Genomic DNA, 227853 nt, shown 5'->3' on the forward strand with positions numbered 1-227853 from the left:
GAAGGGAAAGATCATCGCCTACAAAATGGAGGGCCAGACCATGGTCGATGCCGATTCCATCGAGGCCTATCATATGACCCTCCCTCGCATTGAGCCGAGAACGTGAAGGCGCTCTTAATTCGCACAGCTTTCGAGGATTTCCTTGATCGGCACAATCTTTTTTGGGAGGGCAAAGCGATTGATCCGGTCAGCCCAATGCTGCATCAGCTTGGTCCGCGAGCCGATCAGAGCCAGCGGTCCGTGCCGTTTGTAGATCGCCTTCACCGAGTCACTTTCGAGATGCGCAAGTTGCAACTCGATGACGTCGCCATCCCACGCCTTGGCTTCCTTGATCTCCTCATGGTGACAAAGGGTCGAGAATGTAGTGCGGAAGCCATGGGCGCAATGTTCGGTTTTGGTGTCGATGCCGAGTGCACGCAGCCGAGAACAAAGCGATCTACTGGACAAGGGCTCATCTTCGGCACAAGCGAACACGTAGCGCCGATTGCCGTTGATTTTCCGCACGCGTCGCAGGATAGCGACGGCTTGTCGCGACAGGGGCACGACATGATCCCAGCCGGTCTTCATCTTAGCAGCAGGAATAGTCCACCGTTCGGCATCCCAGTCGACTTCTGACCATTCCATGTTGTTGATCATGCCGGGGCGCGGGATGGTAAGTGCATCGAGCCGAAGGGCATCACCGACGACATCACCAAATCTGGCCTTCGCCCATGTCGGCATGATCAGCCTGAACAAGCGAATCACATCCTGCGGATCAGTGACGCCGGGCCGCGGCGTCGAGACGTTGGCAATAAGCTGCTTCTTGCAGGCACGGAACGGATTGTAGCCATCCCCTTCGAGGTCAGCGTAGTCGCAAACTTGCGAACCGATACTGTGAACTCGGTCACGGGTCTCTAGTCTGCCTTCAGCCTGCATCGCCCGAAAGAAAGCGAGAACGTCGGGGCGTTTGATGTCTTTCCGACAGAGCTTGCCGAAACGACCCTTCAGATAACCAGCCCATCTTTCGAGCAGCGCGATGGTTTCAGGACTGCGAACTGTGACAAGTCTGCCGCGCTTGATCTTCTCGATCTTCTTCTCTGCAAGCCATTCATCGATCCACACGCCCAGAGGGCGTTCGGCCGCCTGACGATGTCTTTCGAATTGTTTTTCGACGGAGGGATCGACTGGTGGGCTTTGGGCGAGCAGCGCCTTTGCGACGTCGCGCTTCTGACGTGCAGTGGCGAGTGAAAAGGTGCCGTCGTTGCCATCGCCGTAAGGCCCGACGGAGTAGGTCTTCTGTCGGCCATGAAAGCGATAGGCCATCTGCCAGAGCTTGGAGGCGGCTTTGCCCGGCCTGTTCAGGTCCGGCTTGATGAAGAGATAGAGACCGCCGCCTGTCACGTCAGAAATTTTCGTGGCGGTCCAAGCGCCGTTCTCGAATTTCGGTTTGGCGGCGCGACAGTCGACGTCGGTCCTGATCTGCTGGGGGTTTGCGTGCTCGCCAACCTGACTGCGTGCCATCTGCTTCGACTTCTCGCGTCTCGGAAGATCGGAATTGTGCCCCGACGTTTGTTCTTCCGATACCAACAAAAATACCAACAAAGTCGGCGGCTGGACGCGAACGAGAACAAACGGTGACGAACATGAATGTACGCGGAAACCCCGATTTTTCAAGCGTTTCTGAGCGTGTGCGGACACCATCGAACATCTTAGAACGTCTTCGAACAGTCTGCCTTCTTACGTCCGAGGTAATCGAAACGGGTCACAGGCTGGCTCATCTTGGGGACACAGGAGATGACCCATGCTGATGCTCATCCTCTTCCGTCTCGCCGCCGCCATGACTTCCTTTGTGGTCAATCTGGCCACCTTGTTGCTGGCGCGTTCGCTGAACATGCCCGCGCCGATGCTGCACGACACCGGCGTCTTCGTGTTCGCGCAGATGCAGACGATCGAGAACAAGGTCGGCAAGGCGCTGTGTCCTGTGCGGCTGATGCGTCAACTTCGGTCGTTGATGCAACGCTGATCCCTGCCCTTAAACAAACCACCCAAGCAAAGGAGAATCGTCATGATCCGTCCGTCCACCTTCCTGAGCCGCGCCCTGCTCGCCGACGCCATCTTCAGTGGCGTCGCCGCGGTCGCGTTGACGCTCGGCGCCGGCGCGTTCGCGCCGTTGCTCAGTCTGCCGGAAGTCCTGTTGCGCGAAACCGGCCTGTTCCTGATCGCCTATACGGCGCTGGTCGGCTGGCTGGCTACGCGGTCGACGGTGGCAAAGGCGCTGGTGTTGCTCGTGATCGTGGGCAATGCCGCGTGGACGCTGGGCAGCATCGCGCTCTTGTTCTCTGGCGCGGTTAGCCCCAACCTGCTCGGTCAGGTCTTCATCGTGGCGCAGGCGATTGCGACCGGCGTGTTTGCCGAGCTGCAGTATGTCGGGCTGCGTAGAAGCGGTGAGACGGTGACGGCGTAAGCCTTCCCGTCATTGCGAGGCATCCGGTCGGCGCGAAGCGCCGCCGGATGACAGGCGCCGCGAAGCAATCCATATCGCAGCAAACACGACAGATGGATTGCTTCGTCGCGTCGCTCCTCGCAATGACGGGGCAAACATGTCAGCTCAACACCAGCGCTGCAATCATCCCCGCGAGCGTCAATACAAGCCCGATCACCAGCATCGGCACCAGGCTGCTGCCAGAATACGGATCGGCCTGCTCCTTGTTCGTTACGACATGTGCCCGATAAGCCATCAGACTGCTCCTGCCTGGTTGCGTCGAAATCTTTCGCCGTTCCCCAGCATCACGCCATTGGCGCCGGCGATGCCCAGTTCGAGACTGGCAGCAATCCGCCGGGCCCGCTCCATGAAATGCGCTTCTGCCTCCGGCGGGCAGATCTCGCGGGCGGTTTCCTCGAACAGCGCGAGCCAGCGATCGAAATGCGCGGCATCGACCGGCAGCGGTAGATGCTTGGCCATCGGCGTGCCGTGATAGCGGCCCGTCATCAGCGCGACCGAGGACCAGAACGCGCACATCTGCTCAAGATGCGGCTCCCAATCCTTGATCTTGGCACCGAAAATCGGCCCCAGCACGGCGTCGGCGCGCACCTTGGCGTAGAAGCCGTGCACCAGGCGCTCGATCATCGGTTCATCGATGCCGGTCCGCTCCATGATTTCGGCCGTCAAGCGCTCACGCCGCGCCGGTCCCGCCACAATCGCTTCCATTCCTGCACCTGCCCCTTAAATAAGTATTTCAAATACTCATTTAGACGGCTATAGATGATTTGCAAGCAGATCTTTGGAAAGGGCTCTTATGCGCCTGACGTCGTTTACGGATTTTGCCTTGCGCGCCCTGATGCGGCTGGCGGGCGAGCCCGATCGCTCTTTCGCCACCAATGAAATCGCGGCCGAGTTCGGCATTTCCCGCAATCATCTCGCCAAGGTGGTGCGCGACCTCGCCGATAGCGGTTTCATCACCACCCAGCGCGGCGTCGGCGGCGGCTTCATGCTGGCCCGCCCGGCCCAGTCGATCACGATCGGCGAAGTGGTGCGCGCCCTCGAAGGGCCGCCACTGGTCGAATGTTTTCGCGAGGATGGCGGCAATTGCGTGCTGAGGCCGCGCTGCCGGCTGAAGGCCAAGCTCGCCGCCGCGCGCGAAGCCTTCATGCGCGAGCTTGATGCCACCACACTGGCGGAATGCGCCTATCCCGCGCCGGCCAGGCGGAGCCCTGTGCACGCATGAGAACTGCAACGAAGCATCAGGCCTAACGAATGAAACCGATCGAGTTCGAAATGGCGTCGTGCAGATCGACGCGTCCATCGTTGCCGAGGGCCTCGGCCTCGCGCCGTCCCTGCTACGGGAGGAGATGCGCGCGGGCAGGATCACGAGCCTTGCCGAGCGCGGAGTGGATGGCGATTCCGGCCGCCATCGCCTGACCTTCTTCTCCGAGCACCGGCGGTTTCGCGTCGTCTTCGACGAAACCGGCACGATCATTCAGCGCTCGGCGGTCGATTTCGGCAATTCGGCGCTGCCGAAATCGGTGCGCAAGATCAGCGGCTGAGGCCCGCGGGTACAGCCTAGGCCTGTAACGGTGGCGCCGAGACCGGCCGTTTCCGGCCCGCCGACTTCCTCCCGGCAACCCTGACGCGGCTGTTGCCATTCAAATGCTTGGCATTCGCTGACTTGCCATTCAGCACGTGGCCATTGAGCTTCTTCTTCTGCGCAGCCTTCGCCTTCAATTTTTCCTTCAGCTTGGCGTCAGCCTTCGCTAGCTTTTCCGCCTTCCTCAGCGCCTTGCGCTCGGCCTTGGCCCTCAGGCGGGCCTTCTCGGCCCGCGCCTCGGCGCGCTTTTTCTTGCGCTTCTTTTCGCACGAGGCGCATTTGCAGCCGATCGGCTTCAGATAGGCTTTGAAATAGTCGGTGCCGTAGTCGTAATTGATCTCCTCGCCCGGCTCGATGTTCTTGATGGCGCGGATGAACACCTTGCGTTTACGGGGCTTGACGTCGGACTCGGCGTTCGGCCTGCAGGAATGGTTGATATAGCGGGCGATGTTCTCGCGGACCGAGCCGTCAATGGTCCAGCGCCCGCTCAGCTCGAACAGATATTTGTTCTCGATCGCGTCTTCCTCCTCCTTCTTCGAATCCAGGAGCGGCCCAAAATAACGGATGATCTTGGTGCCCTTCTTGATCGGCTTGGTGGCGAAGAGGCCAAGCCCGGTGCGGGAGCGGCCGACGCGATAGGGTTTGTTCGGAGGAATGGACGGCATGACGACTAAATGACTGCACGCTCGGAAAGTGAGGAATTGCGAAGCCGTCCTTCTAGGACGATTCCGCGGCAAAGTCAGGTGTTTCGTACCTTTGCCATGAACCTTCCCCAGATTGCGCGCGTCTGATCTTGGAAGTTCCAATTGCGAGACATGAGATGAAACGCGTTGCCCGTCGGCAGTTCGTCCTTTCGGCCGCCGCGGCGCTGTTCGCGGCTGTATTTTGGCTGAATTTACCGGCCAACGCCCAAACATTCAGCAGCAGCTACACCTCGACCGCGCCGAAGGATTGCCGAACCGTCGGCAAGTCCAGCGACCCCAACGGCAGCGCAAGGCAGGTCTGCCCTGGCAAATCGGGGTTGATCGTGCTGATCAGTGCCGACGACCTGCGCGAGACTGTCTCGGTCGGGCCGAGCCAAGCTTCTGCCGCCAAAGAGCCCGCGGCAGAAGCCTGGTTCGCCCCCTTCAATTCGAGCGCCCATACCATTGAATGGCGAGCGGTGGACGGCAAGCCATTTGCGATCATTCAGCGCTGGCTGATCGCCGACAACGATCATCCAGACAAGACTGGAAATCCGACCACGAAACCGATGCTGGCGGTGACCAGGCTACCTCCCGGGCCGGTCTGCCATGTCGCCTATATCGACGGCCAGGCCAACCGCAACGCCAACGAACTCGCGCGCCAGGCGGCCGACCAATTTGCGCGTGATTTCAAGTGCGGGAAGGACGAAGTGAAAGTGGTTGGCGAAAAAGGCACAGCCGTCAGCCTCGCGAAGCGCTGATCGCGCCGGCTGCCTGGCGTGTTTTCGCCGCATTAACGTCAAAGCTTAAGGTTTGAGTGCTTATAGTTTATCAGATCATGTTCTTGCACGGCATCACTTGGGGCAACGATGCACATAAAATTCCTGACACTCCTCATTATCGGCACTGCCCTCTCCGGCTGCTGCGCCTCCGGCACCGGCTGCTCGACGCCAACCGCCACCGGCGCACCGATCGCCTGGGACGGCTTGGGCGAACCGCCGACGGCAGATGGCGAACAGGCTGGACCGTCCAAACCGAAGCGAAGGACCGCGCGCAATCGCGATCGCGAGATCATTCTCGGCCCGCTGAATGAAGCCGCGCCCAGGGAAACATCGGCCAGATCGGCATACGAAGAGTGGACGCGCCTGCCCAACGAAGATCCCGAGGCGGACGCAAGACTGAAGCGGCAAATCAAGATCTGCCGGGATTGCTGACCGGCACGCCAGCCGCTATGGTCGCCGCAGGTCCATTCTGACGCCGACGAACACGCCCGTAAAAACTACGTCCCCCAACTTCTGGGTGCTTGAGGCCGTGCCGCGAGCGGAATAGGCTTACTGTATTGGAAATCCCGTATTGGAATAGAGAAGTGATAGTCCGGTAATCTGTCGGAAAAATAGTTCCATCAGAGTAGGCGTTTTTATGCGCCAAACGATCGAGAGCGCACCCCGGAACCAAGAGACCATCATCCTCGAGGATGATGCGAGTGGAACTTTTGATGTCGCTCGCTGGTCGATCGAGGCGGGCGAATGGATCAGTGAAAACGGGGAACCAAGCAAGATCAAGCCGACGCATTGGTCTCCGCTGCTACATAATCCGTATCTCCAACGACCGGCTACCTCCTCTCACGCCGGCCGTGCGCGGCGGCGATTTGCGGCTTCCTCCATCACCACGGCGCTCGTTGCGGCGGCGCTAACCGGCCTGTATTTTCGCGCCGAGGTCGCTACCTGGGTGATGCGAGACGCCGGTCAGCAGGAAACCCTTGCTGTCGGCGCGATCGGCAAGCAGCTCGCTGAGCAAGAGACCCGCTTGGTGAGCCAGGATCCGCCGAAGACCGATCTGTTTGGGCAGATCGACCACGGAGCGCAGACGAGGACGCAGAAGGCGCTGCGTCCGGAAATCCTGGCGACTGAGGCTCCCGAGACACGCAGCGCGATCGAGCAAATGCGCTCGCCGGCTGCGAATTCCGCACAATCGCTCGAACAGGAGCGCGAAAAAACCACGGCTCTTGCACTGGAGGTCGCCACCGCACAACATGACCGGGCGGCAAGCATGGAGCAACAACGCCAAGCGCTTCAAGAGGAGCGCGCTCGCGGAGCCGTGCTGGCGAGCGAGCTCGCGGCGGCGAGGCGCGAAATCGAGGCGAACGCAGCGCTGCTGACCAAGGCGCGCGACGACGCGGCGCAGTTCAAGCGGGCTGCGGAGAGGGCAACGGCGGAGCTGCAGAAGGAGCGCGGCAGCGCCGAGCTTCTATCGCACGAACTTACGATGGCGCGCCAGGCAAAGGCAGCACTGCTGACCAAGCAGCGCGACGATGCGGCGCAGTTCAAGCAGACGGCGGAGACGGCGGCGGCGGAGCTGCAGAAAGAGCGCGATGGTGCCGCAACCCTGTCGCGCGAACTCGCGGCGGCGCGCCGCGAAATCGAGGAAAACGCAGCGCTACTGACCAAGGTGCGCGACGATGCGACGCAGTTCAAGAAAACGGCGGAAACGGCGACGTCGGACCTGCAGAAGGAGCGCGACGGTGCCGCAACTCTGTCGCGCGAACTCGCGGCGGCGCGCCGCGAAATCGAGGAAAACGCAGCGCTACTGACCAAGGTGCGCGACGATGCGACGCAGTTCAAGAAAACGGCGGAAACGGCGACGTCGGACCTGCAGAAGGAGCGCGACGGTGCCGCAACTCTGTCGCACGAACTCGCGGCGGTGCGCCGCGAAATCGAGGAAAACGCAGCGCAACTGACCAAGGCGCGCGACGATGCTGCGCAATTGAAAAAGACGGCGGAGACGGCGGCGGCGGAGCTGCAGAAAGAGCGCGACGGTGCCGCAACCCTGTCGCGCGAACTAGCAGTGGCGCGCCGCGACATCGAGCAAAACGCCGCGCTGCTAGCCAAAGTGCGCGACGATGCGACGCAGTTCAAGAAAACGGCGGAAGCGGCGACGTCGGACCTACAGAACGAGCGCGACGGTGCCGCAACCCTGTCGCACGAACTCGCGGCGGCGCGCCGCGAAATCGAGGCAAACGCAGCGCTACTGACCAAGGCCCGCGAAGACGCAGCGCAATTCAGAAAGACGGCGGAAACGGCGGCGGCGGACCTGCAGAAAGAGCGCGATGGCGCCGAATCCTTATCGCGTGAGCTCGCGGCGGCGCGCCGCGAAATCGAGGCGCTGCTGGCCAAGCAGACTGCGGAACGGACGACTGAGGAGCAGCAGAAAGCGCGCGACGGCGCCGAGGTCCTTTCGCGCGAACTCGCGATGGCGCACCGCGAAATAGAAGCCAATGCAGCGTTGCTGGACAAGGCGCGTGACGATTCGACGAAATTCAGGCAGACTGCAGAAACAGCGACCGCGGAGCTGCAGGAAGAGCGTGACGGTGCCAAGGTGCTGTCGCACGAACTGGCGATGGCGCGCCGCGAAATCGAGGCAAACGCAGCGCTCCTGACCAAGGCGCGCGACGATGCGGCGCAGTTCAAGCGGACTGCTGAAGGTACAACGGCTGAGCTGCAGAAAAAGAATGGCAGCGCCGAGTCTCTATCGCGCGAGCTCGCAGCGGCGCGCCGCGAAATCGAGGCCAATGCGACGCTACTGACCAAGGCGCGCGATGACGCGGTGAAATTCAGACAGACTGCGGAGAGGACAACCGCGGAGCTCGAGCAAGAGCGCGACAAAAACAAAGTACTGTCCCGCAAACTCACAATAGCGCAGCGCGCGATTGAGGCGCACGCTGCGGTCGCCCCTGCTGCGAATAGCCGGATTACCCAGGCAACCCAAACTGTAGAGGCCGCCGCTCCAGCGCAACCGGCGGCCGCAGGCGCGCAAGGCAATCCGGAAGCTGCGCGGCTAATGGCGCGCGCCAGTGCGCTGGTTGCTCAGGGAAATATCGGTGCGGCGCGGATCGTACTCGAGCGGGCCGTCGAGACAGGCAGTGCTCAGGCGAGCTTCATGCTCGCGGAGACGTATGATCCGGCCATTCTTTCCACATGGGGGACATTCGGTACGCGCGGCGAAGCGGCAAAAGCGCGCGAACATTACGCAAAGGCTTTTGCTGGCGGAATTGAGGAGGCCAAGAATCGATTGAACGCGCTGTCTCAGTGAGACGATTACGTTCTCAGCATCGGGCTTTGCCGGAGGCGATGGCGCGTCGAGAGCCGGATTAGAAGAGGAGTTTGCAGATGAATACCTTTTTTAAATCACGCTTATTACTCATGCTCAGCATATTGGCGCCGGTGATGCTGGCACTTCAGTTTGCCGAAGTCGGTGCAAAGGCGCAGCCCGCACGCCCGCCGCGAAGCGGTCCAGCGCTCGAGACGCAAAAAAAAGAAAGAATGAATGCCTGGACGGTCGGCCTGGCCGGCGGCCTGCTGGAGGGCGCACCTATTCGCCTTGCTGCCGAGATCGCCCGCGTCGTCGATGACGGGCCGAACATGCTTGTGCTGCCCATCGTGACCCGAGGCGCCACCGAAAATATGAATGCGTTGCTCCATCTGCGTGGCGTCGACATGGCGATCATTAATTCCGACGCGCTCGAAGAGTACAAGCTTCAGGCGCCTGAGGTTCAGCATCGCGTCGTCTCGCTTCTCAACCTCTTCCCGTCGGAACTGCATATCTTCGTTCGGCCGGAGATTGCGAGCCTACAGGACCTTGCCGGCAAAAAAGTGAACTTCAACACGCTGGGCACCGCCGCGGCCTATTCGGGCCCGTTGATCTTCAGCCGCCTCGGCGTCGACGTCGAAAAAACCTTCATCCCGCACCAGGTCGCGCTGGAGCAGATGCGCAAGGGCGAAATGGCCGCCGTCGTTTTCATCACTTCGAAGCCGGTTGACGCTTTCCTGCGTGGGCGCTGGGAGCCTGGCTTCAAGTTCCTTCCGGTCGCTTACGAGAGCAAATTCGAGGATTACTATCTTCCTGCAGTGCTGGAGCCGAGCGAATATCCCAATCTGATTAAGCAAGGCGAACGCGTGTCGACAATCGCAGTGCCGACGGTTCTTGTTGCCTTCAATTGGCCTATCCAATCGAATCGCTACCAGCGCGTCGCACGCTTTGTCGACTACCTGTTTTCCCGGATCGACAGGCTGCAGGCAACCGGCTTCGACCCGAAATGGAAATCGATCAATCTTGCTGCGACGGTACCCGGCTTAGCCCGCGCCCCGGCGGCGCAGGCATGGCTGGATCGTCAGGCGCGTGGAAAGCAGGCGTCGCAATGAGGACCGCTGCGATCCCCTTGTTTGTCGCGCTCGAGCTGGCGAGCGGAAGCGCCCTCGCACAAAGCACGAGCGATCCGCTCGCGCAACTTCGCGGCTGTTCCCTGATGGAGCGCGCGGAGCGGCTGAAATGTCTGGACCGGCTGTCGCGCAGCATGGCACCCCCAGCGGGCCCGGCGTCGCCGCTCGGCAACTGGACGATCAGTGAGACCACATCGCCCGTGGACTATAGGCCGTTCGTCGTGGCCATCACATCATCCCTTGACGCCGCGGAAGGCGCCGCGATGCGGCTCTCTATCTACTGTCGCAACGGCCGCACTGAACTTGTGGTCACCGGCACGGCCATCGCTGGCCGCGGCGAAGATTACGAGATGTCCTATCGCGTCAATGGCGACCAGCCGGTGCAAACGGTGGCAGGTTCACCATCGTTTGGAACGGGCGTCGCATTCAAGGGCGATGTCGTGCGCTTGTTGCAGTCGCTCCCCGAGGAGGGCGAGGTCGCCGTTCGCCTTTCTCCCCGAACCGGCATTGCCCGCGAGGGGAATTTTTCGATCGGCGGATTGAAGGTGGTGCGAGACAAGCTGGCCGCGGCATGCAAATGGCCGCAAGCCATTGCCACGCCGCGCAATTAAGGAGCATTGGACAGGAAAACGTTCAAGGGAGATGAGTGATGATTAAATTTGAAAATTTTGTTAGAGCGGCGATGGGCGTCGTAGCGCTGTTCATCCTCGCAACGCCATCGGCGGCGGAGCCCGCGAAGGATCCGATGAGGGCGCAGATCGCCGCACCGCCATTGGCGGCGGCACCGGCGAAGAAGCCAATGAGGGCACGGCTCGCCGCCGCGCCAGCAGCGCCGACGAAGCAAACGACAGCGCGGAAACAGGTTGTTGCTGACAAGAAGTTGCACAATCTTATCTTGCAGGTAAACACCAACGAACCCGCAATGATGAATCTCGCACTCAATAATGCGGCGAACGTCGCGCAATACTACAAGGACCTCGGCGAGAAAGTGTCTATCGAAGTCGTCACTTTCGGCCCTGGCCTGCACATGCTGCGCAACGACACGTCGCCGGTGAAGGCGCGACTAGAGGTGCTCGCATTGAGCACGCCGGAAATCTCATTTAAAGCCTGCGCCAATACCCAGGAAAACATGCGCAAGGCCGAGGGCAAGGACATTCCAATCGTTCCACAGGCGCAAGTCGTTAAGTCCGGCGTCGTGCGCGTGATGCAATTGCAGGAGAAGGGCTGGTCGTATGTAAAGCCCTGAAGCATCGCGGTCGCAAGCGGTCCATATTTGGGCCCTTGCGGCCGGTCGATCTCACCGCTGCGGGCCTTGGCTTTTCGGCGCCATGTATCGCGAGAAATGCGCGTCGCCGCCCTGCCCGTTATGGACCAGGCGCCGGCAGCGCGGCATCAAGTCCCCTGCGGTCGGGCCACGGTTGATCTGAGCATCGCATCCAGGAGCTGTTCGACGCTGGTACCTTCGGGCAACCGGTGCAGGATGTCCTTCAACCTTCCATCGAGCAGCAGCGAGGTGAAGCCGTGCACCAGCGACCAGGCGCGCGCGATCGCGGCGGCCTGATCGAGCGACAGCGCCTCCAGCGCGTCGCCGGTCAGCTTTTCGTTGCGGCTGGCGCCGATCGCACTCGCCAGTCCTTCAAACGAGGCGGTCGCCGCCTCGTGCAGCGAGGGCCGTGTCATGTCGAGCCGCTCGGTGCGGAACATCAGCCCGTACATGCCGGGGCGCGCCTGCGCATAGGCGACATAGGCCTTGGCGCGCGCCATCGACTTCATCAGCGGGTGCGTTTCCGTGTTGCCCGCCGCGATCATCGCCTCATTGAACCTTCGAAATCCGATGGCTGCGAGTTCGCTCAGTAGTCCGGCGAGATCGCCGAAATGATGGGTGGGCGCGGCATGCGAAACGCCGGCCTCGCGCGCCACCGCGCGCAGCGTCAGGCCAGGCAGTCCGTCGCGCTCCAGCACCCGCTCGGCTGCGGCCAGCAAGGCGTCGTGGAGATCGCCGTGATGATAGGGGGTCTCGCCCGCGGGATGACGGCGGCGCGTGGCCGGCCTTTCGGTCACGGCTCTTGCCGACCTGTGCCTCGCGGCTGAACGGTTCACTCTGGTTTCTCTGGAAGTTCTTGTCATGCGACTCTTATAGCCACAATTTTTACACTGTAAAGATTTTGCTTGACGCTCGGCTCTCGCATCCCTACCAATATCTTTACGATGTAAAGATAGAACCGGAGGAGACGTGAGATGGCTGACCAAGTGACAACCGAGTTGGCGCAGCCCAATCTGGCCCCGATCCCGATGGAGTGCGACGCGCCGCATCTCAAGGTGACCGGCGAGTTGCCGCGCGAGCTCAACGGCACGCTCTATCGCAACGGCCCCAATCCGCAATTCGACGCGCCCGGCGCCCACTGGTTTGTCGGCGACGGCATGCTGCACGCCTTTCATCTGGAGAATGGCCGCGCCAGCTATCGCAACCGCTGGGTCCGCACCCCGAAATGGCTGGCCGAGCATGACGCCGGCCGCGCATTGTTCGGCGGCTTCGGCCGCAAGCTGCCGGGCGCGCCGGCCGGCACTACCGACGATGGCGGCGTCGCCAACACCAACATCATCTTCCATGCCGGCAAGCTCTTGGCGCTGGAGGAAGGCCACCTGCCGACCGAGATCGAGCCCGGCACCCTCAAGCGAACAGGCTATTGCGACTACAATGGCGCCATCAAAGGGCCCTTCACCGCGCACCCCAAGATCGATCCCGTGACCGGCGAGATGGTGTTCTTCGGCTACAACGCCGCAGGTCCCCTCACCCCCGCCATCTCCTTCGGATCGGTCAACGCTTCCGGCGTCGTGACGCGGTTCGATCGCTTCGAAGCGCCCTATGCCAGCATGGTGCACGACTTCATCGTCACCGAAAATCACCTGTTGTTTCCGATCCTGCCCATCACCGGCAGCATGGAGCGGGCGATGCGCGGCAAAGCGCCGTACGCCTGGGAGCCAGAGAAAGGCGCGTATGTCGGCCTCATGAAGCGCAACGGCTCGACGAAGGATCTCGTCTGGTTCCGCGCCGAGAGCTGTTACGTCTTCCACGTCATGAACGCTTGGGAGGAAGGCAATCGTATCATTGCCGACGTGATGCAGTTCGAGGAAGCGCCGCTGTTCACTCATCCCGACGGCTCGAAAACCGATCCGCAGAAATCGCGCGCCCGGTACTGCCGCTGGACCTTTGACCTTGCAGGCAATACCGACCGCTTCACGCAAACCTATCTCGACGATCTCACCGGCGAATTTCCGCGCATCGATGACCGCCGCGCGGGACAGGCGAGCAGACATGGCTGGTACGCCTGTGCTAATCCCGATCTGCCGATGTTTGGCGCGTTGTCCGGCATTGTCCATGTCGACGGCAACGGCAAGCGTCTCGGCCATTACCTCCTGCCCGCCGGCGACACGATTTCCGAACCGGTGTTCGTGGAGCGCGAGCCGGACGCCGCCGAAGGCGATGGCTGGTTGCTTGCCGCCGTCTGGCGCACGCGGGAGAACCGCAGCGACCTCGCGGTGTTCAATGCGCAGGACGTCGAAGCCGGGCCTGTCGCGCTGGTGCATCTCGGCCACCGCGTGCCCGACGGTTTTCACGGCAACTGGGTCGGCGCGGAATAGAACCGTTATGTAGCCTCGTCATTCCGGGATGGTCCGAAGGACCAGGCCCGGAATTTCGGAATTCTCAGACGCCGCCACGGTTCGATGCTGGCGCATCGCCCCGGAATGACGCTGTGAAGCATGAGCTTCAGCATCAACACATTGATCCATAAGCCGATTTAACTACACTCATCTGATTTTGACACTGTAAAGATTTGTCTTGACGAAGCCGATACACAGCCTTAGGCTATCTTTACGCTGTAAAGATTAGTCCGAGAGGCTATCATGACCATCTTTCTGATCCTCGCCCCCTTTGGCTCGTTCGCCCTGCTGATGTTGGTGACGTCGGCCGAGATCAGCCTCTTCGCAGCGGCAGCGATCTGTCTTGCCATCATCAGCATCGACGTCTATCGCGGCCGCGCGATCAAGCTGCTTGGCGCGGGCTCTGCGGTCATGTTCACCGCACTCGGGGCCTACGTCGCATTGGTCGATCCGAGCCTCAGCCATTCAGCCGTCAAGCTGATCGTCGACGCTGGCGTGCTCGCAATCTCGCTGGTCTCGCTGATCATCCGCAAGCCGTTTGTCCTGCAATATGCGCTTGAGGAGGTGGATGCCGACACGGTCAGGCAGCCCGGCTTTCTGAAGGCGGTCTATCTGATCACCTGGGCCTGGAATGCCGCGTTTGTGCTGATGATCATCGGCAACGTGCTGACGATCTACGTGCCGGGCTTGCCGATCTGGTCAGGACTTGTGATCGCGTTCGCCGCCCGCAACAGTGCCGCCTACTTCACGACATGGTATCCGCAATATCGCAAGGCGAAGTATGGTACACCGCCTGCGAACGCCCTTCCCGGCACCCACTGAGCCCGACTTCCACCGCAACACGATCAGCAGAGAGCAAAACGATGAGGGATGTATTCGCCAGACTGGGCGCCGACTTTTTCTCCACCATCGTTTTCATCGCGATCTATCTCGCGACCGACAACGTCCTGCTGGCAACCGGCGTGGCGATCGCAGGCGCAATAGGTCAGGTGATCTACTCTCGCATCAAGGGCAAGCAGCTCGGCTACATGACATGGGCCAGCCTCGCCCTTGTCATCGTGCTCGGCAGCGCGACGCTCCTCACCCACGATCCGCGCTTCGTGCTGGCGAAACCTGCTATCGGACATTTCGCGATCGGCCTCATCATGCTCAAGCGTGGCTGGATGCTGCGCTACATGCCTCCGCTCGTAACCCAGACCATTCCCGAGTATGTCACCTTCGCCGGCTATGCCTGGGCCGTGCTGTGTTTCGTACTCGCCGCCGGCACTATCGGCGTCGCGATGACCGGCGACATGAAGCTGTGGACGTTCTATGTGACCGTCGTGCTGGTCGGCGCCAAGATTGCGGCCTTTGCAATTCAATACATCGCGTTTCGTATCTTGGTCGGCGGCCGCATTCGCGCTGCCGCCCAACGCGCCTAAAGGAATGCGCGTCAAAACGACGCTTGAGACGGTTGGGCTTGTGCGGCGAGATAGGCTATACCGCCAATCGAATTTAGCGGTTCTCGCAAGCCATCCCGGTTTGCCGGGAAAATATCGGAGAGACAGCAATGGCCGTGGACGGAAACTGGAATATCACCATGAGCACGCCGATGGGCGAGCGCAAGGCGACGCTGTCGCTGAAGAGCACGGGCAGCACGCTGACGGGCACGCAAGGCGCGGACGGCAATTCCGGTGAAATCTTTGACGGCACCGTTAACGGCGACGACGTCGCCTGGAAGATCTCCATCACCAATCCGATGCCGCTGACCCTTGCCTTCACCGGCAAGGTTTCCGGCGACAGCATGTCCGGCGAAATGGGCATCGGCCCGATGGGCAGCTTCCCGTTCACGGGTTCGCGGGCCTGAGTCCCGCATCGCTTAGAACCAAATCTGCATGGGCAAGCCGTGCGCATCAAAGGGCGGCGATCCCTCGGGAACGCTGCCCGAAGGGTCATGCGCGGCGAGAGCTGCAGCACAGGCGTCCAAGACATCATCCGCCTTCGCGCCAATACCTATGCGGATGTGCGTAAGCCACCGTTCGATATCTTCGAAGCCTTCCCGCTTCAGTAGCTTTTGGCGCAACAGGATTCCAGCTTCGGATTTCTTTGACTGCAGCGGTTCACCGCCGTTCAGTCGCTGAAACACAAGTTCGGGATGGGTTTCACGAATGTCGAGAGATCGATTTGCGCGGACAAAGGCATCGACCTGCATGATCTTGGAGCCGAGATGCCAGAGCTGGCGAGACACCCGCTTCTGTCCACGCCGCAGCGCCTCATCATTCGCTCTGTCCGGGTGATCGAATTCTTCCCACAGCCACCGCCGCGCTCCGTCAAAGACACGGCAAGTATGCGGTCGCAATTTCTCGCGAGCCAACAAATCGCAGCCTCGTCGGCCATCGTCGCCCATGCCGATTGGGATGTCGATCGCTATCCGGTCGAATGGAGCAGATAGCGCATCGGCAATGTCGCAATGGAAGCTAATCTTGCGCTGGCCGTCGGCCAACGAAACGGCGACCCAACCCTTGCAGAATCCGTCGAGGCCGAGCGCCCTCACCCCAGATTCAATTCCTTGAAGAAGTCGTTGCCCTTGTCGTCGATGATGATGAAGGCCGGGAAATCCACCACTTCGATGCGCCAGATCGCTTCCATGCCTAGTTCGGGATATTCGACGACCTCGACTTTCTTGATGCAGTGCTCGGCGAGGTTCGCCGCCGCACCGCCAATCGAGCCGAGATAGAAGCCGCCATGCTTCTTGCAGGCCTCGCGCACCGCAACCGCGCGGTTGCCCTTGGCGACCATCACCATCGATCCGCCGGCCGCCTGGAACTGGTCGACGAAGGAATCCATGCGCCCCGCAGTGGTCGGGCCGAACGCGCCGGAGGCGTAACCATCCGGCGTCTTGGCGGGACCGGCGTAATACACCGGGTGGTTCTTGAAATAATCCGGCAGCGGCTCGCCCTTCTCCAGCCGCTCGCGCAATTTGGCGTGGGCGGAATCGCGCGCCACGATCATGGTGCCGGTCATCGAGACGCGCGTCTTGATCGGATATTTCGACAGCGTCGCCAGGATTTCCTTCATCGGCTTGTCGAGGTCGATCTTGACGACCTCGCCGCCAAGCGACTGCTCGACCGCCGGCAGATATTGCGCCGGATTATGCTCGAGCTCTTCGAGATAGACGCCGTCCTTGGTGATCTTGCCGAGCACCTGGCGGTCCGCCGAGCAGGACACGCCGAGCCCGATCGGGAGTGAGGCGCCGTGACGCGGCATCCGGATCACGCGCACGTCGTGGCAGAAGTACTTGCCGCCGAACTGCGCGCCGACGCCAAGCGATTGCGTCATCTTGAGGATTTCCTGCTCCATCTCGAGATCGCGAAACGCGTTGCCGTCGGCCGAGCCGTGGGTCGGCAGTGCGTCGAGATAACGGGCGGATGCGAGCTTCACCGTCTTCATGCACAACTCGGCCGAGGTGCCGCCGATGACGATGGCCAGATGATATGGCGGGCACGCCGCGGTGCCGAGGGTCAGCACCTTCTCCTTCAGGAACGCCAGCAGGCGGTCTTTGGTCAACACCGAGGGCGTCGCCTGGAACAGAAAGCTCTTGTTGGCGGAGCCGCCGCCCTTGGCCATGAACATGAACTTGTAGGCGTCGTCACCTTCGGCGTAGATCTCGCACTGCGCCGGCATGTTGTTGGCGGTGTTCTTTTCCTCGTACATCGACAGCGGCGCCACCTGCGAATAACGCAGGTTACGGCGCAAATAGGCGTCGCGCGCGCCCTCCGAGAGCGCCGCCTCGTCGTCGCCGTCGGTGATGACGTTGCAGCCCTTCTTGCCCATGATGATCGCGGTGCCGGTATCCTGGCACATCGGCAGCACGCCGCCGGCGGCAATGTTGGCGTTCTTCAGGAAGTCGAAGGCGACAAACTTGTCGTTGTCGCTGGCCTCCTTGTCTTCCAGGATCGCGCGGAGCTGCCTGAGATGGCCCGGCCGCAGATAGTGGTTGATGTCGCCGAAGGCGGCTTCCGATAGCGCCCGCAACGCGTCACGTGACACCACCAGCATGTCCTTGCCGAGCACCTTCTCGACCCGCACGCCCTCGGTCGAAATCTTCTTGTAGGGCGTGGTGTCGGGCCCCAGCGGAAACAGCGGCGTATGCTTGTAGGGCGGCACGGGCTTCTGGTCAGGGAAAGCAGTCGGGGCATTCATGTCGAAATCTCGGGTTGGAGCCGGCGGCGGCCGGAACGGCACCGCGGAGATAGACCCGTTCTAAGCATTTTTCGACCAAAAGGAAGGTTTTGCTTGCCAGCCAGACGCGGCTGAAACCGGCGATTGCCGTGCCCAATCGGCGATTGAACCAGTGCGGGTCATCTTCAGACAAACCCGAGATTTCCGTTTTTCCCCGAACAGACCAGCGATTGTAATGTCCGCCACCACGGTGCCCGACGCAGCCCCTGCCCCGACCCGCTCGCCACGGCTGCTCGGGCTTTATTTGCTCCTGATCATAATCGCCGCGATCGAAGCTTTCGACGGGCTCTCGCACGCGCCGATCCTGTTCGGCGACATGTCACAAATTCCAGGCCCTGGAGTCGGCGGTGCGATCATCAAGACGTACATTGCAAGCCATCCGGTACTGGCGCTGGCGGCGCTGGGGTTTGCAACCACCGGAAGGCTGCGTTACGCCGTCCTCGCGCTTGGCGCGCTCGGGCTCATGACCTGGCTGAATTTCATGCCCTCGGTGGTGCGGCACGGCTTGGATTTCCATGGGGTCTCCGCCTTCGAGACGCCGGTCCGGATCATCGCGTTTCCGCTGATGGCCGCCTGCGCCATCGCACTTGCCGCACGCGGCGAGCGGCTGGGTCTGGCCACCATGCTGGTCAGCATTCCAACGCTGTATGGCGTGGCCTCGGTGATCGCCTTCGGGATCGGCATTTTCCTCTACGGGTTCTGACACTCGCAAGATCGGATTGACTTCCGCGCGCGCTCCTTGCAGGAAATCCGCGCGGGCTTCAATGGTGCATGGGGGCATTCATAATGGCTTTGGGACCACATCTTCGACGATCAACCTTGCTTGCCGCGGCGCTGGCGCTGGCCGCCACGGCCGCTGCATCGCCGGCACACGCCGACCGTTGCGAGGATATCGCCAAGGAGTTGAAGAACCAGATCGACGGCCTCAAGATCAGCGTCAACACCGGCAATATGATCTATCTGACGCATCCGGCGGCGAAGGAGCTGTCGCTCGGCTGCCGCGGCCGCAACTATTCCAACGAGCTTTACGCCAAGACCGATCGCAAGCCGAAGCCGCAATTCTTCGAACTGATCGCATCGGCCGGCGCCATCATCTTCACGATCCCGAAGCCGGACGTTGCGACCGGCTCCTCGCGCTGCATCAAGCGCATGGGCATTTTCCGCGGCGACAGAGTTTCGATGCGCTTTCGCCGCCTCAACATGGAATGCACGCGCACCAAGACCGAGGCCTCGATCGTGGTGACCCGCGGCAAGGACGAATAGCGCCAATCTCCCGATCCATCGCATTTGAACGATTCCGCGAGCCGTCCGTTCACCATTGGGCGGAATTGACGACATCGATGCGGGATTGCCGCGCCGTATTCACCAATCGTTCGTTCAGCCCGGCCAGTGTCGGAGGCAACCAATAGGATGCTTCCGATGAATGTCTCTGCTGTCCCCGCAATGGTGGTAGTCAAGGCGCCCGAAGCCCCCGTGTTCAAGGCACCCGATAAGACCCTCGACGTTCAGAACGGCGCGGCCGCCGACGGCACCCGCACGCCGAAGCCGACGCTAGTGGCTCCCCTGCCGCCGGGTCAGGGGACGCGGATCGACCAGTTGGCCTGATCTCACAGCGCGCCCTCGCTGTCATCGCCCGCCAACGAAGTCGCGCGAATGCGCGACTGATGACAGGCCCGCAGGCGATCCAGGTATTCCAGAGACGTTCGTGATTGAGCCGAGAAGGCGCGGCGCACTGGATAACCGCCTTCGCGGGTATGACGAGCCTTGGCAACTGGCACCTCGCCTCAACGCCGCAAGCTTGCCGAAAAAATCCGTGGTAATATCGCGCGTGCGGCAATGGAACCCGCGTATGATCGCCAAGCTTTGCGCGCGTGTGCGCTATCGTCTGGTACCTGGAATCTGGTGGGACAATAAAGAAGGCGGATTACGATGTCCGAAAGCAAGACCTACACCGGCGGCTGCCATTGCGGCCAGGTGCGCTTCGAGTGCACCACCGATCTCGCGATGGTCACCGCCTGCAATTGCTCGATCTGCACCAAGAAGGGGCTGCACTTCACCTTCCTCGATCCGAAGAGCTTTCACCTGCGTGCCGGCGAGGAGAATTTGAAGGAATACCTTTTCAACAAGCACGCGATTCACCATCAGCTTTGCGTCGATTGCGGCGTCGACGTCTTCGCACGCGGCAAGAAACCCGATGGCAGTGAAGTGGTGGCGCTGAACGTGAGCTGCATCGACGGCATCGAGCTGTCGAAGCTGACGATGACACCCATCGATGGGCGGAGTTTGTGACGGCGGAGCGGTCATTCCGGATGGTCCGTAAGAACAGACCTCAGGTGCGCAATTGCGCAGCTGGGGAATCTCGAGATTCCGGATTCGCGCTACGCGCGCTCCGGAATGACACGGCTAGGCATCGAGCGCCTTGTACCTCCGGAAAATCCCCTCCTCGTTGAAAGGAATCCTTCGATCGCTTGCCAGATATGCCTTGATGTTCGGCCGCGCCGCGACGCGGTCGCGCAGCTCGAGCAGGCCGGGAACTTTGCGCTCGAAGGCCTTCATGCGTTTCGGGAAAGCGTAGCGCAGTCCCTCGATGATCTGGAACAGCGACAGGTCGACATAAGTCAGGCGACGGCCGGTGACGTAAGTCCCGCCATTGGCCTTCAGCAGTTCTTCAAAATAGTCCAGATATTTCGGCACGCGCGATTTCCAGAAATCCTCGGTCCGTTTCTTCGCCGGCGCCTTCTGGTCTTCGTAATAGAGCGAAGGCCCGAGCGGGTGATGGGTGTCGTGAATTTCGACCACCAGATCGGCGATCGTGAGCTGCAACTGATGCACCCACAACTTGCCAGCCTCCGACTTCGGCGCCAGCCCGTGGCGCGATCCCAGATAAAGCAGAATGTTGGCGGTCTGCCCGATCACGAGCTTTCCGTCCTTAAGAAACGGCGGCGCGAACGGCGGCGTTCCCTTCCCTGCGTTCATCATTCGCATCATCGTAGCCATGCCGTTGCCGCGGCGCGCCACGTCGGCGTAGCGTGCGCCCGCCTCTTCGAGCGCGAGGCGGATATATTCGCCGCGGCCCTGTATCATCGGCCAGTAATAGAGCTCGTAAGGCATCGATCACACCTCCGCTGCCGGTTCGATTGCCATAACAAACCATCCCGCGGTCCGTTCGTCACGCGCTTCGGCGCGATCAATGCGCAAAGAAGAAGGCCGCCTGGCGGCGGCCTCGATCGCGAAATTTGGCAACGGCATCAGGGCGAGCGAAGCGAAGCAATCCATATCGCGGCATGCCGGACAGATGGATTGCTTCGTCGCTTCGCTTCTCGCAATAACGGACTCAACTATTGCCGCTTCCCAGATTTATCAGGGCAATCAGTTCGCCGCGAAGCAATAGAACAGACCGTCACCCCCGGTGCTCTTCAGGTCAGCCTGCGAGCAGCCGCCATCCGGGCCGCGCGAGGGGTGCGAAGAATTCCAGGACTTCGAGGCGTCGTCGTCGCGCAGGCCCATGCGGTCGGAATGACCGACCATCGCCGCACCTTGCGTCGAGCTCGTCCAGTTCTTGCAAGTGCGATCCTCGCCGGCTGCGAACGCGGTGCCGTCCGCTTGCGATCCGGTCAGCACGTCATGGCGATTGGGCGTATCGCCGCGGCCGTTGATGACCTCACCCTTCTCGCTGAGCGCAGTCTGCTTGGTGAGGCCGTTGGCGCCGTGCAATTCGCCGACGTCCTTGGCGACCACCGCGCCTTTCGCATTCTTCCACGGCCCCTTGCCGATGCGATCGCGTGCATTGACGGCAGGCTGACCGTCGGCCGCTTGCGTCGAGAGGTAGGCGCGCCAGGTCTTGCCGCCCGCTCCGGCCGCCTGCGCCAACGTCTGGCAGTGATTGTCAGCGCCGGCGAGACCGCCGAGATTGCCGCCATTACCGATGCCGTTGCTGGTCACGAAGAAGCTGGTATCGGCGGATTGCGCTCGTGCGGGCGCTGCTGAGACGACTGACATGACGGCAACCATCATGCAGGCCGGCGTGACGATCCTCGCAAGATTCTTCATCTGGTTTCTCCCTGTGCGTTTTTGTTCGTTGTCATCAACCCGATGCGACAGCCATTATTCCGATCGCGGTGACCTCATCGTGAAATCAATAGACGAAGAACTCTCGTGTCGCGGACGCGGCGCGGCACGGAGTGACGCGACGCAGAGCCGGGATCCAAACCCCGCAAGGTCCCGCTCTGCGGCGCAGCGTACCGGACGATGCTCCGCATCGCCGAGAGAACGCTGCACCCGTTCGCGACCCGTGCCGCCCAAAGAAAAAGGCGCCGCGGAACAAGCCGCAGCGCCTTTGTCGCCTTTGTGAAGGCGATTAGCTGGTCTGCTGGATCGCCGAGAGTTCCCAATCGCCGCCGCGCCGGCGGGCAAAGGTCCAGACTTCGGTGACTTCGACCGGCGTCTCGCTGCCCGCGACCAGACGGCCGGTGGTGCGCTCCAGGGTCTTGTCGACCAGCGAGAACCGCATCGCCACGCTGGCGTAGTCGGTTTCGCCATCGCGCCAGGCTTCCGCGAGGTCGCCCTGCAGCAGCTTGACGTCGGACACCTTGTTGATGTCGTTGCGCGCCTTGTTCTCCTCGAGATCCTTGGAGAAATAGGACACCATCTCGGGCGTGGCCAGCGTATGAAGCTTTGCGACGTCCTCGTTCGACCATGCCGCCTGGATCTCGCCAAGCAGCCGCTCGAAGGCTTCGTAGTCAGCCGGCTGGATTTCCAGCGGCGGCTGGCTCGAGCCGAGCCCAAAGCCGCCCAGTCCGGAGCGGAAGCTGGTCTGGGCGCCGGGGCCTTCGGCAGGCCCGCCCGCATAGGCTGAAGCCGGCGTATGGCGGCGCTGCCACCACGACATCGCCAGCCGCACCACGATCACGATCAGGGCGATCTGCAGCAAGAGACCAATGATCGACGACAGGCCGCCGAGACCGGAGAACAATCCGCCGCCGAACAGCATACCGAGCAGGCCGGCACCGAGGAAGCCCGCGGCGAGGCCGCCGAGCATGCCCATGCCGGGCCGGTTGAAGAAGCCGCCCTTATTGGCCGCGGCCGGCGCGCCCGCTGCAGGGGTGCCAGGCTGGGTAAAGGTGCGGTTCATGGGTTGCGCCGTGCCCGGCGCGGTGGTCGTGCTCGGGGGCGCCGAATAGGTCCGCGATCCCCGCGAACCGGAGCTGCCGCCGCCGCCAACGCGGGCATCGGCCGCTTCGATTGTGATCGCCAGTGGAACCGCCACCGACAGGACGATGGCCATGGACCGTACAATTCCGCGCGCAGTCTGCGTGAAATTCATATCTTTTTCCTCATTCCCCTCCATGGGGAAGTGCCCCTAAGATGGGCACCGCCAGCCAAAAGTGAAGCAAATACCGGGAACGGCGGCTGCGGCCCTCAGTCGCGGGGATGTGACGATTTGGCCGTCAACTCCGCATTCACCATGCGCCGCAGCTTTCGGCCAGGATTTCATGAGGCCGTCATCGTCTCCTTGACCTTCTCGACCAGCGCGGCGAGCGCGAACGGCTTAGGCAGGAAGGCGAACTGTTCGTTCTCCGGCAGGCTCTTGTCGAAGGCCTCCTCGGCATAGCCGGAGACAAAGATGATCTTGAGGTTCGGGTTCCGTTTGCGCATTTCGCGCAGCATCGTCGGGCCGTCCATTTCCGGCATGACCACGTCGGAGACGACAAGATCGACGGCGCCGTCCTTTTCGTCGAGCGCTTCCATCGCCTCGATTCCGTTGGAGGCCTCGATCACGCTGTAGCCGCGCGAACGAAGTCCGCGTGCGTTCAGCGAACGCAAGCCATCCTCGTCTTCCACCAGCAGGATGGTGCCCTGCCCGGTCAGATCGGGCCGCGGCTTCGGCTGCTCGGCCGTCCCTTCCTTGGCCGCACCGTTGGTTGCCTGCGCTTCCGGCTGTGCTTCCAGTTCGGGCCGATGACGCGGCAGGAAGATGCGGAAAGTGGTGCCTTCGCCGGGCGTGGAGTCGACATAGATGAAGCCGCCGGTCTGCTTGACGATGCCGTACACCGTAGAGAGGCCAAGGCCGGTGCCCTTGCCGACCTCCTTGGTCGAAAAGAACGGCTCGAAGATCTTGTCGACGATGTCGGCCGGGATTCCGGTGCCGGTATCGGAAATGTCGATCCGCACGTAGTCGGCCGCCGGCATGCCCTTGTGCGAGAGCTGCGCGGCTTCATCCGCCGCGACATTAGCGGTTCTCACCGTCAGCTTGCCGCCATCGGGCATCGCGTCGCGGGCGTTGACTGCGAGATTGACGACCACCTGCTCAAACTGCGAGACGTCGACCTTCACCGGCCAGAGGTCGCGGCCATGCACGAGATCGAGCTTGACCTTCTCGCCGATCAGGCGGCGCAGCAGCATGGTGAGGTCGGAAAGCGCGTCGCCGAGGTCGAGCACCTGCGGCCGCAGCGTCTGGCGGCGCGAGAACGCAAGCAGTTGCCGCACCAGCGTCGCGGCGCGGGTCGCATTCTGCTTGATCTGCATGATGTCCTGGAACGACGGATCGGTCGGCTTGTGCGCGTTCAACAGGAAATCGTTCGCCATCATGATGGCGGACAGCACGTTGTTGAAGTCGTGCGCGATGCCGCCGGCCAGTTGGCCGACCATGTCCATCTTCTGCGACTGGTTGATCTGGTTTTCCAGCGTGCGCCGCTCGGTGGTCTCGAGCAGATAGACAATGGCGGCTTCGGTGTCGCGCTCGTCCTCCTCGACCGCGGTGACGAAGAACTGCCCCCAGCGTTCCTTGGCGCCGTCCAGCATGACTTCAACTGGCGCAATGTCGCCCTGCCCCTCGGCGGCCTGGTTGATCGCCGAGATCAGCAGGCTGCGGTCGCGCGCGTTCACGGTGCGGAAGATCGACTTGTTGGCTGCGCCGTCCGAGCCCAGACTTTGCGCGAGCTTGGCGAAGCGCGCATTGGCGCGCACCACCGTGCCGCCACGGTCTACCGTCGCAATCGCCATCGGCGTATGATCGAAGAACCGCATGAAGCGGACTTCGGCAGCGCGTTCGGGGTCGGAATGCTCGTCGCGGGTGCGGCTGATCACGAGCGTGCGCGACGAACCCGGCGATCCGTCGGCTCCGAAGGCGAGCTTGTGATAGAGCCGCACCGGCATGGTCTTGCCGCCGCGCATCCGCAGGTCGATGTCGAACACCTCGGTTTTGACCTCGCCCGGCACCGCCACGATCGACGTCAGGAGCGCAGCGCCGTCGCCGGAAACGATATCGGTAAGCCTCAGCCCGCCGGACCCGATCTCGGCGAGATCGTAATCGAGCCAGTTCGCCAGCGTGGCGTTGACATAGATGACGTCGCCGACCGGATTGACCGAGAAGAACCCGCATGGCGCATGGTCGAGATATTCGATCGCGTGCTGCAGCTCCCGGAACACGTCTTCCTGGCGCTCACGGTCCCGCGTGATGTCGGCGATCGACCACACCGCGTATTTTGCTTCGCGCTTGCTCTGGCCGAGCGGACGAACCCGCATCCGCAGCCAGCGGCCCTGGGCACCATCGGCACCCGCGATGCGGACCTCCTCCTGCTGCCGCTTGCCTTCACGCGCCGCCTTGAGCAGCCGGAACACGGCTTCGGAGACGTCCGGGTTGCCGATGAAGACGCGTTCGACGGGCCGCACGTCCTGGGGGCTCGCAGCGCCCGTCAGCGCCAGATAGGCCGCGTTGGAATAGACCACATGGCCCTTGGGATCGGTGACCGCCAGGCCGTCATAGGCGTGATCGGCGATGCGGCCCATCACCGGGTCGTCGGCGGCGCGGTCGGTGAAGCGGATGATACCGGCAGCGAAGGCAAACAGATTGAACAGGCCGACCATGGCCAAAAGCGCCAGCACGCCGAGGATATAGGGCTGTGCCTGGGCGCGGCCGATGGTCATCAGCGCCACCGCGACCGCGATGATGCCGGCCGCCACCAGCAGTACCAGCACGATGCTACCGCCGCGCCGCGCCGGTTCATGAGCCGCAAAGCGCTCGGTCGGCGGATGGCTGTCAATTTCGACGGTCATAGAAAAGGCGCCGCCTTTCGGCATGGAAGGGGTGACGCGCCGGGTTGCGCGCCCCTCCTGAGTGCCTGAATCGGACCCGCAAGCGCAAGTCCATCAGGCAGCAATTTGACATATTGAAGGTATTTCAAGGGGATTTCTGGCTGTTCCCTCGCATTCACCGCCCGGAAAGCCCACTCTTCAGGCGCATGACGTAGCCGATGATCTCGGCGACCGCGTGATAGTGCTCGACCGGAATCTCCTCGTCGATATCGACGGTGGCATAGAGCGCACGCGCCAGCGGCACGTTCTCGACGATGGGAATGTCGTGCTTTTTGGCGATTTCCCTGATCTTGAAGGCGATGTTGTCGACCCCCTTGGCGACGCAGACGGGCGCCGCCATGCCGCGATCGTAGGACAGCGCCACCGAATAGTGGGTCGGGTTGGTGATGACCACGCTGGCATTGGGAACGGCGGCCATCATGCGTTTCTTCATCCGCTGGACCCGCAACTGGCGGATGCGGCCCTTGATGTGGGGATCGCCTTCCGACTGCTTGAACTCGTCCTTGATTTCCTGCAGCGACATCTTCTGCCGCTCGAACCATTGCCGGTACTGGAAGAAATAGTCGGCGATCGCGACCGCGGCCAGCATCGCTGCTACCGCGCCCATGAGCTGCAGCGTCAGATTGGTGGTGACCCCGAGGATCGCCGAGGGATCGAACATCAGGAATGATTCCAGCCGGTGTCGTTCGGGCCACAGCACCGCCATCATGACGGCACCGAGCGCGATCAGCTTGAATATTCCCTTGGCGAAATTCGCCACCGCCTGCTTGCCGAAGATACGTTTCAGCCCGGCGCCGGGAGAGACCTTGCTGAACTTCGGCTTCAGCGATTCCGACGACCACACCAGGCGATGCTGGATCATGTTGCCGGCGATCGCGGCGAGCGCCAGCATCAGCAGCGGCACGCCGATTGCGCCGAGAACGGCATAGCCGAGCGTGTTGCCGAGCGCGAGCAGTGCTGCGCCGTCGGTGCGAAGCTGGCCTGCATTGGCGATCAGGTTGCGCAATGGCGTCAGGATGCCGCCGCCGATCGATCCCGAGAATGTCGACAAGATCAGCGTGCCGCCCGCAATGATGAACCAGGTATTGACCTCCTGGCTCTTGGCGACGTCACCCTTGGCAAGCGCATCGTCGAGACGTTTTTGCGTAGGGTCTTCTGTTTTGTCGTCGCTATCGTCGGCCATCGCGGCACTCTAGTCTTTCTTTGAGCATGATCTTCGGAAACCCGGCACCCGCTTTTCCGGATCATGCTTCATTTCAGCGGCGTCAGCTCGTGCATTACGCCGATGAAGTAATTGAGATAAGTCGACATCATTCCGGTGAGAACGAGGGCGAAGATCAGGAAGCCCGCCATGATCGAGAGCGGCACGCCGACGAAATAGACCTGCATCGCCGGCATCAACCGCGCCAGCACGCCAAGCCCGATATTGAAGACGAGGCCGAATACCAGGAACGGCGCCGAGAGCTGCATGCCAATCTTGAAGGCGGTGGCGAAGGCGCGCGTGGCAAGCGCCGCCACATCGCCGCTCGGCATCAGTTCTCCCGGCGCGAAGATCCGGTAACTCTCATTCAGCGCGGCAATGACGAGGTGATGGGTGTCGGTGGCAAACAACAGCGTCATGCCTAGGATGGAGAGGAAGTTGCCGATCAGCACGCCCTGCTGCCCTTGCGTCGGATCGACAGCGGTGACGAAGCCGAGGCCGAGCTGCTGGGCGATCACCGAGCCCGCCACCGACAGCGCCGCCAGCGTGACGCGCGCGGTGGCGCCGAGCACGATGCCGATGGCGATCTCGTGCACCAGGAGCACGCCGAGCGCGGCCATCGACGTCAGGTCGACCTGGTAGGCGGTACGATGCAGCGGCAGGATAATCAGCGTCAGCAGCAGCGCGATCGCGAGCTTGATGCGGACCGGGATGTTGCTCTCGCCGAACCCCGGCAACAGCATCACCATCGCTCCCACGCGGGCAAACACCAGCATGAAGGTGGCGGCAAGGGCCGGCAGTAGCGATATGTCGACGCGCATTTATTCACAATGCATCAACCGCCTATGATTCGCGACGATATCCGCATCATGTGCCCGTGCAGCGAATCCGCCATGAACGGTAACGCGAGCAATAACGTAACGAAGATCGCGAGAATCTTCGGCACGAAGATCAGCGTCTGTTCCTGGATCTGGGTCAGCGCCTGGAACAGCGAAACGACGACGCCGACCACAAGACCAATCACCATCAAGGGCGACGAGACCACCACGATGGTCCAGATCGCATCGCGCGCCACGTCGAGGGTTTCAGCACCGGTCATTATTGTGTTCTCGCTTGCTTTCACTTGCACCGTCATTCCGGGGCGATACGAAGCATCGAACCCGGAATCTCGAGATCCCGGGTCTGGTCCTTCGGACCATCCCGGGATGACGCCCCAAGGGACGTCAGATCGGCATCTTCATGATGTCTTCATAGGACTGGATCACGCGGTCGCGCACCGACACCAGCGTGGAAACCGCGACATCGGTTTCGGCCACCGCGGTCACGACGTCCATGACATTGGCCTTGCCGGAGGTCATCGCCATGGTCTGGGCATCGGATTTCTTGCCGGCATCCAGCACACTTCCGACCGCGTCCTTGAGCAGCGCGCTGAAGGACGGGCCGCCGGCGGCCTGCTTGCCCTTCTCGGCGCCGCCGGATTCCATGATGCGCGAAAGCGCGGCGTAGGCATTTGCTGCAACGGTCGGTGACGCCATTTTCTATGGTTCCTGTTCAGGCCTTGAGGATGTCGAGCGTGCGTTGAATCATGCGCCGCGTGGCGCTGATGATGTTGAGGTTGGCTTCATAGGAGCGCTGCGCTTCGCGCATGTCGGTCATTTCGACCAGCGGATTGACGTTCGGATATTTGACGTTGCCGGCCGCGTCCGCCGCCGGATTGCTCGGCTCATGCTTGACGCGAAACGCCGACTGATCGGCTCTGACTTTGCCGAGCGTCACCACGCGCGCATCCATCGTGCGATCGAGCGCGGACGAAAATGTCGGCACCTTGCGGCGATAGGGATCGCCGCCCGCGGTCGGCGCCGTGGAATCCGCATTGGCGATGTTTTCCGAAATCACCCGCATCCGCCCCGCCTGTGCGCGCAGGCCGGAGGTCGCGATGCTCATCGAGCGGGCGAAATCGCTTCCATCATCTGCCATGATCTACTTTCTCCTAATCGCGGCGCGTCAGCGCTTTCCGATCGCGGTTTTGAGCAGGCCGAGGCTGCGGGTGTAGAGCGATGTGGCGGCTGCGTAGTCCATCTGGTTGGCCGAGACCTTCAGCATCTGGTCTTCCAGATTGACCGAATTGCCGGCAGGCTTGGTCAGGAAGCCGCTCCTGCCGCCGTCACCCCTGAAGCTCGGCGCGCCGCCGGACACGCCGATATGGGTGGCGCTGGTGCGCGTCATGGCGAGCGAGCCCATCGTGCCGCCGACGTCGGCGCCCTTGTTGTCGAACTTCGGCTCGACCAGGTCGCTCGGCCTGAAATTCGGGGTGTTGGCGTTGGACACATTTTCGGCGAGCACGCGCTGGCGCTCCTGGTGCCACTGCATCTTGGTGCGCAGCGCCGACAGGATCGGAAGATCGTTGATGGCCATCGAGCTGTTCCCCGTTAACCTCTGGCTGCGCCGCGAGGTAGGCAGAATTTGCCCGGTGTATGGTTAACGGCCGGTTAAAATCGCCCCGAAGCGGCCTCAGAGATGGCAAATGCCCGGCTGCGGCAACGAAACGAGCGCATTTTCGCCACGAAATCTGCGTTAACCAGCAGCAACCAACGCGGCTTGGGGCGCTCAGAAGTCGTTTTGGCTCAACCGATTCTTGGTCTATTAATTAACCGGACGGCGGCGCTCGCCGCGGGGAATTAAGGAATAAGGCTGATCTCGGGCGTGATTCGCGGCGGCGGATCGCTTCGGAGCATGGTCAGGGTGGCGGGAATCGTATTCCCGGGGAACATGCTCGGACAGGAAGACCTAGGACCGCACTCGTCGAAGCCAGCACCAAGAGAACGGCTCGTGGCCGGGGACTAAAGAATGCAGACACTGACATTCCTCTTCGCATTCATCGCCGTTCTGGCGCTGATCGGCGTGGCCGCATGGCTGGTTCGCCGCTTCGCCAATAACCGTCTCGGTGCCAACACTCAGCGCGGTCGGATGCCGCGGCTCGCCGTGATCGATGCCGCCGCCGTGGACGGCCGCCGGCGTCTCGTGCTGGTACGGCGCGACAATGTCGAACATCTCCTGATGATCGGTGGCCCGAGCGACATCGTGGTCGAACCCAACATCGTGCGCGCGATGCCCAACCGCGATCAGGTGGCGCCGCGCCCGGCGGTCGGCGAGCAGCCGCCGCGCATCGCACCGCTGCCCGATGTCGCCTGGAGCGAGGAAGCGGCAAGATCCGATTTGCGATCAGCCGACGCTTTCGATCATCCGGCCGAACCCCAAATCCCGGAGCTGCCGCCGCGCCCGGCGCGCCCTCCCTTCGCGGACGAAATCCGCCGGCCCGTGCCGCCGTCGATGCCGGAGCGCCGCAGCGACCCGTTGACGGGTTTTACGCCGGAATCGATCAGCGGCCGTCCCGAACCGGGCCCGCCGCGCCTCAGCCGCGGCGAACCGCTGATACCCCGGCCGCAGCGTGAGTTGACCAAGGCCCCGCCAGTCCGCGAGACGCCGCCGGTTCGCGAGGCGCCGCCTGTCCGTGAAGCGACGCCATTTCGGGAGGCGCTGCCGACCCGGGAGACGCCACCGGTTCGTGAGGCTCCAGCCCGGCTGCCGGAACGCGCCGCAGCGCCGCCCCCGCCTCCTCCATCGCCTCCAGCCCCCGCGCCATCAAGCGCCGACCAGAATCTCGCCGAGATGGCGCAGCGGCTGGAAGCCGCCCTGCGCCGGCCGGCCGAGCCCGTCGCGCCACCAGTTGCGCCGGAAACGCCGCCTGCGCGCACCTCCCGCAGTGAGCCCCCCGCTCCCACGCCCGCTCCGCAGAAGAGCGGCTTCGAAAATCTCGAAGACGAGATGGCGTCGTTGCTGGGCCGCCCGAAGAACCCTTCGTGAGGCCGGCGACTTCTCCGCGTAGAGTTTTATTTTTCTTAGTCCTGACCGCCGCCGGATCGCTTGCCGACCCGGCGCTGGCGCAGGACATCAGCATCAATCTCGGCCAGGGCGGCGGCGGCGTCACCGAGCGCGCAATCCAGTTGATCGCGCTGCTGACGGTGCTGTCGATCGCGCCCTCGATCCTGATCATGATGACGTCGTTTACGCGAATCGTCGTCGTGTTGTCGCTTCTGCGCACCGCTTTGGGCACCGCGACCGCCCCGCCCAACTCCGTGATCATTGCGCTCGCGATGTTCCTGACGGCGTTCGTGATGGGCCCCGTCCTGCAGCGGTCCTATGACGACGGCATCAAACCCCTGGTTGCGAACCAGATCGGGGTCGAGGAAGCACTACAAAAGGCTTCGGTGCCGCTGCGCGGTTTCATGCAGAAAAACGTTCGTGAAAAGGACCTGAAACTGTTCGTCGACCTCTCCGGCGAGCCGCCACCGGCAACCCCGGAAGACCTGTCGCTGCGGGTCCTGGTCCCGGCCTTCATGATTTCCGAACTGAAACGCGCCTTCGAGATCGGCTTCCTGCTGTTCCTCCCCTTCCTGATCATCGATCTCGTGGTCGCATCCGTCCTGATGTCGATGGGTATGATGATGCTGCCGCCCGTCGTCGTGTCCCTGCCGTTCAAGCTGATATTTTTTGTGCTGGTTGACGGCTGGTCGTTGGTCGCGGGCAGCCTCGTGCAGAGCTACGGCGGTAGCTAGGTGCCATTTCCGGCGGCTCCGCGCTCGAATAGGTCAATATTAGTTACGTATTTGCCGCGGAGTTTCCCGGTGAATTTAAGGTCAGATTAGTTCCTTCGTGCACAATGGATGCCAGTAAATTGATCTTCTAACAAACACATCACCGGGTCAGACGATGGCAGGCCAGCCGATCGGCGAGATGGACGTCGACTACGCAACGACGATTGCCGACCGGGCTATTCGGTTGATGTCACAGCAGTCTGTTCCCGCCACCCCGACCAATTTCGCCGTCTGGTTCGAATATGCCCTCGGCGGTTCGCTGGCGCTGCGAAAGACCATCGACATTCTGATCGCGGGCAAGCGCAAGTTCGACGCCGCAACCAACCACGAACTCTACGTCACCTATGTGGCGCAGGCCGGTACCGACCCGTTTGGCGACCTTCCCGATCAATTGAGCGGGCTGATCGAGACCGCGCAGCAATTCCTCAACACTGCCGTCACCGACAACCGCAGCCACCTCAAGGCGCTCGGTGAAGTGTCTTCCGAGGCCGCTGGTACCGGCGATCCGCGGACGATCATTGCAAAACTGGTTGATGAATTGTCAAAGGCGACCGCCCGGGCCGCCAAGCTGGAGGCAAATTTCGCCGCCACGTCGGAGGAACTAGATAGCATCCGCGACTCGCTCAAAGCGGCCGAGCAGCGCTCCAACACCGACGCGCTGACCGGGCTGGCCAACCGGCACTCGATGGATGAATTTCTCCGCCTCGCCCAGATCGCGGCGATGGAAAAGGACGAGCCGCTCAGCGTCCTTCTTATCGACATCGATCACTTCAAGAAATTCAACGACGACTATGGCCATCAGGTCGGAGATCAGGTGCTTCGGCTGGTGGCCAAGGTCCTGCAGGAAGGCGTTCGCGAAGTCGATCTGGCGGCCCGCTACGGCGGCGAGGAATTGATCGCGGTGCTACCGGGCGCCGATCTCGCGGCCTGCACGGCCGTTGCCGAACGCATTCGCCGGCGCATTGCCGAAGCGAAACTGACACGCCGAGCGACCGGCAAGGAGATCGGCAGCATTACGGTATCAATCGGCGTGGCTCAATTCCGCCTCGCCGAATCCGCGGAAGCGATGATCGAGCGCTGCGACCGCGGACTTTATCAAGCCAAGCGGCTTGGCCGCAACCGCACGGTGACCGAAACCGAACTCGAGCCCGAGGCCGGCGCAGCTTAGAGCTTTATCGGCTCCGACTGCAACCGAGCCGGAATTCATTCCCTGCCCGACAGGTTTCCTTGCGCAGACCAACTTCGCATCGCCCCGGATGCCCGCGGAAGAAAAATGCCGCATGCCAGCTTCGCGAGGAACTATTGCCGCAATTCCGGCTTATCGTAAGCGGCCTACAGCCGGGGAGCACTCCATGAAAATCGCAGGGATGATTATGGCTGCCACCGCAGCCTTCAGCATCGCCGGTACGTCGGCGGCTCTTGCCCAGCAACCGCGGACCGGATTGGTGACCAGAATAGACCGGATCAGCGGTACCATCACGATCAAGGATATGCCGGAAGGCACCACTGGCGCGAATGCCGGCGCCGCAACCGAAGAATTCAAGATCCAGGACGGCGCGCGGCTGAACGCCCTGCATGCCGGCGACAGGGTCACCTTCGCCGTGAGCGACACGGCGGGGACCAAGACCATCACGAAGATCGACAAATCGGACGCGGTCACGAAGATCGACAAGAAGTGAGACAACGCCGAAGCGCCATCCGCCTCGTGAATTGTCTTGCTTCCATTGAAGAATAGCGAGACCCGGAGCGCCCCGAGCAGGATTACGTTTCTTCGAAACGCTGACTTGCTTGGGCTTCTGGGCCTCGTAACCGGAACTGCCCCATCCGGAACGAGGGGCTGCTCGTATAGAATTCGCTTTAGAGCAACGCGCCAGGCTTGCCTTGATCTGCCACAAACGCCTGCCCGATTTGATCACCAGCAATGCCTGCGCTTCCACATCGTCCCTGTAGTTAGCGCGGCGGCACCCGCTCGAGCGATGCTCTAATTTCAGCAACCGTTTCGTCGCAGTATTCGTTCAATTTCTGGAATCGTTGCTGTAGCGCCCGAAGTGTCCCGGCACGTTTCGCCGGCCCTTCCCGATCGATATTGAATCTGTCGGCGGGCGATGGCCGGGACTCGGCGGCCGAAAGCGACACCCGCATCGATGGATCGTGACCGTTGGTGGAAGACATTTCTGCACGCCTCACAAATTGGAGCCGGATTCGATCCGCTCCGCTGGAATCTCCGTGTGATCACGCGCTGGCGCTGGAAGTTTGCACCGTGCAGTGTGTTGTTTGAATGCCCCGCCGGGGTCGGTTTGGTGGCAAAAGGTGGACGTCAGCGGCAGAATGCCGACAAACCTCGTATTTTTACGGACTCGATCTCCACGATTAAGATGCAATCCACACCCAGCTTCGCCGATGCGTTCTTTTGTTGCTCAGCGATTCGCTCATATGCCCGTACCGCATTCAGAAACCGGTGTGCCGCCGCGCTGCGAAATTTGCGGGACGGGCACGGTTAGCATTGGCAAGCTGCCGCGAATCGGACTGCGCCCGCTCGTCTACGTCTACAAGTGCAGCGTCTGCAACCAGATTACCTCGGTCGAGCCGGAGCGGCAGCAAGAGGCGCCTCGCCGTCGCTCCGCACCGACGCGGCGGCCGCGGCAGCACGCACGATAAACCGCAAAACACGGCCTCTCCTGCACCCGGCCGGGTTTCCTCCTGACCATGCCGCATGTATAGCTTCGCCCAAATTCCACATAAAGAAGAGGCAGGGGCATGTCCGAGGCCTTCATTGACGAACTGCGCAACGCGCTAGGCAACGGCGCGGTCCTGTCCGGCAGCGATATCGACGCGCGTTATCATCACGATCTCGCCGGCAATCCGGCGCCGAAACCGCGCGCGGTCGTCCGCCCGAAGACGACGGAGGATGTCTCGGCCCTGCTGCGGCTCTGTCATCGCGAAAGCGTCCCGGTTACGACACAGGGCGGCATGACCGGGCTGGTCCGTGGTGCAATGCCGAATGCGGACGAAATCGTGCTGTCGATGGAACGCATGAACAACGTTGAAGAGGTCGATGCCTCCGCCGGCGTCGCCATCGCGCAGGCCGGCACGCCATTGCAGAAACTCCAGGAACGGGTCGAGCAGGACGGGCTGATGTTTCCGCTCGACCTTGGCGCGCGTGGCAGTTGCACCATCGGCGGCAACATATCGACCAACGCCGGCGGCAACCGCGTTATCCGTTACGGCATGACGCGCGACCTGATCCTCGGCCTCGAAGTCGTCACGGCCGACGGCACCGTGCTCAAGGGCCTGCGCAAATACATCAAGAACAATACCGGCATCGACTTAAAGCACCTCTTCATCGGCAGCGAGGGCATTCTCGGGGTTGTCACGCGCGCGGCGCTGCGCGTGTTTCCGGCGCCGGCGGAACGGCAGGTGGCGCTGTGCGCCATGCCCTCGTTCGGCCAGGTCATGGCCCTCCTGAAGCTGGCACGAAAATCGCTCGGCGGCGATCTCACCGCGTTCGAGGCGATGTGGAATGCCTACTACCGCCACACTGTCGAGCGTGTGAGAGGGGTCGCTGGCCCATTGCCGACCCACCATCCCTTCTATGTGCTGCTGGAGGCCTCCGGAAGCGATGCTGAACGCATTCGGGACGGACTCGAGAAAATGCTGGAGACGGCGATGAGCGATAATGTGATATTCGATGCCACGCTTTCGACCTCCATCGCGTCGGTGGCTGCGATCTGGCGCATCCGCGACTCCAGTGTCGAACTCGGTCGCAGCTTTCCATTTGCGGCACGGATGGGATTCGATGTCAGCGTAGCCATCGACAGGATGGAGGAATATGCAGATACGCTTGATGCACGCGTCAAAGCGATCGATCCGCAAGCCTTCACCATCGTGATGGGACACGTCGGCGACGGCAATTTGCATCCCAGCGTGTATCACGAACATACGCCCGACAAGCACGATGAGTTCGAGAAGCTGGTCTATGACCTCACGGGCGAATTCGGCGGTTCGATCTCCGCCGAACACGGTATCGGCATCTCGAGGCGGCCCTACCTGAAAATGAGTCGCACCGAACAGGAAATCGAAACCATGCGCACCCTCAAACGCGCGCTCGACCCGAAGAACATCCTGAACCCGGGGCGAATCTTTACGGTGTGAATGATGCGGACGGTCAGGCCGCGCCGGGCGCCCGCGTCTCACTCCTTGAAATCATATTGCTTGCTGAGGTGGTCACCGATCTGAACCAGCATGGCGACGCATTCGGGATAGCCCGGTTTGGCGATCGTCGCCTCTTTGGCCTTCGCGCGGAACTCCCAGCTATCGCCGTCGCGAAGCACCGAGATATCGATGCCGTCGGGACAATCGACATGGGCCTTCAGCTCGGCTCGGGCCATCGCAATGAGTTCGGCTTCGGTTTTGGCAGGCTTGCTCATTGTAATGGCGTCCTCCGGCAGGTCATTTGCCTGCAGGTTGCCGTTTTGACGCGCATCTGTCGAGGGGTGACCGAGCGCCGCGCCATCCCGTCGCGCGCGATGCCCCCGTTCAGGAGTGAGCACGGCGCACTACTGCACCATGCTTGCCGGCCTCGCCTCGGCGACAAGCCGCAGCGAGCCGGCCTTATCCGTATCAGGGTCCGGACCGGCCGCGATCGGATCGGCCAGAGGTGGCGGCGACTTCTGAATGTGCTTCGTAAATATCCTGACGACCTGCCCCTTCACGCACGGGCTTTTGTCGAAGATATCGGATGCGATGCGCTCGACGGCATCCCTCAATGACAAGAACTGCGCCTGTCTCGCCATGCTCTCCGTACCCCTGACGCCTCCGAGTTCGTCCATCGCGGCGTCGCTGATCTGGCACTCGACCGTATCCGCCTCGTTCAGCATGGTGAACCTGAACGCCAGGCGTTCGTTGTCGTGTCCTATGATTCGGTCGCGGGTCAGTGGCATCGGACGGCCGCCTTGGGCGGTTAGCTGGAGACGATTGCAGGAGGCGCCAGAGAGGCGCTGAGGCCTTCCCTAGTGAGCCAACTCGTCAAAAATTGGGCTGGAGCACGTCGGACCTGGATCGCCGCGAAGCTAGGACGCTTGCCGCAGCTCGGCCTGATTGGCGGCGACGGCGACAGTAGCTGACGCCCCGAGGGGTCACCTCCGGCGCTGAGCGGCTGGATCGCGGGTCACACGCTCAGATCGTGCTGCGTATGGGCGTGAGCGCTCGCCGCATGGTGGTGCTGGACATCGATATCGTCAACCGAATGCTGGCCTGCTGAAGAATGTTCAAACGCTGCCACTTCGCCTGAGATCGCGATGCCCTTGGCGCTCGCCGAGGCGTGCGCAACATCCGCGAGGTCAATGGAGGCCAGGCCGTGAGAGCCGGAAATCGCGGGCTTGAAGTGGAATGTGTCTCCAAGCCCGTGCGAATCGATAGCCGCTGAGTGGCTTCCTCCATGGGCATTGAAGGGCTGCACGGAATGATGCGAGTCGGCGTGCGAATACGCGTTTGAGTTGGCATCCTGTCCTTTTAGAACTTCCGCGGATACGGCGTTGAAACCCTTACCCTTTAAATGGACATCGAGGTCGCCTATCTTCGCGTCGCTGTGGGAGTGCCAGATCCCGCCATGATCATCGCAAGTCATGCCATGATTAATGTGCAGCTCGTTGCCTGCGTGCGCAGCAGCTTTTTCGTGGTGATCGCTCTTGCGGATCGAAGCCACCGCGGTGCCGTCGCTGGTTACGCTGTCGAGCGGCGGCGGCAGATCGAACACGAAGTTATCGCCTAATAGTGCCGCAACGTGAGTGGACTGCGATTCGGCGGACTGTTCGCTCGCCAGGGCAAGCGTCGCCTCACCGGTGACTTCGGTCGAAAACGCGCGGACTTGGTCGGGGCTGGTAACTCTTGCAAAATCGATCGCATCATTCCGACCTTGCGCGGTATCGACGTTGCCGTCCACGACGGTCGTTTGCGCAGTCCAATTCCAATCGGCGACATTCCCGCTGTCATTTGCGGTCCAATTGAACAAAACGTCAGTAGCCGCCGTCGATGTCGTGACATCAGCCGCGCCTTCTTGCACCGTCGCGGTCAGTTCAAGATTGACCGGCTCGGCGGCCGCCACGACGGGCGCCGCCGTCGATTCTGTGACGAAATCTGAGGCCTTGACGGTCGCAATCCCCTGGAGATGGATCTCCAACAGGCCGGAATCTCCGACATCAAGGCTTTGGTTCGCCGAATTGACATACACGATCGTTTCATTGCTCGTGCTGTCATAGAACCAGGCGATGGTGTGCGCCGGCACAGAGGTGCTTGTGGATGTCAGCGCCAAAAAGGCAAGTGCGCCGAGCGCCGTCAAATCGATCTTGTCGGATCCCGATACAAAGTCGGAGATGGTGTCGAACCGGGCTGCGCTGGAATCCGCCACGGACAAATAAACGAAACGGTCGTTTCCGTGGCTACCTGTGAGAAAGTCCGCCCCATACCCACCGACGATGGTATCGCAGCCGTTATTTGCGTTGATCGTATCACTTCCCGAGCCTCCGTAGATCGTGTCATCCCCGTCATTGCCCTTGACAGTGTCGTTACCGGAGCCGGCGTAGATAATGTCAGCCTTGCCGGTGCCGTTGAGGGTGTCATTCCCGGCACCCCCATAAACCATTTGGCCGTCGTTGCCTCCTCCCGCGATGTTGTCGCCTCTAGGTGTCCCATAAACGTACGGCGGATCGCATACTACCACTGCCCCAGTGGCCAAGTTGTCGAAATCATTGGGGTCCGCGTCGCTGGTGCCGTGGATGGTAATCGTCACGACCTGCGCGGTGCCGTCTGCGGTGGTTATCGTGAAGGTGTCGGTCAGCGTGTCGCCGGTGTCGAGCGCCTGCACCACACCGTTCGTATCGTCGAGCGTGTAAGTCCACACGCCAGCCGCCGTCATCGTGAAGAAGCCATACCCGCCCGCGCTCGCTGTTGGCGAGCTGACCGCCGCGAAAGTGTTGGACGGATTGTCCACGTCGCTGGCGGTGAGCTTGCCAGTCGCGGTCGGCGTACCGGACGTACAGCCGCCGGCCTCGATCACTGCGCCGGTCGTGGTGCCGGAAATGACGGCTGGGTCGTTGGTACCAGCGATGGTGATCGTCACCACCTGCGCGGTGCCATCGACGGTGGTTATCGTGAAGCTGTCGGTCAGCGTGTCGCCGACATTGAGCGCCTGCACCACGCAGTTCGTATCGTCGAGCGTGTAGGTCCACACGCCTTCCGCCGTCATCGTGAAGAAGCCATAGCCGGCTGCGCTCGCTGTCGGCGAGCTGACCGCCGTGAAAACGTTGGGCGGATTGTCCACATCAGTGCTGGTGAGCGTGCCAGTCGCGATCGGCGTACCGGGCGTACAGCCGGCCTCGATCACTGCGCCGGTCGTGGTGCCGGAAATGACGGCCGCATCATTGGTGCCGTTGATAGTGATCGTCACCACCTGCGCGGTGCCGTCTATGGTCGTAACGGTGAAGCTGTCGGTCAGCGTATCGCCGACACCGAGCGCCTGCACTGTACTGTTGGCGTTGTCGAGCGTGTAGGTCCAAACGCCATCTGAGGTAATTGTGAATGTGCCGTAGCCGCCCGCACTGCCCTGTGGCGAGCTGACCGCCGTGAAGGTGTTGGGCGGATCGTCGACATCGGTGTCGGTGAGCGTGCCGGTTGCGGTCGGCGCGCCAGGCGCGGCGCTGCCAGCCTCGATCGCAGCGCCGGTCGTGATGCCCGAAATGGTGGCCGCGTCGTTGGTCCCATTGATGGTGATTGTGAAGGCCTGGCTGGCCGAGAGTGTGCCGTCCGACACGACAACAATGAAGTTTTCGGTCGTGGGTGTCTTTAAGGCGTTGATCGCATTACTGTCGGGAACGAAGGTATAGGCGCCGGTGGTGCTGTTGACATACAGCGTGCCATAGAGGCCCGTCTTCGACACATCATAGGGCACGCCGTTCCATACCGTACTGCCGGCGCTGCCCCCGCTGATGCCGTAGGTTAGTACGGCGTTGCTATTGGAGCTGCTGGCAACGAACGTGCCGCTCGTCGCGGTGAACTCGTCAAACGCCACCGTGTCGATTTCGGCCGGTCCCGCCACCGCCGTCAGCGTCGGCGGCGGAGGCGGTGGAGGTAAGGCAGTTATGATCGTGAGCTCGGGAGCTACGTTGATGAACGGTAGCGGGGGAAGCGAATTTTGCAACGACGGGGCGTCAGTCTGAATAAAGTTAATCCGCTCCACTGGCAGCGGATTGACGGGCGGAGGCGTGCTCGAGCCGGAGGGTCCCTGCCCTTTGGTTAGATTGGCAAGCACATCCTGCTGGGCCGCCTGCAACTCATCCATTCGAGTAACGGTATTCGCGACCTGGTTCACACTGACCGAGGATCCACTTTTCCGTAAGACGATTGTCTCTCCGGGATCGTCAACAATGATGTGTCGCGGGATCGCCTCCTTGGTCACGAGCTCGAATACGCCGTGCTCGAGGTCCTTGTATGCGATGCTGTCGTCGTCCAGGAACGTGATGTTGGGCTCCGCGGCCTGCACTTCCTTCATAACTGAAAAGATCAGAGCGGTGAGCGACAGCATGCCGATCCCGCGGGCATGGGACCGGGCCCGAATGCTTCCAAGCGGCGTATCGACGCTGACTGAGCCGGTTTTCGCTACCCGGCCGGCAATGAAACTGAAGGCCCCGCTGGTGACGCAGAACTGAGCCGAATGCAAGGCGGTGTCGGAATTGCAGACAAATTCGGTTAGCACCACGCGAGTGCCGCCGGACAGATCGAACACGGTGTCGTCGATGAAGCGAATTCCGATGCGTCCGTCGGCCGCGGTCTCGATCACGTCGCCTTGGCAAACTGCATCGCCAACCGTGACTTGGACGGCAGCGCCGCCCGCCCGCCTGAGCGTCCCGCATCCGATCGCTGTCTGAATATTGCCGATGATTTGGGGAAGCAGGCCCCCGGCGTCCTGACACACGTCCCCGAACTCGTGGGACCAAATAAACATTAGCTTCGACCTCGCCTGCTCAAATCATTCAGGCCCAGCGTGGTGCCGCAGTTTTTTTGGCTTTGCCTACGCCGTGAGGTCAAAATATCCTGGCGTTGACAGCCTTGAGCTCGCCCGCCGAAACGTCCTGATCTAAAATAACTGTATCTATCCAGAAAAGAGACGCGCTTAAACGCAACATAGTACACGTTGCAGGAATTAAATCGTACCGTAGCGAGCGCGGCACTTCCTATCAAGAATTGTTGAAATTATTAGCTTCGCGGAATGTGACCTTTTAGTGGCCGACCGTCGACCTCGGGATTAGGGTGGCTTATTGACTGGACGAGTCCCTTGTGACTGGTCTTTAATGAGACGTCTGGCTTCGTTTATTGAGGCTTTAGCTGGCGATTCAACGAAGATCGTCGGACGGCCACGCGAGTAAGATCTTCTCGGGAAGGAGGGGATCATGCGTACACATACGATTATCTTATTGGCGAGCTTCGGTTTAGGGTTAGCCAGCATTTTACCTGGTCCCGCCTTGGCGCAAATCAATTCTGCCCGGCCCGCGGTTCAGGACCTCGCATCAAAGCCCATAGGGAAAGTTGTCGCCGCCACAGGTTCGGTCACAATTGAGCGTGCGGACGCGATGGTCATTCAGGCAAACGTCTCTGGTCAACCCGTTCAGACGAAGGTTGGCGATCTCGTCTATCTTGGCGACGTGGTCCAGACCGGAGCCGATGGCCGGGTCGGGATCAATTTTACCGATGGCACGTCGTTCAATTTGTCGAACAACGCGCGCATGGCCCTGAGCGAGTTCGTGTACGACCCAAACGGGAAGTCCAATTCGACCTTGTTCAATCTAACCAAGGGAACGTTCACTTTCGTTGCCGGCAACATCGCAAAGAGTGGCGATATGAAGGTCGATACGCCTGCTGCAACCATGGGCATCCGAGGCACCACGCCGCATGTCGAAATTTCGGATGATGGGACAGTGAAATTTTCCACGCTGATCGAAGAGGGCAAAAGCAAGCTTACGAAAAAGGCCCGGATTCCCGCGGCACAGCAACCCGAACAAACCTATCGCAAACCGAACATCTGTCGGGGCTGCTAGACCATCGCACATTCCAGTTCCCAACAAGGGCCCTGACATGGAATTTGGTTCGAGAGGCGACAACATCGGCGGCGTGGCACCCCTGCTCATCTTGCTGTTGCTTGGGTCACCGGTGGCGGCGCAGAACGCGAAGAAGGATAGCTATCTCAGGCACATCGAGCTGTGCAACGCCGCGGATCACGCCTCGCTCGCATCGCGTATTGATGGTTGCACGGCGTTCATCGATTCCGGCAAAGGTACGACAACGGCCTTGGCGATCGCCTATAACAATCGTGGCAACGCCCGTACCACAAGTGGGGATCACGACCTCGCCATCCAGGACTTCGATCAATCGATCAAGCTCAATCCAACTTACGCCAAGCCCTTCAACAACCGCGGTGTGGCGTACGTGCGGAAGGGCCAATACGACCGGGCCATCAAAGCGTTCGACGACGCGATCAAGCTCAAGCCCGATTACGGCGAGGCGTTCGCCAACCGTGCCGGAGCCTACCTGAAAAAGAATGACTACGATCGGGCGGCGCGGGACTATGACGAGGCAATTCGTCTTGAGCCCAAATCGGAAGCGGTGTGGAACGGACGCTGCTGGACCCGCGCCATCCTTGGCGCGCTGCAGGCGGCCCTCGAAGATTGCAACAAGGCGCTTCAGTCGGAGCCGAACAACGCGGTAGCGTTTGACTCGCGTGGACTGGTCCACCTGAAGATGGGCCAGCTCGGCGCGGCTATCGATGATTATAGTTCCGCGCTGCGGTTCAACCCGAAGCTGGCGAGCGCGCTCTACGGGCGCGGGCTTGCCAGGCTAAAGAACGGCGACAAGGCCGGCAGCGATTCCGATATATCAGCGGCACAGGCAATTCAGGCCAAGATCAGTGACGATTTCGCGCGCTTTGGCGTGCGCTAGAGGCTCGTCAACCAGAGCTTCGGATTGCTGCCAGATCCACATTTCGATCAAGCCGAGCGCGCCGATGTGAACCGCCCGCCTGGCCGTGTCCGCACCCTCGCCTTCCCGGGCTCGTTCGTACTGCGAACGATCTTAGACCGGCAAAGTTTTTCGTGAAGGGAAACTCACTCGAGCCGCTTGGCCGACCATTGAGTACAAGCCTGTCGAGAACAATCTCTTCTCGACGGTTCAGCTATCTCGCTGCCCCAACCCGCCTGACACCGGCGATCGCGGGCAAGGCGCCGGTGTGGACCGGCTCGCTTCCAGACATCTCCGGCGACAGCGGCGCGCGTGCGGTGGCGTCCGGGAAACGAATCTTCATTTCGCGAATGAAGCCGTCGAGCGTATCGACGCTGGCAGCCATCTTGGCGATCAGAGCAAATTCGGCGCTGTTGGACGCGGCGGGCTTGCTCGCGGTATCGAACGCGAACCGATCGGCCTCGCCGGTCATCAGGGGCGCGTATTTCTCCCGGAAGCGGCCCAGACCAATCGCGTCCTCTGCCAGCGCATAGCCCACGACGGCGCGGATCATGTCACTCTTCTCGGCGGCGTCGAGCGGTTTGAAATCACGCCAGCGATCACCGTAATACAGTTCGATCTGTTCGGATGCCTCTCGCCACTGCCGCGACGCCCAATAGATGTCGGAGCGCAGCCGGATCGCTTCGCGGCCGGGGATGTTGGAGATGATATCGAGCGCAAGGTCGTGGCGACCGACATCGCTCTGGGCCCGCGCTTCCAGGAGCAGCCGCTGCTGTCGCAGTTCGCCGGACAGATCGGCGATCCGCGTCAGGCGCAGTGCCATGATCGCCCGGTCCGGCTTGCGATTGGCCAGATAGACCATGGCAAGGCGCGCCGCCACCTGCGCGCGCGCCGCACCCTCCAGGCGCTTGTCGACCTGGTACTGCAATAGTTCAGCGGCCTGGTCGAGCAGGTCGATCGCGGCGAGCCGGTCCGCAAGGCGCCGGATCATCTCGTCACCCCGCCGGCCGATCGGCGTCAACTCGCGATACTCGTAGAACATGGCGAGCGCATCGACCGGCTTCATGTCGTCGCCTTTTTGGCCGAGGTAGATCTCCGCGAACAGCGCGGATGCGGCATCCTGGCCCTGCCGCGACAGTTCGGAATTGGGCTGCAGCTTGGTTGCCGTCTTGGCGGCGGCGAGCGCTTCGGCATAGCGCCCGGTTTCGGCATAGATCTGGGTCAGCTTGTTCAACGCCCTCAACTCGATCGCGTCGCCGCGCCAGATTACCGACAACGTCTCCAGTTCGCGGGTCAACTCGGCCTGCCCGAGTTCGCCGCGCCTGTAGCGCAGCAGGGCCTCCAGCAGCGTCGCCTCCGCCGAGGCCTCCCGGTCACCTGATTGCGCTGCGAACCTGTAGGCGTCGAGTGCATCCTTCTCGTGTCCCAGTGCCTCGGCGAGACGCCCGCGCAGCACCGCGATCTCGGGCTTCATCTCGTTGGGAATGCCGATCACTTCGAGTTCGTTGCGCCGCCGCGCGGCCCCGCCGTAATCCTTTACTTCGAGCGCGGCGCGCATCGCATCGGCGATGACGATGCGCTGCAGTTCCGGCGGCAGCGCGGCAATCGAGAATTCGGCGTTCTTGAATTTTTCACGCGCGACCGCCCATTTTTCCTGACGGGCGAACGCGAACCCCTTCCACAATTGGGAATCGTAACCGTTGCCGATCGCCGGATTGGCAAGATCCTTCAGCGCCCGCTCGGGATGGCCGATCAGGATGCTCGCGACCGCATGCACCATCAGCACGGCGGCATCCTCATTGCCCTGGTTGGTTTCGGAGAGGATGAGGTTGGTGACCCCGCTCGCCTCCTGATACATCCCGCGCGACATGTAGAAGTTAGCAAGTGCGAGGCGGGCGTGCGCTTTTTGCCCGGGGTCCGCGGTGGCGGCGGCCTTGATCAACGAATCCAGCCGCGGGAAGAATTTCTCTTCCCGGTTCTTGCGCCATTCGTTGGCATCGAACAGCGGCCGCACCGCCGCGGTGGCGCGTTCGGCGGAAACATCGGCGGACGACAACGTCAATCCGCCGGGCCGGCCGAGCATGACCTTGTCGGCGCCGACCTCAGCGTTGATGTCATCGGAATTGGGATGGACCACCACGCCGTGAACGGATTCCAGCAGCGACAGCTCGACGAAATCCTGTCGCTTGATGAGGCCGCGGGTCGGGGGCATCGCAGTCACGACCAACAGCGTATCGCCGGCGTCGGGGTCGACCAGCCGGTGTATTGCACCGGGAGCCGCCAGCGGCACGGCGACGCTGGCGAGCGCGGGATCGGTAATGTTGCGCAGCACCGCCAGCGGTAGCGGTGGCGTCTGGCCACGATCGGCGAAGGTCAGCGTCCACTCTGCGCTGTTGGAGCGGCCTTCGCTCTCGAGCGAGGGGATCTGCGGCCGGTTGAGGCGGATGCGGATGGCCTGGCCCTTTTCCAGCGGCAGCCGGCTGACATCGCCGATGATGGCGCCTCCATTGGTCCGGATCGGTTCGATATCGATCGGTTTGCCATGGTCGAACACCAACCATACCGTGTCGGCGCGACGGAACAGCGCAGCCGGGGTTGGCCCGGCGAAAGAGAAGGTCACGCGCAGCCCATCGCTGTCGCGCCTCGCTTCGACGGAAGCGGCCTTGGCGCCGCTTTCCGGCGACGGACTCGACATGGCCGGCGCTGCTTTCTTTGGCGGCTCGGTGGGAGACAGAGCCTGTTTCGGCGCCTCGAGCTTCGGCGCTTCCGCCGCGACGGCCCGGATCGGTTCGGCGGGCAGCGCCGCTTTCGCGGCATCGACCGGAGCTGGTGATTTCTCCGGCGCCACCTTCTCGGCCGGGAGAGCGGCGTTGGCATCGGCAGACGTCCCATTTTCGACGGCAGGCGCAGCGGCCTCGGCTGGTGCGGGTTTGATCTCGATCTTTGCCTGTTCGGCAATCATTTCCGAGGTAGCAGGCGGAATCTCTGCCGGCTGCTGCGGCGGGGAGTCTTTCAGGACCTTGTCGCGCGAAACCCGTGAGGCGGACCCAGGCTTGGCCGGTGCGGGCGGCTTGCCCGCTGCCTGCGGCTCAGCCAAAGCGGGCTTTTCCGCCTGCTGGAAGGCGACATCGATCACATAGTTCTTTTCCTCGCGGAACGAGTGCACGTCGACCTCGCCGATCAGCAGGATGTCGACTGCGGAAGAGTCGACATCGGCCCGCTGGCTGATCGACGCGACGTTCGGGGGCGCCGCCACCTTGGCGTCAGCCAGATCGAAATTGAGCACGCTGTTGAACTGCAGCGTCAGTTTCTGCTCATTCAGGACCGATGACACGTTGACGCCGTCGGGCATCTCGAACACGAATCGCACAAATGTCGGTTGCACCGAGGCACGGACGCGAACCGGCGGCCTCTTTTTCGCGGACGCGACCGCAAGCTGCGCGCGAAGCGCGCGCTCGGCGGCGCGCGCCCGCTCTGCCAGTTCGCGCACGACCGCGGCCGGAAGCGCGGGCGGCGGACCGGTCCAGCTATCGGGCAGGAAGTCGATGAAGATCCGCTCGCCCGCCGTCATGGTGTTGACGGTTGCCCGCCGCGCCAGCGACAGCCGGATCGCCGTACCGTCGGGATCGCGCCGCGCCGAGCCGACGTAGTCGGGTACGGCGTCCGATAATTTGTCGACAGGAATATCCACCGGGCGTTTGAAATGGATGATGATGATCGAACCCGCGGTCGAAACGTCGGATTCGACGTCCTCTGCCAGCCTCAGCACCAGCCGCGCGAAGCCCCCGCCGGCTGTAAACGTCGCCTCCCCCCGGACCGGATCGTCGGCCCGGCAGGGCTGCGACAACGCCAGGCTGGCGAACAGCGAGGCAAGGCCAAGCGCCCCGCCGAGGCAAAGCCGGGCCACCCGCGCCAAAGCACGGCCCTGCGACCCAGTTCCAGTGGCAGCCCGTTGCCCCATCCAGGAAATCTCGTGGCCTCAATGAATTCTGCGGCGAAGCGCCCTCGCCCGCGGGTTTGAATCTTGGAGTGGCCGACTTAAGGTTTTGTTAACGTCAACTCATTGATTTCGTTGGAGCGTCGACTGGCGTACCTGCTGCCGCTGCGAGCAGACGGCGTAAATCGCCGAGCGGACCGAAAATGCGATCCAGCTCGGGACTATCCCATTCGGGCTTCCGACCGGAGTGATCGCCATCGTCTCGCCACGCCCCGCGATCAGAATCATTATCGCGAGACGGATGGAACCAACATCAGCCATCCCGTCTTAGGAAGATCATAGACCCGGGACGCATGGCCGGCAGTCGATCAACCAACGCCCCGGGTCCGCCAAACCTGCCTCAGGCAGCCAATTCGGAGTGCGTGAAATGGCAACCCAGATCGTGATGGATCGTACTGGCGACACCCGGCATACATTCGACGTCCATGATCGTGCGGAGGTCGAAAAAGCCGAGCGGCGTTTCAAGGAATTGACCGGCGCAGGCTTTACGGCAGCGGTTCGATCGGGGCCCGGCGAGCAAAGGGTTATTCGTTCCTTCGATCCGACCGCAGAAGAAACGCTGTTTTATCCGCGTCTCGTCGGTGGCTGACGGCAGTGACCCAGCAGATCGCCCTTGCGATATGCTCGTTCATCCTGGCTTTGCTCGGCACGATGTTGCTGTCGGCGCTTTCGCTGGTCGTGGCGCGATCCAGTTCCGGCAGCAGATCGTTTCGCTTCGAGACTGAGGCGCGAGCGCTGGCTCTTTTGAAGGGCTGGCTCTCGCCCGCGCAACGTGCCTGCTATGAGCGCTTTCGATATTTCGATGTCGTCGGTAGCGACACCGGAACGCGCTACCGGATACACCACGGTACGCAGACGAACATCGAGGAACTGAGCAGCACGGGTCACCACGTCTGCAAATGGTGCTTTGTCCCGGATGGCGATCTCGTCGCCGGCGATGTCATGCTGGCGCAGAAGATCGCCCTCGAAACCAACGAACGTGGCGCGCTTTCTGTGGCCCATCGCTCGTTCGTATCATCAGGGCCGCGCAGGTTCTGAACCGGGCGACGCCACAATTCCGTTCGCCAGACCGTCGGCCTGGCGCGTCAGTTGGGCTTTTGCTGCAGTATCTTGCCTTCGATTTTTGGCAACTCGGCCACGGGAGCTGATTTATCGGTGCCGGCGCGGCGGGCCAGTTCGACCGTTAGCCGTTCAGCCGCTTCCGGCTGCATCAGACCCAGAATATCGGACATCTTCCGCGGCGCGATCTGAGAGGCGATTTCATAGAGTACGGACATTTCCAGCCGGTCGAACACCTTGGCAGCATCCTTCGGCTTCATGCCCTCATACATCGTGATGATGCCCTTGAAGCGGGCGGCGTCCTGTTCGGCTTTCTGCCCGCTCGCGGTCGAGATCCGCGCCTCGGTCGCCTTCATTTCTTCGACGCGGCCCTCGATGCGCTTCTCGGCGGACTTTAAAAGGCTTTCGCGAATTTCGATCTCACGCGCGCGCTGCTCCAATTCCTGGCGCCGCGCCTGCAACCGCTCGAGGATGGCGCGCTCCGACGGCGACACCGATTGCGGGTTCTGGTCGGGAAACACCACGATGCCATCGTGCTTCGGCACGTCGGTAGCGGGCGCAGCCGGCTTCGGCGGTTCTTCCTTTTTCTCTTCTTTCTTGACCGAGCCGGTAATATCGGCGGCATCGGACCTGGCGCCGCCAGGGTAGCCCAGATTGTCCTGCGCCCAAGAGCGCTTGGCCGGCTGGCTGATCTGATAATCGAACACGTATCCGCCATCGATCACGAGTCCGGCGACCTTCAGCACTGCAAGGCCGAAGATCGCGACCAGCACGACCGGAATGACACGGATGTCGCGAAACGATTTCATGCGGCGAGGCCACTGGCCCTTCTGCGTTCGGAGAATGCTTCAGCGGCCGCGGCAACCGCCTTGGCGGAAGAAACCCTGGGGGCTGCTGCGGGCTCGGCCTCCTGCGCGGGCCGAGCCGCGATCGCGATCTTGGACAGACGGCGAATGACGCCATCACCTTCGGCGAGCATATTCTTTAGATGCCCCGCCATCTGCGTCGCCGCTGTGAGCTGGCTGCCGAGATTTTCATTGACGTCGCGCACGGTGTGCTTGAGGCCGCCGATCGCCCGCTCGGCGATTTCGGTCGCGGTGATCAGTTCGGCGATCGTGGCTTTCAGCGAATGTTCATCTGCCTTCAGCCGCTGCAGCCGCTTGTTGAGCAGCATGCAATAGCCGATCGTGAGCATCAGCAGCACTGCTACAAGACTCTCGATTACAATGCCAAGGGAATGACTCATTGTGCCTCCATCAACTTGGTTTGTTCGTCGGCCTTCTCGAACATCGCGAAGGTGGTATTCGGCTTGCGCAATGGCTTGGTGACGCGGATGGCGACGCGGTCGCCGACCCGGCCCATCCGCCCTTCGGTCAGCGTGACATCGCCGCAGCGGACCGACACCAACGCGTCGGGACGCATCTCCAGCGGCAGCGTGTCGCCGACCTTCAGTTTCATCAGATGCTTGAGGGGAATGTCGGCCTCATACAGCACCGCGTCGACCGATATCTCGGCCTGTGCCACTTCGGTCGCGAAATGCCCTTCCCAGATCGGATCGCGGCCGAATTTTTCGCCCATGAACATCTGGAGCAGAACCGGGCGGATCGGCTCGATGGTCGCATAGGGCAGCAGCAATTCGATATTGCCGCCGCGGTCTTCCATGTCGATGCGCAGGCGCACCAAGATGGCCGCGTTGGCGGGCCTGGAGATCGCGGCAAAGCGCGGATTGGTCTCCAGCCGGTCGATCGAGAAGGTCACCGGCGACAGCGGCCGGAACGCCTGCTCGGCGTCTGCCAGCACCACCTCGACCAGCCGCTTGACCAGGTTGGTCTCGATCGTGGTGTAGGGCCGGCCCTCGATGCGCAGCGAGGTCTGGCCGCGCCGGCCGCCGAGCAGCACGTCGATGATCGAATAGATCAGGCTGGAATCGACCGTCGCCAGGCCAAAATTCTCCCATTCCTCGGCCTTGAACACGCTGAGCACGGCCGGCAAGGGAATTGAGTTCATGTAGTCGCCGAAGCGGACCGACGTGATGCGGTCGAGCGAGACTTCGACGTTGTCGGAGGTGAAGTTGCGCAGGCTCGTGGTCATCAACCGCACCAGGCGATCGAACACGATTTCGAGCATCGGCAGACGCTCGTAGGACACCATCGCGGAATCGATAATGGCGCGAATGCCGGAATGGTCGTCGAGATTGACGTCGCCGACGGTGAAGCCGAGCAGATTGTCGATTTCTTCCTGGGATAGAACACGCTCGCCGGAATTCTTGTTGCCGAATTCACGGCCGCCATCCTCGACCATGGCCGCCCATTGCAGCGCCATGCTCTCGGAGAGTTCATTGGCGGCAGCTTCTTCCGCGGCCGCTGCGGGATCTTCGGAATCGAGCGATGCCTCCCATTGGGCGGCTATCGCATCCTGGTCCATCTGGTCGTTACCGGCCATGATTAAATTCGTTCCGTCACTGAACCATGATTTCTTTGAACAGCACGGCGCTCACCTGCTGCGGCGCCACGGCTGAGTTGACCCGCTTGGTCAATTCTTCCTTGAGGCGAAACAGCCCGGCCGAACCGTTGATGTCGGAGGGACGCAGTTCGCGCAAGTAAGTCTGGAACAGGTCGGTGACGCGCGGCAGGTTCGGCTTGATCGCCTCCACCTGTTTCTCTTCCTTGATCTCGAGCACGACCTTGACGCGGAGATATTGCACGCGCTCGCCGGGGGCGCCGACCAGGTTGACCATCATGTCGGGCACTTCGACATAAGACGGCGGCTTCGGCGGCGGCGCCTCGGCGTGCTTCTCCTCGCCATGGCCGCGCAACAAGAAGAACCAGCCCGCACCGGCGCCAAGGATGGCGACGAATCCGGCGACCGCAATGATCAGCTTGAGCTTGCCCTTTTTCGACGCTGCGGCTTCTGCGCCGTCTGCGCTTTCCGCCTGCTCGTTCTCAGCCATTGCCCCGCCCGCTTCGATTCAGGAAACGAACGCGGTTGCCACCAGCCCCGGGTAACGATGCCCCCACAACGCGAAACAAAAGCCGCCAGCGCACACGCGCTCTCTATGCATGCAACGCTAGGGTAATAATGGTTAACGGAACCTTTCCATTGGCGCCCAACTGGGAAAAATCTGCCGGGCAAACATGGTCAACAAGACCTTTCTGCCGCCCCCCTGAAAACCCGAAAAACGCCTAACCCCTTAAAAAGCCAGAGTTTCCCGACTTGGCACGGCTTTCGCTGAGAAGACGGCGTGACCGGCCGGCTTGGGAGAGCCCAATGGTTACGACGGATCCGGACCACGGGCTTGGGAGAGCCTGCCTCGGATCGATCAAAGGGGAGAACCACCGATGGAGAACATGCTTCTCGTCGGACTATCGCGGCAGATGACGCTGGAACGGCAGTTGGATGTCGTCGCCAACAACGTCGCGAACATCAACACGACCGGCTTCAAGGCCGACCGGTCGCTGTTCGAGGAATATCTGCGCTCGCCGGCGCATGAAGACAATTTCGTGCGCGCCGACCGCCGCGTCTCCTTTGTGCACGACCGCGCCACCTTCCACGATTTCTCGGCCGGTCCCTCCGAGCAAACCAAGAACCCGCTCGACATCGCGATCGACGGCAAGGCCTTCCTGGTGGTTCAGACGGCTGCCGGCGAGCGCTACACCCGCGACGGTGGCCTGCAGATCAACAACCAGGGCCAGCTTGTGACCGCAAGCGGCGATCCGGTGATGGGCAACTCCGGCCCGATCGTGTTCCAGCCGACCGACAAGTCGATCAACATCGCAGCCGATGGCAATATCACCGTCGTCGAAGGCACCGGCCGCACCGACTCGGTCCGCGGCAAGCTGCGGCTGGTCTCCTTTGCCGACCCGCAGAAGCTCGTCAAGGAAGGCGGCAACCTCTACTCCGCGGGCCAGGGCGTCGCGCCGCAGCCCGACACCGCCTCGCGCGTGGACCAGGGCTACATCGAGAAGTCGAACGTCAATTCGGTCCACGAAATGAGCCGCATGATCGAGATCACGCGCACCTACACGCAAATCTCGGCGATGCTGCAACAGCAGCACGACCTGCACCGAACCGCAGTCGAGAAACTCGCCGACGTTCCGGCATAACGCTTAAGGCATAGATCGATGCGCGCACTCTATACAGCAGCGACCGGCATGGCGGCACAGGAACTCAACGTTCAGGTGATCTCCAATAACATCGCCAACATGCGCACCACCGGCTACAAGAAGCAGCGCGCGGCGTTTCAGGACCTGATCTACGACCATGTGCGCCGGGTTGGCGCGCAGGCTTCCGACCAGGGCACCATCCTGCCGGTCGGCGTCGACGTCGGCGGCGGCGTCAAGACCGTGGGCACGCCGCGTCTGATGAGCCAGGGCACGCTGTCGCCGACCGGAAACGATCTCGACATCGCGATCCGCGGCGAAGGCTTCTTCAAGATTCAGATGCCCGACGGCACCTATGCCTATACCCGCGACGGTTCGTTCATGATGGACGCGCAGGGCCGCGTCGTCACCGCGCAGGGCAATCCGGTGCAGCCGACGATCACGATCCCGCAGAATTCCTCGCAAATCACCATCAACGCCCAGGGCCAGCTCACGGTAATGCTGCCGGGCTCGACCACGCCGACGCTGGTTGGCCAGATCGGACTTACGCGCTTCATCAACAAGGCCGGCCTCAACCCGATCGGCGACAATCTGTTCACCGACACTCCCGCCTCCGGCACGCCGCAGGACGGCGTCGCCAACACCGACGGGTTTGGCGACATGCAGCAGGGCAACCTCGAACAGGCGAATGTCGAGGTGGTGACCGAAATCTCCGACCTGATCGCCGCCCAGCGCGCCTATGAGATGAACGCCAAGGTCGTCAGCGCGGCCGACCAAATGCTGCAATCCACCTCCAACATGTTCCGCTGAGGATTGGTCATGATCGCCCGCGCCCTCCTCCTGGCTACCGCCCTGATCGCTGCATCGAGCGCGGCGGCGCTTGCGCAGACCCGGGAAACCTTCACGAACCGCAACGTGATCGCCGCACCCGTGCTGCGCGCCAACGTGCAGGTGTCCAGCGACCTGGTGCGGATCGGCGACGTCATCGACAATGCCGGCAGCGCCGGGCAGATCGCGATCTACCGCGCTCCGGATTTAGGCACCACGGGCTCGCTGCCGGTGGCGCAGGTGCTCAACACCCTTCGCGCCCATCATGTGATTGGCGTCGACACCCGCGATCTGAAGGAAATTTCGGTAACGCGCCTGGCCCGCACGCTCCAAGGCAAGGACATCGAGCTGCAGGTTGCGCAAGCGCTGGAGCGCCGCAACGGCCTTGGCGATGCCGCCAATCTGTCACTGACCTTCGACCGCGATCCAGGCGACATCAGGCTGGACGCCGGCTTCAGCGGCGCCGTGCAACCGACCATCGCGCGTTATGACAACCGCACCGGCCGTTTCGACGTCACCTTTGAGATCGCCAACGAGAACGGCGCCGCCGCCGCCAAGCTCCGCTTCACCGGCACGGCGATCGAGACCGTCGAGGCCGCGGTGCTGGCGCGCAACGTCGAACGCAATGAAGTCTTGAAATCGTCCGACGTGATGGTCGAGCGCCGCCCGAAAGCGGAAGTCGGTGCTGATGCCGTCATGCGCGACCGCGCGGTCGGCATGCAGGCCCGCCGCCAGCTCCGCGCCGGCCAGCCAATCAAGATTGCCGACCTCGCCAAGCCTGATCTGGTGCAGCGCGACCAGAGCGTCATGCTGATCTATGAGGCGCCCGGAATCTATCTCACCATGCGCGGCAAGTCACTGGAGAACGGCACCGAAGGCGACGTCGTCACCGTCATGAACCTGCAGTCGAAGCGCACAGTCTCCGGGACCGTGATCGGCCGCGGGCAGGTCTCGATTTCACCGCCGACGTCCCGCCCGCCACAGACCAGCGATGCCACCTCCTCGCTCGGCACGACACAACCCGCACCAATCGCTGTCGCTACCGTCAGTTCGCCAATCGCTCCAAAAGCCGAGTAATGTAAATGTCAGTCCCCCGTCTCAAGCGCATCGTTCTCACCGGCGCCATGCTGTCGCTGGCCGTCTTAGCGAGCGGTTGCTCCTCGATCGACCGTCTGTCGCAGATCGGCGAAAAGCCGAAGCTGACGGAGATCGAAAACCCGACTACGCAGCCTGGCTACAAGCCGGTGCAGATGCCGATGCCGAAGCCGGAGCAGGCTTCCTACAATGCCAACTCGCTGTGGCGGAACGGCAGCCGCGCCTTCTTCAAGGACCAGCGCGCTGCCCGCGTCGGCGATCTCCTGACGGTGACCGTCAACATCACCGACAAGGCCAACCTGTCCAACGAGACCCAGCGCAGCCGCTCCAGCAAGGAGGACTCCGGGGTTACCGACTTCCTCGGCGCGAGCACCATCACGCAGGCGAACAAGATCCTGCCCGGCAAGATCCTGACCACGGACTCGACGTCGTCAAGCGACGGCAAGGGCTCGGTCAACCGCCAGGAGTCCCTGACCACCAACGTCGCCGCCGTGGTGACGCAGGTGCTGCCGAACGGCAATCTCGTCGTCGAAGGCAAGCAGGAGATCCGCGTCAACTTCGAAATCCGCGAGCTGATCGTCGCCGGCATTGTCCGCCCCGAAGACATCCAGAGCGACAACACCATCGATTCCAGCAAGATCGCGCAGGCGCGCATCGCCTATGGCGGCCGCGGCCAGATCACCGACGTGCAGCAGCCGCGCTACGGCCAGCAGGTGATGGACGTGCTGCTGCCGTTCTAGACTTCCGTTCCGAGCTCCCACATCTCGTCGCGAACCTAGGCGCGACGGAGATGTTCAACGCGGCCCTCGCTAGCTCCCCTGGCGAGGGCCGCGGTCGTTTTCGAGCGGTGCAATTAACAGAACGCGAAAGGCGGCTGGCAGCATCTGAGCTTCAGTTCGACGATAGGACGCGACTCCTGTCGATGCGACAATCTCTCCGGAACGTTTGGCGTCACCTCTTCGTTTCCATCCATCAACCGCAACGGAGGGAACCATGTCTCTGGAAGCGAACGAAACCGGCAACCTGATCGGCAGCGACAAGGTCGAGGGAACTGCGGTCTATGGCGCTGATGGCAACAAGATCGGCTCGATCGAACGCGTCATGATCGACAAGAAAAGTGGCAGGGTGTCCTACGCCGTACTGTCCTTCGGCGGCTTTCTCGGCATTGGTGACGACCACTATCCGCTGCCGTGGCAATCGCTGAAATACGACACCTCGCTCGGCGGCTATGTAACCGGCGTCACGGAAGCTCAGCTCAAGGGCGCGCCGCATTACCGCAATGACAACACCTGGAACTGGAGCGATCCAACAAGCACTCGCGCCGTCAACGACTATTACGGCGTCGCGATCTGATCGCAATCATGCGTTGACCTGCGACGGGCCCGCCGCGGATGGCGGGCCCTTCGAATGCAGATGCGTTCGCTTTGTTGGCAGCGAACTAATCCTGCCGCTTTGCGTTGAGCATTCGCGGGAGGCAGAGCAATGGCAAAATTCTTCCTGATCGTTATTGCCGTCAGCGTCGCCATTTTGCTGGCGATGAGCGCGTATGTCATCAGCCTGTAACGGGCGATTCAACTTGCAAGCAGTTCGACCAGATTCATCAGATGAGGACTCGGTGAGCGGCCATCGTCCCGAAATCTCGTCTGGGGCGTAGTTCGCCTCGCGTCCCAGGCGTGGCCCATCGTCGCGGCCGCGGTTCGAGACCGCGCCTTCCTACTTCGTCCAAGATGAAAAGGCAGGCCCCGGCGCTCTCGGGGGAAGGATCGCACCGGAGCCTGACAAGGTTACCGCGTGTCTAAAGACACCATTGCATAATTTTCCCATTTAAGGATGGTTCCTGCGTGAACGTCACTTCTTCATGGTTCCGCCGGGAGAGGTGGCATCGCCCTTCTTGTCCACGGCACCCGCGGTCCCCGCCCCTTGCGTGCTGGGGTCCTTCGGCGAAGGCTGGGTGCTGCCGGTGGTCGTGCTGCTGTTCATGTCTTTGCCGGTAGTCGCCTTCGAAGCGGGTTCGTCGGTCTGGGCACTGCCGCTCGCCGCATTGCCCTGCGCGAGCGCAGCGGTGCTGGCGAGCGCGAGGGCTGCTGCGAGCGAAATCGATTTCATCTTCATCGTCGTTTCCCGTCTGTGCGCGCCCCACCAATCAATGGCGACAGTCGGCATACGTTCCTGCATCCTCGGAAGTGCGCCCATGGTTGCACGCAGGACATGCGGCGTCCCATCCCGCTGTCCGTCCTGTCCTTGCAGCGGCGCAGACCAACAGCGATCAAATACTTTCGCGAAGACTTCGGTCGGCACATGGCCGGTCGATACATGGTTAACGGACTCGTGGGCGGCAAGATCGCGTGGTCAGGGCCATCGATTGCCTGCGTCAGGCGGCGAAACGCCGCCGAGCCTGACCAGTCTTTCGATTAACCATTAATTCGCTGGGCACCCGGCGACCTTGCGCCCTCTTTCTTTTTTGAGGGAACCGTTTAGCATGATCTCGGGGCTAAGAGCCTTGGGGACACGACGAATACATCCAGTTGCCGGTGAACGCAGGCGATCGAGTATTCCAGAGACAGTGTGATGGAAACGACAGGTCGCGGCGTACCAGTTACCCCGCAAAGGCGGGCTATGACCATCTCTCGTGAGGCAATACTTCTCCTCCTTGCGATCCTCATCCCAATAACGCCGGCATTTGCCGAGCCGTGCAGCAAGCCGGCATCGCGCTCCAAGATCGCCGAGACGCTCAAGCTCGCATCGGAGCAGCGGCCGGTCAATATCACGTTCCGCACCGGCGCCGAGGGCGTGAAACTGTCGGTTGGCCTCAAGTCGAAATACCCCGACGATATGACCATCATCCTGCAGCAGGATTTCGAGCAGTTGAACATAAAGGAAGACCGCTTCGAGGTCTTGATGCGTTTCATGGGGAATCGGGAACGGCTCACCGTGCCCTTCAACGCCATCAAGGCATTTTGGGATAAGTCCGAGTTGAAGTGCTCCGACGGCTGATGTCTAGCCCGGCATCGCCCGGCCGATCAGGGCGCAGAGCGCTGTCATGCGCGCGATCGGATGTTCGACGAACAGGCGGCAGGAAGCGAGCGCGCCCTTCAGCGATTCCGGCGAGGGCGCCGGCTTCAGTTGCGCAGCCAGAATCGCGCCATGCGCATGCCCAAGCGCGCGAATCGAAAGCGTGAGCGCATTCAGCCGACCTTTGCGAATGAGCGCGCGCTTGGTCGCGTGGACGCCGGCGGCGAGCAGGGTTTCGGTCGAAAAGCCCGGCCAATCGGGCAGCGCCATCGTTCGCCTGACGGCTTCGGCATGCAACGGCGCGTCGCCGAGATAGAGCGGACGCACCGACGACCACGTCCATTCCAGCGCACCCGGCATGGTCGCGAGGTTGCGCCAGATCAGGTTGACCACGCTGGTAGCGAGCACCTTGCGAATATCGGCATAGATGTCCGCAATTTCGCCGCGCGCTTCGGATTCGAGAACCGATGGAACGCTCTCAGCCATCCCTGTTATTTCATGTGAATTTGGCTTCCGCCGTGCCCAGGCCCTCGAGCTCCATCCTGACGGCATCGCCCGCATCGAGCCATACGGTCTTGACTAGACTGCCGGTGAGAACGATCTGCCCCGCATGCAACCCCTTGCCCTCCTCGGCGAGATGATTGGCGAGCCAGGCCAGCGCATTGTGGGGATGGCCGAGCACGTCGGCGCCGGTGCCGTAGCCGGCCTCCTTGCCGTTGACGATGACACGGCCCTTGACCGTGAGCAGGTCCGGCGCCCTGGTGCGCGTCACCGCCTTGCCCAGCACGCAGCCGGCGGCGAAGAAATCGTCGGCAATAAGCGTCGGTGCGCCCATCGTCTCCCATTTGACGTAGCGGTCGTCGACGATCTCGATCGCGGCATGATAGGCCTCGATCGCCTCCATCATCCATTCCGCGGTGAACGGGGCTTCCGACGGCGCGAGGCTGCGTGCGAGCCGCACCGCGATCTCGCATTCGACCCCGACACGGACGTAATCGCCATGGGGCAGCTTAGCACGGCTGTCGTGAACGCCCTTGGCGAATACGCCGCCGGCGCAGGGATGGGGGATGTCGAGATATTGCTGCATCACCGCACTGGTGCAGCCGATCTTGTACCCAACCAGGCTGCCCGCCTCCGGCAGCAGGAGATCGTGAACCGCCCGTTGAATGCGATAGCCCTCTGCCTCACTGTCGGGCATGAGATCAGCAGGAAGCGAAGCCAGCGGCGTGCGATTGCGGCGGGCGGTAACGATGGTCTGGGCGGCCGCAAGAATGTTATCCATCAGCGGCGGCTTTCTCGTTTGCAACCTGCAGCACTGACCGCATGCGGTCAGATATCAGGCATTGCCCTACTCGTCGCGATAAACCTTCTCGCGCTTCTCGTGACGTTCCTGCGCTTCCACCGACAGCGTTGCAATGGGGCGAGCCTCCAGCCTCTTGAGCGAGATCGGTTCGCCGGTCTCCTCGCAATAGCCGTAGGTGTTGTCCTCAATGCGTTGCAGCGCGGCGTCGATCTTGGAGATCAGCTTGCGCTGGCGGTCGCGGGCGCGCAATTCGATGGCGCGATCGGTTTCGGAAGAGGCGCGATCAGCGAGATCCGGGTGATTGACGTTCTCTTCCTGAAGAGTTTGCAGGGTGATCTTCGATTCCCTCAGGATCTCATCCTTCCACGCCAGCAGCTTGGCGCGAAAATAATCGCGCTGCCGCTCGTTCATGAAAGGCTCTTTTTCGGAGGGTCGATAGTTCTTCAACTTTTCCAAGGCCAGCCCATCTTCACGTGCAAGGCGGGGCGGAAAATTGTCCGTCCGCGCGGGCCTTATATAGCGGCGGGTTGTGACAGACAATATCGGCCCCACGCTTGGGGGCACCTCCCCCAAGGCCTTGCACAGCCAAAGTTATCGGGACCGCCCGCCCCTAGTAGCCGACTGTGAATCGCTGGCGGATATGGGCCGGCCGCTCGATCTCGTCGGCGAGTGCAACTGCGAAGTCTTCGAAGGAAATCGAGCTTTTTCCGTCTGCAGCGGTCAACAGTTGGTCGGTCCCAAGACGGAACTTGCCGGTCCGCTCGCCGGCGACGAACAGAGCCGAGGGCGACAGGAAGGTCCAGTTGAGTTCCTTCTCGGCCCGGAGCAGGTCGAGGAAGGCGGCGCCCTTCTCGGCTTCCGCCTTGTATGCCACGGGGAAACCCGGGGTGGTGACCAGCCGGACGCCCGGGGCCACTTCGAGGCTGCCGGCCCCACCAACGACAAGGTACCTACCAACCTTCGATTCCTTGGCGGCGCCGATCAGCTTCACCGGGTCGCTGGCAAGGAAATGAACCGAACTGATCGCGGCATCGTGGCCGGCCAGCAGCCGGGCGAGCCCTGCCTGGTCCATGACGTCGCCCTCGATCGGCGTGACGTTGGGCTGGGCAACAACCTTTTCGGGGTGGCGGACGATGGCGGTCACGCTATGGCCACGGCGGGCGAGTTCGGCGGTGATGCGCGAACCGGCATTGCCGGACGCGCCGATGACGGCGATTTTCATGGAAGTCTCCCTTGCGATACGCGAATGTGGTATCCAGGAGTGACTAGATAGCGAAAGGGATGTAAGTGTGAAGAGAGCACCTTTGGGTCACCTGATTACGCCGGAGTAACCACGCGTGAGAGTCGCCAATTCAAGAACGCCGAACGCCTATTCGGCTGATTGTCCGACCCGCCAGATTCTCGATCGCGTCGGCGACAAATGGGCGGTGTTAATCCTTCTTCTCGTGCGCGACGAGCCGATGCGTTTCAATGCGTTACGTCGCAGCATTGAAGGCATATCGCAGAAGATGCTCAGCCAGGTTCTCAAATCGCTTGAACGCGACGGGCTGATCAAACGCCGCGTCATCGCAACCGTACCGGTGACGGTGGAGTATTCGATCACGCCGCTCGGCGCGACGCTCGCCGATGCCGTCGATCCGTTGCGTGAGTGGGCGGAGAAGAACCTGAAGGAAGTGCTGAACGCGCAGCGCCGTTACGATGCGGCGCGCAAGGAGATGGCGGCGTGAAGCCTATCCACGGCTGTCATGCCCCGCTTCAAGCGGGGCATCCAGTACGCTGTGGCTTCACGGTCAAAAACGGGCTTCTCCGGAATACTGGGTTGCCCGGTCAAGCCGGGCAATGACATTCGGTACTAGAACCGCTGCCCGGCCTTGGCCAGTTCGACTTCGACCCGCAGTTCGATCTCGGCCAATACCGCATCGAGGCCGGGATCGCCCGAGGAGGACTTCAGATTGGCCGCGGCATCGCGCAACCGGCTCACGGTCGAAGTGTCGAGATTGCCTGAGAGCAGCCCAAGCTTGAGTTCGTCGAGCACGTCGAGCGCCCCCCTGCCCCGCGCGACCGAACGCTTGCGGCGCTCGGTCGGGTCTTCGACACCCTGCAGCGCGAGCAGCGCATCGATGCTGCCGGCGGCCTTGGGCGCTGTGGCCGAGCGCGTCTCCTCGGTCGTAGCCGGCGTTTCCGGCAATGAAAAGCCGGTCGAACTGGTTCGCCGCGTGCGGCTCGCGGGCGATCCTAGCGTGGTGCCGTTCGGTCCGTAGATGCGCATCGTTGGTGATCTCGCCGTGAGAGTCGGGAGACCTTCGCCTTCCTATGGTTAATGATGCGTAAACGGCCCGGCAAAATCTGCCGACATGCGGCAGTTTCGCCCGGCATGGTGAAGCCGAAGCGGCATCGCCAGTCCGACAAACATTTCGCAATATCAATTAGTTACATCACAAACGCGACATGGCACGCCGCTCGCATAGTTAATAGCGGACCGCCGCCATGGGAGTGGCGCCAACGGTCCGCTGGAATATCTCGAGGGGGAGAGAGGATGCTTGGCGTCCGTTCGGCAAGACTGATTTGGGCGGCCTGCGCCGCGCTGCTGGCGCTGGCGCTACTGCCCTCGTCGGCGAGCGCAACGTCGCGGATCAAGGACCTCGCCAACATCGAAGGCGTACGGCAGAACCAGTTGATCGGCTACGGCCTTGTCGTCGGCCTCAACGGCACCGGCGACACCTTGAACAACATTCCCTTCACCAAGCAATCGCTGCAGGCGATGCTGGAACGCATGGGCGTCAACATCCGTGGCGCCACCATCCGCACCGGCAACGTCGCCGCCGTCATGGTCACCGGCAACCTGCCGGCCTTCGGCACGCAAGGCACGCGGATGGACGTCACTGTCTCCGCGCTCGGCGACGCCAAGAACCTGCAGGGCGGCACCCTGCTCGTTACCCCGCTGCTCGGCGCCGACGGTAACGTCTATGCGGTCGCCCAGGGCTCGCTCGCGATCTCCGGCTTCCAGGCCGAAGGCGAAGCCGCCAAGATCGTGCGCGGCGTGCCGACCGTGGGTCGCATCGCCAATGGCGCCATCATCGAGCGCGAGATCGAATTTGCGCTCAATCGCCTGCCTAATGTCCGGCTGGCGTTGCGCAACGCCGACTTTACCACAGCCAAGCGCATTGCGGCGGCCGTCAACGACTTCCTCGGTGTCAAGACCGCCGAGCCGATCGATCCCTCCACGGTGCAGCTCGCGATACCTGCCGAGTTCAAGGGTAACGTCGTCGCCTTCCTCACCGAGATCGAACAATTGCAGGTCGATCCGGATCTCGCGGCCAAGATCGTGATCGACGAGCGTTCCGGCATTATCGTAATGGGTCGCGACGTTCGTGTCGCCACCGTGGCGGTGGCGCAAGGCAATCTTACCGTGACCATTTCCGAAAGCCCGCAAGTGAGCCAGCCCAATCCGCTGTCGCGCGGCCGGACAGTGGTGACGCCGCGCACTGGCGTCAGCGTCAGCGAGGACGGCAAGAAATTCGCGGTTGTCAAGGACGGCGTCTCGCTGCAGCAACTCGTCGATGGCTTGAACAGCCTCGGCATCGGCCCTCGTGACCTGATCGGCATCCTGCAGGCGATCAAAGCCGCCGGTGCGATCCAGGCCGACATCGAGGTAATGTGATGAACGGAATCGACAAGGCCTCGCTCATCAACGGCCGCAAGGATCTGCAGCTCGCCGACGCGTTGACCAGGGTTTCGCCTGAGGCGCAGAAAAAGACGCGCGCCAAGGCCGAAGAGTTTGAGGCGATGTTTCTCAACTCGATGTTTTCGCAGATGACCACCGGCATCAAGGGTGAAGGTCCGTTCGGTGATACGCCCGGGACCGGCATCTGGCGCTCGATGCTGACGGACGAATACTCGAAGTCCTTCGCCAAGTCGGGCGGCATCGGCATTTCCAACGATGTGTTCCGCACCCTGATCCTGCAGCAAGCCAACAGCGCCGGCTGATCCCAAAGGAAATCCCGACATGAATCCGCGTCCTCAGACCAACCCCGCAGCCGCACCAGCAAGAGCGATCTCCACGCCGGCCGAGGCGCGCAAGCTCGCAGAAGATCTGATGGAAGTGATGGGGGGACTGCTCGGCATCATCGAGCGCGAAACCGAACTGGTTCGCGCCGGCAAGCTGCGCGAAGCGATGCGGCTGGAAGAGCAGAAGGGCGACCTTTCACGGCGCTACATGATCACGGTCGAGAACCTCAAAAACGCGCAAAAGTATCTGGCGCAGGTGTCGCCGGAACTGCTTGCCACGCTGCGCCGCCACCACGACACTTTCCGCGCGATGCTGCAGATCAATCTCACGGTCCTTGCGACTGCGCACGCCGTGTCGGAAGGCATCGTGCGCGGCGTCAACACCGAGATCCAGCGTAAGAATATCCCGAGCACCTACACGGCTTCGGGACAACGCGCCGCGCCAGGTCCGCGCAACATCACCCCGCTCTCGGTCAGCCGCTCGCTGTAAGCGACCGCCGTTTTCGACTATCTACAATTTTCGTTAAATTTGCGCGCTCGCATCAGAGCGGAATTCAGCGTGTTCCCTAACATCGCGTTGAGATGTAGAGGGCTATATTGCAACCGACGAGGGGTTGGGATTTGACTCGCAGCAAGCCCGGAGGCTGCCATGAGTACAGATTTCAACATCAAACCGGTGGGGGCACCGGTTGCCGCGCCGATCGTTCAGCACGTGAGCGAGGCGGCACAACACGCGGTCGCAACCGAGCTGCCGGCGAGCCAGAGCGTCGCGGCAGTCGATTCAAGCGCGCGTGGCAGCACCGATTCCGCCGCCGTCCGCGTCTCCATTTCCAGCCCTGCAGTATCGAACCAGGTCGTGATCGACCGCGATGCACGCGCCGTCGTCTATCAGGTCGTCGACGTCAAGACGAGCCAGGTTGTGAAGCAGTTTCCTGAGGAGGCCGTGCTGCGCCGCCGCGCCTATTTCCACACCCTCGACCTGACCAAGGACGCGCCGCAGCGCCTTCGCGCGACCGACCGCAAGGCGTGAGCCGGCTTCAGGTGCGCGACGCATAGGCCTGGTCGAGATAGGTCTGGCCGCTCGCGGCGTCGGTAACGACGTTCTTGATCTGCGCTTTTCCCAGGGCGGTCAGCGTAAACTTGGTGTCGCCGATCCGGAACGAATTGTCCTTGATCAGAACTTCCTGGAACTTGTTGGTGCCGCCGCTCTGATACTGCACCTTGGCGCGAAAGCCTGTGACGTTCGAGATCGTGAACTTGAACGTCTTCTGGTCGGGGTATTTTCCAGTCCAGCTGCCTTCATAGAGTGTGGGATCGACCGCCACGTACGGAGTCTTGGACGGGACGGTCATTCCCACCGTCTTGTAGTTGGCTGATATGATGTTCCAGAGGTCAGCCATCTTGGCACACTCGGTTGAGCCGGTTAGCCTCGACCAGAAAGGCCGGCGGCGAGATTGCAATTGATATCGATCAGCGATTTCAGTTTGGCCGGATCCGGATTCAGTTGCATGTCCACGGTTTGCTTCATCACGAAGACGCCGATGTTCGCGATGTTCTGCCGGACCTCGATTGGTTGAGGATTCTCGTTGGCCTCGACCGCGCTCATGAAGATCGACCAGAGGCGACGGTTGAAGAGCAACGCGTTGTGCATCGCCGTGTCGGGTCCATTCCAGTTGGACTGAACCTCCTGGAGTTGCCGTGCGGCCTTTAGCAGCGCCTGCGCTTCGATTTCACGGGGAGACGTCGTCGTTTGCGATGTACGCGCGTAGGCCTGGGCTGCTGCATTAGACATTCACGAACCTCGATGGGGAGCGGATTGCAAGACCGCGGGGACTTCTGAAAAACTGCCCAACTTTCATACAGGCTGCGCCTTTAAATATGGTTAGCAAGCGTTACCGATTGTGTCGGCAGTCTGGCAAAAATCCATATTTTCATCAGCATGCCGGCCATCAAGTTCTGATGGAATTAAGATCGAAGAACAAATTCTTTGCTTCGGCGCTTTTGTTCGAATCAGCGCTTTCTTCCTCGAGTGAATCAAAACCGTCATCCTGCGTACGCAGTAGCGTCGATGCGATCGTCAGGTCAGTCAATTGGTGGCGGCGTTGTCGGTGTTCATCGTCGATTTTGCGAGTTTGGCCGGACAAGTCGCACGCAAAGACGCGTGTACTTGAAACACTGTGCCGCGTTCGAATCGATCCCGGATTTCTACGGGCCACGTGCGGAAAAAGCCCATTAAATGGGCACAAGTGGCATCTTCACCATTGGTTAACCATCATCAGAAAGGATGCCGAATCTGCCGGCGGGCAAACCGAGCAACGCGCGATAAGCGTCATACGGAGAACAGGCATGGCCTTGAAAGTCGAGCTCAAGCCGCACGAGCGAATCATCATCGGCGCCTGCGTGGTTACCAACACCGACCAGCGCGCCAGACTACTGATCGATGGTGACAGGATTCCGATCCTGCGCGAGAAAGATATCCTCACGCCCGAAACCGCCGACACGCCGGCGAAGCTGGTGTATCTCGCCGTGCAGCTCATGTACCTGTCACCCGATCCGATGGCGCACCACCCGACCTATTTCAGCCTGGTGCGTGACATCATCACGACAATGCCGAGCGCGTGGCCGTTCATTGAGGGCATCAACAACTACACGCTGAACGGCGATCTCTACCATGCGCTCAAGGAAGCGAAGAAACTGATCGGCCATGAAGAGCAGATCCTGGAGAGTGCCCGCAAACTGCAATCGTCCGAGCAACCCGATCGCAAATCCGCATGACTGCTGCTCTCGCCGAATAGAAAAGGCCTCCGCAAGGAGGCCTTTTTGCTTGAGGGCGAACAGGTGCTCGATCAGATCGGCAGGAACTTGGTCAGCGTGGTCTGGTAGAGCATCGACGTGGTTTGATACGAGGCCTGCAGGCTGGTCTGCAGCGCCAGGATCTTGGTCGCGACCTCGTCCTGGTTGATGCCCTCGATCTGGTCAAGCATGGTCTGCGCCATTCCCTTGAGCTGGGTCTGGCGGTCCGTCGACGCCTTGATGGCGTTCTGCGCGCCGGCAAACTCCGCTTGCATGTCCTGAATCGACTGCTGGCCGGTCTGCGGCGCCAGGTTCGCCGAAATCCGCTGCTGCAGCGCATTCACCTGCCCCTTTGAATTCGGATTGTTGGCGTTGGTCGTGACCGCGGCGTACACTGCGATATTCTGCAACTGATAGCGCAGCGCCTGCTCGTTGGCGCGCGCGCCGTACTGCACCGTGACCGACTGATCGATACGCGCGATTGCGGTGCCGCGTGCCGGATCAGTTCCGTCTTCGCCGGTGTACCACGACACCGTGTTGGTCGAGGTGCCGCCGATAAGATTGGTTGCAGTTGCAAACGGCGGACCGTTGACGCGCAGCGGCGCGGGATTCGCACTCGGCGTGCCGCTAAAGCCAAGTGCGGCAAACGCCGCGGCGTTCGAGCTGGAGATCGAGAGAGCAGCGCCGTCACCGCCATGCAGTGCAATCACGCCACCCGTGACCGTCGATGGCGTCGTGGTCCCGGTGATCGAATCGATCTTGGCAAGCAAGGTCTGCACGCTGTCGGTGATGTTGAGCTGATTGCCGGTGGCGCCGGAAGCGACGAAGGTTATCGGCGTGCCATTGACCGTTATGGTGTCGCCCACCCCAAAGCTGACGGACAGAGAATCCGTTCCAGCGGCGCCGGAAAGCAGCGTCCCGCCGGTGATCGGCCCCGGCACGGTATTCTGGTTGTTGACGGCGCTTCCAACGAGCGTCGCCAATGGATTGAAGAAGTTCTTGGACGCAGTGATCGCCGACGCTGCAACCAGCGAGGTATCGCTCAGCGTCTGGATGGAGGACTTCAACGCAGTCTGCAGGTTAGCCGTGGTCGCAACTGTGTCGGCGCCGATCAGGAAAGAACCGGTGGGCGGCGGATTCGTCGTTGTCGCGGCCAGCGTGATCGCCTCGGTGGTGCCGTCGGGCAGATTGAAGTTGAAGGTGATTTTGTCGCCATCGTTCGGATTGACTGCGCCAAGATCGATCGTCATCGCCGGTGGCGCACCGGCCGGCTGCGTCACGGTCGCGCCCGTCAAGGACGAGGTGACGGCGCCCAGCTTCAGCCCGAACGACGAGCCGTCCTCGGCGAGACTGGTCACGGTGGTCGTGAGCAGTGGCGACGAAACGGTCAGATGTCCCATGTTGCCGACGCCCTGGTCGGCCTGACGACGCTCGTTGATCAGTTGCTTCAGCCCGGCCCGTGTTCCCACGCCATCGAGCATAACGTCGGCCGGCACCGTCGCGGCCGTGTCGCCGGTGCGGCCGGAGAACAGATAGCGGTCACCCGACTGGCTGTTGAGCAGCGACACCGCGTTGGAGAACGCGGCCTGCGCCGTGATCTGTCCGGAAGTCTGACCGTTGTCGTTGAGCACGATGGTCGACGTGCTCGCCGCGCTCTTGACCGACTTTCCGACGTCGATCATCCCCTGGAGCGCGAGATTGACGACGCTGAGCCGGGTATTGACGTTCTTCGCGGTGTCCGCGAACGCATCGATGCTGCTCACCTGCGCGCGCAAGCTGATCGCAAAGCCGCGGTTGGCGCCCTGTCCCGCATAGGTCGTCGAGACCCGGCCGCTGGCGAGCTGCTGCGTCAGCTCGTCGAGTTGTTTCCGGAGACCCATGATCGAGGTCCCGATGTAGGATGTCCTGCCGTTAACACCATCAATCGACATGAAGCCCTCACATGGCCTGGATCAACGTGTCGTACATCTGCTTGATGGACGACATCACGCGCGCGTTGGCAGAGTAGGCATTCTGCAATGCCAGCAGATGCGCCATCTCGTCGTCGATATTGACGCCAGAGGCATCTGTCACCTTTTTCTGCAGCGTATTCAGCACCACGGACTGACCGTCCGCGAGTTGCTTGGCCGAGGTCGCTGCTTCGCCCTGCTGGCTGATGAACTGCTTGGCGAAGTTTAGAAGCGTCCCGGTGAACGGCGCAGCGGTGGTTCCAATGCCCGTTTGCGGCGAATAACGATAGGAGCCGGTCTGCAGTTGCGTGAGAATGAAGTCGGAACGCGTGGTGTCGTCCGCAGCCGTCAACGGGCTGGTGGAAAACACGATGGTGCGCGAGGGGTCGCCGAGCAGCCCGAGATTGACGCTGATGCGGCCGGCAAGCCCTGTCACCTGCGCACCATTCGCCGTGATCGCGCCGGTATAGAGCCCGCCATTGTCGGTGAACAGCGGTAGTTGCGGGTTGCCGCTGGTGAGCGACGACATGGTCGTGGTGACCGAGGCCGCCAGCACGTCCGAGCGATTCGTCGCGCCGTCGTCCAGCACGCGCAAGGTCGAGCCGGACGGATTTGAGAACTGCAGATTGGCGGTCGCCCCAAGTGCGGCATTCAGCTGGGAAACCACCGAAGCCATGCCGCCGGAAAAATTGACGCCGAGCACTTCGTCGTTCGGATCGAGCGTCGCGGTGTTGCTCAACGGTAATACGCTCGGATCGTCGACGCGCACGATCGAGAGATTGTGCGTGATGCCGGTAGTATTGTCCTTGTAGCTAACGTGAATGACGTTGCCCGACTGCAGTCCGGTGAGATCGAGATCGTAGCCGGCCTGCGGCAGGACGGAAGCCGGGGCAGCGGTGCCCGCGGTCGTCTTGTCCGACAGCGAGCTCGACAGCGCTGCCGCGAACTGGTCGATCTGCGCCTGCGCCTTCACCAGCGTGTCGTCGCGCAGCTCGAGGTAGGCCGCGATCTTTCCCGAACGAATCGACTTGGTCGATACCAGATCGTAGCTGCCGCCATGCGGAAAATTGATGGTGATGGTGCCGACGTTGCTCTTGGTCGGATCGGTCGGGTTGTACAGCGTGTTGGGCGTCATCGTGCCCTGGGGATTGAAGCTGAGCTGCGCCGCTTCGGTGCCGACGAGCTGCACGCCGGAATTTGTGAAAACCGTCACCTGATTGAGGTCGTTGACGACGGTTCTGATATCCATCAGCGCCGACAACTGCGTGATATATTGATCACGCTGATCGAGCAACGACGCTGTCGCTGCGTCGGTCTTGCCGTTGTTCTGCAGCTGGTTGTTGATAAACGCGATCTGGGCCATCGCGTTGTTCGCTGTAATGATGGAATCGTTGATGCCCATCTCGGCGTTGGCGCGAAGGTTCTGAATGCCCTGCGTCGTTGTGTTGAGCGTCTGCGCCATCGTCTGCGCGGCGTTGACGGCGCCGATCCGAGCCGACGGCGAGTCCGCGCTCGTCGACAGGCCCTGAAACGCGGTCAGCAGCTTGTTGAACGCGTCCTCAATAGTGCCGGTTTCCGACGGGTTTCCGTAAACGCCTTGCAAATTTTGCAGGAAAGTCGAGCGGATATCGGCATAGGCCGCGCCAGAGGTTTCCGTCCGCAACGCCGCCTGCAGATATTGATCTAGCTGCCGGTCGACGCCGTGGAGCAGAACGCTCGAACCGTAATCTCCGGTCACGCCAGCGGACTGGATCACCGTCTTGCGGACGTAGCCCGGTGTTTCCGCGTTGGCGACGTTCGATCCGACCAGCGCGATCGAAGCCTGCGTCGCGCGCAAGCCGGACATCGCGGTAGAGAGAGCCTGACTCAAACCCATGACTAATTGCCCATCTCAAAACGCATTCGCGAACGAGCCGTCGCGGATCAGCGCAGCACGTTGAGGAGATCCTGCACCATCGTGTTGGAAGTGGTGATGACCTTGGTGTTCGCCGAATACGCCTGCTGGGTGACGATCAGCTTGGTGAACTCGTCGGCGATGTCGGTGTTTGATCCTTCCAGCGACGAGCCGACGATGGTTCCGGCCTTGCCATACAGCGCCTGTCCGGATCCGTCGGTGACCTCGAACGCGCCGCCGTTGACGCGCTTGAGGAAGTTGGTGCCGTTGAAGGTCGCGACGGAGATTTCGGCAAGGTCAAGGTTGCGACCATTGGAGTAGTTACCGACAATTCGGCCGTTGGTGCCGACGCCGACGGACTGCAGCTGGCCGGCCGGAAAGCCGTCCTGCTGGATCTGGTTGACCTGCACGTTGCCGTTGGCATCCGCGAACTGGGTGACGCCGCCTGTGCCGAAGTTGATGACGGGGCTGCCCAGCGCGACGCCGTTGACGACGGCGTTGGTCAGCTCCACGGACGGAATCGCCGGCGACATCTGGCCTGAGGCCGAGAAGGTGAAATTGGTGTTGACGTTCTGCCAGGCGACCTGGGTGCCGGTTGCGTTGGGATTGACTTGGTAGAACAGGTTCCAAGTATCGGTATGGCCGGCGCCGAGCGTAGCGCTGTCGACCTTGGCCCAGCGGAACTGCAGGTTCACCGGCGCGCCCGAGATGTCGTAGGTCGTAACCGCGCCACCCGCGATCGACTCGCCGAGGAACGTCGAGTTGTCGTTGCCGACGACCTGGCCGGTGCCGACGCCGCCGCCACCACCGCGCGTTGCCGTCACGGTGCCGGTAAAGCCGAGCGCAGCCCAGGCTGCGGTGTTCGAACTTGAGACCGAGAGATTGTTGGCCGTACCGGAGTGCAGCGTGATCGAGCCGGAGGCGATCGTGGACGAGACTGACGTTCCCTGGAGGAAGTCGATCTTGCTCAGCAAGGTTCCGATGCTATCGTCGACGTTGATCTGGTTGGCGCCGACGGCGGTGCCCGACGCCATGAAGGTCAGGGTTTGACCGTTGACCGTGATGGTGTCGCCCGCGACAAAATTGGTGGAGATCGAGTTGCTGCCGGCCGCGCCGCTGAGCAGGGTTGCGGCCGTGTTCGCAACCGATGGCGTCGCTTTGTTGTTCTGGGTGGTGCCGCTTCGGGAGGCGTCGGTATAGGGCGCCGCAGGCGTGCCAAGCGCCAGCGGATTATGTCCGGCGCTGTATGATCCGGGTGCGATCAATTCTGATCCGGGAACGGAAACGTCGTGCTTGGTCGTCAACGGATAGCTGGCGAGGTTGGCACGATAGTCGATCCTGGTGGTTTGCTGCGCCGGCAGGAAGTCGTTCTGGAAGCGGAGAACCTGCGGCGAACTGCCGGACGGGTTGCCCGTGGTCGGGTCGATCGGCACGCCCTGCAGGTAATAGCCGGCGCCGTTGACGAGATAGCCGCTCTTGTCGAGCTGGAAGTCGCCGCGGCGGGTATAGCGGTCGACACCATCGAACACCGGCGTGCCGTCGGTGAAGTTGCCGGGCTTTTGCACCGCGAAGAAGCCGTTGCCGTTGATCGCCATGAAGGTCGCGACCGACGCTGTCTGCACGTCGCCCTGCACCGAGTTGGTGGCGCGGGATTGTGTGGTCACGCCGCCGGCAAGCTGCGCAGTCGTCGCGGTCTGCGGAATCAGATCGAGGAACGAGGTGTCAATGCGCTTGAACGCCGTGGTCTGTGAGTTGGCGATGTTGCCCGAGACGTTTTCCAGCGCGTAGGAGTTGGCGCGGAGGCCGCCGACCGCGGTGGTGAGAGCGCCGAAGATACCCATGACATTTTCTCCAAATTCGATCCGGGCGGCTCGCCGGTCCACGTAAAGCCAGGCCGCGTCGGGAGAACATGTCGCAAGCGTTATGCCAAATCACAAAACCAATAAGAATCAATAGCTTAATAAAAAAGCCCCGGTCCAAGGACCGAGGCACATTTGCCGAGCAGGCAACAATTGCCGAGCGGCGGCCGCTATGATGCTGACGGCCCCGCCGGGTGGAACACCAGAGCAAAGCCGTCGATGCAATAACGCAAGCCGGTCGGTTTTGGCCCGTCATCGAAGACGTGACCAAGATGACCGCCGCAGCGGCGGCAATGAACTTCGACGCGAACCATGCCGAAGGTACGGTCCTCGGTCTTGCCGAGGGCATTGTCCAGCGGCTGCCAGAAACTCGGCCAGCCGGTGCCGCTGTCGTATTTGGTATCCGAGGAAAACAGCGGCAGATCGCAGCCGGCGCAGGCGAAGATGCCCTTGCGCTTTTCCTTCAAAAGCGGGCTCGAGCCCGGCCGCTCGGTGCCATGCTTGCGCAGGATTTCATACTGCTGCGGCGTGAGCTGCGCGCGCCATTCGGCGTCGGTCTTTTCCACCTCGAATTTCTCGGCGGCCTGCGCCGGCGTTGAGCGCAGCCAGCGGAAAGCGGCAAGGCTAAACAGGCCGGCAACGGATGCGAGCAGAATACGGCGGTCGAACATGGAAGTCTCCGTGCGTGGCGGGCGTAGCGGTTCGCCATCAAATACGGGGCCGATCCGCCGACGTTACATCGATCCGTCCCGAATTTTCTCACTTTCCTGCGAGGCGTGCATTCCGCCGCCCTGCGGCTCCGCCTGCCGCGGTGGCTGCGGCCGCACCGGGCGAGGCGCGCCCGGCGGCGGGCGGCGCGGCGGCCTGGTTCCGGCCTGCCGGTTCGCCTCTGCCAATCGCGCCTCGCGAATGCGCTCCCGGGCGCGGGCACCTTCGCGATAACGGGCCAGCGCGCCCGCCGCAGCAGAATGACCCCGCCCCCACAGGCCGATCAGATGGCCGGCGACGCGGCCGGTGGCGCCGCCCGCCCAGACCAGTTCGAACGGCGCGAAAAGTTTCCAGCGGTCCTCGCCCCACAGGATGCTCCGTGCGATCAGCCGCCCCGCCATCGCCGAAGTGTTCAGTCCCTGGCGGCCGAAACCGCTGGCGACCCACAGCCCTTTGCGCAATTGGCCGATCTGCGGCATGCCGTGCACGGTCACCCCGACCGCGCCACCAAACGTGTCAGCAATCGGGACTTTGCCGAGCCTTGGGAAGATGCTGGCAATGCGGCGCTGAATGACTGATGCAAAGCGGCGCGGTCGCGCCTCCCAGGTGGTTTCCGGGCTCGCCCACATCAGCCGGTCGCCGTCGATAATCCGGAAGTGATCGATACCATCGCTGTCGGCCACCGATCCCTTGAAGGCGATTACCTCGTCAAGCCGCCCGCCGAGCGGCTCCGTCACGGCGGCATAGCGCCAAACCGGCAACAGCGTCTCCGACAGGCGGCGCAACGGAGCGCCGAGATGAACGTTGCCCGCCAGCACGATGTGCGAGGCGCGCAGCCGCGCCGACGGGGTCACGATGCGCTTGCGAATCCCTGACGGATCGATGCTGACGACGGGGGTATCCTCGAAGATGCGCGCGCCCGCCCGCCTCGCCTGCGCGGCCAGACCGTGGATGTATTTGCGGCCGTCGATCTGAAACGCGCGCGGATAATAGATGCCGTGAAAATAGCGTGCGGTTCCGAGTTGGTCGCGAACCCGATCGACCTGCCATCCCTCGACCTCGATCCCGAAATCCTCGCTCAGCGTCTGCAGCCGGCTGATCAGCCTCTCTCCAGCGTCGACGTTGGAAACTTCCAGTACGCCCTCGGTCCGTGCAATTCCCGGCATCGCTTCTTCGGTGGCGGCGGCGCGAATATAGTCGGCGCCCTCCTTCGACATTGCCCACAATTCGCGCGCGTCCTCGATGCCGACGCGCTCGATCAGGTCGCCGATCGGAAGACTGTAGCCCGGCATGACCGTGCCGAGTTGATGGCCAGACGCGTTCCAGCCGACGTGCCGGCCTTCCAGAACGGCCACGCTGGCGCCGAGCCGCGCCGCCTCCAGCGCCACAGTCAGGCCGGCAAGCCCGGCTCCCACCACGCAAATGTCAACATCCAGGTCGAACGAAAGACGCGAGCGAAACGGCGCGTCGTCCTCGGGGCCGTTGGTCGCACTTGTGAAAGGCTCGGGCATGGCGTTTCTTACGGACTGCTGCGGCGCTTGTCACCTCGTTCCAGACATGAGCTTGTAGATTAGTCCAGACTGAGACCGAATCGAGATCGTGCCATGCGCCGTTTGATGCTGCTGCGTCACGCCAAGACCGAACACGACGCGCCTTCGGGCCATGACCACGACCGCCGTCTCGACGAGCGCGGCCGGCGGGATGCCGCCTCTATCGGAACCTGGATCGGTCGGCATCCACCGTTTCCTGACGCCGTTCTGGTCTCAACGGCAGTGCGAGCGCGGCAGACCTGGGAGATCGCGCGCGATGCCATAATGCATGCAGTGCGGGAACGGCATCCGCAGCCGCAGGTCGAACTGCTCGATGAACTCTACGGCGCCGAGCCGACGCGGCTCCTGCGAATCATCCGTATGGCCGAGGTGACGGATCCTGCGCGCTTGATGCTGATCGGCCACAATCCCGGAATGCATGAGCTGGCGCTGATGCTCGCCGGCAGCGGCGACGCGGCGGCGAAGAAATCACTTGAGGACAATCTGCCAACCGCCGGCCTTGCCATCCTGGATTTTGCGATCGACGATTGGAGCGAGGTGGCGTTCCGGCGCGGCAAGCTCGTGCGCTTCACTAGCCCCAAGTTGCTCAAACAGGCCCTCGATGATTGAGTTAGGCGGACATCGAAGCTCACTCGTGCTAAACTGGCCCACGACGTGGTTTCGAGCAAATTAGCAACAAGTTCGCGTAAAAGAAAACGCATCAAAACAAAGGGCTGGAGTCGGGTCCTGACAAGTCAGAACCGAGCGGACCGCAGCGGGAGGCGCAGATGTTCAAGTCGATTCTCGTGCCAATCGATCTGGCCGACACCGACCTGGCCAAGCCCGCAATCGCCACCGCCGCCACGCTGTCGAAGACCTGGAGCGGCTCGGTACGCCTGCTCAACGTGCTACCGATGACGCCGGCGATGCTGGCGGAATACGTGCCGGCCGATTTCGACGCCCAGCAGCGCGCAACGTCGGAGGAAGCGCTCGCGATCGTGGCGAACGAATCCGGCATCGAGGCGTCGCGTATCTCCACCGCGGTCCGGAAGGGCGGCATCTACCACGAGATCCTCGAAGAGGCGGCAGCGATCAAGGCTGACCTGATCGTGATGACCTCGCACCGGCCGGCGATGCGGACCTATTTCCTCGGCTCCAACGCCGGTCATGTGGTGCGCTATGCCAAGTGCTCGGTGCTGGTGGTCCGGCACTAGGCCGTCTGATCACAGCGGGATTCTGGCCGCCTCTCCACTCGTGCAGGGCCAGCGCGAGAAGAGAATTCAGCGCGAGGACGCTTCCAAGCCCGATGGCCGGGTCGCTGTTGCGGATCGCCGAGAGCGAGGCGCCACATGCCGCCCCTGCCATTTGGAAGAAGCCGAACAAGGCTGCCGCCAGGCCGGCATTGTTACCGAATGGCGACAGCGCGGCCGCGCTCGACAGCGGGCTCGGAGACGGCCGCTGCCTTTCGTTCTATTCTGGGTAGTGGGATATTTTAGCCACGCAGGCGCTTCGCATTGAACGCTGCTGGCAGGCGTCGCGCGCCTCAACAGAGCGGCCGGCGTAATTCGGCCCGATCGATTGACCGGGCCGTAGGCATTGCAGGTCATGGAGCCGAACGCGCCTCACATCATCCGCCCGTACATCGGATCAATCACGCCGCGCACGGCCGACGCTATCTGGCTGCGCTCGACACCGATATCGCGAAGCGCGCGATCATCCAGCTCACTGAGCGTTTTGATGGCCTCGCGGTGCGCAAAATGAGTAACGATGGCGTTCACCCAACGTCCGAGCAGGCCGAAAAATCCGACCGGGCCCTTCCGGGAAGCAGGCTGACCTGCCGTCTGGGATATCGTCGTCATCGTTCTTCTCCTTGCTTTCACGCGGCAAATCGCTGCCGCTGGCCCAAACGCTCCGAGCGCCTGCACCCGCCAATGGTCTGATTGCTTGCACCCCCCTCAGTGCAATCACAGGCTTGATGCGTTCAAAATGATCCGATACATTTCTCGGTGCAAGGAAAACATTGCTCTCGGTGCAATAATGTCGAAGTTCGAGTATTTGAAGCTTGCCGATACCGTCGCCGCCGAGATCGCCAGTGGCGCGCTCAAGCCCGGCGATCGCCTGCCGCCGCAGCGCAGCTTCGCCTATCAGCGCAAGATCGCGGTCTCGACTGCGAGCCGCGTCTATACCGAGCTGCTGCGCCGCGGCCTCGTGGTCGGCGAAGTCGGGCGCGGCACGTTCGTTTCGGGCGAGACCCGGCGCGGCATCTCCATGCCGGCCGAGCCGCGCGGCGCGCGTATCGATCTGGAAGTGAACTACCCGATATTGCCGACACAATCGGCGATGATCGCAAGAAGCCTTGCAGGGCTCGAGCGCCCCGAGGTGCTTGATCTCGCCTTGCGGCACTCGACCACAACGGGCACGCAGGCGGCGCGGACCATTTCCGCCGAGTTTCTCTCCCGCGAAGACTGGTCTCCGGCCCCCGATCAACTCGTCTTCACCGCGAACGGCCGGCAATGCATCGCGGCGGCGCTTGCGGCCGTGGTGCCGAGCGGCGGCCGCTGCGGCGTCGAGGCGCTGACCTATCCCTTCATCAAGGACATCGCCGCGCGGCTCGGTGTCACACTAGTACCGCTTTCGATGGACGAGAACGGAGTCCGCCCCGACGCGCTGCAGAAGGCTCACCGCGAGGCTCATTTGTCGGCGCTGTACATCCAGCCGACCATTCAAAACCCGCTCGGCATGACCATGCCGCAGGCGCGCCGGGCGGAGTTGCTGCGCGTCATCGAGAAGCTCGGCCTCATCGTGATCGAGGATACGGTGTACGGCTTTCTCGACGAAGAAACTCCGATGGCCGCGCTTGCGCCCGATAGCTGTATCACCCTCGACAGCCTGTCGAAGAAGGTGGCGCCCGGCCTTGCGCTCGGCTTCATCGTATCGCCGCCGCGCTTGCGCGAGCGCGTCATGGCCGCGGTCAGATCAGGCGGATGGACGGCTTCCGGATTTGCGTTTGCCGCCGGACAGCGGCTGATGGCGGACGGCACGGTCGCCGAGCTATCGCGCCTGAAACGGATCGACGCGGCGCGGCGCCAGCAGATGGCGGCCAAATATCTCGCCGGCTTCGAGGTTCAGGCGAACGTCAAATCCTACCATCTTTGGCTTACCCTGCCCCCGCATTGGCGCTCGCAGACATTCGTCGCTGCAGCCGCCCGGCGCGACATCGCGCTGACCCCATCGACCACTTTCGCGGTGATTCCGGGCCATGCCCCCAACGCCGTCCGCCTGGCGCTCGGCGCGCCCAGCACCGAACAGCTCGATCTGGCGTTGCGCACATTGGCGGGAATGCTGACGGCGAAAGAGGACGTTGATACGACCGAGTAGCGCTACCGGCCGCGCGCCGCGTTCGTCGGCCACTCTGCGATAAAGCCCCTCGCCTTGTACGGCTCGATCTTGTCCCATTCATTGAGCATGCGGCGGCTGAATTCGGCATCGGTGTGCCACAGCGTCCGCGGGGTCTCGAAACTATCGACCGTGACCACCATTTTTTCCACTTCCGGCCAGTGCCGGTGCAGCGTCATCGGATAGCGGCGCGCGGTCCAGGTATTGCCGAGACAGATCACGCTGCGGATGTTGGCGAGCCCAAGCGCTTTTTCGATGACGGGCAGCGAGAAGATGACGTTCTCGCCGGTATTCATCGCGCGATCTTCTCGCAAGATAATGTCAGCGGGAACGCCGCGCGCGACCATTGCACCGGCAATGATCTCGCATTCCGACAGATCGGATCCCGGCGTCACACCGCCGCTCACGATGGCCCAGCGAAAATATCCCGCGCGCCACAGCTCGCAGGCTTTATCGACGCGCGCACCAACATCCTCGCGCGTGCCGAACACGAACAGCAGATCAGCCGGCCGTAACGGCATCTCGACCAGATGCTGCGCGTTGATCGCGGCAATTTCGGCCTCGGTCGGCTTTCGTCGGCTTCGATCCGTCACGTCAAACCTGTCCGAATCCAGAAGACACACCGCCGTGATGCCGCGCGCCCTGCGCACGGCGGAGTCACATTTCATTTCATCTGATTGCGTGGCGGCGGCGGCAGCAAAGTCTGCGGCAGCTCATCGAAAGTGTAGAGCTGCGGCTTGTTGCGCCAAATGAAGCCGCCCATCTGCCATCCGGCCAAGGCGGCAAACCCGAGCAGAAACAGGGCTCCCGCGAATTCACCCGTGGCGACCGCGCGTGCAAGCAACGCGGCGACGGCAATCGCGACCAGCGCCAATAGCAGGCAGCCGCCGGCATAGGCGATCGGCCCGATGCCGCCGACCAGCGCGACGGGACCTCCTGCCGCCTTCAAACGCCGGTGCAGTTGCTCAATGAAGGCGCGATACTCCCGGTCCTGCGGCACCATCAGCGCAACGGTCTGCCAGCTCGTCGAAAAAATCGCGAGGCGCTGACCGCTATTGTGCTCGATGTCGGCGCGAAAGCGACGCGACTGCATCGATACCGGCCGATAGGACAGACGGACACCGGCGATATCGGCATAGGACCAAATCCCGTACTTTCCCGGGGCCTCCCATGACAAGCCGTGATCGGTCAGTTCGAGCTCGTGCGCCGATCCGATCAGCGACCCCTTATAGGTGTAACGGGTGCTGGAAGACCCCTCGCCTGCCGTCGTCGCCTGTTCCGTTCGTGAGGTGGACAATCCAAAAATCCGTTATCGGTTGGAAGCCGCCTGCTTGCGCGGCGAGCCGCCTTTACCTTACAAGCGGCCCATGGCCGAGACGACTTATTTTCCGCGCCGGCTGATCCTGACTGGCGCGATAGTTTCCGGGGTGCTGCTGGCGCTGGCCGTGCACATGCTTGGCGCGCGCTACGGGCTTGATCTGGGCGGGCTGTGGCGCTCCGACACGAGCGAATTTATGCCTGCGGGCGCGGCGATCGCATGGTGGCTGATCGCGACGATGGGCTTTTCCGGCGGCTATTTCACCGCCAACCTGATGCGCAGCGCGGTTTCGGGCCAAATTCCGCAGCGGATGCGGCAGTTCCTGATCGCGGTCGGCGTGCTGATCCTCGCCGGTGCCGGACAGGCTGCCTCGGCGCCGAGCCCGGTCCCAACCATATCGGGCGTGCTCGCCGGCCTGGCGGCATTGTGCCTCGGTGCCGTGATGGCGTTCTGCGGCGCGCATTTCGCGTTGCGCAAGGCCTGATAAAATCAGGCGATGACCTGCGCCCGCGCGCTCGACAGCATGCTTTCTACCTCGGCGGCGGGACGGGGCGGGCTGAACAGATAGCCTTGTGCCTGGGTGCAGCCTTCCCGACGCAACAAATCGAATTGCGCGTCAGTCTCGACGCCTTCGGCCGTGGTGACGATGCCCAGGCTCTTGCCAAGCCCGGTCACCGCCCGGACGATTGCCATCGAGTCTTCGCGCGTCGCCAGTTCGGTGACGAATGAGCGGTCGATCTTGATCTTGTCGAACGGGAAGCTGCGCAGGTAGCTCAGGGACGAATATCCGGTTCCGAAGTCGTCCAGCGAAATCCGCACCCCGAAGGCACGAAGCTCATGCAGAACCGAAAGCGTCGCCTCACTGTTCTGCAGTAACACCGATTCCGTAATCTCGAGTTCAAGCCGGTGCGCCGGAAGGCCGGAAGCTTTCAGCGCCTGCTTCACCGTCTGCACCAGATTGGGGTTCTTGAACTGCACCGGCGAGAGATTGACAGCGACGCCGACGTCCCGTGGCCACTGCGCCGCATCGATGCAGGCCTGGCGCAACACCCACTCGCCGATCGGCACAATCAGGCCGGTTTCCTCCGCCAGCGGAATGAAGTTGGCCGGAGAGATCATGCCGCGTAGCGAATGATTCCACCGCGCCAGGGCTTCGAACGCAACGACGACATCCTTGGCGACATCGCGGATCGGCTGGTAGTAGACCTCGAATTCAGCGCGCTGCAACGCGGCGCGCAAGTCGAGCTCCAGGAGCCGGCGCGCCTGCGCGCGGGCGTCCATCCCGGCCTCGAAGAAGCGATAGGTGCCGCGGCCGTCCTCCTTGGCGCGATAGAGCGCGAGATCGGCCTTCTTGAGGAGCTCGTCGGGATTCTTGCCGTCCTCCGGCGCCAGCGAAATGCCGATGCTGACGCCGATCACGAGCTGATGACCGGCAACCTCGTAAGCCGCGGAAACCTTCTCGACCACATGGCTGGCGAGCAACGCCACGGCGGACGGATCGCAATCGCTGCAGAACTGCACGATCGCGAATTCGTCCCCGCCGAGCCGCGCCACCGTGTCGTGCTCGGTGACACATTCGCCGAGGCGGCGGGCGACCTCTTTCAGAAGGGCGTCGCCGACCGGATGACCGAGCGAATCATTGATGTCCTTGAAATGGTCGAGGTCCAGGCAGAGCACCGCGAGCTGGTCGCTGCGCTTGGCAAGCCGCAAGGCCTTTTCGAGCTGCTCGCGGAACAGCGTGCGGTTCGGCAGATTGGTCAGCGCGTCATGACGCGCCATATGCGAGATCTGCTCCTGGACCTGCTGCCATTCGGTGATGTCCTCGAAGGTTGCCACCCAGCCGCCGCCCTTCATGGGCTGATCGACGACGCGGATCGCACGTCCGTTGCGGCTCACCGTTCGCGTCACGCTGTCGCCGGCCTTGGCTGCGGCGATCACGCTGGCGACGAACTGATCGGGGTCGCCGTCCCAACGATCGAGCGCCTTCTGCTGCCGGAGCACGTCGAGCAGCAGGCGGCCCTGCAGCGTCATGCCGGTGCGTCCCATCATTTCGGCATAGCGTTCATTGTTCAGCAGGATGCGCCCATCCGCGTCGAACATGCACAGTCCCTGTGACATGTTGTCGAGCGCGGTATCGAGCAGGACTTTCTGACTATGGAGTTCGCCTTTCGCGCGGCGGTCGATCATGGCCGCGAGCAGCGAGAGACCGAGAATGGCGAAGGCCGCGATCGCCGTCAGGAACGAAAGCGCGGTCGGAGAAATCGATAAACTGTCGCTGCCGAGGGTCGGATCGGGAATGAGCGTGACGGCGCCCATCGCCGTGAAATGATGCGAAACGATGGCAACCGTCAGCAGCCCGGTAGCGACCAGGGTATGGAGGGGATTGTCGCGGCGCGCGGCGACAAGCAGCGAAATCGCCGCAAACAGGCTGCCAAACACGATCGAGGCAACAACGATGCCGCTCGACCACACGATGAATGCCGGAAGCTCGAGGGCCGCCATGCCGGTATAATGCATCGCTGCGACACCGCCGCCGATGACGGCGCCGCCGAGGGCGACCGCAGACTGGCGCGTGCTCGACAACGCAATGCAGAGGCCTGCGGCAACGATGGTTATCGCGAAGACGAGCGACAGCAAGGTGACGGGTATGCTGTATCCGGCGCTCGCGCCCGGAGCGTAGGCCAGCATCGCGACGAAATGAGTGGCCCAGATCCCGCAGCCTCCGACAGCCGCGTCGAGGGCAATCCAGATCGCGCGCGATCGGCCGCGTGACGCCCTGGCGCGATGAAACAGGCTTATGGCGACGGCGCTGGCGAGCCAGCAGATGGTGCCCGCCAATACGACCAGACGCCAGTCGTGCTCAGTGGTGAGGCAAGTTAGGACGCGGTACATTACAGACCCCCATTGGCCTGTAACAGCATTCCCATTGGTATATTTGGCGTAACCTCCGCTACGCAGTTGCGAGAATGATGAACAAAGGTTGAAGTCGAACCGATCGGTCGGCGTAGGCGCGAATTAACCAAAGCGAGGCGCGACTTTTCGCGCCGAACGTCGGGCCGGCGCAAAAACGCCGCCCGGTGGGCCCGGCGCGGCGTTTTGCCTCAATTGTTGAAAACGTCAGCTTGCGGCCCGCAGGTTGACCTTGCCTTCCGCAAGCGAGGTCAGCTTCTTGTCGACAATCTTTTCCTCATCCAGCGTCTTCTGCAGGATGCTGGCGCAATCGTTGCGTCCGAGCTGCCGCGCCCACGCGATCAGGCTGCCGTAGCGGCTAATTTCATAGTGCTCGGCAGCCTGGGCAGCGTTGATCAGGGCCGCGTCCAGCACGTTCTTGTCCTCGACCTCGCCTGCGACTTCGTCGGCTTCCTCGATGATGCCGTCGATCGCCGGGCAATCGACCGCCTTCGCCGTGGCGCCGTGCATGCGGAAGACCTCTTCGAGGCGCTGCACATGCGTCTTGGTTTCGTCGAGATGGCTCAAGAAGCCCTGTTTGAGCTGCTTGTCAGTAGCCTTTTCCGCCATTTTTGGCAGCGCTTTCACGAGTTGCTTCTCCGCATAGTAGATATCCTGCAATTGATGGATGAACAGGTCATTCATCGTCTTGATGTCTTTGGTGAAGAGTCCCATTGCGCTCCTCCTTCGTTTGGCAACGTGCGAGCGGAGGCCTTTTCCGGCCGGATGCGCGCACTTCATGTTCGATGCTGACGGGAAGCTAACCAGCCGGCAAAAAGGATGTTCCTGATGTTCCTGAAGGCCTCAAAAACGCCGCGATGGAACGGCGGAACGATCGCAAAAAGCGCTCACGGAACGGACCCCTTCGCGACTCAAAATCGTTAACGTGGCGACATATGTAGGGCGTATGACGAAGGCGGCCAACGAAGCCAAAAGCCATGCTTGTCAAGGGCTGCACAACGGCCCGGTTTTGGCTTATGGGTTTCGCGCACGGTGCTTCTAACCGTCGACTGTCACCTGTCGTGACAGGTCCCATCTTTACGTATTGCCGCCCCGCCGGGAGGATGAATGCATCGGCTGCTGACCGCGCTCGGGCGCGGCTTCAAGGAGAAGATCGGCTGGAAACGGCTAGGAATCGCTGCGAGTCTCCTGATCATAGCTCTTGCGATCACCCATCTGCTTCGCACCCTTAAGGGCGTCGATACCGGCGTTATTCTGACTGCGCTGACCGAAATCGCGCCGCATCGGATCGCGCTGGCAGCGCTATGCGTGGTGGGCGCATTTTGCACGCTGACCTTCTACGATTTCTTCGCATTGCGAACGATTGGCAAGAACCACGTGCCCTATCGCATCGCTGCAATGTCGAGCTTCACCAGCTACACGATCGGCCACAATATCGGCGCCACTGTCTTTACCGGCGGCGCGATCCGGTTCCGGATCTATTCCGACTACGGCCTGACCGCGATCGACGTCGCAAAAATCTGCTTTCTTTCGGGTCTCACATTCTGGCTCGGCAACCTGTTCGTGCTCGGCATGGGCATGGCCTGGCATCCCGAAGCAGCATCGGCCATGGACCTGCTGCCGCCGGCCATGAATCGCTTGATTGCGATCGGCTGCCTTGCCGGCATCGTCGCCTATTTCGTCTGGTTGCTGATGGGCAAGGGTCGCCGCGAACTTGGCCAAAACGGCTGGAAGGTGGTGTTGCCGTCCGCCCGGCTGACGCTGCTGCAAGTCCTGATCGGCGTCGTCGACCTGGGCTTCTGCGCCCTGGCGATGTATCTGCTGATGCCGATGACGCCGTATATCGACTTCGTTTCGCTGGCGGTGGTCTTCATCCTCGCAACGTTGCTCGGCTTTGCCAGCCATGCGCCCGGCAGCATCGGTGTGTTCGATGCCGCGATGCTGGTGGCGCTGCCGCAGTTCGGCCGGGAAGAGTTGCTGGCGACGCTGGTGGTGTTCCGGATCCTGTACTTCCTGATCCCCTTCGGCATCTCGATCTGGATCATGGGCACGCGCGAACTCTGGCTTAGCGTGTTGCAACCCTGGCTGGAACGGCGCCGGCTCGGCGAAGCCTGCACGGCCAAGGCCCGGGTACGACCACCGATCAACGGCCGGCAATCCTGAGGCCGGTAACGGCGTCGTTATCTGCAACGTCTGGTCTTTTGAGGCAGAGCTGCCCCATTCTCTTATTTCTGCCTTACCGCTAACGTCAAACGACGCCATGGCTGGAATTTTCTTACGTTCGATGATGTCGGCCGCGCTTATTGCCGGCGCGCTGCTCGGCATGTTCACGTCCGCTGCGCAGGCCCAGGGCACCGGCGGCTATAGACCGCTGCAGATTTCCTGGGAAGTGCGCAATCGCTTCCGCTTGTTCCGCGAGGAACGGGATTTTCTGCTGCACGCTGAGACCGGGCGCGGCCGCAGCGTATTGGCCGCAGAACAGGCGCTGGCGATACAAAGCGACGGCCGCGGCTGGGCGCGCAACACCGTCAACCGGCTCTGCATCGACCTAGCCGGCCGGGTCAGCGAGCCCTGCACGCGCGACAACGTCAAGGAAAGCTATCTGACGCCGATCGATCATCCGGTCGTGATCCGTCTGACCGGCCCGGTGCCGGTCGGCGCGACCTGCGCCTGGACGGTCGACGACGGCGATGGTCCGCAAACTTCAACCTTCGATTGCGCCGAACCGGTCAATCTTCGGGTCCGCTACGGCCGCACTACGGTCGTGACCGCCGACATATCCAGTTCAGAGGGCAGTCAGCGCGCCTTCACCGAGATTGCGGTGCGCGACATCTTCATCGCGGGCCTCGGCGACAGCATCGCGTCCGGCGAAGGAAATCCGGACCGCCCGGTTGCGCTCGCCGATGAAGGCTTCTGTTTCCGCTCCTATCTCGGAACGGCGGCCGCGCAATATTACCGGCCGAGTCGCGCGGGCTATAAAGGTGGGCGCGCATGCGAGGCGCCCGATTCCCTCTCCGTCTGGCAGCGGCAGAGCGCGCTGTGGTTCAATCCTGCCTGCCACCGTTCACTCTACAGCTATCAGACGCGAACTGCATTGGCGCTCGCCATCCGATATCCGCACATCGCGGTGACCTATCTGCCGCTGGCCTGCACCGGCGCCACCATTGCCGATGGCCTGTTCGGCTCGCAGCGCGCCCGCGACTGTCTGCCGTCGAAATCGGGTGGCGCGTGCCAAGGCAGCGTGAACGGGCAACTGGCCGAACTGCGGGACGCCCTCGCCGCCGCAAAACGCCGCCAGTCGGATCGCCAGCTTGATCTGGTGCTGCTGTCGATCGGCGCCAACGACATCTATTTTTCCGGCCTTGTTGCCGACGTCATCGTGGACACGGCGACCGAGCGCGTACTGTTTCGGCGCAGCGGCGTGATGGCATCGGTGGATGACGCACGCAGCGCGATGACGCGGGACCTTCCGCAAGGCTTTGCCAAGCTGCGCGAGGCGCTGAAGCCGCTGCTCGGCGGCGACCTGTCGCGGGTCGTCTACACCGCCTACGCCAATCCGACGCTGTCGAATGGCGGCGCCCCCTGCCCCGGCGGACGCGCCGGCTTTGACATTCATCCCTCCTTCAACGCCCAGCCGCAGCGGCTGGCCACGGTATCCAATTTTGTTGAAAACGAATTCCTGCCGCAGTTGAGAGCGTTGGCGCTGTGCGAGGGCGGCATCCTGTGCCGCAACCCGCCCGCCGACCGCATGACCTTCGTTGACAGCCATCAGGCCAGCTTTGCCAGCCATGGCTTCTGCGCGCGCTCCGAAAGCGATCCCGAGTTCGACCGCCAGTGCTTCTCGGCGACCGGCGACAGCTTCGATCCCGATATCGTGACGGCCGCCAACCAGCCGATGCTGTGCGGCCGCAGCGCCGGCGAATACCGCGCCTATCTGCCCCGCGCGCGCTGGATCCGCGATGCCAATGACAGCTACTTCGCGGCGATGACCTACCCGCAAGGCTTGCCGGCGTCGCAACAGCCATCCGATATCCATGACGCAACCTGGGGCGTTTTGTCGGCGGTTTATGGTGGCGCAGTGCATCCAAGCGCCGAGGGTCACGCCGCAATGGCAGATGCCGCAGTGCCGGCCGCCGCAGCGGTGCTGCAACTCGATGCGGCGGTGCCTGAAGTCACCTCGCAACCGATGCAACCGCTACCACCGGCACCGGAGGCGCCACGGCCGCCGGGCAGAGCCGGCAGACTTTGACTAGCGCGCTGGGGCGGTTGTTCCGGGGACGGTGGTTGTCTTCTTCGGCGCGGCGGGTGCCTTCGCCGGAGCCGCGGGTTGCTTTGTGACCGCGGCATGCGCCGGCAGATATTTTGCGATGACAGCGGGATCGACCTGCGCCAACGCCGTGTCGGGCAGACGCGTCCAGACCTCATCCTTGCCGAACAGCGAGATGCCGAGATAGCCGCGCATCGTCAGCGTCTGGCCGTCGGGGCTGAGCGTCATCTTGGCCTTGTAGATCTTGCCGTCGCGCGGATCGAGCACGTTGCCGTTCTCATACTTCAGTCCCTCGCGCTTCATGTCCCGGATAAAGGAGAGCCCGAGCCACGGTGCATCCTTCCGATCGTCGGTGCATTTCGAGCAGATCGGATTGGGAGGATCGCCGGGTTCGGAAAAGAGCTTGGCGAACGCGCCTTCGTAGGTGCCGTTGCGATCGACCACCAGGAACCATCCGACCGGCTTGCCCTTCTCGACCTTCTCCCACAGCCCGGCCGCGGAAGGTTCCGCCGGCTGCGCGGTGAGTTCACCGGCAAATGCGAGGCCAATCACGATCGGGAGTATCAGTTGAAATCCGGCCAACTTGCGCATCGTCGTCACCTGATCAATTCCCAAAATGAATGGCCGTAGACTAAGGCCATTTCGCGGACGGTGCCAGTGACGATCGTCGCCCCCGGCGCGCGCCGAACCACCATCTTTTGGGATTCAGTTGACCCCGAGCTTCTTCTGCAGGCTCGACGACGAGGTGGTGTACTGGAACACCAGCCGCTTGTCCGGATACACGTAGCGGTGCGCCTTCTGTGCCATCAGCGCGCCCTCGTGGAATCCGGACAGGATCAGCTTGAGCTTTCCCGGATAGGTATTGATGTCGCCGATCGCGAAGATGCCGGGAATGTTGGTCTCGAACGCCGCGGTATCGACCGGCACCAGATTGTTCTCGAGCGCGACACCCCAGTTCGCCACCGGACCGAGCTTCATGGTCAGCCCGAAGAACGGCAGCATCGTATCGCATTCGATCTTCGAGATCGCGTTGTCGTTGCCTTTCATCGTGGCTGCCGAAAGCCTGCCGCCCTCGCCTTCGAGCGCGGTGACCTGACCGATCTTGAGGTCCATCTTTCCGGCAGCCACCAGCGCACGCATCTGCTCGACGCTGTGGGGCGCAGCGCGGAATTCGTCGCGCCGGTGCAACAGCGTCACGCGCTTGGCGAGCGGATGCAGATTGAGCGTCCAGTCGAGTGCGGAATCGCCGCCGCCGACGATCAGGATGCTCTTGTCGCGGAACTGCTCCATCTTCCGCACGGCGTAGAAGACCGAAGTGCCTTCATAGGCTTCGATGCCCGGCACCGGCGGGCGCTTCGGCTGGAACGAGCCGCCGCCCGCGGAAATCACCACCACCTTGCACTCAAACACCTTGCCGGCATCGGTCGTCACGCGAAAGAGGGGATCGCCGATCTTCTCGATCGTCTCCACCATCTCGTTGAGATGGAAGGTTGGGTGGAACGGCTTGATCTGTTCGAGCAGCGCGTCGGTGAGGCCCTGCCCGGTGACGAAGGGAATGCCGGGAATGTCGTAGATCGGTTTTTCCGGATAGAGCTCGGCGCATTGTCCGCCGATCTTGTCGAGGATGTCGACCAGATGCGTCTTCATGTCCAACAGGCCCAGTTCGAAGACGGCAAACAGGCCGCACGGACCCGCGCCAATAATCAGCACATCGGTTTTGATCGCTTCGCTCATGTCAGCTTCTTTTCGGTTGAACCTGGCGGGAAGGCCGCACCTGTCTAGCCAACGCCGCGGCATCAGGAAAGCCATAATATGGCGTTCGCCATGGCGGCAACCCCTTGCCGTCACTCAACAACTGGGCTGTAAGGAAACGAGATTTTCGGAGATGGCCCCGTGAATGCCCCCTTGCGTCCCGATGCGACCCTGCGTCTGGAAGATTTTCCCTATCGCCTGTCGGACAATGTCAGATTTGCCGACCTCGATCCCAACCAACACGTCAACAATGCGGTTTACGCAACCTATTTCGAAACCGGCCGCGTTACGTTGATGAAGGATCCCGGCTATGGGCTGATGCCCGACGGGTTTGCCTGGATCATGGTCCGGCTCGACATGCATTTCCGCGCCGAATTGCGCTGGCCCGGCACGATCGAATTGGGATTGGGCGTCGTCAAGTTCGGGCGAACTTCCGTCACCTTCGATCAGGTGGTATTCTCCGAAGGCAAATGCGTTGCGTCAGCGCAATCGGTATCGGTGCTGCTCGACGAAGCCACGCGCAAGCCGACAGCATTGACGCCAGAGATCCTCGCAAATTTCCAGCGCTGGATTCGCAGCGGCGCAAACTCTTTATGACGCGCGCAGCGATGTTGGCGACAGATCTTTCCCGAATATCTTTGCGTGAGCTCGCAACGGCCTTCGCCGTCTCGCCAAGGGAAGCCTTCGCGTATCGCGGCGGCCGCCGCTCGGCGCATGAACCGGCGAAGGCTGCCCTCGCCGCCTGCGCGAATACGCACCCGTTTGCGCTATATGCGGTCGACGACCATCTCGCGGAGACCGCGAATGCCGGATCGCGCTGAAGTCATTTGGGACCTCAGGCCTGCCGCTCCGGTGTCGACACCACGAGGCCGTCGAGATCGTCGCTCACCTTGATCTGGCAGGAGAGCCGCGAGTTCGGCCGCACGTCGAAGCCGAAATCCAGCATGTCTTCCTCCATAGGAGTCGGAGAGCCGACTTTCTCACGCCATGCTTCGTCGACATAGACGTGGCAGGTCGCGCACGCGCAGGCGCCACCGCATTCGGCTTCGATGCCCGGAATGGCGTTGCGAATCGCGGCTTCCATCACGGTCGCGCCGTTCTCGACTTCAATGGTTCGTTTTTCGCCCGTGTGGTCGATAAAGTGGATTTTGGCCATGATCGCTCGTGCTGCCGGAATATGTGAGGAGGTCCCGGCAGTCCTATAACGGGTCGATCCGCACAGCGCCAGCGGTCGGGCGAAAACCTGAGGCAGCATTTTACGGGGATTTTGGCCGTTCGGGCCTGCTTTCCGCTCAGGAACGGCGCAAAACTGCCTCGATAGCGGAGCGCGCCTCGGCAACCGCCTCGGCGAGCTCGGCGAGGGCAACGGACGTATCGAAGCCACGGCCGATGACCGTCTCCAGCCGCGTTGCGGCATCGGCAACAGCAAACGCACCGATGGCGCGGGCCGAACCCTTGAGCGTGTGCGCAAGCGCGCTCGCATCCGCAGGCATGGCGGCAAGCGCGTGCACGAGCCTTGCCGATTGGGCCGAGAACATCGTCAACACCTCGTGCTCGATACTGGCATCGCCGAGCGTCATGCGCGTAAGATGGTCGAAATCGATCGGCCCGTGGCCGGGAGCCAGCGGCGGCGATGGCATCCATTGTACCCGTTCAAGATGAAGCGGCATGACCTCTGGCCCGGATCGCCCCGCCGCACCGATTCTCGGCGGGACACTCTGCGTCAGCCAACCACGACATCGGTTAACGGAACGTTCTCCGAATGCGCCGCAACTTCGCCTTGTTTTTGACAAAAATCTGTCTTGATCGACAACCCAGCTCCAGAAATTTGTGTATCCTTAAGGCTTTAAGGAACAAAGCTGTTAACGATGATTAAGAAAGTCTTAATCGCGGCCATTTCATTCGTATCGCTCAACCAATAGGATGTTTGCGGATGTGGCGGACAAGCTGCCGGCGGGGCACGCTTGCGGTCCGCGGGGGTTTATGAATCCAGCTTCGAGCTTGCGGGGTTTTTGCAAGAACGGCTGGGCGCGTAAAGTTAAGAGGGCTCGGACTGACATGGCGAACAATCCGAAGAAGGTAAAAGATCCCACTGAAGTCGCGCTCTCCGCCATTCAGGAAGCGCTCAACATCAGCGATACCACCGTCGACCCCAGCCGAAATTCGATCAGCGGTGAACTCCCCCCGCCAACCATGCCCTCCGGCGCGCCCGCCTATTCCGGAGCACCGTTCGACACGCGCCCCAGTGCCGAGCGGCCGGCGTTCGATCAGATCGAAGAGCCGCGCGGCCCCCGCCGCGCCGCCAATGACGATCGCGAAACCATCGGACAACTTCTGCAGGCGATCCAGAAGAACCAGCCTGCACGCAGCGTCTACATGCTTGCCGCCGCGTTTAGCGGCGTCTGGCTGCTCGGTTGCGGCCTTCTGACCGTCAGCTTCCTGTCGTCTCTGCAGGCGGCGATCGGACAGAGCGGCGGCATACTGGTGCTCGCCGGACTTGCGGCATTGTTCTTCGCGCCGGTCCTGTTGTTCTATTTTCTCGCCAGCCTCGCCTGGCGCGGCCAGGAAATGCGGATGATCGCGCAGTCGATGGCGCAGGTCGCGATCCGCTTCTCCGAGCCCGAAGGCGCGGCCGCCGATTCCATGGTGACCGTCGGTCAAGCGATCCGCCGCGAGGTCGCAGCAATGGGCGACGGCGTCGAGCGTGCGATTGCGCGCGCCGGCGAACTGGAAACGCTCGTTGCCAATGAAGTCGCAGCACTCGAGCGCGCCTATTCCGACAACGAAGTGCGTATCCGCGCGCTGCTGCAGGACATCGCCCATCAGCGCGACAATCTGGTCGGTCAGGCCGAGCAGGTTCGCAGCGCCATCTCCGGGGTCCAGATCGATCTGCGCCACGACATCGCGCTGATCTCCGACGCGATTGCCTCGCGCGTCGACGAGGTCGCAAAAAGTATTACCGGCGCGCTGGAAGAGCGCGGCCAGCACATCACGAGCGCGTTGAGCCATGCTGGCGACAATATGATTCTCGCGCTCGGCGAGCGCGGCGGCGACCTGCTCGACCGCCTGGAAGAAGCCAGCGCCGAGACCACGCGCGCGGTGCTCGATGCGTCCGAACGGCTGACCACCAGCCTCAACTTCAAGACCGGCCACGTCCACGACGAGTTCGTCGATCTCGCCGATCGCGTCCACGAGGTACTGAATGAACGCATCGACCGCATCACCAGCGAATTCGAACAGCGATCATCGACTATCGTCGACGGCATCTCCGACCGCACCGAGCAGGTCCACGATTCCCTGAAGAATTCTTCCGATTCGCTCTTGCTCGAACTCGAGCTGCGCTCGGGCGATCTCGTCAACAAGATCGACGAGGCCGGCAACCGACTGGCGAGCCGCATCCTCACCTCCGGCGACAAGGCCAGCGACGCGCTTGATGTCACGGTGAACAACCTCGTCGCCAAGGTAATCAGCCAGACCGAAAACGCGCACGACAGCCTCGCGCTGCAGATGAGCGCCTATGAGGAACTGGTGAAGAATCAGGGCTCGGAGCTTGCGGAAAAGTTCGCTCGCGACAGCGGCACGCTGGGCGCGCTGATCACGCGCCACATCTCCGAGTTCGACCGCACCGTCAAAACCTTCGGTGGCGAAATCGTCGAGCGCATGGGCCAGCGGACCCAGGAGATATCGGACAGCCTGAAGAATTACGTCGATACTTTCGACACCCGCCTGGTATCGAACAGCGGCGAGATCACCGCTTCCCTCGATCAGCGGCTGCTGCAGTTCGAAACCCAGCTCGGCACCCGCGTCACCGGTCTAGACGCCTCGCTCGACCACAAGATCAAGTCGTTCGACGAGACTATCGACAGCCGCCTGAAATCGCTGGAGACGACGTTCGATAGCCGCGCGCAATCGGTCACCGAAACGATCGACAACCGCCTCAGCACGCTGACGGGATCGCTAACGGACGGTGCGGCGCAGGCGATCCAGTCGATCGACCAGCGCCTCACTCTCCTCACCTCCTCGCTCACCGAGGGGACCGCGCAGGCGATTGCAGCCGTCGATCAACGCATTGCCAGCGTCTCCGAAACCATCGACGGGCGCACATCCTATCTGACCGACACCATCCAGGCGCGTTTCCAGGAAATCCACCAGGGCATTGAGACGCGGGTCGGCGACCTCACCAGCGGCATCGAAACCCGGGTTGGCGCCCTTGCCAGCGGCCTCGAGACTCGGGTCGGCGACCTCGCCAGCGGCCTCGAGACCCGCATCGGCGGCATCGCCGGCGACATCGACACCCGCGTTGCGCAATTCGAGGATCTGCTCGGCTCGCGGATCGAGGCCGTGGCCGGCCGGATCGAAAGCAGCGGCCGCCAGGCCAGCGAAGACCTGATGTCGCGCTCCGAGATGCTGTCCTCCGCCATCAGGTCGCATGTCGAGGACGCCGAGCGTTCGCTGACCAACCTCGTGGTCAATACTTCCGAGACCATCCAGACCGGCGCGCGCAGCGCGCAGCAGGCGCTGCTGACGGTTTCCTCCGACGTCGGCGCGCAGTTGAAACTGACGTCGGCCGAGGTCGAAACCGCCCTCACCGCTGTCGGCACCAGTGCCGCCAACTCGATCCTGACCAGCGCCAAGGATGCCCAGACCACGCTGGTGTCCGCATCCTCCGAGGCAGCCTCGCAGATCAAATCTCTCGCCGCCGATGTCGAGCGCACCCTCTCGGCCGCAGGCGACGCCACGGCCGCGTCGGTTCTCGCCGGCGCGCGCGAGGCGCAGACCACACTGGTGACCGCATCCACAGACGCCGCAAGCCAGGTCAAGTCGCTCGCAGCCGATGTCGAGCGTTCGCTGTCGGCCGCCGGCACCGCGACCGCCGAAGCCGTCACCGCCGGTGCCCTCGCCGCACAGAGCACGCTGGTCGCCGCCTCGACCGAGGCAGCCAATCATGTCAAATCGCTCGCGGCCGACGTCGAGCGTTCGCTCTCGATCGCCGGAACAGCGACCGCCGAGGCAATCACAGCGGGCGCCCGCGAGGCCCAGAATACCCTCATGAGCGCGTCCGCCGACGCATCGAGCCAGGTCAAGTCGCTCGCCGCCGACGTACAGCGCTCGCTCTCGATGGCCGGCAACGCCACCGCCGAGTCGATCACGACGGGCGCACGCGAAGCCCAGAACGCGCTGATCACGGCATCCACCGAAGCCGCCAACCATGTCAAGTCGCTGGCGATCGATGTCGAGCGCACGTTGACAGCGGTCGGCGCCGACACCGCAACTTCCCTCCTCGGAAGCGCGCGCGAAGCACAGAACTCGCTGGCCGCGACCTCTGCGGACGCCGCGAACCAGATCAAGACGATCGCCGCCGAAATGGAGCGGTCGCTCGGCGTCGTCACCGCCAGCACGACCGACACCATCCAGACCACCGCGCAGAACGCACAGAGCGCGCTGGTCGCCGCAACGAACGAGGTCAGCTCCAAGTTCAAGTCGACCTCGACCGATATCGAACGTTCGGTGCTGGCCGCGAGCAGCAATTTCGGCTCGACGATGACCGGCAAGACCGACGAAATCGTCACCTATGTTCAGCAGCAGACCGACCGCCTGGCGCAGATCGTTGACAGCCGCCGCGGTGCGCTGGTCGAAGCGCTCAGCAGCAGGACAACGCAACTGACGACCGACATCGACCGCGTCACCGCCGACGCCTTGAAATCGATCGAGACCCGCGGCCAGGCGTTCTCGCAATCGATGTCGACCCACGGCTCGGAAGTCGCGCGCACGATCACCACCGCGGGCGACCTCGCCACCGGCGCGGTAGCCAAATCGCTGAAGGATCTCGAACAGGCGTCGCGCGCGGCCATCGATCAGTCGCGCCAGGTGTCGATCGCCGCCGTCACCGAAATGCAGGAGACCAGCAAGATTCTGCGCACCGACACCGTGGCGCTGTTCGAGCGGCTGCGTGAAGGCAACATCCTGCTGCAGGAAGTGCTGACCGGAGCCCACGACAACCTCAACTCGCTGGAGCGCGCGCTCGTGACCCGCGTGGCCGACTTCGTGTCCGCGATGAACGACGTCACCGCCCGCAACGGCGTCGCCACCCAGACCCTGGAGGACCAGCTCACCGTCTTCAACAGCAAGACGACGAAGGCGCTGGAAGACCTCGGGGCACTGTCGAGCGAGTTCGAGAAACACGGCAAGGAGCTGGTCGAGGCTGCCGGCGCCGTCGAACAGGCCAACCGCTCCACCACGGAGTCGGTCGCCGACCGCAAGTCGCAGCTGGAATCGCTGGTGACCACCATCGACCTGCGCACCACCGACCTCGATCAGCGCCTGTCGCGCTTCACCGGCCTGCTCGACGAATCGCTCGCCGCGGCCGAGGAGCGCGCCCGCGACATCGCGCGTGTGGTCGCGGAAACGGCTGGCGCCGGCTCGGCTGCCATCAGCCGCCAATTCGAAGCGGTGCGCGCGGCGGCCGAGAACGAGCGGCAGCAGACACTCGATGCGATGAACGACTTGTACCAGCAGAGCACCCAGGAAACGGATGCGATGTTCAAGCAGTCGACCGAGAAGTTCGCTGCGATGGTGCAGTCCATGAAGCAGATGGCGGCCGAGATGCATCAGGAGCTCGAGGCGACGCGCAACGAGCTGCGCCGCGGCGTGCTCGAAATGCCGCAGGAAGCCGCCGACAACACCGCCCAGATGCGCAAGGTGATCGTCGACCAGATCGAGGCGCTCGCTGAACTCAACCGCATTGTCGCCCATCACGGCCGCGGCCTCGATGTCGTGACCGCCGGCCGCGCCACCGTGCAGCGCCAGGAAGAGCCGGTAATGGCGGCCGCCGGCAGTCGCAATGAGGTGCGGATGCGCGATGCCGGCAGTGCTTCCACCCTGCCGCCGCCGGACCTCGGCATGCCGATGCCGATGCCGGCGCAGCGCCGTACCGAAGCCCCGCCTGTCGCGCCGGCCGGTCAAGACGCTGGACGCGACGGGTGGCTTTCCGACCTGCTCCACCGCACTGATGCAAACGCCGGACAGGCTCCTCGGGGCCGCGCCCCCCAGAACGCTGCCAATCCTCTGGAGTCGCTGTCGCTTGACATCGGCCGACTGATGGATCGCAACCTCGCCGCCGAAATGTGGGATCGCTATCAGCGTGGCGAGAGCAAGGCGTTCTCTAAGCGCCTCTACACGCCGGCCGGCCAGAAGGCGTTCGACGAAGTCTCACGCAAATATCGCGCCGACCGCAGCTTCAAGCAGACGGTCGACCGCTATATCGCCGAGTTCGAACGGCTGCTCGACGAAGTCGCGCGCGAGGATCGTGGGCCGCAGGCGCTGCGCGGCCATCTCACCTCTGAGACCGGCCTCGTCTATACCCTGCTTGCGCACGCAGCGGGGCGGCTCGGGTGAGCAGCGATGGCGAATAGCGAATGGAAAGCGGAGGCCCTCGCGGCCTCCGTTTTGTTTTGAAGCCCTGCGCCTCAACGCGTTGACGATCGTGCGAAGTGAGGTCTAGCAATTCCGCTAGCCAAGATCGTCATTGCCAGGAGCCAACGGGTCGCGCGAATGTGCGCCTCATGACAGGCTCCGCGACGAAGCAATCCATGCCTCCGGAAGTGACGAAATGGATTGCTTCGCGGAGCCTGTCATCCGGCGGCGCTTCGCTCCGATCGGGTGGCTCGCAATGACGCCGCTCGCAGCAATTCTATTCGCTATTCGCCAATCACTGCCGCTTCTGCCCGTTCGGCGCCCTCGGCGGTGGTACGGCCGGCGGCGGCGCGGCCGGTGGCGGCGGCGCGGCTGCCTGGCTGCTGCTTCCGCCGCCGAAGATCACCCGGGTCGGGTTACGGTCGAAATTGTTCACGGCGCGGCTGATATCGGACAGGGTGCGACGGCCATCGGCCATCAGCGCCCCCGACCGCTTATCAAAATCCTCAGCCAGCTCACGGATCGACTTGATCATCAGGTTCAACTCGCCGCCGGCGACGCCCCCCGCGATCGTGTTCAGCCCCAGCATGAGACTGTCGGCCTTGCCCATCACGCCGTCGACCCTGAGCATAACGTTGTCGATCTTCTCGGAGTTGCGCGCGAGCGCAGCCGTGAAGGTTTCGAGGTTTCGCAGCGAGTTCTTCACCGATTCCTGGTTGTCGGCAACGAGTCGGTTGACGTTTTGCAGCGTGGCACGGATGGATTCCGTCACGTCCTGCAGTGCGCTCGGATCGGCGGTCAGCATTGGCACCCCGTCCTCGTCGAGCGGCACGGCAGGTGCGGACTCTTCACCACCCTTCAGCGAGATCGCGGCGACGCCGGTCAGGCCCTGGAATTCGAGACCGACGAGCGTATCTTTGCGGATCGGAGCGTTGTTCTCGACCATCGCCAGCGCGACCACCCGGCGTGGGTTGTCGAGTTTGACCGAGACAACCTCACCTATCCGGATACCGTTGAAGTTGACGCTGCCACCGTTGCGGAGGCCGGATGCCGGACCTTCGAACACGATGCGGATCGGGCTGCGCAGCTTGGTGGCATGCAGGCTCTGAAACCACAACACAAAGCCGAACGCCGCCGCAATCACAGCAAGCGTGAAGGCCCCAATCAGGACGTAGTTCGCCCGCGTTTCCATAACTCAAAGTACTCCGAAATCTAGGTCCACTTCGGCGTTGCCGATGGACCCGCCATTATCTCATGTTTGAGCATGATCTGATCCGAAAACCGATCACACCTTTGGGGGCCATGCTCTAGCCCATCACAGCGCGGGCGCGTTTGCCGTGAAAATATTGCCTCAGCCAGGGATGTTGTGAGGCCTGCATGTCGGCAATCGATCCTGCGGCAATGATCTTGCCGTTCCCTAAAACCGCGATGCGATCGCAGGCCGTATAAAGGCTGTCGAGATCATGGGTTACCATGAAAACCGTCAGACCCAAAGTACGCTGCAGGGTGCGCACCAACTCGTCGAAATCCCCGGCGCCGATCGGATCGAGCCCGGACGTCGGCTCGTCCAGGAACACCAGTTCGGGATCAAGCGCGAGCGCGCGCGCCAGTGCGACGCGCTTGATCATGCCGCCGGACAGTTCGGACGGATAGCGGTCCGCGACTTCGGGCCGCAGCCCAACCATGCCGAGCTTGGCCACCATGATCTCGTCGAGCAGCCGCTGCGAGACCTTGAGATATTCGCGTACCGGAAACTGGATGTTCTGCCGCACCGTGAGCGAGGAAAACAGCGCGCCCTGCTGAAACAGGATGCCCCAGCGGCGCTCGACGCCGCGGCGCTCCGCTGCACTCGCCGCATCAAGATCGACGCCGAACACCTCGATGCGTCCACTGAGCTTGGGCACAAGACCGATGATCGTGCGCGTCAGCACCGACTTGCCGGCACCTGATGGGCCGACGAATCCGAGAATCTCGCCGCGCTTGACGTCAAGGTTGAGCCCGTCGAGCACCCGTGTCTTGCCGAACTGCACGGTGATGTCGCGAACCCGGATGATGGCGTCGGAAGTCTCGCCCACCATAATTACATTCCGATCGATGCAAAGAAGATAGCGAACACCCCATCCATCACGATCACGAAGAAGATCCCCTTCACCACTGAGGACGTGGTGTGCTGCCCGAGCGACTCGGCGCTGCCCTGCACGGCCAGTCCCTCGACGCAGGCGACGATGCCGATGACAGCCGCCATCACCGGCGCCTTGATCAGGCCGACGACGAAATGATCGATCGAGATGGCATCGCGCAGCCGCAGCAGGAAAGCTTCGGGCTCGACGCCGCCATAGAGCCACGCCACCAGCCCGCCGCCGTAAAGCGCGGCCATCGCGCCGAGGAACGCCAATATCGGCAATGCCAGCACCAGCGCCAGCATCCGCGGCAGGATCAAAACTTCGATCGGATCGAACCCCATGGTGCGCAGCGCGTCGATCTCCTCGCGCATCTTCATCGAGCCGAGTTCGGCGGTGTAGGCCGAGCCCGAGCGGCCCGCCACCATGATCGCCACCAGCAGCACGCCGATCTCGCGCAGCACCAGCACGCCCAGCATGTCGACCACGAAGATATCGGCGCCGAACCTGCGGAAATGGAAAATGCCCTGCTGCGAGATGATGCAGCCGATCAGGAAGGTGATCAGCACCACGATCGGCACCGCGCGCCAGCATACCTGCTCCATATGGTGGATGGTCGAGGTCAGCCTGAAGCCGCGCGGGCGAATAACGACGTGGCCGGTTGCGGCGAGCACCGCGCCGAGCATGTCGACCAACCCGATCAACGTCCCGCCGATGCCGGCGACGCTGCGGCCGACCTGCTCCAGCATGCCCGTGATCGTTACCCGGTCGGTCTCGATGATCGGCTCGGCCTTCACGCGGCGCACCTCGTCGACCAGGCTCGAATAATTGGCCGAGAGCCCGGCGATCCGGGCCTCGACCCCTCCCCGGGTCAGGCTGCGGCGCAGCCGCTCGATCAGCCAGGCGCCGAACGTGTCGAGCTTCGATACCCGCGAAACGTCGATAAAGATGTTGGGCCCGGTGCCGCTGAGCTTCTCGGCATCGGCCACCATTCGTTCCAGCACCGGGGCAAAGCGTGCCGTCCAGGGGCCGGCCGCGCACAGCGCCAGCGCGTTGTCCCTGGCCATCCGCTCCAATGTCGGCTCGCCGCTCAAAATGCCCACCCCTTGGCCGACATACCCGCGTAAACCGCTCGGGTTCCGCACGCCGTGCCGCCTTGTCGAATCCGCCCCTAACCAGCCATACTTGGTAGCGGCGGGCAAGCTTACGGTTCACAAAATTTGCCAGATTTTAAAATGACTTCCAGCCTATCTCGAAAGCTTGCCGTCAGCATCGAACGCTGGCCCATCGCAGGCGCTTTCACCATCAGCCGCGGCGCGAAAACCGAGGCCGTGACCGTCGTTGCGACCGTGAGCCAGGGCGACCAGACTGGGCACGGCGAATGCGTGCCCTACCCGCGCTATGGCGAGACCCCGAAAGCGACATTGGAAGCGCTCAAGGCGATGCAGGAGCCGCTCGCCAACGGAATGGACCGTATCGCCCTGCAGACGGCCATGCCCGCGGGCGCTGCCCGGAACGCACTTGATTGCGCGCTCATGGACCTCGAGGCCAAGACTTCCGGCATGCGGGTCTGGACCCTGCTCGGCCGGCAGCCGCCGCGCCCCTGCACGACGGCCTTCACGATCTCGCTTGGGACGCCGGAAGCGATGGCCGCGGCAACCTCCAAGGCTGCGCATCGGCCGTTACTGAAGATCAAGCTCGGCGGCGACGGCGATGACGAACGGATAGTGGCGGTACGCGAGGCCGCCCCCGAATCCGAACTGATCGTTGATGCGAACGAGGCCTGGACGCCGGATGACCTCGAATACAACCTCGCGGCCTGCGCCAACGCCGGGGTCACGCTGGTCGAGCAGCCGCTGCCGGCCGGGCGGGATGAGGTGCTGACGCGGATCAAGCGCCCAATCGCGGTCTGCGCCGACGAAAGCGTGCACGACCGCGCGTCATTGGAGGGCCTTCGCGGTCGCTACGACGCCGTGAATATCAAGCTCGACAAGACCGGCGGGCTGACGGAGGCGCTCGCAATGGCGCATGCAGCGCAAGCGCTCGGCTTTGAAATCATGATCGGCTGCATGGTCGCCACCTCGCTGGCGATGGCGCCGGCCATGCTGCTCGCACAACAGGCCAGGTTCGTCGATCTGGACGGCCCTCTGTTGCTGGCGCGCGACCGGGATAGCGGCCTGCGCTACGACGGCAGCCTGGTCTATCCGCCGGAAGCCGCATTGTGGGGCTGATGCGAGAGCCGATCCCGCGCCAGCCAGATCACCAACCCGCCGAGAGCGGCCATTACCGCCATCGCGTAATAGATGCCCTGTCCCCAGGTCTCGTAGATCGTGCCTGATGCAACCGATGCGAGGCCGGAGACAATGCCGCCGCAGGCGGTCAGATAGCCCTGGGCACGCGCCATCACATGGCCGGGCACGTGCTTCAGCATCAATCCCATGATGCCGACCTGTGTCAGGCCGAAGCTCAGCGCATGCGCGAGCTGGACGATCGCAAGGATCGCGAGCGGCAGGTCCTGCGCCGTTAACACCCAGCGTGTGGCGGCGCTCAGCGCCGCGATCACCACCAGCATCGATGGCTGCAGCGTGAACCGCGGTGACAGCGCAAACAGCACGATCTCGGCAATCACACCCAGCACCCACAGAACCGCAATCGTCAGCCCGTCGAAGCCCGCCTGCTGCCAGGCAATCGACGCGAAAATGTAGTAGGCGGCATGGCTGCCCTGGATCAGCGCCGATGCCACGATGATCGCGATAAAGCCGCCGTCGCGCAGCAATGCGCTCGCGCCCCCGGTGACCGGGCGGGCGCTCTTGGCCTCGTCCAGCGGCTCCAGCGCGAGGCTGGCGAGCGCCCCGATCGCGGCCGAGCCGGCAATGATCCAGATCAGATTTCGAGCAGCGATGAGGTCGAGCAGCAGGCCGCAGACCAGCGCGCCGAGGACGAAGGCGGCCGAGCCCCATAGCCGCAACGGCCCGTAGTTGAGTCCATAGCGCTTCACGCCGCGCAACGCATAGGCATCCGTGAGCGGTACCATGGGCGTCCACAGGCAGCAGGTCACGGCGTAGATCAGGAACACCAGCGGCGGCAAATGCTGGGTCCCCAGCACGGAAAAGCCCAAGGCGGTGGCGAAGGCGGTCACAATGATGCCCCCGCGCAAGGCGTGGCGCCGTTCCGCCAGTTCCGTCACCAGCGGGAGCACCGTAAACCGGGTCACCGGAGGCACGGCCGTAATCAGCCCGATCCAGAACGCGTCGATCCCGACCGCCTTCAGCCAAACCGTGAAAAACGGCAGATGAGTGCCGCTCATGCCGAACAGCGTGCCGTAGAATAGCGCCACCCGCGCCGCGAAACGGCCGGATGCGGCTTGAGAAGCGATGGGGATTTGTGATTCGCTTGGCATCAATCCCATTGCGATTCGGGCAATATCGTGTTGTTTCGTTATCGCAACGCGCGCTGATTTGCGCGAAGAGTTTGACATGGCCGACGAAGCATTCGCCCTTTCGCCGATCTCAGCACGCGCCACGCTGCCGAGCGAGGAGGACTATGCTGCAATCGCCGAAGCCTTCATGGAGACTTCGCGCGGCCGCTGGTTCCTAACCGAATACGCCAAGCGCAACCGCAACGCCGACACCCGCATGGTGCTGGATGCGGTGGCACGGATCGAGCAAAGCCTTTCCGCCCAGCGGGAAGAGACCCTGCAGCGGGAAGCAGCCCTGCAACGGGAGGAAGGCCTCTCGGCGCAGCAGGCGGCGGAGGCCATCGCTGCGGCTGCGGCGGCACAAGACCGCCTGACCGAGGCGCTCGCGGCCATCCGCGGGGCGGTCGACGCGGCCGAGGAATCGGCGGTCGAGGCGATCGACAGCCTCGCGCTGGAGCAGCGACTGGCACCAGTCCGCAAGGGCGCGCGCGTGCTGCGGGAAATCGCCTGGCGGTTGCGGGAAATCGGCAATGACGGGCGAATCTGCGATTTGATCGATTCGCAGGTCACCGTCATCGAAAAGGGCACCGAACAGTTCTCCTCCGAAGAGGCGCGAGTGGCCCTGCGTGCGGCCTTTGCCGCCCTCCAGGGCCGGCTTGTGGAATTCGGCGATGACACTTCGCCGCCGCCGGTGATCGACCCCGAGGCGGCGCCCTTCCCGGCCATGGAGGAAATGCCGGCGGCGGAGACCGTCGAGACATTCCGGACGCGGGATGCTGCCGAGGCGCCGTCCGCCCCGATGGCAGCGCCCGCCGAGGCTACGTTTGCCGCGGCGGAAGCCGTGTTGGCGGAAGCGGAAACCGCGCCCGCCCCCGAGCTTTCCGCAGCGCCTGCTGCAGCCCAGGAAGCCGCGGCCCAAAACATCGCAGCGGCGGTTCAAGACACCGCGTCTCAAGACGACGCAGTCCAGGACAATTCAGCCGAAAACGCTGGCGCGCAGGACGAGGCGGTCCTCGACATGATCGCGATGGAAATGGGTGCGCCCGACCCGATCAGCGACGACGAGATCGCCGAAGCGGCAGCCGAGCAAGCCCGTTTGGCGGAAGCTGCGCCGATTGCCGCCGAGATCGTCGCCGAAGCGCCTGAACCGGTCGCCGCACAGGCACCACCACCTGTTCAACCGCCCCCGCCATCCGCCGCAGCAGCGGCGCCTGCGCCGGCCGTGGAAATGTCCCTCGGCTCGACGCTCATTGCGAGCGGCATGCTGCGCAAGCCGGTTATGGCGGCGAACGACCCGCTGGCGCCGATCCGCCGCATGAGCCAGGCCGAGAAGATCGCGTTCTTCTCGTAAGGGATGCCGTGCTGCGGTCTCAGGCGCTCCGGCTTCAGAACGCGTCGCAGCTTTTGTTGCACGTGCGAATAATTCCCTTTCCGGTTGATTCGCCTTCTACAACCTCGGCCTCTACCGCACCGGATCGACGAGGAGGCCGAGCAGAACCTGCAGATGTGGTCCTTGATGCTATGCAGCTTCGACGGCGCAGGTGAGGGCCTGATGCTTGGGCCGGACGCCCGACCTGGCCGACCGCAAACTCGACCTGATCATGGCCGGCGATCTCGGGACTGGGAGACGCTGACCAAGATCGTCCCCAAACTCGGCGACCGCAGCTATCGGGGCGCATCCCAAGGTGTCGCGGCGCCACGCGAGCCGTATCACCCATCGACAGCGACGCCATGGTCCGCGCCGATGTCGACCGCGAGAGCATCGGACGACTGCCGATGTCGGTGACCATGCTGCTGTTTCACCTCAAAGTCGCGGCATGGCAGCGGCCGGCGTGGGGCGGATCAACATCACATGCCAATGCGCATCGATCAGGCCCGGCATCAGCACGCGTCCGCCGCCGTCAAGCATAATTGTTTGCCCGGAGTCGCTTGTCGCCGTCACTGGCGAGATCTTCTCGATCTTGTTGCCATTGACCAGAACATTGGATGGTGCGGAAAGCGCCTCGCTTCTTCCGTCGAAAATGCGGACGTTCTGAAAAAGTACGGCCGCCCCTTGCTGCACTTGCGCGGGGAGCGGCGCTGTCATGAAGCTCAACGCGATCGCCGCTGCTGCGATATGGACGACTCGACAGCAACTTGTTTGGGACACAGGCCTACCTCCGCGTCATGCGCCGGTTGACAAGGATGCACCGCGCACCACGTCAGGCCCGGCTGGCACAAAGTCAGCTACGTGCCGCTTACCGCCACCGGCGACCTCCACGCATAGGCCAGCCACCCGATGCCATGCGAGATCAGGTCGACGCCGAGTAGGAATCCGAGGACCCACAATCCGGTCATCGGAAATCCGGTCAGAATGACGAAACCGGCTGCGACGCCAAACACGCCGGACAGCAGCATGATCCAGCCCGCCTCCCGCCAATGGGTGACACCGAGCAGGATGCGAACGAAGCCGGAAACCACAAGCACCAGACCTAGGACATAGGTGAGGATCAGCGCACTGGCGACCGGCTGGCTCACCAGCACAATGCCAAAAGCGATGTACAGGATGCCGAGGATCACCTGCCATACGAACCCGCCCCACCCCTTAGTCCAGAACGCATGGACGACCTCGAACGCGCCGGCGATGATCGATACCCAGCCGATGAAGATGGTGCTGATGAGGGTGACCAGCATGATGTCGCCGAGAACCAGAATTCCCGCCGCAATCATGACGAGCCCAAGCAGAACACAGATCCAGAACGGCGGCGCCGGCAAACTTCCGACACTCGTTCGCGAACTGCTGTCATATGTCGTCATGTGATTCTCCTCGCTTCAGATCTCACCGCGTCGAGTTCCGCTATGTCCATCGCCAGCCGCACCGGCGACGACCGCGATGCCACCAGCAGACCCAACGGCGACGCCGACGGCGATGCCGGTGAGGAGGAGGACGCGATGGCCGCCTGGGCGGCCGTCCAGAAGGACGCGTGACAGGGCCTTGAGCCTCCAGCTTGAAATCTCCAGCGTACTTTCCGGGATCTTTCTGCACCGCGAGCGGCGTGCCCTCGGCCAAAGTCGGCAGCAGGCTCGTGCCCAAGCCGGCAGCGACGGCACCGCACATCAGAGTCCGCAGTGCACTGCGACGGCCGATTGCATCCATTGTTGTTCTCCTTGTCGGGACGTTCCTCTCCTCGCATGCTCGTATTGATCAGCCTGACCTCAATCGGCTGCCGGGCGCATCGCTCGGTATCTCGCCCGGTAAATAGTTTGGAAGCCGGCCCGCCGGGATGATCGCCAGCAGCGCAAGACCGGCCATGATCAACAGGCCGATCTTCAGGGCTCGCAGCCGCGCTTCGGTATTCACGCGTACGGTTTCCTCGACCTGCTGCGGGGTCGCTGTGGTGCCTTGCATGACGCTGCGCAGCCGGTCGTTGCTGACGAAGGTGATGTTGTCGAGATCGACCTGGCTCTGAAGCTCTTTCGGCAACACCGGGTTGGCCGCGATATTGCTGAGCGCGATCGTGCTCAACAGGCCGACCAGAAGTGCGCCCGCAACTGCCGTTCCGACCGCAGCGGCAAGATTTTGCGTGGTGCCGCGCAGCGACCCGACGTCGCCTGCGAGTTCCTTGGGCGAGGCGGTGACCAGCACGTTGAACAATAGCGTGACCAGTGAGCCCTGCCCGATCCCGAACAGAACCAGGCCGATCAGGACGGGAACCTCGCTCCAGTCGTTACGCACGACAATGGCGAGCCACACCAGGCCAATGGTGCACAGGATGAAGCCATAGCGGCCGATCTGACGCGGTGTCAGCCGGCCATAGAAGTTGACGATCAGCATCGCCGCAAAGAACACCGTGAGATTGAACGGCATCATCGCCACGGCGGTCGCCAGCGGCGAACGGCCCTGCACGATCTGAATGTACAGCGGCACCGAGAAGTTCAGCGCGGCCTCCAGTGCGACCACGGCGAACAGCGCATAGACTGCACAGCGCTCCTCCGGCGAATCGATCACTTCGAGCGCCAATAGCGGGGTCTTTCCAGCCGCCTGCCGCCGGTGCGTCCACATCAAAAATGCCTGCCCAAGCACGACGCCGAGCACGATCATGACCGGTGCCGGCGAAAGGCCGAGCAGATCGAATGGCGCATTGGCGCTGGCGAGTGCGAGACCCCATCCGTTCAGATTGTTGAAGCCGAAGCTGATCAGCACGATCGCTGACGCAGCCAAAATGACGCCGACCAGGTCGATCTGCACATCAGGGCGGCCGTAGTCGGGCCTAAGGCGGAAACTCAACAGGAAAACGATCGCGGAAACCGCGATCAGGATTCCGAATGCCGGCCGCCAGCCGATGTAGGTACCCAGCACGCCGCCGATGATGAACGCCAGCACACCGGCGGCCGCACGGGCAGAGCCGAGCGCGCCTACCGCCGTCGCCTGCTGCCGCCCCGTATAGTTTTCGGCGATCAGCGCCACCAGCGATGGCACGATCACGGCGCCGGCCGCGCCGCACAGCGCCTGCGCCAAAATCATCAGCACTGCCGTCGGGCTGAACGTCATCAAGATCTGCGACGCGCAGAACAGGACAACGGCAAGGCGAAACACCTGCAACGCGCCGAACCGCTGCGCGAGCTTGGCGCCCAGCATGACAAAGCCTGCCACCAGCATCGAATAGGCCACGATGCCGGTCGCAACTGTCGTCGGCGGCACCCCAAAGCTCTTCACCATCCCGCCGAGTGCGACCGGCAGCGAGGCGACGTTGAAGGACATGATCATCTGACCGAGCGCAATAGCGATCATCGGCACCCATGATTCCCGCGCTTCTTCCCGGATTGCTTCCACCGACATCGAATGCGTGACCATGGCGTCCTCCCGAATTGCTCGGCTTTCGGGTGGGCCGGCCGTAGCGGCGCAGCCACCCGTTCTTGCATCGCGTCACTGTTCCGGTTGTGAGACGAACAGGTCCATTCCCAGCCGCTGTGACAGGAATTTTGCCGCAAGCTGCCCTTTCACGCTGTTGCCGGCGGCATCGAGCGGCGGCGCGAAGGTGCCGAAGCCGCCCTTGCCCGGCGAGACCGCGACAATGCCGCCGCCGATCCCGCTCTTGCCCGGCAGGCCGATGTCGTACAGCCAATCGCCCGACGTCTCGTATAGGCCCGCTGTTATCATCACGGTCAGCACATAGTGGCAGACCGCAGCATCCACCACGCGCTGCCGGGTGACCGGATTCACCCCACCATCCGCCAGGGTCGCGCCCATCACCGCCAGATCCCGCGCGCTCACGTTCAGCGAGCACTGCCTGGTGTAGAGATCCGTTGCCTGTTTGGCGTCGCAGTAGATGCGGTCATAGCTCTGCAGCAGCCGGGCGATACTGCGATTGCGATAGTTCGTTTGCGAGGCCGAGGCATACACCTCTTCATTGAGCGCGAGCTTGCGCCCCGCAAATCGCGACAGCCCGTCGTGAATAAATTGCCACTGACCTTCCGCCGTCAGGCCCGGCACGAGACTCGTCGTTGCGATTGCGCCCGCATTCACCATTGGATTGGTCCGGCCGCCGCCCTGTTCGATGGCCGCCAGGGAATTGAAGGGCAATCCGGTGGCGTTCGCTCCGAGTCGAGCGCGCGCTTCCTCGGGGCCGATCGTCTCGCAAACCAGCGCGAACACAAACGGCTTCGACACACTCATGATGGAGAATTTATATTCGGTGTCGCCCGCCTCGTAGACGCGTCCGCTGGTACCGACCACGCAGATTCCGAACAATTCCCGCGGAACCCTGGCGAGCGCCGGATAGACTTGTGAATTATGTCCATCGCCGTTCGATTTGAAACGTCGGTGCGCGTCGGACACCAGCCTCTGCACCATCTCTGGCTCCGGCAGGTGTCCTGTCGAGATATATGGACGCTCTGTTGGTTCCGAGATCGAGGGTGAGTCCATCAGACTCCTCCATCCGGCTCGACATGCTGCGCGCAGATGACCGAGCCGTCCGGCAACACAAGTTACACGCTGACAAACGATCTGGGTTTGATCGTCTCAGCTCCTTCTGGCTTGCACGCATCGTTAGGCTCGAAAGTGCATCGAGTCAATTGCACAACCTTAAAGTACGTTTGCATCGCGTGTGTTTCGCTACAAAACTTCGTGACAAATCGCGCGAGACGCCCGCGATGCATCGACAAACCTCGGCGAATTAGAAACCAATTTGACGGAGCGCTGCCATGGTTTGATCAGTGCGATCAGCGAAGCGTGATCTGCTCGCTCGCAGGTTGTGATAGGCTGAGGCTATGCCGCACGACACCAGGCGAAGCTGCCTGCCATTAGCGAGCACGAGCTTTTGCGGGATTGACCTCGTTGGCCGATTTCCCGCTGGCGCCTTGTTCGCTTCACTGCTGCAGAAGAATTTTGTCGAGCGCCCGTGCGGCTTGGACCATCCATCACATCGAGTTGGAGGATACGAAGATGTCAGATCTGATCGCAATCATCTATCCATCCGAAGCGAAGGCCGAAGCGGTCCGGCAGCGCCTGTTCAAACTGCAGAAAGAATATCTGATCACGATCAGCGATGCCGTGATTGCGGTGAAGACGGACGGTGGCTCCGTGAAGCTCAATCAGCTCGTCAACACCACCGCCGTGGGAGCCGTATCGGGCAGCTTCTGGGGACTGTTGATCGGCGTGCTGTTTCTCAATCCCATACTGGGTGTCGCCCTGGGCGCGGCGTCCGGCGCGCTCGGCGGCGCGCTGTCCGACTACGGCATTGACGACGCTTTCATGAAGGAGCTCTCGACAAGCCTGCAGCCCGGCAACGCTGCGCTGTTTGTCCTCGTCAAAAACATAACGGCGGACAAGGTGCTGCGCGACATCCAGGATGCGGGAGGCACCGTGCTCAAGACGTCGCTGGATGACACCAAGGAGCAGAAACTGCGCGAAGCGCTGGCGAAGGCGAGCGCCGAGCAGGCGCCGCCACAGACCAACGCTGCGTAGCTTTCGCGGTCAAGCCCGCAAGACCAGGTCGGCTGCGGCCATCAAGCCGTAGCCGATCTTGTCCGAGCGCGCTCGGCAAGAAGGCATCTGTCATGCGCCGCGCCACCGAAACAAGGACTGAAACAGCAAAGGCTGCCGCGCCGGCCGTCCTTGACGTCATCGAGCGGATCGGAAACGGCGTTCCCCACCCGGTTCTGATCTTCCTGATCCTGATCGCCGCGACTGCGATCGCATCGCATCTGCTCTATTTGCTCGATGCTGGTGTTTCCTTCCAGGTCATCAACCCGGCGACCCAAGGCACGGAGACGGTAACAGCCCGCGCCAACAGCCTGCTGACGGCGGAAGGTATCAGGCACGTCTACACGCGGCTGGTGCCCAATTTCATGGGCTTCAGCGCGGTCGGACTGCTGATCGTTGCCATGATCGGCGTCGGCGTCGCCGAGGAATCGGGCCTCGTCAACGCCTGCATCCGCAAACTGGTCGCCGCTTCACCGCGCTGGACACTTTCCTACATCCTTGCGTTTGTCGGCATTCTCTCCAGCGTGGCCTCGGATGCGGGTTACCTCATACTGATCCCGCTGGCCGGCACGGCGCTGATAAGCGTCGGCCGGCATCCGCTGGCGGGCCTTGCGCTTGGCTTCGCCGGCGTAGCCAGCGCCTTCAGTGTCAACATGCTGATCAAGCCGCTTGATGCCGTCCTCACCGAACTAACCAACGACGCCATTCACATCGTCAACCCGTCACTTTCAATCGAAGTGACTGCCAATTTATGGTTCTCGATTGTGTCTGTCGTCGTATTGACGATCGTGATTGCCCTGACAACCGAGCGGATTATCGAACCACGCCTCGGCCCGTATCGCGAGGACCAGGCCAGCGCAGCGCTGGCTCCTCACGAGAGCGGGCAACTCTCCGATCGGGAGACGCGCGGCTTGCGCTATGCAGCCGCAGGCCTGGCAAGTATCACGCTGGTGTTCTGCCTGCTGACGCTACCGCCATGGGCTCCTCTTCGTGATCCCGCGACCGGCGCGCTGGTTGGAAATTCGCCATTCATGAACGGGCTGATCGGTGTTGTCATGACGTTGTTCCTGGTTACGGGCATCGCCTACGGAATCGGCGCAGGAACGATCCGACACGCCACCGATGTCATCGATGCCATGACGAAGGCGGTCTCCGGCATGGGCGGCACGATCCTGCTGTTCGTGGTCATCAGCCAGTTCGTCGACTATTTCACTTACAGCAACATTCCGACGCTGCTTGCGGTCAGGTTGGCCGATACCTTGAAGGATGCCAGCGTCGGCCCGCTCTGGCTGTTGCTGGGTCTTGTTCTGGTGGTCGCCATTCTCGATCTGGTCTTCACGCCGGCCATTGCCACATGGGCGATCTTTGCGCCCGTCTTCGTCCCGCTGTTCGTGCAGTTCGCCGTCGACCCGGCAGCGGTGCTGGCCGCTTACCGAGTTGGAGACGGGCCGATGAATTCCATCACCCCGCTCAATCCCTACTTCGCGCTCGTCGTCGGGTTCGCCCAGAAGTACGACCGGCATGCAGGCGTTGGCACCGTTATCGCTCTGATGCTGCCTTATGTGTTCTGGATGTCAGTGCTTTGGATACTTCTTTTCATCGCCTGGTACCTTTCCGGCCTTCGCTGGGGCGTGTAGCTAGAACAGCGAAGATTGAGGGCGAGACGACGGGCTAGAGCGTGCGGAGCTTGGGCTGTTCCGGCCCGCCGAGCAGATCGGCAATCCAGCGGCTCGACGGATGCTGCGCGCAGAAGGTGAGCATGGCGAGCGTCATCGGCACGCCAATGAAGGTGCCGAACAGGCCCCACAGGAATGTCCAGAAGAAAATTGCGAACAGCACGACAACGGGCGAAATCGACAGCATGCTTCCCGCGAGTCGTGGCTCGATGTAGCTGCCGACCGCGAACTGAATGATGTTCAGGCAGATAAAGACGCCGAGCACCGCCGGCCAGCTCTCGAACTGCGTCATCGCCAGCAAGGTCGGAAACAGCGTCGCGACGAACGGGCCGATGAACGGAATGTAGTTGAGCACGAAAGCGATCACGCCCCACTCGAATGCGAATGGAAGTCCGGCGATCCAGACGAAAGCGCCGACCAGCAGGCCGGTGACGGCACTCATCATCGTCCGCACCAGCAGGAATTTTCTGAATTTCGCAGCCGTCGCCACGCTGCCGTCGAGCAGCACGCGGGCAGCGCCAGCGTTTTCGAGTTGCTCGATCTTTCGCCTGATGTTCTCGACTTCGAGAAGTCCTAGCATGACGTAAACCAGCGCAATCATCCAAAAGCTGAACGTGGTATTGACGCGGGCGGTGACATATTGCATTGCGCGCAGCAGCCAGCCCACGTTGAAGTGTTCGGCCCACAGCCCCGCGAGCGAGACGCCGTGGCCGTCCAGCCACGTCACAGTCGCAGCATAGAGCGCCTGGTACCGCGTGAGGTCCGCGACCAGCGATTGCCCGACGCGACCAAAGCCCCAAGCGGCGAGCGAAGCGAAGCTGAGGCAGACGGCCACGGTGGCGACGACGGTGATCGCCAGTGCCGCGAGCTTCGGTATCCAGGACTGCAGCCGCTTCTGTACCGGCCACACGATCGCGATAATGAAAAACGCCGCTGCAAGCGGCGCGAACACTCGGCTCGCCTGCGCCAGCGTCGCGAAAACCAGCACCGCCGCGATGATCCCGCTCGTGATGTTCAACCCGAAGCGTATCCCCATGCCGGGCTCCTTCGATCTCCAGCAACCCGAGATTGTCAGGGTCATCGGGCCGCGGCAAGCGCGCCGTCGACGTCGAAGCAAGCGTGACCGGCGTCACGTACTGCAGGGAATACGCGCATTAGCGTCCCCACCGCAAAATCTCGCAACCGAGATTCACTCGAGGAGGCCGCCGTGTCCCGTTTTAAGTCACCGCTGCTATGCGCCGGTCTGCTGGCGAGCCTGCTCGGCTTCGCTACCGGCGCCGCTTTCGCCGAAGCCCCGAACGTCGACATCCGCAACGGCATGCAAGCGCCACCCGCGGACCAGCGCATTGCACTGGTCATCGGCAACTCGAACTACCAGACCGCGCCAAAACTCGCCAACCCCGGCAACGATGCGCAATCGATGGCGCAAATGTTGAACTCGGCGGGGTTCGAGGTGACGCAGGCGACCGACCTGACGCGCGGCGACATGGTCAGGGTCCTGCAGGATTTCTCCGCCAAGGTCGCCGAGCGCGGCCCCGGCACTGTCGCCATGATCTATTATGCCGGCCACGGCGTGCAGGTCGCGGGCGAGAATTATCTGCTTCCGGTCGATGCCAGAATCTCCTCGCCGTCCGATCTCGACGGCAATTCGCTGCGCCTGGTCGACGTGATGGGCACGCTGGAATCGATCCCGAGCCGGATGCGCATCGTCGTGCTCGACGCCTGTCGCAACAATCCGTTCCCGGAAGTCAACGACGCCGGGCGCGGTCTTGCGATCGTCGATGCGCCGCGAGGCTCGATCGTCGGCTACTCGACCGCGCCGGGCATGGAAGCGCAGGATGGCGACGGCAATCACAGCCCGTATACCTCGGCCTTCCTGAATATCGCGCGCGAACCGAACCTGCCGATCGAGCAATTGTTCAAGCGTGTCCGGCTCGAGGTGAACAACCGCACTGACGGCCGGCAGACGCCGTGGGAAAGCTCATCGCTGACGAGCGATTTTTACTTCTTCGGCGACACCGCCGTCGCCGCCGGCCGCGCGCCGGATCGCACCCCGATCATGCAGGTAGCGTCGAACCTGCCGTCGCGATCGGTGCGCCAGGCCTACGACTACGTGCTGTCCGAAGGTTCGCCGGAGTATTATGAGGAGTTCATCCGGCTCTACCCGCACGACCCGCTGTGCGACCACATCCGCGCGCTGCTCGGCAACCTCCAGCTGGCCAAGGCGTGGCACAAGGCGGTGCTCGCGAACTCTCCGTTCGCCTACAAGACGTTCCACGACGCTTTCTCCCACAGCCCTTACGCCAAATCGGCATTGAAGCTTCAGGATGCGCCAAAGGCCATTCCCCTGATGCAGTTCACGCATCTGGCCAAGCAGTCGCCGAACTTCAAGCCGGCGAACATCGGCAATACGCCCGCGCTTGGCATCTCGAAGGGCAATCTTGGTGCCCAGGCCCACATGCCGATGACGACGAAGATCTTCACGCTGCCCGCAAAAGGCATGAATACGAATAATCCGATCAACGGCGGCATCAACAACGGCAAGGTTGGCAAGATCACGGGCCTGCCTGGCAAAGCCAATTCCATGCCTATCAATGCGGGCAAGAGCGGCGGCAACATCGGCAAAGTTACGCTGCCCGGCAGGGTCCATAACCATCCGATACGGGTCACCAAGCCCGTCATGACGAGCAAGCCCATGATGACTACCGCGCCGCGTCACTTCAGCAGCCACATGGGTGGCGGAGGTTTTAGCCAGCGCCTCGCCGGCCCGGCCCGCAGTTCATTCGGCGGATCGTTCGGCGGCTTCAGGCGCCGATGAGCAAGCTTCGGACAATGCAAAACGGGCAGAGCGCATGCTCTGCCCGTTTCAGTTTGAGATGAGATGATCAGGCAACCAGCCTGGCGAACAGGTCCGCGTCGACATTGCCGCCCGAGAGCACGATGACAACATTCTTGCCCTTCGCGTCGATCCGGCCGGCCAGCAGCGCAGCGAGACCGACGGCGCCGCCCGGCTCGACCACCAGCTTCAATTCGCGGTACGCATAGGCGACCGCCGCGCCGACTTCCTCGTCGGATGCGGTCACGCCATTTGCCAGCAGCTTGCTGTTGATCGCGAAGGTGAGTTCGCCCGGCATCGCCGCCATCAGCGCATCGCAGATGGTGCGGCCGGCGGCGTGATGGGCTTCGCGATGGCCGGCGCGCAGCGACAGGCCGTGATCGTCATAGTCCTTGGGCTCGGCGACGATCACCTGCGCTTGCGGAAATCTTGCCTTCACCGCGGTCGCAACGCCGGCGATCAGGCCGCCGCCGGACGCCGGCGCCACCACGATATCGGGTGCGAGCCCGAGCGCCGTCATATCCTCGGCGATCTCGCGTCCCGCGGTGCCCTGGCCTGCGATCACGAAGGGATCGTCATAGGGGCGCACCAGCGTCGCCCCGCGCTTTGCGGCAATCCCGTTGGCGATGGCTTCACGGTCTTCCTTGTCGCGGTCGTAGAGCACGATCTCGGCGCCGTAGCCCTTGGTGCGCTCGCGCTTGGTGACGGGAGAGTCGGCCGGCATCACGATGGTGGCCTGCATATTGAGGATCTGCGCTGCCGCCGCCACGCCCTGGGCATGATTGCCCGACGAGAACGCCACCACCCCGCCGCTGCGCTTGTCCTGCGGGATCGAGGCCAGCTTGTTGAAAGCGCCGCGGAACTTGAACGATCCGGTCCGCTGCAGCATTTCGGGCTTCAGGAACACCTTGGTCCCGACGCGCTCGTTCAGCACGGGGAATGACAATAGTGGCGTACGCACCGTGAAGGGCGCAACGACCTTGGCGGCGGCCTCGATATCGGCCGCACCAATGGGTGGATTCTGGACGGGTTCTGGCATCCGCAATTTGTATCGCGGCTACCGACGGGCGGGCAAGACGATTTGGCGTGATCCAAGGCGGCGAAATGTGGTCTTTCGCTACAAATTCGACCCCTCGCCCCCATCAGGCCGCGCGCGCGGCGACGCGGGGCACCGGTGCCGCCCGCCGCACCGGATCGGCCCAGGTGATGATCTCGAACCGGCCGTCCTCGTGCTCGACCAGCGCGGTGCAGCTTTCCACCCAGTCGCCGCAATTCATGTAGCGGATGCCGTGCTCGTCGCGGATGGTGGCGTAGTGGATGTGCCCGCAGATCACGCCGTCGGCGCCGTGCCGCCGCGCCTCGCCAGCCAGCGTCTTCTCGAATGCGCCGATATAGTTGACGGCGTTCTTGACCTTCAGCTTCGCCCATTGCGACAGCGACCAATACGGCACGCCGAACATGCGCCTGAAGAAGTTGACGAGGCGGTTCATCTGAATGGCGAAGTCGTAGGCCTTGTCGCCGAGATGGGCGAGCCAGCGGGCGTTCTGCACCACGAGATCGAAGATGTCACCGTGGATGACGAGGTAGCGCTTGCCGTCGACGCCCTCATGAACGGCGTTTTCCACCACGTCGATGCCGCCGAAATGCGTGCCGTAATAGTTGCGCAGGAACTCGTCGTGATTGCCCGGCACGTAGACGACCTTGGCGCCCTTGCGCGCCTTGCGCAGCATCTTCTGCACGAAGTCGTTGTGCGATTGCGGCCAGTACCAGCTCGACTTCAGCGCCCAGCCATCGACGATGTCGCCGACCAGATAGATCGTGTCGGCATCGTGGCTCTTGAGGAAGTCCAGCAAGCGGTCGGCTTGCGAGCCGCGGGCTCCGAGATGGACATCGGAGATGAACAAGGTGCGAAAGCGCCGTTCCGGGCTTTCTTCACTCACGGAGTCACTACCCATATCCGTTCCCTGACAGATTTCTGTGACAGGGCGATGACTGGTTCACGCGACTAATAGCCCCACGAGAATCAATGCCGCGCCCTGCTCTCGCCGATAGCAGCGCGATGCGACAGGGAGGCGACATCGTGCCGTCGCCGCGAGGGTTCGTTGCCGGTGTGTCTCGTGAGACACGGGAAGGAACTGACGCATTCAGACCCTTGTGGCCATGGGCCGTCCACACATGCGCGGGAACGACATGGTCCTAGATCCTGCGCCCTGCCCTTTCCCAATAGGGATCGCGCAGGCGGCGCTTGAAAATCTTGCCCGAATCTTCCCGCGGCAAATTGGACTGGATCTCGATGTGTTTTGGCACCTTGTAGTCGGCCAGCGAGACCTTGAGCTGGCTGCGGATCGAAGCCAGGTCGAGCATTGCCCCCGGCTGCGGCTCCACCACGGCCATCAGCGCCTCGCCGAACTCCGCATCGGGAATACCGAACACTGCGCAATCTTGCACGCCGGCAATCGCGTGCAAGGCGGCTTCGATCTCGGCGGGATAGATGTTGACGCCGCCCGAGATCACCATGTCGCGCTTGCGGTCGCAGATGAAGACATAACCATCTTCATCGATGTAGCCGACATCACCCGAGGTGATGAACCCTTCACGATCGATCTCGGCGCGCTTTTCCGGCTTGTTGTGGTAGGTGAAGTCCGGATTGCCCGCGATGCGCGAATAGATCTCGCCGATCTCGCCCTGCGGCAGTTCCCTGCCGTCCTCACCGATGAAGCGGAGTTCGGCGCCTGGCGAAATCCTGCCGACCGTGCCGGGCTTCTTCAGCGCGTCCTCGGAAGTCGCAAACGTAACCGCACCTGACTCGGTCGACCCGTAGAATTCGTAAATGATCGGGCCCCACCAGTCGATCATCGCGCGTTTGACGTCGGCGGGACACGGCGCGGCGGCATGGATGACATGACGCAACGACGACATGTCGTATTTCTTCCGCACGTCCTCCGGCAGTTTCATCAAGCGAATGAACATGGTCGGCACCATGAAGATGGTATCGATCTTCTCGGTCGCGACCACGCGCAAGAACTCTTCCGCATCGAAGCGCGGCATGATCACAAGCGCGCCGCCGAGGCGGCCGGCGCGCAGGCCGAACGAGTTCGGCGCGGAATGATATAGCGGCCCCGGAAGCAACGCCCGGGCACCCGGCTTGAGGCCGTAGATCAGCGCACGCATGCGCTCCGCATTGGCGCTTTGCTCCGGTGTCGGCGCAAAGCGGCGCACGCCCTTGGGATGACCTGTCGTGCCCGAGGTGTAGATCATGTTCTGCGGCTGCGGCACCGCCGGGCCATCATAGCGCGGATACTGCTTCAGCCAGGATTCGAAATCGATCGCGAAACCGGGCGTGGCGAGGTGATCGGGATTGATCCTGTAATGCGCCAGAATTTCCGGCGGTGTCGGCACGCTGAGCGCGGTAATACCCTCCGGGATTGCCTCGCGCATTTGATGCAGCATGTCGGCATGCGCGATCAGCACCGACGTACCCGAATCCCTCAACACATAATTGATCTCTTCCGGCTTGAAGTGCCAGTTGACCGGCACGCCATAGGCGCCGAGCCGCATCGCCGCATAGGCCGCTTCGATGAAGGCGATGTCGTTGCGCATCAGCATGGCAACGCTGTCGCCCTGCTTGATGCCGAGCGTCTGTAATCCGGTAGCGATCCGGTCGGCGCGCTCGGCGACTTCCGCGTGGCTGCGCCGACGCTCGCCACTGATGATGCCGAGGAAGAGTTGGGAGGCTGACATTGTCTCTTTCCGATCTGTTGTCGGGTTTGAATTCGGGCAGTCGTTCCGGGTCTCGCGAAGCGAGAACTATGGTGCGCACTTGCGCACCTGAGAACCTCGAGATTCTCAGATATGCAATTGCGCACCGTAGTTCGATGCTGCGCATCGCCCCGGAATGACAGGGCCTAGTTACCCGCATCCACAAACCGTGGCGCGCGCTTTTCCATGTTGGCGCGCACCGCCTCGGTCTGGTTGGAGCTGCCGAGCAGCTTCTGCTGCTCGATGGATTCGGCGAGCAGCGCCGGAGCTGGATCGACGGACAGCTTGTTGAGCATGCGTTTCGCGGCGCGGATCGCGTCGGGACTCTTGCCGGCGATTTCACGCGCGATCTCAAAGGCGGCCGCGCGCGGGTCGTCGCAGATCCGCGTCGCGAGGCCGTAGCCCATGGCTTCCTGCGCCGAGAAGATCCGCCCCGTATAGGTCAGCTCGCGCAGGATGTCGTCACGGACGAGGCTTGCAAGGATCGGCGTGCCGGCCATATCGGGCACCAGCCCCCATTTGATCTCCATGATCGACATCCGTGCGTCGGGCGTGAGGAAGCGCATGTCGGCGCCGAGTGCGAGCTGGAAGCCGCCGCCGAACGCAACGCCCTGAATCGCGGCAATCACCGGCACCGGAAGCTGGCGCCAGCCCCACACCGCCTGCTGCGGGAAGTTCGCGATGCCATGCGTGCGTGCCGTCAGGTCACGCTTCTCGCCGCCGGCGATCCCATTGCCGCCGCTCTCCTTCATGGCCTGAAAACGGCCCATGTCGAGGCCGGCGCAGAACGCTCGCCCCTCCCCGGACAATACTACCGCGCGGACGCCTTTTTCATGGGCCAGCCGCTCGGTGGCAGCCACCAGCGCCTCAAACATCGCGGCGTCAAGGGCGTTCATCTTGTCCGCCCGCACCAGCCGGACATCGGCGATGCCGTCCGAAATCGAGATCGAGACGCGCTGCTCCATGAAAATCTCCTCGCTGGTGGCTCTGTTACGGCTTTACAGAACGGAATTGTCCGGTTTTAGTCAATCGACCAATTAACAGACAATCCCTTGGGTGGAAACGATGTTCAACGATCAGCTTCTCGCCGGACGACGCATTCTGGTGACCGGAGGCGGCACCGGCCTCGGCAAGTCCATGGCTACGCGGTTTCTCCAATTGGGAGCCGAGGTCCATATCTGCGGCCGCCGCAAGATCGTGTGCGACGAGACTGCGACCGAATTGATGGATCTCCACGGCGGGCGCGTTGTCAGCCACGGCGTCGACATCCGCAATGCCATGGCCGTTGACGAGATGATCGAACAGATCTGGGCCTCGGGTCCGCTCACCGATCTCATCAACAACGCGGCCGGCAATTTCATCTCGCGGTCGGAAGAGCTCTCGCCGCGCGGCTTCGATGCCGTGGCCAACATCGTGATGCATGGCACCTTCTACGTGACACATGCGGTGGGGCGACGCTGGATCGCGGCCAGGCAGCGCGGCAACGTGGTGTCGATCACGGTAACCTGGGTGCGCAACGGTTCTCCTTACGTGGTGCCGTCGGCGATGAGCAAATCGGCGATCCACGCCATGACGATGTCGCTCGCGGTCGAATGGGGCAAGTACGGCATTCGCCTCAACACGATTGCGCCGGGCGAAATCCCGACCGAGGGCATGAGCAAGCGCATCAAGCCCGGCGACGAGGCCGGCGCACGCACCCGGGCGCAGAATCCGATGGGCCGGGTCGGCACCATGGAGGAACTGCAGAACCTCGCCGTATTCCTGATCTCCGGCGGCTGCGACTGGATCAACGGCGAGACCATCGCGATGGATGGCGCACAGGCCCTCGCGATGGGCGGCAATTTCTATCAGTTGCGCGACTGGAGTGATGACGACTGGAACAAGGCGCGCGAGTCGATCAAGGCGCAGAACGAGAAGGACCGCGCCGCGCGGGGGTAACACCCTCCTCACTTCTTCGCAGCCATCCGCTCGCGCGTCGCACGGTGGCGCGCCTTGGCCTCATCCGACCAGACCTCTGCGGGGTTGTAGAACTCGGCAAAGGCCTTCGCCCCGGGCGGCAGAACTACCCAAGGCTGCTTGGTGGACGTGAAGATATGCACGTCCGGTGGGCACTGGGTTGGATCGTCCATCGTGCCGACGCGCACGAAACGGATCGCCGGCCCGGAGCCCGGATAGTTGCTCCAGACGGCAACCTTGCAGAACGGGCAGCGGGCGATGCGCTGACCTTTGCCGCTCGCCGACGGCGTATCGATGATCTCGGGCTCGGCGCCGATATGCTCGACCCTCTCCGCTTCATATAGCGCATTGAGCGCGTGCACGGTGCCAGTTTCCCGTTGGCACCAGGTGCAATGGCAGGCATGCACGATCATTGGCCTGCCGTTGAGGCGGTAGCGGATATTCTTGCACGTGCATCCACCTTCCATGGCTTCGCTCCTAGTACTTCCCCGCTCCCATATAGCCGAACAGGAATCCCGCCACCTTGCGCTTCTGGATTTCCTCGCTGCCTTCGGTGATGCGATAACGGCGGTGGTGACGGTAGATATGTTCGAACGGCTTGTGCCGCGAATAGCCCATGCCGCCATGCACCTGCATGGCGCGGTCGGCGGCCTCGCAGCACAGGCGGTTTGCCCAGTAGTTGCACATCGAGACGCGATCGGAGAGCGTGTGCTCGACCTGCGCCTGGGTGAGCTGGTCCATTTCCCACGCGGTCTTGCGGATCAATAGCCTGAGCATCTCGGCCTGCGTCGCAAGCTCCACCAACGGCCACTGGATCGCCTGGTTCTCAGCCAGCGCCTTGCCGAATGGCTTTCTCTCGCGCGCATATTTCACGCTTTCATTGATGCAGTAGACCGCCGCACCCAGCGAACTTGCCGCCTGCCGGATCCGGTTCTCATGCACAAAGCACTGCGCCAGCGACAGGCCGCGGCCAACCTCGCCGAACAGCGCATTCTCCGGGACGAACACGTCGGTGAAGCTGACGCGCGGATGGTCGGTCGGCATGTTGAAGGTCCACATATATTCCTCGACCTTCACCCCCTGGCTCTTGGCCGGCACCAGGAAGCAGGTGATGCCGCGCGCGTCGCCGTCATTGCCTGAAGTGCGGGCGAACAGCGCGCAATGGGTCGCGACATGCATGCCCGTGGTCCACATCTTCTCGCCATTGATGATCCAACCCTTGACGTTGTCGCGGGTCGCCGGCACGGCCTTCGTCTCCATATGGGTCGCGTCCGAGCCATGGTTGGGCTCGGTCAGGCCGAAGGTGATGCGGTATTTGCCCGTGATCGAGCCGTCGATCATCGCCTTCTGCGCGTCGCTGCCGTAGCGATCGAGCATGGTGACGATGGGTAGGTTACCGACAACGGAATGCTCGTTCTGCAGGTCGTTGTGCAGGCCAAGTCCCTTCGAGGCGAAATGCTCGCGGATCACGGCCATCCAGAGATTGGAACCGTCCTTGCCGCCATAACGGTTCGGGATCGCAAAGCGTAGATGTCCGGCGGCATCGGCGAGATTCTTTGCCCTGCGCAACAGCGCTTCCCATTCATGCCGCGGCAATCCGCCATTCTCAAAATCGGTGCGCGCCCATTCGCGGCGATGGTCGAAGAAGCGGATGTTGTCGTCGGCCTCCTCCAGCGGCTTGATCTCGCGCGCGATGAAGCGGTCGAGTTCATCGAGATAGGCAACGAGGTCGGCAGGCAGGTTGAAATCCAAGGCGGCTCTCCCGGAAATGTCGTTTATTGCTTTTGTGTTTAGGCGCTACTGAGCGCTCCTGCTCTCCTGGATTTAGCTGAGAAGACCAGGCCCAAGTCAAGCAACGGTGTAGGCCCTGGCACGCGCGGAAGCCTTGCGTAATTGGATGGTTTCGGACGCTCGCCTCGCGCTATGATCGTGGCCAACATTCTTCTCGGCAGAAAATCGAAACGGGAGCCAACATGGACCTGAAATTCTCCAAGGTGACGCGCAAGGGACCGATCACGATCATCACGCTGTCGCGGCCCGAAGTGTACAATGCGTTGCATATCGATGCGCATTTCGAACTCAACAAGGTGTTCGACGATTTTTCCGCGGACCCTGGGCAATGGGTTGCGATCGTCACCGGCGCCGGCGACAAGGCATTCTGCGCCGGTAACGACCTGAAATGGCAGGCGGCGGGCGGCAAGCGCGGCTGGGACAAGGGCGGCTTTGCCGGCCTCACCTCGCGCTTCGACTGCGACAAGCCGATCATCGCCGCCGTCAATGGCGTCGCGATGGGCGGCGGCTTTGAGATCGCGCTGGCCTGCGACCTCATTATCGCGTCGGAGAACGCGACCTTCGCCCTGCCCGAGCCGCGCGTCGGCCTCGCCGCGCTCGCCGGCGGCGTGCACCGGCTGCCGCGCCAGATCGGGCTGAAGCGCGCCATGGGCATGATCCTCACCGCGCGCCACGTCTCGGCCAAGGAAGGTCTCGAGCTCGGCTTCGTCAACGAGGTGGTTCCCGCCGGCGAAGCGCTGGCGGCCGCCGAGCGCTGGGCCGAGACGATCTGCAAGAACTCGCCGATGTCGATCCGCGCTTCCAAGCAGGCTATCCAGCGCGGACTTGAAGTGTCGCTCGAGCAGGCGATCGCCGAGCAGCGGGAATATCCGGCGGTCAAGGCGATGGCGGCGTCGCAGGATTACATCGAGGGGCCGAAGGCGTTTGCCGAGAAGCGGCCGCCGAAATGGCTGGGACGGTGACGATCGCGACGCTGTATCCCCGTCATTGCGAGCGCAGCGAAGCAATCCACGTCTCAACACAGGGACAAGGGATTGCTTCGTCGCTGCGCTCCTCGCAATGACGGGGTGAGATTCTCGACCGATCTACTTCTTCCCCAACTCCCGCTTATACGACGCGTAGTTCGGCTGATCGACGGCGAGCTTATCCATTGTGGTCTGCCAGAGATGTTCCGATAGTCCCGGTGTCTGCAGATCGACCGCGCCGTTGGCGATCTTCTCGCATAGCGCGCGATTCAACTCGATCAACGGGCCGTCCGCGCCGAGCAACTGCTTGAGCCGCGCGGCCTCCGCCGCATCACTGCCCTGCGCCAGCGCCAATTGCCGCGTCACGAGGTCCAGCGCATTGATGCCGACGCGAAGCTTGAAGGCATTGTGGCCTTTGATCCCAGGCGCGATCTCATTGCGGAGAAAGTCCGCAACCGCCTTGATCAGTTCGGTGGGTGTCGGTTCGTCCTGCATCTCACCCTTCCCTCGGCGCTAGCAATCTCAACAAATCGATCTCGGTCTCCGACGAGCGCCGGCCGATCATCGCGCGCTCCATTGAATGGTCCGGGCCCTGCCGGAAGCGCTGCATCATGCCGCAGCACATGATGCCCCAGCGCAGCGTGCCCATCACTTCCCAGAACATCACACGGTCAGGATCGACCTTGCGGCCGGCTTCCTCGTAGCCCGCGAACAATTCCTCGCGCGTACCGAATCCGCCGACCGGCTTGTCGATCTCGCCGAAGCGCCAGGAGTTGACGCAGATCCAGCCGAGGTCCTCCATCGGATCGCCGAAATGGGCGAGTTCCCAGTCCAGCACCGCGCGGACGCCGTCGGGGCCGATGATCAGATTGCCGTGGCGGAAATCGCCATGCACCAGCGTCACCTCTTGCGACGGTCCGGGATCGCGCTGGCGCAGCCAACGCAGCGCCAGCTCGAATACCGGGCGCGGCCAGTTGAAGCTGCGATATTCGCGCTCGAGGTCGGCAATCTCCTTGGTTGCGCTCATCTCGCGCAGTTTTGGCAGTTTCGCCGCCGGCAGGCCGTGAACGCCGGCGATGACGCGGCCAAGCTGCCGGGCCAGAATCGGACGTGCTCTAGCGAACTCTTCGTCGCGCAGGATCTTGCGCGCGATGGTTTCGCCCTCGATCCGCTGCATGATGAAGCCGCGGCCGAGTCCGTCCTCGGGCCGAAGCACATGCATCACGCGCGGCGACGGCAAGCCGGCGTCATGCGCCAATTGCATCAGCGTCGCCTCGGCATCAAGCCCGGCAGCCCGCCCGGGCGAAGCGCCATAGCCCGGCGGCGCGCGGCGCAGGATCGCGCCGACATTGCCGTCCGGATGCACGACGTCGAACGTCCAGGTCTCCTGGCTGGCGCCGCCGGAAAGTCTTGCGGCGCCAGTGATGCCGGTTGCTCCCGGGAACCAGGAGGCGACGCAGCGTGCGAGCTGGCCCTCGATCATTTGCCCTTGAATTTGGCGGGGCGCTTCTCGAGGAACGCAGTGACGCCTTCCCTAAAATCTTCCGTCGCGCCCGCGATGCGTTGTGATTCATATTCGAGGTTGAGCTGTTCCTCGAAGGAGTTTTCCGAAGTGTCCCAATAGAGCTTGCGGATCAGCGACAGCGCCACCGTCGGGCCGTTGGCGAGCTCATGCGCGAGCTTCATCGCCTCTTCCATCAACACTGCATCGTCATAGACGCGGTTGACGAGCCCCCATTCCAGCGCCTTCTCCGCCGGCAACCGTTCGCCCATCAAGGACAACTCGACCGAGCGCGCCTTGCCGATCAGGCGCGGCAACAACCAAGTCGAGCCGCAATCCGGCACCAGGCCGATGCGGCGGAATGCCTGCAGGAAATAGGACGAGCGCGCGCACAGGATCATGTCGCCCATCAATGCAAAACTCATCCCGGCGCCGGCGGCGGGGCCGTTGACTGCCGTGACGATCGGGCAATGCAGCCGGCGCAGGCGCCGCAGGAATGGATGAAAGCCGATTTCCAGCGATTGCCCGGCATTGCTCTTGCCGGCCTTCTGGTTGTTTCGGCCCTGCAGATTGGCGCCGGTGCAGAAGGCGCGCCCCGCCCCGGTCAGCACCAGGCAGCGCACCTCATCGCGCTTGTCGTCGATCGAATCGAGCGCTTCGCCGAGACCGCCCAGCATGTCCATCGAGACCGCGTTCATGACCTCCTGGTGGTCGAGCTTGAGGACGGCGACCGGGCCATCGAAATCGAGCGTAACGTGCTTGAATTGCATTGCTTCCCCATGACTTGTGTTTACGCGCTATTTCGCTGCGCGGAAGACTGTTGATGTCGCGCCCATATTTGATTTTCCTGGCGGCGTTGTCCATGCTTGCGCCGGAACATCTGCCCGCCGGCGGGCGCAAGTCTGTTGCCAAACAAATGGAAGCATCCCCATGAGCATCTTCGACCTCACCGGCCGCACGACCGTCATCACCGGCGGCAACGGCGGCATCGGCCTCGGCATCGCGCAGGCGCTGAATGCCCAAGGCTGCAATGTCTCGATCTGGGGCCGCAATGGCGAGAAGAACAACAATGCGGCGGCAACCATGTCGGCCGGGCCCGGCAAGGTGCATACGCAGATCTGCGACGTATCCGATCCAGCTTCCGTCAAGGCCGCGATGAAGGCGACCCTTGATACGTTCGGTCGCGTCGACGGCTGCTTTGCCAATGCCGGCATCGGCGGCGGCGGACGGCGCGCCTTCATCGATCGCACCGAGGAAGAATGGCGGCGGATGTTTGCCACTAATCTCGACGGCGTGTTTCACGTTTTTCAGGCCGCAGCCCGCCACATGACCGAACGCGCCGAAGCCGGCGACAGATTCGGCCGGCTGGTTGCAACCTCCAGCCTCGCCTCGCTGTTCGGTACCGCCCGCAACGAGCATTACGCCGGCACCAAGGCGGCGCTGAACGCGCTGTGCCGCGCGCTTGCGGTGGAATTGGCGCGCTACGGCGTCACTGCGAACGCGATCCTGCCCGGCTGGATCAAGAGCGAAATGACTGCCGGCATCATGGCCAACGACAAGTTCGTCGCCAACGTGATGCCGCGCATTCCGGCGCGCCGCTTTGGTGAGCCCAGCGATTTCGGCGGCATCGCCGTGTACCTCATGAGCAAGGCATCGTCGTATCATACGGCGGATTGTTTTGTGATCGATGGCGGGTATACGGCGTTTTGAGGGTGGTCGAGATGCCCTGATCGGCGCCGCACACTCAACTGTCATTCCCGCGCATGCGGGAATCGAGTACGCCGCGGCTTATCGGCTTAACCACTGACGTCTCTGGAATACTGGATCACCCGCTCCAGTGCGCAATTGCGCACAAGGCGGGTGACGACAGGTGAATGTGTGTCAGCGACCTCGCGACATGAACTAGGCGTTATCCCCACGGTCCGCGTGTGGCCGAGGGCCGGCCCCACGGGCTGCGGCGCGGGTAATTGCCGCGGGAGTTGACGGAGAGCGTTCCGCCCTGCGCGCCCATCTGCGCCGCGAGCTGCTGCAAGGCGGCGATGCGATTTTCCGTCGACGGGTGCGTCGTGAACAGATTGTCCATGCCGTGTCCCGACAGCGGGTTGATGATGAACATGTGTGCGGTTGCCGGATTGCGCTCCGCCTCCATGTTCGGAACCACATGCGCCGCATTGGCGATCTTGGCCAAAGCAGATGCGAGCCACATCGGCTGACCGCAGATGCGCGCACCCATGTCGTCGGCCGCATACTCGCGGGTCCGGCTGATCGCCATCTGCACCAGCATGGCGCCGAGCGGCGCCAGGATCATCATGGCGATCGAGCCGATGATGCCGGGGCCGCTGTTGTTGTCGCGGTGACCGCCGAAGAACATGCCGAATTGCGCCAGCATCGAGATCGCGCCGGCGATCGTCGCGGTAATGGTCATCAGGAGCGTGTCGTGATTCCTGATGTGCGCGAGCTCGTGCGCGATCACGCCGGCGAGCTCCTCGCGGCTGAGCTGTTGCATCAGGCCCGTGGTTACGGCAACCGCAGCGTTCTGCGGATTGCGACCGGTGGCAAACGCGTTCGGCTGCGCCTCGTCCATCACGAACACGCGCGGCATCGGCAGGCCGGCGCGGCCGGCGAGCTCGGCCACGAGATGGACGAGGTCGGGCGCCGAGTGCCGGTCGACCTCATGGGCACCGTACATCGACAGCACCATGCGGTCGGAATTCCAGTAGGCGAATATATTGGTCGCGGCGGCGATCACGAGCGCGATCAGGGCACCGCTGGCGCCGCCGATCAGATAGCCGACGCCCATGAAGAGGCCGGTGAGACCGGCCAGCAGAATGGCAGTCTTCAGATAGCTCATTGTCGTCTCCTTGCCGCCTGCGGCAGAACGCCGTGGCTGGCATCCCAAAGGTAGGAATTCGCCTTGCGGCGCTTCAAGATGCCGGGGTGCGTCGAGGCGCCGCGTTTGGCGGCCGAAACCAACGCCTCGGACCTGATTACAGAAACGTAATCTGTTGGCTCCCCCCGGCTCTCGGTATCCCGGTGGTTGCCCATGGCGTGCTTGTACAACGCCAACAGCGCCGTCTACATTGCCCGGCAACGAACAACGCGCGGGGTAGTTCCTCGCTCGTGAAGGCGCAAAAGCGATCGCGCCTGTTCGTCCTTAATGAAACGGGAGGAAATTGAAGAATGTTTTCGCATGTGATGATCGGCACCAACGACCTCGACAAGGCCAAGGCGTTCTATGACGCGCTGCTCGGCACGCTCGGCGTCCGGCCGGCACGGGTAGACGGCCACCGCATTTTCTATATCACCAAGAGCGGAATATTCTCGGTGACCAAGCCGATCAACGGCCAACCTGCGACGCCCGCCAATGGCGGCACGATCGGCTTTGCAGCGGATTCCCCCGAGCAGGCCGATGCATGGCATGCGGCCGGCATCGCCAATGGCGGCACGACTTGCGAAAATCCGCCGGGCATCCGCGAAGGCAGCACAGGCAAACTCTACCTCGCTTACTTGCGCGATCTCGACGGCAACAAGCTCTGCGCGATGCACAGGATGCCGGCTTAGCTATCTCGAACCTCATCCTGAGGAGCGGCGAATGCCGCGTCTCGAAGGATGAGGGCACCGGCGGGGCCTCATGGTTCGAGACGGCGCCAAAGGCGCCTCCTCACCATGAGGGTCAACTGTCGCTTGCCATGAGGCGGAAAATTCCGCGCTTCTCTCCTGCGCTTGTACAACTCCCTCGCCGCCGTCTACATTGCCGGCCAACGAGCCGAATGCGCCCGCGACACTCGCGCACATGGGAGGAATATCCATGAAACACGCCTACATCCCGCGAACGACGACCTACAATCTCAATCCGGGCGAAGAACTCAACGATTTGCGTATGTCGGACGAGGTCCGTCCGCTCTATGAGCACGTCAAGAAGTTCATCCGTGAAACGGTTGACCCGATGTCGGTCGAGTTCATGCGGCTTGGCGAGGGCAAGAAGGATCGCTGGAGTTTTACGCCGGAACAGCTCGCGGTGCTGCAAAAGGCCAAGGACAAGGCGAAAGAGGAAGGCCTGTGGAACTTCTTCCTCCCCGACGCCGAGACCGGCGAAGGCCTGAAGAATCTCGACTACGCCTATATCGCGGTTGAACTGGCGAAGAATCCGCTGGCCTCGGAGACCATGAACTGCTCGGCGCCCGATACCGGCAACATGGAAGTGCTGGAGCGCGTCGGCACCAAGGAGCAGAAGGAGAAATGGCTGAAGCCGCTGCTGGCAGGCGAGATCCGCTCGGCCTATGCGATGACCGAACCGAACGTGGCTTCGTCCGACGCGAAGAATATTTCGACGACGGCAAAGCTCGTCGGCGACGAGTGGGTGATCAACGGCGAGAAATATTACATCTCCGGCGCCGGCGATCCACGCTGCAAGATCATGATCGTGATGGTGAAGACCAATCCGGACGCGCCGCCGAGCAAGCAGCAGTCGCAGATCCTGGTGCCGATCGATACTCCCGGCGTCGAGATCCTCGGCCCGATGCACGTGTTCGGCCACGACCATGCACCACGCGGCCACATGCACCTGCGCTTCAACAATTGCCGGGTGCCGAAGGAGAACATCCTGCTCGGCGAAGGGCGCGGCTTTGAGATCTCGCAGGTTCGCCTGGGACCGGGGCGCATCCATCACTGCATGCGCACCATCGGCAAGGCGGAGAAGGCGCTCGACCTGATGGTGTCGCGGGGGCTGACCCGCGAAGCCTTCGGCAAGAAGATCGCCCATCTCGGCGGCAATTTGCAGATCATCGCGCAGGCGCGCTGCGAGATCGAGGCGATGCGGCTGATGGTGTTGAAGGCGGCGAAGGCGATGGACGTGCTGGGCAACAAGGAGGCACGGATCTGGGTCAGCATGGTGAAGGCCATGGTGCCGGAGCGCACCTGCAAGATCATCGACCAGGCGATCCAGATGCACGGCGCTACCGGCATCTCGCAATGGAGCCCGCTCGGCGAGATGTACCAGGACGTCCGCCACCTGCGCTTCGCCGATGGTCCGGACGAAGTGCACTGGATGGTGGTCGGAAGACATGAACTAAGCATGCCGTAGTTTTCTCCCTCTCCCCGTTCTTCACGGAGAGAGGGTTGGGGTGAGGGGCTGCTTCCGCAGAAAGCAGCAGGCAGCCAGTTGGTGGACCGTCCCCGTCACCCGCCGCGCCACGCGCGTCGGCCTCTCCCCGCAAGCGGGGCGAGGCAAGGGCCCTCCAGAGCAGGCACAGCATGCAATACGCCCCCAGCGATCTTAAACCCCGCGAGCGCTACAAGGTGCTCACGTCCTTTGTGCTGCCGCGGCCGATTGCGTGGGTGACGTCGATCGGAGAGACCGGCGTAGTCAACGCGGCGCCGTTCAGCTTCTTCAACGTGTTCTGCGAGGACCCGCCGCTCTGCATGTTCGCCGCCAACCTGCGGCCCGACGGCCGGATCAAGGACACCGTGATCAACATCCGGCGGACCGGTGAATTCGTGGTCAACATGACCGACGAGCCGCTGGCGCGCGCGATGCACGACTCCAGCGGCGACTTTCCGCCCGATATCGGCGAGCCGGATTATCTGAACCTGAAGTTGGCGCCATCGACGAAAATCAGCGTGCCGCGGCTGGCGGACGCGCCGTTTTCGATGGAATGCAAGACGTGGAAGGAGATCGACGTCAACGGCGATCGGCTGCTGGTGATGGGCGAAGGCATCCACTTCCACATCCGCGACGAATTGTGGGACCACGCCGCGATGCGCGTGCACATGGAGCGCTATCATCCGATCGGCCGCATGTTCGCGGATCGCTATTGCCGGACCGATGACCGCGTGGTGTTTCCGCCGGCGGAAGGGGCAAAGACGGCGGTGTAGGCGTAGTTCGTAGGTTCGTAGCGTGGGCAAAGCGAAGCGTGCCCACCGTTCCGACCACGCAGGAAGATGGTGGGGCACGGCGCAAGAGCGCCTTTGCCCAGCCTATGAAGCCGGACGGTGCGCCCGCAAAAACGAGCGGATCTGCCGCACGGCCAGCGGCACCCGCTCTTTCGGCTCCTTCCACGGAAACAGGCTCACTTCCGCGTTCGGCGCCAGCAGCGCGCTTTCCATGGCGACCGTGTAAGGGTGCGCCGGGATGTCATCGGGCAGGATCAACACCGGCGTCCGGCACTGCCGCACGAAGTCGCGCGTCACGGTGAAGACGAAATCCGGATCGGTGCGATACATTTTCGTCAGGAATTTCTCGGCCATCTCCATCGTGATATCGGGCCGGCGCGCGACGAGCTGCGGCGCCCAGCCCTTCATGTTGTTGTCGTAGAACAGCTCGCGCATCTCAGGACGCGAGCCTGACGGCATCGCGAGCACCGCGGCGACGACGCGATCCGGTGCGCGCTTGATGAGATTCCAGATCAAGGGGCCGCCGATGCAAAAGCCCAGCACCATGAACCTGTCGAAGCCGAGATGATCCATCAGCGCGAGCTGGTCGTCGGTATGGGAATCCCAGGGCCGGTCGATTTCCAGGGGACCTGTGGACTGACCAGGCGGCGCATTGCGCAGGTCATAGGCGATGCAGCGGTACTCGTCGCCGAATTCCGCGATGGCGTTGAACGGCGGATAGTCGCCAGTGATGCCTGATATGTTCGAGTTCAGCCCGCCACCGGCGATCAGGAGCAGCGGAAAGCCGGCGCCGGCTTCCTCGTAATGGATGCGGACTGGGCCTTTTTCCAAGAAGCTCATCGCCATCTCCCTCCGTACTGCCCCCTCTCCCCGTCCTTCACCGGGAGAGGCTGGGGTGAGGGGCTGTCACCGCGTGCGCGACTCGCGGAGAGGCCCCCTCACCCGGATTGCTGCGCAATCCGACCTCTCCTCGCAAGCCGGGCGAGGTAAGAAAAGGCCTCATTCTTTCACAGCCTCCCCGATCTTGTCTTGCGTCCTCGTCTCGAAATCGCTCGCGTCGTGCCGCTCGTGCAACTGGCTCGCAGGATCGCCCGAAATGCGGTTGACCATGCGGCCACGCTTCACCGCCGGGCGTTTGGCGATCGCGTCGGTCCAGCGCTGCACGTTCTTGTATTCGTGCACCGAGAGGAATTCCCCGGCACCATAGACCAGGCCCTTGGCCAGCGCGCCGTACCACGGCCAAGTCGCAATGTCGGCAATGGTGTATTCGTTTCCGGAGAGGAATTCGTTGTCGGCAAGACGCCGGTCGAGCACGTCGAGCTGGCGCTTCACCTCCATGGCGTAGCGGTCGATGGCGTATTCGATCTTGGTCGGCGCGTAGGCATAGAAGTGACCAAAGCCGCCGCCGAGAAATGGCGCGCTGCCCATCTGCCAGAACAGCCATGAAAGGCACTCCGCCCGCGCCGCGCCGCTCGCCGGCAAAAACGCGCCAAACTTTTCGGCGAGATGCAGCAGGATCGCACCCGACTCGAATACGCGGATCGGCTCAGGCCCGCTGCGATCCATCAGCGCGGGGATCTTCGAGTTCGGATTGACGGCGACAAAGCCGCTGCCGAACTGGTTGCCGTCGATCTTGATCAACCAGGCGTCGTATTCGGCGCCGCGGTGGCCGGCGGCCAGCAGTTCCTCGAACATCACGGTGACCTTGACGCCGTTCGGTGTCGCCAGCGAATAGAGCTGAAACGGATGGCGGCCGACCGGCAACCCGGCCTCATGCGTGGGGCCGGCGATCGGGCGATTGATGCTGGCGAAGCGGCCGCCGCTTGCCTTGTTCCAGGTCCAGACTTTTGGCGGGACATATTCGACGGGCTCGTTGGCGGGGGCGTCGGTCATTCATTCATCTCCAGAACGGCAGGTGGGGCAAAGGCGCGTTTGCGCCCTGCCCACCATTTGAATGTCGTGTTGAATATGGTGGGCACTCTGCGCTTTGCCCACCCTACGAACTGGCAAAAATCAAGGGAGCAATGCACTTCCGGCAAGCGGTGTCCTCGGAGCAATGCTCCTGTGGCTGGCGTCGTCGAGATCGGCCATAATGGATGTGTCGCTACAACAGAGACTATCCAAATGCTCCCATCACAGCGGGCCTTGTTCGAGATACCGTGCCAGATCTGCTACCTGAATGCCGCCTCTTACAGTCCCCTGCCTAATCGAACTCTGGAGGCCGGCCGCGCCGCCGTTCTCCGCAAGGGCACGCCGTGGACGCTCGAGGCCTCCTTCGCCAACCAACAGAATGAACGCGCGCGCCTTGCTGCCGCCCGGCTGATCAATGCCGAGGCCTCCGATATCGCGCTGATTCCCTCGATCAGTTACGGCGTTGCGACCGCAGCGAAGATACTGCCGATCGCCCGCGGCACGCGGGTGATCGTGCTGGAGAACGATCATTCCTCGCCGGTGCTCGAATGGCAGACGCGGGCCGAGGCGGAAGGATTTACCGTCGAGACGGTTCGACAACCTGACGATGGCGACTGGACGTCGGCGGTGCTTGCCGCGATCGAACGGTCCGGCCCACTGCCGATCAGCCTGGCCTCGATCTCATCGGTGCACTGGTCGGACGGTGGGTTGATCGATGTCGACAAAGTCGGTGCGGCGCTCCGGCAGCGGGGCGCTGCCTTCCTTGTCGACGCGACGCAGAGCACCGGCGTGCTGACGACCGACGTGAAGCGTCTCGATCCGGATTTTGTGATCTTCCCGACCTACAAATGGCTGCTCGGCCCTTACGGCCGCGCCTTTCTCTATGTTGCAAGACGCCATCAAGGCGGTATCCCGCTCGAGCAGACAGCGTCCGGCCGCCGCAACGTGCGCGCCGAGAACGCGGTTTATTTCACAGATGCCAGCTATGTTCCCGACGCGCGGCGCTTCGACATGGGCGAGCGCGATTATTTCATCTCGATGGAGATGGCCTCAATCGGTATGGAGATGATGGTCGAATGGGGAGCGGCGGCCATTGCGCAACGTCTCGCGATGCTGACGGAGCGGATCGCCACGGGCGTGCGCGGCATCGGTCTCCGCGTTCCCGAACCTCATCTGCGGGCGCCGCATATATTGTGCCTCGCGTTTGAGGCCGGAATGCCGGCGGGCCTCGTCGAAGGACTGGCAAGCGAAGGCGTCTATGTCGCCCCACGCCTGGGGCGCATGCGCATCTCGCCCCACGTCTATAATGATGAGGCTGATGTCGATCGGTTTGTTGAGGTACTGACGCGGCGGCTGCGGGCCATCTAGGGTGGGCAAAGGCGCATCACGACGCGCCCATCATTGAATGTTGATGTTTGCATATGGTGGGCCCGCGGAGCCTGTCATCGGGCGAGCGTTCGCGCGACCCGGTGGCTTTGCCTACCCTACAGGAGCGGCTACGGCGGCCGCTTACGACGCAACCGCCTTGCGTGGCGCTTCCGCCCTCTCCATCACAAACCCTTCATAGCCCTTGGCGGCGATGTCGTTGCAGATCTGCCTGTACGGACCGACGCCGCCGATATAGGGCATGAAGATGCGCGGCTTGCCGGGAACGTTGGCGCCCATGTACCAGGAATTGGCCTGCGGATAGAGCGTGGCGGCGGCGACCTCGTTGACATGGGCGACCCATCTGTCCTCGGCGTCCACATCCGCTTCCATCGTGTCGAGCCCGCGATCGCGCATGTAAGCGAGACAGTCGGTGATCCAGTCGACATGCTGCTCGATCGAAACGATCATGTTCGACAATACCGACGGGCTGCCCGGGCCGGTGACCACGAAGAGGTTGGGAAAGCCCGCGCTCATCAGGCCGAGATAGGTGCGCGGGCCTGCCGCCCATTTCTGGTTCAGCGTCTGGCCGCCACGGCCCTTGATATCGATCTTCGCCACCGACCCCGTCATGGCGTCAAAACCGGTCGCCAGCACCAGCGCGTCCACCTCATACTCCTTGCCGGCCACGCGCACGGCGTTTTCGGTGATTTCTTCAATCGGATTCGATCTGATGTCGATCAGCGTCACGTTCGGGCGGTTGAAGGTGGCGAAATAATCGGTGTCGATGCAGATGCGCTTGGTGCCGATCGGATGGTTATTCGGCTGCAACAGTTTCGCCGTTTCGGGATCATTGACGATCTCGGCGATCTTCTCGCGGACGAAATTGGCGGCGGTGTCGTTCGCGGCCTTGTCGAGCGCGAGATTGTTGTAAACCGACATGAAGGTGAGCCCGCCCCGATTCCAGCGCGCCTCGTATTTGGCACGGCGCTCGTTGTCGCCGTCATCGAGCGCGCCGCGGTCGGGCATCTCGGTATAGATGCCGTTCTTCGTCACCTCGCGGGCAAAGCGCCTGATCTCGGGATAATTGTCACGAAACTTTTGCCGCTCTTCCTCGGTCAGCGGCGCGTTGCGGGCGGGAATCGAGAAGTTCGCGGTGCGCTGGAATACCGTGAGATGGCTCGCCTGCTCGGCAATGACCGGCACCGATTGAATGCCTGACGATCCAGTGCCGATGACGCCGACGCGCAGGCCCGTGAAATCGACCTCCTGATGCGGCCAGTGGCCGGTGTGGTAGACCTTACCCTTGAACCGATCGAGCCCCTTGATGTCGGGCATCCGCGCGTTCGACAGGCAACCGGTGGCGAGCACAACGAATTTTGCGGTCACCGTCCTGCCGTCGGAGGTCGTGACCGACCACAGCGAGGTGGTCTCGTCGAATTCGGCGCGATCGACGCGGGTGTCGAACTGGATATCCTTCCGCAAATCGAAGCGGTCAGCGACGTGGTTGGCGTATTTCAAAATTTCTGGCTGTGGCGCGTAGCGCTCGCTCCAATCCCATTCCTGCTGCAGGTCGTCGCAGAACGAATAGGAATACTGCATGCTCTCGACGTCGCAGCGCGCGCCGGGATAGCGGTTCCAGTACCAGGTGCCGCCGACGCCGGAGCCCTGCTCATAGACCCGCGCCGTCATGCCCTGCCCGCGCAAGCGGTGCAGCATGTACATGCCGGCAAAGCCTGCGCCGACCACGACGACATCGTAGGTCACGGGCGATTTGGCGGTGGTGGAAGGCGTAGCGGGCATGAAGGCGGACTCCCCTTAAAGTTATCTCTTGATTTGGTTATCAGCATTCTCCCCGCAGCGTGAAAGCGCAAGACGCAAATTGGCGGCATGCCATTGCATATTTTGCGCGGTGGAATTGCGAACTCCTCACGAGGAGGAACTAACGCCGCTTGGCATGCAAGCCTCCAATGGGCTAGCGTCGCGTGCAGGCCGAGCAGCGACCCGGGATGCTGCCGCCGGGAGGACAAGCCATGAAATCGCCGATCTGCGATATGCTGGGGATCGAATTCCCGCTGCTCGCCTTCAGCCATTGCCGCGACGTGGTCGCCGCCGTCAGCCGCGCCGGCGGATTTGGCGTGCTGGGCGCGACCACGCACTCGCCCGAGACGATCGAGCAGGAACTGAAATGGATCGACGCGCATACCGACGGCAAGCCCTACGGGCTCGACGTGCTGATCCCCGAAAACATTTCGACCGCGGGCGAAAAGGACGTCACCTGGAAGAGCCTGGAAGCGCGGATTTCGCCGCAGCACCGCGACTTCACCCGCAACCTCCTGAAGAAACACGGCGTCGAGCTGACGACGACCAATGTCGCCGACAACCAGCCGCAGCCGTTCGACGCGCAGCGCGCGCTCGACGTGCTGGAGGTGTCGTTCCGTCACCCGATCAAGCTGATTGCGAATGCGCTCGGCGTGCCGCCGAAACAGATGATCGACATGGGCCGCAAGCACGGCGTGCCGGTGGCGGCGCTTGTGGGTTCGAAAGAGCACGCGCTGCGGCAGGTCGCTGCCGGTGTCGATATCCTGGTGGCACAGGGCACCGAGGCGGGCGGCCATTGCGGCGAGGTCACGACCATGGTGCTGGTTCCGGAGGTGATCAAGGCGATCAAGCCGGTCCGCGACGTGCCGGTGCTGGCCGCCGGTGGCATCATGACAGGTAAGCAGATGGCCGCATGCATGGCGATGGGCGCCGCCGGCGCCTGGACCGGGTCGGTGTGGCTCGCGACGGTGGAATCCGAGACCACCGAAATCTTCCGCGAAAAGATGATCGCAGCCTCCTCGCGCGACGCGGTTCGCTCCAAGGGCCGCACCGGAAAGCCGGCGCGGCAATTGCGATCGGTGTGGACCGATGCGTGGGACCGCAGCCCGGACAGCCCCGGCGCGCTGCCGATGCCGCTGCAAAGCATCATCAGCCGCGACGCCTTCAACTCGATCGACCGCGCGGCCGCTGCCGGCAACGTGCAGGCGCGCGATCTCGTGACCTATTTCGTCGGCCAGGGCGTCGGCCTGATCGATAGCGTGAAATCGGCCGGCGCGGTGGTGCAGGAATTCAAGGAGGATTTTGCCGATGCGGTGGAGCATCTGAACATGCTGATGGAGGAGTGAGTGCTCTCACACCGTCATTGCGAGCGAAGCGAAGCAATCCATAGCGCCACACGTGGAGCTATGGATTGCTTCGTCGCTGCGTTCCTCGCAATGACGGAATGACAAGCTGTGAACTGAGAAAGCGAAACAAGAAAAAATGTCCAAGACTTCCCTCCCCGAAGATCGCATTCCCGTTATTGTCGGCGTCGGCGAAATCGTCGACCGCCCCAAGGACATCGCCGATGGCCTCGAGCCGCTGACGCTGCTCGAACAGGCGGTGAAACGGGCGGTGGCCGATAGCGGGGCAAAACTGCTCGGCGAGCTCGGCTCGCTTGACGTCGTCAATTTCCTGAGCTGGCGCTACCGCGATCCAGAAAAGCAGCTTGCGGCACGGCTTGGCGCCAAGCCGGCGCATTGTTATTACGGCCCGGTCGGCGGCGAGAGCCCGATCCGCTACATCCACGAAGCGGCCAAGCGTATCGCGCGCGGCGAATGCAGCGTCGCCGTCGTCTGCGGCGCGGAAGCGCAATCCACCGCAACCAAGGCGGAGCGCGGCGGCATCTCGCTGCCCTGGACACCGTTCGCCCACGACGTCGAGGAGCCGAAGCGCGGTGCAGCGTTCCAGAAGCCAATGGCGGTGAAGCTCGGCGTGTTCCGCCCGATCACGGTCTATCCGCTCTATGAGTCCGCCACATCGGCGCATTGGGGCCAGACCCCGCGCGAGGCGCTCGCCGAATCCGGCGCGCTGTGGTCGACCTACTCGAAGGTCGCGTCGGAGAATCCGAACTCCTGGCTGAAGAAGCGTTTCTCACCGGAAGAGATCACGACGCCGACGCCGGAGAACCGGCTGATCGCCTGGCCCTATACAAAACTGATGGTGGCCAATCCGACCGTGAACATGGGCGGCGCGGTCCTGCTGACGTCGCTGGCGAAAGCCCGCGCGGTCGGCGTGGCCGAGGAGCGCCTGATCTATCCGATCGGCGGCGCCTCGGCGGAGGAGCCGCGAGACTATCTGGTGCGCGACCAGTTTTATGAAAGCCATCCGCAGAATGCGGTGCTGAAGGCAGTGATGGACCTCGTCGATGGCGACGCCAGGAAATTCGACGCCATCGAGCTCTATAGCTGTTTTCCTTGCGTACCCAAGATGGCGCGGCGGACGCTCGGCTTGGGCCGCAACGTGCAGCCGACGGTGACCGGCGGACTCACCTTCTTCGGCGCGCCGCTCAACAGCTATATGACGCACGCGGCCGTCGCGATGGTGCGCAAGTTGCGCGAGGGCGGCAAGCTCGGCCTGCTGTACGGCCAGGGCGGCTTTGTCACCAAGCATCACGGACTGGTGCTGTCGCGCGAGGCGCCGAACGAGCCGCTTGCGCAGGACACCAGCGTGCAGGCCGAGGCCGACCGCAACCGCCGCAAGGTGCCGGACTTCGTTACCGAGGCCTCAGGCAAGGGCAAGGTCGAAAGCTTTACCGTACTGTACAAGGGCAATGGCGAGATCGAGCACGGCGTGGCAATGCTGCGCACCGAGGCCGACGCGCGGGCGCTGGCGCGTATCCCGGCCAACGACGCAGCGACGCTCAAGCACTTGCTGGACATGGATCGCACGCCGGTGGGGTCAGTCGGCGATATCGTTACCGGGGGCGATGGCGTGCTGGAGTGGCGTGTGGCGTAGCCCTCGCGTCCGCGGCGCGATGGGGCCATTACGCCGCCCGCACCGTATCCAGGAATTTGCCGACCTCCAGCTTGAGCCGGTTCGAGTCCGCGGAGAGCGCCTGTGCGGCGGACAGCACCTGCGCAGAAGCCGAGCCGGTCTCGCCTGCGCCGCGCTGCACGTCGGTGATGTTGACCGAGACCTGATGGGTGCCCTCGGCCGCCTGCTGCACGTTGCGGGAGATTTCCTGCGTCGCCGCGCCCTGCTCTTCCACGGCGGCTGCAATGGTCGAGGCGATCTCCGCCAGCCGTTCAATGGTGCCGCTGATCTCCTTGATGGCGCCGACGGATTCTTGCGTCGCGCCCTGAATGCCGGTGATCTGCTGGCCGATTTCGCCGGTGGCCTTGGCGGTCTGTTCCGCGAGCGCCTTCACCTCTGATGCCACGACCGCAAAGCCGCGACCGGCTTCGCCGGCGCGCGCCGCCTCGATGGTGGCGTTGAGCGCGAGCAGATTGGTCTGGCCGGCAATGGTGTTGATCAGTTCGACCACATCGCCGATCCGGGCAGCCGCCTTCGACAGCTCGCTGACGCGGTCATTGGTGACGCGGGCCTGGTCGACGGCCGCCCCGGCCATTCGCGCCGATTCCTGCACCTGGCGGCTGATCTCGTTGACTGAAGAAGACAGTTCTTCCGTGGCCGAAGCAACCGACTGCACGTTGGTGGTCGCCTCCTCCGAAGCAGCCGCCACCATAGTCGTTACCTGCTGGGCGCGCTCGGCGGTCGTCGTCAGTGTCCGGGCCGAGGCTTCCAGCTCGGTCGAAGCTGATGACACGGTTTCGACGATCTCGCCGACCGCCGCCTCGAACGAATCCGCCAGGCGGACCATTTCGGCCTTGCGCTGTTCCGCGGCGGCCTGATCCTGCCTGATCTTGGCTTCTGCTTCGTCGCGGGCCTTCTGCTCGGACACGACCTTGAATTTCTCGACGGCTGCAGCGACCGCGCCGAGTTCATCCTTGCGACCCAGGCCGGGGAGGACTACGCCGAAATTGCCGCCTGCCAGCTCGTCCATCGAGACGCTCAGTGCCCGCATCGGCCGGGCGATCGTGAAGAACGAAAGGATGCTGGTTCCGACCAGCAACAAAATCGTGGCGATGCCGATTGCCATGGCTTCCCGTTCGGCCGCGGCCATTTCCCGGGCTGCCTGGGCTGCGGCCTCTTCAACGCCGCGCTTGGCCAAGTCGGCGATCTGGTTGGCGAGCTGTTCGAGTTCGGCTGCGATCGGCAGCGTCGTCTCGCGCGCGATGCGAACCGCTTCGTCGTTGAGCTTTGCAATTTTCGCTGGGGCATCAGTCCCTCCGCCTGCGGCGGCAATTGCTTCAGCTCGAACCGCCGCAATCTGCTGGGCGCCTTTGGCATAGTCAGCCGACCTCGACTTGAGTTTTTCAATCCGGGCACGATTTTCGGCCGACGAGAGGGCGAGCATCCCGTCGGCAAAATGATTGACGGATTTGAACCGGGCGGCGAGATAGTCGGTGGCCCTTTGCATGTCCGCCGGATTGTTGACGAGGCGGAGATCCCGAACGCCAATCTGCATGCCGCGAATTGACGCCTTCGCATCTACCGCATCGCGGGCGATCGTTTGCTGCGTTGATTTTTGAACATCGGCATTGCGGATAGCGGTGTTCGCGCGCATCTGGATCATCACCATCGCACCAACAAGCAAAACGCCGAGGCCTGAGGCGATGCCGAGCTTGGCGCCGATCGACAAGTTGAGGATGAAGCGGGACATGGCTATGCGTCTTTCAAATGAAAACGACTTCAGGGAAATCGCAGCGCTGCCGTGTGTTTCCCGCGCGGCGGGATCACGGTGAAGACGTGCCGGGCCAATTTGGACGAGCCGGTTCGTTGCGAACGAAGGGCTCCTGCGGCTGATGGCCACAGAGCGGCACCCATGAAGACAAGGTCCCATGCGATGGTTAATCAGTATCTAAGGGCGCGCGACTGACCAACTGGTAGTATTACGGATTGCGGTTCGTCTGGCCGTCACGACGGCTCGCCCGTCTGCTTGCGGGCCGCCGACAACGTCTGCTGAGGCGTTTCGCCGAACAACTCACGATATAACGCGGTGAATTCGCCCATGTGCCAGAAGCCGTTCGCCAGCGCGACCGCCTTGACCGACTGCGCCGAGGACCCTCGCACCAGTTGCTGTCGCACATTCCATAGCCGCCGCAGCCGCATATAGCGATGCATGCTCATGCCGCGAATGGCAACCACGGCGTTATGCAGCGTCCGCACCGAGACGCCGAGTTGCCGCGCCACGTCGGCACTGTACAGCGTCTTGCCCGTGCTATCGGCAACGAACTCGTCGAGCTTTCGAACCAGCCCCAGATAGTGGCTCAGGCTCAGGCGCTTGGCTTCGGGCGTGGGCGATGCCGCAGCCATCGCCAGGTCGACCGCCTGCAGGATCGACTCTTCAACGTGCTCGATCACATTCGGCTGGGCGAAGGTTTCAGGCGAGTGCGAAGCGAGCATCAAGGCATCGCCAACCGTTGTCCGCAACGCTTCGCATTTGTCCGCCAACGTCACGATCAGTTGAGCGCTATCGGCCTCGCCCGGCCAGCCTCGATCGTCGATGGAAGCAAAATTAACAAGCGCCACCTGATTGGCCTGCTGCTCCACGATCTCACACGTCGCGGTACCCTTGACCAGCAGCAAGGCCGGCGCGCGGGCCTCCACGCCGTTGATGATCAACGAAGTCGCGTCGTCCATCGCGAAACCGACGATCGCGCCGGTCGTGGAATACTGCATCTGCAGGATTCGCGGGAACGTCCGCTGCAGATGGACCGAACAGGATCTCAGCTTCAATGTAGCGAAAGCGGCGTCGAAGCGTTTGGCGTCGATCGGAATGCTCTTGGCTTCGCCCAGTCCGTCGATGCTCCGGAAACGATCGATGTCCAGAGGACGGCTAAGCTTTACGAACTCAGACTCAACTAGTTCATCAAGCAGCGACACGCGGCGGCCATCCGAGCACTCGGTAGCGATCCATGGCAGATCTTCCGACATCAGACCGTCTGTCATCAGATCGTCACGATGCTTCCGCGTATTACCACTTTTTCCCGATTACGAAAGTTCGTTCGCCACATTTGGCGCCAGTTTCGCTCATGGCGATTGATCGATAACTGGCGCAATCGCGAGTTTGCGATCTAGGCGTGTTTCCGCCGTTTCGTACAGCCGAAAACAGGCTACTCAAGGCAGTTCGCGTTTCCGATTTCGAACGTCTGCGGTCGCGAGGCCGGCATGAGCGGCCAGCTTCAGACAAACGGGATCAGGCGCTCAGGCCGCCCGCACCGAATCCAGGAACCTGCCAACTTCGAGCTTGAGCCGATGGCTGTCGCCGGACAGCGACTGCGCCGCCGCAAGCACCTGCGAGGAGGCAGAACCGGTTTCGCTGGCGCCGCGCTGCACGTCGGTAATATTGGAGGAAACCCGCTGGGTGCCCATCGCCGCCTGCTGCACGTTGCGAGAAATCTCCTGCGTTGCGGCGCCCTGCTCCTCCACAGCCGCTGCGATCGCCGACGAGATCTCCGACAGCCTCTCGATAGTGCCGCTGATTGCCTGGATCGCGTTCACGGATTCCTGGGTCGCCGCCTGGATACCGGTGATCTGCTGGCCGATTTCACCGGTGGCCTTTGCGGTCTGCTCGGCCAATGCCTTGACCTCGGAAGCCACCACCGCGAAGCCGCGGCCAGCCTCGCCGGCGCGCGCTGCCTCGATCGTGGCGTTGAGCGCAAGCAGGTTGGTCTGGCCGGCGATGGTGTTGATGAGCTCAACGACGTCGCCGATGCGGGTTGCCGCCTTCGACAATTCGCTGACGCGGTCATTGGTGGTGCGGGCCTGATCGACGGCGTCAGTGGCCATGCGAGCCGACTCCTGTACCTGGCGGCTGATCTCGGTAACCGACGACGCCATCTCTTCGGTGGCCGAGGCCACCGACTGCACATTGGTCGATGCCTCTTCGGAGGCTGCCGCGACCGTCGACGTGAGCTCCTGCGCGCGTTCCGCGGTGGCCGTGAGCGTGCCCGCCGATACTTCTAGCTGACTGGATGCCGACGACACGGTCTCGACGATCCGGCCGACCGCGGCCTCGAAATCGTCGGCCATCTTGTCCATGTCCGCCTTGCGGCTCGCCACGGCGCGGGTCTCGGCCGCGCGCTGCTCTGTTTCCAGCGACTGGCGGGCGACGGCATTGCTCTTGAATATCTCGACGGCCTTGGCCATCTCGCCGACCTCGTCGCCGCGGCCGATGCCCGGCACCTCGACGTTGAGGTTGCCGCTGGCAAGGTCGTTCATGGCGACGGTCATACGCTGGAGCGGGCCGGTGATGCTCCGCGCCACGACGATCGACACCGCTAGCATGAACAGAAGGATCACGCCGGCAACGATCAGCGAGCGCTGGGTCGACACCCAGGCTTGGGCGTTGAGGTCATCGATGTAGACGCCGGTGCCGATCACCCAGTTCCACGGCGCGAAGCCGACCACATAGGACAATTTCGGCTGAGGCTTGTCGAAGCCGGGCTTCGGCCACTCGTAGGGAACAAAGCCTGAGCCATTCTTTCTGACCGCGTCGACAAAATCGACGAACAGCAGCTTGCCGTTCGGATCCTTATAGGCCGACAGATCGTTGCCGTTCATTTCCGGCTTGATCGGATGCATCACCATTTTGGGATGCATGTCGTTGATCCAGTAGTAGTCGTTGTTGCCGTAGCGAAGCGCGGAAATCCGCGCCATCGCCCGCTTTTGCGCGTCGGCGGCGGGAACGTCACCCTTCTGCGCCGCGGCATGCTCTTCCTTGACGATGCCGAGCGCGAGTTCACCGAGATGGCGCAGCTCGATCTGCTTCTGCTGGTTCAGGCTCGATGCCAGTTCGCGCGACTCGAGAAAGGTCACGCAAAGCAGCCCGGCAAAGCTGAGGCAGATGAGCGCATAAATCTTCCGGCCAACCGTCATCCTGGCCCGGTCTATCATTCCAAACATGCTTGCTCTCCACGCGACGATGGCGGTCGTCCGCCCCATTGCGCGGAATCGTATAGGTCAGGGGCTTTCTACCCGTTAATTTTGTACTCAGTAGATATACGGAGTTTTATTGAACGGGCGGCAAGCGCATCGCGGATACCGACGGCAATAAGCCCGCCCTTGTTCAGGGGCGGGCCCCGTTTGGATTACGGTCCCTCGGCTACTTACGCCGCGCGCACCGAGTTCAGGAACCTGCCGACTTCGAGCTTGAGGCGGTTCGAATCCGACGACAGTGATTGCGCCGAAGATAGCACCTGAGACGAGGCGGTACCGGTCTCGCCGGCGCCGCGCTGCACGTCGGTGATGTTGGCGGAGACCTGCTGAGTGCCCCGCGCCGCCTGCTGCACGTTGCGGGAGATTTCCTGGGTTGCGGCACCCTGCTCTTCCACGGCGGCCGCAATGGTTGAGGATATTTCCGACAGCTTCTCGATGGTGTTGCTGATCGCCTGGATCGCCCCGACCGACTCTTCCGTTGCGGCCTGGATACCCGTGATCTGCTGGCCGATCTCGCCGGTCGCCTTCGAGGTCTGTTCCGCCAGCGCCTTCACCTCGGAAGCGACGACGGCGAAGCCGCGGCCGGCGTCGCCCGCGCGGGCCGCCTCGATGGTGGCGTTGAGCGCCAGCAGATTGGTCTGCTCAGCGATGGTGTTGATGAGTTCGACCACGGCGCCGATGCGGGCCGCCGCCTTCGACAGTTCGCTGACCCGATCGTTGGTGGTGCGGGCCTGATCGACGGCCTCGTTGGCCATCCGGGCCGATTCCTGAACCTGACGGCCGATCTCGGTGATGGACGAGGCCATCTCCTCGGTGGAGGAAGCGACCGACTGCACATTGGTGGAAGCTTCCTCGGAAGCCGCGGCCACCATCGTGGTCAGCTCCTGCGCGCGCTCGGCGGTTGCCGTCAGCGTGCCGGCGGCGGTTTCGAGTTCGGTCGATGCCGAGGAGACGGTCTCGACGATCTTGCCGACCGCGCCTTCGAAATCGTCGGCGAGCTTGATCATTTCGGCCTTGCGCCGCTGCGCCGCGACCAGGTCCTGCTCGACCTTGGCCTCGGCTTCCTCGCGGGCCTTCTGCTCGGCGTTTTCGCGAATGATGGTCACTGTCTTGGCGAGATCGCCGATTTCGTCGCCGCGGCCGGCGCCGGGAATCTCGACGTCGAGATTGCCACCGGCCATCTCGCCCAGCGCGCCGTTGAGGCGCGTCATCGGACGCGCGACGCCCAGGAAGGAGAACACAACCGAGCCGATCAATGAGGCGACCACGATGATCGCCATGATCAGGTTGATGCTGTTGGCGCGCTCGGTATCGTCCATCACGGCGTCCTTCGAGGTCTTCGCATCCTTTTGCGCAGCCTCGACAGTTGCCTCCATCAGGCTGGCGACGTCAGCGGCGGCCTTGACGGTGCGGTTGGCGATGATGTCGTTCTTCGACTGCTCGGTCCGTACCGCCTCCTCATTGGCCGCCAGGAATCGCTTGACGAGCGAGGAAAGGTTGCTGACCACGACCAGCAATTCGCGATCATCGGCCTCGCCGCGCAACTTGTTGAAGACATCCTTCAACGAGGCCTCGGTCTTGGCCATCTCCGTGACCAGGTTGGCATCGCCGGTGGCGCCGAGCTTCCAGGCAGCAGCCCGCAACGCGTTCACCTTGCCATCGGCCTGAAACAGCAAACGCTCGATCTCGAGCCGGTTGTCCAGCTTCGCCATGGCCGGCAACTTCATCTGGGTATCGACCGCCTTGGTCCATTCCTCCGAGATGACCGAGCGCTTCTCGATTTGCGTCAGCAGCGTGGTCTGCGCCTTGGCGAGATCCTCCACGGCGGCGGCAAAGCCTTCCATCAGGGCCTTCGTCTTCTGCAGTCGCTCCCTGGCATCCGGTTGCTGGGCCATCGCCAGCGCTGCTTCCAGCTCCTTTGCCGCGCTCGCCTTGTGGCGCTGCAGATCGGCAAGGGCCTTTTCGACTTCAGCGGGAGCTCTCGCCAGGCGGACGTCGCCGGCGGCAAGCTGAATCTTGCGCAGGTCGATATGCGCGGCGAGCGAATTGTCAGCCACCTTCTGCGATCGGGAGGCGCGCTCGCTGGCTTCCTCGATTCTCGCCTCCGTGACCATCTGGTTGGCCACCATGCCGATCGCCAGCAGGACGCCGAGCGCCCCGGCCAAGCCCAGTTTGTTTCCGATACGGTTGAGCTTGATCATGTCGACGACCCCATATTCTTCTGCAGCAGTTTTTCCTGAGGCGGAATTTGCCGCGCCAGGCACCGGCAACCTTCGCGCGCGAATCCCGAAGATGCCGGGCAGCCTAGCGGCGACCGGTTAATTTCCGCTTGCGTGAAACTAGGGATTGTCCAGCCGGGTTGTCGCACCGTCCATCTCGCGCGCCGGACGCGAAAAGGCCCGGCTCCGATTCCGGAAGCCGAGCCTTCGTCTGGCGTCGGGCGGGGTGTCAGGCTGCCCGGACCGACTCCAGAAACTTGCCGACCTCGTGCCGGAGGCGCTGGCTGTCGCCCGACAGCGACTGTGCCGCCGAGAGCACCTGCGAGGAAGCGGCGCCGGTCTCACTGGCGCCGCGCTGCACGTCGGTGATGTTGGCGGAGACCTGATGGGTGCCCCGCGCCGCCTGCTGCACGTTGCGAGAGATTTCCTGGGTCGCCGCGCCCTGCTCTTCCACGGCCGCCGCGATTGCCGAGGAGATCTCCGCCAGCCGTTCGATGGTGCCGCTGATTTCCTTGATCGCATTCACGGATTCCTGGGTCGCGCCCTGGATGCCGGTAATCTGCTGGCTGATTTCGCCGGTGGCCTTCGCCGTCTGTTCGGCGAGCGCCTTGACTTCGGAGGCCACGACGGCAAAGCCGCGGCCAGCGTCACCGGCGCGGGCCGCCTCGATGGTGGCGTTGAGCGCGAGCAGATTGGTCTGGCCGGCGATGGTGTTGATGAGCTCGACCACGTCGCCGATCCGGCTCGCCGCCTTGGACAATTCGCTGACCCGGTCGTTGGTGACGCGGGCCTGGCCGACCGCGTCGGTCGCCATCCGCGCCGATTCCTGCACCTGGCGGCCGATCTCGGTGACCGAGGAGGAAAGCTCTTCGGTTGCCGACGCCACCGACTGCACGTTGGCGGAGGCTTCTCCGGAAGCCGAGGCGACGGCCGATGTCAGCGTCTGCGAGCGCTCGGCGGTCGCCGACAGCGTGCCGGCGGAAGCTTCGAGTTGTGTCGAGGCCGACGATACCGTCTGCACGATCTCGCCGATCACGTTTTCAAAATTGCGGGTAATGCCGTCGACCCGCCGGCCGCGCTCGATCTTGGCTTCGGCATCGGCGGCTGCAGCCTCGTCGGCGGCCTTCTTGGCGATCAAAGCTTCCTTGAACACCTGCAAGGTATCAGCCATGACGCCGATTTCCGTCTTCTCGCCCTGATGCGGCACGTCGGTGCTCAAATCGCCCTTGCCGAGCGCTTGCATCGGCGTGACGATCGAGGCAATGCCGATCGAGACGTCGCGAACCAGAAAAGCGCTGATGCCGGCGCCGACCATTACGGCTGCGCCGAGGATCAAGCCCAGCATCGCGAGCGCGGCGGTATAGCTGTCGGCCGCTTCCCTTGCCGCCTTGTCTGCGCCGGCATTGTTCAGGTCGATGCTCTTCTTCAGCACGGCGTCGGCATCGAGCCCGATCTTGTTGACGGTCGTGGTATTCAGGTCATGTGCTTCGGTCGGAGTCTTGCCGGCCGCCTTGCGCGAAAGTTCCATTACCTCCTGGGTGCCTTTCTTGTAGCTCTCCCACAGCCTGACCCATTCGCTGTATAGCGCGCGCTCTTCCGGCGACGTGATCAGCGGCTCATAGGCGGCGCGGATCTTGGAATTGCTTTCGACGACGCTGGCGAGCGTCTTCTCCATCGCAAGCTTCTCTTCCAGCGTCTCGGATAGCATGTGCTCGCGGATCACGTTGCGGTAGGTGATGACGCCGGCGCGCAGGTCACCTAGCACGCGCACGCTGGGCAGCCAGTTCGTGGAGATGTCGACCGTGTTGGCGTTGATGGCGTGCATGTTGCGGACGGCCAGCAGACCCATGCCCGTCATCGCGACGAGCAGGAAGGCAACCACGGCGATGATCTTGGTGCGGATCGAATAGCGGGCGAGCATGGACGGAATCTCTTGGTTTTGGACGCGCTGGGACGCGCCGGATGGGAAAAGGCGGAAGGTTCAAAAGAGGATGCCTTGCCCACATCAAAACCGATGCGTCCTCAAGTAGAGTTAACGAGCGGTGGTAAAAATACCGAGGCGGTCCGACGTGCTCGCGACCTGAGCGCTGACGAAGCGATCAGCGCATCAGCTTCAGCGCATCGGAAAAAAATTCGGGTCCGCCGAAATTGCCCGATTTCAGTGCAAGCAGCATTTCGCCATTGCCGGTGCCCACGGCACGTAAAACCGGCACTCCTGCAGCGATTTCCTCGCCAACGAGGAAGCCCGGAATGCGCAGGCGGTCGACGACGGCGCCTGAAGTTTCACCACCCGCGACCACCAATCGCCGCACGCCGGACTGCACGAGGCCTTCCGCGACATCGGCCATCGCCTGCTCGATGGCATGTCCGGCTGCATCACGGCCATGCCGAGATTGCAGAGCTGCAACCTGGTCCGGCGTCGAGCTGCTGGCGATCAGGACCGGACCCTCGGTGATTCGCGCGCTCGCCCACGCCAGCGCGCGGCGGGCCTCATTGGGTCCGGCGATGATCTGCTCGGGATCGAGATGCAGGACGGCCATCGTCTTTTCGGCGTTGGCGATCTGCGCCAGGGTCGCCTGCGAGCAGCTTCCGGCAAGGCACGCTGCCGGTCCGCCGACCGGTGCGCCGATTGCCGCGCCCGCGTCGGCCGCTTTGACCTTGCCGGTGGCGATCAGCGCCCGGGCGAGGCCAAGGCCGATGCCGGACGCGCCGACCGACAGCCGATGGTCGAGGGCCACGCTGCCGATGGTTTCGAGGTCGCGGTCGAACACGGCATCGATGATAACAGCGCCAACGCCGTTTCTTGCGAGATCAGCCAAGCGTTCCCGAACCGCCGCCGCGCCGCGCGACAGCGGCGCGAGATCGACCAGGCCGACCTTGGTCCGGCTCTGCCGCGCCAGCACCCGCACCAGATTGGAATCGTGCATCGGGTTGAGCGGATGATCCTTCAGCGGGCTTTCGTTCAGCGGAACGGCGCCGACGAACAGATTGCCCTGATAGACGGTGCGGCCGGTTTCCGGAAAGGCCGGCGTCACCAGCACGATCGCATCGCCGCAATCGGCACGCAGCGCATCCATCACGGGGCCGATATTGCCGGCATCGGTGGAATCGAAGGTCGAGCAGATCTTGAACAGCACATGGTCCGCGCCGCGGCCGCGCAGCCATTTGTCTGCCGCCCGCGAGCGATCAACCGCGACCTTTGCGTCGATAGAGCGGCTCTTGAGCGAGACCACGACTGCATCGACCTCCGGCAGCGCCAGATCGTCCGGCGGCACGCCGATCGTCTGCACCGTGCGCAGGCCCTGGCGGGTCAGCGTGTTGGCGAGATCGGAAGCGCCAGTGTAATCGTCGGCAATGCAGCCCAGAGACAGTTTCACGATTTTGCTCCGGCATAGGGCCTGAACCAACCGAGGCCATCGGTAGTCTTGCCGCGCGGGTTATATTCACAGCCGACGAAGCCGCCATAGCCGAGCCGGTCGAGCTCGGCGAACAGGAACGGATAGTTCAGCTCCTCGCCATCAGGCTCGTTGCGCGAGGGGATGCTGGCGATCTGGACATGGCCTGTGATCGGCATCATCTCGCGCAGCCGCATGGTGACGTCGCCGTGGATGATCTGGCAGTGATAGATGTCGAACTGCAGTTTGAGGTTCGAGATCTTCAATTCGGTGATCAGGTCGCGCGCGAAGCCAAAGTCGTTCAGGAAATAGCCGGGCACGTTGCGCGGATTGATCGGCTCGATCACGACGTCGAGGCCATGCGGGGCATAGAATTCGGCCGCCCATGCCACCGATTTGTAAAACTGCTCCACCGCCTTCGTGTTGCTGCGGTCCGCGATGCCTGCCATCAGATGCAGCCGCTTGACGCCGGTCGCTTTCGCATAAGGCAGCGCCGTCTCGAGGCTGCGCTTCAAATCGTCAAAGCGCTCCGGCAGCGCGGCAAAACCTTTCTCGCCGGCATCCCAGTTCCCCGGCGGCAGGTTGAACAGCGCCTGCGTCAGGCCGTTCTGCTTGAGCCGTTCGCCGACGGCGTCTGCCGGATGATCATAGGGAAACAGGAATTCGACCGCGGCAAATCCCGCTCTTGCCGCTGCGTCGAAACGGTCGAGGAACGGCACCTCGGTGAACATCATGGAGAGATTGGCGGCAAAACGCGGCATCGAGCGTTCCCTTCCTATTCTGTTTACTTCGGCTCGCCCGGCAGGTGCGTGCCGGTGACGCGGGCATACATCCGCGCGACCGAGGCGTCGTCGTCGCGGCCCATGCCGGCGGCGGCCGTCATCAAGAACATCTGCAGCGCGGCGGCCGAGACCGGCACCGGGAACTTCTGCGAACGCGCCATGTCCTGGATGATGCCGAGATCTTTGACGAAAATCTCCACCGCGCTGCGCGGCGAATAATCGCCGTCGAGCACATGCGGCATGCGGTTCTCGAACATCCAGGAATTGCCGGCGGACGCCGTGATCACTTCGTACACTTTCCGGATATCGAGGCCCTGCTTGGCGGCGAAGGCGATCGCTTCGGAAGCCGCGGCGATGTGCACGCCGGCGAGCAACTGGTTGATCATCTTGAATGCGGCCCCCTGGCCCGCTTCGTCGCCAAGCTCGTAGAGTTTCGCGGCCATCGCGTCGAGCGCCGGGCGGGCCTTGGCAAAGGCCGCTGGACTGCCCGATGCAAGGATCGTGAGTTCGCCCTGGGCTGCGCGCTGCGCGCCGCCGGAAATCGGCGCGTCGAGGTAGTGGCGGCCGGTTATTTCCAACTGCTTGGCGAGCCGGCGCGCAATGTCGGGATCCATGGTGGCGGAGGAAATGAATACCGCGCCCTTCACCAAAGTTTCCGCAACGCCACCCGAGCCGAACAGGATGGTCTCGGTCTGGGCGGCATTGACGACGACGCTGACGACGATATCGGCTGATTTCGCCGCTTCCGCCGGCGTAGCGGCGCCCTTGCCGCCTTCGGCGACGAACCGCTTCACTATGTCAGCCGAGACGTCACAGCCGGTGACCTCAAGCCCGGCACGGCGTAGCGAGGTCGCCATGCCATAGCCCATCGAGCCCAGCCCGATGACGGCAACGCGCGGTTTGGTGGATTCTGGCATGCGGCGGTCCCTCGAAATTTCTTGGCAACTTTGCTTCTGGGTATCACGGCTTGGCCGCGCTGCCAAAGCGTGAGACAAGACAAAAACGGGATGCCGCCGGGAATATTGACATGAGCGAAACTGGGATACGCGAGGAAATCTGCCGTCTCGGCCGCTCGCTGTTCGAGCGCGGGCTGACGCCGGGCTCGTCGGGCAATATCAGCGTGAAACTCGACGATGGCGGCTGGCTGGTGACGCCGACCAACGCCTCGCTCGGCTTTCTGGACCCTGCCCGGATGTCGCGGCTCGGGCCCGATGGGCGGCTGGTTTCGGGCGATGCACCGACCAAGGAAGTGCCGCTGCATACCGCGCTCTACCAGACCCGCAGCGCGGCGCGTGCGATCGTGCATCTGCATTCGACCCATTCAGTGGCGCTCTCGATGCTGCCCGAGATCGACCCGCGCGCCGCTCTGCCGCCGATGACACCTTATTATCTGATGAAATGCGGGCAGACGGCGCTTCTGCCGTATTACCGTCCCGGCGATCCCGCCGTGGCGGACGCGATCAAGGGGCTGGCGGGAAAATATTCGTCTGTGCTGCTGGCCAATCATGGGCCGGTAGTGTCAGGCGACACGCTGGAAGCGGCGGTGTTCGCCATGGAGGAACTTGAAGAGACGGCGAAGCTCTACCTGCTGCTGCGCGGGCTGAATCCGCGGTATCTGTCGCCGGAACAGGTGAAGGATTTGACTAAGGTGTTCGGGCTGGTGCTGCCGGAGCATGGGCACGATTGATTAAGGCGGTCATTCCGCGGCGATGCGCAGCATCGAACCCGGAATCTCGAGATTCCGGGTCTGGTGCTTCGGACCATCCCGGAATGACCACATCGACAGCACCGTAGGATGGGTAGAGCGAAGCGAAACCCATCATCTCTACGCGCGATGAATTGATGGGTTTCGCTTCGCTCTACCCATCCTACGGCATCATAGCCCTAGATACGCCTTGCGCACATCCGGATTGACGGCAATCTCCGCGGCGCTGCCCTGCATCAGCACGCGCCCCGTCTGCAGGATGTAGGCGCGGTCGGCGATTTCGAGGCATTCGGACATGCGCTGCTCGACGATCAGCACGGTCATGCCGGCGTCGCGGATGCGCTTCACCGCCTGGAAAATTTCATCGACCAGTTTCGGCATGATGCCCTGCGACGGTTCGTCCAGCATCAGAAGCCTTGGCCGTGTCATTAGGGCGCGGCCGATTGCCAGCATCTGCTGCTCGCCGCCGGAAAGCGTTTCGGCGCGCTGCTCAAGCCGCTCCTGCAGCCGCGGGAACAGCTTGAAGACGAGATCAAGCGGTGCTTCGCGGTTCGCCTCGCTGCGATAGAGGTAGCTGCCGAGCCTGAGATTGTCGCGCACCGAGAGGCGCGGAAACAGCCTTCGGTTCTCCGGCACATAGGCGATGCCACGTGAGGTGATGACGTGCTGCGCCATGCCGTCGATGCGGATGCCGTCGAACGTCACGGTGCCGGAGCGCGGCCGCTCCGCGCCGGCGATCGATTTCAGCAGCGTCGACTTGCCGGCGCCATTGGCGCCGGCGACGCAGACGATCTCGCCCTTTGCCACCTCGATCGAGACCGAGGAGATCGCGACCAGGCCCTGATAGGCGGTGGTGACTTCATGCACTGAGAGCATGACGGTCTCCCAGATAGGCGGTGATGACTTTCGGATCGCGGACGACGTCGGCAGGCTTGCCCTCGACCAGCACCTTGCCGAGATCGAGCACGATGGCGCGGTCGACCAGCGGCATCACGATTTCCATGACGTGCTCGACCATCAGCACGGTGATGCCGCTGTCGCGCACCTTGCGCACCAGTTCGACGCCGGTCTTGGCTTCGACGGGCGTCAGGCCGGTGAGCACCTCGTCCAGCAGCAGCAATTTCGGTTCGGTCGCGAGCGCCCGCGCCACCTCGAGCCGGCGCTTCTCGGACGGGACCAGATCGCTGGCGAGCACGTCGGCGCGCGGGCCGAGACCGCAGAATTCCAGCACCTGATGCGCCTTGCGGCGGGCGTCGCGCATCACGGTGGTGCGGACCAGCGCGCCGACGATCACGTTGTCGATCACCGTCATGGTCTCGAAACTCTTGACCACCTGAAAGGTGCGGCCGATGCCGCGCTGGCAACGCTCGGCGGCCGGCAACGCAGTGACATCCTCGCCGTTGAAAATGATCGAGCCTTGCGTGGGCGGCAGCACGCCCGCGATCAGATTGAACAGCGTCGACTTGCCGGCGCCGTTCGGGCCGATCAGGCCGACGATCTCGCCGCGCCCGACCGAGATCGAAACGTCGCTGTTGGCGACCAGGCCGCCGAAGCGCTGCCAGACGCCGCGGGTTTCCAGAAGCGGCGCTGTCATCGGACCGCCTCCTTGCGCTTGGACGAAAGCCGCCCGGCGAGGTGCTTGAATGAGAACAGCCCGATCAGCCCCTGCGGCCGTGCCAGCGAGATCGCGATAATGAGACCGCCATAGACGATCAGGTCGATACCTTTGCCGGAGCCGCCGACATAGGACCGCGTCAATTCGGTGAGCGGGATCAGGATCACCGCGCCCAGCATCGGCCCCCACAGCGTGCCGATGCCGCCGAGCACCGCGGGCAACGCCATCAACAGCGAGAACTGAAAGCCCATGACGCTCTCGGGATCGATAAAGTAGACGAACTGCGCATAGAAGCTGCCGCCGACCGCGACCAGGAATGCCGACACCGCCGCCGCTCCCATCTTGGAATTGAACACGTCGACGCCAAGGCTTTCAGCGGCTTCCGGATTGTCCTTTACCGCACGCCACCAATAGCCCCATTTGGAATCTTCCAGCCACCAGGTGACCAACCAGGCGACGCAGGCCAGCACCAGCGCGAAGTAGAAGTACGGCAGCTTGCTGCGCGGGAACTGGAATTTCAGCCAACTATCGCCACGCGCCGGGATTTCGATCCCCATCGCAGCACCGGCCCAATCCCAGTTGTGAAAAAGCAGCAAGCCGATCTCGGCAATGACGATGGTAGCGATGACGAAGTAGTGTCCGCGCAGCCGAAAACAGGGATAGCCGAGCGCCATCGCGATGAGTGCGGAGATCACGCCGCCGCCGAGCATGCCGAACCATGGCAGCACGCCGAACTTGGTGAACAGCAGCGCAGTCGTGTAGGCCCCAATTCCGAAGTAGAGCGCGTGGCCAAGCGAGATCTGCCCGCAATAGCCGGAAAGGATGTTCCAGCTTTGCGACAACGCACCCCACATCAGTGTCAGCACCATGATGTTCTGGACGTAAACGTCTTTGACGAACAGCGGGACGGTGGCCGCAATCGCGGCAAGAACAACGGCGACGATGAGGTCGCGGCGGCGGCGTTCTGCGAAAGCGGTATCCATCACATCGATCCGAACAGGCCGCGCGGCCGGACAAAAACCACAAGGAGATAGACGGCATAGATGCCGACCGCCTTGAGCGACGGCGGCAGCAACATGGCGGTCGTGGCCTCGACGAGGCCGACGATTATGCCGCCGGCGAAGGCGCCGAACACGCTGCCAAAGCCGCCGAGCGCCACCGTCACATAGGCGATCAGCGCAAACGAGGCGCCGACATCGGGATAGATGTAGAAGAATATCGCCATGACCGCGCCGGCGAGGCCGACCAGCGCCGCGCCGAGGCCCCAGCCCAGCGCAAACACCTTGTTCTTGTCGATACCGACCAGCGCCACCGCGCCGGCGTCCTCGCGGGTCGCTTCCAACGCGCGGCCGAAATCGGTACGGTTGATGAAGAGATAGAGCGCGCCAAAAGCGGCAATCGCCACCAGCGCCCCGACCAATTGCGGCACAGGCAGGTAGATCCCGGCGATCGACACGGTTTTGCCGCCGAGCCAGGAATGCGTGACGCTGCGATAGTCAGGCGTGAAGAAATATTGTGCCAGGCCGCGCATGACGATGGCGAGGCCAAAGGTCGAGAAGATCTGCACCATGCCGGCATTGGCTTTCGCGCGCACGGCAAAGCGTACGATCAACAGATAGACCACGGCCCCAAATACGAACAGCGCTGCAGCGACCAGCGGCGCCGACAGCAACGGATCGATCGCAAAGAACGCGAACAGGAAGAAGGTCGCGTACATCGCGATCATCAGGAACTCGCCATGGGCGAAGTTCACGACGTCCATCAGCCCGAAGATCAGCGCGAGGCCGACGGCGATGAGGCCGTAGAGCAGCCCCATGAGGAGGCCGCTCGCCAGGCTTTGGATGATGGTTTCGGCGGTCATGGAGTTAGTCCCTGGCCCAGGCGTCTGAGTTCGTCATTGCGAGGAGCAAAGCGACGAAGCAATCCATCTCTCCTCATGCGCGGCACGATGGATTGCTTCGCTTCGCTCGCAATGACGGAACGGGCGGAATTCTTCGAAACGGTCATTTCCCCACCCCGCGTTCGACGTCGCTTATTTCATCGGCCAGACGGCTTCGGCGATGGCGGCTTGCGGCGGAAAGATGGTGACGAATTTGCCGCCGATATATTGCAACAGCACCGGGTCGGCGTCGTTGTTCTGGCCCATCTCGTCGAACTTGACGCGCTTCCAGGGCATGATGGTCTGCTCGCCCGGAATGTCGGTAGCGACCAGCGCCTCGCGGATCTTCTCGCCGTCGGTCGACTTGGCACGGTTGATGGCGTCCGCCATCACCAGCAGGCCCATAAACTGGCGCGAGGTGAGGTCGTTGAAATCCTTGCCCGACTTCTCCTTGAACATGGCATTGATCTTGCCGACCATCGGCCGCTTGGCGGCGAGATCGAGCGAGAAGCTGCCGCGCGAGATCACGCCTTCCAGCTTGTCGCCGACCGCGTCATAGAGCGCCTTTTCGGAGAAGCCGGCGTCCTGCGCCACGATCGCGTTCGGCTTGTAGCCGAGCTCGGCCATGGTCTTGACCAGCAGGATGCCGTCGGTGGTGTAGCTCGAGGGCATCAAGACGTCGGCGTTCGCGGTCTTGAGCTGCTGTACCTCCGCCGACAGCGACGGCGAGTTGGAGCGATATTTGATGTCGGAGACGACCTTGTAGCCGCGATCGGCGGCGAGCTTGAGCTGGGTGTTGGCGGAGTCGGTGCCGAAGATGGTGTCTTCGTGGAACAGCGCCAGCGTGTCGATCTTGACGCCCTTCTTCTTCATGGCATCGAAGAAGTTGAACATCGCGGCCGAGAACATCTCGTCATGGGGCGCGGCACGGAAATAGAATTTGAGGCCGCGGCGGTGCAGGCTCGGCGAGGAATTATCAGCCGAAATGAACGGGATCTGGTAACGCTCGCAGATCTGGCTGACAGTCACGGCAACCGCGCTCTGATAGGTGCCGACGACGGCGCAGACCTTTTCCTGGGTGATCAGCCGCTCGGTTTCGGCGCGGCCTTTCTGCGGATCGGCCTGATGATCAGCGAAGACGAGGCGGACCTTGGCGCCGCCGAGGCCGGGCAATCCCTCGCCTTTCGCCAGCGGCAGATCGAAATCATGGTCCTTGTTGATGATGTCGAGCGCGGTCTCGAACGACTTCTGCGCGTCGACGCCCATCTGCGCGCTGGCGCCGGAGAACGGATAGATCACACCGATCACGACCTCGGACGTCTGCGCGCGGGCTGCGACGGGTCCGAGCGCCGCGGCAGCGGTCGCTCCAAGCAGTACGTTTCGGCGCGTGATATTCATGGCGATATCCTCTGTTGGATCAGCAACTATCGATGAAACGGTTGACGGTTACGGTAAAGCCTCAATGCACGGCACGGCCTGCATCAAAGCACGGCAAGCTCTTTGTTCATAAGATCAGTCACCAGCATCAGCCCGGGCGAATGCGTGATCGCGAACGGCAGCTTCGCGGCCTGGATCACCGATTGCGGCGTAACCCCGCACGCCCAGAACACCGGGATTTCGTCGGCCGCAATCGGCACCGCGTCACCATAATCGGGCTTGTTGATGTCGGCGATGCCGATCGAGTGCGGATGGCCAAGATGAACCGGCGCGCCGTGCACGGCGGGAAAGCGCGAAGTGACCTGCACCGCGCGGATGGCATCCGCCGGCTTGAACGGGCGCATCGACACCACCATGGGACCTGCGAACGGACCCGCCGGGGTGCAGGCGATGTTGGTGCGGTACATCGGCACGCGCAGCTTGCGCTCGATGTGGCGGATCGGCAGGCCGTCCGCCAGCAGCGCTTCCTCGAACGAGTAGGAACAGCCGATGACAAAGGCGACGAGATCGTCGCGCCAATGCGCCATGATGTCGGTCGGCTCTTCCATCACCTCACCGTCACGCCAGACGCGGTAGCGCGGCAGGTCGGTGCGGATGTCGAGGTCGGTGCCGAGCGCCGGAATGCGGGGGTCGCCGACATCGGACATGCCGATGATCGGGCACGGCTTGGGATTGAGCTGGCAGAAGCGATGGAAGGCAGCGGCGAGTTTTTCCGGCAGGATCGCGAGATTACCCTGGACGTAGCCGTTGGCGACGCCCGCCGTGGTGGCGGCCATGCCGGTCCGGCAGGCATGTCGGGCCGCCACGCTCGGCGATAAATCCGCCGTATCGTGCTCCTGTCGTTCGTCCCTCGCCAAGCTGGTCATCGTTGATCCCCGCTTCCATTCTTATCGACATCTACTCCGGCATATGGCTAAGATAAAGTCTAATCGTCTTTTCTAATTAGATTTAATAAGGCATGCTTATCAAGCTGCAGGCAGAGGGTGCATGACTGATTTCAAGGCAATTGAGACTTTCATGTGGGTGGTGACGCTCGGCAGCTTTCGCGGCGCCGCCCAGAAGCTCAACACGACCCAGCCCGCGATCTCGCAGCGGATCGCGCAGCTCGAACGCGAAGTCGGCGTGAAACTTCTGCAGCGCGATCGCCGCATGGTGCTGCCGACGCCGAGCGGACGGCAATTGATGGTCTATGCCGAGAAGCTGATCGGGCTGCGGTCGGAGATGCTGGCCGTGGTCGGCGACCGCTCGGCGATGCGCGGCGTGCTGCGGCTCGGCGTTGCGGAAACCATCGTGCACACCTGGCTGCCGCAACTGATCAAGAGCGTCAACCATGCCTACCCGAACCTCTCGCTCGAGATCGAGGTCGACATCACCTCGAATTTGCGCAACCGGCTGCTTGCGCAGGAAATTGAGCTTGCCTTCGTGCTCGGGCCGCTGACGGCGCCGATGGTCAACAACCGGGCGCTGTGTGATTATCCGGTGGGCTTCACGGCCAGCCCCTCGCTCGGCCTCGGCAAGCAGGAGCTGACACTGCACGATCTGGCGAAATTTCCGATCATCACCTTCTCGCGCCGAACCCAGCCGTATGAAATCGTGCGTTCCCTGTTCAACCGCCCTGACCTGCCGCCGATCCGGCTGCATGCCAGCGCATCGCTTGCAACCGTCATCCACATGGCGATCGAAGGCCTCGGCATTGCCCTGATACCGACCGCGATCGTCGAGGACGACATGGCGAGCGGGCGGCTGCAATTGCTGTCGACCAACCTGCAATTGGCGCCGCTGACGTTTTCGGCAAGCTGGCTCGCCTCCCCCGACACGGTCGCGGTGGAACGCGTGGTCGAAATCGCCGCCAGCCTGGCGCGTGGCGGCGTCATTGTTGACGCGCCGCCGCAGGCGCGTCATTGAAGCGGCTCGTCTTGCGTCTTGTTGTCCGGAAATAGCCCATGACCAAAATCGGATCCAACCTGCAGATCGATTCCGCCCGGCTGTGGGGGACGATTCACGAAACCGCCAAATTCGGCGCCACGCCGAAAGGCGGCGTTCGTCGCCTGACGCTGGGGCCCGAGGACAAGCAGGTGCGCGACTGGTTCCACAAGGCCTGCGAGGCAGCCGGGCTTGAGGTTCATGTCGACGCACTGGGTTCGATGTTCGGCCTGCGCAAGGGCCGCGACATGTCGAAGGCTCCGATCGGCCTCGGCTCGCATCTCGATACGCAACCGACCGGCGGAAAATATGACGGCGTGCTCGGCACGCTGGCCGCGCTGGAGGTGGTGCGTACACTTAATGATGCCGGAATCGAAACCGAAACGCCGATCTGCATCTGCAACTGGACCAACGAGGAAGGCTCCCGCTTTGCGCCAGCGATGATGGCGTCCGCGGCTTACGTCGGCGATTTCACCACGGACGACATTTTGTCGCGCAAGGACGCCGAGGGCATCACCGTGGCGCAGGCTTTGGACAGCATCGGCTATCGCGGGGCGACGGCGGTAGGTACGCAGAAATTTTCCGGCTTTGTCGAGCTGCACATCGAACAGGGACCGATTTTAGAGGCTGAGAACAAGACCATCGGCGTGGTCGATTCCGGCCAGGGAGTTCTCTGGTACGACGGCAAGATCACCGGCTTCGAAAGCCACGCCGGCTCGACACCGATGCCGCTGCGGCGCGACGCGCTGGCGACGCTGTCGGAAATCGTGCTGGCGATGGAGAATATCGCCAAGAAGCATGGGCCGAAGGCGGTCGGAACCATCGGCGAGGCCGTGATCGCCAATCCCTCGCGCAACGTCATTCCGGGCGAGATCGCCTTCACCGTGGACTGCCGCAGCGCGGACGACGCCATCATGGATGCGCTGGACAGGGATCTGCGCGCGGCAATTGCCGAGATCGCGGCGCGGCGCAAGGTCGAGGTGCAGTTCGATCTGATCTGGCGCAAGCCGCCGACGCATTTCGATCCCAAGCTCGTGGATGCCGTGGAGAACGCCGCCAAGATGCTCGGCTACTCCCATCGCCGCATCACCTCCGGCGCCGGCCACGATGCCTGCAACCTCAACACGGTGATGCCGGCGGCGATGGTGTTCGTGCCCTGCAAGGACGGTATCAGCCATAACGAGCTGGAAGACGCCACCCAGGCCGACTGCGCCGCCGGCGCCAACGTGCTGATGCATACCGTGCTAGCGCTGGCCGGCGTCGCATCCTGACAATCAAGAACAAGGGGGAAAACCGTGCGCGGAGTTTTTGTCGACGCCAATGAATCGCTCGCCGTGATCTTCGAGCGGCTGGAACAGCCCGGCGATCCCGAGGTGCGAATCAACCGCAATCCCGACATCACGTCAGATCAGTATCCCCAAATACTCGACGGCGCCGAGATCGCCATCGTCGATCACACCGCGCTGCCGACCGATATCGCGAAGAAATGCACGGGCCTGAAGCACGTGGTGTTTCTCGGCACCGGCGCGCGCAGCTACATGAACCCGGAAGAGCTCGCAGAACTTGGGGTTCAGGTGCACCTGATCAAGGGCTATGGCGACACGGCGGTCGCCGAATGCGCTGTTGCGCTGATGTGGGAAGGCGCGCGCGGACTTGCGAAAATGGACCGCGGCATCCGCGCCGGCAACTGGCTGCGCGACGACGGCATGCAACTGACCGGCAAGACGCTTGGACTGATCGGCTTTGGCGGGATCGCAGCCGAAGTCGCGCGGATTGCACTCGGTTCGGGCATGCGCGTCATCGCCTGGAACCGGTCGCCAAAGAAATATCCGAAGGTGGAATTTGTCGATCTCGACGAGCTGCTGGGCGGGAGCGACGTGATCTCGATTCACCTCCTGCTCAATGATGAGACGCGCGGCATGGTCTCGCGCGCCTGCATCGAGGCGATGAAGCCCGGTGTCATCCTCGTCAACACTGCGCGCGGCGCCATCGTCGACGAGGAAGCGATGATCGATGCGCTGCAATCGGGCCAGATCCGCCATGCCGGGCTCGACGTGTTCAACATCGAGCCGCTGCCGGCGGATCACCCGCTGACAAAGCTGCCCAACGTGACGCTGTCGGCGCATTCCGCGTTCCGCACGCCGGAAGCCAGCGAGAACCTGATGCGCGCGGCCTGGGAGCACTGCCGAAGGATTGCGAAGCGGTAAACTCTCCCCTCGTCCCGGGCAAACCACCGGGTCGCGCGAATGCGCGCCCGATGACAGGCTCCGCGCGACCCGGGACCCCTAACCACCGACGGTTATGTTGCGACGGCTGGAGCCACAGCCGACGCAAGCAATGAACGACCGCGGTTATGGGTCCCTGCGTTCGCATTGCGTTCGCAGGGACGACGATACGAAAATCAATCCAACATCTCCGCTACCGCCTTGCCGCACGCGGTCGTGTCGGCGTTGCCGCCGAGATCCCGCGTGCGCAAGGTTCGCTCGGCGAGCGTGCGCTCGATGGCCCCGACGATGGATTCGGCGGCTGCCTTTTCGCCGAGATGCTCCATCATCATCGCGCCCGACCAGATCATGCCGATCGGGTTGGCAATCCCCTGCCCTGCAATATCGGGCGCCGAGCCGTGCACCGGCTCGAACACCGACGGGAAATTGCCTTCCGGGTTGATGTTGCCTGAGGGCGCGATGCCGATGGTGCCGGTGCAGGCGGGTCCGAGATCGGAGAGGATGTCGCCGAACAGGTTGGAGCCGACCACGACGTCGAACCAATCCGGATGCAGCACGAAGTTCGCGGTGAGGATATCGATGTGGTACTTGTCCCACTTCACATCAGGGTACTTCTTCGCCATCGCCTCCACGCGCTCGTCCCAATAGGGCATGGTGATCGAGATACCGTTGGACTTGGTCGCCGAGGTCAGATGCTTATTCGGCCGCGATTGCGCGAGATCGAACGCGAATTTCAGGATGCGGTCGACGCCGGTGCGGGTCATCACGGTCTGTTGCGTCACGAATTCGCGGTCGGTGTCGGGGAACATGCGGCCGCCGACGGAGGAATATTCGCCCTCGGTATTCTCGCGCACCACCCAGAAATCGATATCGCCGGGCTTGCGGCCCGCGAGTGGCGACGACACACCCGGCATCAGCCGCACCGGACGCAGGTTGACATATTGGTCGAACTCGCGGCGGAACTTGATCAGCGAGCCCCACAGGGAAACATGATCCGGGATTTTCGCAGGCCAGCCGACCGCGCCGAAATAGATCGCGTCATGCTTACCGATCCTCGCTTTCCAGTCCTCCGGCATCATCTCGCCGTGCTTTTCGTAATAGTCCCAGGACGCGAAATCGAAATGATCGAACTGCACGGAGAGGCCATGCCTCTTTGCTGCCGTCTCCAGCACACGCAGGCCCTCGGGCATCACTTCCTTGCCGATGCCATCGCCGGGAATGACCGCGACACGATATTGTTTCTTGCTCATCCGCTGCTTGTCCTTAAGAGGTTGCTGCCGCGCCAGCGGCCAAATGCGATGATCCTGCAATGGACCAAACTTGGGCGCGGCGCAACGCTGCAGTGCAATGTTGACCGCAACGGCCTCATCCGCCTACCAATTTCGCAAGGAACTCCCCCGTCTCCTTCAAGCCAAGCGAGCAATTTCCATGGATCTGCACCTGCGCGGCAAGCGCGTCCTGATTACCGGCGCCTCCAAGGGCATTGGCGCGGCCGCTGCCGAGGCTTTTGCCGAGGAAGGGGCCGACGTCATGCTGGCCGCCCGCAACGGCGAACTATTGAAGGCGCTGGCCGAACGGCTGCGCTCGGCGCACCAGATCGGCGCTACCGCTCATGTCGTGGACCTGCGCAAGGCTGAGGATATCGCGAGACTCGCGAAGGAAGCCGCCGAGATCGACATTCTCGTCAATAATGCCGGCGATATTCCCGGCGGCTCGCTTGAGAAGATCGATGAGCCAACCTGGCGTCATGCCTGGGAATTGAAGGTGTTCGGCTACATCAATCTCACCCGTGCGATCTACGCCCAGATGAAGGCACGCGGCGGCGGCGTCATCGTCAACGACATCGGTGCGGCCGGAGAAAAGTTCGACGCAAACTACATCTGCGGCAGCGCCGGCAACGCCGCGCTGATGGCGTTCACCCGCGCGCTTGGCGGCAAAAGCCTCACCGACAATATCCGCGTGGTCGGCATCAATCCCGGCCCCGTCGGCACCGATCGTCACATCACGCTGCTGAAAACGCGGGCGAAGAATCAGTTCGGCGACGAGAGCCGCTACAGGGAATTCCAGAACGGCCTGCCGCTCGGACGCCCCGCGCATCCGCGCGAGATTGGCGATCTCATGGCGTTCCTGGCATCGGACAGGTCGGGGTATACGTCGGGGGTGATCTTTACCGTGGACGGCGGGCACACGTCGGGGTGGAGCTAGACGCGTCAGTCACCACCGTCATTGCGAGCGAAGCGAAGCAATCCATAGCGCCACAAGTGGAGGCATGGATTTGCTTCGTCCGTTCCCTCCTTGCAATGACGACGGGGCTCTCAACCCGTCGTCCGTTCAAACAACTGTCGGATCAGCGTCGTGATCCTGCCCCTCGGCGACATCATCTCGTACAGGATAGTGAAATGATTGGCGCCGGAAATTTCCTCGTACGTTAGCGGCAAGCCATAGCGGGCGCGGTGTCCTGCGAAGTCGGCGGTCTGCTTGCGCAACAGCGGCAGCTCGGCGCTGCCGACGACCAGCGACAGCGGCTTTAACGGGCCGCCTTCTTGCATCATCGGGGAATTGCGGCGTGACGCCGCCTCATCGGCCTTCAGTTTCTCATTGAGATAGGAATGGCGGATCGGTTCGAGATCGTAGATGCCCGAGATAGCCATGCCTGCTCTCACCTTTGGATGCGACAGCGCCATCGCGGTCAGGTGCCCGCCGGCGGACCAGCCCGATACCACAATGCCGCCGGGAGCGGCGCCCAGCGCCGGCAGTTGTTCGATGAGGTAGTCGATGCCGGCATGAATTTCGGCTACAATGTCGTCCAGCGTCGCCTCCGGCGCCAGCGTGTAACCGATCAGGGCCACGTTGATGCCATGCGCCATCGGCCCTTCAGCGATGACGGTGAAAACCTCCTTCGCCCGCGCCTGCCAGTAACCGCCGTGAATGAACAGCAGCGTCGGCGCATTCTCCACCGCCTTCAAGAAATCAATCCGGTTGCGCTCGCGCGAGCCATACCGCAGGTCGATATGATCGGGATAGCGCTTGCGCAACTCGGCGGAGCGCTGTTCCCAGCCGGCAACCATTTCGGCGCTACCGGACACGGCAACGCCATTGTTGAGGCCGAGGTCGCGTTCCTGTTGACTCATCGCGCGCCAGTCCAGCGCTGAAAACAGTGTCGTCATGCAATATCTCCGGTCGGCCACAACTTCCATGCGTTTCCACTTTGCCGGAAAATGTTCTACAGCACCATCTGCGACCAACAAACGCAAAATGAGCAGGAGAGTAGCGACGTGGCTGATCAGGGGCTGGTGCGTGACACGGCGGTAGCCATTGTCGGCAAGCTGAAATCGGGTGAAGTCACCCCGCTGGACCTGCTCGACGTGCTGGAAAAACGGATTGCCGAGGTCGACGGCCAGGTCAACGCGCTGCCGACGCTGTGCTTCGATCGCGCGCGTAAGCATGCCACCGTGCTGATGAACAAGCCGATCACCGAGCGCGGCCTGCTCGCCGGCCTTCCAATCCCGATCAAAGACCTGACCAACGTCGCCGGCGTGCTGACGACGCAGGGTTCGCCGATTTACAAGGATACGATTCCCGCAAAATCCGACATCCTGGTCGAGCATCTCGAAAACAATGGCGGGGTGATCTACGCCAAGTCGAACACGCCGGAGTTCGGTGCCGGCGCCAACACCTTCAATGAAGTGTTCGGCCCGACCCGCAATCCCTGGGACATTTCGCGCTCCGCGGCCGGCTCGTCGGGCGGCGCGGCGGCCGCGCTCGCGACCGGCACGGCGTGGCTCGCGCATGGCTCCGACATGGGCGGCAGCTTGCGCAACCCTGCAAGCTTCTGCGGCATCGTCGGATTACGGCCAAGCATCGGCCGCGTCGCGCATACGGTGTCGGCAGCCGTCGACCGCAATCTCGGCGTCCACGGCCCGATGGCGCGCAATGTCGAAGACGTGGCGCTGCTGCTCGATGCCATGAGCGGCGAGCATCGCGGCGATCCGCTGTCGCTGCCGGTGCTGCCGGGTTCGTTCCTGTCCGCGGCACGCTCGGGCAGCAAGCCGAAGCGCGTCGCCTATTCGCCCGATCTCGGCATCACGCCGGTCGACACCGAAGTCGCCGCGATCACCCGCAAGGCGGCGCAGCGCTTTGCCGAGGCTGGCGCCATTGTCGAGGAAGCCCATCCCGACCTGCGCGAGGCTCATGAATGCTTCCATGTGCTGCGCGCGTTCGACTTCGCGCTTTCCAAGGCGGCATTGCTGCGCAGCAAGCGCGACCTGCTCAAGCCCGAAGTGATCTGGAACATCGAGGAAGGCCTCAAGCTGACGGTCGAGCAGCTCGAACGCGCCGAAGCGCAGCGCGTCGCGATGTCTGCGCGCACGCTGGAATTTTTCGACAAATACGATCTGTTGCTTTGCCCCGCCACGATCGTGCCGCCCTTTCCGGTCGAAAACCGCTACGTCACGGAGTGCGGCGGCAAGAAGTTCGACAATTATGTCGAGTGGCTCGGCATCGTCTATGCGATCACGCTGGTGTGCTGCCCCGCGCTGTCGTTGCCCTGTGGATTTACGGCTTCCGGCTTGCCGGTCGGACTGCAGGTCGTGGCACCGCCGCGCGGCGAGGCGCAGTTGCTTGCCGGAGCGAAGGTACTCGAGGACATTCTCGGTATCCGCGGTACGACGCCGATCGACCCACGGGCGCCCAAGTAATTTTGATTTGACAAAACATCGTCACCATCTCGCGCCGCCCACTCTCTTTGGTTCGGGTCCGGGAACCCGGCGTAGGTATCGCCGTTACCCATGGTTCTGAATCGGCGAATTGATCCGTCCAAAGGGATCGCACGTCGCCCCCTTGGAGACGAATCATGACCGATCAAGCCGTCAAAGCCGCCGACGATCATTTCGACATCCAGGACGTCGAACGACGGGTCAAGGCGATCTTCATCGGCTCGGTCGGCAATCTCGTCGAATGGTACGATTTCTACGCCTATACCGCCTTTGCGCTGTATTTCGCGCCGGCCTTCTTTCCAAACAGCGATCCGGTGGTGCAGCAGCTCAACGCCGCGGTGCTGTTCGCAGCGACCTTCCTGATGCGCCCGCTCGGCGGCTGGCTCTTCGGTTTCATCGCCGACCGTTACGGAAGGCGGCTGTCGCTGACGCTGTCGGTCGTCTTCATGTGCTTCGGCTCACTGATCATCGCGGTGACGCCGACCTATGCCACGATCGGGTTTGCTGCTCCCGCCGTTCTGGCGCTGGCGCGCATCATCGAAGGCCTGAGCCTCGGCGGCGAATACGGCGCCAGCGCGACCTATCTGACCGAAGTCGCCGATCCCCGGCACCGCGGCTTCTATTCGAGCTTCCAGTATGTGACGTTGATCGGAGGCCAGCTCACCGCCATCATGGTGCTGTTGCTCTTGCAAAAGGTGTTCTTGACGCCCGAACAATTGAAGGACTGGGGCTGGCGAATTCCGTTCGTGATCGGCGCCCTGCTCGCGGTTGTTGCCGCCGTGATGCGGCGTAACCTGCATGAGACCGAGGCGTTCGAGGAAGCCAAGAAGGTGATCAAGCCGACCGGCTCGATCCGCGGCCTTCTGAAATATCCGCGCGAGCTGTTGCTGGTGGTTGGCCTCACCGCCGGAGGTACCGCGGCGTTCTATACCTTCACCACCTACATGCAGACCTTCGTCAAACTGTCCGTTGGACTGACCGAGGACCAGACCACTTACGTGATCTTCGGCTCGCTGATTTTCGCGACCCTGTTGCAGCCAATCTATGGCGGCCTGTCCGATCACATCGGCCGCAAGCCGCTGCTGATCTTCTTTGGGCTAGCCGGTACACTGTCGACGGTCCCGATCCTGACGACCTTGAAGGAAACCAAATCGCCGTTTGCAGCTTTCCTGCTGATCTGCGCCGCCTGGCTGTTCGTTGCGGGCTACACCTCGATCAACGCGGTGGTGAAGGCCGAACTGTTCCCGACCAACGTTCGCGCACTCGGTGTCGGCCTGCCCTATGCCATCACGGTATCGCTGTTCGGCGGCACCGCACCCGCGATTGCGCTCTATTTCAAGACGCTGGGACATGAGGACTGGTTCTACTATTATCTCAGCGGCATGATCTTCCTCTCGCTCATCATCTATGCCACGATGCGCGATACCAAGCATGCCTCGGCGATGCATCGCCACGAGTGACGGTTCAGATATGGCCGATGAGAACGAGCCGCCGCCGGAAAGCAAGCTGACGCGCAGCAAGCAGCGCTGGGCGCGCGAGGGAAAATTCCTTACCGGCAGGATATTGCGGCCGGAGCAAGCGCGGCTGCCGCCCGGCCAGCATCTGACCAGGGATTGGCCGACGCTCGACCTGGGGCTGACGCCGAACATCTCGCGCGAACGCTGGCGTCTCGACGTCTATGGCGCGGTCGAGAATCCTCTGTTCTGGGATTTCGTCCAGCTCACGGCCCAACCACAGAGCAGGTTCGTGTCCGACATCCACTGCGTCACGACCTGGTCGCGCTACGACAATCAGTGGGAGGGACTGGCGACGCGCGATCTCCTCGATGCCTGCCGGCCGCGCGAGGAAGCGCGCTTCGTGGTGCTGCATTCCCATGACGGCTACACCACCAACCTGGCGCTGGAAGATTTTGCCGCCGACGACGCACTGCTCGCCCATAGCTGGTCCGGCGCGCCGCTGGAGCAGGAGCATGGCGGCCCGGTACGGCTCGTGGTGCCGCATCTCTATTTCTGGAAAAGCGCGAAATGGCTGCAAAGCATCGAATTTCTCGCTGAGGACCAGCCGGGCTACTGGGAAGTCCGCGGCTATCACAACCGCGGCGACCCGTGGGCCGAGCAGAGATATTCAAGCGACTAGCACCAATCAGGGGGAGCAGCCATGCCAACTGAACGCTTTCAATTCAACGGTGAAGGCGGTCATCAACTTGCCGCTGCACTGGACACGCCCGACGGACCAGTCCACGCTTACGCGCTGTTCGCGCATTGCTTCACCTGCGGCAAGGACGTGCTGGCGGCCAAGCGGATAGCGACGGCGCTAACGGCCAAAGGCATTGCGGTGCTGCGCTTCGACTTTACCGGCCTTGGCGCCAGCGAAGGCGAATTCGCCAACTCCACCTTCTCTTCGAACGTTGCCGATCTCGTTCGCGCCGCAGCCCATCTCCGTGAAACCCGCGCAGCGCCGACGCTGCTGATAGGTCACAGCCTCGGCGGCACGGCCATCCTTGCCGCCGCCGGGCAGATCCCGGAAGCGAAGGCGGTCGTCACCATCGCCGCGCCTTCGGATCCCGTGCACGTCACGCATCTGTTCAGGGATCGCATTGAGGACATCCGCACGCATGGCGAGGTGGAGGTCCAACTCGCCGGACGGGCATTTCATATCAAGCGTGAATTCCTCGACGACGTCGCCGAACACAGCCTGGCGGCGCACATCGCAAAACTCCACAAGGCGCTGCTGGTCATGCATTCGCCGACCGATGACACAGTCGGCATCGACCACGCCACCAGGATTTTCGCCGCGGCCAAGCATCCCAAGAGCTTTGTGTCGCTGTCGGGCTCCGATCATCTGCTCAGCGGCAAGCGTGACGCCGCCTATGTCGCCGGCGTCATCGCCGCCTGGGCCGAGCGCCATATCGAGCCCGCCGTCGTGCAGCCGACTTCTGCTACGACCGAGGCGCGGCGCCATGTCGTGGTGCGCGAAACCCGCAACAGCAAGTTCCAGCAGATCGTCACCGCGGGTCCCCATGAAATGGTCGCGGATGAGCCGGTCGCCGTCGGCGGCCAGGATAGCGGGCCTGGTCCCTATGACTTCTTGCTCGCAGGCCTCGGCGCCTGCACGTCGATGACGATGCGGATGTATGCCGACCGCAAATCACTGCCGCTGGACCGCGTCACCGTGACGCTGAAGCACAGCAAGATTCACGCAAAGGACTGCGAGGAGTGCGAAACGCGGGAGGGCATGCTGGATCAAATCGACCGGGTGATCGCGGTGGAAGGCGCGCTCGACGCCGATCAGCGCGCACGGCTGATGGAGATCGCCGACAAATGCCCGGTGCACCGGACACTGACGTCGGAAATCCGGATCGTGACGAAGGCCGCGGATTAGGCGGCAGCCAGTGGCCGCACCCGCAGCGCGCCGCGCAAGCCGGCGGCGGTGCCGACAAGGATGCCGGCGAAGGCGATCAGCGACGCCAGCGCCAGCGTGGAAAATCCTGTCAGCCCCTGCCCGATCGAGCAGCCGAACGCCATCACGCCGCCCGCCCCCATCAGCGCGGCACCACTGCCGGAGCGCAGCATGTGGCGCGGCGATTGATAGCCTTCGAGCTGAAAGCGCCCGGTCAATAGCGCGGTCGCCAGGCTGCCGGCGAACACGCCGAATACCGTCACGATGCCGAAGTTCAGCGTCGAGCCCGTCGACAGCATGACGTATTGCAACGCGTCCGCGATCGGCGCGATGAAGGTGAGCGAGGTCACCGGCGCAGGATTGAATTCGTCCGCGCCGAGATAGCCACTCGCAAACCAGCCCGCCGCGACCAGCAGGCCGATGACGAGCCCTGCGGCGATCTGGCCCGGCGAGCGGCGGAACGAGGGATGCGCAAAGGCGAAGATGATCAGCGCCGCAGAGATGATCGAGGCTGCCAGCATCCGTGCGGCCGTCGGGCTCAGGCCGGCCGCTGCAAACAGCGCGGGCACGGAGTTTGCCGTTGCCGAGGTCTGGGACGCACCGACCATCGCGATGCGCGCCGGCGCGATCAGGCCTTTCAGCGTCATCTGGGCGAAGATCGCCAGCACGACGACGACGACGAAGGAGCGGAGGTTGCCGCGCCCGAGCAGCACCAGCGCGCGAGAACCGCAGCCGTTCGCAAGCACCATGCCGTAGCCAAACAGCAGTCCGCCAAAGAACATCACCGGCCCGGAGAATGATGGCTGAAGATAAATCGACTTGCCGATATCGACGAGGCCGGCCGCCGCCAGCAACTGCGTCGCGGCAACGGCAACGCCGATTGCCAGCGCATAGCTCCGCACCAGCCGGGCATCGCCTTCCGCCCAAAATCCCCGGAGGCTGCTGAGCAGGCAAAAGCCGCTCAACAATCCGACCGATCCATAAAGGAGGCCGATCAGCAATCCGCTGACGACGACAATATTGGCACTGTCCAGCACTGGTGTGTTCCCGTTCCCTCGCAGCCGACTAGCCGTTACGGCTCAAATAGGACGCAATTTCAGCAATTGCTAATATGTTGGAAACAGAGGGGCGTCCATGGCCCGCTGACGCGGAAAATGAATCCGTTACATTGGCCTGCAACGAAGGAATAAAGCCGCTGCGATCGATGGCGTTGAGGGAGATTTGTTTCCCATGAAAAATCGGAAAGATCCTGCGCGTCCAGCGAATGCCGGTCGTCAAGGCCGCAGGATCACCCGATCCCTCGCCGAGCCCGCGACCGCGATAAAGGCCGCACGAGCCTGCTCCAGCGGGTAGATCGCATTCGGCTGGATCGCGAATGGCTTGAGCTGACCGCCGGCAAAGCCGGGGCCGAGTTCCTGTAGCACCGCGCCGGTCGCGATCGACGACAGGCCGAGCGTATCGATGCCCACGTAAGTGTGCTGGCCGCGATAGAATTCCAAGATGTTGAACTGCACGATACGGTCGATCGCAGCAATCAGGATCTGCCGCCCGCGCAGCGCCAGTGATTTATGCGCAGCGTCGAAATAGGGATCGCCAACCGTGTTGAACACGATGTCGGCGCCCTTGCCGCCGGTGAGTTCGCGCACGCGCGCCGCGACGTCGATCGCGGAGGCGTCGATCACCTCGACCGACGAATTGGCATGGCCTTCATACGGCTCGCTCTTGCGCACGACGCCGATCACGCGCGCGCCGTGCCAGCTTGCGATCTGCACCGCCGCCTGCCCGACCTTGCCATTGACACCCATCACGAGCACGGTCTCCCCAGCCTTCGGGATGCCGGCTCGCCGCAAGCCTTCCATTGCGGTGACGAAGGGCACGCCGATGCCGGCGGCCTCTTCCCATGAAATGCCCTTCGGTTTTTCGACCACGGCATCCATCTCGACCACGAGATGCGTGGCGTGGGTGCCATCACGGCGGATGCCGAGATCGCCCGAGGAGCCGAACACCTCGCGACCGACCCAGCCTTCCGGCCCATCAAGCACGACACCGGCATAGTCGCGGCCCGGCGTGCGCGGGAATACGGCGTAAGGCATCAAGCCGGTCGCGGCCTTGACGTCGGATGGATTGACGGCCGCGGCCTTGATTTCGATCAGCAACTCGCTTTCGCCGCGTGACAACGCACGCGTCTCGATCACCGGCGCGAGCGAACCGGCGTCGGCGACTTTGTGCGGCAGGCGGACGCAGCGGGCCTGGACCGTAACGGGTTTAACGTCTTGCTCTTTCGCGCCCGGCATCGCGGCCTTCCTGCTCAATCTTCCAAGCAGGAGTTACTCTTTCGGCCGCTTGTCGTAAACACGTTTTGCCTTGCCGAGCGAACGTTCCAGCGTGTCCGGCGCCACCGCTTTCACGCGCGCGGTAATGCCGATGGTATTCTTGATGAAGGCCGAGACCTTGTCGGCGTGTGCCGTAAGTCCGCTGCCGTCCCAGCTTTCGGGGCGGGCTTCGGCGAGCACGGTCATCTCGTCCATTCGCCCTTCCCGCGTCAGCTCGATGATGAAATGGCCGCCGCACCAGTCGGCCGCCAGCAGTGCCTCCTCGATCTGGGTCGGGAATACGTTGACGCCGCGCAGGATGATCATGTCGTCGGAACGCCCCGTCACCTTCTCCATGCGCCGCATGCCCGGCCGCGCCGTGCCCGGCAGCAGCCGCGTCAGGTCGCGGGTGCGATAACGAATGATCGGAAAGCCCTGTTTGGTGAGCGAGGTGAAGACCAATTCGCCCTTTTCGCCGTCCGCCAACACCGCGCCGGTCTCGGGATCGATCACCTCGGGATGGAAATGATCTTCCCAGATATGCAGGCCATCCTTGGTCTCGACGCATTCCTGCGCCACGCCGGGACCGATCACTTCCGATAGGCCGTAGATATCGGTCGCATCCATGTCGAACGCCTGCTCGATCTCGGCGCGCATGGCGTTGGTCCAGGGCTCGGCGCCGAAAATGCCGAACTTCAGCGACGATTTGCGCGGGTCGAGGCCCTGCCGCTTGAACTCGTCCAGAATCGCCAGCATGTAGCTCGGCGTCACCGTGATGATGTCGGGCTTGAAATCGTTGATCAGTTGCACCTGGCGCTCGGTCATGCCGCCGGAAACCGGCACCACGGTGCAGCCGAGCTTTTCGGCGCCGTAGTGCACGCCAAGCCCGCCGGTGAACAGGCCGTAGCCATAGGCATTATGAATGATCATGCCGCTGCGGCCGCCGGCGGCGCGGATCGAACGCGCCATCACCTCCGACCAGATGTCGATGTCGGCTTGGGTATAGCCGACCACGATCGGCTTGCCGGTCGTGCCCGACGACGCATGAACACGGACTAGTTTCTCGCGCGGCACCGCGAACATGTTGAAGGGATAGTTGTCGCGCAGATCGGTCTTCACCGTGAACGGAAATTTGGCGAGATCGGAGAGCTGCCTGAAATCGGACGGATGCACGCCGGCCGTATCGAACGCTTTTCTGTAATGCGCGACATTGTCATAGGCGTGTCTGAGCGACCAGGCGAGACGCTTGGTCTGCAGCGCCATGATCTCGTCGCGCGAGGCGCGTTCAGCCTCGTCCAATTCAGCGCCGTAACCGCTTCCGCTGGATTTCAATCTTGCCATGGCCATGGCGTGTTCCTCTCGCTTGCTATTCTTGTTTGGTCTCTTCGTCCGCGGACGGCAACCACGTGCCGGCGACGGTGCGGGAGTGGCCGCGGAACTCGGCGATCACGACATCACCGGCGGTGACGCGGACGTCGTAGATGCCGGACCGGCCGTTGCGCGAAATTTCGCGCGCCGTCGCAACCAGCACGTCGCCAAGCTTGCCCGGCCGGATGAAGGCGATATCGCATTGCGCGGCGACCGCGCGCTCATTGCGGGAGTTGCAGGCAAAGGCGAAGGTGGAATCGGCCAAGAGGAAGATGAATCCGCCATGGGCGATACGCTGGCCGTTGACCATGTGCGGCGCCACCGTCATCGTCAGCGTCGCCTGCCCGGGCTTGACCTCGACAATCTTCATGCCGAGGCCCTTGCTGGCGTCGTCTTCCTTCCACATCGCATCCGCGCAGGCGCGGGCGATCTCGTCGGGCGACAGCGCGACGTTCATGGCTGATAACCCGCTCGGCGAGACGATTCCACGCCGTTTTCTCCCTGTGCGCACGGGCCTGTTCGGCCTCTTTACGTAGTGTGGGAACGAAGCACCCTAGGTGTCAACGATTCCCTGGTTTCTTGCCGAGTCATTCCGGGGCGATGCGTCAGCATCGAACCCGGAATCTCGAGATTCCGGGTTCACGCTTCGCGTGCCCCGGAATGACAGCTAGACATGATCGTAATCCACCACGACCTTGTCCGAGCACGGCCGCGCCTGGCAGGTCAGGATGAAGCCTGCCTTCAGCTCCCACGGCTCCAGCGAATAATTGACCTCCATCTGCGCCTCGCCTTCGACCAGCTTGGCGCGGCAGGTCGAGCACATGCCACCCTTGCAGGCGAACGGCAGGTCCATGCCGGCGCGCAAGGCCGCATCGAGAATCGCTTCACCCTCGGCGACCGGCACCTCGCGGCGCTTGCCGTCGATGATCAGCGAGGCCATTGCCTTTGGCGGCGCGGAGGGCTCGACAACTTTCTTCGGCCGCGGCTTGCCGCCGAACTCCGAGACGAAGCGTTCGACGTGAATACGATCCTCCGGAATACCGATCTCGCGGCAGGTCGCCTCGATATCCTCGCTCATGCCGACGGGACCGCAGATGAAGACATGATCAACGCTGGCAGCCGGCACCAGCGAGCGCAACAGCACGCGCACCTTCTCGCCGTCGAGCCGGCCATGCAGGATCGGAATGTCCTGTTCTTCGCCCGAGATGACATGGAACAGCGACAACCGCTGCATGTAGCGATCTTTCAGTTCCTCCAGCTCTTCGAGGAAAAGCATATTCGATGTCGAGCGGTTGCCGTAGAACAGGAAGAAGCGGCTACCCGGCTCGCGGGCGAGCACGCCCTTGATGATCGACAGGATTGGCGTGATACCGCTGCCGGCGGCAAAGCCGACATACACCCTTGTCTCGTCAGGCGCATGCGTCACGCCGAAGCGGCCGGTCGGCGTCATCACATCGAGCTCGTCGCCGGCCTGCAATTGCTCCGCGGCCCAATTGGAAAACGCGCCGCCATCGACCTTCTTCACGGCAATGCGCAGTTCGCCGTCATCGGGGCCGGAGCAGATCGAGTAGGAGCGGCGCACTTCCTCACCATCCATCGTCATGCGCAGCGTGAGATATTGCCCGGGGGTGAAGCTGTAGTCGTCTTGCAGCTCCTTCGGAATAGCGAAGCTCATCGACACAGCGTCAGCCGCCTCACGGCGAAGGTCGTTGACGGCGAGACGGTGAAAGCGCGGTGCGTGAGACATCAGTGTTCCCCCACCGTCATTGCGAGCGCAGCGAAGCAATCCACCCTTTCTTTGCGGCTCGATGGATTGCTTCGCTTCGCTCGCAATGACGGCATAGAGGGCCTCAATGACACTTGAAATAATCGAACGGTTCGCGGCAGGCCTTGCAGCGCCACAGCGCCTTGCAGGAGGTCGAGCCGAATTCGGAGAGCAGTTCGGTATTGTGCGAGCCGCATTGCGGACAGGCCACCTGCTGTTCGCCAAACAGCGCGCGGCGCGAGTGCGATGCTTGCGGCGGCGCAATGCCGTAGGCCCGGAGCTTGTTGCGGCCGTCCTCGCTCATCCAGTCGGTGGTCCAGGCCGGCGAGAGCACGGTGCGGACGGTCGGCCGCGCGATGCCGACGCGCTCCAGCGCCAATTCGATCTCCAGCGCGATCATGTTCATGGCGGGACAGCCGGAATAGGTCGGCGTGATCGCGACCTCGACGCGGCCGTCATGGACCTCGACTTCCCGCAGCACGCCGAGATCAGCGATCGTAAGCACCGGGATCTCTGGATCGACGACCTGTGCCGCCGCCTCCCAGGCGCGCCGGCGCAGATCGGTATCGCCTGATGCCGTCACCATGTCGACCCCGGAAAGCTTCGCTGCATGGATTGCAACTCGCTGAGCAGATGGCCGAGATGCTCGCTGTGCCGGCCGCTGCGGCCGCCCTGCTGCATCCAGTCGTTGTTTGGCAGGACGAGCGTCGCTTCGTCGACGACACCGCTGATCGTCTTCAGCCATGGCGGCCGCAACGGCGCCGGATCGACCGCGATGCCGGCATCGATCAGCCCGCGCTCGCTGTCGTCGACCGAAAACATCTCGCCGGTAAAGGCCCAGAGTTCATCGATTGCGACCTGCGCGCGGCGGTGGCTTTCCTCGGTGCCGTCGCCGAGGCGGATGATCCATTCGGAAGAATGCCGGACGTGATAGGCGCTTTCCTTTTCCGATTTCGCCGCAATCGCCGCCAGCGTCGGATCGGTGGAGCGCATCATCGCGCGCCAATAGAGATCGGCGAAGGTGGCATAGAAGAACTGGCGCACGATGGTGCGCGCGAAATCGCCGTTCGGCTGCTCCAGCAGCAGCAGGTTGCGGTATTGGCGGACGTCGCGCAAGTAAGCGAACTTGTCCTCGTCATTGCCCCTGCCCTCGACCTTGGCCGCGTAGCTGTAGAGCTCGCGCGCCTGGCCGAGCAGGTCGAGGCCCGTATTGGCGAGCGCCATATCCTCTTCCAGCATCGGCGCGCGGCCGCACCATTCCGACAGCCGGTGCCCGAGGATCAGCGCATCATCGGCGCGGCGCAGGGTGTAGAGCACCAGCGGCGTTTCGGAGACGGTGATGTTGGCTGCGGTCATCTGGACACCTGGCTGTTCAATCGCCATTGCGAGGAGCGAAGCGACGAAGCAATCCAAACTTGCTTTGCGGGCACGATGGTTGCTTCGCTGCGCTCGCAATGACGGCGTCACATATGCCCGACTTCCTCAGGCACGTCGTAGAACGTCGGGTGGCGGTAGATCTTGGATTCCGCCGGCTCGAACATCATGCCCTTCTCGGACGGATCGGACGCGGTGATCGCGTTCGACGGCACCACCCAGATCGAAAGCCCTTCGCCGCGGCGGGTATAGATGTCGCGCGCGGCCTGCAGCGCCAGGGTCGCATCGGTGGCGTGCAGCGAGCCGACGTGCTTGTGCGCCAGGCCATTGCGGCTGCGGATAAAAACTTCCCAGAGTGGAATGTTCGGCGTTGCCATCCCTCGTCTCCTTACTCGGCGGCCTGCAGGGCAGCGCGCTGCCGGCGCTTTGCGGCATAGGCCATCGCGGCCTCGCGCACCCAGGCGCCGTCCTCATGCGCCTTGCGCCGCGCCGCCATCCGATCGCGGTTGCAGGGGCCGTTCCCGGCCAGCACCTGCTTGAACTCTTCCCAGTCGATCGCGCTGTATTCCCAATTGCCCGCTTCGTTTTGTTTCATGGCGGGATCGGGAATGGTCAGCCCCAGGAACTGCGCCTGCGGCACCGTGGCGTCGACGAATTTCTGCCGTAGCTCGTCGTTGGAGAAGCGCTTGATCTTCCACTTGGTCGAAGTGTCGCTGTGCTGGCTGGCTTGATCAGGCGGACCGAACATCATCAGGACCGGCCACCACCAGCGGTTCAGCGCGTCCTGCGCCATCGCCTTCTGTTCGTCGGTGCCGCGGCACAGCGTCAGCATGATCTCAAAGCCCTGGCGCTGATGGAAGGATTCCTCCTTGCAGACGCGGATCATCGCGCGTGCATAGGGGCCGTAGGAGCAGCGGCACAGCGGGATCTGGTTCATGATTGCAGCGCCATCGACCAGCCAGCCGATCGTGCCGATGTCGGCCCAGGTCAGCGTCGGATAGTTGAAGATCGACGAATATTTCGCCTTGCCCGCCAGCATCGCATCGACCAGTTCCTCGCGCGAGGAGCCGAGCGTCTCGGCGGCGGCGTAGAGATAGAGCCCGTGGCCGCACTCGTCCTGAACCTTCGCGAGCAGCGCGGCCTTGCGGCGCAGCGACGGCGCGCGGGTGATCCAATTGCCCTCGGGCAACATGCCGACGATTTCGGAATGCGCGTGCTGGGAGATCTGCCGCGTCAGCGTCTTGCGGTAGGCGGGCGGCATCCAGTCGTTCGGCTCGATGCGTTCTTCGGCGTCGATGCGCGCCTGGAACTGCGCGGCCCGCGCCGCGTCCTCAACGTGGCGGTCTTCGCCATCGGACGAATTGAGCGCCTGCGTGTACATGGCGGACCTCCCGGTACTGGTTGGGAGGAAATATATAACATAATTTCTTATATGCAATATATTTCTGTAACGTATTCAGGCCCCATTGAACCGCTGGAACAGTTCAGGTCCGGGCTTCGGCAGGGCGCCGCTTTCGTTGGTCGCATGGCGGTCAAGCCACTGTTCGGATGCGGGAAGCAGCGCGCGATAGATCTCGCCGCAGAGCGCGCGGGCCGCCCTGCCCGGCCAGTCCCCCGGCAATAGCGAGGTCGGCAACAGCGGATCGCGAAGCACCACGCGGCGGTAATGGTGGATCAAGAGCACGCGCGCGGTGAAGGCGTCGGCCTCCGACAGCCGTTCGCCGCGGCCGATCCACGCCTGCAACGGCTCGAAGGTTTTCATGAACTTCTGATAGGCATCCGCCGTGCGATGAAGCGGCCAGCTCTCGCTGAGCAGGCGCCGGCCGCTGTCGTCCTCGGCGGAAACTTCGAGGCGGATTGCGCCCGAGGCTTCCTGGGGGATGGGCACGCCCGACGGGGCGACCCACACGCCCGGCAGCGGGCTGCCGAAGCCCGCATTCTTCAGCGCCTCGCGCGAGGCGTCGCGGTCTTCGCCATTGCCGATCAGCAAAAGTTCGAAGCGTCCGGTCCAGTCGGTGGCTGGCGGGCCATAGATGTGTTTCGTTGCGATATCAAACGTTTGCCGTCCGCTTTGCACCAAACGATAGAAGCTGTTGCGACCGACTTTATTTCGCTCGAACCAGCCGTCCGCGGTCAGCCGCGACATCGCGGTGCGCACCACGCTGGCGTCGATGTCGAGTTGTTCGAAGAATTCGAGCAGCGTGCCGAGCCAGACCGAGCCGCCGCGCGGCACGATGGCATCGCCAAACACAGTGATGACAATCGAGCCGGTGCGCGACGGTTCGCGCTTCAACTGCTGGATGATACGGGCAAGCGGTCGCGGCATGCGTCAAGGCATAGCGCGTTTTGTGGGTTTGCGAAAACCGGGAGCGATTACTCCCGCTCCCCGTTCTTCACGGGGAGAGGGTTGGAGTGAGGGGCTGCCTCCGCAAATTCGATAGAGCGTCGTACGCGGAGAGCCCCTTACCCGCCGTTTTCGCGGCGGCCTCTCCCCGCACGCGGGGCGAGGCCGTCGGAGTCCGCTGCTACCGATGCGGGTCCGGATAGACCAGGCTGCGCCAGCCGCTGCGGTCGAACGGGGCCCACTCGCCTTCCGGCTGCGCCAGCCGATCGGCGACCGCGTAAACCACGGCCGGATGATGGCCCATGCCGCAATGGCTGCTCTCAACCTCGATGCTCTCCGACGTCGCTGATGTCTTCTCCCTGCAGCCCTGCCAGGCGCAGATGCCGTCGGTGCGGCTGAAGATCGCGGTGGTCGGCACCGGCGGTGTACTCGAGAGCGCGCCGCCGAAGCGGGCATCCTCTTCGTCGGCGCGGCGACCGCTCGCGAGCTCATAGACACGCCACGCATTGGTTGCTTTCGGACCCGACGCAAACGGACTGCCGAGCGTGATCACCGAGCGCACGCGCTCCGGCATCATCTTGGCAAGCTGGCGCGCATACAGGCCGCCGAGGCTCCAGCCGACCAGCGAGACCTTGCGGCCATGCGTGTCGTTCAGTTCCTGCAGCAGGTCGACCATCGCGTTCTGCACGCCGTGGCGCAGGCCGAGGTTGCGTCCCTGCCGCCAGCCGCTGACGGCGTAGCCGCGCGTGCGCAGGAAGCTGCGCAGCGGGCGCGTCGAGGTGTCGGACGCCACAAGCCCGGGCAACACCAGCACGGGATGGCCATCGCCGCGTGGCGCAAGGCTCAGCAGTGGCAACGCGCCCAGAAATGCACCGAGCTCGTGTATGGCGCGCCCCTCCAAAAACATCAGGGTTCTGGATGGCGGGCCAAGCGTCTGCGCAGCAACGGACATCATGTCTCCTCTCGGGCGCGGCCCCTTACGTCGCGGCAGCCGGCTACTGGTTCGGTTATCAGTACGCTAGCGCGTTAGAATCGTTCCGCAATGCAACACGGTTCCATAAAAAGCTAGGGAGCCGGTTTCGCGCTGGCAAGCGGGCCAGATCACACTTGAGATAATGAAAGCGTTGACGTGATTAATTGGTCACAGCAGCCGCAGCAGGTATTCGAGGATGTACAGCGCCAGCCCTGCAAGCCCGCCGATCAGCGAGCCGTTGAAGCGGATGTATTGCAGGTCGCGGCCGATGTTGATTTCGATCAGCGAGATCAACTGCCCCATGTCCCAGGATTTCACCTGGTCCGAAATGAAGGTGGAGACGCCGCTCTTCTGTTCGGCGACTACCGTGCGCAGCACGGCGACGAGCCCCTGATTGATTTCGGTGCGCAGCTCGGGGTCGCCCGCCAGCGCCTCGCCGGCCTCCATGAACACGCGCACCAGATATTGCTGCAGCACCTGGGTCTCGCCCGAGGCGCTGCGCTCGAAGAACGCGCGCGTGTTCTCCCAAATGTGGCGCGCAAGGCTGGTCAGTTCGGGCCGCGCCAGGAGATCGCGCTTCAACCCGGCAATGCGCTCGGCATAGGCCGGATCGGTGCCGAGCCGATCGACGAATGTCAGGATCATGCGATCGAACTCGCCGCGGAACGGATGCGCGGGATCGTTGCGAACTTCTTCGAAGAACGCGGTGGCCGATGCGACGATCTTGTTCACGAGAAACTTGTCGGCGCGATAGAGCCTCAAGAGCGTCGGCAGCTCATTGCGGATCTTCTCGCGGATCATGGCCATGGTCTCGGCCGTCGTCATCGTCTCATGCACGCCGCGCAGGAGATCGTCGAGCAGGCCTTGGTGGCGGCCTTCCTTTACGAAGGTGCGCAAGGTGCCTGCAGCGAGCGGCGCCAGATCGATCGCCATCAATTGCGCGGTGATGCGGCGGCTGACGAAGGTCATCAGCCCGGAATTCTCGGTCGCGGCGACTGCTTCGGGCAGCAGCCGCAGCGCAAAGCGTGCGAGATCCTCGCTGCGCTTGCGGTCGCGCAGCCAGTCGGCGATGAATGAGCCGAAATCGATCTGCCGCAATTTTGCTTCGACCGGCGCCGCTTCAAGGAAGTGCACTTCGATAAATTCGCCGAGCTTGTCGGCGATGCGGTGCTGGTTGCTCTGGATGATCGCGGTATGCGGGATCGGCAGTCCCAGCGGCCGTTTGAACAGCGCCACCACGGCGTACCAGTCGGCAAGGCCGCCGATCGTGGCGGCTTCGGCAAAGGCCGCGATGAAGCCGAAAACCGGATGGACCGGCAGCAGCGCTCTTGCGGCGAGAAAGCTCACAAACGTCGCCGCCAGCACGGACGTCGCCAACAACTTCACGCGCCGCAGCTCGGCGGTGCGGGTCGCGTCGCCGGGAGTGTCGATCGCGAAGGCGGCGGGAAGGGTCATGGCGGCTTTCGGCGGAGATTCGCGCCTGGGTCAGCGTACTCCGTCATTGCGAGCGCAGCGAAGCACTCCATCTCACCGCGAACGGAAAGATGGATTGCTTCGTCGCTTACGCTCCTCGCAATGACGGAGGAGGATGCAACGTTGATCTATGTCGACGACCGACAAAAAGAAGGCCCGCAAAAAGCGGGCCTTCGAAACGGCACTTGTCAGGCGGACGCCATCAAGCGGTCTTGGAATAGACCTTGGTGAAGTTATCCTGCGCAGTTTTGGCGCCGTCGGCGACGAGCTTGCCGAGATACTCGGTGGTGGCCTTCGCCCGCGAGACGAGCACTTCGCCACGCGCACGAACCAGGTCCGACTGGATCTGGGCGGCTTCGCTCAGCGACTTGGCCGAAGCGAGCTTGTCGATGCCGGCGAAGAACGCTTCCGCGTCCTGGTAAATCGCCTGCTGGATGTTGCGGCTGATCTTGGCGGCCTCGGTGACCGAACCGGCAACGGCGGTCTCGATGGCGGCGGTGACCTTCTCGGAGCCGGCATAGGCGTCGGCAGCGCGCTCCTTGGCGGTCTCGGCCTGCTTCTTCACGAACTCACGGGCGGCTTCCGGAACTTCCAGGTTCTGGAGCTTGGTGAACGCCTCGGTGACGGGCGCGAAGGCTTCCTTGACGGTGTTCAGCACGGAATTGGTTTCGGTGGTCATTGGGGGTCTCTCCATCCTCAGGTTTTGAGCAACGGGGCTCACCCCGTCCGGATTGGCCCGGGGCACGCGTGTTGTGCCATAGTTAATGGTGCGATGCAACATTTATGTTGCGTCGCGATATCACGAGTTTGTGATCAGCCTGAGGGGTGGGCGTTTTGCCCAACGAAACAGCAAAAGTTCCACTTTAGTATGGTGCCGTCCGGCCTACTTTGCATGGGGTTGTTTTACGAGTTTTTGTCCGGAGCCCTGGCGCCGTTAGTGCTGGACCGCCCCGGGCAGCCCATAGGCTTCCATCTGTGCCCGCACCTGCGCCACATTGTGCCCGAGCACGACAATGTCATGCTTCTTGCCGTCGACATCCCGGACATGGTCGCGCAGCAGGGCCTCGGCCCGGAAACCGAGGCTCTCGAAAAGGGCGATCGCCGCCTGCTGGTCGACCGTCATCTGCACCGACAGCTTTTCCAGGCCAGCGCCCAGCGCCAGTGCAAAGGTCTCCTGCGACAGCGCCCGGCCAACCCCCTGCCCGCGGACGTCGAGCGACACCACCATCCGGATCTCGCCGACATGGGGGGACCAGGAATGGGGATCGCGCACCAGCGTGCCGCAACCGACCACCGTCCCGTCCTTCACCGCCAGCAGGCTGACGATGGCACCGCGCTCGATCTCGTTGATCCAGGCCGACAGCACCTTTGGCTGGCTGATGTTGCGCGGCAGGAACAGCAAATCGTGGGTTGGGAGCTGTTGCGCAAATGCCAGCACGGCAGCCTCGTCGGCGCGCGCCATCAGGCGAAATTCGATGTCGCCGGCGTCGGTCTTGACGTGGCGCGGATAGGAACGTGTTTCGCTCATGTTGATCTCTTACCTAGCCAGGAATCCAGTTTCGGCCACAGCCGCTTGATGGCGTTGGCGCCGGCGACGAGGCTGACGTGACCGCCCTTCAGCATCACCTCTTCCTTATCGGTGGAGCCGACTTTCATGATGAGGTGCTTGGCGGCGTCATAGGGCACGATGTGATCGTGCTCGGCGACCGCATGCAGGATCGGCACCTTGATGCTGGAAAGTTCAGCCGCGCGCCCGCCGACCGACATGGTGTCGTTGTAGAGCTTGTTGTCCCACATCAGGTCCTTGGTAATGGCGCGAAAGTACTCGCCGGCCAGCGGCAAGGTGTCCGTGCCCCAACGATCCATCATCCGGTAAGCTTTGACGTATTCGTCATTCCAGATGTTTTCCCACAATTGCACCTGGCTGACGGTGCGCGACGCCGGCCGCAGCATTTCGAACGAAGACAGGATCATTTCGGGCGGGACGTTGCCGACGCTGTCGACGAGCCGGTCGACATCGAAGTAGCGCCGATCCGAAAAATTCTGGAACAGCTTCATCTCGCGGAAATCGATCGGCGTGGTGAAGCAGATCAGGTTCTTCATCGGGCCGTCGTGGAAGATCGAGCCGTAGAGCAGCGACAGCACGCCGCCGAAGCAATAGCCGATAATGCTGACGTCCTTCTCGCCGGAATCCTGTTGCACGCGGCGGACGCAATCCGGAATGAAGTCGAGGACGTAGTCCTCCATCCGCAAGGATTTCTCTTCGGGCTTCGGCGCGGTCCAGTCCAGCATGTAGACGTCGTAGCCGCGCTTCAACAGAAACTCGATAAAACTCTGGCCCGGGACCATGTCGAGGATGTAGCCGCGATTGGTGGTCGCCATCACGATCAGGATCGGCACGCGGTAGATTTCATCCGCGACCGGCCGGTAGTGATAGAGGTTCATGGTGCCGCGGACGGCCAAAATGTCCTTCGGCGTCGAGCCGAGCGAGGGCCCCGAGGTGGAGAAATATTCGACACCCTTGATGCTGCGCTGGATCGCACGCTGCACCTCGGACTGGACCCGCTCGGAGATCGAAGCGAAATCGAGGCCCGCGGCAGCATTCATTTCTGCTCTCCCTCCGAGGGCGGCCGCTTGGTGCGCGGCGGTCGCGGGGTCGCGCCATAACCGCCCTCCGGCGCCAGCGAATTGCGGTGCACCTGATGCAACAGCGCCTTGATTTCGTTGAGCTGGCTCTCGATCGACTGCAGCCGCTCGGCCATGCCGACGAGCTGCGCCCGGCTCGGCAGGTTCATCGCCAGCAGATATTTCTCCATCAGCTCGCCGAGCTGCTTCTGCGCGCCCGCGGTGGCGCCGCCGACCTGATTCATTGCCTTGGAAAATTCAGGCGAGGACATCGCCTGGTTGGCAAAGGCGTTGAATCCCTTTTCCATCTCCCCGATCATGGTCTGCCAGATCACGGCAGGATCGTTGCCTTTGTCGGCCATAGGCGCCCTCTCCCTCACGGTTACGAGCGCTTGCCGCGCTTCGCTTTGATTGCCCCCATACCACACCGTTGCGGCGGGCCGGTCAACCGCTGCCAACTCTTCTGCGGTGCGGGAAACCATGCCATAGTTACTCAAGCCTGGTATCACCGAAGGGAAGACACACGCGATGCTCGCCCATCAGCTACCACAGATTGCTCGCGCCAACGGCATCGACATTTGCTACGAGATATTCGGCGACCCGGCCGCGGAACCGCTGCTGTTGATCATGGGGCTCGGCGCCCAGATGATCCATTGGGACGACGACTTCTGCCGCCAGCTCGCCGCGCGCGGCTTTCGCGTCATCCGCTTCGACAATCGCGACATCGGCAAATCCTCTCATTTCTCCGGCGGCAAGCGCCTGACCGCGTTCGAGCTGCTGAAACAGCGGTTTCTGAAAATCCCGGTCGCGTCGACCTACAGGCTGATCGACATGGCCAAGGACACTGTCGGCCTGATGGACGTGCTCGGCATCAAGTCGGCGCATCTGGTCGGCGCGTCGATGGGCGGCATGATCGCACAGGAAATCGCGCTCTCGTTCCCGCAGCGGGTGCGTTCGCTGACCTCGATCATGTCGACCACGGGAAACCCCAAAATACCGCCGCCGACGCGCGAGGCCGCCGCCGTGCTGATGGCGCCGCCGCCGCGGACCAAGGAAGAATATTTCGAGCGTTTCGCCAAGACCTGGAAAGTGCTGCGCGTCGGCTCGTTTCCGGAAGACGAGGCGCTCGATCCCGCCCGCGCTGCGCGCACCTATGAGCGCGGCCTCAATCCGGCCGGCGTTGCCCGGCAGTTGCGCGCGGTGCTGGCCTCGGGAAGCCGCAAGGAACGGTTGCGTCATGTGAGAATTCCGACGCTCGTTATTCACGGTACCGTCGATCCGCTGGTCCACCCCGACGGCGGCAAGGACACTGCAGCCTCGATATCAGGCGCAAAGCTCCTGATGATCGAAGGCATGGGCCACGCGCTGCCGATCCCGATGTGGCCGCAGATCATCGACGCGATCGACAAGCACGCGCATGGCGCGGCGGCGAAGGCGGCGTGATCCTTCCCTCGCTCCTGCGTTCGCAGGGACGACAGCGGAGATGGTCATCGAACGCGTTAGGCCTTCGTCGCGATCCAGATCAGATGCCGTACGCCACGGCCGCTACCGGTAGCGCGGACATTGACCTCGTTGACATCGAAGCCCGCGGCGCGAAGGCGCCTTGTGAAGGGCGCGTTTGGTCCCGAAGACCAAACTGCCAGCACGCCGCCCGGCCGTAACGCCGCGTGCGCCGCTTTCAATCCGGTCGCGTTGTAGAGCGCATCATTGGCCTTGCGGGTCAACCCTTCCGGCCCGTTATCGACATCAAGGAGAATGGCGTCGAACGCCCCGCGGCGCGACCGGATCATCGCCGTGATATCGCCTTCCCTGATGGTCACGCGCGGATCATTCAGGCTGTCGCCAAAAATTTCCGCCATCGGGCCGCGCGCCCAGGCAACGACGGCCGGAACCAGCTCCGCCACCACGATTCTTGCCTTGCTGCCGAGGACTGCTAGGGCGGCGCGCAATGTAAAGCCCATGCCAAGGCCGCCAATAAGCATTTGCGGGCTTGCGACCTTCTCGATTCTTTTCGCCGCAAGGGTTGCCAGTGCCTCCTCGGAGCCCGAGAGGCGGCTGTTCATCAGCTCGTTGCTGCCGAGCTTGATCGAGAACTCGGTGCCGCGGCGCATCAGGCGGAGTTCTTCGTCCGAGCCGGGAATGCGGGCGGCGTCGATTTTTTCCCAGCGAATCATGCTCGGCTTTTAGCATGATCGGCTCACGATTGATTATCGTCGCGAACAGAGCACAACTGTCATCGTCCGGCTTGACCGGACGATCCAGTATTCCAGAGACCGGGATTGCTTCGCGCCGTTTCACGACCGCCAGGGCGTACTGGGTCCCCCGCTTTCGCGGAGGACGAAAACAGCGCGAGTCTTACCCGCCCGCCCACACATCCAGCACGTAGCGATTCCTGGTGCCGAGATCGTCGATCCAGCGCAGTCCGGCATCGGCGTCGGCGCCGGATTTTTCGCGATAGATTGCAACCAGCGCCGCCTTGACGTCCGGCTCCATCTTGCCGCCGTCACCGCAGACATAGACGATCGCGCCCTGCTCGATCAGGCTCCAGACGCGATCCTTCTGCGCCGTCACCTGATGCTGCACATAGGTCTTCGGTCCGTCGGCGCGCGAGAACGCGGTGTGCAGCTCGGCGATGCCGTCGGCCGCAAAGGTCTTCATTTCGTCGGCGTAGAGGAAATCCTGTTCGGGATGGCGGCAGCCGAAGAACAGCATCGCGGGGCCAAGTTTCGCTCCTTGCGCCTTGCGGTGCGCGCGCTCCTGCAGAAAACCGCGGAACGGCGCAAGCCCGGTGCCGGGGCCAATCATGATCACGGGCACAGAGGGATCATCAGGCAGGCGGAAGCCGGCCTTGGTCTCGCGCACGGTCGCATGCACGCTGTCGCCGACGCGGCGGCCGGCGAGATAGTTCGAACAGACGCCCCTGTAGACGCCGCGGCCGGAGCTTGCGGGCGCCTCGACTACGCCGACAGTGATGCTGCAACGCGCCGGATCGAGCGAAGGCGACGACGAGATCGAATAGTAGCGTGGCGCCAGCAGCGACAGCATTTCGAGATAGGCGTGGAACGGCAACTCGCAGGCCGGATACTCCTCCAAAAGGTCGAATACCGATTTGCGCTTGGCGAGAACGTCCGAACGATAAAGCTCCGTGGACGCGGCATCGTCGCCGACATAGGCGAGCAGCTTCGGCTTGGTGACGGGGCAGCGGGTGTGCTCCGACATGATCTGGATCTGCTTGCGGGTCGCGATCTGTTGCAGTTCGACGAATTCGGTCAAGAGACGTCCGACCGAGACGGCGTCACCGACCGGCAGTTGCGCGCGCCGGCCCTCCGCGACCTGCAGCCGGATCTGATCGGCCGTCAGGAAGCCGAATCGGCGCGCGACGGAATCGACCAGCGCCGGATCGTTGCGCGGCACGACGCTGAGATGGTCGCCGACGCGGAAGGTGATGCCGGGCGGCAGTTGCACTTCAACATGGCGGGTCGAGCGATCGGACGGATTGGCACCGGCCTTGTTCTGCAGTTCGGAATTGACCAGCACCTTCATCGGCGCGACGCCGCCCTGCGCCACGATGGCGTGAACGGTCGATGGCGCTACCGGCTCGATCGAGTAAAGCGGCGCGTCGTCGGCGCTGCGGGCGAAACCGGAATCGACACCCAGTTCCTTCATCGCGGCCGGCGCGGCGGCCGCGAACCATCTTTCGAACTGGCCGTCGAGGTCGCTGCGGGCATCGCCCTCGCCGCGCCCATAGAGACTGCGCGCACCATGCGCGGTCAACTGTTCGTCGATCATGCGCGGCACCGATTGATATGTCGCGGCCCAGTCACTGTTACCGCAACCGAACACGGCGTAGCGCACCTTGGCGAACGCATCTTTCGGCAGGCCGCTGTCCAGCCATTTGACGAACTGCGTGGCGTTGTCGGGAGGCGCGCCATTGTAGGAGGCGCAGAAGATCAAGAGCGCGCCCTGCTCCGGCAGCTTGCCGACATAGTCGTCGAGCGCGCCAAGCCTGGTCTCGAAGCCGTTGACCTCGGCGAGGTCGGCGACCCGCGTCGCCAGCTCCTCGGCGGTGCCGAGGTTAGAGCCATAGAGCACCAAAAGCGGCGTGTTGTGGCCCGGACGGGTGCGCGCCTGCGGCGCTGCCGCGTTGGAGGCGGCTGCGGCCACCGCCGCGCGTCCAGTAAAGGCGCCACGGTCCTTGTCGGGGCGCGGCCGCACCTTGATCTTGAAGCCGTCCGGCTTCACGGTGAGCGTTTCCTTCAGGTGCATCTGGTAACGATGCACGTCGACCAGCCTGAAGCGCTGCAGGATCATGCCGATCGCCAGCGCCGCCTCATGCATTGCAAAGCCGCGGCCGATGCAGGCGCGCTGGCCATTGCCGAACGGCTTCCAGGCATTGATCGGACGCTTGGCCTCCGCCTCGCGGCTGAAATTCTCGGGATCAAACACGTCCGGGTTCGGACCCCAGACGCTGGGATCGCGGTGCAGCGCCATCACCAGAACCGTGATGAAGGTGTTCTTCTTCAGCTTGTACTTGCCACGGCCGATGGTCTCGTCCTGCAGCGGCGTGATGCCGTAGGCCGGCGCCGGCGGCCACATCCGCAGCGCTTCCTTCAAAACTTGCGTGATATAGGTGAGCTGCGTGACCTGCTGATAGGTCGGCTTGGCATTGACATCGGGCCCGAGCACCCGGTCGACTTCCTCGTAGGCCTTCTTCAGCACCTCGGGATGCTTGAGCAGCGCGTAGATCGTGCACGACAACAGCCCGCTGGTGGTCTCGTGGCCCGCGATCAGGAAGGTGTTGATCTGGTAGCGGATGTTGATGTCGTCGAGCTGCTCGCCGGTCGTGCGATCGACGCCGGTCATCATGGCGCCCAACATGTCCTTCTTGCCCTCGGCAGCTTCCGCATTGCCGCGGCGCTCGGCGATGATCTCGTCGACCATCTTGTTCATGAAGAGGACGTCCTGGGCGAGCGTCTTGCGCCGCTTCTGCATCCACAGATTCTCCAGCGGCAGGCCGCGGGTCATCATGATGGTCTCGAGCGAGCGCACCAGCGCTTCCACGAACGGGTGATAGTCGCGGCGGTAGAACGAGTTGAAGCGATAGTCGAAGCCGCACAATCCGATGGTGTCGAGCGTCAGTGCCGTCATATCCTGCACGACGTCGATTTCGTCGTCGGGGTTGAGCCGCTCCCATTTCTTGACGAGCTGCTCGGCGATGTCGACCATGCTCGGATGATAGGATTGCATCGCGCGGTTGCCGAACGGCTGCAGCAGGATATTGTGGGCCTTGCTCCAGTTCGGTTCGGTAGTATCGGCCGTGAACAGCCCGTCGCCGCCGACGGCGCGGACGCGGCGCAGCGAGCCGCGCACGGTTTTATCGAAACGCTTCTCGTCGGAGAGTTCGTCGATCAGGTCATGGCCGGACACGATGACGATCGGCGCGCCCATCATGTCGAGCCAGAAGATCGGCCCGAGCTCCTTGGAGAGCTTGACCAGATGCTGCACCGGCGCGTTGGGGTCCAGCGACAGCATGTTGCCGACGACGGGCTTTTTCGGCGGATGCGGGATCGGAGCGAGTTTATTGCTGGACGCCATTGTCGAAGTGTCTCCCTGCCTGCCTCAACTGTCATTGCGAGCGAAGCGAAGCAATCCATCGCTCGGAAAAACGAAAGAATGGATTGCTTCGTCGCTGCGCTCCTCGCAATGACGGCTGGTTATGCGGACCTACCCAAATCTTTTTCTACGCCACTCGATCAGCTTGCTACTGACTTCGTCCGGCTTTTCCTGCTGCGTCCAATGGCCGCTGTCACGCACGAGATACTTCTCGAGGTCCGGCACCAGCTTCTCCATGCCGGCAGTGGCCGACGGCGGCAGCACCGCATCGTTCTCGGCCATGATCATCAGCGACGGCACCCGAACGGTATGATCGAGTCCTTCCGAGCGCTGCCAGTTGCGGGAAAAATTGCGGTACCAATTGATACCGCCGGTGAAGCCGGTCTTGGTGAAGGTATCAACAAATACCTGCTTTTCCTCCGGCGACAGGATCGGCGTGCGCGGATCGTGCTTGGCATCGTAGTTCGCGATCATCTGCGGAAACGCCAGATTGAGTCGCGCCGACGCGCCGACACCGGCAATCGGCTGCTCCTCCGGCGTACCGGCAGGCCGCGCCACCGGCTTGCGCATGAACGCGTCAAACGTCTGCTCGACCCGGCTTCCGAAAATCCTGTCAGGCTCGCGGCCGGGGTCCTGGAATTGCACAATGTACATGTTGTCGCCGAAGCGCTGCCGAAACAGCTCGATCGGGTCGGCCGGCGCGCGATCCCAATGCGGCGTGTTGACGCCGACGACTCCGGCGACGCGATCGAGATGGCGCAGCGGCATCTGCCAGACGACGAAGCCGCCCCAGTCGTGGCCAACGAAGATCGCCTTGTCGATCTTGAGGTGATCGAGCAGACCGACGAGGTCGCCGGTCAAATGCTCCATGTCATAGTCCTCGACCGCCTCGGGCCGGTCGGTCGCGCCGTAGCCGCGCTGATCCGGCGCAATCACCCGGATGCCGGCCTCGCTCAGCGCCTTGATCTGGTGACGCCAGGAAAACGCAAGCTCGGGCCAGCCGTGGCAGAGAATGACCGGCGGCTTATCGGATTTGGGCCCCGCCTCGTAATAGCCCATGCGAATACCGTTCACCTCGGCGAATTGCAGCGGCGGCATCTCAATCATGGCAGGCCCCTATTCAGCGGCGCTGGTCATGCGGGGCGGCGGCACGAACGCTGCCTCCAGCGCTTCAAATTCGGTTGGAAGCATGTCGCAGAGAATTTGCACATGCGGAATGATGTTGGCGCCGGCGATGAAGCCGAAATCGAGCTGATCGCGGTAGCTCTGCACGGTGATGTTGAGGGCGATGCCATGGGTTGAGATCGACACCGGGAAGATGTGCAGGAGCTCGGCTCCGGCCGCATACAGCGTCTGCCGCGGGCCAGGCACGTTGGATACGGTGATGTTGGCCGCCGGCGGCAGCACGTCGGAAAGGTTGGAGCGGCTGTAGAGCAACGCAAGGATCTGGGTCACGATCGGCGCGCCCAGCATCGAGAGATTGGAGACTTGCGGCATCAACGCCCGCAGCGGATGCGACATCTCCTTCGACTTGGTGGATTGCGCGATGATGGTTTCCAGCCGCGTCTTGGGATCGTCGACATTGGTGGCGATCGAGCAGATCATGCCGAACACCTGATTATTGGCATCGGCATTGCCCTCCTCGCGCAGCGAGATCGGTACCGCCGCCGTCAAGGATTTGTTCGGCAGCCCGCCCTGGCTGATCAGATAGCGGCGCACCACGCCGGAAGACAGCGCCAGCACGACATCATTGAGCTTGCCGCCGGAGGCTTTCGCCAGCGCTTTCGCGCGCGACAGCGAGATCGAGACGCCGGCAAAGCTGCGCTCCGACGAGATCGTCTTGTTGAGGATGGTCGGCGGCGAGGCCATGCTGGCCAGGCTGTCGCGCGACTTCGGATCCGAAATCTTGCCGACCACGTCAGATAAAGACTTCAGCATGGTTGGCATACTGCTGGCAAACTTCACCGCGGTCTCGATCTGGAACATGGCGTTGTCGAACAGGATCGAGCCGAGATCGCTTTTTCCCGTGCGCGGCAATTCGAGACTCGTGGGCGCAGCCTTGGCGTCGAACGGCTGCGTCCAGAGCTGCTGGTAGGAATCGATCAGGTTGGCGGCGATGTCGCGCGGCTCCTGCGCCACCTTGCGCGCGGTCGGCGGATCGACCTGGCGCGGTACCGGCGTGACGTCGTAGATCATGCTGGTGAGTGCTGCGCCCGCGCCGCCGTCGATGCAGGCATGGTGCATCTTGGAATACAGCCCGATCTCGTTGTCCTTCATGCCTTCGAAGACATAGAACTCCCAAAGCGGGCGGGCGCGGTTGAGCAGTTTGGCATGCATCCAGCCGACGATACGCTCCAGCGTCGCGCGGTCGCGCGGCTCCGGCAGGCTGGCGCGGAAGATGTGGCGGTCGATGTCGAACTGGTCGTCCTCGACCCAGGACGGATGATCGATATCGAGCGGCGCCTTCTCCAGGCGGGCCTTCAGGATCGGCGCGATGTGCAGCCGCGAGGCGATCATCGCCTTGAACTCTTCGAAGAAGTCGCCCTTGTAATCCTCAGGCAGGCGGAAGATCGCCATGCTGCCGACATGCATCGGCATTTCCGGCGTTTCCAGATACAGAAACGACGCGTCCAGCGAAGACAGCTTCTTGGCGTCCGCCATATTTTCCTCCCGCAGTAGAAAAACGCGGCGCCTTGGCGGCGCTTCTGGCGTCTGGAATGTCTTTGTTATTGGAGCATATCCGAGAACCGCTAGCTATCCCGCATCCATTGCGGGAAGGAATCGGGGATCATGCCCTTGGCTCAGAGCGTTGGCTCAGGATTCTGCATTTTCAGGGGGGCCATAGGCAATGGCAAATGGTCCGGACCGGTCAAAATGCTTAAATTCGCCGTCCGCCTGCGCCAGGCGGTCGGCCACCGCCCACAATGCTGCGGCGTTGACGCCAAGCCCGATATGGCTGGCGAAGTACACCTCGATGTTTTCAGCGGTCTTCGAGGGACGCAGCAGGCTGGTGTGCCAGTTCACGATGCCGTCGGTCCGAGAATAGATCGAGGTCGCCGGCACTGGCAGGTCACCTGCGATTGCCAGGCGGATTTCCGGATTGTCGTCGACGGTCTCCCCCGACAGCGCCTCATAAAGCCGCGTGGCGTTGGTCGCCCGAATGTCGTTGGCAAACGGGCTGCCGAGCGTGATCACCAAGCGCACCATCTCCGGCATCTGCAGCGCAAGATCACGCGCATAGACGCCGCCGAGACTCCAGCCGACAAGGCTGACCTTGCGACCGGTCGATTCATAAATGCGCCACAGAAGGTCGCGCAGCACACCTCGTTTGGAAGCGACGCCGCCGAAATTGCGGCCCATGTTCCAGGCATAGGCATCGTAGCCGAGTTCTTTCAGGTAGCGGCGCATCGGCGCCATTGAAATGTCGCTGGCGAGAAAGCCCGGCAGCGTCAGCACCGGATGCCCGTCGCCCTTCGGCGCGCGCAACAAGAGCGGCGACAACAGCAGGCTCGAGTTCAGCTCGAACAGCGCCCGCGTCTCGGCCAGCATAAGAAACAGGCTCGGCGGCCGAAGCCGCTGCTCTTCTGTTGCCGCGCCGCCCTCCGCGATCGCCACTTACTTCTTGTCCTTCTGACCCAGGCCGCCGAGGCCGGCCATGGTCACGAACATATCCTGGAACCGCTCGGCGATCTTCGGATCGAACGTGAACCAGCTCTGGATCAGCGATTCCGGAGAAACCTTTTCGATATTGGCCATCACCTGCTGCTGCATCTTGTCCATGACGGCGGTCTGCATCGGCGAGACGTCGGGCAATCCGAAGAACTGCCTGGCCTCCAGCGGCGTGCAATCGATTTCGACGTTAACTTTCATGACCGCTCCTCTTGCTGGCTTCCTTGTAGTATCGCCACGATGACCCTGATTGCGCAAGGAAAAGACCCGGATCCCGCCTCCCTCAATTCCCGATATGGTCAATCAAAGCGTTCGACGGCAAACGGCCTGACATCGGCAAACGGGGTCTCGCCGGTCATCATTTCGGCCAGTAGGCGGCCGGTGGCGGGTCCGAGCGTCAGGCCGTGGTGTTGATGACCGAAATCGAACCACAGCCCGCTATGGCGTGGCGCCTTGCCGATAACCGGCAGCATATCCGGCAGACATGGCCGCGCGCCCATCCAGGGCTTGGTATCGACGGGCTCGCCCAGCGGAAACAATCGATGCGCCCGCGGCAGGGCCCGCTCAACCTGGACCGGCGTCGGCGGCGCATCACGGTGGGCAAACTCCGCGCCGGTCGTCAGTCGAATGCCGCGGTTCATCGGCGCCAGCAGGAAACCGAGATCGGTGTCCAGCACGGGATGATTCAAGACCGCGTTGCCGCGCGGCCTGACGTGCAAATGATAGCCGCGCTTGACCTGAAGCGGAATCGAATAGCCGAGCGGCGCAAAGATCTGGTCGGACCACGGCCCCATCGCCACCACGACGTCGCGGGCCGTAATAGAGCCTTCCAGCGTCGCCACCCGCCATCGTCCGCTGGACTGCTCGAGCGTTCGGGCGTCGCCGACCAGATAGCGCCCGCCCTTGCGGCCGAACAGCGCCGCATAGGCCTTGGCGAGCCCGCCGGGATCAGGTACGAATCCCGGTGCGGGAAAATGGATCGCCCCGCTGAAATCGCCGGTCAGATGAGGCTCGCGCGCGATGACCGCAGCCCCATCCAGCACCTCACCCGTGACCCCATGTTCGCCGGCGCGCTTAAGATCCCGCAGCGCACCCGCCAGCGTCGCCTCCGAGCGAAACAGCTTGATCCAGCCGGTCCGCCGCAACAACTCCGGCACATCGGCTTCCGCAATCAGCGCCTCATGCTCGATCAGGCTGCGCTGGATCAGCGGCAATTCGGCCATCGCACTGTGCAGTGCACGCTCCGGCGACGAGGCGAAGAAATACCGTGCCAACCATGGCAGGAACGCCGGCAGATCCCTGAAATGGTAACGCACCTGCGGCGCGCGCAGGAACGCATAGCGAAGGATCTCGCCGACATCCCGCGGAAACATGTAGGGAAAGACCGAGGCGCATTCGATCAAGCCGCCATTGCCGTAACTTGTCTCCTCGCCGGCGACCTCGTGCCGGTCGATCAGAACCACGTTCCGACCGCGCTTCTGCAGGTGCAGAGCGGCGCTAACGCCGACCATGCCCGCACCCAGGACGAGAACGTCGGCCTTTAGTTCCGCCATCCGGCACTCCGAAGGTTCAATGTCACGCACTCCTGCGCAGGTCTTAAGGTCCAACCTAGACTTTGCCGCACCGCCGCGCAAACCGGCACGCAGTGCGGGATAATGATGCTTGCGCGGTGACTGGACTCTGGCAAATTGGCTCGGCAATATCCGCCGGAAATTGCTGATCAAAAGCGGGAAATCGAACAAATGTCGGCACGTCAGACTTTGCTTGCAGCGGCCACGGCTTCCATCCTTGCCCTGGCAATGGCGCCGGCATCGGCCCAGAGCCTGCGCTACGCCAATCAGGGCGACCTCAAATCGCTCGACCCCTACACGCTGAACGAAACCACCACGCATGCCCACCTCGGCCATGTCTATGAAGGTCTGATCGCCCGCGACAAAGACTTGAAGATCGTTCCAGCGTTGGCCGAAAGCTGGGAAACCCCGGAGCCTACCCGTTGGCGGTTCCATCTGCGCAAGGGCGTGAAATTCCAGAATGGCGACCCCTTCACCGCCGACGACGTCGTATTTTCCGCGGAGCGCGTTCGCAAAAAAGGCTCGAACCTGCAGACCCGTATTCCGGCCGACGCCAAGGTCGTCAAGGTCGACGACTACACCGTGGACTTCATCCTGACCTCGCCAAATCCCATTCTGAATTCGCAATGGGATACCTGGTACATCATGGACAAGAAGTGGGCCGAGGCGAACAACGCCGTCGAGCCCACGCCTGCCGCTGCCACCGCGCCGAGCTTTGCCTCGCTCAACGCCAACGGCACTGGCCCCTTCACCGTCGAGAGCCATCAGCCTGGCGTGAAGACCGTGTACAAGGCCAATCCGAACTGGTGGCGCAAGCCAGAGCATAACCTCAAGGAAATTGTCTTCACCCCGATCGGCTCCGATGCCACGCGCGTTGCAGCGCTGCTCTCGGGCGAAGTCGACGTTGTCGAGCCGGTGCCGATCCAGGATATCACGCGGGTGGACTCCAGCCCCAGCGCCCAGGTGCTGAAGGGGCCGGAAATCCGCACCATCTTCCTTGGCATGGATCAGGTGCGCGACGAACTGCTCTATTCCAACGTCAAGGGCAAGAACCCGTTCAAGGACGTCAAGGTGCGCGAGGCCTTCTTCAAGGCCATCGATGTCGAGCTGATCAAGACCCGCGTCATGCGCGGCCTCTCGACGCCCTCGGCGCTGATGATCGCCCCGCAACTGTTCAAGTTGTCCGGCGACTTCACGCGACCCAAATTCGACCCCGACGGCGCGAAAAAGCTTCTGACCGAAGCCGGCTATCCCGACGGTTTCGAGGTCACGATGGACTGCCCGAACGACCGCTACGTCAACGACGCCGCGATCTGTCAGGCCGTCGTCGGCATGCTCGCCCGTATCGGCGTCAAGGTGACGCTGCTGGCGCAGCCCAAGGCGCAATATTTCGCCAAGGTGCTGAAGCCCGGCGGCTATCAGACTTCGTTCTACCTGCTCGGCTGGACGCCCGGCACACTCGATTCCCACAACGTCCTGTTCGACATCATGGGCTGCCGCGACGATCCGAAATCGGCGCGTGGTGAAGCCAATCTTGGCGGCTATTGCAACAAGAAGCTCGACGAACTGACCGATAAGGTTCTGCAGGAATCCGACACCACCAAGCGCGACCTCCTGATCAAGCAAGCATTCGAGATTGCGGCCAAGGACTTCGCATACATCCCGCTGCACCAGCAGGCGCTGGCGTGGGGCGTGTCGAAGAAAGTCAAATTAAGCCAGCGCGCTGACAATCAGGTCCTGCTGTACTGGGCGACCAAACAGGACTAACCAGGCGTCAACACAGGTCCCGGCGGCTTGGTGGCTTCCGGGACTTTTCTTTTCGAGGCGACAGCGACGTCCGCCGCCCGCACAAGAGAGCAGTGAAAGGAATCCATGCTCGCTTTCACTCTTCGCCGCGCTATCCAGGCCATCGGCGTCATGATCGCGGTCGGCGTCATCGCGTTCTCGATGTTCCGGTTCGCCGGCGACCCGGTCAACCAGATCGTCTCGTTGGATACACCGGCGGCCGAGCGCGAGGCGGTGCGCAAATCGCTCGGCCTCGATGATCCCGTGCCGGTGCAATTCGCCCGCTATTTTGGCAATGCGGCGCAGTTCAAGTTTGGGGTGTCCTATCAGTTCCGCCAGCCAGTCTCGAATCTCTTGATGGAGCGAATGCCGGCGACGCTGGAACTCGCCGCCTGCGCCACGGTTCTCGCCATGGTGTTCGGCATCCTGATGGGGGTCTATTCGGCGCTGCGACGCGATACGATTCTCACAAAATTCTTCCAGGCGGTGTCGCTGATCGGAATCTCGCTGCCGACCTTCCTGATCGGCATTCTCCTGATCTATCTGTTTTCCGTGACGTTGGGCTGGCTGCCTTCATTCGGCCGCGGCGACGTGGTGCGGATCGGATGGTGGACGACTGGCCTGCTGACCCTTTCCGGGCTGAAGGCTCTGATCATGCCCTCGATCACGCTCGGTCTGTTCCAAATGACCCTGATCATGCGGCTGGTGCGCGCTGAAATGCTGGAAGTGCTCCGTACCGACTATATTCGCTTTGCCCGCGCCCGCGGCCTGACCACGCGCGCGATCCATTTTGGCCATGCGCTGAAGAACACGCTGGTTCCCGTCATCACGGTCGCCGGCTTGCAGTTTGGCTCGGTAATTGCATTTGCGATCATCACCGAAACCGTCTTCCAATGGCCCGGTATGGGATTGTTGTTCGTGCAGGCCGTGCAAAATGTCGATATCCCGATTATGGCGGCCTACCTGCTGATGGTGTCGCTGATTTTCGTCACCATCAATCTGGTGGTCGACATCCTCTATACCGTCGTCGATCCGCGCCTGCGCTCGACGATACGCCGTCCGGCGTAAGCGAGACATCCAATGTCCGATGCCGTGGTCCCGCACCGAGTTGAGCCGAACACGCCAACAGCGCGCGCCGGAACGAACTGGCTGCGGCGCGCGCTCGATAGCGACATCTTCTATTCGTTCCGCCGTTCGCGAATGACCATGGTCGCCGCGGCGATAACCGTTCTGTTCTTTCTGCTGGCGATCTTTGCCTCGCAGCTCGCGGTACAAAATCCGTTCGATCCGGCGCAACTGCAACTGATGAACTCGCGGATTTCGCCGATTTGGACCGCCGAGGGTCAGACCCCGTTCCTGCTCGGCACCGACGAACAGGGCCGCGACGTGTTCTCCGCCATTCTGTACGGCCTGCGGATATCGCTCGTGGTCGGCGTGCTCGGCGTCATCCTAGCCGGTACGCTCGGCATCACGCTCGGATTGATCGCGGGCTATGTCGGCGGCGCCGTCGACGGGCTGATCATGCGCATCGCCGACGTGCAGCTCACCTTCCCAGCGATCCTGATCGCGCTATTGGTCAATGGCGTTGCCAAATCCGTGCTCGGCAACCGGCTCGACGCGATGAGTACGCTTGGCGTGCTGGTGATCGCGATCGGCCTGAGCTTCTGGGTGCAATATGCCCGCACGGTGCGCGGCTCGGTCATGGTCGAGAAGAACAAGGACTATGTTGCCGCGGCGCAGTTGATCGGCTTGCCCGCGCCCAAGATCATGCTGCGCCATGTGCTGCCCAACGCGATGGGTCCAATTCTGGTGATCGCGACCATCAATCTCGCACTCGCCATCATCACCGAGGCGACGCTGTCGTTTCTCGGCGCCGGCATGCCCGACACGATGCCTTCGCTCGGCACCCTGATCAGGATCGGCAACAACTATTTGTTCGCCGGCGAATGGTGGATCGTCGCCTTCCCCGGCCTTGCGCTCGCGGGATTGATCCTCTCGATCAACCTGCTCGGCGACTGGCTGCGCGACGCACTCAATCCAAAGCTCCGATGACCGTTCCTGTCCTTTCCGTACGCAACCTCGAGGTGGAATTCCTCACCCGCCGCAGCACGCTGCGCGCCATCAACGGCGTATCCTTCGATATTGCCAAGGGCGAAGTGCTCGGCGTGGTCGGCGAGTCCGGCGCGGGCAAGTCCGTCACTGGCCTTGCCGTGATCGGGCTGATCGACCCGCCCGGCCGCATCTCGGGCGGCGAGATCTATCTGTCGGGAACGCGCATCGACCATCTGCCGCCGGAAGAAATCCGCCGGGTCAGGGGCAAACGGATCGGCATGATCTTCCAGGATCCGCTGACGAGCCTCAATCCGCTCTACCGGATCGGCGACCAGATCGTGGAGACGATCCGCACACACCTCAATCTCTCCGAGACGGCCGCGCGTAAACGCGCCATCGACCTTTTGGCCGAAGTCGGCATCCCCGCGCCGGACAAGCGCATCGACGCCTATCCGCACGAATTCTCCGGCGGCATGCGCCAGCGAGTCGTGATCGCGCTCGCGATCTGCGCCGAGCCGGAACTGATCATTGCCGACGAGCCGACCACCGCGCTCGACGTCTCCGTGCAGGCGCAGATCATCTCGCTGATCAAGCGGCTCGGCCGCGACCACGGCACCGCGGTCATGCTGGTCACCCACGACATGGGCGTGATCGCCGAGACCTCCGACCGTGTTGCCGTGATGTATTCGGGCCGAATCGCCGAGATCGGCCCGGTGCAGGATGTGGTACAGAACCCACTGCATCCATACGCCAAGGGCCTGATGGGCGCGATTCCGACACTGGCCGGCGAAGAAAAACGCCTGGTGCAAATTCCGGGCTCGATGCCGCGCCTTTCGGCGATCCCGCCCGGCTGCTCGTTCAATCCGCGCTGCGCCTTTGCGTTCGACCGCTGCCGTGTCGACCGGCCGGAGCCGCTCAAGCAGGGCTCGCATGCGGTGGCCTGCCATCTCTACGACACCGCCAAGGAGACCGCGGCATGACGGCCTCCTTTGTCGATGTAAGAAATCTACGCCGCGTGTTCGACGTCTCGAAGCCGTGGCTCAACCGCGTCCTCGAAGGCGGTCATCTCGAATTCCTCAAGGCTGTCGACGGCGTGACCTTCGATATCAAGAAGGGCGAGACTTTTGCGCTCGTCGGCGAATCCGGTTCGGGCAAAACGACCGTGGCGCGAATGGTTGTCGGATTGCTGCCGCCGAGCTCCGGCGACGTCATGATCGACGGCGTGTCGATGACCGACGCCCGGCAGGCCCAGGCACGGCAGCGGTTGCGCCGCCGCATCCAGATGATCTTCCAGGACCCCTATGCGAGCCTCAATCCGCGCTTCCGGGTCGATGCCATCGTCTCCGAGCCGATCCGCGCCTTCGACCTGATCCAGGGCGAGCGCGACATCGCGGCGCGGGTCGGCGAACTGTTGAGCCTGGTCGGACTGCATCCCGATGATGGGCTGAAATATCCGCATGAATTCTCCGGCGGCCAGCGCCAGCGCATCGCGATCGCGCGCGCGCTGGCGTCGGAAGCCGAATTCATCGTCTGCGACGAGCCGACTTCGGCGCTCGACGTTTCCGTGCAGGCGCAGATCCTCAACCTGATGCGCGACCTGCAGGATAAGTTCGGCCTGACCTATCTCTTCATCAGCCACAACCTCGCGGTGGTCCGCCACATGGCGACCCGGATCGGCGTGATGTATCTCGGCCGCATCGTGGAGATTGCCGAAGGGCGCGAGCTGTTCGCGTATCCGCGAATGCCCTACACCAAGATGCTGCTCGGGGCGGTTCCGGATCTGGCGATGTCCGGACGTCAGCGCATTCCGGTCAAAGGCGAGATCCCCAACCCGATCGACCCGCCGCCCGGCTGCGCCTTCAATCCGCGTTGCCCGCTGGCGTTCGACCTGTGCCGCAAGCAGACGCCTGAGCTGATCGATGGTGTCGCCTGCCATGCCGTCAACCATCCGGTTGAGACCGCCGCCGCGGTATGATCACGGGGATGGGAGCAATGCGTGGCATCCCAGCGGTTGGCATCCAGCCTCCGCTGTGGTCAAGTGCACCGTTACCGCGATACCAGCCCGGCATTGGATTCCCATGAGCAACATCAATCCCGATCCGTTCACCACCAGGCCGGAAATCGAAGGCACCTTTGGCGTGGTCACGTCCACGCACTGGATCGCGACCGCCGTCGGCATGTGCATTCTGGAAAAAGGCGGCAACGCCTTCGATGCCGGTGTCGCCACCGCCTTCACGCTGCAGGTGGTAGAGCCGCATCTGAACGGCCCCGGCGGCGACGTGCCGATCATCGTCCACGACGTCAAACGCAGCCGCACCGAAGTGATTTGCGGCCAGGGACCTGCGCCCGCGAAGGCCACGATTGCGCATTACAAGAGCGAGGGCCTGGAGATGGTGCCCGGCACCGGCCTGCTCGCGGCTTGCGTGCCCGGCACGTTCGAATCCTGGATGCTGCTGCTCCGCGACTACGGCACGATGCGGCTGCGCGAAGTGCTGGAGCCCGCGATCGCCTATGCGCGCGACGGCTACCCGCTGGTCGAGCGCGCATCCGCGACGATCCAGGTGGTCGAGCAGTTGTTCAGGAAGCACTGGACGACCTCGGCGGCGGTCTACCTGCCGAACAACGAAGTGCCCCGGCCCGGCACGCTCTTCACCAACAAGCAGCTCTCGGAAACCTACGCCCGCATCCTCAAGGAAGCGGAAAGCGCCGGCGGCGATCGTGTCGCGCAGATCGAGCGGGCGCGAAAATCCTGGTCGCAGGGGTTCGTGGCGGAAGCCATCGACAAGTTCTGCCGCACGCAGGACGTGATGGATGTCTCGGGCTCGCCACATCGCGGCGTGCTCAGCGCCGACGACATGGCGCACTGGCAGCCGACCGTCGAGGCGCCGCTGACCTACGACTACGGCCGCTACACAGTCTGCAAGCCCGGCGTCTGGAGCCAGGGTCCGGTCATGCTGCAACAGCTTGCGCTATTGAAAGGCTTCGAGCTCGACGGACTCGATCCCGCCGGTCCCGACTTCATCCACCTGCAGATCGAATGCGCCAAGCTTGCTTTCGCCGATCGCGAAAAATTCTACGGCGATCCAAAATTCACGGACATCCCGATCGCGACCCTGCTGTCGGATGCCTACAACGACAAGCGCCGCAAGCTGATCTCGAAAGACAAGGCCTCGCTGGATTTCATCCCTGGCTCGGTCGAAGGATTTGGCTCGGTCGTAACACTGCGCCGTGCCGAAGGCCATCGCGAGGCGGTCGGCGCTATGGGCGCGGGCGAGCCGACCGTCGGCCGGTTCGGCGAAGTGCGCGGCGACACCGTGCATTTCGACATTATCGATCAGGCCGGCAACATGGTGTCGGCAACGCCGTCCGGCGGCTGGCTGCAATCCTCGCCGGTCATTCCGGAGCTCGGTTTCTGCCTCGGCAGCCGCGCCCAGATGTTCTGGCTGGAGGAAGATCACCCGGCCGCACTCGCGCCGGGCAAGCGGCCGCGCACTACCCTCTCCCCCACCATGGCGCTGCGCGACGGCGAGCCGTACATGGCCTGGGGCTCGCCCGGCGGCGACCAGCAGGATCAATGGACGACGCAGTTCTTCCTGCGCCATGTCCATGCGAAACTGAACCTTCAGGAAGCGATCGACGCGCCGGCCTGGCATTCCGAACATTTCCCGATCTCGTTCTGGCCGCGCACCGCGCGACCCGGCGTGCTGGTACTCGAAAGCCGGGTGCCGAAGGCCGCCGTCGATACGCTGAAGAGCCGCGGCCATGTCGTCGAAATCGGCCCCGAATGGTCGGAAGGCCGCCTCACGGCAGCCTCCAAAGTTGGCCGCCGCCGCCGCGCCGCCGCCAATCCCCGGGGCATGCAGGGCTACGCGGCGGGACGATAGTCAGAGAAGAGACGAGATGACCTGGTCGATCATCGCCCGCGATCCCTCAACCGGCCAGATCGGCATTGCGGTTGCGACCAGATTTTTCGCCGTCGGCGCGCGGGTGCCGCATATCGCGCCGGGAATCGGCGGCATCGCGACGCAGGCGCTGGTCAATCCCTATTACGGCATCGACGGCGTAAAGCTGCTGCGCGAAGGGCGCAGCCCGCGCGAGGTGGTGGACACTCTGCTCTCCACTGACGCTGGGCGCCAGGCCCGTCAGCTTCATGTCATGGACACCAAAGGCCGCATCGCCGCGCATACCGGGCGCGAATGCATCGAGTGGTGCGGGCATATCGAGGGCGATGGCTTTTCGCTTGCTGGCAACATGCTGGCCGGCGCCGCCGTGCTCGATGATACAGCGAAAGCCTATGCCGCCAACGCCGGCCTGCCCTTTGCACAGCGTCTGATCGCGGCGATAAAGGCCGGCGAAGCCGCAGGCGGCGACAAGCGCGGCAAGCAATCGGCGGCGCTATTGATCCATGGCGAGGAGGAATGGTCCGATCTCGACTTGCGCGTCGACGACCACACCGACCCGCTCGCCGAACTCGAACGTCTCGAACAGGTGAGCCGCGAGCGCTGGGTGCATTTTCGTCGCTTTCTGCCGACGCGGAAAAACCCGGCCGGGATCACCGACCGCGCGGTTATCGACGCCAGCGTTCAATCGGCCACGACGGACAAAACATGACCGCGAGCCCGCTGATCGAAATCGAAGGTCTGCGGGTGCTGTTTCACGGCCATGCCGGCCGCACGACGCATGCGGTGGACAGCGTCGATCTCAGCGTCGCCAATGGCGCGACGCTCGGCCTCGTCGGAGAGTCCGGCTGCGGCAAGAGCGTGACCTCGCTCGCGATCATGGGACTGCTGTCGAAGCGTTCCGCGGAAGTTTCCGGCTCGATCCGCTTCGATGGTTTCGATCTGCTCGATGTCCCCGATGATACGCTGCGTGATCTGCGCGGCAACCGGCTCGCGATGATCTTTCAGGAGCCGATGACTTCGCTCAATCCGAGCTTCACGATCGGCGATCAGATCATCGAGACCATCCTGCGCCATCGCGGCGGAACGCGGCGGCAGGCGCGCGAGCGTGCGATCGAGCTGCTGCGCCGCGTCCACATCCCCTCTCCTGACAAGCGGATCGACGAATATCCGCACAAGCTTTCCGGCGGCATGCGCCAGCGCGTGATGATCGCGATGGCGCTGGCCTGCGATCCGCGCCTCCTGATCGCGGACGAGCCGACCACTGCACTCGACGTCACGCTGCAGGCGCAGATCCTCGATCTGATGCGCGAGCTGAAGGCCGCGAGCGGCGCCGCGATCATCCTAATCACCCACGACCTCGGCGTGGTCGCCGAGGTCTGCGACGAGGTCGCGGTGATGTACGCCGGCGAGATCGTCGAGCGGGCGCCGGTCGATGAACTCTTTGCCAGCCCGCAGCATCCCTACACCGTCGGCCTGCTCGGCTCGATCCCGCGGCTCGGCCGCCGCACGGCACATCTGGCAACGATCGAGGGCATGGTGCCGAACATGGCGAACCCGCCCGCCGGCTGCCGCTTTGCCGCGCGCTGCCCGTTCATGATCGAGGCCTGCATCGCCGCGCCGCCGCCGCTCGCCACGGTGAGCCCGGGCCATGCCTCGCGCTGCATCCGCGCGCCACTGGAAAAGCTCGTATCATGACCGCGCTGCTCGAAGTCGAAGGGCTGGTAAAGCATTTCGTCGCCGCGCGTTCGGTGTTCGGCCGGCCGACGGCCTATGTGAAGGCGGTCGATGGTGTCAGCTTCACCGTCGAAGCCGGCAAGACGCTGGCGCTGGTCGGCGAATCCGGTTGCGGCAAGTCCACCGTGAGCCGGCTGGTGCTGCGGCTGATCGAGCCGGACGCGGGTATCGTTCGTTTCGAGGGCCGCGATCTCGGCACGCTCGGTGCAAATCGATTGCGCGCCTTCCGCCGCGAAGCGCAGATCATTTTTCAGGATCCCTATGCGTCGCTCAACCCGCGCATGACGGTGAGCCAGATTCTGACCGAGCCGCTGGCGCTGCACGATCTGGTGCCGGCGGCGCGTCGCCGCGAGCGGGTCGAGGAGCTGTTGCGGCTGGTCGGGCTGGAGCCGCGCTTCGCCCGCCGCTATCCGCATGAATTTTCCGGTGGCCAGCGCCAGCGCATCGCGATCGCGCGGGCGCTCGCCGTGGAGCCGAAGCTGATCATCTGCGACGAGCCGGTTTCAGCGCTTGACGTTTCGATCCGCTCGCAAATTCTCAATTTGCTACATGACCTGCAGAACCGGCTCGGCCTCGCCTACATCTTCGTCTCGCATGATCTTGCAGTGGTGAAGCACATCGCTGACCGGGTCGCCGTGATGAATCTCGGCGGCATCGTCGAGATCGGGGACGCCGAGGCGCTATTTGCAGAGCCCCGGCATCCCTATAGCCGAGCATTGTTGTCGGCGATTCCAGTGCCCAAGCCCGAAGCCAAACGCAGCCGCATCGTGCTGGAGGGCGAGATGCCGAGCGCGCTCAATCCGCCTTCCGGCTGCCGATTTCACACCCGCTGCCCCTATGTCATCGCGCGCTGCCGCACGGAGATTCCCTTGCTGCTCGCCGACGGTAGACGGCACGCGACGGCATGCCACCGCATAGCTGAACTGCCGGCGCCCGGGGCCATCGTTCCCGCCGATGGCGGCTTCTCGCCGGTGCTGGAACAATTGGTCGCCGCCTTCAGCGATGGCACGGAAGCTGCAGGCCGCGCCGGGGTTGATATGTCAGACACACGGCCACCGGCGGTGCGATCGTAAATCGAGAGGATGGCAGCAATGAAAATCTTTCGTTTGGCAGTCACCGCAGCGGCGCTGCTGCTGTCGCTTCCGGCGGTCGTTCAGGCCCAGACTACGCTGCGGATCGGGCTCGCCGAGGACCCTGATATCCTCGACCCCACGATGGCGCGCACCTATGTCGGACGCATCGTGTTCGCATCGTTCTGCGACAAGCTGTTCGACATCGATGAAAAGCTCAACATCGTGCCGCAGCTCGCCCTGAGCCACGAGACCTCGGCCGACGGCAAGGAAGTCACCATCAAGCTCCGGTCCGGCGTCAAGTTTCACGACGGCGAGGTCTTCGATGCGGAAGCTGCCAAGTTCTCGCTGGAGCGCCACCTGACATTCCCGGGCTCGTTCCGAAAACCGGAGCTGGCGGCGGTCGACCATATCGACGTCGTCGATCCCCTCACCATCAAGCTGGTGCTGAAGGCGCCCTACTCGCCACTGGTGGCGCAGCTCACCGATCGCGCCGGCATGATGGTGTCGCCCAAGGCGGCCAGGGAAGCCGGCGACAAGTTTGGACTGCGTCCGGTTTGCGCCGGTCCCTACAAGTTCGTCGAACGCGTGCAGCAGGACCGCATGGTGTTCGAGAAATTCGCCGATTACTGGAACAAGGACAATATCCACATCGACCGCATCGTCTATCTGCCGCTGGTGGACGCGACCGTCCGCCTCGCCAATCTGAAATCCGGCGGCCTTGACCTGATCGAGCGGGTGCTTGCGACCGATCTCAAGGAGGTGCAGGCGGACACGAAGCTGAAACTGTCCAGCGCGATCGAGCTCGGCTATCAGGGCGTGACGCTGAACATCGGCAAGGACAAGGCCAAGGGGCCGCTCAGCCAGTCCGCCAAGGTGCGCCAGGCGCTCGACCTCTCGCTCGACCGCGAGGCGATCAGCCAAGTGGTGTCAAACGGCGAGTTCAAGCCCGGCAATCAGTGGGTCAACCCTGACCATCCCTATTATCAAAAGGCGTTTCCGGTGCCGAAACGCGACGTGGCCAAGGCCAAGGCACTGTTGAAGGAAGCAGGCGTCACGACGCCTATCAGCGTCGACTTCATGGTCTCGAAGGGCGCGGAAACCGAAGCGGCAGCGCAGGTGATCCAGTCGATGGCGGCAGAAGTCGGCTTCGACATGAAGCTCAGGGTCACGGAGTTTGCGACCTCGCTGAAACAGGCGGAGGCTGGCGAATATCAGGCCTATCTGTTGGCCTGGAGCGGCCGGATCGATCCAGACGGCAACTCCTACGTCTTCCAGAAGAGCGACGCGCCGCAGAACTACAGCGGCTGGTCCAACAAGGAGGCCGACAAGCTGCTTGATGAAGGCCGCCTCGTCACCGACCAAGCGCAGCGCAAGGCGATCTATGAGAAGCTGGCGAAGATCGTGCTGGAGGAAAAGCCGCTGCTCTACATCTACCACCGCCGCATCCTGATCGCGCACACGACCAAACTTGAAGGCTACAAGCAGATGCCGGACGGCTTGGTGCGCGTGGTCGGGCTGAAGCTGAAGTGACCATGATTCGCGTCGTCTCGTGTCCCGGACGCGTTGCAGCGCGAAGCGGTGCAACGCTGAGCCGGGACCTACCGCCTTTCTTGCGTGGGTCCCAGTTCTGCAGCGGCGCGCCGCGCCTGGGACACGGATAACGCCATGCTGAATTTCCTCGCGCGCCGTATCGTCCAGCTCATCCCGACGCTGTTCTTCGTCTCGATCCTTATCTTCTCGCTGCAGCAATTGCTGCCGGGCGATCCGGCGCTGGTGATGGCGGGTGAGGAGCGTGACCCCGACGTCATCGCACAGATCCGGCAGCAGTACCGGCTCGATCAGCCGGTGCCGGTGCAATATGTCTACTGGGTCAAGGGCGTGCTGTCCGGAGATTTCGGCGAGTCCTTGCGCAACAAGGTGCCGGTGCGTGAGCTGATCGCGCAGAAGTTGCCGGTGACGATGCAATTGGCGTCAATGGCGATCGTGATCGCCTTCCTGATCGGCATTCCGGCCGGTATCGTCTCGGCAGTGAAAAAAGGCACGGCCTGGGACTATGGCGCCAATTTCTTCGCGCTGTGGGGGATCTCGACGCCGAATTTCTGGCTCGGCATCATGCTGATCTTCCTGTTCTCGATCCAGCTCGGCTGGCTGCCGGCCTCGGGTTATGTGCCGCCAACCGAGAATTTCCGCGCCAGCATCGCCTCCACCATCATGCCGGCTTTCGTGCTGGGCAACGCGATTGCCGCGATCCTGATGCGCCATACTCGTAGCGCCATGCTGCAGGTGTTGGAAAGCGATTACGTCCGCACCGCCCGCGCCAAGGGTCTTCTCGAGCGCTCGGTCATTCTCAAGCACGCCATGCGCAATGCGCTGACGCCGGTGATCACGCTTGGCGCACTCGAACTGGGTACGCTCTTGTCGGGCGCGGTGCTGACCGAGCAGATTTTCTCGATTCCCGGTTTCGGCAAGCTGATCGTGGATGCGGTGTTCAACCGGGACTATGCGGTCGTGCAAGGCGTCGTGCTGACGACGGCGACGATTTACATCACGCTCAATCTGATTGCCGATGTCGCCTATGTCCTCGTCAATCCGCGGCTGAGGGCCTAAAGCCATGGCCGACACGACGCTCAGTGCGGTGCCGATTGCCGCCTCCGACGAACTGGAGAGCCCGGCGCGGCGCGCGCTGCGTCGGTTGTTCAAACGTAAGGGCGCGGTGGCCGGCCTCGTCGTAATCGCAACCTTCGTGTTGCTCGCGCTGCTTGCGCCGCTGATCTCGCCCTATGAGCCGATCGCGACAAGCTGGTCGCTGGTGCGCAAGCCGCCCTCCGCCCTGCACTGGTTCGGGACCGACGAGCTCGGCCGCGACATCCTTGCCCGTGTGATCTACGGCGCACGCGCCTCGCTCTTGGCCGGTGCGATCTCGGTCGGGATCGCGCTGTCGATCGGCGTGCCGCTCGGCCTCCTCTCGGGCTATCGCGGCGGCTTCATCGACGCGCTGATCAGCCGCATCACCGACGCGATGCTGGCCTGCCCGTTCCTGATCCTCGCGATTGCGCTCGCCGCATTCTTAGGCCCCAGCCTCGGCAACGCCATGATCGCGATCGGCATATCGGCGACGCCGATCTTCGTGCGGCTGACCCGCGGGCAGGTAATGAGCGTCAAGGTCGAGGATTATGTCGAGGCCGCGCGCGCCATGGGCAATCCGCGCTGGCGCATCGCGCTGTTTCACATCCTGCCGAATATCATGCCGGCGCTGCTGGTGCAGGCGACGCTGTCGATCGCGGCTGCAATCATCGCGGAAGCCGCGCTGTCCTTCCTCGGCCTTGGCCAGCAGCCGCCCGCGCCGTCTTGGGGCAGCATGCTCAATGCCGCGCAGCGATTCCTGACCAACGCGCCATGGATGGCGATCTGGCCGGGACTGGCGATCTTTCTCGTGGTGCTGTCGTTCAACCTGGTGGGCGATGGTTTGCGCGACGCGCTCGATCCGAGGGAGAGATAGGCGCCGCTTTCTTCAACCTCTCCCCGCTTGCGGGGAGAGGTCGGATCGCTCTTCGCGATCCGGGTGAGGGGGTACAGGTCCATCAGTTAGCTGCAGTGCTCGCGGAGAAAGCCCCTCACCCTACCCCTCTCCCCGCAAGAGCGGGGCGAGGGAGCGCAGCGTTATCGCTCGAAATCCGAAAGCTAAATCACCAATTCCCGCAGCACCCTTCGGCAATCCATCTCATATTCCAGATCAATCACCGGCGGCCGGGCAAAATGCCAGGTCAAACCCGAACGTGCGGCGCCGCGGCGAACCAATGCGTCGGCAAAGACGTGGTGGAAATCGTGGATGGTGTAGGTCTGCACCGCGGTCGCGTCTTTCCAGCCGAACCCGAACTCTCCCATGCGCCGCTCTATCACGTCGGCGACGTAGCGGACCTTGTCCGCAATGCCCTCGGAGCTGACATCGCGGTAGCGCACCGTGCGCTCCGCATAGCTCGCGTTGCCTTCCTGCGACTCGCCGCTGCCGGCGATGACAAAGCTCGCCGCCGTGCTCTGGCTCGGCCGCGTGAACGAAAAAGCGTAGAACGACGGCTCGGCCGGCGGGTCGATCTCCGGGCAGACATTGCTGCGCGCCACCGGATTGGTCGTGCCGTCATAGACGCCCCACTCCGCCAGCGTCTCGACGTAGCGCAGGTTGAAATTGCGAAAACCATCGTCGGTGAACGCCGCCGGCGATCGCAGTTCGCAGGCGCAGAACGAGGTCAACGGCCGGCCCGCTGACTGAATAAATTTAGCGACCCGCGCAAATCCTTCGGCCAGCGGCAGCGGCCTGTCGAAGCGCACGCGCTCGATTTCGTAGCCGGGATTGGCGGCCACGCCGCCGGAATACTGGAACACGGCCGGAATGAAGCGGTAGTTGCCGGCGGAAAAATTGTTCGTCATGTGGCCTCCCTGCTTTTCTCTGCTTCCTAGCATGAAGAGCCGGCGGCGTCGCCTCACGCCGAAACGAAAAGCGGCGGCAACGAATCCGTTGCCGCCGCTTTCGATTTTTCCAGGCTGGTGAAGATCAGGTCGGCTTCAATGCCTTGTTGCCGAGATCGAAATCGGCGATCTCCTTCGTTCGCTGCGAGTCGGCTTTGGCCTGGTGGTCCGTGGCGAGCCAGACATAGACCGCCGGCAGCACGAACAGCGTGAACAGCGTGCCGATCGACATGCCTGCGACCACGACGAGACCGATCGAGAAGCGGCTGGCGGCGCCCGCGCCGGTTGCCGTCAATAGCGGGATCAGGCCGGTGACCATCGCCGCCGTCGTCATCAGAATCGGACGCAGCCGGATGCGGGCCGCCATCTCGATGGCCGAACGCTTGTCGAGACCCTCCTTGAGCTGCAGTTCGTTGGCAAACTCGACCATCAGAATGCCGTGCTTGGTGATCAGGCCGACCAGCGTCAGCAACCCGACCTGGGTGTAGATATTGATGGTCGCCGCGCCAAAGAACAGCGGAATCAGCGCACCGACGATCGCCATGGGAACGCTGATCATGATCACCAGCGGATCGCGCAGGCTTTCGAACTGTGCCGCCAGCACCAGGAAGATGATGATCAGCGCGAAACCAAAGGTGATCGCGAGCTGATTGCCTTCCTGAACATATTGCCGGGAGTCGGCCAGGTAATCGTGACCAAAGCCGGACGGCAGCTTCTTCGCTTCGCCCTCCAGGAATTCCACCGCCTGCCCGACCGTCACACCCGGCATCGGCACCGCCGAGAAGGTCGCGGAGTTGAGCTGGTTGTAATGCGTCAGCGAGTTCGGGTCGGTGGCGGTTTCGATCGAAACGATGGTCGACAGCGGCACCAACTGCCCGGTGTTGGTCGGCACGTAGTAGCCGCCGAGCGATTCCGGTGACAGCCGCTTGTCACGCGGCACCTGTGGGATCACCTGGTATGAGCGACCCTCCAGGTTGAAGCGGTTGACGTAATTGCCGCCCAACAGCGTCTGCAGCGTGCTGCCGACTTGCGCCATGTTGATGCCGAGGTCGCTCGCCTTGGAGCGGTCGATCGAGACGCGAACCACCGGCTGATTGAATTCGAGGTCGCTGTCGGAGACGATGAACAGGCCGCTCTTGCGCGCGGCATCCTTCAGCTTCGCCATCTGGTCATAGACGGCCTGGAAGCCGGCGGTCGAATTGATCACCATCTGGATCGGCAGGCCACCCGGCCCGCCCGGGAGCGGCGGCAGGTTGAATGCGAACGCCTGGACGCCTTCGATCTTGCTGATCTCCGCCTGCACCAGCGGCTTCAGCTTGATCGAGGATCGCTCGCGCTCGTCCCAGGGCTTGAGCAGCATGCCGGCGATGCCGCCCTGCGGCCCATTGATGCCGTTCAGGACGAAACGCAGGTCGGTCTCCGGAAACTTGGCAAAGGCCTTGTCGAGCTTGTCGCCGTAGAAGTCGACATAGTCGATGTTGGCGTATTTTGGCGCTTTGGTCACCGAGAACACGATGCCCTGGTCCTCTTCGGGCGCGAGTTCCTTCGACGTGTTCATGTAGAGGAAGCCGACGAGGCCCAGGATCGTCAACGCGAACAATCCGGTGATCGGACGATAGTCGAGCGAGCGGTCGAGCTGGCGGCCGTACCAGCGGGTCATCGAGCCGAATACCCTGTTGACCAGCCTGGCGAACCGCCCGTCGTCCGCGCTCCTGAGCAGCACCGAGCACATCATCGGCGACAGCGTCAACGCAATCACGCCCGACACGATCACCGAGCCCGCCAGCGTGAAGGCAAATTCGCGGAACAGCGAACCGGTCAGGCCGCCGAGGAAGCCGATCGGAGCATACACGGCAGCAAGCGTGATCGTCATCGAGATGACCGGACCGACGATTTCCCGCGCGCCCTGCAGCGACGCCTGCACCGGCGTTTTTCCTTCCTCCAGATGGCGGTGGATGTTCTCCACCACCACGATGGCGTCGTCGACCACGAGCCCGATCGCCAACACCATCGCCAGCAGTGTCAGCAGGTTAAAGCTGAAGCCCATGATCAGCATCAGGCTGCAGACGCCGATCAGCGACAGCGGAATCGTAACCACCGGGATGATGACGGAACGGAACGAAGCCAGGAACAGGAAGATCACGACGACGACGATCAGCACCGCCTCGATCAGCGTGTTCTTCACCTCGTCGATCGACGACTGAATGAACTTGGTGGAATCGTACGCCACCTTCATCTTCATCGACGGCGGCAGATTACGTTCAATCTCCGGCATCAACGCGCGCACGCCCTTGACCAGCGTCAGCGGGTTGCCTTGCGGGGTCGCCTGTACGCCGATGAAGATCGCGCGCTCGCCGCTGAACGCAACGCTTGCGTCCGAGCTTTGCGCCGCAAGCTCAACGGTTGCGATATCCTCGATCCGCACGAAGCCGCCGTCCTTGGACTTGACGATCATCTTCTTGAACTGCTCGAGGTTCCGCAGGTCCGTGTTGGTCTGGACGTTCGAGACGATGAAGTAGCCCTTGGACTGACCGGCCGCGGCCTGGAAGTTGTTGGCCGCGATGGCCTGCGAGACATCGGTCGGCGACACGCCGCGGCCCGCCATCCGCACCGGATCGAGCCACAGCCGCATCGCAAATGTCTGGCCACCGAGGATGTCGGCCGACGCCACACCGTCGACCGTCGACAGCACCGGCTGCACCACGCGCGTCAGGTAATCCGAGATCGCCGAGCCGGAGAGCTCATCGCTGGAGAAACCGAGATACATCACGGCCGTGGTCTGGCCGGTGGTCTTCGTCACGATCGGATCGTTCGATTCCTTCGGAATCAAATATCGGACCGAGTTCACCTTGGCGAGAACTTCGGTCAGCGCCTGGTTCGGATCGAAATTCAGCTTGATGTAGACCTGAATCGTGCTGGTGCCCTGCACCGACGAAGACGTGATGTAGTCGACGCCCTCGGCGGAAGCGACCGCCTGCTCGATCGGCGTCGTGATGAAGCCTTGAATCAGGTTAGCCGACGCGCCCGGATATGAGGTGGTGATGTTGACCACCGTGTTCGAGAGCTTCGGATATTGCCGGATCGGCAATACGCTGGCCGCGCGTAGACCGATCAGGAGGATCAGCAGGCTGACGACGACCGAAAGAACCGGACGCCTGATGAAAATATCGGTTAAAGCCATCGTAAAATCATCCCGCTGAGTTCAGCATTTCCGGGGCGCGGTCGAGCCATAAGACCGCTACCCATCTTTCGCAGCGGCTCCTCAGGGGAGCCGCATCATGTATCAGTATCGCGGCGGCTTTGCCGGAATCGGTGGCACCGGATCATTCGAAATCGTCACGGCCGATCCGGACTGCAGCTTGAGCTGTCCCACCGCAACGACGCGGTCTCCTTCCTTCAAGCCTTTCAGGATCTCGGCGCGGCCCTCAACGCGCTTGCCAGTCTGCACAAAGGTGCGCGTCGCGATCAGGCTGGTCTTGCCGTCCTCTTCCTTCTTCTCGCTCAGGAGGTAGACCGAGTCTCCGTAGAGCGTGTAGTCGACCGCGGTTTCGGGCACGGTGACGACCGGCGGCTTATCTGGCAGCACGACGGTGGTGGTCACGAACATGCCGGGCTTGAGGATCTTGTCCGGGTTCTGGATCGTCGCCTGCACGCGAATGTTGCGCGTGTCCGCCGCGATCTGCGGCTCGATGGTGGTGATCTTGCCCTCGAAGGTGCGGCCCGGATAAGCGTCGACCGCGATCCGGACAATCTGGCCGACCTTGAGCTGGCCGGAGTCCTTCTCCGTCACGGTGAAGTTCGCATACAGCATTGACAGATCGGTCAGCGAGACGATCTGGGTGCCTGCGGTCAAATATTGTCCGACCTCGACCTTTCGAACGCCCAGTTCGCCATCGAACGGCGCGCGCACCAGCTTCTGCGAGATGATCGCCTCGGTCTTGGCAATGCCGGCGCTGGCCTGATCGAACACAGCTTGGGCGTTGTCCACCGTCGCCTGTGGTCCGACCTGACGCTCGGCCAGTTGCTTGGCGCGATCCAGCGATATCTGCGCCACACGCTGCTGCGCCTTGTAGTTGGCGAGATCTCCTTGCTCGGGACCGTCGAACAACTGGACCAGCGGGGTGCCCTCTTTGACGCTGGCGCCCGCCTTGAACATGATATCCGTGATGCGGCCGTTGACGTCGGAGGTCACGTTGACCTGGTGCACGGCGGCGAGGTCGCCGACTGCGGTCAGCAGATTTGGAATCGTTTCGGACGTCGCCGTGGCGATGTTGACGCTGGTCGGCGGCGGCTTCATGGTCGCGAAGAACTGCGCGATCATCTTGCCGCGGAAGTAGTTGAACCAGACCAGACCGCCAACCAGCAAGGCCAGCAGCGTTCCAACGATGATGAACCACCGCACCATGCGGACCGGCCGCTTGTGCGGCTTTTCGGTTATCGGCCTGCCCGATATTTTGTGTTCGGTCACGATATTCATGTCATGCACTTTCTGCAGTTACCGATTGTCCCGAAGTCGGTGACAGCTCGCCGTCCAGATGAGAAGCAATTGCGGCTTCGGTAAGTCCGATCCCGCGCAGGATGAATTGACATAACTGCCGCTCGAGATCGGCGGCGTTGCCGTAGGAAAGACAAGGCACGGCCGGAAGCCGCGTCAGCGCCGCCATCAGCACGGTGTGGTGCGCGAACCAGAACAGGTTGAGCGGATCGCTGCCGATCCGCGTCGCATCGCCGGCCGCGACAGCGCTTTCGATCGACGCAGTGAAAACCTGCCCGATCAGGCCGGCGATCTTGTCGTAGAGCAGACGCGCGAACTCGCCGTCATCGAGATGGCTGGTCATCATCAGCCGCAGCCGCTGCGCTTCTTCCTGATCCGACCCGTTGGACACCTCCATGAAGTGGCCAACCATGCTCTTGACCAATTCAACCAGTGTGGCAGTTGAAGGCTCCTGGCCGAGCAGGTGCGCAAAATCCGGATCGGCCTCGCACTCTTCAGCAAGGATCTCGGCATAGAGCGCGGCCTTGGAGGGGAAGTGCTTGAACAGCAGCCCCTCCGAAATGGCTGCGGCCGCCGCCACGCTCTTGGTCGTGGTGCCGGCAAAGCCGTTACGGGCAAAACACCGCTTGGCGGCGCTCAAGATCAATTGCCGCCGCAGGTCACTGGTCATGCGCAGGGTAGACATGGGCGCGTGAGTAATCACTCACCTTGACGAAGTCAAGGATCTATTGCAGTGCACTTGGCGAATTCTGTCGCAGGATGGCGTCGAGGACACAGCTTCATCGCCTTGTTTGTGCAGCACTTCCTATCGGATCCCGTCCTCACGCTTTCGGTTCATGCCCGATTACTCGCAACCTTGGCGCGCCCGTGGAACGTCGAGCCGGAAAGTGCGCTGCAGCTTGACGGCCTTGGAGCCGCATCTAAGATAGTTGCAGTTGCGACTAATTCGATGGTCGCTACCTGCCCGTCCCCAAGAGATGGCGAGCCATGAATTTGGATGCGCGCGAACTGGCGGCCACATTCGACCTCGAAAAGCTGACGCCGGAATTCTATGCCAACCCCTATCCGACCTATCGCGCGCTACGCGAACGCGAACCAGTCAAGCGACTGCCGAACGGTTCGTATTTCCTGACCCGCTATGACGACCTGGTGGCGGCCTACAAAAACACGAAGGCCTTCTCTTCGGACAAGAAAAGGGAGTTCTCGCCCAAATACGGCGATTCCCTGCTCTACGAGCACCACACCACGAGTCTTGTCTTCAACGATCCACCCGCCCACACCCGTGTCCGGCGGCTGATCATGGGCGCGCTCTCGCCGCGCGCAATCGCCGGCATGGAGCCTGATCTGATCCGGCTGGTCGACCGCCTGCTCGACGTCATGGCAGCCAAGGGCAAGGTCGACCTGATCGACGATTTTGCTGCCGCCATCCCGATTGAAGTGATCGGCAATCTGCTCGACGTCCCCCAGGACGAGCGCGAGCCGCTACGCGACTGGTCGCTGGCCATCCTCGGGGCGCTGGAGCCCGTGATCGGCCCGGACACGTTTGCCCGCGGCAACAAGGCGGTAAAGGATTTCCTCGCCTATCTGGAAGTGCTGGTGGCACGGCGCCGGGCCAGACCCGGCAACCCCGACCGCGACGTACTGACACGGCTGATTCAGGGCGAAGAGAATGGCGAGCGATTGACCGAAAAGGAACTCCTGCACAACTGCATATTCCTGCTCAATGCCGGCCACGAGACCACCACCAACCTGATCGGCAACGGGCTGGTGGCCTTGTTGAACCACGCAGGCGAGAAACAGCGCTTGATCGAAGATCCCGCGCTGATCAAGACCGCGGTCGAGGAAGTGCTGCGGTTCGAAAGCTCCAACCAGCTCGGCAACCGCATGATCGTCGAACCGTTCGAACTCGGCGGCATCGCAATGCCGCCGGGGACACCGGTCACGCTATGCATCGGCGCCGCGAACCGCGATCCCGCGCAGTTCGCCGATCCCGAACGTTTCGATATCGGTCGCACGCCGAATCGGCATCTGGCCTTCGGCACTGGCGCACATCAATGCGCCGGCATGGCGCTGGCGCGCCTCGAGGGCGCGATCGCGATCTCGCGCTTCCTCGCGCGCTTTCCGGATTACGCGCTCGATGGCGAGCCTGTCCGCGGCGGCCGCGTGCGCTTCCGTGGCTATCTGAGCGTGCCTTGCAGGGTCAGCTAGGCTGCGAACGAACTATACCGCCCTGCGTCGCAAAATCGCAGTACAGGTCATAGCCTGCCACGAACGATTTCTGCGCTTGCGCGTTGATCCTTCCGGGCGACGAAGCATGAGGGAGTTGAGATCATGCTCTCGCGTAGCGCGCGCATCGCAGCATTTTTTGTTGGCGTCTCCGCAATCGCGGTGAGCACCGGATCCTCCGCCCAGCATGGACGGGGCCATGGTCCGGCTGGGGCGGCTGCGCCAGTTGCCCGGCCAGCGGCATCTCCTCCCGCAATGGCCCGCCCGGCGGCGCCACCAGCAATGGCCCGTCCAGCAGCGCCTCCTGCCATGGCGCGACCAGCGGCGCCTTCGGCCATGGCGCGACAAGCGCCGTCGTTCCATGCAGCTCCGCACCGTCCGGCAATGGCTCCGCACGCGCCGCCGCCGCGTATCGCCGTACCGTCGCGACCACCCTCACCGCGCGTTGCGACGCCGCGACCCGAGATTCATCGCGCCGCGCCACCGCAGCGACCGGCCATCACGAGGCATCCGGAGCCGCGCATCGCCGCGCCATCGCGGCCGGGCCCATCTCCCGTTGCGAGCGAGCGAGCGTCGCGAAAGGAACAGATCGAAACGCGTGCTCAGCAGCGTGAGCAGCGCATCCAGGAGCGGCAGCAGGTCGTGCAGCAGCGCCAGCGCGATATGCTGGCGCGCCAGAACACGGAGCGGCAGGGCCGCATCGATAGATTGCAGCAGCGCGTGCAGCAATTGCAGGCGCAAAAGCCGGAAGGTCTCCGGGCGCAGCGCGCGCAGCAAAGGTTGCTGCAGACGCAGAGCCGCCTGCTCCAGCGCGAGCAGCGCATCCACGAACGTGATCTCACCCGCCTGCAGCGGCTGGGACCGCAGCCCTCGGCTGACCGATCCGCCGCTGCCGCCGCCGTGCAGGCCGCGGCCCGCGGACGGTTTTCCGCGCACTTCCGCAGCGATGATGCCCTGCAAGCCCGCGCGGCGCTTACCGCCCGGGAGAACCGCTGGGCTCCGCGCCACGCCTGGCGGCATGGCCACCGGGCCGCGTTCGTGGCCTGGCTTGGCCCGGTGTTCTGGCCCTACGCCTATTCCGACATCTTCCACTACACTTTCTGGCCTTATGCCTACGACCCCGGCTATTGGGCCTACGCCTACGACGATTTCGTCGACACGGTATTTTGGGGCACCGACAGCCCGTATTCGGCTTATGCCAGGTATCCAGAACCTGGAGTGGCCGCTGCCGATCTCCGGGCCGGCAGGCGCGCAAGCGTGAGCCAGCAGACGCTCCGGCAAGTGTGCCGAGAGCCGGATGAGGGTGTGACCGCGTGGCCGATTGCGTCGATCGCGCGCGCCGTGCAGCCGACGCCCGAGCAGCGCGCCCTGCTCGATGAGCTGAAGGCCGCCGCGGCAAAGGCGGCCGATGTCTTCAAGGACTCCTGTGCCGATTCATATCCGATGACGCCGCCCGGCCGCTTGCGGGCAATGACGAATCGCATTCGCGCAACTCTCGAGGCTGTGACGATCGTACGGCCGGCACTTGAGCAGTTCTATAATTCGCTGAACGACGAGCAGAAGGCGCGCTTCAACGCGCTCGGTCCGAACGTCGGCGACCGCTCGCAACAGCCGCCACAGCAGGAAGTAAATGCACAAGCCGAGCGCTGCGGCGATCCGAAGTCCAGCCTGACCCAACTGCCGATCGAACGGATCGAGGCTGTTGTACGGCCGGCGGGTGGGCAAAAAGAGGCGCTCGACCACTTGAGCGACGTGACCAAGAAGGCGGTTGCAGGACTACAGGCTGCTTGCCCGGACGACGTGCCGCTTACGCCGATCGGGCGGCTGGACGCGATGGAAAAGCGGCTCAGGGTCATGCTCGAGGCAGCCGATTGGGTGCAGGAGGCATTGGACGCCTTCTATGCCACGCTGAGCAGCGAACAGAAGGCGCGCTTCAATACGCTGCCGCAGGTGGCTGGCCAGTGACCTAGACCCAATCCTTTCTGATGAGGATCGAATGAGGCAATGGTACTTTGTCGCGCTATTCGCCCGGCCATCGTCCGGCCGGCGAGACGCATGCATGCTGCACCGTAACCGGATGCTCCTGATAAGCGCATTGAGCGGAATGGCGTGCGTGCTTTCATCGCCGTCCGCGCTGCCTCAGGCGTCGCAGGGCGCGCAGGACGTCTCGGGGCAACAGGCGTTCAATAATTCCTGCCGAACGTGCCACATGGTGAGAGAAGGCGACAATCGGCTGGGCCCCAACCTGCACAAGGTCGTTGGGCGGAAAGCCGGATCGCTGCCGGACTACGCATTTTCCAGCGCCATGAAGGAAGCCGGCTTCGTCTGGGACGAGGAGAAGCTCGATCGCTTCATTGCCAACCCCGACGAGGTCGTGCCCGGCAACAACATGAAGCCGTATGGCGGCCTCTCCTCGAGCGAGGACAGAAAAAAGATCATCGCCTTCCTTGCTCAACCAAGATAACCCGGCAAGCCCGGACGTTTTCGAAAAACAGACGTCCGGCTACTGCACTGTGCGCGCCAATAGATCCGGCTGTCGAAATCGCTCGGCGGTTGCTCGATCAACTTACGCAGTTCGCGCCTGACCTGCTCGTGCGTAAGTAACGTAGGATGTAAAAGTCATGCCGCCCCAACAGATGTTGGGGAAGGTCTACCATTTCGGTTCGGTAGGGCCCAGGCGGAACCGGGCGGCTGTCTCGTACCAGCCAGCGGGAGATCTAGTTCCCGGCGGTGTTGAAGCGGGACAGATCGCAATCCCGTTCGGCATATTTCACGCGTCGCAGGCCCTCACGATCTTCGACCACGGTCGGCCGGCAACGTTCCCTCCAGGCAACTTGAGCGGCTTCGTCGGCCTTCAGGTCTTCGGCGGTGCGAGGCGCAATCTTCACAACGCCGCCGCCGCCGACGTAGAAATTGGTTTGTTGGCTGGGAAGCGGCGGCGCGCCCGAGGCAATGGCCGCGGCCTTGGCCTCGGCTGCAGCCTTCGCAGCGCGGGCGGCGTCCGCGGCGTGGCCGTGATCCATCGCAAATTGCGCGGAAGCGGACGATACCGAAGCGAAGACAATCGAGATTGCGATGAAGACGCGCATTGACCCTGCCTCTTGAAATGAATGCTGTGTGTCAGCAATGACCGACAAGCATTGAGGCGTCGTAAAGCTGTGTGACTAACCGGGGCGCAATTTGGTCGATAAAGATTTAATGGTCTGTCGTTGGCCGCCAGGCGTCATCGGCCCTGAAGGGGCGGGACCGCTCCTTACCGACTGCAAGGAGCGGAAACTAGCGGTTACTCGCTGCGGCCGAATTCGCAGCCCTTGCGGGCATAGACTAGGCGGACGACGCCCTCCTCGTCATAGGTGCGCCGCGGCTTGCAGAACGCTTCCCACTTTTCGATGCTGGCGCGCCTTGCCCGTTCGTCTTCCTGCTCCTGCTGCGCGTTGCGCACCGGATCGTCCAGATAGGATGTCGTGCACACCCTGCCGTAGAACTTGCTGTAGGTGCAGCGTTCCACGACCTGCCAGGCTTGCGCCGTTGTCGACAGCAGGGCCAGCGTCGCAATTGCTAAAAGGGTTTTCATGGTGTCGCTCATCGCTCGCGGAGAACTTTCTCCATGCGGCGTAGCTAGCGCCGGAGTTCTCACGGGCGCAACGGTAACCCTTTGTTAATCTAAATAGCCGCGCAAAAGGTTACATCTGGAACCGCGCGCCGTCGGTTCGCGCGACACTATCACAACTAGAAGCTGTTTCGGTTCACATTTGAGACAACACCGTCCGCCATTGAGACAGCGGGTAAGCGACTTCGCTCGACGGCTGTCAGATCGCCGTGCGATGCCGCGCGATACAGGTCCGCAAAACCTCGTCCATCGGCTTTGCCCACCAGTCGTTGGAGAAGATTTCAATCTCCGAATAGCCGGCGAAGCCCTGTGCCTCGACCGCCGCTCGCGCCGATTTGATGTCGATGACGCCGTCGCCCATCATGCCGCGGTCGTTGAGGATGTCTTTTGTCGGCACCAGCCAGTCGCAGACGTGAAACGCGAGCAGGCGATCTTTTCCGGCGCGCGCGATCTGCGACATCAATTCCGGATCCCACCAGATGTGATAGACGTCGAGCGCGACACCGAGTGCGCCGCTGCGCTGCGGATCGAGCTGGTCGCAAATATCCAGCGCCTGCTTGGTCGTGTTCACGCAGGCTCGATCCGCCGCATAGGCTGGATGCAGCGGCTCGATCGCAAGCGGCATGTCGGCCGCGCTCGCATATTCCAGCATCTCCGCGATGGCGTCGTGAACCTGTGCGCGTGCCGCCACGATGTCCTTCGAGGCTGCGCTTCCGGGCCGCGAATATTGCGGCAGGCCGCCCACGACCAGCACGATGCACGGGGCGCCGAGCGCCTTCGCCTCATCGACGGCGCGGCGATTGTCGTCGCGCGCCTCGATGCGATGCGCCGCGTCTGCCGTGAACATGCCGCCGCGGCAGTAGCCGGACAGTTCAAGCCCGGCGTCGCGGACGGCGCGGACCGCGCGGTCGAGGCCGACGGTCGCGACCTGATCGCGCCAGGGATCGATGGCGCGGATGCCGTGTCGCGCGCAGGCTTCGATGATGGCGACGAGATCGCCCTGCTTGCGGACGGTTGCCGTATTCAGCGACAGCCAGCGATGATCGGAAGAAAAATCGCGCATCAGGGCTCGATGCCACGCGTTGCCAGCACATTCTTCATGCGCCGTGTCGCCAATTCGGGATTGGAGAGCAGCCCGCATTTGTCGGCAAGCCGGAACAGTTCTGCCAGATGCAGCGTCGAGCGCGTGCTCTCCTGGCCGCCGACCATGGTGAAATGATCCTGATGGCCGTTGAGATAGGCCATGAACACGATGCCGGTCTTGTAGAACCGCGTCGGCGCGCGGAAGATGTGGCGCGACAGCGGCACCGTCGGCCCCAGCACGTCGTGGAAGCCGGCCTCGTCGCCGGCCGCGAGCCGCGACAGCGCGTAGGACGCTGCCGGCGCGATGGCATCGAAAATCCCGAGCAGCGCGTGCGAAAAGCCCTGTTCGTCGCCCGCAATCAGTTCGGCATAATTGAAATCGTCGCCGGTATACATCTTGACACTCGTGTCGAGGCGACGGCGCATGTCGATCTCGCGCTGCTTGTCAAGCAGTGAGACCTTGACGCCATCGACCTTGGCCGCGTTGGCGTTGATGATCGCGACCGCCGTATCCATCGCCTCGTCGAGATCGGCCGTGCCCCAATAGCCCGCCAGCGCCGGATCGAACATGTCGCCGAGCCAGTGGATGATCACGGGTTCGCGCACCTGCGACAGCACGCGATTATAGACCTTCGCATAGTCGTCAGCGCTGCGGCCGAGTCTTGCCAGCGCGCGCGAGGCCATCAGGATGATCCGGCCGCCGGCTTTCTCGACCGCCGCGATCTGCTCCTCGTAGGCGCGGATGACATCGTCGATCGACTTTGCATCCTCGACGGCGAGATGATCAGTGCCGGCGCCGGAAAACATCAGCGCGCTGCCCCTCGCCTTCGCTGCCTTCACCGAGCGCTGGATCAGTTCCAGCGAGGTTGGCCAGTCCAGCCCCATGCCGCGCTGCGCGGTGTCCATCGCTTCCGCGACCCCGAGGCCGAGGCCCCAGATATGCTCGCGGAACGCAATGGTGCGGTCCCAGTCGATCGCGGCGCTAAGCCAGGGATCATTATCGGCCAGCGGATCCGCCACCACATGGGCGGCCGAGAAGGCGACGCGGTTCAGCGTGCCTTCGAGTTTCGCCGGAAACGTCCGCGACGCCGCGAGGCGATAGGTCTCGATCGAACGGTCCGCCGTCGGCAATTTCAAGGATAGTGACGACATCTGCAGGACGGGCTTGTTCATGATTGGGCCTCCTCACACCTCGATCGGGGCGACGTCGATCCAGCGCCGCTCGCGCCAGCTCTGCAGCGCGCATTCGGCAAGCTGCACGCCCTTGGCGCCCTCGAGCAGCGTGAACTTGTAGGGTGCGTCCTCGCAGACATGGCGGATGAACATTTCCCACTGCTCCTTGAAGCCGTTATCATAGACGACGTTGTCAGGAACCTTCTGCCAGTCGGCGTAGAAATCATGGGTGCGCTTTTCGTCCGGATTCCACACCGGCCGCGGCGTCGCCTGGCGAGCCTGGATCACGCAATCGGTCAGGCCGGCGACGGCCGAACCGTGCGTGCCGTCGACCTGGAAGGTGACGAGATCGTCGCGATAGACCCGCGTCACCCAGCTCATGTTGATATGCGCGATCACGCCGCCCTTGAGGCGGAACGTGGCATAGGCGGAATCATCGGCGGTCGCGGTGTACTTCTTGCCCTTCTCGTCGAATCGCTCGGGAATATCGGTCGTGCCGAGGCAGGAGATGCTCTCGACCTCGCCGAAGAGATTGTCGAGCACATAGCGCCAGTGGCAGACCATGTCGAGGATGATGCCGCCGCCGTCCTCGCTGCGATAATTCCACGACGGCCGTTGTGCCTCCTGCCAGCCGCCGTCGAACACCCAATAGCCGAACTCGCCGCGCACCGAGAGCATGCGGCCGAAGAAGCCGGAGTCGCGCAGGAAGGCGAGCTTCTTCAACCCCGGCAGGAACAGCTTGTCCTGCACCGTGCCGTGCTTGACACCTTTTTTCTTGGCGAGCTTCAGCACCGTGATCGCTTCTTCGAGCTTGGTCGCGATCGGCTTCTCGCAATAGACGTGCTTGCCGGCCTCGATCGCCTTGGTCAGCAAGGTGGGGCGCGCCTGCGTGGTGGCTGCGTCGAAGAAAATCGTATCGTCCTTCGCAGCCAATGCCTTGTCGAGGTCGGTCGACCATCGCTCCACATTGAAGCGCTTGGCGAGCCGCTCCACCTTCTCCGCATCGCGGCCGATCAGGATCGGGTCAGGCAGCATGCGGTCGCCATTCGACAGCAGCACGCCGCCCTGGTCGCGGATCGCGATGATGGAGCGGATCAAATGCTGGTTGAGTCCCATCCGGCCGGTCACGCCGTTCATGATCAGGCCGAGGCGTTTGGTCGTCATACTGCTTTCTCCAGGGGAATTGCTGCGGGCTGATCGAGCGGCGACATCGCGGACCAATCCGGATGCGCGGCCGTGGCGAAGCCCGGTGTCGTCAGCGATCCCGTCAGGAGATCGCCGTCATGGATCGCGAGCCGGATTTTTCCGCCATCGCGCATGTAGAGATCGGGGTGCGCAGACAGGAACGCCTCCGCTTCAGCGGCCGGCGTGTCGCCAAAGCCATCGACATAGTGGTGGCCGTTGCGCTCGGCATGGGTGACGCCGATCAGTGCGCCGAGCGCGAGATCCTGCTGCACGGCAAGGCCCGCCTGGCAGGTCAGGTCCTCACCGGTAATGAAGCACTGTTCTCCGGCCGCGCTCCATTTGGCCGCGCGGGTCGCGTTGATTAGCGACTTGTAGATACCCTTGCAGGATTTCGAGGAGATGCCGCGATAGCCCAGCGCCCGCGCCACCGGAAAGGCGTCATAGGAATCGTCGGCCTCATCGACGATGAAGTCGCGCCGCGCCAGCGCGCCGAGCGGCGATTGACGCGTGATGTCACGCGGCATCGGCTGCTCGATATAGAGGAGCTTTTGCGCGATCGGCCGCAGCGCCGAATCGCGATCGAGGCGCTCGACCAACGTACCCAGGGCGGCAAGGTCAGCATATTGCTCGTTGGCGTCCAGCGTGACGCGGTAATCATGGGGTAGCGAAGCAAGCTCGCGTCCAATTCGGATCAGACGATCCGCGTCGTGTGCAGGATCACCGTTGAGCTTGAGCTTGAAGTAGCGCGCGCCGGCATTTTCCTTGCCATCGGCAGCGCCGCCCTCGCCTTCGATCTTGTCGTCCATGCCGACCGTGTGCCGGATCGCGACGCGCTCCAGCCGCGTGCGGCTAGCGAGAAACTGCGTCACATCATTGTCGCCGAGATCCCGCGAAAGCCGCGCATCGACGCCGGCGATATTGGCCGCCATGCCATCGAAGAAGTTGGCGCCGGTGGCGCGCAGGAGCGCGTCCAGTACGGCCTTATCGATTTCAGCCGGGCCATACGCTGCGGCGAGCGGCGGAATATCTTCTCTGGCGCAGGCTTCGGTCTGTGCACCGATGCAGGCGGCGTGCAGGCCGAAGGCTGTCTCAAAGGCGGTATGCGCCAGATAGATGTCCCGCGCGATCATCAGCGAGCGCCGCAATTCGGTTACGGTCTCTTCCGGCGAGAGATGCGGCCGCTTGTCGAACCATTTTGGCACCAGAAACTCGGCACTGGCGCCAACCGCGCTGCCCTTGCCTTCAACCTCGATCTCGACGCGCACGAAGGCCTGCGGCGTCGCGTTAATGACGACCGCGCCGAACCGGAATGGCCGGGCAAAGACGACCGGGCGTTCAAAAAAGGAGATGTCTCGTATGGCCAAGCGCATCGGTGCCTATTCCCCCTCGCCCCGCTCTTGCGGGGAGAGGGTCGGGGTGAGGGGCTCTCTCCACGCAGCCGGACCCGCGGATAGCCCCCTCACCCGAAATTCGCGCTTCGCGCAAATTTCGACCTCTCCCCGCAGGCGGGGCCAGGTGATCGGCGAGTGCGCGGCACGAGCAAACATCTTTCAATCCAGCGCACTTTGTGTGAAAAAATGCTTGCGGATGCGCTGCACCAGTTCGGTGAAGGCCGGATCGGCCATCGCGTCCAGCGAGCGCGGGCGCGGCAGCGGCACGTCGTAGATCGCCGCGATCGCGCCGGGCCGCTCGGTCATGACCAGCACGCGATCGGCCAGGAATACGGCTTCCGGAATCGAATGCGTGATCAAGAGCACGGTCTTGCCGGTCTCGCGCTGGATCCGCATCAGTTCGACGTTCATCTTCTCCCGCGTCATGGCATCGAGGGCGCCGAACGGCTCGTCCATCAGCATGATCTTGGGGTCGTGCACCAGCGCCCGGCAGATCGAGGCGCGCTGCTGCATGCCGCCGGACAATTGCCAGGGCAGCTTCTTCTCAAAACCTTCGAGGCCGACCAGCTTCAACAGAGCCTTCGCCCGCGGCAGGTATTCGTCGCGCGGCAGCTTCTTCATGTCGATCGGCAACATCACGTTGGAAAGGATGTTGCGCCAGGGCAGCAGCAGCGCGTTCTGGAACACGATGCCGACATTGCCGTGCGGCTTCGTCACCGGCTCGCCCTCGACCAGGATTTCCCCGGTCGACGGCGCAAGCAACCCGGAGATCATCTTGAGCAGCGTGGACTTGCCGCAGCCGGACGGGCCGACCACGACGAAGAATTCGCCCTCGTTGATGTGAAAATCCAGCGGCCGCAGCGACGGCACGTCGCCATCGCGCGAGCGATAGGTCTTCGAGACGCCCGAGAGCGTGATCCCCGACGCCGCGCCGCCGGCGCGATCGGAGACCAGGCGCAGATGCGCCGCCGGTTGGTCGAACTCGGCTTGTTTGGTCGCAGGATTCATTCAGCTCATTCCGTTGTCGAGATGCCCGTCATCACGGGATGGTCCGAAGGACCAGACCCGGAATCTCGAGATTCTCAGGTGCGCAATTGCGCACCGGAGTTCGATGCTGCGCATTGCCAATGACGACTTGTATTCACGAACCGCCCTGCGGCAGGTAGTCGTGGGTGTAGAACGCTTTCGGATTGTCCTTGGCCTTGGCATCCAGCCCGCCATATTCGACCATCAGATTGACCGTATCAGTCATGTTCTGGTCGGTGACCTGGAACGGCCGCTTGTTCTTGGTCTCCGCGGTGCGGTAGAGCGGGATCGTCAGCTCAAAGCCCTGCGTCAGCGTTTCGATCTTCCCGCCCTTCGGGTTGGCGTCGAGGATCGACTGCGCGGCGCCCTTCGGATCCTTCTCCGCGGCTTCGACCGCTTTCGTCGTTGCCGACATAAAGCGCTTGACGAGATCGGAATTGGCCTTGACGAAGTCGGTGTTGGCGACGATGCCCGAGCAGACCATGTTGATGCCGTAGTCGGCGAACTTGATCGCGTTGACGTCCTTGCCGGTGGCGTCCTTGATCTTCATCGACTGGTCCATGACATAGCCGAGCAGGAGATCGGCCTGGCCGTTGATGACGGCGTTCAGCTTGGTCTGACCGTCGCCCGCGACCGTCTGGAAGTCGCTTTCCTTCAGGCCGGTCTTCTTCAAAAACAGCGGCCAGATCTGGGTCATCGAGTCGGCCGGCGTGATCGCCACCGTCTTGCCTTTGATATCTTCAGGCTTCTTGATGTTCTTTTCGACAAAGCCCATCGCCGACATCGGGCTGGTCTGCAGCAGCACGCCGGTGGCGACGATCGGGGCGCCCTTCACCGCCGCGCGCATCATGGTGGGCACATCGACATAGCCGAAATTCGCGGTCTTGGCCGCCACCGCTTGCGTGGTCGCCGCCGAGCCGCGGCCTTCCTGGATTTCGAGGTCGATGCCTTCGGCGGCATAGATGCCCCTGGCCTTGCCGTAATAGAACGGCGCGTGCTCGCCATAGACGTACCAGTTCAGCATCAGCACCACCTTGTCGGCGGCCGATGCCGGAAGCACCGAAAGTGCGGTGCAGATCAAAGCGGCCGAAATCGCCGCAGTCACTCGTATCATGGTTATCCTCCCTTTGATGGTGACGCGGCCCTTGCGCGGGCCGCTTGTTGGTTTGGTTTAGGAAGCAAAAATGATGTCGTCACGCTGGCTGACATGCCAGGGGATCACCAGGCGCTCGATGCGATCGACGACCCAGAACAGGACGACGCCGAGCAGCGCGAGGATTACCAGCGCAGCGAACATCGTCGGCAGGTCGAACGTTCCGATCGAGCGCTGCATCACATAGCCGATGCCGGAATTGGAGCCGACGAATTCGCCGACCACCGCGCCGACGACAGCGAGCGTGACCGAAACTTTCAGGCCGGAAAAGATCGCCGGCATCGCATGCGGCAGATTGACCGCGCGAAACACCTGGAAGCGGCTGCCCTGCATCGCGCGGGCGAGATCGACCATGTCGGGGTCGACCGACTTGAAGCCCTGAACCGCCGACACCACCACCGGGAAAAATCCGAGCAGGAACGCCGAGATCACTTTTGGAATGATGCCGAAGCCGAACCACACCACGAACAGCGGCGCGATCGCGATCTTCGGCACCGACTGGGAGAACACCAGCAGCGGATAGACATAGCTCTCGACCGTCTTCGATCCCGCGATCAGCATGGCGACGGGAATGCCGAACACCGCCGACAGCAGGAAGCCGCAGATGGTGGCGTAGGTGGTGGGCCAAGCCTGCCGCATCAGTTCCGGCCACTCGGTCCGCAACACCGCCACGACATCGCCGGGCGCCGGGATCTGATAGGCCGGAATCCGGAACAAGCGGATGGTGAGGTCCCAGGCCACCACGATGAAGAGCAGGAACAAAAACGGCCGCACCCATGCAGCATTCAGCGCTCTTGCCACGCCACTCTCGCGCTTTGCCTCGGCCACGCTCCGCTCCCTGATGATCGTCTTATGATGGGAAATTAACCCGTTGGATAAATACTGGCAAGCGGGTTTTCGTGCGCTATTTTGTCGTTCCTGCGCACGCAGGAACCCCTAAACCACGAACGTTAATTGTCGAAGCAAGATCAACGACTACCCTCAAGTCGAAAGGCCGCGGCGTATGGGTTGCAGCTTTCGCAGGAACGACGGCTTACATCGGCTGATGCGCCGGCGGCCGCATGCCCTGCCCTACGGTCTTGCCGAAATCCGCAGTCGATTTGCCGGTCAGCGCCGCGAGCACCAGTGCCACCATATGCGCCAGCCGCTCATCCCTTGCCTCCTTCTTCAGGAGGTCGCGGCCGAAGATCACCGAGAGGGTCGCGCTGTTGGAGAGGTAGAAGAAGCACAGCGCCGCGATCGAAATGTAGAGCTGGACCGGGTCGACCGCGACGCGGAAGTCGCCGCTTTGGACACCCCGCGTCACCACCGTGCGGATCATCTCGACGAATGGCGAATGCATCGATTTGACCTTGGTCGAGCGCTTCAGATGGCGCGCCTTAGCGAGGTTTTCGGTATTGAGCAGCGCCAAAAATTCCGGGTTGCGGAGGAAATAGTTCCAGGTGAAATCGATCAGCCGCTCGATCGCTTCCGGCGGATCGAGATGCTCGAGATCGAGTTCGCGCTCCTCGGAACGGATCTTCTCATAGGCGCCTTCCAGAACCGCGAGGTAGAGGTCTTCCTTGTTGCCGACATGGTAGTACAGCATGCGCTTGTTGGCGCCGGCACTCGCCGCAATGCGATCGACGCGCGCGCCGGCCAGACCGTGGGCGGCGAATTCCTGCTTGGCGGCCTCGAGAATGCGAAGCCGCATCCCCTCCGGGTCACGCTGCCATTTCTGAACGCGTTTTGCCTTTGCCAAATCAATCGCTCGGTGGACGCATAGAGCCAAGCTGTAGCATGCGCCGAAAGTTTTGAGAATGAAGGTTGTTCACCCTGCCTTGGAGGGGGAGGGTCGTATCGCATCGCGCGGAGCAAGATGCGATACGGGGGTGGGGTGACAGTCTCTCCACAGAGGAGTGGTGCGAGCGGAGAGATCATCCCACCCCGCCTCACATTTCGCTGCCCTCAACGTGAGTCGACCCTCCCCCTCTAGGGGAGGGTAGCCTCACACGTCCTTCCCCGCGGACGGCTGCACCAGCAGGGTCGGCACGCCGCAGGTGCCGCCGCGCACCGTCATGACCCGCGTTCCCGGCTTACGGCCGGTGCGGATTTCCGAGACATCGACGCCGGATTTAACCAGCCGCGCATGGGTGACGTCGATGTCGGCGACGCGCCAGCACAGGCCGTACAGCCGGTCCTGCGACGTATCCGTCTCCCTGCCCGGCCGGTGCGTCACCTCGACAATGAGGTCACCGCAGCGGAAGAACATCAGCCGGCCCCAATCGGGATGCGAGCGATCCAGCGCCATGTCGAGGCCGAGCCGCGCGCCATAGAGGGCGGCGGCGCGTTCGGGGTCCGAGGTCGAGACCACGACATGGTCCATCGCCGTGATCGAGCCGGGAGTCGTCCGCACCGACAGCGGCCGCTCCTTGTCGCGTTCGAGGAAGAACAGGCGGACACCGCGGGTGGCCTCGCTGGCCGCGCGGGTCCGCTTCCATGACAGCACGGCGCCTGAAGCTGCGTCGCGGCTTTCGACCTCGGCGATCGCCTCCGGCTTCAGCGTCAGCCGGTCGAGCCTGCGATGCATTTTGGCGATATCGCTGGTTCGAAAGCAGATGCTTGCGAGCCCCTCGCCCTGCGCAGCCAGAACGCTGCGAATGCGATCGGCATTGGCGCCGTCGCCACTCGGGGTTATCAACTCCAGTGTGGTGTTGTCGAGCGTGAACAGCACGCGCTGCGCGCCGTCGCCGCTGTTCTGCCAGGCCGGCGCGCGAGCAAACAAGGTCTGGTAGGCCGCGGAGGCTGCGTTGATATCGCCCGTGAGAACGACGACATGATCGAGGCCGATAATCACGGAAACAGTCCCCGCACATTCTTGGCGGCGCGAACCTTCTCGACGCCGATCGCCATCGCCGCGGTGCGGTGTGGAATCTTGTCCGCCTTCGCGCGCTGCAGCATGGCGTCGAAGGCGCGATCGAGGATCGCATATTCGCGCCGCGTCACTTCCTCTTCCTCCCAGAACAATTGCTGCAGGTCCTGCACCCATTCGAAATAGCTGACCACGACGCCGCCGGAATTGCAGAGAATGTCCGGAATCAGGAACACTTCGCCCTGACGCTTTTCCAGCACCAGATCGGCTTCCGGTGTGGTCGGGCCGTTGGCGCCCTCGGCCAGGACGCGGCACTTCAGATTTTCAGCGACCTTCGCGTCGATCACCCGCTCCATCGCCGCTGGCACCAGGACATCGCAGGGCAGTGTAAGAAGCTGATCGGGATCGAAAGCGAGTTCGCTGGAGAAGCCGGCGATGCTGCCACGCGTGGCCGCGTGCCGCATCAGGGCGGGAATATCAAGCCCGGCCGGGTCATGCAGCGCGCCGGTATGATCGCTGACGGCGATGATCTTCAGCCCATATTGCTGCAATTCCAGCGCCGCGTAGGAGCCGACATTGCCAAAGCCCTGGATCACGGCGGTCGCGCCGGCCGGGTTGATCGACAGTTCCTTCAGCACGCGCCTGGCGAGATAGGCGACGCCGCGGCCCGTCGCCTCGCGCCTGCCGAGCGTGCCGCCTGACGATACCGGCTTGCCGGTGACGATCTCGGTCACGGTTTGGCCCTGATACATCGAATAGGTGTCCATGAACCAGGCCATCACCTGCTCATTGGTGCCCATGTCCGGCGCCATGACGTCGGTGTGCGGACCGACAAAGGGAATCATCTCCTGCATGTAGCGGCGCGACAGCCCTTCCAACTCACGCTTGGAGATCGTGGAGAGATCAACGTTGACGCCGCCCTTGGCGCCGCCATAGGGCAAGCCGACAAGGGCGCATTTCCAGCTCATCCAGATCGCGAGCGCCGCGACCTCGCCGATGTCGACGGAGGGTGCAAACCGCGTGCCGCCCTTGGTCGGACCGAGGGTGAGATGATGCTGGACACGGTAGCCTTCGAATACCGCGACCGTACCGTCGTCGCGGTGGATCGGACAAGAGACAGTAACCGCGCGCTTCGGCATCAGGATGCGGTCGCGCTCGTCCATCGGGATTTCCAGATGGTTGGCGATCACGCCAAATTGGTTAACCGCCATGTCGAACACGGGACCGGAATAAACGGTCATCATCCCTCCACTTTTGTCGCGCCGCCGGGAAACCCGGGCCGCCGTCAGCCGTTATACGGCAGTATGCCTAGGGTCCCTAAGGACGGTCGTATTCTCCTCATACTCCCATCTCAAGCTGCAAAGACGGCACGGTTGCGAATAATTTCAGCGAATGCATCCGATAACCGGTGCTAATGTGTGTACGCCGGGGCCGGGACACCCCTCAGCTCATGACGGAAAACGAATGCAGGCTCTCTTCATCGGACAGACCTATATCGACGTTACCTTCATCACCGACCACATGCCGACCGGCGACGAAAAACATGTGGCCTCCGCCTACGCGGTGTCCTTTGGCGGCAACGCGGTCACGGCAGCGTTCTGCTGCGCTAAGCTCGGCATCGTGCCTGATCTGATCGCAACGGTCGCCAATGACTGGCTCGGCCGTATGTTTCAGGACATGAGCGCGAAATACGGAATCTCGATCCATCCGCGGAAGGTCAACTCCTCGTCGCTGTCATTCATCATGCCGAAAGACGGCAAGCGCGCCATCGTGCGCTGCCGCGACGACGAGCATATCCATCCCTTCCCGATGCTGAATTTGAGGGGTTGTCGCGCGCTGCATGTCGACGGTCACCAGCCGGACGCTGCCATCCACTACGCAAAGCTCTGCCGCGAGGCAGGTATCCTGACCTCGCTCGATGGCGGCGGCCTGCGCACCAACACCCATGAACTGCTGGAATTCATCGATGTTGCCATCGTCGCCGAGCGCCTGTGCGAGCAGATGGACAAGACGCCGGAGGCCATGCTGGATTATCTCAAGAGCCGCGGTTGCCGGATCGGCGGCGTCACCATGGGCGAGAAGGGCCTGCTCTGGTATGACGAGACCGGCGCCACGCATCGTCTTCCGGCGCTTCCGATTCCGGCCGAGCGCGTCATCGATACCAACGGCGCAGGCGACGTCTTCCACGGCGCCTATGTCTATTCCTATCTCGCCAATTCCGCCAAAAGCTGGAACGAGCATTTCGAATTTGCGCGCGCAG

At 62.8% G+C, this 227853-nt stretch carries 217 protein-coding genes (2 of these 217 cut by a window edge); 90 read left to right on the forward strand and 127 right to left on the reverse strand.

Translation table 11 applies throughout. The features are described from left to right. On the forward strand, window positions 1–106 hold the 3' portion of the coding sequence (locus tag HCN50_RS01490) for a helix-turn-helix domain-containing protein (protein WP_171580622.1). Its footprint begins 104 nt before the window's first position; only the last 106 of its 210 coding nucleotides appear in the window; its start codon lies off the left edge, out of view; the stop codon is at window positions 104–106. Between the two features lie 8 nt (window positions 107–114). Here the strand turns inward: HCN50_RS01490 and HCN50_RS01495 are convergent, their stop codons facing one another. Continuing rightward, a complete protein-coding gene (locus tag HCN50_RS01495) occupies window positions 115–1500 on the reverse strand; it encodes a tyrosine-type recombinase/integrase (RefSeq protein ID WP_171707835.1) in 1386 nt (461 codons plus the stop codon). Between the two features lie 280 nt (window positions 1501–1780). Here HCN50_RS01495 and HCN50_RS01500 point away from each other — a divergent pair, with 280 nt between their 5' ends. Further along, window positions 1781–2002 (forward strand): hypothetical protein, encoded by a 222-nt coding sequence (locus tag HCN50_RS01500; protein WP_171707836.1) that lies wholly within the window; start codon window positions 1781–1783, stop codon window positions 2000–2002. A gap of 42 nt (window positions 2003–2044) precedes the next feature. Beyond that, window positions 2045–2443 (forward strand): hypothetical protein, encoded by a 399-nt coding sequence (locus tag HCN50_RS01505; RefSeq protein ID WP_171707837.1) that lies wholly within the window; start codon window positions 2045–2047, stop codon window positions 2441–2443. Window positions 2444–2582: 139 nt separating this feature from the next. On the opposite strand, the gene HCN50_RS34170 is transcribed toward HCN50_RS01505, so the two are convergent. Both HCN50_RS34170 and HCN50_RS01510 read right to left on the reverse strand, forming a co-directional pair. Beyond that, window positions 2583–2717, reverse strand: coding sequence for a hypothetical protein (locus HCN50_RS34170; protein WP_283812036.1), 135 nt, complete (start codon window positions 2715–2717; stop codon window positions 2583–2585). Then, window positions 2717–3187 (reverse strand): group III truncated hemoglobin, encoded by a 471-nt coding sequence (locus tag HCN50_RS01510; protein WP_171707838.1) that lies wholly within the window; start codon window positions 3185–3187, stop codon window positions 2717–2719. The genes HCN50_RS34170 and HCN50_RS01510 overlap by 1 nt, the downstream gene beginning before the upstream one ends. Window positions 3188–3275: 88 nt before the next feature. Here HCN50_RS01510 and HCN50_RS01515 point away from each other — a divergent pair, with 88 nt between their 5' ends. Then, the gene (locus HCN50_RS01515; RefSeq protein WP_171707839.1) at window positions 3276–3704 is read left to right on the forward strand and encodes an RrF2 family transcriptional regulator; all 429 of its coding nucleotides are present in this window, start codon (window positions 3276–3278) and stop codon (window positions 3702–3704) included. Continuing rightward, window positions 3640–4023, forward strand: a complete 384-nt coding sequence (locus tag HCN50_RS01520; RefSeq protein ID WP_235976697.1) for a DUF6522 family protein — start codon at window positions 3640–3642, stop codon at window positions 4021–4023. Before HCN50_RS01515 ends, HCN50_RS01520 begins: the two co-directional genes overlap by 65 nt. 16 nt (window positions 4024–4039) lie before the next feature. Here HCN50_RS01520 and HCN50_RS01525 read toward each other — a convergent pair whose 3' ends face one another. Beyond that, entirely contained in the window at window positions 4040–4729 is a 690-nt protein-coding gene (locus HCN50_RS01525) for an SET domain-containing protein (protein ID WP_171707841.1), read from the reverse strand. A gap of 155 nt (window positions 4730–4884) precedes the next feature. Here HCN50_RS01525 and HCN50_RS01530 point away from each other — a divergent pair, with 155 nt between their 5' ends. From HCN50_RS01530 to HCN50_RS01555, 6 genes are all read left to right on the forward strand, one after another. Then, a complete protein-coding gene (locus HCN50_RS01530) occupies window positions 4885–5508 on the forward strand; it encodes a hypothetical protein (protein ID WP_235976698.1) in 624 nt (207 codons plus the stop codon). Window positions 5509–5616: 108 nt separating this feature from the next. Further along, window positions 5617–5961, forward strand: coding sequence for a hypothetical protein (locus HCN50_RS01535; protein ID WP_171707842.1), 345 nt, complete (start codon window positions 5617–5619; stop codon window positions 5959–5961). Window positions 5962–6166: 205 nt separating this feature from the next. Continuing rightward, window positions 6167–8836 carry a coiled-coil domain-containing protein gene (locus HCN50_RS01540; RefSeq protein ID WP_171707843.1) on the forward strand — a complete coding sequence of 890 codons (2670 nt, stop codon included), beginning with the start codon at window positions 6167–6169 and terminating at the stop codon, window positions 8834–8836. Window positions 8837–8913: 77 nt separating this feature from the next. Beyond that, window positions 8914–9945, forward strand: coding sequence for a TAXI family TRAP transporter solute-binding subunit (locus HCN50_RS01545; protein WP_235976699.1), 1032 nt, complete (start codon window positions 8914–8916; stop codon window positions 9943–9945). A 17-nt stretch (window positions 9946–9962) separates the two neighbouring features. Further along, on the forward strand, window positions 9963–10574 hold the full coding sequence (locus HCN50_RS01550) for a hypothetical protein (protein WP_235976700.1): 612 nt from the start codon (window positions 9963–9965) through the stop codon (window positions 10572–10574). A 38-nt stretch (window positions 10575–10612) separates the two neighbouring features. Beyond that, window positions 10613–11209 carry a DsrE family protein gene (locus HCN50_RS01555; RefSeq protein WP_171707845.1) on the forward strand — a complete coding sequence of 199 codons (597 nt, stop codon included), beginning with the start codon at window positions 10613–10615 and terminating at the stop codon, window positions 11207–11209. A 146-nt stretch (window positions 11210–11355) separates the two neighbouring features. Here HCN50_RS01555 and HCN50_RS01560 read toward each other — a convergent pair whose 3' ends face one another. Next, window positions 11356–12090 (reverse strand): TetR/AcrR family transcriptional regulator, encoded by a 735-nt coding sequence (locus HCN50_RS01560; RefSeq protein WP_171707846.1) that lies wholly within the window; start codon window positions 12088–12090, stop codon window positions 11356–11358. Window positions 12091–12201: 111 nt separating this feature from the next. Between HCN50_RS01560 and HCN50_RS01565 the strand changes: the two genes are divergently transcribed. The 4 genes from HCN50_RS01565 to HCN50_RS01580 all read left to right on the forward strand — a co-directional run bounded on the left by HCN50_RS01565 (window position 12202) and on the right by HCN50_RS01580 (window position 15472). Then, complete coding sequence (locus HCN50_RS01565) at window positions 12202–13605, forward strand: carotenoid oxygenase family protein (protein WP_171707847.1); 1404 nt, start codon at window positions 12202–12204, stop codon at window positions 13603–13605. Window positions 13606–13869: 264 nt separating this feature from the next. Then, window positions 13870–14448, forward strand: a complete 579-nt coding sequence (locus tag HCN50_RS01570; RefSeq protein WP_171707848.1) for a hypothetical protein — start codon at window positions 13870–13872, stop codon at window positions 14446–14448. 41 nt (window positions 14449–14489) lie between these two features. Next, window positions 14490–15047 (forward strand): inner membrane-spanning protein YciB, encoded by a 558-nt coding sequence (locus HCN50_RS01575; RefSeq protein WP_171707849.1) that lies wholly within the window; start codon window positions 14490–14492, stop codon window positions 15045–15047. Window positions 15048–15175: 128 nt separating this feature from the next. Beyond that, window positions 15176–15472 carry a hypothetical protein gene (locus tag HCN50_RS01580; protein WP_171707850.1) on the forward strand — a complete coding sequence of 99 codons (297 nt, stop codon included), beginning with the start codon at window positions 15176–15178 and terminating at the stop codon, window positions 15470–15472. Between the two features lie 12 nt (window positions 15473–15484). On the opposite strand, the gene HCN50_RS01585 is transcribed toward HCN50_RS01580, so the two are convergent. Both HCN50_RS01585 and HCN50_RS01590 read right to left on the reverse strand, forming a co-directional pair. Beyond that, window positions 15485–16159 carry a DUF429 domain-containing protein gene (locus HCN50_RS01585; protein ID WP_171707851.1) on the reverse strand — a complete coding sequence of 225 codons (675 nt, stop codon included), beginning with the start codon at window positions 16157–16159 and terminating at the stop codon, window positions 15485–15487. Then, window positions 16156–17808 carry a fumarate hydratase gene (locus tag HCN50_RS01590; RefSeq protein ID WP_171707852.1) on the reverse strand — a complete coding sequence of 551 codons (1653 nt, stop codon included), beginning with the start codon at window positions 17806–17808 and terminating at the stop codon, window positions 16156–16158. The genes HCN50_RS01585 and HCN50_RS01590 overlap by 4 nt, the downstream gene beginning before the upstream one ends. A 214-nt stretch (window positions 17809–18022) precedes the next feature. Between HCN50_RS01590 and HCN50_RS01595 the strand changes: the two genes are divergently transcribed. The 4 genes from HCN50_RS01595 to HCN50_RS01610 all read left to right on the forward strand — a co-directional run bounded on the left by HCN50_RS01595 (window position 18023) and on the right by HCN50_RS01610 (window position 20136). Continuing rightward, window positions 18023–18550, forward strand: a complete 528-nt coding sequence (locus HCN50_RS01595; RefSeq protein ID WP_171707853.1) for a hypothetical protein — start codon at window positions 18023–18025, stop codon at window positions 18548–18550. A gap of 83 nt (window positions 18551–18633) precedes the next feature. Further along, window positions 18634–19110, forward strand: a complete 477-nt coding sequence (locus HCN50_RS01600) for a hypothetical protein (RefSeq protein ID WP_171707854.1) — start codon at window positions 18634–18636, stop codon at window positions 19108–19110. A gap of 156 nt (window positions 19111–19266) precedes the next feature. Further along, the gene (locus tag HCN50_RS01605; RefSeq protein WP_171707855.1) at window positions 19267–19452 is read left to right on the forward strand and encodes a hypothetical protein; all 186 of its coding nucleotides are present in this window, start codon (window positions 19267–19269) and stop codon (window positions 19450–19452) included. 324 nt (window positions 19453–19776) lie between these two features. Then, window positions 19777–20136: a GFA family protein gene (locus HCN50_RS01610; RefSeq protein ID WP_171707856.1), complete on the forward strand. Its 360-nt coding sequence runs from the start codon at window positions 19777–19779 to the stop codon at window positions 20134–20136. A gap of 114 nt (window positions 20137–20250) precedes the next feature. Here HCN50_RS01610 and HCN50_RS01615 read toward each other — a convergent pair whose 3' ends face one another. Continuing rightward, the gene (locus HCN50_RS01615) at window positions 20251–20958 is read right to left on the reverse strand and encodes a glutathione S-transferase (protein WP_171707857.1); all 708 of its coding nucleotides are present in this window, start codon (window positions 20956–20958) and stop codon (window positions 20251–20253) included. A gap of 79 nt (window positions 20959–21037) precedes the next feature. Here HCN50_RS01615 and HCN50_RS01620 point away from each other — a divergent pair, with 79 nt between their 5' ends. After that, window positions 21038–21238, forward strand: a complete 201-nt coding sequence (locus HCN50_RS01620) for a hypothetical protein (RefSeq protein ID WP_171707858.1) — start codon at window positions 21038–21040, stop codon at window positions 21236–21238. On the opposite strand, the gene HCN50_RS01625 is transcribed toward HCN50_RS01620, so the two are convergent. The 9 genes from HCN50_RS01625 to flgB all read right to left on the reverse strand — a co-directional run bounded on the left by HCN50_RS01625 (window position 21217) and on the right by flgB (window position 29557). Beyond that, window positions 21217–21861 carry a lectin gene (locus HCN50_RS01625; protein ID WP_376700249.1) on the reverse strand — a complete coding sequence of 215 codons (645 nt, stop codon included), beginning with the start codon at window positions 21859–21861 and terminating at the stop codon, window positions 21217–21219. The two genes, HCN50_RS01620 and HCN50_RS01625, sit on opposite strands and share 22 nt — an antisense overlap. 343 nt (window positions 21862–22204) lie before the next feature. Further along, window positions 22205–23194, reverse strand: coding sequence for a Tim44 domain-containing protein (locus HCN50_RS01630; RefSeq protein WP_171707860.1), 990 nt, complete (start codon window positions 23192–23194; stop codon window positions 22205–22207). A gap of 143 nt (window positions 23195–23337) precedes the next feature. Further along, window positions 23338–25902 carry a cell cycle histidine kinase CckA gene (gene cckA / locus HCN50_RS01635; protein ID WP_171707861.1) on the reverse strand — a complete coding sequence of 855 codons (2565 nt, stop codon included), beginning with the start codon at window positions 25900–25902 and terminating at the stop codon, window positions 23338–23340. Between the two features lie 154 nt (window positions 25903–26056). Continuing rightward, the gene (flhB, locus tag HCN50_RS01640) at window positions 26057–27124 is read right to left on the reverse strand and encodes a flagellar biosynthesis protein FlhB (protein WP_171707862.1); all 1068 of its coding nucleotides are present in this window, start codon (window positions 27122–27124) and stop codon (window positions 26057–26059) included. 68 nt (window positions 27125–27192) lie between these two features. After that, on the reverse strand, window positions 27193–27963 hold the full coding sequence (gene fliR / locus HCN50_RS01645; protein WP_171707863.1) for a flagellar biosynthetic protein FliR: 771 nt from the start codon (window positions 27961–27963) through the stop codon (window positions 27193–27195). Between the two features lie 14 nt (window positions 27964–27977). Beyond that, entirely contained in the window at window positions 27978–28241 is a 264-nt protein-coding gene (gene fliQ / locus HCN50_RS01650) for a flagellar biosynthesis protein FliQ (protein ID WP_057860162.1), read from the reverse strand. Between the two features lie 124 nt (window positions 28242–28365). Continuing rightward, entirely contained in the window at window positions 28366–28677 is a 312-nt protein-coding gene (gene fliE / locus HCN50_RS01655; RefSeq protein ID WP_171707864.1) for a flagellar hook-basal body complex protein FliE, read from the reverse strand. Window positions 28678–28693: 16 nt separating this feature from the next. Next, on the reverse strand, window positions 28694–29119 hold the full coding sequence (gene flgC, locus HCN50_RS01660; RefSeq protein ID WP_171707865.1) for a flagellar basal body rod protein FlgC: 426 nt from the start codon (window positions 29117–29119) through the stop codon (window positions 28694–28696). A 27-nt stretch (window positions 29120–29146) separates the two neighbouring features. Continuing rightward, window positions 29147–29557, reverse strand: coding sequence for a flagellar basal body rod protein FlgB (flgB, locus tag HCN50_RS01665; RefSeq protein WP_171707866.1), 411 nt, complete (start codon window positions 29555–29557; stop codon window positions 29147–29149). 432 nt (window positions 29558–29989) lie between these two features. On the opposite strand from flgB, the gene HCN50_RS01670 reads away from it, so the two are divergent. From HCN50_RS01670 to HCN50_RS01685, 4 genes are all read left to right on the forward strand, one after another. Then, window positions 29990–31006 (forward strand): flagellar biosynthetic protein FliO, encoded by a 1017-nt coding sequence (locus tag HCN50_RS01670; protein WP_171707867.1) that lies wholly within the window; start codon window positions 29990–29992, stop codon window positions 31004–31006. After that, a complete protein-coding gene (gene fliP, locus HCN50_RS01675) occupies window positions 31003–31758 on the forward strand; it encodes a flagellar type III secretion system pore protein FliP (RefSeq protein ID WP_171707868.1) in 756 nt (251 codons plus the stop codon). Before HCN50_RS01670 ends, fliP begins: the two co-directional genes overlap by 4 nt. A 226-nt stretch (window positions 31759–31984) precedes the next feature. Continuing rightward, window positions 31985–32965, forward strand: coding sequence for a GGDEF domain-containing protein (locus HCN50_RS01680; RefSeq protein WP_171708407.1), 981 nt, complete (start codon window positions 31985–31987; stop codon window positions 32963–32965). A gap of 184 nt (window positions 32966–33149) precedes the next feature. Next, window positions 33150–33476 (forward strand): copper-binding protein, encoded by a 327-nt coding sequence (locus HCN50_RS01685; protein WP_171707869.1) that lies wholly within the window; start codon window positions 33150–33152, stop codon window positions 33474–33476. Between the two features lie 271 nt (window positions 33477–33747). On the opposite strand, the gene HCN50_RS01690 is transcribed toward HCN50_RS01685, so the two are convergent. Beyond that, window positions 33748–33969 carry a hypothetical protein gene (locus HCN50_RS01690; RefSeq protein WP_171707870.1) on the reverse strand — a complete coding sequence of 74 codons (222 nt, stop codon included), beginning with the start codon at window positions 33967–33969 and terminating at the stop codon, window positions 33748–33750. A gap of 585 nt (window positions 33970–34554) precedes the next feature. Here HCN50_RS01690 and HCN50_RS01695 point away from each other — a divergent pair. Beyond that, window positions 34555–35949, forward strand: coding sequence for an FAD-binding oxidoreductase (locus HCN50_RS01695; protein WP_171707871.1), 1395 nt, complete (start codon window positions 34555–34557; stop codon window positions 35947–35949). Between the two features lie 38 nt (window positions 35950–35987). Here the strand turns inward: HCN50_RS01695 and HCN50_RS01700 are convergent, their stop codons facing one another. From HCN50_RS01700 to HCN50_RS01710, 3 genes are all read right to left on the reverse strand, one after another. After that, complete coding sequence (locus HCN50_RS01700) at window positions 35988–36224, reverse strand: hypothetical protein (protein WP_171707872.1); 237 nt, start codon at window positions 36222–36224, stop codon at window positions 35988–35990. A gap of 129 nt (window positions 36225–36353) precedes the next feature. Beyond that, entirely contained in the window at window positions 36354–36737 is a 384-nt protein-coding gene (locus tag HCN50_RS01705; protein ID WP_171707873.1) for a DUF1488 family protein, read from the reverse strand. A gap of 227 nt (window positions 36738–36964) precedes the next feature. Further along, complete coding sequence (locus HCN50_RS01710) at window positions 36965–40765, reverse strand: VCBS domain-containing protein (RefSeq protein ID WP_311966957.1); 3801 nt, start codon at window positions 40763–40765, stop codon at window positions 36965–36967. A gap of 475 nt (window positions 40766–41240) precedes the next feature. Between HCN50_RS01710 and HCN50_RS01715 the strand changes: the two genes are divergently transcribed. Continuing rightward, the gene (locus HCN50_RS01715; RefSeq protein ID WP_171707874.1) at window positions 41241–41885 is read left to right on the forward strand and encodes a FecR family protein; all 645 of its coding nucleotides are present in this window, start codon (window positions 41241–41243) and stop codon (window positions 41883–41885) included. 37 nt (window positions 41886–41922) lie between these two features. Then, the gene (locus tag HCN50_RS01720) at window positions 41923–42783 is read left to right on the forward strand and encodes a tetratricopeptide repeat protein (protein ID WP_171707875.1); all 861 of its coding nucleotides are present in this window, start codon (window positions 41923–41925) and stop codon (window positions 42781–42783) included. 232 nt (window positions 42784–43015) lie between these two features. Here HCN50_RS01720 and HCN50_RS01725 read toward each other — a convergent pair whose 3' ends face one another. Next, window positions 43016–46762, reverse strand: coding sequence for a tetratricopeptide repeat protein (locus HCN50_RS01725; protein WP_171707876.1), 3747 nt, complete (start codon window positions 46760–46762; stop codon window positions 43016–43018). A 403-nt stretch (window positions 46763–47165) separates the two neighbouring features. Here HCN50_RS01725 and HCN50_RS01730 point away from each other — a divergent pair, with 403 nt between their 5' ends. Beyond that, the gene (locus HCN50_RS01730) at window positions 47166–47387 is read left to right on the forward strand and encodes a hypothetical protein (RefSeq protein WP_057849287.1); all 222 of its coding nucleotides are present in this window, start codon (window positions 47166–47168) and stop codon (window positions 47385–47387) included. Window positions 47388–47392: 5 nt separating this feature from the next. Further along, a complete protein-coding gene (locus HCN50_RS01735) occupies window positions 47393–47836 on the forward strand; it encodes a hypothetical protein (RefSeq protein WP_311966958.1) in 444 nt (147 codons plus the stop codon). A 47-nt stretch (window positions 47837–47883) separates the two neighbouring features. On the opposite strand, the gene HCN50_RS01740 is transcribed toward HCN50_RS01735, so the two are convergent. Genes HCN50_RS01740 through fliL form a run of 4 tightly spaced genes read right to left on the reverse strand, consistent with a single transcriptional unit; the run spans window position 47884 to window position 50807 of the window. Next, complete coding sequence (locus HCN50_RS01740; RefSeq protein WP_171707877.1) at window positions 47884–48666, reverse strand: MotE family protein; 783 nt, start codon at window positions 48664–48666, stop codon at window positions 47884–47886. Next, window positions 48663–49103, reverse strand: coding sequence for a DUF6468 domain-containing protein (locus tag HCN50_RS01745; RefSeq protein ID WP_171707878.1), 441 nt, complete (start codon window positions 49101–49103; stop codon window positions 48663–48665). Before HCN50_RS01745 ends, HCN50_RS01740 begins: the two co-directional genes overlap by 4 nt. Continuing rightward, window positions 49100–50299 (reverse strand): flagellar motor switch protein FliM, encoded by a 1200-nt coding sequence (gene fliM / locus HCN50_RS01750; protein ID WP_171707879.1) that lies wholly within the window; start codon window positions 50297–50299, stop codon window positions 49100–49102. Before fliM ends, HCN50_RS01745 begins: the two co-directional genes overlap by 4 nt. Before the next feature lie 16 nt (window positions 50300–50315). Then, complete coding sequence (fliL, locus tag HCN50_RS01755) at window positions 50316–50807, reverse strand: flagellar basal body-associated protein FliL (RefSeq protein ID WP_171707880.1); 492 nt, start codon at window positions 50805–50807, stop codon at window positions 50316–50318. Window positions 50808–51195: 388 nt separating this feature from the next. Here fliL and flgF point away from each other — a divergent pair, with 388 nt between their 5' ends. From flgF to HCN50_RS01780, 5 genes are all read left to right on the forward strand, one after another. Beyond that, the gene (gene flgF, locus HCN50_RS01760) at window positions 51196–51960 is read left to right on the forward strand and encodes a flagellar basal-body rod protein FlgF (protein WP_171707881.1); all 765 of its coding nucleotides are present in this window, start codon (window positions 51196–51198) and stop codon (window positions 51958–51960) included. Between the two features lie 18 nt (window positions 51961–51978). Beyond that, window positions 51979–52767 carry a flagellar basal-body rod protein FlgG gene (flgG, locus tag HCN50_RS01765; protein WP_171707882.1) on the forward strand — a complete coding sequence of 263 codons (789 nt, stop codon included), beginning with the start codon at window positions 51979–51981 and terminating at the stop codon, window positions 52765–52767. 9 nt (window positions 52768–52776) lie between these two features. Then, window positions 52777–53862 carry a flagellar basal body P-ring formation chaperone FlgA gene (gene flgA, locus HCN50_RS01770; protein ID WP_171707883.1) on the forward strand — a complete coding sequence of 362 codons (1086 nt, stop codon included), beginning with the start codon at window positions 52777–52779 and terminating at the stop codon, window positions 53860–53862. A 5-nt stretch (window positions 53863–53867) separates the two neighbouring features. Next, a complete protein-coding gene (flgH, locus tag HCN50_RS01775; RefSeq protein WP_171707884.1) occupies window positions 53868–54620 on the forward strand; it encodes a flagellar basal body L-ring protein FlgH in 753 nt (250 codons plus the stop codon). A 253-nt stretch (window positions 54621–54873) separates the two neighbouring features. After that, window positions 54874–55233, forward strand: a complete 360-nt coding sequence (locus HCN50_RS01780) for a PRC-barrel domain-containing protein (protein ID WP_171707885.1) — start codon at window positions 54874–54876, stop codon at window positions 55231–55233. Window positions 55234–55728: 495 nt separating this feature from the next. On the opposite strand, the gene HCN50_RS01785 is transcribed toward HCN50_RS01780, so the two are convergent. Continuing rightward, entirely contained in the window at window positions 55729–55992 is a 264-nt protein-coding gene (locus HCN50_RS01785; RefSeq protein ID WP_171707886.1) for a hypothetical protein, read from the reverse strand. Window positions 55993–56448: 456 nt separating this feature from the next. On the opposite strand from HCN50_RS01785, the gene HCN50_RS01790 reads away from it, so the two are divergent. Next, window positions 56449–56874, forward strand: coding sequence for a ClpXP protease specificity-enhancing factor SspB (locus HCN50_RS01790; RefSeq protein WP_235976750.1), 426 nt, complete (start codon window positions 56449–56451; stop codon window positions 56872–56874). Between the two features lie 3 nt (window positions 56875–56877). Here HCN50_RS01790 and HCN50_RS01795 read toward each other — a convergent pair whose 3' ends face one another. The 4 genes from HCN50_RS01795 to HCN50_RS01810 form a co-directional block, all read right to left on the reverse strand. Next, window positions 56878–57378 (reverse strand): hypothetical protein, encoded by a 501-nt coding sequence (locus HCN50_RS01795; RefSeq protein WP_171707887.1) that lies wholly within the window; start codon window positions 57376–57378, stop codon window positions 56878–56880. A 10-nt stretch (window positions 57379–57388) separates the two neighbouring features. Next, the gene (locus HCN50_RS01800; RefSeq protein ID WP_171707888.1) at window positions 57389–58174 is read right to left on the reverse strand and encodes a 2-keto-4-pentenoate hydratase; all 786 of its coding nucleotides are present in this window, start codon (window positions 58172–58174) and stop codon (window positions 57389–57391) included. A gap of 66 nt (window positions 58175–58240) precedes the next feature. Continuing rightward, on the reverse strand, window positions 58241–58606 hold the full coding sequence (gene dksA, locus HCN50_RS01805; RefSeq protein ID WP_171707889.1) for an RNA polymerase-binding protein DksA: 366 nt from the start codon (window positions 58604–58606) through the stop codon (window positions 58241–58243). A 199-nt stretch (window positions 58607–58805) separates the two neighbouring features. Then, on the reverse strand, window positions 58806–59417 hold the full coding sequence (locus tag HCN50_RS01810) for an NAD(P)-dependent oxidoreductase (RefSeq protein WP_171707890.1): 612 nt from the start codon (window positions 59415–59417) through the stop codon (window positions 58806–58808). Between the two features lie 115 nt (window positions 59418–59532). Between HCN50_RS01810 and HCN50_RS01815 the strand changes: the two genes are divergently transcribed. After that, window positions 59533–59922, forward strand: a complete 390-nt coding sequence (locus tag HCN50_RS01815; RefSeq protein ID WP_171707891.1) for a winged helix-turn-helix transcriptional regulator — start codon at window positions 59533–59535, stop codon at window positions 59920–59922. A 125-nt stretch (window positions 59923–60047) separates the two neighbouring features. Here the strand turns inward: HCN50_RS01815 and HCN50_RS01820 are convergent, their stop codons facing one another. After that, window positions 60048–60464, reverse strand: coding sequence for a flagellar assembly protein FliX (locus HCN50_RS01820; RefSeq protein WP_171707892.1), 417 nt, complete (start codon window positions 60462–60464; stop codon window positions 60048–60050). A 267-nt stretch (window positions 60465–60731) separates the two neighbouring features. On the opposite strand from HCN50_RS01820, the gene HCN50_RS01825 reads away from it, so the two are divergent. The 4 genes from HCN50_RS01825 (at window position 60732) to HCN50_RS01840 (ending at window position 63233) form a co-directional block, all read left to right on the forward strand. Next, window positions 60732–61856, forward strand: coding sequence for a flagellar basal body P-ring protein FlgI (locus HCN50_RS01825; RefSeq protein WP_171707893.1), 1125 nt, complete (start codon window positions 60732–60734; stop codon window positions 61854–61856). Further along, a complete protein-coding gene (flgJ, locus tag HCN50_RS01830) occupies window positions 61856–62182 on the forward strand; it encodes a flagellar assembly peptidoglycan hydrolase FlgJ (protein WP_171707894.1) in 327 nt (108 codons plus the stop codon). The genes HCN50_RS01825 and flgJ overlap by 1 nt, the downstream gene beginning before the upstream one ends. A 19-nt stretch (window positions 62183–62201) precedes the next feature. Continuing rightward, a complete protein-coding gene (locus HCN50_RS01835; protein ID WP_171707895.1) occupies window positions 62202–62693 on the forward strand; it encodes a hypothetical protein in 492 nt (163 codons plus the stop codon). A gap of 159 nt (window positions 62694–62852) precedes the next feature. Then, the gene (locus tag HCN50_RS01840) at window positions 62853–63233 is read left to right on the forward strand and encodes a hypothetical protein (protein ID WP_171707896.1); all 381 of its coding nucleotides are present in this window, start codon (window positions 62853–62855) and stop codon (window positions 63231–63233) included. A 7-nt stretch (window positions 63234–63240) separates the two neighbouring features. Here HCN50_RS01840 and HCN50_RS01845 read toward each other — a convergent pair whose 3' ends face one another. After that, window positions 63241–63603: a hypothetical protein gene (locus tag HCN50_RS01845; protein ID WP_171707897.1), complete on the reverse strand. Its 363-nt coding sequence runs from the start codon at window positions 63601–63603 to the stop codon at window positions 63241–63243. 23 nt (window positions 63604–63626) lie between these two features. After that, entirely contained in the window at window positions 63627–63995 is a 369-nt protein-coding gene (flaF, locus tag HCN50_RS01850; protein WP_171707898.1) for a flagellar biosynthesis regulator FlaF, read from the reverse strand. A gap of 554 nt (window positions 63996–64549) precedes the next feature. Here flaF and flbT point away from each other — a divergent pair. Beyond that, entirely contained in the window at window positions 64550–64978 is a 429-nt protein-coding gene (flbT, locus tag HCN50_RS01855) for a flagellar biosynthesis repressor FlbT (RefSeq protein WP_171707899.1), read from the forward strand. Between the two features lie 71 nt (window positions 64979–65049). Here the strand turns inward: flbT and HCN50_RS01860 are convergent, their stop codons facing one another. The 5 genes from HCN50_RS01860 to HCN50_RS01880 form a co-directional block, all read right to left on the reverse strand. Beyond that, window positions 65050–66927 (reverse strand): flagellin family protein, encoded by a 1878-nt coding sequence (locus tag HCN50_RS01860; RefSeq protein WP_171707900.1) that lies wholly within the window; start codon window positions 66925–66927, stop codon window positions 65050–65052. 7 nt (window positions 66928–66934) lie between these two features. Next, complete coding sequence (flgK, locus tag HCN50_RS01865; protein ID WP_171707901.1) at window positions 66935–68821, reverse strand: flagellar hook-associated protein FlgK; 1887 nt, start codon at window positions 68819–68821, stop codon at window positions 66935–66937. Window positions 68822–68868: 47 nt separating this feature from the next. Further along, window positions 68869–70680, reverse strand: coding sequence for a flagellar hook protein FlgE (locus tag HCN50_RS01870; protein WP_171707902.1), 1812 nt, complete (start codon window positions 70678–70680; stop codon window positions 68869–68871). 188 nt (window positions 70681–70868) lie between these two features. After that, window positions 70869–71369, reverse strand: coding sequence for a peptide-methionine (R)-S-oxide reductase MsrB (msrB, locus tag HCN50_RS01875; protein ID WP_171707903.1), 501 nt, complete (start codon window positions 71367–71369; stop codon window positions 70869–70871). 63 nt (window positions 71370–71432) lie between these two features. Next, window positions 71433–72917, reverse strand: coding sequence for an NAD(P)/FAD-dependent oxidoreductase (locus HCN50_RS01880; protein WP_171707904.1), 1485 nt, complete (start codon window positions 72915–72917; stop codon window positions 71433–71435). A 93-nt stretch (window positions 72918–73010) separates the two neighbouring features. Between HCN50_RS01880 and HCN50_RS01885 the strand changes: the two genes are divergently transcribed. Together HCN50_RS01885 and HCN50_RS01890 are read left to right on the forward strand one after the other, a co-directional pair. Further along, complete coding sequence (locus HCN50_RS01885) at window positions 73011–73565, forward strand: SixA phosphatase family protein (RefSeq protein ID WP_171707905.1); 555 nt, start codon at window positions 73011–73013, stop codon at window positions 73563–73565. 158 nt (window positions 73566–73723) lie between these two features. Then, window positions 73724–74149, forward strand: a complete 426-nt coding sequence (locus HCN50_RS01890; protein WP_171707906.1) for a universal stress protein — start codon at window positions 73724–73726, stop codon at window positions 74147–74149. 408 nt (window positions 74150–74557) lie between these two features. On the opposite strand, the gene HCN50_RS01895 is transcribed toward HCN50_RS01890, so the two are convergent. Then, complete coding sequence (locus HCN50_RS01895; RefSeq protein ID WP_171707907.1) at window positions 74558–74794, reverse strand: DUF1127 domain-containing protein; 237 nt, start codon at window positions 74792–74794, stop codon at window positions 74558–74560. Between the two features lie 178 nt (window positions 74795–74972). Between HCN50_RS01895 and HCN50_RS01900 the strand changes: the two genes are divergently transcribed. Beyond that, window positions 74973–76313, forward strand: coding sequence for an aminotransferase-like domain-containing protein (locus tag HCN50_RS01900; RefSeq protein WP_171707908.1), 1341 nt, complete (start codon window positions 74973–74975; stop codon window positions 76311–76313). A 2-nt stretch (window positions 76314–76315) separates the two neighbouring features. On the opposite strand, the gene HCN50_RS01905 is transcribed toward HCN50_RS01900, so the two are convergent. Both HCN50_RS01905 and HCN50_RS01910 read right to left on the reverse strand, forming a co-directional pair. Further along, complete coding sequence (locus HCN50_RS01905) at window positions 76316–76924, reverse strand: YdcF family protein (RefSeq protein WP_171707909.1); 609 nt, start codon at window positions 76922–76924, stop codon at window positions 76316–76318. Between the two features lie 71 nt (window positions 76925–76995). Further along, on the reverse strand, window positions 76996–77628 hold the full coding sequence (locus HCN50_RS01910) for a hypothetical protein (protein ID WP_171707910.1): 633 nt from the start codon (window positions 77626–77628) through the stop codon (window positions 76996–76998). 70 nt (window positions 77629–77698) lie between these two features. Here HCN50_RS01910 and HCN50_RS01915 point away from each other — a divergent pair, with 70 nt between their 5' ends. After that, complete coding sequence (locus HCN50_RS01915) at window positions 77699–78133, forward strand: hypothetical protein (RefSeq protein WP_171707911.1); 435 nt, start codon at window positions 77699–77701, stop codon at window positions 78131–78133. A gap of 5 nt (window positions 78134–78138) precedes the next feature. Here the strand turns inward: HCN50_RS01915 and HCN50_RS01920 are convergent, their stop codons facing one another. Then, window positions 78139–80541, reverse strand: a complete 2403-nt coding sequence (locus HCN50_RS01920) for an EAL domain-containing protein (RefSeq protein ID WP_171707912.1) — start codon at window positions 80539–80541, stop codon at window positions 78139–78141. A gap of 225 nt (window positions 80542–80766) precedes the next feature. Beyond that, window positions 80767–81273 carry a YciE/YciF ferroxidase family protein gene (locus tag HCN50_RS01925; protein ID WP_171707913.1) on the reverse strand — a complete coding sequence of 169 codons (507 nt, stop codon included), beginning with the start codon at window positions 81271–81273 and terminating at the stop codon, window positions 80767–80769. A gap of 393 nt (window positions 81274–81666) precedes the next feature. Here HCN50_RS01925 and HCN50_RS01930 point away from each other — a divergent pair, with 393 nt between their 5' ends. Together HCN50_RS01930 and HCN50_RS01935 are read left to right on the forward strand one after the other, a co-directional pair. Further along, complete coding sequence (locus HCN50_RS01930; RefSeq protein ID WP_171707914.1) at window positions 81667–82722, forward strand: lysylphosphatidylglycerol synthase transmembrane domain-containing protein; 1056 nt, start codon at window positions 81667–81669, stop codon at window positions 82720–82722. A gap of 97 nt (window positions 82723–82819) precedes the next feature. After that, entirely contained in the window at window positions 82820–84808 is a 1989-nt protein-coding gene (locus HCN50_RS01935; protein ID WP_171707915.1) for an SGNH/GDSL hydrolase family protein, read from the forward strand. Here the strand turns inward: HCN50_RS01935 and HCN50_RS01940 are convergent, their stop codons facing one another. Further along, on the reverse strand, window positions 84809–85417 hold the full coding sequence (locus HCN50_RS01940; protein ID WP_171707916.1) for a DUF2147 domain-containing protein: 609 nt from the start codon (window positions 85415–85417) through the stop codon (window positions 84809–84811). Window positions 85418–85531: 114 nt separating this feature from the next. After that, window positions 85532–86560 (reverse strand): NAD(P)/FAD-dependent oxidoreductase, encoded by a 1029-nt coding sequence (locus tag HCN50_RS01945; RefSeq protein WP_171707917.1) that lies wholly within the window; start codon window positions 86558–86560, stop codon window positions 85532–85534. Between the two features lie 159 nt (window positions 86561–86719). Here HCN50_RS01945 and HCN50_RS01950 point away from each other — a divergent pair, with 159 nt between their 5' ends. Beyond that, window positions 86720–87175 (forward strand): acyl-CoA thioesterase, encoded by a 456-nt coding sequence (locus HCN50_RS01950; RefSeq protein ID WP_171707918.1) that lies wholly within the window; start codon window positions 86720–86722, stop codon window positions 87173–87175. Window positions 87176–87413: 238 nt separating this feature from the next. Here the strand turns inward: HCN50_RS01950 and HCN50_RS01955 are convergent, their stop codons facing one another. Together HCN50_RS01955 and HCN50_RS01960 are read right to left on the reverse strand one after the other, a co-directional pair. Beyond that, window positions 87414–87734 (reverse strand): 2Fe-2S iron-sulfur cluster-binding protein, encoded by a 321-nt coding sequence (locus HCN50_RS01955; protein ID WP_171707919.1) that lies wholly within the window; start codon window positions 87732–87734, stop codon window positions 87414–87416. A gap of 136 nt (window positions 87735–87870) precedes the next feature. Next, window positions 87871–88248, reverse strand: a complete 378-nt coding sequence (locus HCN50_RS01960; RefSeq protein WP_171707920.1) for an Hpt domain-containing protein — start codon at window positions 88246–88248, stop codon at window positions 87871–87873. 388 nt (window positions 88249–88636) lie between these two features. Here HCN50_RS01960 and HCN50_RS01965 point away from each other — a divergent pair, with 388 nt between their 5' ends. Then, complete coding sequence (locus tag HCN50_RS01965) at window positions 88637–93973, forward strand: apolipoprotein A-IV repeat region-like domain-containing protein (protein WP_171707921.1); 5337 nt, start codon at window positions 88637–88639, stop codon at window positions 93971–93973. 313 nt (window positions 93974–94286) lie between these two features. Here the strand turns inward: HCN50_RS01965 and HCN50_RS01970 are convergent, their stop codons facing one another. The 3 genes from HCN50_RS01970 to HCN50_RS01980 form a co-directional block, all read right to left on the reverse strand. Next, window positions 94287–95183 (reverse strand): MlaD family protein, encoded by an 897-nt coding sequence (locus HCN50_RS01970; RefSeq protein WP_171707922.1) that lies wholly within the window; start codon window positions 95181–95183, stop codon window positions 94287–94289. A gap of 115 nt (window positions 95184–95298) precedes the next feature. Next, window positions 95299–96069, reverse strand: a complete 771-nt coding sequence (locus HCN50_RS01975; protein WP_171707923.1) for an ABC transporter ATP-binding protein — start codon at window positions 96067–96069, stop codon at window positions 95299–95301. A gap of 2 nt (window positions 96070–96071) precedes the next feature. Continuing rightward, complete coding sequence (locus HCN50_RS01980; protein ID WP_171708411.1) at window positions 96072–97205, reverse strand: ABC transporter permease; 1134 nt, start codon at window positions 97203–97205, stop codon at window positions 96072–96074. 141 nt (window positions 97206–97346) lie between these two features. Between HCN50_RS01980 and dgcA the strand changes: the two genes are divergently transcribed. Then, a complete protein-coding gene (gene dgcA / locus HCN50_RS01985) occupies window positions 97347–98342 on the forward strand; it encodes an N-acetyl-D-Glu racemase DgcA (RefSeq protein ID WP_171707924.1) in 996 nt (331 codons plus the stop codon). Here the strand turns inward: dgcA and HCN50_RS01990 are convergent. Beyond that, window positions 98312–99511: an MFS transporter gene (locus tag HCN50_RS01990; protein ID WP_171707925.1), complete on the reverse strand. Its 1200-nt coding sequence runs from the start codon at window positions 99509–99511 to the stop codon at window positions 98312–98314. The two genes, dgcA and HCN50_RS01990, sit on opposite strands and share 31 nt — an antisense overlap. Before the next feature lie 76 nt (window positions 99512–99587). Here HCN50_RS01990 and HCN50_RS01995 point away from each other — a divergent pair, with 76 nt between their 5' ends. Next, a complete protein-coding gene (locus HCN50_RS01995; protein WP_171707926.1) occupies window positions 99588–100880 on the forward strand; it encodes a hypothetical protein in 1293 nt (430 codons plus the stop codon). Window positions 100881–101333: 453 nt separating this feature from the next. On the opposite strand, the gene HCN50_RS02000 is transcribed toward HCN50_RS01995, so the two are convergent. Next, window positions 101334–101624: a hypothetical protein gene (locus tag HCN50_RS02000; RefSeq protein ID WP_210264739.1), complete on the reverse strand. Its 291-nt coding sequence runs from the start codon at window positions 101622–101624 to the stop codon at window positions 101334–101336. Window positions 101625–101755: 131 nt separating this feature from the next. Continuing rightward, window positions 101756–102325, reverse strand: coding sequence for an HdeD family acid-resistance protein (locus HCN50_RS02005; RefSeq protein ID WP_171707927.1), 570 nt, complete (start codon window positions 102323–102325; stop codon window positions 101756–101758). A gap of 42 nt (window positions 102326–102367) precedes the next feature. Between HCN50_RS02005 and HCN50_RS34175 the strand changes: the two genes are divergently transcribed. Beyond that, window positions 102368–102496, forward strand: coding sequence for a hypothetical protein (locus HCN50_RS34175; RefSeq protein ID WP_283812037.1), 129 nt, complete (start codon window positions 102368–102370; stop codon window positions 102494–102496). Between the two features lie 217 nt (window positions 102497–102713). Here HCN50_RS34175 and HCN50_RS02010 read toward each other — a convergent pair whose 3' ends face one another. Both HCN50_RS02010 and glsA read right to left on the reverse strand, forming a co-directional pair. Beyond that, complete coding sequence (locus HCN50_RS02010; RefSeq protein WP_235976701.1) at window positions 102714–104363, reverse strand: MFS transporter; 1650 nt, start codon at window positions 104361–104363, stop codon at window positions 102714–102716. A gap of 72 nt (window positions 104364–104435) precedes the next feature. Continuing rightward, window positions 104436–105434, reverse strand: a complete 999-nt coding sequence (glsA, locus tag HCN50_RS02015) for a glutaminase A (protein ID WP_171707928.1) — start codon at window positions 105432–105434, stop codon at window positions 104436–104438. Window positions 105435–105953: 519 nt separating this feature from the next. On the opposite strand from glsA, the gene HCN50_RS02020 reads away from it, so the two are divergent. Continuing rightward, a complete protein-coding gene (locus HCN50_RS02020) occupies window positions 105954–106475 on the forward strand; it encodes a DUF1269 domain-containing protein (RefSeq protein ID WP_171707929.1) in 522 nt (173 codons plus the stop codon). Between the two features lie 92 nt (window positions 106476–106567). Beyond that, window positions 106568–108130 carry an AbgT family transporter gene (locus HCN50_RS02025; protein ID WP_171707930.1) on the forward strand — a complete coding sequence of 521 codons (1563 nt, stop codon included), beginning with the start codon at window positions 106568–106570 and terminating at the stop codon, window positions 108128–108130. Between the two features lie 34 nt (window positions 108131–108164). Here the strand turns inward: HCN50_RS02025 and HCN50_RS02030 are convergent, their stop codons facing one another. Beyond that, a complete protein-coding gene (locus tag HCN50_RS02030; RefSeq protein ID WP_171707931.1) occupies window positions 108165–109205 on the reverse strand; it encodes an AI-2E family transporter in 1041 nt (346 codons plus the stop codon). A gap of 171 nt (window positions 109206–109376) precedes the next feature. Here HCN50_RS02030 and HCN50_RS02035 point away from each other — a divergent pair, with 171 nt between their 5' ends. Next, window positions 109377–110987: a caspase family protein gene (locus HCN50_RS02035; RefSeq protein WP_311966959.1), complete on the forward strand. Its 1611-nt coding sequence runs from the start codon at window positions 109377–109379 to the stop codon at window positions 110985–110987. Window positions 110988–111054: 67 nt separating this feature from the next. Here HCN50_RS02035 and HCN50_RS02040 read toward each other — a convergent pair whose 3' ends face one another. From HCN50_RS02040 to HCN50_RS02055, 4 genes are all read right to left on the reverse strand, one after another. Next, the gene (locus HCN50_RS02040) at window positions 111055–112044 is read right to left on the reverse strand and encodes a threonine ammonia-lyase (protein ID WP_171707932.1); all 990 of its coding nucleotides are present in this window, start codon (window positions 112042–112044) and stop codon (window positions 111055–111057) included. A gap of 103 nt (window positions 112045–112147) precedes the next feature. Continuing rightward, on the reverse strand, window positions 112148–112960 hold the full coding sequence (locus tag HCN50_RS02045) for a UDP-2,3-diacylglucosamine diphosphatase (protein WP_171707933.1): 813 nt from the start codon (window positions 112958–112960) through the stop codon (window positions 112148–112150). A gap of 241 nt (window positions 112961–113201) precedes the next feature. Then, window positions 113202–114746, reverse strand: a complete 1545-nt coding sequence (locus HCN50_RS02050) for an acyl-CoA synthetase (RefSeq protein ID WP_171707934.1) — start codon at window positions 114744–114746, stop codon at window positions 113202–113204. Between the two features lie 164 nt (window positions 114747–114910). Further along, window positions 114911–115729: a crotonase/enoyl-CoA hydratase family protein gene (locus HCN50_RS02055; protein ID WP_171707935.1), complete on the reverse strand. Its 819-nt coding sequence runs from the start codon at window positions 115727–115729 to the stop codon at window positions 114911–114913. Window positions 115730–115829: 100 nt separating this feature from the next. On the opposite strand from HCN50_RS02055, the gene HCN50_RS02060 reads away from it, so the two are divergent. Beyond that, window positions 115830–116702: an SDR family oxidoreductase gene (locus HCN50_RS02060; protein ID WP_171707936.1), complete on the forward strand. Its 873-nt coding sequence runs from the start codon at window positions 115830–115832 to the stop codon at window positions 116700–116702. 8 nt (window positions 116703–116710) lie between these two features. On the opposite strand, the gene HCN50_RS02065 is transcribed toward HCN50_RS02060, so the two are convergent. Both HCN50_RS02065 and HCN50_RS02070 read right to left on the reverse strand, forming a co-directional pair. Then, on the reverse strand, window positions 116711–117187 hold the full coding sequence (locus HCN50_RS02065) for a GFA family protein (RefSeq protein ID WP_171707937.1): 477 nt from the start codon (window positions 117185–117187) through the stop codon (window positions 116711–116713). A gap of 10 nt (window positions 117188–117197) precedes the next feature. Next, window positions 117198–118472, reverse strand: coding sequence for an acyl-CoA dehydrogenase family protein (locus tag HCN50_RS02070; RefSeq protein ID WP_171707938.1), 1275 nt, complete (start codon window positions 118470–118472; stop codon window positions 117198–117200). 221 nt (window positions 118473–118693) lie between these two features. Between HCN50_RS02070 and HCN50_RS02075 the strand changes: the two genes are divergently transcribed. Further along, window positions 118694–119473: an enoyl-CoA hydratase-related protein gene (locus tag HCN50_RS02075; RefSeq protein WP_171707939.1), complete on the forward strand. Its 780-nt coding sequence runs from the start codon at window positions 118694–118696 to the stop codon at window positions 119471–119473. A 123-nt stretch (window positions 119474–119596) separates the two neighbouring features. Here HCN50_RS02075 and HCN50_RS02080 read toward each other — a convergent pair whose 3' ends face one another. The 3 genes from HCN50_RS02080 to HCN50_RS02090 are packed head-to-tail and all read right to left on the reverse strand — an operon-like array spanning window position 119597 to window position 121747. Continuing rightward, window positions 119597–119971 (reverse strand): DUF6285 domain-containing protein, encoded by a 375-nt coding sequence (locus HCN50_RS02080; RefSeq protein ID WP_171707940.1) that lies wholly within the window; start codon window positions 119969–119971, stop codon window positions 119597–119599. 1 nt (window position 119972) lies between these two features. After that, window positions 119973–120959, reverse strand: coding sequence for a phosphotransferase family protein (locus HCN50_RS02085; RefSeq protein ID WP_171707941.1), 987 nt, complete (start codon window positions 120957–120959; stop codon window positions 119973–119975). Beyond that, complete coding sequence (locus tag HCN50_RS02090; protein WP_171707942.1) at window positions 120956–121747, reverse strand: enoyl-CoA hydratase/isomerase; 792 nt, start codon at window positions 121745–121747, stop codon at window positions 120956–120958. Before HCN50_RS02090 ends, HCN50_RS02085 begins: the two co-directional genes overlap by 4 nt. A 160-nt stretch (window positions 121748–121907) precedes the next feature. Between HCN50_RS02090 and HCN50_RS02095 the strand changes: the two genes are divergently transcribed. Further along, complete coding sequence (locus tag HCN50_RS02095) at window positions 121908–122687, forward strand: SDR family NAD(P)-dependent oxidoreductase (protein WP_171707943.1); 780 nt, start codon at window positions 121908–121910, stop codon at window positions 122685–122687. Window positions 122688–122886: 199 nt separating this feature from the next. On the opposite strand, the gene htpX is transcribed toward HCN50_RS02095, so the two are convergent. After that, window positions 122887–123828: a zinc metalloprotease HtpX gene (gene htpX / locus HCN50_RS02100; RefSeq protein ID WP_171707944.1), complete on the reverse strand. Its 942-nt coding sequence runs from the start codon at window positions 123826–123828 to the stop codon at window positions 122887–122889. 329 nt (window positions 123829–124157) lie between these two features. Here htpX and HCN50_RS02105 point away from each other — a divergent pair, with 329 nt between their 5' ends. The 3 genes from HCN50_RS02105 (at window position 124158) to HCN50_RS02115 (ending at window position 126851) form a co-directional block, all read left to right on the forward strand. Next, window positions 124158–124538: a VOC family protein gene (locus tag HCN50_RS02105; RefSeq protein WP_171707945.1), complete on the forward strand. Its 381-nt coding sequence runs from the start codon at window positions 124158–124160 to the stop codon at window positions 124536–124538. 247 nt (window positions 124539–124785) lie between these two features. Then, window positions 124786–126060: an acyl-CoA dehydrogenase family protein gene (locus HCN50_RS02110; RefSeq protein WP_028350958.1), complete on the forward strand. Its 1275-nt coding sequence runs from the start codon at window positions 124786–124788 to the stop codon at window positions 126058–126060. A gap of 170 nt (window positions 126061–126230) precedes the next feature. Continuing rightward, a complete protein-coding gene (locus HCN50_RS02115; protein WP_171707946.1) occupies window positions 126231–126851 on the forward strand; it encodes a flavin reductase family protein in 621 nt (206 codons plus the stop codon). A 102-nt stretch (window positions 126852–126953) separates the two neighbouring features. Here HCN50_RS02115 and HCN50_RS02120 read toward each other — a convergent pair whose 3' ends face one another. Next, entirely contained in the window at window positions 126954–127709 is a 756-nt protein-coding gene (locus HCN50_RS02120) for an alpha/beta fold hydrolase (RefSeq protein WP_171707947.1), read from the reverse strand. 159 nt (window positions 127710–127868) lie between these two features. Further along, complete coding sequence (yghU, locus tag HCN50_RS02125) at window positions 127869–128762, reverse strand: glutathione-dependent disulfide-bond oxidoreductase (protein WP_171707948.1); 894 nt, start codon at window positions 128760–128762, stop codon at window positions 127869–127871. 231 nt (window positions 128763–128993) lie between these two features. Here yghU and HCN50_RS02130 point away from each other — a divergent pair, with 231 nt between their 5' ends. Further along, on the forward strand, window positions 128994–130148 hold the full coding sequence (locus HCN50_RS02130; RefSeq protein WP_171707949.1) for an aminotransferase class V-fold PLP-dependent enzyme: 1155 nt from the start codon (window positions 128994–128996) through the stop codon (window positions 130146–130148). A 141-nt stretch (window positions 130149–130289) separates the two neighbouring features. Here HCN50_RS02130 and HCN50_RS02135 read toward each other — a convergent pair whose 3' ends face one another. Beyond that, entirely contained in the window at window positions 130290–131948 is a 1659-nt protein-coding gene (locus HCN50_RS02135; protein ID WP_171707950.1) for a flavin-containing monooxygenase, read from the reverse strand. A gap of 230 nt (window positions 131949–132178) precedes the next feature. Between HCN50_RS02135 and HCN50_RS02140 the strand changes: the two genes are divergently transcribed. Both HCN50_RS02140 and HCN50_RS02145 read left to right on the forward strand, forming a co-directional pair. Then, window positions 132179–133312 (forward strand): nitronate monooxygenase, encoded by a 1134-nt coding sequence (locus HCN50_RS02140; protein WP_171707951.1) that lies wholly within the window; start codon window positions 132179–132181, stop codon window positions 133310–133312. Between the two features lie 136 nt (window positions 133313–133448). After that, window positions 133449–134963 (forward strand): acetyl-CoA acetyltransferase, encoded by a 1515-nt coding sequence (locus HCN50_RS02145; protein ID WP_171707952.1) that lies wholly within the window; start codon window positions 133449–133451, stop codon window positions 134961–134963. Between the two features lie 28 nt (window positions 134964–134991). Here the strand turns inward: HCN50_RS02145 and HCN50_RS02150 are convergent, their stop codons facing one another. The 8 genes from HCN50_RS02150 to ltnD all read right to left on the reverse strand — a co-directional run bounded on the left by HCN50_RS02150 (window position 134992) and on the right by ltnD (window position 147400). Beyond that, a complete protein-coding gene (locus HCN50_RS02150; protein WP_171707953.1) occupies window positions 134992–136731 on the reverse strand; it encodes a methyl-accepting chemotaxis protein in 1740 nt (579 codons plus the stop codon). 254 nt (window positions 136732–136985) lie between these two features. Further along, window positions 136986–138020 (reverse strand): helix-turn-helix domain-containing protein, encoded by a 1035-nt coding sequence (locus HCN50_RS02155; protein WP_171707954.1) that lies wholly within the window; start codon window positions 138018–138020, stop codon window positions 136986–136988. Between the two features lie 255 nt (window positions 138021–138275). Continuing rightward, window positions 138276–139976 carry a methyl-accepting chemotaxis protein gene (locus tag HCN50_RS02160; protein WP_171707955.1) on the reverse strand — a complete coding sequence of 567 codons (1701 nt, stop codon included), beginning with the start codon at window positions 139974–139976 and terminating at the stop codon, window positions 138276–138278. Between the two features lie 203 nt (window positions 139977–140179). Next, entirely contained in the window at window positions 140180–142207 is a 2028-nt protein-coding gene (locus HCN50_RS02165; RefSeq protein WP_171708414.1) for a methyl-accepting chemotaxis protein, read from the reverse strand. A gap of 250 nt (window positions 142208–142457) precedes the next feature. Then, window positions 142458–144149, reverse strand: a complete 1692-nt coding sequence (locus tag HCN50_RS02170) for a methyl-accepting chemotaxis protein (RefSeq protein WP_171707956.1) — start codon at window positions 144147–144149, stop codon at window positions 142458–142460. A 178-nt stretch (window positions 144150–144327) separates the two neighbouring features. Further along, window positions 144328–145605: a 3-oxo-tetronate kinase gene (gene otnK, locus HCN50_RS02175; protein WP_171707957.1), complete on the reverse strand. Its 1278-nt coding sequence runs from the start codon at window positions 145603–145605 to the stop codon at window positions 144328–144330. Next, window positions 145602–146384 carry a 2-oxo-tetronate isomerase gene (otnI, locus tag HCN50_RS02180; RefSeq protein WP_171707958.1) on the reverse strand — a complete coding sequence of 261 codons (783 nt, stop codon included), beginning with the start codon at window positions 146382–146384 and terminating at the stop codon, window positions 145602–145604. Before otnI ends, otnK begins: the two co-directional genes overlap by 4 nt. Window positions 146385–146407: 23 nt before the next feature. Next, window positions 146408–147400, reverse strand: a complete 993-nt coding sequence (gene ltnD, locus HCN50_RS02185; RefSeq protein WP_376700242.1) for an L-threonate dehydrogenase — start codon at window positions 147398–147400, stop codon at window positions 146408–146410. A gap of 32 nt (window positions 147401–147432) precedes the next feature. On the opposite strand from ltnD, the gene otnC reads away from it, so the two are divergent. Next, a complete protein-coding gene (gene otnC / locus HCN50_RS02190) occupies window positions 147433–148092 on the forward strand; it encodes a 3-oxo-tetronate 4-phosphate decarboxylase (RefSeq protein ID WP_171707960.1) in 660 nt (219 codons plus the stop codon). A 189-nt stretch (window positions 148093–148281) separates the two neighbouring features. On the opposite strand, the gene HCN50_RS02195 is transcribed toward otnC, so the two are convergent. The 6 genes from HCN50_RS02195 to HCN50_RS02220 all read right to left on the reverse strand — a co-directional run bounded on the left by HCN50_RS02195 (window position 148282) and on the right by HCN50_RS02220 (window position 153907). Then, window positions 148282–148986: an ABC transporter ATP-binding protein gene (locus HCN50_RS02195; protein ID WP_171707961.1), complete on the reverse strand. Its 705-nt coding sequence runs from the start codon at window positions 148984–148986 to the stop codon at window positions 148282–148284. Next, window positions 148970–149704 carry an ABC transporter ATP-binding protein gene (locus HCN50_RS02200; protein WP_171707962.1) on the reverse strand — a complete coding sequence of 245 codons (735 nt, stop codon included), beginning with the start codon at window positions 149702–149704 and terminating at the stop codon, window positions 148970–148972. Before HCN50_RS02200 ends, HCN50_RS02195 begins: the two co-directional genes overlap by 17 nt. After that, a complete protein-coding gene (locus HCN50_RS02205) occupies window positions 149701–150708 on the reverse strand; it encodes a branched-chain amino acid ABC transporter permease (protein ID WP_171707963.1) in 1008 nt (335 codons plus the stop codon). Before HCN50_RS02205 ends, HCN50_RS02200 begins: the two co-directional genes overlap by 4 nt. After that, window positions 150708–151586, reverse strand: a complete 879-nt coding sequence (locus HCN50_RS02210; protein WP_171707964.1) for a branched-chain amino acid ABC transporter permease — start codon at window positions 151584–151586, stop codon at window positions 150708–150710. Before HCN50_RS02210 ends, HCN50_RS02205 begins: the two co-directional genes overlap by 1 nt. Window positions 151587–151757: 171 nt before the next feature. Beyond that, complete coding sequence (locus HCN50_RS02215) at window positions 151758–153002, reverse strand: ABC transporter substrate-binding protein (protein WP_171707965.1); 1245 nt, start codon at window positions 153000–153002, stop codon at window positions 151758–151760. Between the two features lie 83 nt (window positions 153003–153085). Continuing rightward, complete coding sequence (locus HCN50_RS02220) at window positions 153086–153907, reverse strand: putative hydro-lyase (protein WP_171707966.1); 822 nt, start codon at window positions 153905–153907, stop codon at window positions 153086–153088. Window positions 153908–154028: 121 nt separating this feature from the next. Between HCN50_RS02220 and HCN50_RS02225 the strand changes: the two genes are divergently transcribed. Genes HCN50_RS02225 through HCN50_RS02235 form a run of 3 tightly spaced genes read left to right on the forward strand, consistent with a single transcriptional unit; the run spans window position 154029 to window position 157171 of the window. Then, the gene (locus tag HCN50_RS02225) at window positions 154029–154946 is read left to right on the forward strand and encodes a LysR family transcriptional regulator (RefSeq protein WP_171707967.1); all 918 of its coding nucleotides are present in this window, start codon (window positions 154029–154031) and stop codon (window positions 154944–154946) included. 38 nt (window positions 154947–154984) lie between these two features. After that, window positions 154985–156235 (forward strand): Zn-dependent hydrolase, encoded by a 1251-nt coding sequence (locus HCN50_RS02230; protein ID WP_171707968.1) that lies wholly within the window; start codon window positions 154985–154987, stop codon window positions 156233–156235. Window positions 156236–156259: 24 nt separating this feature from the next. After that, entirely contained in the window at window positions 156260–157171 is a 912-nt protein-coding gene (locus HCN50_RS02235; protein ID WP_171707969.1) for an NAD(P)-dependent oxidoreductase, read from the forward strand. 194 nt (window positions 157172–157365) lie between these two features. On the opposite strand, the gene HCN50_RS02240 is transcribed toward HCN50_RS02235, so the two are convergent. Beyond that, window positions 157366–158439 carry a tartrate dehydrogenase gene (locus tag HCN50_RS02240; protein ID WP_171707970.1) on the reverse strand — a complete coding sequence of 358 codons (1074 nt, stop codon included), beginning with the start codon at window positions 158437–158439 and terminating at the stop codon, window positions 157366–157368. Between the two features lie 178 nt (window positions 158440–158617). Here HCN50_RS02240 and HCN50_RS02245 point away from each other — a divergent pair, with 178 nt between their 5' ends. Continuing rightward, window positions 158618–159394 (forward strand): SDR family oxidoreductase, encoded by a 777-nt coding sequence (locus HCN50_RS02245; protein ID WP_171707971.1) that lies wholly within the window; start codon window positions 158618–158620, stop codon window positions 159392–159394. A gap of 110 nt (window positions 159395–159504) precedes the next feature. Here the strand turns inward: HCN50_RS02245 and HCN50_RS02250 are convergent, their stop codons facing one another. Next, window positions 159505–160356 carry an alpha/beta hydrolase gene (locus tag HCN50_RS02250; RefSeq protein WP_171707972.1) on the reverse strand — a complete coding sequence of 284 codons (852 nt, stop codon included), beginning with the start codon at window positions 160354–160356 and terminating at the stop codon, window positions 159505–159507. Window positions 160357–160464: 108 nt separating this feature from the next. On the opposite strand from HCN50_RS02250, the gene HCN50_RS02255 reads away from it, so the two are divergent. The 4 genes from HCN50_RS02255 (at window position 160465) to HCN50_RS02270 (ending at window position 165285) form a co-directional block, all read left to right on the forward strand. Next, window positions 160465–161886 carry an amidase gene (locus HCN50_RS02255; protein WP_311966961.1) on the forward strand — a complete coding sequence of 474 codons (1422 nt, stop codon included), beginning with the start codon at window positions 160465–160467 and terminating at the stop codon, window positions 161884–161886. Window positions 161887–162041: 155 nt separating this feature from the next. Further along, window positions 162042–163364 (forward strand): MFS transporter, encoded by a 1323-nt coding sequence (locus tag HCN50_RS02260; RefSeq protein WP_171707974.1) that lies wholly within the window; start codon window positions 162042–162044, stop codon window positions 163362–163364. A 10-nt stretch (window positions 163365–163374) separates the two neighbouring features. Further along, on the forward strand, window positions 163375–164040 hold the full coding sequence (locus HCN50_RS02265; RefSeq protein WP_171707975.1) for a sulfite oxidase-like oxidoreductase: 666 nt from the start codon (window positions 163375–163377) through the stop codon (window positions 164038–164040). 21 nt (window positions 164041–164061) lie between these two features. Beyond that, window positions 164062–165285: a bifunctional alpha/beta hydrolase/OsmC family protein gene (locus tag HCN50_RS02270; RefSeq protein WP_171707976.1), complete on the forward strand. Its 1224-nt coding sequence runs from the start codon at window positions 164062–164064 to the stop codon at window positions 165283–165285. On the opposite strand, the gene HCN50_RS02275 is transcribed toward HCN50_RS02270, so the two are convergent. The 17 genes from HCN50_RS02275 to HCN50_RS02355 all read right to left on the reverse strand — a co-directional run bounded on the left by HCN50_RS02275 (window position 165282) and on the right by HCN50_RS02355 (window position 179899). After that, entirely contained in the window at window positions 165282–166340 is a 1059-nt protein-coding gene (locus tag HCN50_RS02275; RefSeq protein WP_171707977.1) for a YeeE/YedE family protein, read from the reverse strand. The two genes, HCN50_RS02270 and HCN50_RS02275, sit on opposite strands and share 4 nt — an antisense overlap. Window positions 166341–166368: 28 nt before the next feature. Beyond that, window positions 166369–166581, reverse strand: coding sequence for a hypothetical protein (locus tag HCN50_RS02280; protein ID WP_171707978.1), 213 nt, complete (start codon window positions 166579–166581; stop codon window positions 166369–166371). Next, window positions 166578–167597 (reverse strand): quinone oxidoreductase family protein, encoded by a 1020-nt coding sequence (locus tag HCN50_RS02285; protein WP_171707979.1) that lies wholly within the window; start codon window positions 167595–167597, stop codon window positions 166578–166580. Before HCN50_RS02285 ends, HCN50_RS02280 begins: the two co-directional genes overlap by 4 nt. Before the next feature lie 33 nt (window positions 167598–167630). Next, on the reverse strand, window positions 167631–168962 hold the full coding sequence (gene paaK, locus HCN50_RS02290) for a phenylacetate--CoA ligase PaaK (protein ID WP_171707980.1): 1332 nt from the start codon (window positions 168960–168962) through the stop codon (window positions 167631–167633). Window positions 168963–168981: 19 nt separating this feature from the next. Further along, complete coding sequence (gene paaI / locus HCN50_RS02295) at window positions 168982–169440, reverse strand: hydroxyphenylacetyl-CoA thioesterase PaaI (RefSeq protein ID WP_171707981.1); 459 nt, start codon at window positions 169438–169440, stop codon at window positions 168982–168984. A 210-nt stretch (window positions 169441–169650) separates the two neighbouring features. Continuing rightward, window positions 169651–170730, reverse strand: coding sequence for a 1,2-phenylacetyl-CoA epoxidase subunit PaaE (gene paaE, locus HCN50_RS02300; RefSeq protein WP_171707982.1), 1080 nt, complete (start codon window positions 170728–170730; stop codon window positions 169651–169653). Window positions 170731–170833: 103 nt separating this feature from the next. After that, window positions 170834–171334: a 1,2-phenylacetyl-CoA epoxidase subunit PaaD gene (gene paaD, locus HCN50_RS02305; RefSeq protein ID WP_171707983.1), complete on the reverse strand. Its 501-nt coding sequence runs from the start codon at window positions 171332–171334 to the stop codon at window positions 170834–170836. Then, window positions 171328–172104 carry a 1,2-phenylacetyl-CoA epoxidase subunit PaaC gene (gene paaC, locus HCN50_RS02310; RefSeq protein ID WP_171707984.1) on the reverse strand — a complete coding sequence of 259 codons (777 nt, stop codon included), beginning with the start codon at window positions 172102–172104 and terminating at the stop codon, window positions 171328–171330. Before paaC ends, paaD begins: the two co-directional genes overlap by 7 nt. A 107-nt stretch (window positions 172105–172211) precedes the next feature. Continuing rightward, a complete protein-coding gene (gene paaB / locus HCN50_RS02315) occupies window positions 172212–172499 on the reverse strand; it encodes a 1,2-phenylacetyl-CoA epoxidase subunit PaaB (protein ID WP_065756553.1) in 288 nt (95 codons plus the stop codon). A gap of 11 nt (window positions 172500–172510) precedes the next feature. Continuing rightward, the gene (gene paaA, locus HCN50_RS02320) at window positions 172511–173503 is read right to left on the reverse strand and encodes a 1,2-phenylacetyl-CoA epoxidase subunit PaaA (protein WP_171707985.1); all 993 of its coding nucleotides are present in this window, start codon (window positions 173501–173503) and stop codon (window positions 172511–172513) included. A 75-nt stretch (window positions 173504–173578) separates the two neighbouring features. After that, window positions 173579–174448, reverse strand: coding sequence for a phenylacetic acid degradation operon negative regulatory protein PaaX (gene paaX / locus HCN50_RS02325; protein WP_171707986.1), 870 nt, complete (start codon window positions 174446–174448; stop codon window positions 173579–173581). A 199-nt stretch (window positions 174449–174647) separates the two neighbouring features. After that, window positions 174648–175418, reverse strand: a complete 771-nt coding sequence (locus HCN50_RS02330; protein WP_171707987.1) for an esterase/lipase family protein — start codon at window positions 175416–175418, stop codon at window positions 174648–174650. Window positions 175419–175607: 189 nt separating this feature from the next. Beyond that, on the reverse strand, window positions 175608–176894 hold the full coding sequence (locus tag HCN50_RS02335) for a DUF445 domain-containing protein (protein WP_171707988.1): 1287 nt from the start codon (window positions 176892–176894) through the stop codon (window positions 175608–175610). Between the two features lie 220 nt (window positions 176895–177114). Beyond that, window positions 177115–177591: a phasin gene (locus HCN50_RS02340; RefSeq protein ID WP_171707989.1), complete on the reverse strand. Its 477-nt coding sequence runs from the start codon at window positions 177589–177591 to the stop codon at window positions 177115–177117. A 255-nt stretch (window positions 177592–177846) separates the two neighbouring features. Beyond that, entirely contained in the window at window positions 177847–178440 is a 594-nt protein-coding gene (locus tag HCN50_RS02345) for a GNAT family N-acetyltransferase (RefSeq protein ID WP_171707990.1), read from the reverse strand. Beyond that, entirely contained in the window at window positions 178437–179519 is a 1083-nt protein-coding gene (locus tag HCN50_RS02350) for an alpha/beta fold hydrolase (RefSeq protein WP_171707991.1), read from the reverse strand. The genes HCN50_RS02345 and HCN50_RS02350 overlap by 4 nt, the downstream gene beginning before the upstream one ends. Beyond that, window positions 179516–179899: a hypothetical protein gene (locus tag HCN50_RS02355; protein ID WP_171707992.1), complete on the reverse strand. Its 384-nt coding sequence runs from the start codon at window positions 179897–179899 to the stop codon at window positions 179516–179518. Before HCN50_RS02355 ends, HCN50_RS02350 begins: the two co-directional genes overlap by 4 nt. Before the next feature lie 166 nt (window positions 179900–180065). On the opposite strand from HCN50_RS02355, the gene HCN50_RS02360 reads away from it, so the two are divergent. Continuing rightward, the gene (locus HCN50_RS02360) at window positions 180066–180980 is read left to right on the forward strand and encodes an alpha/beta fold hydrolase (RefSeq protein ID WP_171707993.1); all 915 of its coding nucleotides are present in this window, start codon (window positions 180066–180068) and stop codon (window positions 180978–180980) included. A 56-nt stretch (window positions 180981–181036) separates the two neighbouring features. On the opposite strand, the gene HCN50_RS02365 is transcribed toward HCN50_RS02360, so the two are convergent. The 7 genes from HCN50_RS02365 to HCN50_RS02395 form a co-directional block, all read right to left on the reverse strand. After that, window positions 181037–181711 (reverse strand): spermidine synthase, encoded by a 675-nt coding sequence (locus HCN50_RS02365; protein ID WP_171707994.1) that lies wholly within the window; start codon window positions 181709–181711, stop codon window positions 181037–181039. Between the two features lie 181 nt (window positions 181712–181892). Continuing rightward, window positions 181893–185132 carry a bifunctional cytochrome P450/NADPH--P450 reductase gene (locus HCN50_RS02370; protein ID WP_171707995.1) on the reverse strand — a complete coding sequence of 1080 codons (3240 nt, stop codon included), beginning with the start codon at window positions 185130–185132 and terminating at the stop codon, window positions 181893–181895. A gap of 129 nt (window positions 185133–185261) precedes the next feature. Next, window positions 185262–186257, reverse strand: a complete 996-nt coding sequence (locus HCN50_RS02375) for an alpha/beta fold hydrolase (RefSeq protein WP_171707996.1) — start codon at window positions 186255–186257, stop codon at window positions 185262–185264. Window positions 186258–186266: 9 nt separating this feature from the next. Beyond that, the gene (locus tag HCN50_RS02380; protein ID WP_171707997.1) at window positions 186267–187811 is read right to left on the reverse strand and encodes a WS/DGAT/MGAT family O-acyltransferase; all 1545 of its coding nucleotides are present in this window, start codon (window positions 187809–187811) and stop codon (window positions 186267–186269) included. Between the two features lie 153 nt (window positions 187812–187964). Next, the gene (locus HCN50_RS02385; protein ID WP_235976757.1) at window positions 187965–188699 is read right to left on the reverse strand and encodes an esterase/lipase family protein; all 735 of its coding nucleotides are present in this window, start codon (window positions 188697–188699) and stop codon (window positions 187965–187967) included. A gap of 66 nt (window positions 188700–188765) precedes the next feature. Then, entirely contained in the window at window positions 188766–189020 is a 255-nt protein-coding gene (locus HCN50_RS02390) for a DUF6489 family protein (RefSeq protein WP_171707998.1), read from the reverse strand. A gap of 98 nt (window positions 189021–189118) precedes the next feature. After that, entirely contained in the window at window positions 189119–190372 is a 1254-nt protein-coding gene (locus HCN50_RS02395; RefSeq protein ID WP_171707999.1) for an NAD(P)/FAD-dependent oxidoreductase, read from the reverse strand. A 189-nt stretch (window positions 190373–190561) separates the two neighbouring features. Between HCN50_RS02395 and HCN50_RS02400 the strand changes: the two genes are divergently transcribed. The 12 genes from HCN50_RS02400 (at window position 190562) to HCN50_RS02455 (ending at window position 204435) form a co-directional block, all read left to right on the forward strand. Continuing rightward, window positions 190562–192157 (forward strand): ABC transporter substrate-binding protein, encoded by a 1596-nt coding sequence (locus tag HCN50_RS02400; RefSeq protein ID WP_171708000.1) that lies wholly within the window; start codon window positions 190562–190564, stop codon window positions 192155–192157. Between the two features lie 105 nt (window positions 192158–192262). Next, window positions 192263–193243 carry an ABC transporter permease gene (locus HCN50_RS02405; protein WP_171708001.1) on the forward strand — a complete coding sequence of 327 codons (981 nt, stop codon included), beginning with the start codon at window positions 192263–192265 and terminating at the stop codon, window positions 193241–193243. Window positions 193244–193255: 12 nt separating this feature from the next. Further along, the gene (locus tag HCN50_RS02410; RefSeq protein ID WP_171708002.1) at window positions 193256–194227 is read left to right on the forward strand and encodes an ABC transporter permease; all 972 of its coding nucleotides are present in this window, start codon (window positions 193256–193258) and stop codon (window positions 194225–194227) included. Next, window positions 194224–195207 (forward strand): ABC transporter ATP-binding protein, encoded by a 984-nt coding sequence (locus HCN50_RS02415; RefSeq protein WP_171708003.1) that lies wholly within the window; start codon window positions 194224–194226, stop codon window positions 195205–195207. Before HCN50_RS02410 ends, HCN50_RS02415 begins: the two co-directional genes overlap by 4 nt. Beyond that, the gene (locus HCN50_RS02420) at window positions 195204–196202 is read left to right on the forward strand and encodes an ABC transporter ATP-binding protein (RefSeq protein ID WP_171708004.1); all 999 of its coding nucleotides are present in this window, start codon (window positions 195204–195206) and stop codon (window positions 196200–196202) included. Before HCN50_RS02415 ends, HCN50_RS02420 begins: the two co-directional genes overlap by 4 nt. A gap of 103 nt (window positions 196203–196305) precedes the next feature. Then, a complete protein-coding gene (locus tag HCN50_RS02425; RefSeq protein WP_171708005.1) occupies window positions 196306–198111 on the forward strand; it encodes a gamma-glutamyltransferase family protein in 1806 nt (601 codons plus the stop codon). A gap of 16 nt (window positions 198112–198127) precedes the next feature. Continuing rightward, on the forward strand, window positions 198128–198838 hold the full coding sequence (locus tag HCN50_RS02430; RefSeq protein WP_171708006.1) for a DUF1028 domain-containing protein: 711 nt from the start codon (window positions 198128–198130) through the stop codon (window positions 198836–198838). Continuing rightward, the gene (locus HCN50_RS02435; RefSeq protein WP_171708007.1) at window positions 198835–199824 is read left to right on the forward strand and encodes an ABC transporter ATP-binding protein; all 990 of its coding nucleotides are present in this window, start codon (window positions 198835–198837) and stop codon (window positions 199822–199824) included. Before HCN50_RS02430 ends, HCN50_RS02435 begins: the two co-directional genes overlap by 4 nt. Next, window positions 199821–200936: an ABC transporter ATP-binding protein gene (locus HCN50_RS02440; protein ID WP_171708008.1), complete on the forward strand. Its 1116-nt coding sequence runs from the start codon at window positions 199821–199823 to the stop codon at window positions 200934–200936. Before HCN50_RS02435 ends, HCN50_RS02440 begins: the two co-directional genes overlap by 4 nt. An 18-nt stretch (window positions 200937–200954) precedes the next feature. Continuing rightward, the gene (locus tag HCN50_RS02445; RefSeq protein WP_171708009.1) at window positions 200955–202466 is read left to right on the forward strand and encodes an ABC transporter substrate-binding protein; all 1512 of its coding nucleotides are present in this window, start codon (window positions 200955–200957) and stop codon (window positions 202464–202466) included. 135 nt (window positions 202467–202601) lie between these two features. After that, window positions 202602–203543, forward strand: coding sequence for an ABC transporter permease (locus HCN50_RS02450; RefSeq protein ID WP_171708010.1), 942 nt, complete (start codon window positions 202602–202604; stop codon window positions 203541–203543). 4 nt (window positions 203544–203547) lie between these two features. Continuing rightward, on the forward strand, window positions 203548–204435 hold the full coding sequence (locus tag HCN50_RS02455; RefSeq protein ID WP_171708011.1) for an ABC transporter permease: 888 nt from the start codon (window positions 203548–203550) through the stop codon (window positions 204433–204435). Window positions 204436–204617: 182 nt separating this feature from the next. Here the strand turns inward: HCN50_RS02455 and cnbZ are convergent, their stop codons facing one another. The 4 genes from cnbZ to HCN50_RS02475 all read right to left on the reverse strand — a co-directional run bounded on the left by cnbZ (window position 204618) and on the right by HCN50_RS02475 (window position 210580). After that, window positions 204618–205361, reverse strand: a complete 744-nt coding sequence (gene cnbZ, locus HCN50_RS02460) for a 2-amino-5-chloromuconate deaminase CnbZ (protein WP_171708012.1) — start codon at window positions 205359–205361, stop codon at window positions 204618–204620. Between the two features lie 124 nt (window positions 205362–205485). Then, window positions 205486–208581, reverse strand: coding sequence for a MexW/MexI family multidrug efflux RND transporter permease subunit (locus HCN50_RS02465; RefSeq protein WP_171708013.1), 3096 nt, complete (start codon window positions 208579–208581; stop codon window positions 205486–205488). Window positions 208582–208683: 102 nt separating this feature from the next. Further along, window positions 208684–209877 (reverse strand): efflux RND transporter periplasmic adaptor subunit, encoded by a 1194-nt coding sequence (locus HCN50_RS02470; RefSeq protein ID WP_171708014.1) that lies wholly within the window; start codon window positions 209875–209877, stop codon window positions 208684–208686. Window position 209878: 1 nt separating this feature from the next. Then, window positions 209879–210580, reverse strand: coding sequence for a TetR/AcrR family transcriptional regulator (locus tag HCN50_RS02475; protein ID WP_171708015.1), 702 nt, complete (start codon window positions 210578–210580; stop codon window positions 209879–209881). 302 nt (window positions 210581–210882) lie between these two features. Here HCN50_RS02475 and HCN50_RS02480 point away from each other — a divergent pair, with 302 nt between their 5' ends. Then, complete coding sequence (locus HCN50_RS02480) at window positions 210883–212103, forward strand: cytochrome P450 (RefSeq protein ID WP_171708016.1); 1221 nt, start codon at window positions 210883–210885, stop codon at window positions 212101–212103. Between the two features lie 453 nt (window positions 212104–212556). Here HCN50_RS02480 and HCN50_RS33355 read toward each other — a convergent pair whose 3' ends face one another. Beyond that, window positions 212557–213081 carry a hypothetical protein gene (locus HCN50_RS33355; RefSeq protein ID WP_235976703.1) on the reverse strand — a complete coding sequence of 175 codons (525 nt, stop codon included), beginning with the start codon at window positions 213079–213081 and terminating at the stop codon, window positions 212557–212559. Window positions 213082–213159: 78 nt separating this feature from the next. On the opposite strand from HCN50_RS33355, the gene HCN50_RS34415 reads away from it, so the two are divergent. Both HCN50_RS34415 and HCN50_RS02490 read left to right on the forward strand, forming a co-directional pair. After that, complete coding sequence (locus tag HCN50_RS34415; RefSeq protein ID WP_311966962.1) at window positions 213160–214086, forward strand: Spy/CpxP family protein refolding chaperone; 927 nt, start codon at window positions 213160–213162, stop codon at window positions 214084–214086. A 139-nt stretch (window positions 214087–214225) separates the two neighbouring features. Next, window positions 214226–214585 (forward strand): c-type cytochrome, encoded by a 360-nt coding sequence (locus HCN50_RS02490; protein ID WP_311966979.1) that lies wholly within the window; start codon window positions 214226–214228, stop codon window positions 214583–214585. 253 nt (window positions 214586–214838) lie between these two features. Here the strand turns inward: HCN50_RS02490 and HCN50_RS02495 are convergent, their stop codons facing one another. The 12 genes from HCN50_RS02495 to HCN50_RS33365 all read right to left on the reverse strand — a co-directional run bounded on the left by HCN50_RS02495 (window position 214839) and on the right by HCN50_RS33365 (window position 226834). Then, a complete protein-coding gene (locus tag HCN50_RS02495; RefSeq protein ID WP_171708018.1) occupies window positions 214839–215210 on the reverse strand; it encodes a hypothetical protein in 372 nt (123 codons plus the stop codon). A 194-nt stretch (window positions 215211–215404) separates the two neighbouring features. Further along, window positions 215405–215695 carry a hypothetical protein gene (locus HCN50_RS02500; RefSeq protein ID WP_171708019.1) on the reverse strand — a complete coding sequence of 97 codons (291 nt, stop codon included), beginning with the start codon at window positions 215693–215695 and terminating at the stop codon, window positions 215405–215407. 235 nt (window positions 215696–215930) lie between these two features. Next, complete coding sequence (locus HCN50_RS02505) at window positions 215931–216794, reverse strand: sugar phosphate isomerase/epimerase family protein (RefSeq protein WP_171708020.1); 864 nt, start codon at window positions 216792–216794, stop codon at window positions 215931–215933. Continuing rightward, on the reverse strand, window positions 216794–217987 hold the full coding sequence (locus HCN50_RS02510; RefSeq protein WP_171708021.1) for a dihydrodipicolinate synthase family protein: 1194 nt from the start codon (window positions 217985–217987) through the stop codon (window positions 216794–216796). Before HCN50_RS02510 ends, HCN50_RS02505 begins: the two co-directional genes overlap by 1 nt. A gap of 12 nt (window positions 217988–217999) precedes the next feature. Continuing rightward, window positions 218000–219151, reverse strand: coding sequence for a Gfo/Idh/MocA family protein (locus tag HCN50_RS02515; protein WP_171708022.1), 1152 nt, complete (start codon window positions 219149–219151; stop codon window positions 218000–218002). Further along, entirely contained in the window at window positions 219148–220542 is a 1395-nt protein-coding gene (locus HCN50_RS02520) for a hypothetical protein (protein WP_171708023.1), read from the reverse strand. The genes HCN50_RS02515 and HCN50_RS02520 overlap by 4 nt, the downstream gene beginning before the upstream one ends. Before the next feature lie 180 nt (window positions 220543–220722). Next, the gene (locus HCN50_RS02525; RefSeq protein WP_171708024.1) at window positions 220723–221571 is read right to left on the reverse strand and encodes an ABC transporter ATP-binding protein; all 849 of its coding nucleotides are present in this window, start codon (window positions 221569–221571) and stop codon (window positions 220723–220725) included. A 133-nt stretch (window positions 221572–221704) separates the two neighbouring features. Next, window positions 221705–222703, reverse strand: coding sequence for an ABC transporter substrate-binding protein (locus tag HCN50_RS02530; RefSeq protein ID WP_171708025.1), 999 nt, complete (start codon window positions 222701–222703; stop codon window positions 221705–221707). 57 nt (window positions 222704–222760) lie between these two features. Continuing rightward, window positions 222761–223570 (reverse strand): ABC transporter permease, encoded by an 810-nt coding sequence (locus HCN50_RS02535; protein WP_171708026.1) that lies wholly within the window; start codon window positions 223568–223570, stop codon window positions 222761–222763. A 205-nt stretch (window positions 223571–223775) separates the two neighbouring features. Next, window positions 223776–224435 carry a TetR family transcriptional regulator gene (locus HCN50_RS02540; protein WP_376700243.1) on the reverse strand — a complete coding sequence of 220 codons (660 nt, stop codon included), beginning with the start codon at window positions 224433–224435 and terminating at the stop codon, window positions 223776–223778. 294 nt (window positions 224436–224729) lie between these two features. After that, window positions 224730–225578, reverse strand: a complete 849-nt coding sequence (locus tag HCN50_RS02545) for a VOC family protein (RefSeq protein ID WP_171708028.1) — start codon at window positions 225576–225578, stop codon at window positions 224730–224732. Then, window positions 225575–226834: a Glu/Leu/Phe/Val family dehydrogenase gene (locus tag HCN50_RS33365; protein WP_171708029.1), complete on the reverse strand. Its 1260-nt coding sequence runs from the start codon at window positions 226832–226834 to the stop codon at window positions 225575–225577. The genes HCN50_RS02545 and HCN50_RS33365 overlap by 4 nt, the downstream gene beginning before the upstream one ends. Window positions 226835–227057: 223 nt before the next feature. On the opposite strand from HCN50_RS33365, the gene HCN50_RS02555 reads away from it, so the two are divergent. Beyond that, a protein-coding gene (locus HCN50_RS02555) for a sugar kinase (RefSeq protein ID WP_171708030.1) crosses the window boundary here: on the forward strand, window positions 227058–227853 show its 5' portion. 98 nt of this gene lie beyond the right edge of the window; 796 of the gene's 894 nt are visible here — the first part of the coding sequence; it begins with the start codon at window positions 227058–227060; its stop codon lies beyond the right edge, outside the window.

Origin of the sequence: Bradyrhizobium archetypum (assembly GCF_013114835.1) — a bacterium.
Lineage (GTDB): Bacteria > Pseudomonadota > Alphaproteobacteria > Rhizobiales > Xanthobacteraceae > Bradyrhizobium > Bradyrhizobium archetypum.

Coding starts and splice junctions, on each gene's coding strand:
- HCN50_RS01495 (WP_171707835.1), bottom strand. CDS start 1,500: ATGGCACGCAGTCAGGTTGGCGAGCACGCAAACCCCCAGCAGATCAGG.
- HCN50_RS01500 (WP_171707836.1), top strand. CDS start 1,781: ATGCTGATGCTCATCCTCTTCCGTCTCGCCGCCGCCATGACTTCCTTT.
- HCN50_RS01505 (WP_171707837.1), top strand. CDS start 2,045: ATGATCCGTCCGTCCACCTTCCTGAGCCGCGCCCTGCTCGCCGACGCC.
- HCN50_RS34170 (WP_283812036.1), bottom strand. CDS start 2,717: ATGGCTTATCGGGCACATGTCGTAACGAACAAGGAGCAGGCCGATCCG.
- HCN50_RS01510 (WP_171707838.1), bottom strand. CDS start 3,187: ATGGAAGCGATTGTGGCGGGACCGGCGCGGCGTGAGCGCTTGACGGCC.
- HCN50_RS01515 (WP_171707839.1), top strand. CDS start 3,276: ATGCGCCTGACGTCGTTTACGGATTTTGCCTTGCGCGCCCTGATGCGG.
- HCN50_RS01520 (WP_235976697.1), top strand. CDS start 3,640: ATGCCACCACACTGGCGGAATGCGCCTATCCCGCGCCGGCCAGGCGGA.
- HCN50_RS01525 (WP_171707841.1), bottom strand. CDS start 4,729: ATGCCGTCCATTCCTCCGAACAAACCCTATCGCGTCGGCCGCTCCCGC.
- HCN50_RS01530 (WP_235976698.1), top strand. CDS start 4,885: ATGAAACGCGTTGCCCGTCGGCAGTTCGTCCTTTCGGCCGCCGCGGCG.
- HCN50_RS01535 (WP_171707842.1), top strand. CDS start 5,617: ATGCACATAAAATTCCTGACACTCCTCATTATCGGCACTGCCCTCTCC.
- HCN50_RS01540 (WP_171707843.1), top strand. CDS start 6,167: ATGCGCCAAACGATCGAGAGCGCACCCCGGAACCAAGAGACCATCATC.
- HCN50_RS01545 (WP_235976699.1), top strand. CDS start 8,914: ATGAATACCTTTTTTAAATCACGCTTATTACTCATGCTCAGCATATTG.
- HCN50_RS01555 (WP_171707845.1), top strand. CDS start 10,613: ATGATTAAATTTGAAAATTTTGTTAGAGCGGCGATGGGCGTCGTAGCG.
- HCN50_RS01560 (WP_171707846.1), bottom strand. CDS start 12,090: ATGACAAGAACTTCCAGAGAAACCAGAGTGAACCGTTCAGCCGCGAGG.
- HCN50_RS01565 (WP_171707847.1), top strand. CDS start 12,202: ATGGCTGACCAAGTGACAACCGAGTTGGCGCAGCCCAATCTGGCCCCG.
- HCN50_RS01570 (WP_171707848.1), top strand. CDS start 13,870: ATGACCATCTTTCTGATCCTCGCCCCCTTTGGCTCGTTCGCCCTGCTG.
- HCN50_RS01575 (WP_171707849.1), top strand. CDS start 14,490: ATGAGGGATGTATTCGCCAGACTGGGCGCCGACTTTTTCTCCACCATC.
- HCN50_RS01580 (WP_171707850.1), top strand. CDS start 15,176: ATGGCCGTGGACGGAAACTGGAATATCACCATGAGCACGCCGATGGGC.
- HCN50_RS01590 (WP_171707852.1), bottom strand. CDS start 17,808: ATGAATGCCCCGACTGCTTTCCCTGACCAGAAGCCCGTGCCGCCCTAC.
- HCN50_RS01595 (WP_171707853.1), top strand. CDS start 18,023: ATGTCCGCCACCACGGTGCCCGACGCAGCCCCTGCCCCGACCCGCTCG.
- HCN50_RS01600 (WP_171707854.1), top strand. CDS start 18,634: ATGGCTTTGGGACCACATCTTCGACGATCAACCTTGCTTGCCGCGGCG.
- HCN50_RS01605 (WP_171707855.1), top strand. CDS start 19,267: ATGAATGTCTCTGCTGTCCCCGCAATGGTGGTAGTCAAGGCGCCCGAA.
- HCN50_RS01610 (WP_171707856.1), top strand. CDS start 19,777: ATGTCCGAAAGCAAGACCTACACCGGCGGCTGCCATTGCGGCCAGGTG.
- HCN50_RS01615 (WP_171707857.1), bottom strand. CDS start 20,958: ATGCCTTACGAGCTCTATTACTGGCCGATGATACAGGGCCGCGGCGAA.
- HCN50_RS01620 (WP_171707858.1), top strand. CDS start 21,038: ATGCGCAAAGAAGAAGGCCGCCTGGCGGCGGCCTCGATCGCGAAATTT.
- HCN50_RS01625 (WP_376700249.1), bottom strand. CDS start 21,861: ATGATGGTTGCCGTCATGTCAGTCGTCTCAGCAGCGCCCGCACGAGCG.
- HCN50_RS01630 (WP_171707860.1), bottom strand. CDS start 23,194: ATGGAGGGGAATGAGGAAAAAGATATGAATTTCACGCAGACTGCGCGC.
- cckA (WP_171707861.1), bottom strand. CDS start 25,902: ATGACCGTCGAAATTGACAGCCATCCGCCGACCGAGCGCTTTGCGGCT.
- flhB (WP_171707862.1), bottom strand. CDS start 27,124: ATGGCCGACGATAGCGACGACAAAACAGAAGACCCTACGCAAAAACGT.
- fliR (WP_171707863.1), bottom strand. CDS start 27,963: ATGCGCGTCGACATATCGCTACTGCCGGCCCTTGCCGCCACCTTCATG.
- fliQ (WP_057860162.1), bottom strand. CDS start 28,241: ATGACCGGTGCTGAAACCCTCGACGTGGCGCGCGATGCGATCTGGACC.
- fliE (WP_171707864.1), bottom strand. CDS start 28,677: ATGGCGTCACCGACCGTTGCAGCAAATGCCTACGCCGCGCTTTCGCGC.
- flgC (WP_171707865.1), bottom strand. CDS start 29,119: ATGGCAGATGATGGAAGCGATTTCGCCCGCTCGATGAGCATCGCGACC.
- flgB (WP_171707866.1), bottom strand. CDS start 29,557: ATGGCCATCAACGATCTTCCGATCCTGTCGGCGCTGCGCACCAAGATG.
- HCN50_RS01670 (WP_171707867.1), top strand. CDS start 29,990: ATGCAGACACTGACATTCCTCTTCGCATTCATCGCCGTTCTGGCGCTG.
- HCN50_RS01680 (WP_171708407.1), top strand. CDS start 31,985: ATGTCACAGCAGTCTGTTCCCGCCACCCCGACCAATTTCGCCGTCTGG.
- HCN50_RS01685 (WP_171707869.1), top strand. CDS start 33,150: ATGAAAATCGCAGGGATGATTATGGCTGCCACCGCAGCCTTCAGCATC.
- HCN50_RS01690 (WP_171707870.1), bottom strand. CDS start 33,969: ATGTCTTCCACCAACGGTCACGATCCATCGATGCGGGTGTCGCTTTCG.
- HCN50_RS01695 (WP_171707871.1), top strand. CDS start 34,555: ATGTCCGAGGCCTTCATTGACGAACTGCGCAACGCGCTAGGCAACGGC.
- HCN50_RS01700 (WP_171707872.1), bottom strand. CDS start 36,224: ATGAGCAAGCCTGCCAAAACCGAAGCCGAACTCATTGCGATGGCCCGA.
- HCN50_RS01705 (WP_171707873.1), bottom strand. CDS start 36,737: ATGCCACTGACCCGCGACCGAATCATAGGACACGACAACGAACGCCTG.
- HCN50_RS01715 (WP_171707874.1), top strand. CDS start 41,241: ATGCGTACACATACGATTATCTTATTGGCGAGCTTCGGTTTAGGGTTA.
- HCN50_RS01720 (WP_171707875.1), top strand. CDS start 41,923: ATGGAATTTGGTTCGAGAGGCGACAACATCGGCGGCGTGGCACCCCTG.
- HCN50_RS01725 (WP_171707876.1), bottom strand. CDS start 46,762: ATGGGGCAACGGGCTGCCACTGGAACTGGGTCGCAGGGCCGTGCTTTG.
- HCN50_RS01730 (WP_057849287.1), top strand. CDS start 47,166: ATGGCAACCCAGATCGTGATGGATCGTACTGGCGACACCCGGCATACA.
- HCN50_RS01740 (WP_171707877.1), bottom strand. CDS start 48,666: ATGAAATCGTTTCGCGACATCCGTGTCATTCCGGTCGTGCTGGTCGCG.
- HCN50_RS01745 (WP_171707878.1), bottom strand. CDS start 49,103: ATGAGTCATTCCCTTGGCATTGTAATCGAGAGTCTTGTAGCAGTGCTG.
- fliM (WP_171707879.1), bottom strand. CDS start 50,299: ATGGCCGGTAACGACCAGATGGACCAGGATGCGATAGCCGCCCAATGG.
- fliL (WP_171707880.1), bottom strand. CDS start 50,807: ATGGCTGAGAACGAGCAGGCGGAAAGCGCAGACGGCGCAGAAGCCGCA.
- flgF (WP_171707881.1), top strand. CDS start 51,196: ATGGAGAACATGCTTCTCGTCGGACTATCGCGGCAGATGACGCTGGAA.
- flgG (WP_171707882.1), top strand. CDS start 51,979: ATGCGCGCACTCTATACAGCAGCGACCGGCATGGCGGCACAGGAACTC.
- flgA (WP_171707883.1), top strand. CDS start 52,777: ATGATCGCCCGCGCCCTCCTCCTGGCTACCGCCCTGATCGCTGCATCG.
- flgH (WP_171707884.1), top strand. CDS start 53,868: ATGTCAGTCCCCCGTCTCAAGCGCATCGTTCTCACCGGCGCCATGCTG.
- HCN50_RS01780 (WP_171707885.1), top strand. CDS start 54,874: ATGTCTCTGGAAGCGAACGAAACCGGCAACCTGATCGGCAGCGACAAG.
- HCN50_RS01785 (WP_171707886.1), bottom strand. CDS start 55,992: ATGAAGATGAAATCGATTTCGCTCGCAGCAGCCCTCGCGCTCGCCAGC.
- HCN50_RS01790 (WP_235976750.1), top strand. CDS start 56,449: ATGGAAACGACAGGTCGCGGCGTACCAGTTACCCCGCAAAGGCGGGCT.
- HCN50_RS01795 (WP_171707887.1), bottom strand. CDS start 57,378: ATGGCTGAGAGCGTTCCATCGGTTCTCGAATCCGAAGCGCGCGGCGAA.
- HCN50_RS01800 (WP_171707888.1), bottom strand. CDS start 58,174: ATGGATAACATTCTTGCGGCCGCCCAGACCATCGTTACCGCCCGCCGC.
- dksA (WP_171707889.1), bottom strand. CDS start 58,606: ATGAACGAGCGGCAGCGCGATTATTTTCGCGCCAAGCTGCTGGCGTGG.
- HCN50_RS01810 (WP_171707890.1), bottom strand. CDS start 59,417: ATGAAAATCGCCGTCATCGGCGCGTCCGGCAATGCCGGTTCGCGCATC.
- HCN50_RS01820 (WP_171707892.1), bottom strand. CDS start 60,464: ATGCGCATCTACGGACCGAACGGCACCACGCTAGGATCGCCCGCGAGC.
- HCN50_RS01825 (WP_171707893.1), top strand. CDS start 60,732: ATGCTTGGCGTCCGTTCGGCAAGACTGATTTGGGCGGCCTGCGCCGCG.
- flgJ (WP_171707894.1), top strand. CDS start 61,856: ATGAACGGAATCGACAAGGCCTCGCTCATCAACGGCCGCAAGGATCTG.
- HCN50_RS01835 (WP_171707895.1), top strand. CDS start 62,202: ATGAATCCGCGTCCTCAGACCAACCCCGCAGCCGCACCAGCAAGAGCG.
- HCN50_RS01840 (WP_171707896.1), top strand. CDS start 62,853: ATGAGTACAGATTTCAACATCAAACCGGTGGGGGCACCGGTTGCCGCG.
- HCN50_RS01845 (WP_171707897.1), bottom strand. CDS start 63,603: ATGGCTGACCTCTGGAACATCATATCAGCCAACTACAAGACGGTGGGA.
- flaF (WP_171707898.1), bottom strand. CDS start 63,995: ATGTCTAATGCAGCAGCCCAGGCCTACGCGCGTACATCGCAAACGACG.
- flbT (WP_171707899.1), top strand. CDS start 64,550: ATGGCCTTGAAAGTCGAGCTCAAGCCGCACGAGCGAATCATCATCGGC.
- HCN50_RS01860 (WP_171707900.1), bottom strand. CDS start 66,927: ATGTCGATTGATGGTGTTAACGGCAGGACATCCTACATCGGGACCTCG.
- flgK (WP_171707901.1), bottom strand. CDS start 68,821: ATGGGTTTGAGTCAGGCTCTCTCTACCGCGATGTCCGGCTTGCGCGCG.
- HCN50_RS01870 (WP_171707902.1), bottom strand. CDS start 70,680: ATGGGTATCTTCGGCGCTCTCACCACCGCGGTCGGCGGCCTCCGCGCC.
- msrB (WP_171707903.1), bottom strand. CDS start 71,369: ATGTTCGACCGCCGTATTCTGCTCGCATCCGTTGCCGGCCTGTTTAGC.
- HCN50_RS01880 (WP_171707904.1), bottom strand. CDS start 72,917: ATGCCCGAGCCTTTCACAAGTGCGACCAACGGCCCCGAGGACGACGCG.
- HCN50_RS01885 (WP_171707905.1), top strand. CDS start 73,011: ATGCGCCGTTTGATGCTGCTGCGTCACGCCAAGACCGAACACGACGCG.
- HCN50_RS01890 (WP_171707906.1), top strand. CDS start 73,724: ATGTTCAAGTCGATTCTCGTGCCAATCGATCTGGCCGACACCGACCTG.
- HCN50_RS01895 (WP_171707907.1), bottom strand. CDS start 74,794: ATGACGACGATATCCCAGACGGCAGGTCAGCCTGCTTCCCGGAAGGGC.
- HCN50_RS01900 (WP_171707908.1), top strand. CDS start 74,973: ATGTCGAAGTTCGAGTATTTGAAGCTTGCCGATACCGTCGCCGCCGAG.
- HCN50_RS01915 (WP_171707911.1), top strand. CDS start 77,699: ATGGCCGAGACGACTTATTTTCCGCGCCGGCTGATCCTGACTGGCGCG.
- HCN50_RS01920 (WP_171707912.1), bottom strand. CDS start 80,541: ATGTACCGCGTCCTAACTTGCCTCACCACTGAGCACGACTGGCGTCTG.
- HCN50_RS01925 (WP_171707913.1), bottom strand. CDS start 81,273: ATGGGACTCTTCACCAAAGACATCAAGACGATGAATGACCTGTTCATC.
- HCN50_RS01930 (WP_171707914.1), top strand. CDS start 81,667: ATGCATCGGCTGCTGACCGCGCTCGGGCGCGGCTTCAAGGAGAAGATC.
- HCN50_RS01935 (WP_171707915.1), top strand. CDS start 82,820: ATGGCTGGAATTTTCTTACGTTCGATGATGTCGGCCGCGCTTATTGCC.
- HCN50_RS01940 (WP_171707916.1), bottom strand. CDS start 85,417: ATGCGCAAGTTGGCCGGATTTCAACTGATACTCCCGATCGTGATTGGC.
- HCN50_RS01945 (WP_171707917.1), bottom strand. CDS start 86,560: ATGAGCGAAGCGATCAAAACCGATGTGCTGATTATTGGCGCGGGTCCG.
- HCN50_RS01955 (WP_171707919.1), bottom strand. CDS start 87,734: ATGGCCAAAATCCACTTTATCGACCACACGGGCGAAAAACGAACCATT.
- HCN50_RS01960 (WP_171707920.1), bottom strand. CDS start 88,248: ATGCCGCTTCATCTTGAACGGGTACAATGGATGCCATCGCCGCCGCTG.
- HCN50_RS01965 (WP_171707921.1), top strand. CDS start 88,637: ATGGCGAACAATCCGAAGAAGGTAAAAGATCCCACTGAAGTCGCGCTC.
- HCN50_RS01970 (WP_171707922.1), bottom strand. CDS start 95,183: ATGGAAACGCGGGCGAACTACGTCCTGATTGGGGCCTTCACGCTTGCT.
- HCN50_RS01975 (WP_171707923.1), bottom strand. CDS start 96,069: ATGGTGGGCGAGACTTCCGACGCCATCATCCGGGTTCGCGACATCACC.
- dgcA (WP_171707924.1), top strand. CDS start 97,347: ATGACTTCCAGCCTATCTCGAAAGCTTGCCGTCAGCATCGAACGCTGG.
- HCN50_RS01990 (WP_171707925.1), bottom strand. CDS start 99,511: ATGCCAAGCGAATCACAAATCCCCATCGCTTCTCAAGCCGCATCCGGC.
- HCN50_RS01995 (WP_171707926.1), top strand. CDS start 99,588: ATGGCCGACGAAGCATTCGCCCTTTCGCCGATCTCAGCACGCGCCACG.
- HCN50_RS02005 (WP_171707927.1), bottom strand. CDS start 102,325: ATGACGACATATGACAGCAGTTCGCGAACGAGTGTCGGAAGTTTGCCG.
- HCN50_RS34175 (WP_283812037.1), top strand. CDS start 102,368: ATGTCCATCGCCAGCCGCACCGGCGACGACCGCGATGCCACCAGCAGA.
- HCN50_RS02010 (WP_235976701.1), bottom strand. CDS start 104,363: ATGGTCACGCATTCGATGTCGGTGGAAGCAATCCGGGAAGAAGCGCGG.
- glsA (WP_171707928.1), bottom strand. CDS start 105,434: ATGGACTCACCCTCGATCTCGGAACCAACAGAGCGTCCATATATCTCG.
- HCN50_RS02020 (WP_171707929.1), top strand. CDS start 105,954: ATGTCAGATCTGATCGCAATCATCTATCCATCCGAAGCGAAGGCCGAA.
- HCN50_RS02025 (WP_171707930.1), top strand. CDS start 106,568: ATGCGCCGCGCCACCGAAACAAGGACTGAAACAGCAAAGGCTGCCGCG.
- HCN50_RS02030 (WP_171707931.1), bottom strand. CDS start 109,205: ATGGGGATACGCTTCGGGTTGAACATCACGAGCGGGATCATCGCGGCG.
- HCN50_RS02040 (WP_171707932.1), bottom strand. CDS start 112,044: ATGCCAGAACCCGTCCAGAATCCACCCATTGGTGCGGCCGATATCGAG.
- HCN50_RS02045 (WP_171707933.1), bottom strand. CDS start 112,960: ATGGGTAGTGACTCCGTGAGTGAAGAAAGCCCGGAACGGCGCTTTCGC.
- HCN50_RS02050 (WP_171707934.1), bottom strand. CDS start 114,746: ATGTCAGCCTCCCAACTCTTCCTCGGCATCATCAGTGGCGAGCGTCGG.
- HCN50_RS02055 (WP_171707935.1), bottom strand. CDS start 115,729: ATGGAGCAGCGCGTCTCGATCTCGATTTCGGACGGCATCGCCGATGTC.
- HCN50_RS02060 (WP_171707936.1), top strand. CDS start 115,830: ATGTTCAACGATCAGCTTCTCGCCGGACGACGCATTCTGGTGACCGGA.
- HCN50_RS02065 (WP_171707937.1), bottom strand. CDS start 117,187: ATGGAAGGTGGATGCACGTGCAAGAATATCCGCTACCGCCTCAACGGC.
- HCN50_RS02075 (WP_171707939.1), top strand. CDS start 118,694: ATGGACCTGAAATTCTCCAAGGTGACGCGCAAGGGACCGATCACGATC.
- HCN50_RS02080 (WP_171707940.1), bottom strand. CDS start 119,971: ATGCAGGACGAACCGACACCCACCGAACTGATCAAGGCGGTTGCGGAC.
- HCN50_RS02085 (WP_171707941.1), bottom strand. CDS start 120,959: ATGATCGAGGGCCAGCTCGCACGCTGCGTCGCCTCCTGGTTCCCGGGA.
- HCN50_RS02090 (WP_171707942.1), bottom strand. CDS start 121,747: ATGCAATTCAAGCACGTTACGCTCGATTTCGATGGCCCGGTCGCCGTC.
- HCN50_RS02095 (WP_171707943.1), top strand. CDS start 121,908: ATGAGCATCTTCGACCTCACCGGCCGCACGACCGTCATCACCGGCGGC.
- htpX (WP_171707944.1), bottom strand. CDS start 123,828: ATGAGCTATCTGAAGACTGCCATTCTGCTGGCCGGTCTCACCGGCCTC.
- HCN50_RS02105 (WP_171707945.1), top strand. CDS start 124,158: ATGTTTTCGCATGTGATGATCGGCACCAACGACCTCGACAAGGCCAAG.
- HCN50_RS02110 (WP_028350958.1), top strand. CDS start 124,786: ATGAAACACGCCTACATCCCGCGAACGACGACCTACAATCTCAATCCG.
- HCN50_RS02115 (WP_171707946.1), top strand. CDS start 126,231: ATGCAATACGCCCCCAGCGATCTTAAACCCCGCGAGCGCTACAAGGTG.
- HCN50_RS02120 (WP_171707947.1), bottom strand. CDS start 127,709: ATGAGCTTCTTGGAAAAAGGCCCAGTCCGCATCCATTACGAGGAAGCC.
- yghU (WP_171707948.1), bottom strand. CDS start 128,762: ATGACCGACGCCCCCGCCAACGAGCCCGTCGAATATGTCCCGCCAAAA.
- HCN50_RS02130 (WP_171707949.1), top strand. CDS start 128,994: ATGCTCCCATCACAGCGGGCCTTGTTCGAGATACCGTGCCAGATCTGC.
- HCN50_RS02135 (WP_171707950.1), bottom strand. CDS start 131,948: ATGCCCGCTACGCCTTCCACCACCGCCAAATCGCCCGTGACCTACGAT.
- HCN50_RS02140 (WP_171707951.1), top strand. CDS start 132,179: ATGAAATCGCCGATCTGCGATATGCTGGGGATCGAATTCCCGCTGCTC.
- HCN50_RS02145 (WP_171707952.1), top strand. CDS start 133,449: ATGTCCAAGACTTCCCTCCCCGAAGATCGCATTCCCGTTATTGTCGGC.
- HCN50_RS02150 (WP_171707953.1), bottom strand. CDS start 136,731: ATGTCCCGCTTCATCCTCAACTTGTCGATCGGCGCCAAGCTCGGCATC.
- HCN50_RS02155 (WP_171707954.1), bottom strand. CDS start 138,020: ATGACAGACGGTCTGATGTCGGAAGATCTGCCATGGATCGCTACCGAG.
- HCN50_RS02160 (WP_171707955.1), bottom strand. CDS start 139,976: ATGTTTGGAATGATAGACCGGGCCAGGATGACGGTTGGCCGGAAGATT.
- HCN50_RS02170 (WP_171707956.1), bottom strand. CDS start 144,149: ATGCTCGCCCGCTATTCGATCCGCACCAAGATCATCGCCGTGGTTGCC.
- otnI (WP_171707958.1), bottom strand. CDS start 146,384: ATGCCGCGTTTTGCCGCCAATCTCTCCATGATGTTCACCGAGGTGCCG.
- otnC (WP_171707960.1), top strand. CDS start 147,433: ATGAGCGAAACTGGGATACGCGAGGAAATCTGCCGTCTCGGCCGCTCG.
- HCN50_RS02195 (WP_171707961.1), bottom strand. CDS start 148,986: ATGCTCTCAGTGCATGAAGTCACCACCGCCTATCAGGGCCTGGTCGCG.
- HCN50_RS02200 (WP_171707962.1), bottom strand. CDS start 149,704: ATGACAGCGCCGCTTCTGGAAACCCGCGGCGTCTGGCAGCGCTTCGGC.
- HCN50_RS02205 (WP_171707963.1), bottom strand. CDS start 150,708: ATGGATACCGCTTTCGCAGAACGCCGCCGCCGCGACCTCATCGTCGCC.
- HCN50_RS02210 (WP_171707964.1), bottom strand. CDS start 151,586: ATGACCGCCGAAACCATCATCCAAAGCCTGGCGAGCGGCCTCCTCATG.
- HCN50_RS02215 (WP_171707965.1), bottom strand. CDS start 153,002: ATGAATATCACGCGCCGAAACGTACTGCTTGGAGCGACCGCTGCCGCG.
- HCN50_RS02220 (WP_171707966.1), bottom strand. CDS start 153,907: ATGACCAGCTTGGCGAGGGACGAACGACAGGAGCACGATACGGCGGAT.
- HCN50_RS02225 (WP_171707967.1), top strand. CDS start 154,029: ATGACTGATTTCAAGGCAATTGAGACTTTCATGTGGGTGGTGACGCTC.
- HCN50_RS02230 (WP_171707968.1), top strand. CDS start 154,985: ATGACCAAAATCGGATCCAACCTGCAGATCGATTCCGCCCGGCTGTGG.
- HCN50_RS02240 (WP_171707970.1), bottom strand. CDS start 158,439: ATGAGCAAGAAACAATATCGTGTCGCGGTCATTCCCGGCGATGGCATC.
- HCN50_RS02245 (WP_171707971.1), top strand. CDS start 158,618: ATGGATCTGCACCTGCGCGGCAAGCGCGTCCTGATTACCGGCGCCTCC.
- HCN50_RS02250 (WP_171707972.1), bottom strand. CDS start 160,356: ATGACGACACTGTTTTCAGCGCTGGACTGGCGCGCGATGAGTCAACAG.
- HCN50_RS02260 (WP_171707974.1), top strand. CDS start 162,042: ATGACCGATCAAGCCGTCAAAGCCGCCGACGATCATTTCGACATCCAG.
- HCN50_RS02265 (WP_171707975.1), top strand. CDS start 163,375: ATGGCCGATGAGAACGAGCCGCCGCCGGAAAGCAAGCTGACGCGCAGC.
- HCN50_RS02270 (WP_171707976.1), top strand. CDS start 164,062: ATGCCAACTGAACGCTTTCAATTCAACGGTGAAGGCGGTCATCAACTT.
- HCN50_RS02285 (WP_171707979.1), bottom strand. CDS start 167,597: ATGCCGGGCGCGAAAGAGCAAGACGTTAAACCCGTTACGGTCCAGGCC.
- paaK (WP_171707980.1), bottom strand. CDS start 168,962: ATGGCCATGGCAAGATTGAAATCCAGCGGAAGCGGTTACGGCGCTGAA.
- paaI (WP_171707981.1), bottom strand. CDS start 169,440: ATGAACGTCGCGCTGTCGCCCGACGAGATCGCCCGCGCCTGCGCGGAT.
- paaE (WP_171707982.1), bottom strand. CDS start 170,730: ATGTCTCACGCACCGCGCTTTCACCGTCTCGCCGTCAACGACCTTCGC.
- paaD (WP_171707983.1), bottom strand. CDS start 171,334: ATGGTGACGGCATCAGGCGATACCGATCTGCGCCGGCGCGCCTGGGAG.
- paaC (WP_171707984.1), bottom strand. CDS start 172,104: ATGACCGCAGCCAACATCACCGTCTCCGAAACGCCGCTGGTGCTCTAC.
- paaB (WP_065756553.1), bottom strand. CDS start 172,499: ATGGCAACGCCGAACATTCCACTCTGGGAAGTTTTTATCCGCAGCCGC.
- paaA (WP_171707985.1), bottom strand. CDS start 173,503: ATGTACACGCAGGCGCTCAATTCGTCCGATGGCGAAGACCGCCACGTT.
- paaX (WP_171707986.1), bottom strand. CDS start 174,448: ATGCCGCGACCGCTTGCCCGTATCATCCAGCAGTTGAAGCGCGAACCG.
- HCN50_RS02330 (WP_171707987.1), bottom strand. CDS start 175,418: ATGTCCGTTGCTGCGCAGACGCTTGGCCCGCCATCCAGAACCCTGATG.
- HCN50_RS02335 (WP_171707988.1), bottom strand. CDS start 176,894: ATGACCCTTCCCGCCGCCTTCGCGATCGACACTCCCGGCGACGCGACC.
- HCN50_RS02340 (WP_171707989.1), bottom strand. CDS start 177,591: ATGACCACCGAAACCAATTCCGTGCTGAACACCGTCAAGGAAGCCTTC.
- HCN50_RS02345 (WP_171707990.1), bottom strand. CDS start 178,440: ATGAGCGAAACACGTTCCTATCCGCGCCACGTCAAGACCGACGCCGGC.
- HCN50_RS02350 (WP_171707991.1), bottom strand. CDS start 179,519: ATGAATGCTGCCGCGGGCCTCGATTTCGCTTCGATCTCCGAGCGGGTC.
- HCN50_RS02355 (WP_171707992.1), bottom strand. CDS start 179,899: ATGGCCGACAAAGGCAACGATCCTGCCGTGATCTGGCAGACCATGATC.
- HCN50_RS02360 (WP_171707993.1), top strand. CDS start 180,066: ATGCTCGCCCATCAGCTACCACAGATTGCTCGCGCCAACGGCATCGAC.
- HCN50_RS02365 (WP_171707994.1), bottom strand. CDS start 181,711: ATGATTCGCTGGGAAAAAATCGACGCCGCCCGCATTCCCGGCTCGGAC.
- HCN50_RS02370 (WP_171707995.1), bottom strand. CDS start 185,132: ATGGCGTCCAGCAATAAACTCGCTCCGATCCCGCATCCGCCGAAAAAG.
- HCN50_RS02375 (WP_171707996.1), bottom strand. CDS start 186,257: ATGATTGAGATGCCGCCGCTGCAATTCGCCGAGGTGAACGGTATTCGC.
- HCN50_RS02380 (WP_171707997.1), bottom strand. CDS start 187,811: ATGGCGGACGCCAAGAAGCTGTCTTCGCTGGACGCGTCGTTTCTGTAT.
- HCN50_RS02385 (WP_235976757.1), bottom strand. CDS start 188,699: ATGCTGGCCGAGACGCGGGCGCTGTTCGAGCTGAACTCGAGCCTGCTG.
- HCN50_RS02390 (WP_171707998.1), bottom strand. CDS start 189,020: ATGAAAGTTAACGTCGAAATCGATTGCACGCCGCTGGAGGCCAGGCAG.
- HCN50_RS02395 (WP_171707999.1), bottom strand. CDS start 190,372: ATGGCGGAACTAAAGGCCGACGTTCTCGTCCTGGGTGCGGGCATGGTC.
- HCN50_RS02400 (WP_171708000.1), top strand. CDS start 190,562: ATGTCGGCACGTCAGACTTTGCTTGCAGCGGCCACGGCTTCCATCCTT.
- HCN50_RS02405 (WP_171708001.1), top strand. CDS start 192,263: ATGCTCGCTTTCACTCTTCGCCGCGCTATCCAGGCCATCGGCGTCATG.
- HCN50_RS02410 (WP_171708002.1), top strand. CDS start 193,256: ATGTCCGATGCCGTGGTCCCGCACCGAGTTGAGCCGAACACGCCAACA.
- HCN50_RS02415 (WP_171708003.1), top strand. CDS start 194,224: ATGACCGTTCCTGTCCTTTCCGTACGCAACCTCGAGGTGGAATTCCTC.
- HCN50_RS02420 (WP_171708004.1), top strand. CDS start 195,204: ATGACGGCCTCCTTTGTCGATGTAAGAAATCTACGCCGCGTGTTCGAC.
- HCN50_RS02425 (WP_171708005.1), top strand. CDS start 196,306: ATGAGCAACATCAATCCCGATCCGTTCACCACCAGGCCGGAAATCGAA.
- HCN50_RS02430 (WP_171708006.1), top strand. CDS start 198,128: ATGACCTGGTCGATCATCGCCCGCGATCCCTCAACCGGCCAGATCGGC.
- HCN50_RS02435 (WP_171708007.1), top strand. CDS start 198,835: ATGACCGCGAGCCCGCTGATCGAAATCGAAGGTCTGCGGGTGCTGTTT.
- HCN50_RS02440 (WP_171708008.1), top strand. CDS start 199,821: ATGACCGCGCTGCTCGAAGTCGAAGGGCTGGTAAAGCATTTCGTCGCC.
- HCN50_RS02445 (WP_171708009.1), top strand. CDS start 200,955: ATGAAAATCTTTCGTTTGGCAGTCACCGCAGCGGCGCTGCTGCTGTCG.
- HCN50_RS02450 (WP_171708010.1), top strand. CDS start 202,602: ATGCTGAATTTCCTCGCGCGCCGTATCGTCCAGCTCATCCCGACGCTG.
- HCN50_RS02455 (WP_171708011.1), top strand. CDS start 203,548: ATGGCCGACACGACGCTCAGTGCGGTGCCGATTGCCGCCTCCGACGAA.
- cnbZ (WP_171708012.1), bottom strand. CDS start 205,361: ATGACGAACAATTTTTCCGCCGGCAACTACCGCTTCATTCCGGCCGTG.
- HCN50_RS02465 (WP_171708013.1), bottom strand. CDS start 208,581: ATGGCTTTAACCGATATTTTCATCAGGCGTCCGGTTCTTTCGGTCGTC.
- HCN50_RS02470 (WP_171708014.1), bottom strand. CDS start 209,877: ATGAATATCGTGACCGAACACAAAATATCGGGCAGGCCGATAACCGAA.
- HCN50_RS02475 (WP_171708015.1), bottom strand. CDS start 210,580: ATGTCTACCCTGCGCATGACCAGTGACCTGCGGCGGCAATTGATCTTG.
- HCN50_RS02480 (WP_171708016.1), top strand. CDS start 210,883: ATGAATTTGGATGCGCGCGAACTGGCGGCCACATTCGACCTCGAAAAG.
- HCN50_RS02490 (WP_311966979.1), top strand. CDS start 214,226: ATGGCGTGCGTGCTTTCATCGCCGTCCGCGCTGCCTCAGGCGTCGCAG.
- HCN50_RS02495 (WP_171708018.1), bottom strand. CDS start 215,210: ATGCGCGTCTTCATCGCAATCTCGATTGTCTTCGCTTCGGTATCGTCC.
- HCN50_RS02500 (WP_171708019.1), bottom strand. CDS start 215,695: ATGAAAACCCTTTTAGCAATTGCGACGCTGGCCCTGCTGTCGACAACG.
- HCN50_RS02505 (WP_171708020.1), bottom strand. CDS start 216,794: ATGCGCGATTTTTCTTCCGATCATCGCTGGCTGTCGCTGAATACGGCA.
- HCN50_RS02510 (WP_171708021.1), bottom strand. CDS start 217,987: ATGAACAAGCCCGTCCTGCAGATGTCGTCACTATCCTTGAAATTGCCG.
- HCN50_RS02515 (WP_171708022.1), bottom strand. CDS start 219,151: ATGACGACCAAACGCCTCGGCCTGATCATGAACGGCGTGACCGGCCGG.
- HCN50_RS02520 (WP_171708023.1), bottom strand. CDS start 220,542: ATGCGCTTGGCCATACGAGACATCTCCTTTTTTGAACGCCCGGTCGTC.
- HCN50_RS02525 (WP_171708024.1), bottom strand. CDS start 221,571: ATGAATCCTGCGACCAAACAAGCCGAGTTCGACCAACCGGCGGCGCAT.
- HCN50_RS02530 (WP_171708025.1), bottom strand. CDS start 222,703: ATGATACGAGTGACTGCGGCGATTTCGGCCGCTTTGATCTGCACCGCA.
- HCN50_RS02540 (WP_376700243.1), bottom strand. CDS start 224,435: ATGCGGCTTCGCATTCTCGAGGCCGCCAAGCAGGAATTCGCCGCCCAC.
- HCN50_RS33365 (WP_171708029.1), bottom strand. CDS start 226,834: ATGACCGTTTATTCCGGTCCCGTGTTCGACATGGCGGTTAACCAATTT.